Raw genomic sequence first — 225822 nt, 5'->3', positions numbered from 1 at the left:
CTGGAGGCGATGAAGATGGAGCAGCCGCTGAACGCCCACAAGGCGGGCACCGTCGTCGGCCTCAAGGCCGAGGTCGGCGCGAGCGTCAGCAGCGGCGCCGCGCTCTGCGAGATCAAGGACTGAGCCAGTCCCCTGCCCTCGGACCGGTCCGTACGCCCTTCGGGGGTGTGCGGACCGGTTCCGTCTTCCGCGGGCCTTCCACGGGTCGCGGGGCCGAGGGTGATGCGGGCTCAGCGCCCGCCGCGCGGCAGGCCCATCTCGGCCAGCCGGGTCGGCATCCCGCCCGGGCCGGCCGGCCCGCCGTGCGCGCCGGGGCGGCGCTGGCCGGGCAGCGGGGCGCCGCCGGGGGGCGGGCCGCCGCGCCGGGCCATCGGGCCGGGCTGGGTCTGGTGGACCGGGCCGCTGCCGGTGCCGTGCACCGGGGCGTCCCCGCCCGGGCCGCCCAGCGGGGCGAGGTCGACCTGCACCCCGCAGTCGGCGAGCGCGTCCAGCTCGCGGGCGGTCCCGTCGTCCGCGGTGGCCTGCTCGTCGGTGACCAGGCGGGTGATGGTCTCGGTGGCGACGGTCTGGAACATGCCGGCCGCGCCGAGCTTGGTGTGGTCGGCGAGGACGATCACCTCGGCGGCCGCCAGCACCATGGCCCGGTCCACGCTCGCGGACAGCATGTTCGCGGTCGACAGGCCGCGCTCGGCCGTCAGCCCGCTGCCGGAGATGAAGGCCTTGTTGACCCGCAGCCCCTGGAGCGACTGCTCCGCGCCGCTGCCCACCAACGCGTAGTTGGAGCCGCGCAGGGTGCCGCCGGTCATCACCACCTCGACCCGGTTGGCGTGTGCCAGCGCCTGGGCGACCAGCAACGAGTTGGTGACCACGGTCAGCCCCGGCACCCGGGCCAGCCGGCGGGCCAGTTCCTGGGTGGTGGTCCCGGCTCCCACCACCACCGAGTCCCCCTCCTCCACCAGGGCGGCGGCGGCGTCCGCGATGGCGCTCTTCTCCGCCGCGGACAGGTGGGTCTTCTGCGGGTAACCGGGTTCGCGGCTGAAGCCGCCGGGGAGCACCGCGCCGCCGTGCCGGCGGTCGAGGAGCCCTTCTGCCTCCAGGGCCCGCACGTCGCGGCGCACGGTCACTTCGGAGGTCTGGACGACGCGGGCCAACTCCCGGAGCGAGACGGCTCCGTTGGCGCGCACCATTTCGAGGATCAACTGGCGACGTTCTGCAGCAAACACAGAACTGACGGTAACCTGCGTGACCGTCTGCTTTCAGGCGTTTCCAGCTAGTAGCGGGAATTGCTCACGCCCGAGCGGCGCGTGACCGTAGAATACGCGCCGCCGATGACCCGGAACTGCGCCCCGCCGTCCGGGTGACGGCCATGCCCGCGCGAAGGGCGGCCGCCGACCGGCAGCCGCCCTCAACTGCGCGCCGAAGGCTCAGGATTCGCCGTCGGTCCGCTTGCGGATGTGCAGCTGCCGGGCGACCTCGGCGGTCGAGCCGGAGACGGACGGGTAGACGGTGAAGGCGCTGGCCACCTGTTCGACCGTCAGATTGGCGTCCACCGCCAGGGAGATCGGGTGGATCAGCTCGCTGGCCCGGGGGGCGACGACCACGCCGCCGACCACGATGCCGGTGCCGGGGCGGCAGAACAGCTTCACGAAGCCGTCCCGGATGCCCTGCATCTTCGCCCGGGGGTTGCCGCGCAGCGGGAGCTTGACCGCAACGGCGTCCATCTTGCCGCACTCCACGTCGGCCGCGGTGTAGCCGACGGTGGCGATCTCCGGGTCGGTGAAGACGTTGGAGGCCACGGTCTTGAGGTTCAGCGGCTGCACCGCGTCACCGAGCGCGTGGTACATCGCGATCCGGCCCTGCATGGCCGCCACCGAGGCGAGCATGAAGACGCCGGTGCAGTCGCCCGCCGCGTACACGCCGGGGGCGCTGGTGCGGGAGACCCGGTCGACCTGGATCTGGCCCCAGTCGTTGAGCTTGACCCCGGCCTCCTCCAGGCCCATGTCCGCGGTGTTGGGGATCGAGCCGACCGCCATCAGGCAGTGGGTGCCCTCGATGACCTTGCCGTCGGCCAGCATGACCTCGACCCGGTCGCCGATCCGCTTGACGCTCTCGGCCCGCGAACGGCCCATCACGTTCATGCCGCGGCGGCGGAAGACGTCCTCCAGCACCTCGGCGGCGTCCGGGTCCTCGCCCGGCAGCACCCGGTCCCGGCTGGACACCAGGGTCACCTTGGAGCCGAGCGCCTGGTACGCGCCGGCGAACTCGGCGCCGGTCACGCCGGAACCGACCACGATCAGCTCGCGGGGCAGCTCCTCCAGGTCGTACACCTGGGTCCAGGTCAGGATCCGCTCGCCGTCCGGCTGGGCGTCCGGCAGCTCGCGGGGGTGGGCGCCGGTGGCGATCAGCACGGCGTCGGCGCGCAGCGACTGCACGGTGCCGTCGGGGGCGTCCACCAGCACCTCGCGGGAGCCGTCCACGGCCTGCCCGCCGGCGCCGAGGCGGCCGCGACCGCGCAGCACGGTGACACCGGCCCGGGTGACGGACTGGGTGATGTCGTGGGACTGCGCGATGGCCAGGCGCTTCACACGGCGGTTGACCTTGCCCAGGTCCACGCCGATCACGTTGGCGGTCTGCTCGGCCGGGGCGCCCCCGGCGGAGCCGGAGGGCGTCACCGTGTCGGCGACCAGGATGCCGAGTTCCTCGTACGAGCTGTCGAAGGTGGTCATCACCTCCGCGGTCGCGATCAGCGTCTTCGACGGCACGCAGTCCGTGAGCACCGCCGATCCACCCAGACCGTCGGTGTCGACGACGGTCACCTCCGCGCCGAGCTGTGCGGCGACCAGGGCCGCCTCGTAGCCGCCGGGTCCGCCACCGATGATCACGATCCGAGTCACGTTCCCCATTGTCCCGCACGCCGGTGGCGCCGCCACGCCGGGGTCCTGGCTTCCGTAGCTTCGTCCAGTCGCCCCGGCCCGCCCGCCACGCGGGCTACGCTGGCCCCCATGCCCCTTTACGCCGCGTATGCCACCAACCTCGATGCCCGGCAGATGACCCGCCGCGCCCCGCACTCCCCGCTGCGCGGCACGGGATGGCTGGACGGCTGGCGGCTCACCTTCGGCGGCGAGCAGCTCGGCTGGGAAGGCTCGCTGGCCACCGTGGTCGAGGACGAGAAGGACCGGGTCTTCGTCTCGCTGTACGACGTCGCGCCGATGGACGAGGAGGGCCTGGACCGCTGGGAGGGCGTCCAGCTCGGCATCTACCGCAAGATCAAGCTGCGCGCCCAGACCCTGGACGGGGACATCCAGGTCTGGACGTACGTGCTCAACGACTACGAGGGCGGCCTGCCCGCGGCCCGCTACCTCGGCCTGATCGCCGACGCGGCGGAGAGCGCCGGAGCTCCGCACGACTACGTGCTGGACCTGCGCCGCCGCCCCTGCTGAGCGCTCAGGGGCGCGGCCCCCAGCCGCGCGCGGTGTCCGCCAGCACCCCGGCCACCACCGCGCGCCGGGCCGGCTCGGTGCGCAGCCCGTTGCCCAGCTCGACGTGCAGCCACGGCACCCCGACGCCGGCCGCGAACCGGCCCTCGACGTTGGTGGTGCCGCCCAGCTGCCCGCACTTCTCCCGCCAGGCCCGGCAGACCGCGTACCCGGCCCGGGTCAGCCCGCCGGCGGTGAGTTCGGCGGCCGTCCCCGGCTGCCCGGCGCCGGGCGAGACCACCGCGTCCTGCCCGGGCAGGCTGCCCTCGTCGAAGCCGTGCACCTGGATGCCGGGCACCCCGCGCCCGGCGAGCGCCTCGACCACGGCGGCGAACACGGTGTCGGTGCGGTGCGCGACGTCCGAGGAGCCGTCCGCCCCGGCCCGGCGGTGCGCCCCGGCGAGCACCAGCACCCCGCCCGGCGCGGCCCGGAACACCTCCACCCCGAGCGCCTCGGTACGGGCGTCCGACACCGGGTGGGGCACCTGCACGGACCAGGCCGAGCGGACGGAGAGGTCCAGGTAGACCCGGCCCCAGCCGCGGTCCGACTCCGCCGTGGCGTCGGCCAGCTCGGCCACCCGGCGGCCGGTGACGGCCTCGGTGAACTCGGTGCGCCGGTAGCCGACCCGGGCCAGCGCCCGGTCCGCCTGCTCGGTCTGCCCGTCGAGCAGGCCCAGGACGCCGTCGGCCAGCGCCCGGCGCTGCGCGGCGTCCGGCGCGGTGTACGGACCGCCGGGCGCGAAGTCCTCGGTGAACCCGTCCACCCGGGCCGCCAGGTCCACCGGGGCCGGGCCGGTGGGTGTCGTCCCGGACGCCTGGGACGTCCGGGACGGCTCGGCGGCCCGCGGCCGCTCGGCCCGGCCGCGCGCGGCCAGGGTCAGCGCCCCCGCGAGCGCCGCCAGCACCAGCAGCACCGCCACGGGCAGCAGCAGCGAGCGTCGCGAACCCCGAATCTCCATGGCGGACGAACCTACCCTGCCGACCGCGACGACCATGATCCACAGCCGCACCGGACGGATCTCCACCAAAGAGACACCCATCGGTGACCAGTTCGTGACAACTTTTCCGAAACCTCTTCGTACGCTGAGGCAGCTTGACCAGCTCTTGATCGCTGCTTGACCGAGAAGGCCGGCCACGGACCTCCCGGAACGGGCGGTGCCGGGCCCCGGAGGAGAACGAGGCCCCTGTGAGCGGCACGGCACCCAATCCGCCGCGGCAGCACCGCTCCCGCCGCCGGGCCGACATGCCGCTGCTCGGAGGCATCCGTCCCCCCATCGCGCTGCTGCTGGTGCTGCTGCTCGCCGTCGCCGCGATCACCGCCCTGGCCGTCGGCGGGCTGCGCGTCGACGACACCCCGCAGGCCGTCCGGGAGTCCCACCAGTACGCCGCCGAGGACACCGCCGCCTCGCTGCGGGCCGGACTGCACGAGAGCGCCACCGACCTGCGTCGGGCCGCCGCCCGGTACGACGGCGCCCCCGCCGACCCCGCCGAGGTGCTGAGCGCGCTCGGCCAGGCGTACCACAAGTGGCGCGGCACGGTGGTGGTCCGCCCCGACACCGGCCGGCTGCTCGCCGCCCGCGGCGAGACCGTCCCGCTGGCCGGGCTGGACCTCACCAAGGTCACCGACACCGCCCCCGCGCCCCTCCTGGTGCCCTCCGCCACCGGCACCCGGCTGCTCACCTTCGCGCTGGTCGCCACCAAGGCCGACGGCCGCGCGCTGCTGGTCGCCTCCGACAACCTGCGGCTGCCCGGCATCGCCACCCGCAAGGAGCAGACCATCCAGGTCCTGGACGCCACCGGCGCCGTCCTGGACACCACCGGCGCCGCGCTGAACGCGGAGGCCGACCGCAAGGTGGTCGCCGCCGCCCGCGAGCGCGCCGCCCAGCAGCACCCCGTCCCCGGCGAGACGGCCTCCGGCAGCCTGACCGGCGGCGCGGACGACAAGGGCACCCGACGGGTCGCCGGCTGGGCCGCCGTCGCCAACCCAGACGGGCACGACCTGGCCGCTCCGCTCGGCCTCACCGTGGTCTCCACCAGCACCGTCGACGGCAAGCCCGGCAGCCTGCGCCACCCCATGCTCGGCCTCGCCGCCGCCGGCGCCCTGCTCGTCCTCGCCCTGCTGCTCGCCTGGTACCTCAGCCGCAGCCTCCAGCGCCCGCTGCTGCGGCTGTTCCTGGAGTCCCGCCGGCTCGCCCGCGGCGAGCGGCTGGAGCAGCCCGTCCGGGGCCCGAAGCGCGGCGAGGCGGCCCGGATCGCCCGCGCGCTGGAGGAACTGCGGCTCCAGCTGCGCGACCCGGCCCGCCGCCCGGCGCCCGCCCCGGCGGCCAAGCGCCGCCCCGGCACCGCGCTGCCGCTCGCGCTCTGCGCCGTCCTGGTGCTCGCCTGGTCCGGCCCGCTGCTGTTCCTCGGCGGCAACGACCCCGGCGTACGGGTGCCCACCCAGGTGGTGGCCGGCCAGCGCGACCGCACCGACACCGCCGCCGACCGGATCCGCCAGGCGCTCAACGAGGGCTACGCGGACCTGCGTTCGCTCGCCCCCTCGCTCACCGACGCCTCCGTCGGCAAGGCCGAGAACCTGCTGCGCGCCACCCTCACCGAGCACGACCGCTACCGCGCGCTCTACGTCCTCGGCGCGAACGGCGAGGTGCTCGCCCGGGCCGGCGAGACCCCGCACCGCACCGGCCCGGAGGCGCTGGGCGCGAGCGGCGTGCTGCTGCTCAACACCTCCGGCAAGGAGCCCCGGATCGCCGCCCGGGTCGCCCTGACCGCCGCCCCGGCCGACGCCGAGGCGGACCCCGGCAAGGAGGGCGCACCCGAGCCCAAGGGTCCGGTGGTGGTCGGCGAGTTCAAGACCGACTTCCTCGGCTCGCTGCTGGTACGCCCGGGCCTCGGCCGGGTCTGGCTGGTCGACGACCGGCAGCGGGTGCTGGCCGCCAACGAGGGCTACAGCTCCTTCGGCGACCTGCCGGACGGCCGGGCCCGCACGGTCCTGGCCACCGCCAAGAAGTCCGCCGCGGCCGACGTGGTGCGCGACGGCGGCGATCCGGCGGTGCTCGCCGCCGCTCCGCTCGGCGGCAACGGCAGCGTGGCCAAGCTCGGCTGGTCCGTGGTCACCGCCCACCCGGTGGCCTGGCTGCACCTGGACCAGAACCGGGCCGACCGGCGGGTGGTGCTGGCTGGCATGCTCGGCCTGACCGCCGCCGCGCTCTGCCTCGGCTGGCTGTTCATCGCCGTCGGCCTGCCGCTGCGCCGGCTCGCCGCGAGCGCCGAGGCGCTGGCCGCCGGGGACCGCCGCACCGTGCTCTACCCCGTCCACCACGACGAGGTCGGCGCCGTCGCCCGCAGCCTGGAGCTGATCCGCCAGGAGCTGGTGCGCGCCGAACAGGCCGAACGCGCCGTCCGCCGGCCGTCCGCACCCGCCACCCCGGCCACCGCCGAAACCGCCCGCTGAGCCCCCGCCCGAAGGACCTCCCGTGCTCTTCCTCTACGTCGTGCTGCTGGTGTGCTGCACCGTGCTGCTGGTGGCCGGCATCGTCGAACAGCGCCGGCACTTCACCGCCCTGGACCAGATCCCGACCCGGGTGCTGGTCAACGGCATCCGCGGCAAGAGCTCGATCACCCGGCTGTGCGCCGGCGCGCTGCGCGGCGGCGGACTGGTGACGGTCGCCAAGACCACCGGCACCGCGGCCCGGTTCATCCACCCGGACGCCACCGAGGAGCCGGTCTACCGCAAGTTCGGCATCGCCAACGTGGTGGAGCAGATCGGCATCGTCCGCCGCGCCGCCACGTACCGGCCGGACGCCCTGGTGATCGAGTGCATGGCCGTCATGCCGGCGCTCCAGGAGGTCAACCAGACCAAGCTGATCCGGTCCACGATCGGCGTGCTGTGCAACGTCCGCGAGGACCACCTCGCCGAGATGGGCCCCACCCTGGACGACGTGGCCCGCTCGCTGTCCCGCTCGATGCCGGTCGGCGGGGTGTGCGTGACCGCCGAGCAGGAGCGCGCGCACATCCTGCGCGAGGAGGCGGCCAAGCGGGACTGCCGGCTGATCGTGGTGGACCCGGAGTCGGTCACCGACGAGGAGCTGCGCGGGTTCAGCTGGTTCACCTTCAAGGAGAACGTGGCGATCGCCCTCGCCGTCGCCGAACTCCTCGGCGTGGAGCGGCAGACCGCGCTCCAGGGCATGTGGGCGGCCCCGCCGGACCCGGGCGTGCTCTCCGTCGAGCGCTACCGGACGGCGGACGGCAAGCGGCTGCGCTTCGCCAACGTCTTCGCCGCCAACGACCCCGAGTCCACGCTGATGAACGTCCGCCAGCTGGAGGGCCTCGGCGCGATCCACCGGCCGCTCAGCGTGGTGATCAACTGCCGCCCCGACCGGGTGGAGCGCAACGGCCAGATGGGCCAGATCGTCCCGGACCTCGACCCGGAGACGGTCTTCCTGATCGGCCACCCCACCAAGAGCGCCCGCGACGGCATCCCGGCCGGCTGGTCGGGCCGGGTGGTCGACCTCGGCGGGGACAAGCGGGACCCGGAGCGGCTCACCGCCGACCTGCTGGCCGAGCTCGGGCCGGACTCCTCGCTGGTGGCGGTCGGCAACATCCACGGCCAGGGCGAGCTGTTCCTGGAGGAGCTGGCCCGGCTGGAGCCCGACGAGGACGGCGCGGCGCCGGAGTTCGCGTACCACGAGCCCGAACCGCTCTATCCGGAGCCGGACTACCACGACCCCGCGTACGTGGAACCGGCGTACGTCGAACCCTCCTACGTGCAGCCCCCCTACGTACAGCCCGCCTACGTCGAACCGGCGTACGTCCCACCGGCCTACGGGCGGACCGCGTACCCGGACCAGGCCCACTACGGCGAACCGGCCCACGGCCACCAGCCGGCCCACACCGACCCCGGCCACCACGTCCAGCCCGGCTACGCCCAGCCCGGTTACACCGACCCCGGTCACGCCCAGGCCGGTTACACCGACCCCGGCTACGCCCAACCGTCCCCCGCCGAGCCCGTCTACCGCCCCGAACCAATCCCCGACTCCTGGTACGACCCCCACCACCGCCCCACCCACTACGGAGACCAGCAGTGATCCCCACCGAGCTCACCCCCGAGATCGCCGCCATCGGCATCGCGCTCGGCCTGGTCTTCTCGCTGGTCTGCTACCTGACCACCAACCTCTCCCCCGGCGGCATGATCACCCCCGGCTGGCTGGCCCTCACCCTGGTCGAGGACCTCCAGCGGGTGGCCATCGTGATCGGCGTGACGGTGCTGACCTACCTCGCCACCCGGGTCGTCCAGAAGCTGGTGATCCTGTACGGCAAGCGGCTGTTCGCCGCCGTGGTGCTGATCGGCGTGCTGCTCCAGGCGACCGTGATGCTGGTCCTCCAGCACCAGCTGCCCACCCTCTACGCCAACCAGACGCTCGGCTTCATCGTCCCCGGTCTGATCGCCTACCAGCTGGTCCGCCAGCCCAAGGCGGCCACCCTGATGGCCACCAGCACGGTGACGCTCGCCAACTACGTCGTGCTGACCGCCGGGGTGCTGCTGGGCGCCCTGCCCGGCACCTGATCCCGGGAGCCCCCCATGCCCGTCACCCGCAAGTCCCTGCTCAGCGGCGGTCTCGCCGTGACCCTGCTGGCCGCCGGCGGCTACCTCACCGTCCAGCTGCGCGACCGCGACCGGCAGCCCCCGGCCGGCAGCAGCGCGCCGCTGATCGCCGCCCCCACGCCCGCCGGCACCAGCGCGCCCGGCGACTACCGCTACGAGCGGCTGACCGGGCCGGACCGCACGGTGGTCCGGGACGGCCACGGCGGCGTGGTCGCCACGCTGACGGACAACGCCCGCACCGCCGTGCTGACCGGCCCCGGCCGCACCTTCGCCGAGCCGGAGACCACCACCGCCACCGTGGTGACCGACGCCTGGGTGCGGCTGATGCCCCAGCCCTGGAAGCCGGGCGCCGAGCAGGAGGCCTGGTTCCGCACCTGGTTCCAGCAGTCGCTCGGCTCCACCGCCGAGGACGTCCTCGCGGTGGCGACCCAGTACACCAACGGCGCGCCCGCCGAGAAGGACGCCAAGGGCGTGCGCTTCAAGGGCGACGCCTCCTTCGGCCCGCTCAACCCGAACGGCTCGCTCGGCAACGACCTGCGGCTGGAGCAGACCGACTTCTTCGACTACCTCGGCATCCCGTACACGTTCGCGGACAAGGTGACCAAGCAGCCCGACAAGACCCGCTACGGCGCCTTCGACTGCTCGGGCTTCGTCCGGATGGTGTACGGCTACCGCTCCGGCTACCCGATGCTCTCCAAGGACGTCGCCGGCCCCGGCCTGCCGCGCACCGCCAACGGCTTCGCCCGGGTCGGCCCCGGCGTCCCGGTGATCCCGCTGACCACCGCGCCCGGCTCGGACACCACCCTGCGCCCGGCCTCGCTCGACCCGCTGCAACCCGGTGACCTGGTGTTCTTCGAGATCGACGCGCGCACCGGCGCCCGGCTCGACCACGTCGGCATCTACCTGGGCCTGGACACCGACGGCCACCCCCGGTACATCTCCAGCCGGGAGGAGGCGGACGGCCCGACGTTCGGCGACAAGGGCGGCACCTCCCGGCTCGACGACAACGGCATGTACGCGAAGGGGCTGCGCAACGCCAAGCGGCTCTGAGTCCCGCGGACGGCGTCCGGCGCCGGGCGCCGTCCGTACCGGCACCGACGGCTCGTCCGGGCCGGACGGCCCGGACGGCCCCGGAACGGCCCGCGAACGCCGCCGAGCTGTGTTTTCGGGTCAACCGGGTAACGATCCGGCACGCCCCGCCAGATTTTCTACGCGCGTAGCCGAATCCCGTCTATCCTCGGACCCGTGAACGCTTCTCCTCAGTCGGTCGTCTCCGCCGACCCCTACGCCGCCGCCCAGGCCGCCGCCGAGCGCCTGCGCGAGCTGACCGGTGCCGAGCGGCACGACGTCGCCCTGGTGATGGGCTCCGGCTGGGTGCCGGCCGCCGACGCCCTGGGCGAGACCGTGGCCGAGTTCCCGGTCACCGACCTCCCGGGCTTCCCCGCCCCCGCCGTCGCCGGCCACGCCGGCAAGATCCGCTCGGTGAAGATCGGCGACAAGCGCGCCCTGATCTTCCTCGGCCGCAACCACTACTACGAGGGCCACGGCGTCGCCACCGTCGTCCACGGCGTGCGCACCGCCGCCGCGGCCGGCTGCGGGATCATCGTGCTGACCAACGGCTGCGGCGGCCTGCGCCAGGGCTGGACGCCCGGCCAGCCGGTGCTGATCAGCGACCACATCAACCTGACCGGGGACTCCCCCATCGTCGGCGCCAACTTCGTCGACCTCACCGACCTCTACTCCAAGCGCCTGCGCGCGCTGTGCCACGAGGTCGACCCGACCCTGGACGAGGCCGTCTACGTCCAGTTCCGCGGCCCGCACTACGAGACCCCGGCCGAGGTCAACATGGCCCGGGTGATCGGCGGCGAGCTGGTCGGCATGTCCACCACCCTGGAGGCCATCGCCGCCCGCGAGGCCGGCAGCGAGGTGCTCGGCATCTCCCTGGTCACCAACCTGGCCGCCGGCATGACCGGCGAGCCGCTCAACCACGAAGAGGTCCTGGAGGCCGGCAAGGCCTCCGCCGAACGCATGGGCGAGCTGCTGGCGAAGGTCCTTGAGCGGATCTGACACCCGCCGGGCGCAGAATCGATGAGTGACGGGGCCCACGGGCGGCGTGATCCGCTGATCACGCCATCCCGTGGGCCCCTCCGCATGCGCACACCCCCTCTCCCCTCCCCCGCTCTTCCTTCCCCACCCGTCCTTCCTCCCTTGCGCGGACCCTCCGGCCGACACACCGACGCACTTCCCGATGGAGCTGGCATGACGCAGGCACTGAACCCCGACCTCCTCACCCGGGCCCGGACCTGGCTGGCCGAGGACCCCGACCCGCAGACCCGCGAGGAGCTCACCGCGCTGCTGGTCCGGGCCGAGGCCCCGGAGGTCGGGACCGACGGCAAGCTCGCCTGGGCGGAGCTCGCCGAGCGCTTCTCCGGCCGCCTCCAGTTCGGCACCGCCGGCCTGCGCGGCGAACTCGGCGCCGGCCCGATGCGGATGAACCGCGCCGTGGTGATCCGGGCCGCGGCCGGCCTGGTCGCGTACGTGAAGCAGCAGCAGCTGGGCGACCTGGTCGTGATCGGCTACGACGCCCGCCACAAGTCGTACGACTTCGCCCGCGACACCGCCGCCGTGGTGGTCGGCGCCGGACTGCGCGCCGCCCTGCTGCCGCGCCCGCTGCCGACCCCGGTGCTCGCCTTCGCCGTCCGCCACCTGGGCGCGGCCGCCGGTGTCACCGTCACCGCCAGCCACAACCCGCCCCAGGACAACGGCTACAAGGTCTACCTGGGCGACGGCTCGCAGATCGTCCCGCCGGCCGACGCCGGGATCGCCGCCGAGATCGACGCGATCGGCTCGCTGGACGAGGTCCCGCGCGCCGAGGAGGGCTGGGAGGTGCTCGGCGAGGAGGTCGTCGAGGCGTACCTGGCCCGGGCCGTCTCCATCGTGGACGAGCACGGCCCGCGCGACCTGGAGGTGGTCTACACCCCGATGCACGGCGTCGGCCGCGACACCCTGGTCGCCGCCTTCCGCCGGGCCGGCTTCCCCGCCCCCACCGTGGTCGCCGAGCAGGCCGAGCCCGACCCGGACTTCCCGACCGTGGCCTTCCCCAACCCGGAGGAGCCGGGGGCGATGGACCTCGCCTTCCGCACCGCCGCCTCGGTCGGCCCGGACATCGTGATCGCCAACGACCCGGACGCCGACCGCTGCGCGGTGGCCGTCCCGGTCAACGGCAACGCGGCGGGCGGCGGCAACGGCACCTCCGGCTGGCGGATGCTGCGCGGCGACGAGGTCGGGGCGCTGCTCGGCTCCGCCCTGGTCGCGAAGAAGGCCGAGGGCACCTTCGCCACCACCATCGTCTCCGCCACCCTGCTCGGCCGGATCGCCGAGGCCGCGGGCCTGGGCTACGCCGAGACGCTGACCGGCTTCAAGTGGATCTCCCGCGCCGAGGGCCTGCGCTACGGCTACGAGGAGGCGCTCGGCTACTGCGTCGACCCGCAGGGCGTCCGGGACAAGGACGGCATCACCGCCGCCCTGCTCGTCGCCGAGCTCGCCGCCACCCTCAAGAAGTCCGGCCGCACCCTGTCCGACCTGCTGGACGACCTGGCGCTGGAGCACGGCCTGCACGCCACCGACCAGCTCTCCGTCCGGGTCCAGGACCTCTCGCTGATCGCCGACGCCATGCGCCGCCTGCGCGAGCAGCCGCCGACCGTGCTGGCCGGCCTCCAGGTCACCCGCGCCGACGACCTGTCGGCCGGCTCCGCCGAGCTGCCGCCCACCGACGGGCTGCGCTACTACCTGGCCGGCGAGGCCGTCCGCTCCGCGCGCATCGTGGTCCGCCCCTCCGGCACCGAGCCCAAGCTCAAGTGCTACCTGGAGGTGGTCCTCCCGGTCACCTCCGCCGCCGACCTGGCCGCCACCCGCGAGGCCGCCGCCGGGCTCCTGGCCGCCGTCAAGCGGGACCTCGCCGAGGCCGCCGGCATCACCGCCTGACGCCCGCGCGTGCGAGAGGGCCCCGCCAGTGCACCGGCGGGGCCCTCTCGCAGGCGGTTCAGACCGCGATGGCGGTGATCAGCGCGACCAGGCCGAGCAGCGTGGGGGCGATCGCCCACCAGCACCAGCGGACCACGAGCGGTCCGCCGGCCTCGGGGCGCGCGGCGTTGCGCTCGGCCATCTCCTGGAGGACGGCGGTGACCTGGTCGGACCAGGCGCGGGTGGGGTCGGGCGAGCCCTGGACGACCGGGTTGGTCCGCTTGGCCAGGCCCAGGCCCAGGCCCGTCCGGGAGGCGTGCTCGGCGGCGCTGGGCCGCTGCGCCCGGGTGGCCCGCTTGCGCTGGCGCAGCGACACCGGCACCGCCCAGACCTGGTACTTCTTCCCGCCCGCGAGCAGTTCGACCGAGTACCCCGCGCGCAGCCCGTCCACCGAGGCCCACGGCGCGACGACGGTCCGCCACGGGTTGCGCACCACCAGCCGGTCGCGCCCGGCCATCACGGCCGGCCGCAGCGTGTACGCGATCACCGGGAAGGCGAACACCGGCACCGCCGCGAGCGCGACGTACGGGGTCTTCCCCGTGCCGTTCACCGCCGCGTCGCCGATCAGCCAGGCCGCGACGACCAGCAGCAGCACTCCGGAGATCACACCGGGGACAGAGCGGTACACGCGGTCCGCGTACTCGGGCTCCCCGTCGGGGGCGGCCGGGCCCTGGTGGGGCTTGCCGTCGGATTCGGTCATGGCCCCGATTCTGCCCCATGCCCCGAGCGCTCCACAGGCTCGGACGATCACGGTTCGACGGCTATGCGGCCCCGACGGACGTACGGCCCTAACGGATGTGCACGGCCTTGACCCGGAAGCCCCCGGCGAGCCGCTCCACCACCGACCACGCGCGGTCCGTGGTCAGGACGGGCAGGTCAAGGCGTTCGGCGACGGCGATGCACAGCGAATCGGCGGTGGACAGGGTCCCGGGCCTGGCGGACCGGGTGTGCCGCAGATCGTCCTCCGTCCACCGTGACCGGGTGGCGTACGAGAGGTGGCGCAACTCGGCGGCCCGGACGGCGTCAGCCTGGGTGACGTCCTCGACGATCACCAGGCCGGCGCCGACGAGGTCGTCCGCGATGCGGCTCGGCGGGCTGGGGTGTCCGTACGCCTGGGCACGGCGGAGGACCTCGGTGAGGCAGACGGTGGGGAGCCGGGCACCGTCGAGGACCTCCTCGACCTGCGCGGCTCCGGGCTCGTCGGCCATCCAGGCGAGGACCGCCCCCGCGTCGAGCAGGTGGCTCATGCGGCGCCGCGCCCTTCGTCCTCGTCCGCCTCGGCCCGGTCGTCGGCCGAGATATCGACTCCGGCGGGGAGGCGGAACTTCAACCGGCGCTTGATGTCGTCGGTCGTCTCGATGATCACTCCCCCGTCCTCGAGCACCCGCAGGTGGACTCGCGCGCCTTCCCCCATGTGCGCGGCACGCTGGATGGCGACGGGCAGGATGATGCGCCCCCGGTGCCCGACCGTGGTCGTGGCCTCCACCGGGCGGTCGTTTGTGACACTCATGGCTCCAAGGTACCCGCTCGCCGATGTGTGGACCACAGCGTTCACTGCGCACCTTTCGCAGAACCGATCACCGTGACCGCATCGCGCTGCCCCCTCCACCCCGAGGTCTCGGTCCGGCCACGAATGGCGGGCGCCCTGGCGGCTCACTACGCGCGTAGATATGCTGCCCTGGTGACTATGTCCACTGTTGCAGCCAATGCCCTCGGCGTTGCGGGCAGCGGCCTTCAGGACGTTGCGGCGTCCGAGGCCTCGCTCCGCCGTTTCCTGCACGGCCTGCCCGGCGTCGACCAGGTCGGCCTGGAGGCGCGTGCCGCCACGCTCGGTACCCGCTCGATCAAGACGACGGCGAAGGCGTACGCCATCGACCTGGCGATCTCGATGATCGACCTGACCACGCTGGAGGGCGCGGACACGGTCGGCAAGGTGCGCGCGCTGTGCGCCAAGGGCAGGACCCCCGACCCGACCGACCCGACCACCCCCCGCGTCGCCGCCATCTGCGTCTACCCGGACATGGTCGCCACCGCGAAGGCCGCCCTGGAGGGCACCGGCATCCAGGTCGCCTCGGTGGCCACCGCCTTCCCGGCCGGCCGCGCCGCCCTCCCGGTCAAGCTCGCCGACACCGCCGACGCGGTGGCCGCGGGCGCCGACGAGATCGACATGGTGATCGACCGCGGCGCCTTCCTCTCCGGCCGCTACCTCGACGTCTTCCACGAGATCACCGCGGTCAAGGAGGCGTGCAAGCGCCCCGACGGCAGCTCCGCCCACCTCAAGGTGATCTTCGAGACCGGCGAGCTCCAGACCTACGACAACGTCCGCCGGGTCTCCTGGCTGGCGATGCTGGCCGGCGCCGACTTCATCAAGACCTCCACCGGCAAGGTCGCCGTCAACGCGACCCCGCCGGTCACCCTGCTGATGCTGGAGGCGGTCCGCGACTTCCGCGCGGCCACCGGCGTCCAGGTCGGCGTCAAGCCCGCCGGCGGCATCCGCACCACCAAGGACGCGCTCAAGTACCTGGTGATGGTCAACGAGACCCTCGGCGACGACTGGCTGACCCCGCACTGGTTCCGCTTCGGCGCCTCCAGCCTGCTCAACGACCTGCTGATGCAGCGCCAGAAGCTGGCCACCGGCCGCTACTCCGGCCCCGACTACGTGACGGTGGACTGATCACCATGGCCAAGAAGAAGAACACCGAGGAGCCCGCGGCCAAGCCCGCCGGCGGCCTCTTCGCCTACGCCCCGGCCCCGGAGTCCCCGGCCGCCGCGGGCGACATCGCCACCTCCTACGGCCACTTCATCGGCGGCGAGTTCGTCGACTCCTCCGGCAGCGAGGCCCTGAAGACGGTCAACCCGGCCACCGAGCAGGTGCTCGCCGAGTTCGCCCGGGGCACCGAGGAGGACGTGGACCGCGCGGTCGCGGCCGCCCGCGCGGCCTTCGCCGACTGGTCGGCGCTGCCCGGCAGCGAGCGCGCCAAGTACCTGTTCCGGATCGCCCGGATCGTCCAGGAGCGCAGCCGCGAGCTGGCCGTGCTGGAGTCGATCGACAACGGCAAGCCGATCCGCGAGACCCGTGACGTCGACCTGCCGCTGGTCGCCGCGCACTTCTTCTACTACGCGGGCTGGGCCGACAAGCTGGACTACGCCGGCTTCGGCCCGAACCCGAAGCCGCTGGGCGTGGCCGGCCAGGTCATCCCGTGGAACTTCCCGCTGCTGATGCTGGCGTGGAAGATCGCGCCCGCGCTGGCGACCGGCAACACGGTCGTCCTCAAGCCGGCCGAGACCACCCCGCTGACGGCGCTGCGCTTCGCCGAGATCTGCCGCCAGGCCGGTCTGCCGAAGGGCGTCGTCAACATCGTCACCGGCGACGGCCGCACCGGCGCCGCGCTGACCGGCCACCCGGACGTCAACAAGGTGGCCTTCACCGGCTCCACCCCGGTCGGCCGCGCCATCGCCCGGCAGGTGGCCGGCACCCGCAAGAAGCTCTCGCTGGAGCTGGGCGGCAAGGCCGCGAACATCGTCTTCGACGACGCGCCGATCGACCAGGCGGTCGAGGGCATCGTCAACGGCATCTTCTTCAACCAGGGCCACGTCTGCTGCGCGGGCTCGCGCCTGCTGGTCCAGGAGTCCGTCCAGGACGAGGTGCTGGACGCGCTGAAGCGCCGGATGGCCACCCTGCGGGTCGGCGACCCGCTGGACAAGAACACCGACATCGGCGCCATCAACTCGGCCGAGCAGCTCGCCCGGATCACCGCGCTGACCGAGGCCGGCGAGGCCGAGGGCGCCGAGCGCTGGTCGCCGGCCTGCGAGCTCCCGGGCACCGGCTTCTGGTTCAAGCCGACCCTGTTCACCGGCGTGAGCCAGGCCCACCGGATCGCCCAGGAGGAGATCTTCGGCCCGGTCCTGTCGGTGCTGACCTTCCGCACCCCCGCCGAGGCGGTCGAGAAGGCCAACAACACCCCGTACGGCCTCTCCGCCGGCATCTGGACGGAGAAGGGCTCGCGCATCCTCTGGATGGCGAACCGGCTCAGGGCCGGCGTGGTCTGGGCCAACACCTTCAACAAGTTCGACCCGACCTCGCCGTTCGGCGGCTACAAGGAGTCGGGCTACGGCCGCGAGGGTGGCCGCCACGGTCTGGAGGCCTACCTCGATGTCTGACACGACCTTCGCGCGTCTTGACGTCCTCAAGACCTACAAGCTGTACGTCGGCGGGAAGTTCCCGCGCTCCGAGAGCGGGCGGGTGTACGAGGTGACCGACTCGAAGGGCCAGTGGCTCGCCAACGCCCCGCTGGGCACCCGCAAGGACGCCCGCGACGCCGTCGTGGCCGCCCGCAAGGCCGTCAAGGGCTGGGCCGGCACCACCGCGTACAACCGCGGCCAGGTGCTGTACCGGGTCGCCGAGATGCTCCAGGGCCGGCGCGAGCAGTTCGCCGCCGAGGTGTCCGCCTCCGAGGGCATCGGCCCGAAGAAGGCCGCCGCGCTGGTGGACGCCGCGATCGACCGCTGGGTCTGGTACGCGGGCTGGACCGACAAGGTCGCCCAGATCGCGGGCGGCGCCAACCCGGTCGCCGGGCCGTTCTTCAACCTCTCCACCCCGGAGCCGACCGGCGTGGTCGGGATCGTCGCCCCGCAGGCCGGGTACGGGCACTCGCTGCTCGGCCTGGTCTCGGTGATCGCCCCGGCGATCGCCACCGGCAACACGGTCGTGGTCGCGGCCGCCGCGGACGCCCCGCTGCCCGCGCTGTCGCTGGGCGAGGTGCTGGCCACCTCGGACGTCCCGGGCGGCGTGGTCAACATCGTCTCGGGCCGGACCGCGGACATCGCCCCCACCCTGGCCTCGCACCAGGACGTCAACGCGCTGGACCTCACCGGCGCCATCGCCGCCGACGGCCCCGGCGCGGCGCAGGCGCTGGAGGCCGCCGCCGCGGATACCCTGAAGCGGGTGGTCCGTCCGGTGCTGGACCCGTTCGCCCAGGACTGGACCAATGCGCCCGGTACGGACCGGCTACTCTCGTTCCTGGAGACCAAGACGGTCTGGCACCCGATGGGCATCTGACCTCCGCCGCTCCGCGTAACAACCCCACAGACTGGCCGTCCCCAGTGCCCTCACCCCCCCAGGGCCCGGACGGTCACAGGACGGACCCGCGCCTCTCCCCCCTGGCGCGGGTCCGTCGGCTTCGCGGCGGCTCCCGTCGCCGCCCGGGCCGGGCCGCCGCCCCGGAAGTCCGCGCCGACCCGTTTCGGCAACCGGCCGGGATGCGTCAGACTGGTGTCCCGTGAGTGACTCCCCCATGAACCCCGCACCGACCGGGCATGCCCGGGTGATCCTGCTCTCCGGGCCCTCCGGGTCGGGGAAGTCCTCGCTCGCCGAGCGCAGCGGCCTGCCGGTGCTCCAGCTCGACGACTTCTACAAGGACGGGGACGACCCGAGCCTGCCGCGGCTGCCGGACGGCTCCGTCGACTGGGACTCCCCGCTGGCCTGGCACCGGGACCAGGCCGTCGCCGCCATCCGCGCCCTGCACGAGCACGGCCGCGCCGACGTCCCGGTGTACTCGATCCCGGACAACGGGCGGACCGGCACCCGCGGTCTGGAGCTGGGCGGGGCGGGCGCGTTCATAGCGGAGGGCATCTTCGCCGCCGAGATCACCGCCGAGTGCGCCGACCAGGGCCTGCTCGGCGACGCCCTGTGCCTGCGCAACGGCGCGCTCACCACGGCCTGGCGCCGGCTGCGCCGGGACGTCCGGGAGGGCCGCAAGTCGCTGCCGGTGCTGCTGCGCCGGGGCGCGCGGCTGATGCGCGCCGAGCGGTCCATCGTCGGGCGGCAGGTCGCGCTCGGCTCGTACGCGTGCGCCGGCCCGGAGGCCGAGCAGCGGATCCGGGCGGCCGCCCGGGCCGGGCACTTCACCACCGTCTGAAGCTCCCCGGAACCGTCCGAGGCCGCGAGCGGGACACGACGGCGGGCCCGGTGCGTCTCCCCCGCACCGGGCCCGCCGCCTTCCCGAACGATCCGCGGCTCCCCCACGGGCACGCTCCCCCGAGCCGTTGCCCCCGGACCGTGACCGTCCGATCCCCGTCCCCCGACGGGAGTCCTCGTTACGCGACCAGCTCGCCGAACGCCCGGACGGTGTCGCCCGACTTGTTCAGGTGCTCGTCCTCGCGCAGCCGGCGCAGGGCGCGCCAGATGCTGCTCTTGACCGTGCCGACGCTGATCCCCAGCACGTCGGCGATCTCCGGGTCGGTCTTGCCCTCGTAGTACCGCAGCACCAGCATGGTGCGCTGGTTCTCCGGCAGCTTCGCCAGCGCCTGCCAGAGCACGGTGCGCAGCTCGGTGCCGCCCATCGCGTCGGTGTCGCCGGCCGTCTCCGGCAGCTCCTCGGTCGGGTACTCGTTGACCTTGCGGCGCCGCCAGGCGGAGATGTGCAGGTTGGTCATGGTGCGGCGCAGGTACCCGCCGACCGCGGCCTTGTCGGTGATCCGGCCCCAGGCCCGGTAGGTGCTGAAGAGCGCGCTCTGCAGCAGGTCCTCGGCCTCGTAGCGGTCACCGGTCAGGTGGTAGGCCGTGGCGTACAGGGAGGCGCGGCGCTCCCGGACGTACGCGGTGAACTCCGTGATGTGGTCCTCCGCGACGGCCGGGTGCTCCCCCCGCGCGCCCCCCTGCCCGGCCTCGGTGGTGCGGGCCGGCGCGGGGTTCAGCCGCAGCAGCGTCGCACCGGCGGCCTCGCGACCGGTCGGCTCCCCCGAACCGACCGTCCGCAGACCGTTCCCCCCGGTCCCCCGGTTGCCCGGGGCGTCCTTGCCCTCGACGCGGACGGGGAGGACTCCCCGCAGCGTGAGGGTGCCGGCGGAGTCGGCCGGACTCCCCAGCCGGCCGATCCCGTACAGCTCCCCCGTCCTGCCGCCGCCGCTCACCCGACGGGCGACAGGGTTTCCACCGGTGCTGTGCGCGCACCCCCGCACGGTCACGGCACCGGAGTTCTCGTCGGTCCTGACCTCGTACCGGGTCCGGTGGGACGTGGCTGACGAACGCGCGGTGCGGACAACCGGGTTGGTCCGGGTCTGAAGCGTGGCGTTCATCGTGCGCCCCCTGGGTCGGTACGAGCGGTTCCGGTGGCCGCCGTTCAGCCGGCCTCTCGGCCCGCTGTCCTGCGGCGACACGGAAAATCCTGCCCGCCGGTTGTGATGGCGCTGTCCGCCGACTGTCACAGGGGTGTCACAGGAGTCGCCCGCCGATCTCGATCCGCTCCCCCGTGAACCGGACGCCGGTGACATCCGTTCCGGTTCCCCGGCGGGCGGCGAAACGGTCCGGGGGGTGATTCGGGGCTGCGGGTGGGCCAAAATGGGGCCGTGCCTTTCCTCCTACTGATCGAGGACGACGACGCCATCCGGACCGGCCTCGAACTCGCCCTCACCCGCCAGGGCCACCGCGTGGCCACCGCCGCGTCCGGCGAGGACGGCCTGAGGCTCTTCAAGGAGCAGCGGCCCGACCTGATCGTGCTGGACGTGATGCTGCCCGGAATCGACGGCTTCGAGGTGTGCCGCCGGATCCGCCGCACCGACCAGCTGCCGATCATCCTGCTGACCGCGCGCTCGGACGACATCGACGTGGTGGTGGGCCTGGAGTCCGGCGCGGACGACTACGTGGTGAAGCCGGTGCAGCCGCGGGTGCTGGACGCCCGGATCCGGGCCGTGCTGCGGCGCGGCGAGCGGGAGAGCTCGGACTCCTCGGCGTACGGCAGCGTGGTGATCGACCGGGCGGCGATGACCGTCACCAAGGACGGGCAGGACCTCCAGCTCACCCCGACCGAACTGCGGCTGCTGCTGGAGCTCAGCCGTCGGCCCGGCCAGGCGCTCTCCCGCCAGCAACTGCTGCGGCTGGTCTGGGAGCACGACTACCTCGGTGACTCCCGTCTGGTGGACGCGTGCGTGCAGCGGCTGCGGGCCAAGGTCGAGGACGTCCCGTCCGCACCGACGCTGATCCGCACCGTCCGCGGGGTGGGCTACCGGCTGGACCCGCCGGCCTGACCTCCCCGGCGCCCGCCGCCGGCCCTGCCCAGACCTCTGAACTCCCGTACCACGACAGGCTCTTGTGACTGACCATCAGACGACTGCCCGGCGGTTCTCGACGGGCCGGTGGCGTCGGCTGCGCTCCCTGCGGGTGCGGCTGATCGCGGTGTTCGCGGCGGTCGCGCTGCTCGCCGCCGTCTCGGCCTCCGGCATCGCGTACTGGCTGAACCGCGACGCGGTGCTCAAGCGCGCCCAGGACACCGCGCTGAACGACTTCCGGGTCTCGCTCACCCGCAACGTCTCCGAGCTGCCGCTGAACGCGACCTGCGCGGAGCTGGCCACGCTGGCGTCCACCGTGGCCAGCTCCGGTCTGACGTACGACGTGGTGGTGGTCGACCCGGCGCGCCCGGAGTGCTCGGCCTCCTCCGACCCCGCGCACTTCACGCTGGCCGACGTCCCGGCCGCGCTCCAGTCCACCGTCGCCAAGCCGCGCGAGATCACCGAGAACAACCCGTACCCGTACCACCTGTACTGGCAGCGGCAGAACCTGGAGGGCCGGCCGTTCGTGATCGGCGGCACCAAGGTGGTGCCGAACGGCCCGACGGCGTACATGTTCAAGTCGCTGGAGAACGAGCGGGCCGACCTCAACACGCTGGGCTGGTCGCTGGCCATCGCCACGCTGCTCGCGCTGATCGGCTCGGCGCTGCTCGCCCAGGCCGCCTCGGCGACCGTGCTGCGGCCGGTCAAGCGGCTCGGGGAGGCCGCCCGGCGGCTCGGCGAGGGGCGGCTGGACACCCGGCTGGAGGTCGAGGGCTCGGTGGACGAACTCGCGGACCTGGCAAGGACGTTCAACCGGGCCGCGGCGTCGCTGCACGAGCAGGTCGAGGAGCTGAGCGCACGCGAGGCGCAGAGCCGGCGGTTCGTCGCCGACATGTCGCACGAGCTGCGCACCCCGCTGACCGCGATGACGGCCGTGACCGACATCCTGGAGGACGAGGCGGAGTCGCTGGACCCGATGATCGAGCCGGCCGTCCGGCTCGTGGTCAGCGAGACCCGGCGGCTGTCCGACCTGGTGGAGAACCTGATGGAGGTGACCCGCTTCGACGCCGGCACCGCCAAGCTGGTCGCCGACGAGGTGGACGTCGCCGACCTGATCATGTCCTGCATCGACGGACGGGCCTGGTACGACGCGGTCGAGCTGGACGCCCCGCGCGGCATCCTGGCCGTGGTCGACCCGCGCCGGCTCGACGTGGTCTTCGCCAACCTGATCGGCAACGCCCTGAAGCACGGCGGCTCGCCGGTGCGGGTCAAGGTCCGGCGGGACGGGGACTCGGTCGTGGTCGAGGTCTCGGACAGCGGCCCGGGCATCCCGGAGGACGTGCTGCCGCACGTCTTCGACCGCTTCTACAAGGCGGACCGGGGCCGGGCGCGCTCGGAGGGCAGCGGCCTCGGGCTGTCCATCGCGATGGCCAACGCACAGATACACGGGGGGACGATCACGGCGGCCAACGGGGAGGTCGGCGCGGTGTTCACCCTGACCCTGCCGCTGGCCCCGCCGCCCCCACCGTCCGCGGGCGGGGCCGAGGGCGGCCCCGTCGGCGCCGACGACAAGGACGCCACGACGTGACCGCCCCCCTCAGCACCGCCCCCGCCGTCACCCGCACCGCCCTGCGCCGGGGCGCAGGCGTGCTGCTGCTGCTCGCCCTGGCCTCCGGCTGCGGCATCCGGCCGACCGCCGTACCGGTCGACGCCGGGGCGCCCGCCAGCCGGACGGCCTGCCCGACCACCCCGCACATACCGGCGGCCCTGGTCACCCCGCCGGGCCCCGCCCCGACCATGACCCCGGCCCGCGGCGCCAAGGCGGCCGCGAGCCCGAGCCCGTCGCCCACCCCGGTGGCGCCGGGCAGCCCGCCGCCCGACAACGTGTTCGGCGCGGTGCCGACGTCCTCGCCCTGCAAGTAGCCGCGCGTGAGGGGCGCCGGGGGCGCGTTCGGAATGTTCACGCCCGGTGTGGAACCGACGCGCCACCGGCCCACGTCCTTCCCCCCGTGCAGCGAGATGGCACCAGGACACGCGGTCAGCGTTCCGGCGCGGGGACGAAGAGCAGCCCGGCGGCGGCCGTCCACCGTCCCCTCCGGTTGGCCGGGCTGGCGGGCCTCACCGGCCACCTGGCCCTGGTGCTCTGGCTGGTGCTGAGACCGGTGCCGGTGGCCTGGGTGTACGACGCCAACCTGACGCCCCTCGCCTCGCTCCGCTCCTCCACCGACTGGCAGGTGCTCGGCGAACTCCTGCTGCTGGCCCCGCTCGGGGTCCTGCTGCCACTGGCCGGCGGCCGGCTCCGGGCCCCCTGGCTGCCGTCCTTCCTGCGCACCACCGGCGCCTCCGCGCTGCTGGCGACCGCGCTGGAGTTCCTCTCCTCCTGGGCGCCCGGCCACGTCCTCAACGTGGACCACATCCTGCTCGCGGTGGCCGGTGTGGCCATCGCCCACCTCGCGCTCGTCCCCGGCCTGCGGCACCTGCTGCGCGACCGGCGGCCGCGGGCGGCCACGGCACGCGTGGCGATGCTCGCCGTACCGCCGGTCGCGGCCGTCACCTCCGCCGCGGCCGTCACCTCGGTCGCGGTCGGCGCGGCCGCCGCCCGGCGCGCCTACGCGGAGCCGACGCCGCCGGTCGGCTGAGCCCGGCACCTACGCGCCGCCGGCGCCGTCCGCCCCAGGGGCCCGGCCCGGGACCACCCGGCCGCCGACCTCGACCAGGCCGCCCGGGCGCGGGCCGGCCAGCAGCTGCGAGCCCCGGCCCTGGGTGATGGTCAGCGCCCGGCCGAGGCTCGCCGCCAGCAGCAGGGCGGCCGCGCCCGTCGCCTCGTCCTCGTCGATCCCGTCGCCCCGCCCGGGGAAGGCCCGGGCCCGTACGGTGCCGGCCGCCTCGTCCTGCCAGGCCCAGGCGTAGATCCACTCCCCCGGCGGCGGCACCTCCAGCGCCTCCACCTCGGCCGCCGAGCCGTACTGCCGCAGGGTGCGGCCCGGGGCCCACTCCGGCCGGGCCTCGATCCTGGTCAGCCCGCCCTCGCGCCGCACCGGCACCTCACCGGCCGCCGTGACCAGCCCGTCCACGCCGAGCAGCCAGGCGGCGCCCACGCACGGGTGGCCGGCGAAGGGCAGGCGCACCGAGGGGGTGTAGATGTCGATCTCCCCTCGCTCCGGGTCGTCGACGAAGACCGTCTCGCTGAAGCCGAGTTCGTGTGCGATCCGCTGCCGGTCCGCGCGTTCCGGCACGGCGCCGCCGTCGCGCACCACCCCGAGCTCGTTCCCGTGTCTCCCGTCGGGCCCGCAAAAGACCCGCAGCACCTCAAAAGCCGTCATTTCCCACCTCTTCGATCGCCGCTCCGGGAGAGCGCCATGACACCGTGACACAAAGTCGGCGGCGAATGTCGGCCGCCTCCAGTACTCTGCGCTGTCGTCCCCGAACGGTGTCCACCGTTTTTGCTTCCCCTCCCCAGGAAACCCCCTTGAATCTCGATTTCAGCGCCGAGCCGCTCTTCTCCTGGTACGTCGTGCTGCTGGCGATCAGCGGCGTCATCATGGTGGTCTTCGGCGCCGCCATCGGCGGGCTGAAGGTCGGCCTGCGCATCCTCAACGTCGTCATCGGCCTCGGCTTCCTGGGCTACGCCTACTACCTGGCGTTCGTCTTCGAGGGCGGCACCTACACCATCTTCTTCAAGGTGTTCATCGTGCCCGTCCTGGCGATCGTCGCCTCGGTGAAGGCACTGACCGAGCGCGGCAACGCCAAGAAGCAGCAGGCCGCCCAGGCGGCCGCCGCGTTCGACCCGAACGCTCCGCGGGGGGCTTTCGCCCCGGGTGCGCCGTTCAACCCGAACGCCCCGCAGGCTCCGCAGGCCCCGTTCAACCCGCAGGCTCCGTTCAACCCGAACGCCCCGCAGGGCCCGCAGCCGGGCGCCCCCGTTCCGCCGGTCGCGCCGCAGGCCGCGCCGCCCGCCCCGCCGCAGGGCGCCTCGCCGTACCAGCCGGGCGTCCCGGCGCAGCCGGTCGCGGACAACCCGTACGCCCAGCCGCAGCCGCCGCGGAACCCGGCCGGCTGACCGGCGGCTCCGGGGGCGGGCGCCGGGCCTCAGGGTCACCCTGACCCGGACCCCGACGTCCGGCTCCGACTCCCCGGTGACCCTTCGGGGTGGGGAATCACCTGCCGGGCTGAGGACCGGGAGCCGGCGGTGACGGAGTATGGAAGCAGCCCGCCGGACCGGCCGGACCGGGCCGCCACCGTACGGAGAAAACCATGAGCGCGCGCCTCGCCCGTCCCCGCCACAACCGCGTCATCGCCGGCGTCTGCGCCGGGATCGCCGAACGCTTCGGCCTGACCCCGTGGACCGTCCGGCTGATCTTCCTGCTCTCCTGCCTGCTGCCCGGCCCCCAGTTCCTGCTCTACCTGGCCCTCTGGGTCCTGCTCCCGCAGGAACCGTGAGCCCGGCGGCCCGGTACACGACGACGGGCCGCCCGCCCCGGGATCCTCCGGGGTGGGCGGCCCGTCGCCGTTGCGACCTCCGGCTCAGCCGGTCAGGCCGGGGAGGGCCGGGAGGGTGCTGGTCAGCCCGCCGATCGGGGTCTTGTCCAGGCCCGGGATGGTCGGGATGGCGGCGCGCTGCTGGGTGACGCCGGCCAGCGGAGTGTCGCCGGCCGGGACGGCCTGGCCGACGCTCGGGGCGAGGGTGCCCAGCGTCTCGGTCACCTTGCCGGTGGCGGGCAGCTTGGCGGCGGTGTCGGTGACCGCGCCGGTCACCGCCGGGTTCGTCAACGCGCCGGTGGGCAGCCCGAGGCCGCCGGCCGCCTGGCCGTCGGCCGCGGAGGCGGTGCCGGCGCCGACCGCCGCGATGGCGATGCCGAGCGCCGCGGTGCCGGCGGCCTTGAGAGCCTGCTTCATGGTTGGTCCCCTTTGGGTCCTCGTCGGTGGCCGACTTTCACGCACGGGACCGGCGGACGGGCGACCGCCGCCGCGACGTGTCGGCATGACTGGCACACCGTAGTGAGCCGGTCGCGCGGGGACCAAAGGGCGTTCACTCACCCGAGTGAGTAGTCAGATGAACGATAACTCCCTTGCAGGACGAGGACGTTCATCCGACCCCCGGTCCGGACGCCGCTCAGCTTCCGCCGGTACCCACGCTGAACAGCCACTCCGCCTTCAGCTCGGCGTAGCCCGGCTTGATCACGTCGTTGATCATCGCCAGCCGCTCGTCGAAGGGCAGGAACGCCGACTTCATCGCGTTCACCGTGAACCACTCCAGGTCCCCCAGGGTGTAGCCGAAGGCGTCCACCACGTGCCCGAACTCCCGGCTCATGCTGGTGCCGCTCATCAGCCGGTTGTCGGTGTTCACGGTGACCCGGAACTTCAGCCGGCTGAGCAGCCCGATCGGGTGCTCGGCGTACGAAGCGGCGGCGCCGGTCTGGATGTTGGAGGTCGGGCACATCTCCAGCGGGATGCGCTTGTCGCGCACGTACGCGGCCAGCCGGCCGAGCCGGACCGCGCCGTCCTCGCCCACCGTGATGTCGTCGACGATCCGCACGCCGTGGCCGAGCCGGTCGGCGCCGCAGCACTGCAGGGCCTCCCAGATCGACGGCAGGCCGAAGGCCTCGCCCGCGTGGATGGTGAAGTGGTTGTTCTCGCCCTTGAGGTAGTCGAAGGCGGCCTGGTGGCGGGTGGGCGGGAAGCCGGCCTCGGCACCGGCGATGTCGAAGCCGACCACGCCGTGGTCCCGGTGGCGGTTGGCCAGTTCGGCGATCTCGGTGGACCGGGCGGCGTGCCGCATCGCGGTCAGCAGGGTGCCGACGCGGATCCGGTGGCCGGCCTCGCGGGCGTTGGCCTCGCCGAGGCGGAAGCCCTCCTGGACGGCCTCGACGACCTCGTCCAGGCTCAGCCCGGCTTCCAGGTGCTGCTCGGGGGCGTAGCGCACCTCGGCGTACACGACGCCGTCGGCGGCCAGGTCCTCGGCGCAGTCCGCGGCGACCTTGACCAGCGCCTCACGGGTCTGCATCACGGCGCAGGTGTGCGCGAAGGTCTCCAGGTAGCGGACCAGCGAGCCGGAGTCGGCGGCCTCGCGGAACCACTCGCCGAGCTCCTTCGGGTCGGTGGTGGGCAGGCCCTGGTAGCCGCAGGCGGCGGCCAGCTCGACCACGGTCTCCGGGCGCAGCCCGCCGTCCAGGTGGTCGTGCAGGAGGACCTTCGGCGCGCGGCGGATCTGGTCGGCGGTGGGGATGCGCGGGCCGGTGCCCGCGGTGGTGACGGGGATCTGCTGTTCCATTGCGGAAATATAGCCCCTACGCGCGTAGACCGACCACCGCGAAGGCCACCGGATGGTCCAAACTCCACGCGGAATTCCACCACCCGGTCCATACGATCCACCAAGGCGTCAGCCCGCCGCCGCCACGGCGTCAGTCGTGCTGCACCAGCCGGCCCCGCCGGGAGAGCACGAAGTCCCGGAACGCCGCCGCCGGCGGGGTCAGCGGGCGCCCCGCCACCCACGCCAGCCCGATCGCCCGCCGGGTGCGCGGCGCCGTCACCTCCAGCTCCACCACCCCCGGCCGCGGCACCAGGGCCGGCGGCAGCAGCGCCACCCCCAGCCCGGCCGCCACCAGGCCGCGCAGCGTCTCCGCCTCCTCCCCCTCGAACGCCAGCCGGGGCACGAACCCGGCCTCGGCACAGAAGCCGTCCGTGATCACGCGCAGCCCGTACCCCTGCTCCAGCCCGACGAACGGCTCCTCGGCCACCTCCGCCAGCCTGATCCGCCGCCGACCGGCCAGCCGGTGGTCCGCCGGGACGACCAGGTGCAGCCGCTGCTCGTCCAGCGGGCGGGCGGCGAACGCCGGGTCGTCCGGCAGCGGCGCCACCAGGCACAGGTCCAACTCCCCGGCCCGCAACCGCTCCAGCATCGCCGCGCCGTAGTCCTGCACCAGCTGGAACCGCACCCGAGGCCGCTCCGCGCGGAAGCCGCGCAGCAGCGCCGGCACCGCGTCCGGGCCCATCGTGTGCAGGAAGCCGAAGGACACCAGGCCCACCTCCGGGTCCGCCTCCGCCCGGGCCGCCGCCGCACCGCGCTCGACCTCGGCCAGCGCCCGCTCCACCGAGGCCAGCAGCAGCCTGCCCGCCCTGGTCAGCCGGACCGCCCGGCCCTGACGGGCCAGCAGGTCCACCCCCAGTTCCTCCTCCAGCCGCGCCACCGCGCGCGACAGCGTCGGCTGCGGAACCCCGAGCAGCGCGGCCGCCTGGGTCACGTGCTCCAGCCGGGCCACCGCCGCGAACTGGGCCAGCCGGGGCGCCAGCAGCACGGCCGGCTCCTCCGGGCCCAACTCGGCCGCCCGGTACCGCTGCTCGCCACCGTCCACCGACTCCGGACCGGACACCGCCCACCGCCTCCACTCATACGCCAGTGCATCGATCATCCCCGGTTCATGCATTGGACGCATCAACGGGGGCGGGCCTACCGTCGACGTCATGCAGCCCTCCGATACCAGGGCATCCGCGACCACCCCGGATGCCGCCCCCTTCACCGCCCCCGCGGACGACCGCCTCCGCCCCGGCCACCGCGCCTTCCGCCGCGCCAACCTCGCCCTCTTCGCCGCCGGGGTCGCGACCTTCGTCCTGCTCTACTCCACCCAGGGCCTGCTGCCGATCCTCTCGGCCGACCTCGACCTCACCCCCGGCCAGGCCAGCTGGACGGCCTCCGCCGCCACCCTCGGCCTCGCCCTCGGGCTGCTCCCGGCCAGCGCGCTGTCCGACCGGTACGGCCGCACCGCGGTGATGACGGCCTCCACCCTCGCCGCCTCCGTACTCGCCCTCGCCCTGCCCTTCGCACCGGACCTCACCACCCTCGTCGCGCTGCGGGTCCTCCAGGGCGCCGCCCTCGCCGGGCTGCCGGCCACCGCCATGGCCTACCTCGCCGAGGAGGTCCACCCCGGCGCGCTGCCCTCCGCGATGGGCCTGTACGTGGCCGGCAACAGCATCGGCGGCATGGGCGGCCGGCTGCTCTCCGGCTGGACCGCCGCCGGGCTCGGCTGGCGCTGGGGCCTCGCCGCCTCCGCCGTCCTCGCGCTGCTCGCCACCCTCGTCTTCCGGCTGCTGATCCCCGCCGCCCGGCACTTCACCCCGGCCCCGGTGGACCCCCGCGCGCTCGCCCGCACCGTCGGACGGCACCTGCGCAACCCGCTGCTGGTGCGGCTGTACGCGCTCGGCATGCTGTTCATGGCCGTGTTCGGCGCGGTCTACAACACCGTCGGCTACCGGCTGATCGCCGCGCCGTTCCACCTGCCGGAGTCGATCGCCGCCTCGATCTTCGTGGTCTACCTGGTCGGCACCGGCACCTCCGCCGCCGCGGGCCGCCTCTCCGGCCGCCTCGGCCGGCGCGGTGCCCTCTACGTCTCCATCGGCGTGACGGCGGCCGGCCTGCTGCTCTCCCTCGCCGAGTCCCTGGCCTGCGCCCTGCTCGGTCTGGTCCTGATCACCGCCGGCTTCTTCGCCGGCCACGCCACCGCCTCCTCCTCGGTCGGCCGCACCGCCACCGAGGGCCGCGCCCAGGCCTCCGCCCTCTACCTGATCGCCTACTACCTCGGCAACAGCCTCGGCGGCACCCTCGGCGCGGACGCCTACCACGCCACCGGCTGGCCCGGCGCCGCCACCGTCGGCCTCAGCGCCATGGCCCTCGCCGCCGCCGTCACCCTCTACGCCACCCGCCGGGCCGCTGCCGCCCGGCGAACGGTCGCCAACGCCTGACCGCTCGAAATCGCGGATCAGCTGCCGAAGGTGCCGGGAACAGGAAAGACCGAGATCGCCGACGGCCGGATCGTCATGACGACGTCGCCGGTGAAGCGCCACGAACTCGCCGTGCTGCGCCTCTCCCGGCAGCTCGACGCCCGGTTGCCGACCACCCACCCGGGCCACATCGCCTACCACGGCGCGGATCTCCAGGACGCGGGGCTCGGCCGGTTGCGCCACCCGGACCTGTTGGTGTTCCCCGAGGCGACGCCGGAGGGCGAGCAGCGGGCGGTCCTCCCGCACGAGGTACCAGCGGTCTGCTCACGTACGCCCGAGCGCGCGAGCCCGCACCCGGTGGGCCGGGTGCGGGCTCCTGGGGCACTGCCACGCATGGCGTCATCGCATGACTACCCGATGCGGTCGAGGATGATCGGGTTCGGGGTGAACGCCGTGCCGGCCGGGGCGACCTCGATGGCGCCGGTCAGGGCCTCGACGGCGTAGTCGAAGCGCTCCGGGGTGTCGGTGTGGAGGGTCAGCAGGGGCTGGCCGGCCGTCACGGTGTCGCCGGGCTTGGCGTGCATCTCGACGCCGGCGCCGGCCTGGACCGGGTCCTCCTTGCGGGCGCGGCCGGCGCCCAGGCGCCAGGCGCAGACGCCGATCGCGTAGGCGTCCAGCGCGGTGAGCACGCCGGAGGCGGGGGCCGGGATGACGTGCTGTTCGCGGGCGACCGGGAGCGGGGCGTCCACGTCGCCGCCCTGGGCGGCGATCATGCGGCGCCAGTGGTCCATCGCGGAGCCGTCGCGCAGCGCGTCCGCCGGGTCCTTGCCGTGCACGCCGGCCGCGGTGAGCATCTCGCGGGCGAGCGCGAGGGTCAGCTCGACGACGTCGGCCGGGCCGCCGCCCGCCAGCACCTCCAGGGACTCGCGGACCTCCAGGGCGTTGCCCGCGGTGAGGCCGAGCGGGGTCGACATGTCGGTGAGCAGGGCGACGGTGTTGACCCCGGCGGTGGTGCCCAGGCCGACCATGGTGCGGGCCAGTTCGCGGGCGTCGTCCAGGTTCTTCATGAAGGCCCCGGAGCCGACCTTGACGTCCAGGACGAGTGCGCCGGTGCCCTCGGCGATCTTCTTGGACATGATCGAGGAGGCGATCAGCGGGATGGCCTCGACGGTGCCGGTGACGTCGCGCAGCGCGTACAGCTTCTTGTCGGCCGGCGCGAGGCCGTCGCCCGCCGCGCAGATCACCGCGCCGACGGAGCGCAGCACGTCCAGCATCTCCTCGTTGGAGAGCAGGGCGCGCCAGCCGGGGATGGACTCCAGCTTGTCGAGGGTGCCGCCGGTGTGGCCGAGGCCGCGGCCGGACAGCTGCGGGACGGCGGCGCCGCAGGCGGCGACCAGCGGGGCGAGCGGCAGGGTGATCTTGTCGCCGACGCCGCCGGTGGAGTGCTTGTCGCTGGTGGGCAGCGGCAGCGAGGAGAAGTCCATCCGGACGCCGGAGCGGATCATGGCGTCCGTCCAGCGGCTGATCTCGCGCGGCTTCATCCCGTTCAGCAGGATCGCCATCGCCAGCGCGGACATCTGCTCGTCGGCGACCTCGCCACGGGTGTAGGCGTCGATGACCCAGTCGATCTGAGCGTCGCTCAGCTCTCCGCGATCGCGCTTGGTCCTGATGACGGAGATGACGTCCATGCGTGCTCCAAGAGGGGTTTCAAAAGCGAAGAGTGTCGCGAGACGACCGGGTTCCGGCCCACTCGCGACACTCTACGCGCGTAACAGAATCGGCGGCTAGAGACGATCCGGCCCGAACGCGTCCGGCAGGACCTCGCTCATCGGCTTGATGCCCGAGGGCAGTTCGATCAGCAGGCCGGGTCCTCCGTGCTCGTACAGCAGCTGGCGGCAGCGCCCGCACGGCATCAGCAGTTCGCCGGCGCCGTCCACGCAGGTGAAGGCGACCAGCCGGCCGCCGCCGGAGGAGTGCAGCGCGGACACCAGCCCGCACTCGGCGCACAGCCCGAGCCCGTACGAGGCGTTCTCCACGTTGCACCCGGTGACCACCCGGCCGTCGTCCACCAGCGCCGCCGCGCCGACCGGGAAGTGGCTGTACGGCGCGTACGCGCGGCCCATGGCCTCGCGCGCCGCCGAACGCAGCAGCTCCCAGTCGGTCGCGGACGGCGCCCGGGGCCCGGGGGCGGTCACTTGCCCTGGCCCTTGCGGTAGACCTGGCCGTCCGCCTTCGGCATCCGCAGCCGCTGCGAGGCCAGCGAGAGCACCACCAGGGTGATCAGATACGGCGTGGCGACGATCAGCGGACGCTGCACCTCGTCGGTCAGCGCGTACCAGGCGATCAGGCCGCCGGCCACCACGAAGGAGACCACGGTCGCGGTGTACTTGCGGCGGTACAGCTGCCAGAGCGCCAGCAGGACCATCGCGACGCCCACGGTCAGGATCAGCACGTGCACCGACCCCGGGTCGCGCAGCTGGAGGCTGTCGGTGAAGCCGAACAGGCCGGCGCCCATGGCGAGGCCACCGGGCATCCAGTTGCCGAAGATCATCGCGGCGAGGCCGATGAAGCCGCGGCCGAGGGTCTGGCCGTCCTTGTAGAAGTGCGCCGCGACCAGCGAGAGGTACGCCCCGCCGAGGCCGGCGAAGGCGCCGGAGGCGACGACCGCGAGGTACTTGTACTTGTAGACGTTGACGCCCAGCGACTCGGCGGCGGTCGGGTTCTCGCCGCAGGAGCGCAGCCGCAGGCCGAACACCGTGCGCCAGAGCGCGAAGTAGCTGACCACGATCAGCGCACCGGCCAGCAGCACGACCACCGAGATGTTGGTGACCAGGCCGCCGAGCACGCCCGCGACGTCCGAGACGAGGAACCAGTGGTGGTTCTCGATGCTCCTCAGCCCGGAGGACAGGCCCGGGACGGTGATGTACGGCAGCGGGTCCGCCGGCGGGGACTGGTTCTGGCCGGCACCGGCCGAGACGTAGTCCTTGTAGTAGATCCGGTTGACGTACGCGCAGATGCCGGGGATCAGCAGGTTGATGCCGACGCCGGAGACGATGTGGTCGACGCCGAAGGTGACGGTGACGACCGCGTGCAGCAGGCCGCCGAACGCCCCGCCCAGCATGCCGGCCAGCAGGCCGACCCACGGGTTGACCAGGTAGCCCGCCCAGGCGCCGCAGAAGGTGCCGGCGACCATCATGCCTTCGAGGCCGATGTTGACCACGCCGGCCCGCTCGGACCAGAGGCCGCCGAGACCGGCCATGCCGATCGGCACGGCCGCGCCGAGCGCGGCGGTGACCTGCCCGGAGGAGGTCAGCGAGTGGTTGCCGGTGGCCATGCCCACGGCGGAGAACAGCACCAGGGCGCCCGCGATCAGCAGCAGGACGGCCGGCCAGGACAACTTGCGCTTCTTCGCGGGTGCGCCCGACGCCTTCGGACGGGCAGCCGTTGCCGTACTCATGCGGACACCTCCTTCTTCTCACTGTTCGCGACGGCCTGGGCGGCGAGCTGGGCGCCGACCTTCTGCTGCTGGCGCCTCAGGCCGTAGCGGCGCACCAGCTCGTACGCGACGACGACGCAGATGACGATGGTGCCCTTCATGACGTCGACGATCTCGAAGGGGAAGCCGCCCTGGAGCGGCAGCACCGAGCCGGTGACGTCCAGGAAGGCGAACAGCAGCGCCGCGAAGGCCATGCCGATCGGGCTGTTGCGGCCGAGCAGGGCGATCGAGATGCCCAGGAAGCCCAGACCGGGCTGGAAGCTCTGGCCGAAGTAGTGCGAGTTCTGGAGCAGCTCGGGCAGGCCGATCAGACCGGCGATCGCGCCGGAGACCACCATCGAGATGACCACCATGCGCTTGACGTTCGCGCCGGAGGCGGTCGCGGCGGACTCCGAGCGGCCGGTGGCCCGCAGGTCGAAGCCGAACCGGGTGCGGGTCAGCACGAACTGGAAGACCACGCCGACCAGGGCGGCGACGAAGATGAAGCCCCAGAGCGTCCCGCCGGCCGTCTCCATCGAGAAGAAGTGGCTGGACTGCGAGATCGGCTCGGTCTGGATCGAGTTGGTGGTGCCGCTGGTCTTCGGCGCGAAGACGCCGGGGACGAGCAGCAGACCGATGATCGCGGTCGCGATCGAGTTCAGCATGATGGTCGAGATGACCTCGCTGACACCGCGGTAGACCTTCAGCAGACCGGCGACGCTCGCGTACAGACCACCGACCAGCATGGCGGTGAGCAGCAGCAGCGGGATCTGGACGAAGGCCGGCAGGTCCACCTTGGCGCCGACGAAGGCCGCGAACAGCGCCGCGACCTTGTACTGGCCCTCGACGCCGATGTTGAACAGGTTCATCCGGAACCCGAACGCGGCGGCCGCGGCGGCCAGGTAGTAGGTGGTGGACCGGTTGAGGATGCCCACCTGGCCGTCCGACTTGCCGGCGTACGTGAGCATCACGTTCCACGCGTCGAACGGGTTCTTGCCCGAGGTCGCCAGCAGGACGGAACAGATCACGATGGAGAGCAGGACCGCGAGCACCGGCGCCGCCAGTGCCAGCACGATCCGCTCGCCGCTGAACCGCCGGGCCGGGCCGGGCTTCGCGGCGGCGGGGTTGGGACTGGTCATGGGTTACTCCCCCGCCTGCGGGTCGTCGGCGGTGTCGGTGGGCTGGTGCCCGGCCTCGGCCTCGGTGCCCTCGGCCGCGATGGCCCGCGCGTCGGCGACGGCCTCCGCCTCGGATTCGAGGTGGCCGCTGGCGGCGCCGGTCATCGCGGTGCCGAGGTCCTCGGCGGTGACGGTGGCCGGGTCGGCGTCCGCGACCAGTCGGCCGCGGTAGATCACCCGGATGGTGTCGGACAGGCCGATCAGCTCGTCCAGGTCCGCGGAGATCAGCAGGACGGCCAGGCCGGCCCGCTGGGCGACCCGGATGTGCTCCCAGATCTGCGCCTGGGCGCCGACGTCCACACCGCGGGTGGGGTGGGCCGCGATCAGCAGCTTGGGCTGGTGGCTCATCTCGCGGCCGATGATCAGCTTCTGCTGGTTGCCGCCGGAGAGCGAGGCCGCGGTGACCTCGATGCCGGGGGTGCGGACGTCGTACTCCTCGACGATCCGCCAGGTGTCCGTACGGGCGGCGGCCGGGTCGAGCAGCAGACCCTTGGAGTTGGGCTCCTCGGTGACGTGGCCGAGGATGCGGTTCTCCCAGAGCGGGGCCTCCAGCAGCAGGCCGTGCCGGTGCCGGTCCTCGGGGATGTAGCCGATGCCGGCCTCGCGGCGGGCCCGGGTCTGGGCGCCGGAGAGGTCCTCGCCGTCCAGGGTGACGGTGCCGGCGTTCAGCGGCAGCATGCCCATGATGGCCTCGACCAGCTCGGCCTGGCCGTTGCCCTCGACACCGGCGATGCCGAGGATCTCGCCCTTGTGGATGCGCAGCGAGATGTCGTCCAGGACGACGCGCTCGATGCCCTCGGCGTCGGTCTTGGCGATCCGCAGGCCCTCGACGTCGAGCATCACGGTGTCGGTGACGGTCGACTCGCGGCTCTCCGGGGAGGGCAGCTCGGCGCCGACCATCAGCTCGGCGAGCTGGCGGGCGGTGACGGCCTTCGGATCGGCGTCACCGACCGTGGTGCCGCGCCGGATGACGCTGATCGCGTCGGCCACCGCGAGCACCTCGTGCAGCTTGTGCGAGATGAAGATGACGGTGACGCCCTCGGACTTGAGGTCGCGCAGGTTGTCGAACAGCGCGTCGACCTCCTGCGGGACCAGCACGGCCGTGGGCTCGTCGAGGATCAGGATCTTGGCGCCGCGGTACAGCACCTTGAGGATCTCGACGCGCTGGCGGTCGGCGACGCCGAGGTCCTCGACCAGGGCGTCCGGGCGCACGCCCAGGCCGTACTGGTCGGAGATCTCCTTGATCTTCGCCTTCGCCTTGGCGCCGATGCCGTGGAGCTTCTCGCCGCCGAGGACGACGTTCTCCCACACGGTGAGGTTGTCGGCGAGCATGAAGTGCTGGTGCACCATGCCGACGCCGCGGGAGATGGCGTCGCCGGGGGTGTTGAACTCGCACGTCTCGCCGTTGATCGCGATGGTGCCCTCGTCCGGCTTCTGCATGCCGTAGAGGATCTTCATCAGCGTCGACTTGCCGGCGCCGTTCTCCCCCATGAGGGCGTGCACGGTGCCGGTGCGGACGGTGAGGTTGATGTCGTGGTTGGCCACGACACCGGGGAAGCGCTTGGTGATGCCGCGCAGTTCGACGGCCGGCGTCGCCGTCCCCGCGCTGGGGGTGCCGTCCTCGTGGAGGGGGACGGGGTCGGATGCGGTGATGGCGATCTCCTGGTGGTCTGGAGGCGCGTCATTGCGCTGGGAGGGCCAAGGGGGGTGGACGTGGGGACGGAACGGGGCCCGGGGGTACGCGTCAGCGCACCCTGCCGGGCCCCTCCCGTGAACTGTGTGAATGCGTCGCGCTGCCGGGCAGGCGGCAGGCGCTGTGGCGTCCGGGACGCGCGGTCCTTACTTGGCCGGCGCGGTCGGAATGGTGGTGGCGCCGGACTTGATCGCCTCGGCGGCGGCCTTCAGCTTGTCCTGGATGTCGTCCAGCTTGCCGCCGGTGGTGGCGAGCGAGACGCCGTCGGCCTTCAGGTCGAACATCTTGATGCCGGTCGGGTTCTGGCCCTTCTTGACCGAGTCGACGTACGAGAACACCGCGGTGTCGACGTTCTTGACCATCGAGGTCAGGATGCTGTTCTTGTACTTCGCCAGGGCCGGCTGGTTGGCCTGGTCGGAGTCGACGCCGATGGCCAGGGCGCCCTGCTTGTTGGCGACGGCCTCGATGGCGCCGTTGCCGGAGGAGCCGGCGGCGGCGTAGATGACGTCCGCGCCCTTGTCGAGCTGGCCCTGGGTGGCCTCCTTGCCCTTGTCGGGCGAGGCGAAGCCGGTGAAGTCCGGCGGGGTCGTCAGGTAGGTGGTCTCGACCGTGATGTTCGGGTCGACGGACTTCACACCCGCCGTGTAACCGGCCTCGAACTTCTTGATCAGCTCGGACTGCACACCGCCGATGAAGCCGACGTGCTTGGTCTTCGACTTGTTCGCGGCGGCGACACCGGCCAGGTACGAACCCTCCTGCTCGGCGAAGAGCAGCGAGGTGACGTTGGCCGGCTGGTCCTTGTCGTTCGAGTCGATGATCGCGAACTTGACGTTCGGGTTCTCCTTGGCGACCTTGTTGACGGCCGGCTGGTAGACGAAGCCGACCGCGACGATCGTCTTGTAGCCCGCGTCGATCAGGTTCTTGAGGCGGGTCTCCTTGTCGGCCTCGGCCTCGCCCTGCTTGGCCTCGGCCTCGGTCACGGTGACGCCCAGCTCGGACTTGGCCTTGTCCAGACCACGGGCCGCGGAGTCGTTGAACGACTGGTCGCCACGGCCACCGATGTCGTACGCCATGCCGACCTTGAGCGAGCCGTCGCCCGAGCCGGAAGAGGAGGAGGTGTCGGTGCTCTTTGCGCCGCAAGCGGCGAGCGAGGCCATGCCCAGGGAACCTGAGAGCACAACCGCGGCGAGCTTCATTGAACGGCGCAAGGGGGTATCTCCTTCTACACGCAACCGTTTGGCGTGGTCGGACGCCACCGTAACGCGCGTAGAACACGGTTGTGTTACGGGCTGGTAGCGCCTCCGGGTTGTTACCAAACCGTGGTCTGACGTTCTTCCTGAGGCGCTAACCCGTGCGCGGACGGTGATCCGAGGTCGGTTTCGCCCAGTTTACGGACGCCTTCCGGCGCCTCGGATCCCCACGACGCCAACGGTGCTGACGATCCCGTCACACGGCGGAAGAACCGCTCCCGGGGGCGCCCGTCAGCTGCCGTCCGCCTCCAGCGCCAGCGCCGAGAACAGCTCCACGCCGATGCCGATCGCCCGCTCGTCCACGTCGAACCGGCCGTGGTGCAGGTCCCTGACGGTGGGGTCGCCGGGGGCGCGGACGCCCAGCCGGGCCAGCGCGCCCGGGGCGTACTCCAGGTACCAGGAGAAGTCCTCGCCGCCCAGGCTCTGTTCGGTGCTCTCCACCACCACGGCGCCGTCGCCGGCGAAGCGGGCGCGCATCACCTCGTCCAGCCGCGCGACCGAGACCGCCTCGTTGACCACCGGCGGCACCCCGCGGTGGTAGTCCAGCGTCCACTTGGCCCGGTAGGTCTCGGCCAGCTTGGCGATCAGCTCGTGCATCAGGTCCGGCGCCTCGCGCCAGCCGTCCAGCTCCAGGCAGCGGACGGTGCCCTCCAGTTCGGCGTGCTGGGGGATGACGTTGGGCGCCGTGCCGGAGGCGATCCGCCCCCAGACCAGGCTGACGCCCCAGCGCGGGTCCATCCGGCGGGCCAGCATGCCCGGGAGGTCGGCGGCCGCCTTGGCGACCGCGGTGACCAGGTCGGTGGTCAGGTGCGGCCGGGCGGTGTGCCCGCCGGGGCCGTCCAGGTGGAGCACCAGGCGGTCGCAGGCCGAGGTGATCGCCCCGACCCGCAGGGCGATCCGGCCGACCTCCACCTTCGGGTCGCAGTGCACCGCGAAGATCCGCCCGACGCCCTCCATCCCGCCGGCCTTGATCACGTCCAGCGCGCCGCCGGGCATGACCTCCTCGGCGGGCTGGAACACCAGCCGGACGGGGCGGCGCAGCTCGCCGGTCCGGACGGCCTCGGCCAGCACCAGGCCGGTGCCGAGCACCACGGAGGTGTGCACGTCGTGCCCGCAGGCGTGGGCCCGGCCGGGGACGGAGGAGCGGTACGGCACGTCGGTCTTGGCGTCGTCGATCGGCAGCGCGTCGATGTCGGCGCGGAAGGCCAGGAACTCCGTGCCCGGGGTGGTCCCGGGCGGGACGACGTCGACGAGCATTCCGGTGCCGCCGGGCAGCACGCGGGGTTCGAGGCCGGCCGCCACCAGCCGGTCGCGCAGCAGCCCGGTGGTGCGGAACTCCTGGCGGCCAAGCTCCGGGTGCCGGTGCAGATCACGACGGAAGGCGACCAGCTCGGGCTCCAGCGCGCGGACCCGCTCACGGAGATCGGCGGCAGGGCGTGCGACGGCGAGAGTGGCGCCCGACTGAGCGGGCTCAGGACGGTTCATCTCGCCAATCGTAGGCCTGTTGGGGGGATTTGGCCCGACTTCCGGAAAATTAGTCTCCGGATGGGCGCATACCGGCCGGACAGGTGGGTATGACATCTCGTTTCAGCCGCCTTCCCCAGGTTGCCTGACCTGTGCAACGATCCCCCACGCCGGCGGTCACGGCCGACACTTCCGCGACGGCACCGTCAAGTTGACGTCCGTTCAGCGGGACGTCAGAACCGCTCCACCGGGGCGTACGTCCCCCACACCTCGCGCAGCGCGTCGCAGACCTCGCCGACGGTGGCCCGGGCGGCCAGCGCCTCCTTCATCGGGTACAGCACGACCTCCGTCCCCTCGGCGGCGCGGCGCAGCGCGTCCAGCGCCTGGCCGACGGCGCCGGCGGAGCGCTCGGCCCGCAGCCGGGCCAGCCGCCGCACCTGCCGCTCCTCGACCGCCGGGTCCACCCGCAGCGGCCGGTACGGCTCCTCCGTGTCCGACCGGAAGCGGTTGACGCCGACCACGGTCCGCTCGCCGGAGTCGGTCTCCCGCTGGACCCGGTAGGCGGTGCGCTCGATCTCGTCCTTCTGGTAGCCCTGTTCGATCGCGGCCACCGCGCCGCCCCGCTCCTCGATCCGGTCCATCAGGGCCCGCGCGGCGGCCTCCACCCCGTCGGTGAGCGACTCCACGGCGTAGGAGCCGGCGAACGGGTCGACGGTGGCGGTCACGTCGGTCTCGTGGGCGAGCACCTGCTGGGTGCGCAGGGCGAGCCGGGCGGCCTTCTCGGTGGGCAGCGCGATCGCCTCGTCGAAGGCGTTGGTGTGCAGCGACTGGGTGCCGCCGAGCACCGCGGCGAGCGCCTGCACGGTGACCCGGGCCAGGTTGACCTCGGGCTGCTGGGCGGTGAGCTGCACTCCCGCGGTCTGGGTGTGGAAGCGCAGCATCTGCGAGCGCGGGTCCCGGGCGCCGAACGCGTCCCGCATGACTGTGGCCCAAATCCTGCGTGCGGCACGGAACTTGGCCACTTCCTCCAGCAGGGTCGTGCGGGCCGCGAAGAAGAACGAGAGGCGGGGCGCGAACTCGTCCACGGCCATTCCGGCGGCGAGCGCGGTGCGGACGTAGGCGATGCCGTTGGCCAGGGTGAAGGCGACCTCCTGCGCGGGATCGGCTCCGGCCTCGGCCATGTGGTAGCCGGAGATCGAGATGGTGTTCCAGCGCGGGATCTCGGCCCGGCAGTACCGGAAAACGTCGGCGGCCAGCCGCAGCGAGGGACGCGGCGGGAAGATGTAGGTGCCGCGGGCGATGTACTCCTTCAGCACGTCGTTCTGGACCGTGCCGGTGAGCGCGGCCGGCGCCACCCCCTGGGCCTCGCCGACGAGTTGGTAGAGGAGCAGGAGCGGGGCAGCGGGCGCGTTGATGGTCATCGAGGTGGACACCCCGCCGAGCGGGATGCCGTCGAACAGCACCGCCATGTCCTCGACGCTGTCCACCGCCACGCCCACCCTGCCGACCTCGCCCGCCGCGAGCGGCGCGTCCGAGTCGTAGCCCATCTGGGTGGGCAGGTCGAAGGCGACCGAGAGGCCGGTGCCGCCGCCGGCGATCAGCTGCCGGTAGCGGGCGTTGGACTCGGCGGCGGTGCCGAAGCCCGCGTACTGGCGCATCGTCCAGGGCCGGCCGGTGTACATCGTCGGGTACACGCCCCGGGTGTAGGGGTACTCCCCCGGCCGCCCCAGCCGGGCGGCGGCGTCCCAGCCGGCCAGGGACTCGGGTCCGTACAGCGGCTCGATCTCGAAGCCCGACTCGGCGCGGCGCGGCTCGGCGGCCATGGGGGTCCCTCCGGAACTGGGGGTCGGTCCTCCTGCTCCAGGGTCCGACCGGCCCGCCGGGGCGGCGACGCGGTTGAGATGATCGGGTGAACGACCGACGAGCCCAGGGAGTGGCAATGACCGAGCAGAAGGTGGCCGTGGTCACCGGTGCCAGCAGCGGAATCGGCGCGGCGACCGCCCGCCGGCTGGCCGCCGAGGGCTTCGAGGTGGTGCTGACCGCCCGCCGCACCGGGCGCGTGGAGGCGCTGGCCGAGGAGATCGGCGCCGGGGGCGGCTCGGCGCGGGCCGTCACCCTGGACGTCACCGACCGGGCCGCCGTGGACGCCTTCGCGGCCGAGGTCGGCCGGGTGGACGTCCTGGTGAACAACGCCGGCGGCGCGATCGGCGCCGAGACCGTCGAGCACGGCGACCCGGCCGACTGGCGGGCCATGTACGAGGTGAACGTGCTCGGCGTGCTGCACATGACCCAGGCCCTGCTGCCGGCCCTGCGGGCCACCGGCGACGGCACGGTGCTGGTGCTCTCCTCGACCGCCGCGCTGGCCGCGTACGAGGGCGGCGGCGGGTACGTCGCCGCCAAGCACGCCGCCCACACCATCGCGGCCACGCTGCGGCTGGAACTGTGCGGGGAGCCGATCCGGGTGATCGAGATCGCGCCCGGCATGGTGAAGTCCGAGGGCTTCGCGGTCACCCGCTTCCGCGGCGACGAGGAGAAGGCCGCCGCGGTCTACGCGGGCGTGGCCGAACCGCTCACCTCGGAGGACGTCGCGGACACCGTGGCGTGGGCGGTCACCCGGCCCCCGCACGTGAACATCGACCTGCTGGTGGTCCGCCCCCGGGCCCAGGCCGCCAACCACAAGGTCCACCGCGTCTGAGCCGCGCCGACGGCGGGGAGGGCGCGGGTGGCACCGGGGAGGGCGCGGGTGGCGGCGGGTTGGGCGCCGATGGCGGCGGGCTGGGTGCCGGTGGCGGGGAGTCGCTGGTGACGGGGAGGGTGCTGACACCCAGGCGTCAACGTCACAACTTGATAGCTCGTCCGGATGAATTCGGCGCGCGCCCTCCCCAACTGATGAGCGCTCAACTACCTTTGAGGCGCTGACGGACCGGCCCCGAGCGCCCCTCCGCGGCCCCATACTCCAGCTACGCCATCCACCCCACTTCACCGGCACCTTCCCGCCCTCACGAGGAGGACCCGCTGGCCAGCGACATCCCGTCACAGCGGCTCGACGCCAGAACAGAGCCGACCCTCCTCGGGTTGCACCGCTTCAACGAAGCCGACGCCGGCGCCGCCGAGGAGGCCCTGCTGGCCTGCTGCGGCAGCCACCGCTGGGCCCTGCGACTCACCGCGCACCGGCCCTACCCCGACATCGAGTCCCTGCTGGCCGCCGCCAGCGAGGCCTCCTACGACCTCCGCCCGGCCGACCTCGCCGAGGCGCTGGCCGACGAGAGCTGGATGCCGCAGCCGCTGCTCGGCATGCGGGCTCCCGGCAGCCAGGCCGCGCACACCGCGCTGCGGGCGGCCCACGCCGCCTACGAGGCCCGGTTCGGCCACGTCTTCGTGGTCTGCCTGGAACGGGTCGCCCCGGAGGAGATGCTCGACACCGTGCTCTCCTCCATCCGCACCCGGCTCGCCAACGACCCGGACGAGGAGCGGCTGATCGCGGCCGACGAGCTCCGCCGGATCGCCCTCACCCGCCTGGAGCACCTGGTCGCCACCCATTCGGAGGCCGCGGCGCACTGAACCCCGGCCGTACTCGCGGGCGCACCCCCTTCCCCGGGTGGGCGCGCGCGGGTACGGCCGCGCCGGGTTCACCCGCGAGGGGGGCCAAGCCTCCACCCAACGTGACGAATCGGTCACTCATGGCGGTGATCCCGGGTTTGGTTCCCGCTCGACTAGGCCAGAAGTGCCTGATTGATCACACCTGGGGCCCCCGGAGGCGCCGCACGACGAGGCGTCGATAGGATGCTGGCGGCCGGTGGACCGTACCCGGCCGGGCTGACCGACACCGAAGCCGGCCGAGCCCCCAATCGCTTCCGGAGGGTTTTTCCGTGCCGGCTGGAACGCTGTACCGCGGCCGGGAAGGCATGTGGAGCTGGGTGGCTCATCGAGTCACCGGCGTCCTCATCTTCTTCTTCCTGTTCGCCCACGTCCTGGACACCGCCCTCGTGCGAGTGTCGCCGGAGTCCTACGACACCGTCATCCAGACGTACAAGACTCCCCTCGTGAACCTGATGGAGTACGGCCTGGTGGCCGCCATCCTGTTCCACGCCCTGAACGGCCTGCGGGTCGTGGCGGTGGACTTCTGGGCCAAGGGCCCGAAGTACCAGAAGCAGATGCTCTGGACCGTCGTCGGAGTCTGGGTCGTCCTGATGGCCGGTTCCTTCTACGGGATCCTCCAGCACACGCTGATCTCCTGGTTCGGGAAGTGAGCCGAGACATGTCCACGGAAATCTCCGACGCCATCGTCGTCCCTTCCAAGCAGGCGCACACCGGCAAGGGACTGGGCACCGGCAACCCGGCCGACGCGTTCGTCATCGAGCCTCCGCGCCAGCGGACCAAGAAGACCCCGCGCCGCACCCGCACCAACTTCGAGATGCTGGCCTGGCTCTTCATGCGCCTGTCCGGTGTCGTCCTGGTCGTGCTGATCCTCGGCCACCTGCTGATCATGCTGGTGCTCGACGGCGGCGTCTCCAAGATCGGCTTCGCCTTCGTGGCCGGCCGCTGGGCCTCGCCGTTCTGGCAGGGCTGGGACCTCCTGATGCTCTGGCTCGCCATGCTGCACGGCGCCAACGGCATGCGTCAGGTCATCAACGACTACGCCGAGAAGGACTCGACCCGGCTCTGGCTCAAGGGGCTCATGGGTACCGCCACGGTCTTCACCGTGCTGCTGGGCACCCTGGTGATCTTCACCTTCGACCCCAACATCTGAGCCGCGAGCACCATCGACCATCGGCAGAGGCCAGAGGCGAGTTAACCCCCCATGCAGATTCACCAGTACGACACCGTCATCGTCGGCGCCGGCGGCGCCGGCATGCGCGCGGCCATCGAGTCGACGCAGCGCAGCCGCACCGCCGTCCTGACCAAGCTCTACCCGACCCGGTCCCACACCGGCGCGGCCCAGGGCGGCATGTGCGCCGCCCTGGCCAACGTCGAGGAGGACAACTGGGAGTGGCACACCTTCGACACGGTCAAGGGTGGTGACTACCTGGTCGACCAGGACGCCGCCGAGATCATGTGCAAGGAGGCCATCGACGCCGTCCTCGACCTGGAGAAGATGGGCCTTCCCTTCTCCCGCACCGAGCAGGGCCGGATCGACCAGCGCCGCTTCGGCGGTCACTCCCGCAACCACGGCGAGGCCCCGGTCCGCCGCTCGTGCTACGCGGCCGACCGCACCGGCCACATGATCCTCCAGACGCTGTTCCAGAACTGCGTCAAGCACGGCGTCGAGTTCTTCAACGAGTTCTACGTCCTCGACCTGCTGCTCAACGAGGGCAAGACGGCCGGCGTCGTCGCCTACGAGCTGGCCACCGGCGAGATCCACGTCTTCCAGGCCAAGTCGGTCGTGTTCGCCTCCGGCGGCACCGGCAAGTTCTTCAAGGTCTCCTCCAACGCCCACACCCTCACCGGTGACGGCCAGGCCCTGGTCTACCGCCGCGGCCTGCCGCTGGAGGACATGGAGTTCTTCCAGTTCCACCCGACGGGCATCTGGCGCATGGGCATCCTGCTCACCGAGGGCGCCCGCGGCGAGGGCGGCATCCTGCGCAACAAGGACGGCGAGCGCTTCATGGAGCGCTACGCCCCCGTCATGAAGGACCTCGCGTCCCGTGACGTCTGCTCCCGCGCGATCTACACCGAGATCCGCGAGGGCCGCGGCTGCGGTCCCGAGGGCGACCACGTCTACCTCGACCTGACCCACCTGCCGCCGGAGCAGCTGGACGCCAAGCTGCCGGACATCACCGAGTTCGCGCGCACCTACCTCGGCATCGAGCCCTACACGGACCCGATCCCGATCCAGCCCACCGCGCACTACGCCATGGGCGGCATCCCGACCAACGTCGAGGGTGAGGTCCTGCGCAACAACACGGACGTCGTCCCGGGCCTGTACGCGGCCGGCGAGGTCGCCTGCGTCTCCGTGCACGGCGCCAACCGCCTGGGCACCAACTCGCTGCTGGACATCAACGTGTTCGGCCGCCGCGCGGGCATCGCCGCCGCCGACTACGCCAACGCGAACGATTTCGTCGCGCTGCCGGAGAACCCGGAGGAGAAGGTCCAGGCGCTGGTCGACGGCCTGCGCGAGTCCACCGGCACCGAGTCCGTGGGGCAGATCCGCAAGGAGCTGCAGGAGACCATGGACACCAACGCGATGGTGTACCGCACCGGCGCCACCCTGAAGCAGGCGATCGAGGACATCGCCGCGCTGAAGGAGCGCTACAAGAACGTCTCCATCCAGGACAAGGGCTTCCGTTACAACACGGACCTCCTGGAGGCCGTCGAGCTGGGCAACCTGCTCGACCTGGCCGAGGTGCTGGCCGTCTCCGCGCTGGCGCGCGAGGAGTCCCGCGGCGGCCACTACCGCGAGGACTTCCCGACCCGTGACGACGTGAAGTTCATGCAGCACACCATGGCGTACCAGGAGGTCGCCGCCGACGGCAGCACCTCCATCCGCCTCGACTACAAGCCGGTCGTCACGACCCGCTACCAGCCGATGGAGCGTAAGTACTGATGAGCACTCCGACCCTGGAGAAGCACTCGGCCGCTCTTGACGCGGCCGAAGCCGGTGCCGTCCAGCCGATCACCGTCACCTTCCGGATCCGCCGGTTCAACCCGGAGGAGCACCCGGACCCGGTGTGGGTCGACTACCAGCTGACGATGGACCCGAAGGAGCGCGTCCTGGACGCGCTCAACAAGATCAAGTGGGAGCAGGACGGCACCCTCACCTACCGCCGCTCCTGCGCCCACGGCATCTGCGGCTCCGACGCCATGCGGATCAACGGCCGCAACCGGCTGGCGTGCAAGACCCTGATCAAGGACGTCAACCCGGAGAAGCCGATCACGATCGAGGCCATAAAGGGCCTGACGGTCCTCAAGGACCTGGTCGTGGACATGGACCCGTTCTTCCAGGCGTACAAGGACGTCATGCCGTTCCTCATCACCAAGGGGAACGAGCCGACCCGGGAGCGCCTCCAGTCCGCCGAGGACCGCGAGCGCTTCGACGACACCACCAAGTGCATCCTGTGCGCCGCGTGCACGTCGTCCTGCCCGGTGTTCTGGAACGACGGCCAGTACTTCGGCCCGGCCGCCATCGTCAACGCGCACCGCTTCATCTTCGACTCGCGCGACGAGGGTGCCGAGCAGCGCCTGGAGATCCTCAACGACCGTGAGGGCGTGTGGCGCTGCCGCACCACCTTCAACTGCTCCGAGGCCTGCCCGCGTGGCATCGAGGTCACCAAGGCGATCCAGGAAGTGAAGCGGGCGCTGGTCACCCGCCGCTTCTGACCCCCGCCCGGCGGCCCGCGGGCCCCGCCCGATCCCCGGATCGGGCGGGGCCCGCGGCGTTCACTAGCGCAGGGCGCCGAGGTCCCTGGGCTCGGACCAGCCGCTGAAGGCCACCAGGTGCCGGTCGGCCGTCACCGCCCACAGGTCGGGCACTCCGTCGCCGTCGGCGTCGCCCGCGCTGTCGAGCGTCGGGTAGGCGTCGGCGGTGAAGCCGGTGGCCACCACGTTCGCCGAGGGGTCGGCGAGGGCGGAGAAGTCCAGCAGCCCGTTGTCCTTCCTGGTCACCGGGTAGGCGTGCAGGTCGCCGGTGGCCCGCTCGCGCGCCCACACGGCGAGGTTGCCCGAGGCGTCCGCGCCCGGGGCGATCAGGTCGTAGCCGCTCCAGTCCCCGGTGGTGGCGACGGGCTCCGCGAAGCCGTAGCCGCGGAACGCGTCGTAGTAGGCGTAGAGCTTGCCGTGCTCGACCGCGAGGAGCGTCGGCAGGGACGGACTCGCCGCGCCGTAGCGACCGCCCACCGCGACGAGTTGGTCAGCGGCGGACCATCCCGGGGCGTAGTCCTCGGGGCAGGTGCTCGACCCGTCGGCGGCACCGACGCAGCGGGACGGCTTCCCCCCGTGCAGGGGCAGCCGGTCGCCGAAGACGCCCTTGTCCCAGTTGGAGTAGATGTACAGGCCCTCGGTGTCGCCCTTGGGACGCACCACCAAGTCGTCGCCGGGCCCGTGGATGTCGGCCCAGCCCCGGTGCAGCACCTGGTAGTCCTGCCAGCCGGTGTGGGCGGGGGCGAGCGCGGCCGGAACGACGGAGGTCGGGGTGGTGTCCCGGGCGGCGGCGCTGATGATCTGCAGGTTGCCCTGCGCGTCCGGGAGCAGGATGTCCGGGACGCCGTCGCCGTCGACGTCGCCGGGGACGGCCGGCTTGGGGCGCGGGTCCGAGGGCGCGAAGAAGCTGTAGACGTAGGGCTGGCCGACGTTGCCCGCTTCGTCCATGGTCTGGACGGTCAGGAGGTTGGTGCCCCAGTCCTGGGGCTTGAGGGTGAGCTGGGCGGTGCCGTCGGAGCCCGCCTTGACGGTGCCCGCGGAGGCGCAATCCCAGCCGACACCGATCCAGCCGTTCAGCACGTACCGGAAGCAGGCCACGCCGGAGGCCCGGCCGCCGGCCGGGGCGGCGTCGAGCCCCTTGACGGTGAAGACGCCGCTCTCCCGGGCGTACTTGCCGGGGGTGGCACCCGAACCGTCCTCCGGGAAGTCGGTGGAGGAGATCGACAGCCCCGGGTGGGTCAGGTCCACCCGGAAGCGGCAGGTCGGAGTGGGCTTGCCGCTGCCCGGATCGTAGGCGGGCCAGGTCTGCCAGGAGTAGGAGTGACCGTCCGCCAGGCCGGAGGTGGCCAGCTTGGCAGCACCTCCTGTGACGTCGACCGTGGTGTCGACGATCTTGTCGTGGTCCGGGGTCGAGTCGTCCCAGACCTTGAAGCGCACCTGCGGCGAGGTCGCCGAGACGGTCAGCGTCGGGTTCGCGACCGGCAGCCAGCCGGGAGCGGTGGCGTCGCCGCAGGCGTCGGTGTGCAGACCGGTGGAGGCGAAGCCCGGCGAGGGCACCGCCTTCGGGTCGCTGACCGCGTTCCCCGGCACGGCGGCGGCACCGGGCGCCGCGAGCAGGCCCGCAGCGAGTGCCGCCGCGGTGGCCCCGCCGATTCGGCGGACGTGTCGAAATGTCATGAAGGTTCCCCACCCCTTGTGTCCCATGGACCGGTTCCATGTGGAAGCGGTGAGGATCCTGCCAGCGTGGGCTGACAGCGGCAACGGCAATATCAGTCGGTGGCCGGGGAGCGGCGGGTGGCGCGCAGGCCGCGGACGCCGATGGTGCCGACGGCGATGCCGAGGAGGAAGGAGGTGACGGCGAGGAGGAGGTGGATCCAGAAGAAGGCGGTGGGCTGGGAGTGGTCGCCGTCGGTGAAGGCCTGGCCGCCGGAGTCCTTCCACAGGTTCTTGACGAAGGTCGTTGAAGGGAAGCCACCCAGGAGGATCGGAGGGTTCCCCCGCCGGTCGGCCGGACAGGCGCGGGTCACATACTGGAGGGAACGCCTCCCCGCATGAAGGACATCCCCGTGAAGCTCACCCGTCCCGTCTCCTGGTTCCTCGCAGCGTTCGGCGTGTGGTCTTGGGTGATCTGGTCAACCTTCGCTAAGAACCTCTGGAAGGACTCCGGCGGGCAGGCGTTCGTGAACGGCGACCACTCCCAGCCGACCGCCTTCTTCTGGGTCCACCTCCTCCTCGCCATCACGTCCTTCCTCCTCGGCACGGCCGTCGGCGTCATCGGCCTCCGGGGCATTCTCGCGGCCCGCCGCGCCACCAAGTAGAGGCCCGGCCGCTCCGTGGGGGACGCGGGACGGCCGGGCCGGTCGGTGGTTAGGGCAGGACGTTGACGGGGTCGTCCAGCCAGGGGCGGTGTTCGCCGGAGACGGTCACGGTCATGCCGAGCCGGGTAAGGCCGGGCTTGTCGTTGCGCACCCACCAGTCGTGCGCCGCCGTAACCTCGTCCCACAGGTTGCGCGGGCCGGACTGCGACACCGCGTGTTGCCCGTCCCAGTCGGCGAATCGGCAGTGGGCGTAGGACACGCCGTCCCAGATTTCAGCCCGACCCGTGCCGAACCGGTCGTAGCCAGCCCACACGTTCTGACGGAACAGGTCCGGGATTCGCAGACCGATCGCGAAGGCCGCGTGGGTCTGCTCGGCCACGTCGGCGGGGTCGATGCCGGACGCGCTGCGCCGGATGTCCTCGATGTCGAAGTCGCCACTGTCGGGGTGCTGGTCGCGCACCCACATGAACGACACGTCCTCGACGAACGGGCCGCTCGCCGACTGCCCGTCCTCGGCCACCGTGAGGCGCAGCAGCGCGCCGTTGCAGAACGGCGTGCCGTAGGGCACCAGGATGACCCCGCCGGGGGCTGTCTGCTCGATGATCGACGACGGCAGCCGCTGGACGGCCGCCGTGAAGTGCACCCGGTCGAACGGAGCGCCCTTGGGGTGGCCCAGCGTGCCGTCACCCGCGATGACCGTAGGCCGCAGGTCGGCGGCGTACAGGCGGTAGCGGGCCTGGCTGGCAAGGTCCGGGTCCACTTCGATGCTGGTCACGTTCTCGGCGCCGATCTGGCGGGAGAGAAGGCCCGCCGTCCAGCCGGTTCCGGTGCCCACCTCCAGGACCCGCATACCCTCGGCCACGTCCAGGTGCCGGAGCATCTGGGCGACCACGGTGGGCATGGAGCTGGACGACGACGGGGTTTCGGTCTTGTCGTAGACCTGTGTCACGAGAGCAAGGTCCGAGGTGACCAACTCGGCCCAGTTATCGGGCTGTTCGGTGCGGTCGATCCACTTGCCCTCGGACAGGATCCGGTCCGGGGTGAACAGGTCGCGCGGGGTGGTGCGGAACGTCTTTTCCCAGTCGGCCGACAACGCCCCGGACTCCCGGAGCGCGTCGGTCAGCTTGTCCCACGTCATGGCTTCCCTTACGGCTTGGACGGCTTGGGCAGGTTGGTGGGCGGGGCGTCGCGCTGGCCGTCGTGCGGCGCGGTGTCCGGCCTGCCCGAGTGGCCGCCCCCGCTGCCGCCACCGGCCTTGCCGGGGCCGTCGTTGCCCGATCCTCCACCGTGCTTTCCCATGTGCGTTCCCTCCTGTGGGTGAGTTCTAGCAACAGCCCCAATGGGGCGGCCCCGTCCGTGAGTTGGGGCGGAGCCACCCCATTGGGAGTTTCAGCCGGCGGCCGGGGCGCCGGTGGTCACCGGGTACACCGGCCCGGGGCCCGGCGGGGCAGGCGGCGGGGGCGGCGGCGGGATGGGGGGCGGAGTGCTCATACTGGTGCCTCCTCACGCGTGAGCGTTCCGGGCACCAGTCGGTGCCCGGGGCGTTCGGTGTTGCGGAACCCGCTCCGGTCGGCTGCCTGCCAGGGATGATGGCCGGGGCGGGAGTCTGTGGGGCGCATCAGCGCCACGGGTGGTTGGCCTCGCGCAGCCTGGCCAGCAAGTCCGCCCGCCGCTCCCGTTCCTCCGGCGTCAGCGGAGCCTCGCTGAACTCCTCCGGGCTCAGGACCGGCCGAGGCTCGATGGGCCGCTCAGGGGGCCACGGGCGGGCTCCAATCCACTCGAACGGGTCTACGGGCTCAGCGTCCCCGGCGGGGCCCTGTGCGGCCGTCTGCGGGTCGTCCTGGCGGTCACTCACCCGGTGCTGCCCCCGGGTTCGTGCACTCGTCGTTGTCGGCGTGCTGCTGCCGCCACCGGACCAGGTGCCGTGCGATGGTGGGGTTCGTGTCGGCCGAGTACTGCGCTTCGATCCCGTCGAAGTAGGCGCACCCGAGACAGAGGTTCTCCGACCCGCTGACAGCCGGGGCGGGAGCCGTGGGGAGCGTCATGCCGCCCCCTTGTCGGGGCACACGTCCGCGCCGCAGGTACAGAGCGGCCAGTCCTGCGGGATGCCCCGCCCCATGGCCTTGGCGGCATACGCCGGGTCGTAGTCGGCCAGCGCATCCACGGCGGGAGCGCGCTTGCGCTGCTCCGCCCGGTACTCGGCGCGGGTCTTCGTCTTGGGACTGTTGGTGCTCACCGCCATTGGGGGCCGCTCCCTCGGACTACTCAGAACCGATGAGCAACACGCTAGGGACCTAGGCGAGTTGGACTCCACAAAGTTGCATGAGATTGCACAGGTTCACCCCAGCGCCTCAATCGCCGACGTGATCAGCGCCCTTGCCTTGGCCCCGTGGACCGCCAGCTCTGCCAGCCTCTCGAACGCTCGTCCGTACTCTGCAACCTCACTGGGAGTCTTGACATTGACTCCCGCCGTGAGCAGTTCCACGGCCACGTGCTGATCATCGAACATATAGAACGCTTCCAGCGGCCAGATTCGGCGCGGCGCCGTAAAGGGGATAATCCCGAGACTGACCCGAGGAAGCGCCATCACTGCGAGGAGATACCCCAGCTGGGCCGCCATAGCCTCGGAATCGCCAATTCGATAGCGCAGGACGGTTTCTTCCATCAACAGCGCGAATCGGTGATTTCCCTCGCGGATCACATGAGCCCTAGCCATGCGAGCCTCTACGGCCTCGGCCACATCATCCGGCGTGCCTTGAAATTCAGTGATGGACGCCATGAGGGCAGTGGCGTATCCCGGCGTTTGAAGCATTCCCGGTACGACATTGGAAGCGTACACGCGAAATTGGCGCGTGCGCTCCCAAAGTGGAACGACCTCCTCTTGTGCTCGGCGCATGCCATTGCGCTGCAATTTTCTCCACTGAACGTACATAGAGTCCGCAGTGCGATTTGCCGCAATAAGGTCATCCGCCTGCCCAGCAGCTCCGCACGCTTCACACCACGAACGTATGTCAGCATCGGAGGGCGGGGTCTTTCCGTTCATAATCCGAGAGGACTTCGACGGGTGCCACCCACAGCGGATAGCTAGCTCACGTCCTGTCAGCCCTGCATCTAGGAGCAGTTCCCGCAGTCGGGCCGCCACGGCTTCGCGGGCTTCTTGAGCACTAGATGATGGAGATGAAGGCATGAGCTAGCTATCCGATATGTTCGATGGGTCAGACTTTGTACTCGTCGTGCGGGATTCCCGAACCCCATACCGTCGCGAAAGCAGATGCGCACAGCTGGGCAACGTCCGGGACAGTGCTCAATTCCTGCCCCGCCCAATCACCGTTTCCACTGAAGTGGTTGAACAGGACGATTTTCTCGTCAAAGAGCCAGAAGTCGTTTCCGGGCAGCGCAATCCCGGATGCCAGCCGACGGGGAAGCCATCGGACCTCCTCGCCCGCCGCAATGTTCACGACCGTGCCGGCGTGCTCCCACCGAATGTAATCGGTAACCGGCTCCGAAACAATGCGAGCACGGCGAACAGTGACGCCCCGGGCTACCGTCTCGGAAATGACAGATACCCATGGTGTCCAGTACGGCGAAGCGGGATCAGAATCCCGCTGTCCGGAGGTCATCCAGCGCTCGAAATCCTCGGATTCGTCCCCGACGCCGTATGCATCACGCATTTCCAGATGAACTGCTGAGCGCTTGGCGTCTTTCAGAAGCTCAAAGAAGTCCGGCTCGCTCTGCGGCATCGCACGCCTCCCTCAGAATAGGAATCATTCGCGTGGGGAACCTGATCACGTCTTCGTTCTCAGGGATTTCGGTGGCGTGCCCGGGTGCCGTGTTCTGTTCACACTGCTCCTTCAAGGCTGGAGACGCCTTCCAGCCCAGGAACACGAGTTCCTTTTTCTCTGCGTCCACCCAGACAGTAGGTGATCCCTGCTGCTGTGTTTCGGGGTCGATCCCGATGAACTGTAGTGCCATCGTGCCCTCCGTGCCTCGCTGGTTGCATGGATGTGCACGACCATCACTCAAAGTGGCGATGTCGTCAAGGTGCCATGCAAGTTGATCAAGCGTCATCTACGTGCCGGGGCACCAAACGACGAAAGGCCCCGTCCGACCCAAGGGAGGGTCAGACGGGGCAAGGGGTCGGCTCAGCGCTCCCGGTAGGGCTTCCGATGCCACAGGCCCCGGGCGTCCAGCCAGAGTCCGACCGTGGCCGGTGGCAGGCATCGGCGAGCGTTGTGCGGGCCGGCGCGGTGCGCGTCACCGGCGCGGGTGCTCGCGAAGGTCTCGTGACAGGCCGGACAGTGCTCGGCGCGCTGGCCGGACCACTCCCGGCCGCATGGCGGGTGGACGATCTTCAAGGGTGCCTCTCATGGGATTGCGAAACTGAAATTTGAGGGCTTCAAATCGCATGGCTGGCCCATCTGCCCGGCCCCCGCCCGAAAATCCGTCCACGGTCCGCTGTGGCAGCGATTTAAGGGTGTTCTAGGAGTTGGTCTCCCCCGCGTGCACGTGCACGCCTGCACTCGCATGTGCACCCGCGCGTTGCGCCCACCGTTTCCGGGCAGCGGAATGCAGCCTTGCGCAGCATTCCCAAGGAATTGGCAAGTCGCCCGAAACTCCCAGACCCGTACGGAGGCCGATTCCTGCTAAGGCGCTGCGGTACCCAAACCCCGGGGAGGGGGTCATACCCCAGGGGTCCATCGCGTTAGCGACGTGCCAATTCGAAATGCGCGGGCTCAAGGCAACGTGAGTCTCGGCAGCTCCGGCGCAGTTCTTCATTCGCCGCAACCGGCCGATTAAGGGCCCGATAGATCACGCGATGGGCAAGCTCCTTCTTGGTGCTTCCATGCGCGCTGTATCGCACCACAGCCCGGCCGCCCCGGTCGAGCCGTTCCGAAATGAGGCAGCCGGTTTCGGTGTTGCGGATCACGCGACTCAGCGCTTTAAGCGCAATGTCTCGATCGGTCAGAACGTAGCTCATCGAGTCCACGGCTCCATATCGGCAGAGGTCGAGCCGGCCGCCGGGTCCCATGCGATTGCAGCATCGGCATTTGGGTTCATACGGCCTGGAAGTCCGCCGTAATAGTTCCCGCTGTATTCCAGCCGATCAGTCACAATCCGGTCCAGGGCGTCACGGTCCGCGCGCCAGTTGATGCCCCCGCGCGGTGCCATGTACCGCCACTGCTGCTCGTTCGCGTTCCACTGGTTGCCGAGGTCCGCATCAAGGTCCTCCACCGTGTCCGCCAGCGTTGCCAACTCATCCATCAGGCAAGCCAGTTGGGTTGCGGCGGTGACAGCGGCAGCGCGCTTCTCCTCAGCCAGGCCGGTCACGGCAAGTCGCCACTCAGCACGCACGGAGAGGGCCGCAGCGCGGACGGCGGAAGCGGCATCAGCAGTCAGCTCGTATGCAGCCATCTGCACCCGCTGAGCGTCCGCAAGGCGCGTCTCCAGCGGGCCCCGGTTGGTCGGCTTAGGCAGCGGCTTTCCCTGCGCAAGAGCCACCTTGACGGCGAGCTGATCTCGGCCCTCTACCTTGGCAAGGTCGGCCTCAGCGAAGGACACAGCGTCGTCAGATTCCGCACGCTTGCGCAGCATTTCGTCAAGGTGGTTGAGAGCTTCTTTCACGCTCTCCGGCGTACACGTGTAGGTGTAGCGCGGAACCTCTCGGGATGCCTGGTCGTAAAGCCAGGAAAGGTGCTTAGCGCGGGCATCGGAAGTCGTGTCAGTCATACGTCATATTCCTTGTCGGTAGAGAGTTCAGCAGGCTTACGGTTCAACCTGCGCGGGAGAATTTGTGAGACTCGGCTCAATGGCTGTTATCTAGCCAGCCATTCGGCGCTGAAGGATTCGAGCAGCGAGCTTCACTGGGTCGATTTCTCCGCTATCAGGATTTGGCTCGGATGCACCTGCACCCTTTACCAGCGAGCTAGGCTGAGTTCGGAGACTGGATCGAAAGTGCACCGCGAGATTCTGAGCGTCAGCCGTAATCTCCTCGGTCGTCGATCCGCTCAGCCGATACCGCAGCGACTCAGGAATAGAGAACTTCGCGCCAATCTGCTGGCGCAGCGCGGAAAGGTCAGCGGCCGGCTGCGGGTGCGCATTTCCATGCGTCGGCCTGTCGGTGATCTTCTCGGCCTCCAGCTCGGCGCGGGCGGCGTTGATGTGCTTCGTAATTTCGGACCGTCGGTCCATGGGTCAGCTCCTAGTCGAATTTGGGCAAAAGAAAAGGCCCCGCATCACGGGCGCTGCACGTCTAATGGCCACCGACGAGACCAGTAGGGAAGCAGCGCCCACGACACGGGGCCGACCAGCAGAGACCTAAGTCTCTCCCGGAGTTCGTTGTTCAGTTGATCAGTTATTGGGGCGGTCGGTACGCTCCCGGGCCGGTGGTTCGCTTGGCTGACTCAGCGCCTATCCGGCCTGTTGGTGAGGGAAACCCTCGTAGGGATCTACGGCGGCTCGTTAACGGGATCTGCGCAGAGCAGCCAGCGCGCCATCCGATCCACCTTGATTGACTCGGAGTGGCTAACGGCTGCCGACGACTCTGGCAGCGCGCGCGGCCCTGTAGATGGCCGGACCCATGTAGTTCCGTGTGGCCAGCGCCAAGGGGCGGCCCTGTGACCTGCACCCATGTAGGAATGTAGGAATGTCGAGCCTCCCGGTTTACCCCGTAAGAGGGGATCAGAAGCTCTTAGGGTGGATGTGGAGACCCCTACATTTCTACATTTCTACATTCGTGCAGGTCAGCCGCTCGCTGTGTGATCTTGGCGGGATCTAAACTACATTCGGCCGCTTCGCGTCGCTGGCACAAAGGTGGCCCGGATCACAGAGATTATCTCTGCCATCCGGGCCGACCCCTGCGACTCGTTAGATAACCACGAAGGGCCTACCGCGACCCATAACGTGTGCCAGTTCCTCAGGCGTAGGTGTCGGACGCCAGTCCAACTCCACCCGATCAGCGACGGGGATTACGGAGCGGTCAGCACGCCGCCCAGGGCCCACAGCCACGCCCGAGAGGAATAGATTCAGGAACTGGCGACGCTTGATGACATCCCATCCTGCCCACGGGGACTCCGGTCCCAGCGGGTCAGCCTCAGCAGCAAACCACTCCGCCGGGATCTGCACTGCATTCGCCGACTTCTCACTCAGCTCCCGAAGGCGCTCAAGGCACTTCTCCTCATATTCCAGGTATTGGAGCATAGTTCCCTGGAATGCCGCAGCCCCACGTTCCCCCTTGTAGACGCCTGCCTTCCGGTCCGCATAAAGCTCCTTGATGGATTGCTGGACGTGGTCAAGGTGCGCCTGCGTTTCGGCCCGTTCGTCCTCGACTCCGGCAAGGTCCTGCTGCTCTGCAAACCGTAGGGCAGCTGCCACGAGCCATGCCTGGTCTTCCGGATTGGAGAGATCGGCATTGCTGATCTTGGCCCACACCCGGCGGGCGACGAAGTCGTCAAGATGAGTGATCTGCACCGAAAGGCCGCCATGTCCAATGGGGTTCGCGCACATGTAGTAGCGCCCGCTCTTTCCCATCGAGCCCTCACACTTCGCGCAGCGGGAAAACTTCCACCCCGAAAGCAGCTCTGGCACACTGCTCTCGTATTGCCGCTCAGCAAGGCCGCGCTGACCGATTTTCTCCTGAAGCTCTAGCCACGTCTGCCCGGGGATGATGCCCTTATGTGGCGTCAGAGGAGCCCCTGACCCATCCCGGGCAATGACATTGGCCAGTGTGCCCTTGGGGCCCTTTGAGAGACGTGCAGAGGCGAATCCTCCGATGCAGGGATGCGTGAGGATGTGACGAACGGTTTGCGCCCGCCAAATGATCCCAGTCCGCTGCCTGCCGGGGAATCCGCGTTCCAGGACGGCCTTCTGGCGCGCTTCGGTGTTTCGTTGCGCCGTAGTGCCTGGGGCAGGTACGCCTTCCTTGTTCATGGTCGCCGCAATGCGGTTGTAGGCATATCCCTTGAACGCCAGGCCAACCAGTTTGCGGACCACCTCAGCGTACGTCATGCCCGCCTCCTCCCAATGATCCTCATTGGGCTCAAGCGTGGTGACGGTGAGCTTTCCGATCACCTCGCGGCGGGCCTTCATCCCGAAAGGCGGGGCGGAGGAGTGGCGTCCACCGACGGCTTGAATTTCGTCCTTTGCTCCGGCGGTGCGGGCCGCCTTGATATCGGAGTCCTGCTTGGCCAGCGCAGCGATGAGCGCAAAGATTGCCTCTCCAACAGGATTGCTCGTGTCTAGGAACGGCTCCTGAACACTGACAAGTCGCACGCCGTACTCGCGCAGCTTCTTGTCAATCGTCATGGCCTCATAGGCGCCCTGCCGGGTAAGGCGCGAGAGCTCATTGACAACAATGACATCCAATTCCCCGCGCTCGACGGAGAGCATCATTTCTTCGAAGTCCGGCCGGACAACCTTCGGGTCCCACCCCGACTTGCCCACGTCCTTGTACTCCCGGACCACCTGCCACTTGCTGGTGGCGCGTGCGGCGACCAGCGCGTGACCGGCGCTCAGCTGCGCCTCGGGCGACGCCTCGGAGGCGTCCGGCCGCTTGCTGGACTGTCGGGCGTACAGCCCGACCCGGACGACGTCTAGTTGGTCCGAGGGGATGCCCGGAGCGAGGAAGGTTGCCATGTTCTGAGCTTGCCGCACCGTCTGACCTGCGCTTTCCGCTTTGCCGAAGCTTTGCTAGGTACCTTCTCATCAAAGGTCGTCCAGATGATCATCGACCAGACCCCGAAGGCGGTCAGGAACCAGGAGGTGCGGCGGCTGAGCTTCATGGGGGTCCTCGGCATGTGAAGGCGGTGTGCCTCCCCAGTATGCGCGGGCCGCCGATCGGCGTAGGGCGGGCCCCTCCTGCGGAGGACCGGTCCGAAGGGGCGGGCGCCGGGGCCCGGGAATGGGTACGGTCTCCTGGTGCCCACATCCCGTCACACGTTCGCGCGCCTGTGCGCCGCGGCCACCGCGGCCTTACCGGTCCTGCTCGCCGCTCCGGCGGGCGCGGCTCCGCACCAGCCGCCGCCGTCGGCCGCGGTCGGCGGCGAGCGGCTGGGGCTCCCCGGGGTCCAGGTCGCCCCGATGGCGGGCGCCCCGCCGCTGCCCTCCGACCTCACCGGCCAGTCCTGGATGGTGTCCGACCTGGCGTCCGGCGAGGTCCTGGCGGCCAGCAACCCGCATCTCAGACTGCCTCCGGCGAGCACCCTGAAGATCCTCTTCGCGGACACCGTGCTGCCGAAGTTCGACCGCGACGCGGTGCACCGGGTGGCCGACGAGGAGATCCAGGGGATCGGCCCCGGCAGCAGTCTGGTCGGCATCAAGGAGAACCTGGACTACCGGGTCGAGGACCTGTGGCGGGGGGTGTTCCTGAGCTCCGGCAACGACGCGGTGCACGTCCTGGCCCACATGAACGGCGGCGTCGCGCAGACCGTCGCCGAGATGCAGGCGCGCGCCGACGCGCTCCAGGCGAGGGACACCAGGGTGATCTCCCCGGACGGCTACGACATGGACGGCCAGGTCTCCTCGGCCTACGACCTGTCGCTGTTCGCCCGGGCCGGCCTGCGCAACGCGGACTTCCGGACGTACTGCGCCACCCGGGAGGCGATGTTCCCGGGCGCCGTCGACAAGGACGGCCGGCGCAGCAGCTTCGGGATCGCCAACACCGACCGGCTGCTGGGCAAGTACCCGGGCCTGATCGGCGTGAAGAACGGCACCACCACCAACGCCGGCTCGACCTTCGTCGGCGCCGCCGAGCGGGGCGGCCGCACCCTGCTGGTCACCGTGATGCACCCGGCGAGCTACCAGAAGGTGTACGACGAGACGGCCGCGCTGCTGGACTGGGGCTTCGCGGCGGCCGGCAAGGTGCAGCCGGTCGGCAGGCTGGTCGACGAGGTCCGCCCCGAGGGCGCCGAGCCGACCGGCCAGGGCGGCGGCGCGGCCGGCTCGCCCGCACCGCCGCCGTCCCCGTCGCCCGCACCGGTCGCCGCGGGGGCCGGGGCGGGCGGGGACGACTGGCTCGGCCTCGGCGGCTGGTCGGCCGTGGTGCTGGCCGGCGGCGCGGTCGGCTACGGCGCGCTGGTGCTGTGGCGGCGGCGCTCCGCCGACTGATCCGCCGGGCGGCGAGAAGGGTCCGGCCTCAGTCGCGGGGCCGGGCCCTCCCCTTCTCCCCCGGCCGGGCGGCCACGGCCGCCGTCTGCGCCGCCTCCGCCTCGTCGGCCGCCGCCAGCAGCGCCCGCCCGTGCGCCCTGGTCCGCTCCAGGGCCCCCGCCCGGTCCGCCGTCGCCGTCCAGGCCACGCAGTACATCAGCAGCCGGGAGACGAAGTTGATCCACAGCAGCAGCGCCACCGGGGTGGCGAACGCCCCGTAGAGGCTCCGTCCGGCGACCGAGCCCAGGTAGGAGGCGAGCAGGAGCTTCAGCAGCTCGAAGCCGACCGCACCGATCAGCGCGCCCTGCACGAGGTCCCGGCGGCGCTGGTCGGTGATGCCGGGGAAGGGCGCCAGCAGGTAGGCGAACAGCAGCGTGTCGCACGCTATGGCGATCAGCACGCCGACCGCGGTCAGCAGGTAGCCGCTGCCCAGGCCGATCGCCTCGGCGACCCGGCCGGCCAGCGTCGTCCCGACGGCGGAGGCGGCCAGCGAGAACAGCGACACCAGGCCGAGGCCGGCCAGCACCGCCACGTCCCACGCCTTGCGCAGCACCGGGTTGCCCTCGTCGTGGGGCAGCTGCCACAGGTCCCGGATCGAGGTGCGCATGGTGTCCACCCAGCCGAGGCCGGAGACCAGCAGCAGCGCCCCGGAGACCACCCCGACGGTGCCCGCGCTGGCCACCAGGGAGGGCAGGTTGAGCGCGTCCGAGAGCCCAGGCAGCTGGTCGGCGATGTGCTCCTGGAGGTCGTGCACCCGGCTGTCGCTCAGCGCCGCGGCGGCGATCGCCAGGCCCACCGTGAGCAGCGGGAAGAGGGCCAGGAAGCCGAAGAAGGTGACGGCGCCGGCCAGCCGGTTGCCCCGGGCCTCGGCGAAGTACTCGTACACCTGGTACGGGCGGCTGCGCAGCACCCGGGCCACGAGCGGGCCGACGACCGGAAGGCGGGTCAGGAAGTCCACCTGACCGGTTATACCGGCCCATCCGCCGAACGGGTGTCAGGTGGGTGTCACCGTTTGACGAGTCGGCGGGCCTTGGCGACGGCGCGGACGGCCTGGTACGCGCCGTAGCGGCCGTGGCTGAGCAGTTCGGTGCGCACGCCGTCCACCCCGGCCGGCGGGCGGTAGCCGGCCGGGCGCAGCCGGGCGCAGTGCGCGGCGGCCCGGCGGAAGTACTCGCGGCGGTCGCCGGGCGGGACCCGGCCGGGCTTGGAGACCACGGTGTTGAGGTGGTGCAGCATCCGGCCGTAGACGACCGGCCGCCAGTGGTCCAGGTCGGGGCGGCCGTCGAGGAAGGCGAAGACCAGGTCGTACTGGGCGAACACGTCGAAGTGCTTGCGGCTGGCGGTGGCCAGGATGTTGCCGCCCTCCTGGCGCTGGCGGTAGTGCACGCCGACCCGGTCGAGCAGGGTGATCCGGGCGGCGGCGAGCAGCGCCGGGTACGTCCAGGGGGTGTCCTCGTAGTAGCCGGCCGGGAAGACCAGCCGCTGCTCGGTGACGAAGCCGCGGCGGTAGGCCTTGTTCCAGACGACCTGGAGCAGGTCGAGCAGGTCGGGGCGGGCGGCGAGGTCGAAGACGTCCGGGGAGGCGGCGCCGAAGACGTGCGCGGAGGCGGCGCGGGTGATCCGGCCGTCGGCGTAGGTGCGGGCGTAGTCGTAGACCAGGACGTCCGGGTCGCCGGTGGCGGCGAGCCGCTCGTCGACGGCCTTCAGCAGGCCGGGGGTGAGCGTGTCGTCGCTGTCGAGGAAGACCACGTAGTCGCCGGAGGCGACCTCCAGGCCGGCGTTGCGGGCCCGGCCGAGGCCGACGTTCTCCGGCAGGTGCAGCACCCGGATCCGGGAGTCGGCCGCGGCGGCCTCGTCCAGCATGGCGCCGCAGCGGTCCGGGGAGCGGTCGTCCACGGCGATCAGTTCGAAGTCCGGGCCGTCCTGGTCGAGCACCGATTCGAGGCATTCGACCAGGTAGTCCTGGACTTGGTACACGGGGACGATCACGCTGAAACGGGGCACCGGCCCAGCGTAGTGGCCCCGGGGAGGAAGCGGCCCCGGAGGTTAGGATCGGGGGCGCACGTACGCACCGATCCCAGTGCGGTCAGGCCCCTCCGGACTGGCACGCTCCTCCCGAGAAAGGCCTGCGTAGCCGATGGCTCCCCGCCTCTCCATCGTCGTCCCGATCTACAACGTCGAGCGCTACCTCGTGGAATGCCTCGACTCGATCGCCGCCCAGACCTTCACGGACTTCGAGTGCGTCATGGTCGACGACGGTTCGAAGGACGGCAGCGCGGCGCTCGCCGAGGCGTACGCGGCCAAGGACTCCCGGTTCCGGCTGGTCCGCCAGGTGAACAAGGGCCTGGGGGCGGCCCGCAACACCGGCATCCGGCACATCGACCCGGACTCCGAGTTCCTGTGCTTCGTGGACAGCGACGACTCGATGCCGCCAAGCGCGTACGAGCTGATGATCAACACGCTGGACGAGACCGGCTCGGACTTCTGCACCGGCAACGTGCTGCGCTTCCGCGCCGTGGGCTACTACCAGTCCGGCGGCCACGTGAAGCCGTTCAAGGAGACCAGGCTCAAGACCCACATCACCGAGATCCCGGCGCTGGTCACCGACCGCACCGCGTGGAACAAGGTGTACCGCCGCTCGTTCTTCGACGCGGCCGGCCTGCTCTACCCCGAGGGCATCCTGTACGAGGACGCGCCGGTCAGCGTGCCGCACCACTACCTGGCCAAGAGCGTGGACGTGCTCTCCGAGCCGATCTACCACTGGCGCGAGCGCGAGGTCGGCGAGATGTCGATCACCCAGATGCGCACCAACCCCAAGGGCCTGATCGACCGGGTCGCCTCGGTCGAGCTGGTCCGCGCCTGGCTGCTGAAGCAGACCGAGCCGCGCTTCGCCGAGTACCTGCGCTCCTACGACGAGAACACCCTCGTCGAGGAGATCCCGATGTTCTTCGGGTCCGTCGTGGACGGCGACAAGGAGTACCGGGACGCCTACCTCCAGCACGTCAGCCGGCTGCTCCGGGCGATCGGCTCCGACAAGGTCGCCAAGCTGCGCGCGCCGCTGCGGCTGAAGTACCACCTGACCCTCTCCGACCGCATCGACGAGCTGGTCGAGCAGATCACCTACGAGCGGGAGAGCGGCGGCGGCGTCCAGGCCCGCGGCCTGCTGCGGCCGTACGCCGACTACCCGTTCCTGCGCGGCGGGCGCCGGAGCGTGCCGTCCGGGGTGCTCAAGCTGGACAACTCGCTGGTCATCCGCAGCCGGCTGTACCAGGCCTCCTGGGAGGGCGGCAGGCTCCGGCTGACCGGGCACGCGTACCCGGAGCAGCTGGGCGCGGCCGGCAAGCACGACATGGTCCGCACCCTGGTGCTGCGCGAGACCAAGGGCCGCCGGGTCATCGCGGTGCCGATGAAGACGACGTACAGCCCCGAGGCCACCGCGAGCTGCCGGCACGACCTGTACAGCTGCGACTGGTCCGGCTTCTCCGTCGCCGTCGACCCGAGGAAGCTCCGCCACCGCGGCCAGTGGAAGGACGGCAACTGGCGCGTCCTGGTGGCCGGCGCGGGCAAGGGCGGGGTGTACAAGGGCCGGATCTCGGCCGGCTGGAGCGACTCCGCGCAGTTCCTCCCCTCGCACTGGGTCGAGCCGGACGTGCGGATCGTGCCGTGGACCCGGGACAACTTCGTCTACCTGCGGGTGGAGACGGTCAGGGCCCGGGTGACCGGCCTGGCCGCGCAGGGCGACCGGGTGGAGGTCTCGGGCGCGGCCCGCTCCGGCCCGAGCTTCGCCGGCGCGCGGCTGCGGCTGACCCACCTGGAGTCGGACCGCGAGCTGTCCTTCCCGCTGGAGCTGGGCGCGCCGGTCGGCTCGCTCCAGCCGTTCACCGCGTCCTTCCCGGTCGCCGAGCTGACCGCCGTCCGCGAGGCCTGGGCCGAGCTGGACCCGGCGGCGGCCGAGCGCAGCCGCGACCGCTGGGACGGCGCGCTGCTGCTCGCCGACGGCAGCACCGTCCCGCTGGCCTGGGACGACCGCAACGCGCCGGAGCGGCTGCACCTGGCGCTGAACCCCGAGGCCCCGGTCACCGAGCGCCGGGCGCTCTACTCCAAGCCCTCCCCCGGTGGGTACCTCCAGTTCACCGACCAGGTGCTCCAGCCGCTGGTGGACGAGGTCGCCGCGCGCGGCGCCGACGGCTTCCTGCTGAGCGGCTCGTTCCCGCTGCCCGGCGCGCACCGCTGGGAGCTGGCGGTCCGTCACGAGTGGCTGGAGGAGGAGCACGTCTACCCGGTGGAGATCGCGGACGGCCGGTTCCGCGCCGCGCTGCCGGCCGTGCCGACGGCCTCCTTCGCCGGCCGGGTGCCGCTCGCCAGGGGCACCTGGACCGTCGTCTTCCGGCCGGTCGGCGTGCCGGTGGACGACCTGCCGGACTCCTGCGCGCTGGTCACCCCGGACTGCTTCGGGACGCTGCCGGTCGAGGTGGAGTCCCGCGGCAAGCGGATCGCGCTGGAGCGCCGCAACCACGACGGCCTGTCGCTGGAGTCGCACCCGGTGCTGGCGCCCGAGGAGCGGGCGGGCTTCCGCCAGCGCCAGCTGCGGACGGTGGACTACCCGGCCGCCCGCCGCGAGCCGCTGCGCGACACGGTGCTGTACCACGTCGGCATCCGCAGCGCGTACGCCGACTCGCCCCGGGCGGTCCACGAGGAGCTGGTCCGCCGCGGCCTGCCGCTGGAGCACCTGTGGGGCAGCGACGACATGCAGGCCGAGGTGCCGAAGACCGCCGCCGCCGTCCGGCTCCTGAGCCCGGAGTGGATCGAGGCGCTGGCCACCGCCAAGTACATCGTGACCAGCACCCACCTGCCCGAGTTCTTCGTCCGCCGCCCCGGCCAGGTGGTCGTCCAGACCTGGCACGGCACCCCGCTGAAGCAGATCGGCTTCGACTTCGAGAAGGTCTGGTTCACGGACACCGGCTACCTCAAGGGCCTGGCCCGGGAGGTCCCGAACTGGAGCCTGCTGGTGGCCGGCAACCGCTGGTCGGCCCCGGTGCTGCGGCGCGCCTTCGACTTCAAGGGCGAGATCCTGGAGAGCGGTTCGCCCCGGAACGACCTGCTGTTCGCGGCCGACCGGGAGAAGACCGCCGAGCAGGTCCGGGAGCGGCTCGGCCTGCCCGAGGGCAAGAAGGTCGTGCTCTACGCGCCGACCTGGCGCGAGGACCGGCGCCGGCCGCAGGACGGCTACCAGATCGACCTGCGGGTCGACCTGGCGGCGGCCAAGGCCGCGCTCGGCGACGACCAGGTGCTGCTGGTGCGCCGGCACGAGCTGATGTGCGGCCAGATCCCGGGCGCCGGCAACGGCTACGTCTGGGACGTCGGCAGCTACCCCGACATGGCGGAGCTGCTGCTGATCGCCGACGTCCTGGTGACCGACTACTCGGCGAGCGTGTTCGACTTCGCGTCGACCGGCAAGCCGATGCTGTTCTTCACCTACGACCTGGAGCACTACCGGGACAACCTGCGCGGCTTCAGCCTGAACTTCGAGGCCGAGGCGCCCGGGCCGCTGCTGGCCACCTCCGAGGAGCTCGTCGCCGCGCTGGGCCGGGTGGACGAGGTCGCGGCCGAGTACGCGGACAAGGCCGCCGCGTTCCGCGAGGCGTACTGCGACCTGGACGACGGCAAGGCCGCCGCCCGGGTGGTCGACGCGATGCTCCGCGTCGAGGGCTGAGGCCCGTCGCGGCTCCGGGCGCCCGAGCGGCCCGGGAGGCGCCCGACACCACCGGTGCCGGGCGCCTCCGCGCGTTGCGGGACCATCCGGAACCGCCGGGAACCGCGCGGAGCCGTCCGGGCCGGGGCGGCCGGATGCCCGAACCCGGCTTGGGCGGCTCGGCGGGTCGGCGCGGCGAGGGGGTGGCGGGCCGGGGCTCAGCCGAAGGAGTAGGTCCGCCAGGGCCGCCAGACCTCGTCCGCGTCGAAGCGGGAGAGCCCGAAACCCGGCACCCGGAAGGCCGCCCGGAAGTCGCGCGCCTGCTCGTACGCCTGGTCCAGCACGTCGTCCGGCAGGCCGTGGGCCACCGTCACGTGCGGGTGGTACGGGAAGGCCAGCTCACGGGCCAGCGGGCCGGAGCGGACGTCCGCCTCCAGCAGCCGGCACTCCTGCGCGCCCTCCTCGACCCGGACGTACACCACCGGGGAGACCGGGCGGAAGGTCCCGCTGCCGCGCAGCAGCATCCGGAACGGCCGGTGCGCGGCCGCCACCGCCGCCAGGTGCTCCTCGATCTTCGGCAGCTCCTCGGCGGGCACCTCGGTCGGCGGCAGCAGGGTGACGTGCGTGGGTATCGACCGGGCCAGCGGATCGCCGTGCCCGGCCCGGGCGTCCTGGACCGCCTTGCCGTACGGGTCCGGGACGCTCACGGACACGCCGATGGTGACGACCTCGGGGAGGTCGCCACCACCGGGCAGGCGGGTGAGGGGAGTCACCGCTTGGCGGCCGTGAGGAAGCCGATCCGGTCGTACACCGTCTCCAGCGTCCGGGACGCCACCTCGCGGGCCTTCTCGGCGCCGTCGGCCAGCACCCGGTCCAGCTCGGCCGGGTCGTCCAGGAACATCCGGGTGCGCGCCTGGAAGGGGGTGACCCAGTCGGTGAACAGCTCGGCCAGCTCGGTCTTCAGGGCGCCGTACATCTTGCCCTCGAAGTGCTCGACCAGCTGGTCGATCGTCTGGCCGCTGAGCGCGGAGTGGATGCGCAGCAGGTTGGAGACGCCGGCCTTCTCCTGCTCGTCGTAGGAGACGACGGTGCCGGTGTCGGTGACGGCGCTCTTGAACTTCTTGGCGCTCGCCTTCGGATCGTCCATCAGGCTCACCAGGCCCTTGGGCGAGGACGCGGACTTGCTCATCTTCACGCCCGGGTCCTGAAGGTCCATGATCTTCGCCGTCTCCTTGAGGATGTACGGCTTCGGGACGGTGAAGGTCGACCCGTAACGGGTGTTGAAGCGCTCCGCGAGGTCGCGGGTGAGCTCCAGGTGCTGGCGCTGGTCCTCGCCGACCGGGACGGCGTCCGCCTGGTAGAGCAGGACGTCCGCGACCATCAGGACCGGGTAGGTGAACAGGCCGACGGTGGTGCTCTCGGCCCCGTAGCGGCTCGACTTGTCCTTGAACTGGGTCATCCGGGCGGCCTCGCCGAAGCCGGTGAGGCAGTTCATCACCCAGCCGAGCTGGGCGTGCTCGGCGATGTGCGACTGGACGAAGAGGGTGCAGCGCTCCGGGTCCAGGCCGGCGCCGAGCAGCTGGGCGGCGGAGACCCGGGTGTTCTCGCGCAGTTCCTTCGGGTCCTGGGCGACGGTGATGGCGTGCAGGTCGACCACCATGTAGAAGGCGTCGTTGTCCTTCTGGAGGTCGACCCACTGGCGCACCGCACCCAGGTAGTTGCCGAGGTGGAACGAACCGGAGGTGGGCTGGATGCCGGAGAGCACCCGGGGACGGTCCTTGACCGGACCAGTGACCGCTGCGTTGACCATGCGGGCCATTCTTCCAGTTCCCCCGCTCGGTCAGGAAACCTCGGCCCCCGGTGGTTCGGCCAGTGTGACGGCACTCACCCCGACCCGGGCGATCCGCCGGCCCTCGACCTTGGCCACCGTCAGCAGCACCGCGCCGCCCTCGACCGGGACGCGCACCTGGTCGCCGTCCCGGGGCAGTCGGCCGAGCGCGGCGACCAGGCAGCCGGCCACCGTCTCGTACGGGCCCTCGGGCAGGGTGACGCCGGTCTCCTCGGTGAAGTCGCCGAGGTTGAGCAGGCCGTCCAGCTCCATGCCGCCGCCGGCCAGCCGGCGGGTGGGGGCGGTCTCCGGGCGGTCGTACTCGTCCCGGATCTCGCCGATCACCTCCTCGACCAGGTCCTCCAGGGTGACGATCCCGGCGGTGCCGCCGTACTCGTCCACCACGATGGCCAGGTGGTGGCCCTCCCGGCGCATCTCGCCCATCGCCTCCAGCACCAGCTTGGTGCCGGGCAGCAGCTTGACCGGGCGGGACAGGTCGCGGACCTTGGCGGCCTGTTCGCCGCGGGCGCCGTACAGGTCGCGGACGTGGACGAAGCCGACCACCGCGTCGGCGCTGCCCTCGACCACCGGGTAGCGCGAGTGCGGCGAGGTGTCGGCCTGCCGGCGGACGGCGGCCAGTGGGCGCTCGGCGTCCAGGAAGGTCACCTCGGTGCGCGGGACCATCACCTCGCGCAGCTGGCGCTCGCCGGCGGAGAACACGTCGGCGATCAACGCCCTTTCGTCGCTTCCCAGTTCGGTGTTGGCGGCGACCAGGCCGCGCAGTTCCTCGGAGCTCATCGAGCCGCGGCCGGCGGCCGGATCCCCACCGAGCAGTCTGACCATCAGATTGGTGGAGTGGCCCAGCAGCCAGATCACCGGACGCAGCACCACCGACATCACGTCCACCACCGGGGCCGCGACGACCGCGATGGACTCGGCGCGCTGAAGGCCGATCCGCTTGGGGGTCAGCTCGCCCAGCACCAGCGAGGCGTAGCTGATCACCAGGGTGAGGCCGACCAGCGCCACCGCGTCGGCCACGCCCTCGGAGAACCCGGCCCGGACGAACAGCGGGGCGACCTTGCCGGCCAGGGTGTCCGCGCCGAAGGCGGCGGACAGGAAGCCCATGCAGGTCACCCCGACCTGGACGGCGGCCAGGAAGCGGTTCGGGTCGGCGGCCAGGTGCGCCGCCCGGGCCGCGCGCCGGGTGCCGTGCGCCTCCAGCGTCCGGATCTGGCCCTCGCGCAGCGAGATCAGCGAGATCTCGGCGACGTTGAACAACCCGCCCAGCAGGATGAAGACGAGGACGAGTGCGGCGTCCCCGAGTGTTTCGTTCACAGCGGGCCAGTGTAGGGCGGCCGGTCCGGGCCGGGGCCGGACACGACGGCGGGCCGCCGCTTCCGGGAGGGAAGCGGCGGGCCGCCGGTCGAGCCGTGCGGGGCGGGCTCAGATGAGGCCCAGCTCCTGGACCGCGGCGCGCTCCTCGGCCAGCTCCTTGACCGAGGCGTCGATGCGGGCGCGCGAGAAGTCGGAGATCTCCAGGCCCTGGACGATCTCGAACTCGCCGTCCTTGGTGGTGACCGGGAAGGAGGAGATCAGGCCCTCCGGAACGCCGTAGGAGCCGTCGGAGACGACGCCCATCGAGGTCCAGTCGCCCTCGGCGGTGCCGTTGACCCAGGTGTACACGTGGTCGATGGCGGCGTTGGCGGCCGAGGCGGCCGAGGAGGCGCCGCGAGCGTCGATGATGGCGGCGCCGCGCTTGGCGACGGTCGGGATGAAGTCGTTCTCCAGCCAGCCCAGGTCGCTGCCGACGGCCTCGAAGGCCGGCTTGCCGGCGATCTCGGCCTGGAAGATGTCCGGGTACTGGGTCGCGGAGTGGTTGCCCCAGATGGTGACGCGCTTGATGTCCGAGACCAGGGCGCCCGTCTTGGCGGACAGCTGGCCGAGGGCGCGGTTGTGGTCCAGGCGGGTCATCGCGGTGAAGCGCTCGGCCGGGACGTCCGGGGCGTTGCGCTGGGCGATCAGGGCGTTGGTGTTGGCCGGGTTGCCGACGACCAGGACCTTGATGTCGTCCGCGGCGTGGTCGTTGATGGCCTTGCCCTGCGGGCCGAAGATGCCGCCGTTGGCCTGGAGCAGGTCACCGCGCTCCATGCCCGCGGTGCGCGGACGGGCGCCGACCAGCAGCGCGACGTTGGCGCCGTCGAAGGCCTCGGCCGGCTTGTCGGTGATGGTGATGTCGCGCAGCAGCGGGAAGGCGCAGTCGACGAGCTCCATGGCGGTGCCCTCGGCGGCCTTGAGGCCCTGCGGGATCTCCAGGAGGCGCAGGTTCACCGGCACGTCGGCACCGAGCAGGTGGCCCGAGGCGATGCGGAAGAGCAGCGCGTAGCCGATCTGGCCGGCCGCTCCGGTGATGGTGACGTTGACGGGGGTGCGAGTCATTTCTACCTTCTCCAGCAAATCGCCAGGTGCCCCAGGCACACCGGCGCACTGGAGCCGAGGACGGTCTCTCGACATCGAGAGACCGGCGTCAGGTTATCGCAAAGGGAAGCCTACGCCGCGGGTGCGGGCCTGGCTGATGCGTCACAGAAACGGTGCGGCCCCCGCCGAGGGTTCCTCGGGCGGGGGCCGGGGCGGGCCTGCGGATCAGTGCTTGGGCCGGCCCATCAGCTGGCCGATGTTGTCCAGCAGCGGGATCTGCACCCACGGGTTCGGCTGTGCCACCAGGGTCAGCAGCACGATCGAGGCCCCCAGGAAGGTCAGCACGACGACGTCGGTGAAGCGGCTGCGCACCGCCAGCATCCCGACCTCGGGCAGCACCAGCCGCAGCACCGCGCCGAGCAGCACCCCGCAGCCGAGGATCAGCAGCCCGTACTTGAAGCCGTCCTTGAAGTCGGCGAACCAGGTGACCGCCAGGCCGGCGCCGACCACCAGCAGGACCAGCGTGATCGGCCACTGCCGCACGGGCAGCGCGTGGTCGCGTCCGAGGGCCGCGGCCGAGCCCTCCGGCGGCAGGGTGCCGGTGGTCCTGACCGGCCTGCGGCTGGGCCCTGCCGGTCGCGGTTCAGTCATGCTCGCCGTCCCTGGGGTGTCAGATGCCGGCGCGGCGCTCGGCCGCCTCGACGATGTTGTTCAGCAGCATCGCGCGGGTCATCGGGCCCACGCCGCCGGGGTTCGGGGAGATCCAGCCCGCCACCTCGGCCACGCCCGGGTGCACGTCGCCGACGATCTTGCCCTCGCTGCGGCTGACGCCCACGTCCAGCACCGCCGCGCCCGGCTTGACGTCCTCCGGCTTGACCAGGTGCGGCACGCCGGCGGCGGCCACGATGATGTCGGCCTTGCGCAGGTGGGCGCCGAGGTCACGGGTGCCGGTGTGGCACAGGGTGACGGTGGCGTTCTCGCTGCGGCGGGTCAGCAGCAGGCCGATCGAGCGGCCGACGGTGATGCCGCGGCCGACCACGACCACCTCGGCGCCGTTGATCTCGACGCCGTGGCGGCGCAGCAGCTCGACGATGCCGAGCGGGGTGCACGGCAGCGGGCCGTCGATGCCCAGGGCGAGCCGGCCGAGCGAGGTCGGGTGCAGGCCGTCGGCGTCCTTGTCCGGGTCCATCAGCTCCAGGACCGGGTTCTGGTCCAGGCCCTTGGGCAGCGGCAGCTGGACGATGTAGCCGGTGCAGGACGGGTCGGCGTTGAGCTCGCGGACGACGTTCTCGACGTCCTCCTGGGTGGCGGTGGCGGGCAGCTCGCGCTGGATCGAGGCGATGCCCACCTCGGCGCAGTCCTTGTGCTTGCCGTTCACGTACCAGCGGCTGCCCGGGTCGTCGCCGACCAGGACGGTGCCGAGGCCGGGCGTGACGCCCTTCGCCTTGAGGGCCGCCACACGGGCGGCGAGTTCGGACTTGATCGCGGCGGCGGTGGCCTTGCCATCGAGAATCTGGGCAGTCATGACCCCATTCTCCCGGATCGCCGGGGGTCGCCGTACCGAGGGCTCGTGCTGCCGGTACGGCGGGCACCCGGGAGTGATCGGCACGGCGGGCCGCACGGCCCGGAGTACGGCGTCCGGGTGAACGAACGGCTGCGGAGGTCCGCGCCACGTTGCGGTTGCGCCACAGTCTCGGCCCGCCGGGCGAACCGGCTGGACAGGGCGCCGCCATCCGGATGACGATATTCGGGCATTCCCGCCGTGGACCGGCCCGGTGACGGGCCGACGGACCCGCGGCGGGGCGTATCCGGGGGAAAGAGCCAGTGAGCCGACCACATCAGCGCGAGCAGTCCGACCGCGGGGGCACCGTCCCGCCCGCGCCGTACCCGTCGGCCGTCTCACGCCCCTGACGCTCACCACTCGGCCGAACCGCGGCGCCCGTCACCGCCGCCGGGCTGTCACCCCTCCCCGCTACCGTCACGTTCCGGTGGGGCCGTCGGCGTCCCGTCCCCGCGTCCCCGCAACTGCCCGGAGGCATCCATGAGTTACCCGCCCGACCCGAACAACCCGTACGGCCAGCCGCCGGCCGCGCCGGGCTACGGGTACCCGCAGCAGGCCCCGCCGCAGCAGGTCCCGTACGGGTATCCGCAGCAGGCCCCGGCCTACGGGCAGCCCCCCGTGGGCTACGGCTACCCGCCGGTGGCCGCGCCGCAGTCCATGCCGGGCCTGATGACGACCGCCCGGGTCCTGCTGTTCATCGTCGGCGGCACCCAGGTGCTGGCGGCGCTGTTCTGCCTGATCGGGGCCGCGGCCACCAAGGGCGCCATCTCCCAGAGCACGACGGACGACGAGGGCCTGCTCGCGATCGGCAACGCCGCCGCCGGCGTCGCGGTCGTCATCGGCGTCGTGTTCGCGCTGGCCGCCGCGCTGTCCATCACCCTCGGGGTGAAGTTCGGCAAGGGCGGCAACGGCGTCCGGGTCACCACCATCGTCTACGGCTCGATCGGCGGCCTGTTCGGCCTGCTCGGCCTGCTCGGCTCGTTCGCCGCGTCGGAGGGCCGGGCGGTGAACCTCATCGTCTCCCTGCTGTGGGTGGCGATCAGCGTCATCTGGATCGCCGGCGTGTGCACCCGGGACGCCGTCAACTGGTTCAACCGGCCGAAGTACTGACCGGTCGGCGCACCGACGCCGCGGCGGCCCGGTTCCCTCCTCGGAGGGCGCCGGGCCGCTGTGTCACGGCGTCACGCCGTCCATGGCGTCACACCACGCGTCGTATCAGTGGAAGAAGTGCCGCGCACCGGTGAAGTACATCGTCACGCCGGCCTCGGCGGCCGCCGCGATGACCTCCTCGTCGCGGATCGAGCCGCCCGGCTGGACGATCGCCCGGACGCCGGCCGCGATCAGGATCGCCGGGCCGTCCGCGAACGGGAAGAAGGCGTCCGAGGCCGCGTAGGCGCCCTTGGCGCGCTCGCCGGCCCGCTCGACCGCGAGCTTGCAGGAGTCCACCCGGTTGACCTGGCCCATGCCGACGCCGACCGAGGCGCCGTCCTTGGCCAGCAGGATCGCGTTGGACTTGACGGCCCGGCAGGCCCGCCAGGCGAAGGCCAGCTCGGCCAGCTCGTCGGCGGCCAGCGCCTCACCGGTGGCGAGGGTCCAGTTCGCCGGGTCGTCGCCCTCGGCGTGCACCCGGTCGGCGTCCTGGAGCAGCACGCCGCCGGAGATCGGGCGCACCTCCTGGCGGTTGGCCGGGGCCTCGGGGGCGAGCAGCACCCGCAGGTTCTTCTTCTTGGTGAGCACCTCCAGGGCGCCCTCCTCGTAGCCGGGGGCCACGACGACCTCGGTGAAGATCGGGGCGATCTGCTCGGCCAGCGCGACGGTGACCGGGCGGTTGACGGCGATCACGCCGCCGTACGCGGAGACCGGGTCGCACTCGTGCGCCTTGCGGTGCGCCTCGGCGACGTCGGCGCCGGTCGCGATGCCGCACGGGTTGGCGTGCTTGATGATCGCGACGGCCGGCTCGGCGTGGTCGTAGGCGGCGCGGCGGGCGGCGTCGGTGTCGACGTAGTTGTTGTACGACATCTCCTTGCCGTGCAGCTGCCGCGCGCCGGCCAGGCCGCCGGTGCCGTCGCTGTACAGCGCGGCGCCCTGGTGCGGGTTCTCGCCGTAGCGCAGCACGTTCTGCCGCTCCCAGGTCGAGCCCAGGAACTCCGGGAAGTGCTCGTCGCTGGGCGCGTAGCCGGCCTCGAACCAGGAGGCGACGGCCACGTCGTAGGCGGCGGTGTGGGCGAACGCGGCACCGGCCAGGCGCTTGCGGGTGGCCAGGTCGAAGCCGCCCTCCCGGACGGCCTCCAGCACGTCGCCGTAGCGGGCCGGGTCGACCACCACGGCCACCGAGGGGTGGTTCTTGGCGGCGGCGCGGACCATGCTCGGGCCGCCGATGTCGATCTGCTCGACGCACTCGTCCGGGGTGGCGCCGGAGGCGACGGTGGCCTTGAACGGGTAGAGGTTCACCACGACCAGGTCGAAGGGCTCGACGCCCAGCTCGGCCAGCTGCGCGCGGTGGGACTCCAGCCGCAGGTCGGCCAGCACGCCGGCGTGCACGCGGGGGTGCAGCGTCTTCACGCGCCCGTCCAGGCACTCCGGGAAGCCGGTCAGCTCGGAGACCTCGGTCACCGGCACGCCGGCGGCGGCGATCCGGCCGGCGGTGGAGCCGGTGGAGACGATGGCGACCCCGGCGGCGTGCAGGCCCCGGGCCAGCTCCTCCAGACCGGTCTTGTCGTACACGCTGATCAGCGCGCGACGGATCGGACGAACGTTCTCCGAAACGGGAGTGGTGGTGGAGCTGGCACTCATGCTCCCACCTCGCTGCACTCGGCGGGCGCTGCGCGCCAGGCACCTTCCTCGATGACTCGTTCGCTGCGCTCACTCATGTGCCGGAATCCATACCTTTCGGTCCTCGATGCGGTGACCCTCGCGGGCCAGCCGGCCCACGACGTCGACGAGCAGCTTGCGCTCGACAGTCTTGATGCGCTCGTGCAGCGCTTCGCCGCCATCGGCGTGGTCGGCGTCGACGACCTCGACGACGCCCTGCGCGATGATCGGCCCGGTGTCCACACCGGAGTCGACCAGGTGGACGGTGCAGCCGGTGACCTTCACCCCGTACGCGAGCGCGTCGGTGACGCCGTGGGCGCCGGGGAAGGCGGGCAGCAGCGCGGGGTGGGTGTTGACGATCCGCCCGGCGAAGGCGGTGACGAACTCGGGGCCGAGGATCTTCATGAAACCGGCCGAGACCACCAGGTCCGGCTGGTACCCGGCGACGGAGGCGGTCAGCGCGCGGTCCCAGGCGGCCCGGTCCGGGTGGTCCTTCACCCGGTGGACGAAGGTCGGCAGACCCGCCCTCTCGGCCCGCTCCAGACCCACGATCCCGTCCCGGTCCGCGCCGACCGCCAGGATCTCGGCGCCGTACGCCGGATCGCCGGTGGCGTCGATCAGCGCCTGGAGGTTGGTGCCGGAGCCGGAGACCAGCACCACCAGGCGGGCCGGTCCGGGCGTACGGGGCGGGAAGTGCTGGGCGGGGGCGGCGGCCACTGCGCGTCTCTCCGTAGGTCGGGCGCCGTCCGCTGGTACGTCCACCGGCGGTGGGGCCACTACGAACGGCAGGTCGAGCGAGGGGGAACACCGGGGAAACCCGCCGCGACGCGGGCCCCGGGGAACCTCTGTGGGCTGCTGACCGTCACCACGATAACGGCTGGTCGGACGGCCTCCGAACCCTCCCGGCGGCGCTACGCGCGTAGTTGAGACGGGGATCTCCTCCGGCCCTCCGCACCGGAGTCGGCCCCCGGCCGTACCGGCACCGCCCGGCCCCCCGGCCGGGGCCTCCGGTGGACCGGCGGACGACTGCGCGATCCCGGCAGAGGACTGCGGGATCAGCGGAGGACTGCGGGATCATGGGGGCGCGGGAGGCCGCTCCGACGCGAGGACCTCCGACCGAGCCCGACCGAGCCCCGACCGAGAAGGAATGGCCGAACCCATGAGCAGCGGCGACGACACCGGCGAGCGCAACCCCTTCGCGCCGCCGCCGGCGGATGCCCCCGACCAGCCGTGGCAGCCGCGCGGCCCCTGGGGCGGCGAGGGCCGGGACGGCGCCGGGCAGGGCGGCCCCGGACAGGACGGTGCCGGGCAGGGCGGCGGGCGTCCGCAGGGGCCGTCGCCGTGGGGTCCCGGGGGCGACGGCCGCCCCGGCCGGCGGCCGGCGGCGCCGCAGCCGCCCCGGCTCGACCCCGCGAACCCGGCCCACCGCAAGGCCCGCAACGCCGCACTGGCCGGACCGCTCGCGCTGGTCTGCCTGTTCACCGGGCTCCACTGGCTCGCGCTGCTGATCGGGGCGCTCGGCATCGTCTGGGGCGTCGGCGCGCTGCGGACCCGCCAGTCCGCCGCCCCGGCCGCCGCCTCGGCCGCCACGGTGGCGGGGCCGGGCGGCCCGTACCCGGGCGCCCCGGCGCCGAACCCGCTCACCCCGGCCGCGCTCGCCGGCATCCTGACCGGTGCGATGACCGTCGTGTTCGCCACCTCGGTGATCGGCCTCGGGTACCACTACCGCGACTACGTCACCTGCGTCCAGGACTCGCTGACCTCGGTCGGCGCCCAGAACTGCGACCGGTACGCGCCGCAGTGGTACGTGGACTTCACCGGGAACGCCGAGTAGTCGTCCCCCGGGGGGCCGGTCGGGCCTCCTCCGGGTCGTCCGGCTCGGGGGATCGAGTCAGGCGTTCGGGGCCGGGTCGTCGGAGTCCAGGTCATCGGAGTCCAAGTCGTCGGAGTCCGCTTCCCCGGCGTCCCGGACACCCGCTCCGGAGAGCCGCAGCACGAGGGCGTACGTACCGGCGCGCAGCTCCAGCGCGCCCCGGCGGGCCAGGCGCGCGAGCCGGGCGTACGCGCCCACGCCGTCCGCCGGGCCCAGCGCGCGGTGCCGCACCAGCAGGGAGCCCGGGACGGCGACCAGCGCGACCCAGCCCGCCGCCGCCAGGCCCGTCCACCAGGGCACCGGCCCCACCCAGGCCAGCCGCTCCCCCGCCAGCGCCCCGCCGGAGAGCCAGCCCAGCAGCGCCGCCCCGGCCCCGACCGCCAGGGCCGCCACCAGGGCGGCCACCGCCGTCGCCGCGAGCGGCCAGGGCCCGGGCCGCTCCTCACCGCCCGCCGCCGGTCGGCGCAGCCCCGCCGCCGCACGGCCCAGCAGCACCGCCGGAACCACCCCGGCCAGCAGCGGCAGAGCCGACACCGCGAGCCGCCAGCCGCCCGGCCCGTCCGCCGGGAGCAGGGCGAACAGCGGGAACTCCGGCACCGGGCCCAGCACCGTGCCGACCGGTGACACCGTCGTCCCGAAGCCCACCGTGAAGCCCGGGCCCAGCGCGTACGCCGTGCCCCACAGCACCGCGTTCGGCAGCAGCGCCACCGCGAGCAGCAGCAGCCCCGGCAGGGCGGCGGGCCCGCTCCCCAGCAGGGCCGACCCGCGCCCGCCGCCGGCCACCGCCGCCGACACCGCCGAACAGGCCGTCAGCAGCCCGCCGGCCGCGACCAGCCCGGCCCCGGCCGCCAGGGCGGCGGCCCTGACCGCCGGAGCACCGTCGACCGGGCGGTACGGCGGCGGCAGGCGGTTCAGCGGGGAGCCGCCCGGCGCGTCGGGGACGGTCACCGAACGGGCCCCGGCCGCCGTCGCCAGGCCCGCCACCAGCGCCACCACCAGGACGTCCGGCAGCACCCGGCTGCGGAACGGCCCGTCGCCCGCGCAGTGCAGCGCCACCCCGACGGCCACCGCGCAGTACCCCGCCCACACCGCCAGGGGACCGCCCCAGCGCGAGCGCAGGCCCGGCCGCTCCGCCACCCCGGCGCCCGCCCGGTAGAGCCGCACCACGGCCAGCACCCCGAGCAGCAGCGGAGTGACCGTCAGCGGGGCGCCCGACGCGCCGCGCAGCACCGGCGCGCCGTGCCCGAGCAGCCACAGGATGCCCGCCACCCGGGTGACAGCGGGCGCGCCGTCGTCCGCGTACGGCGTCATCACCCAGAGCCCGAGCACCGGTGCTCCGACCACCGCCAGGCCGACCAGCGCCGTCCGCGCTCCCGCCAACAGGTCGGCCAACGCGGGGCGTCCGCCCAATTGGCCGGGCGATTCCAGGATCGGACGGCCCATCAGCTGCGTCATGGGCCACATGGTGCCAAGGCGACTCGCCATGCTCCGTGAAGCGCCAAACCGCCGCCGTGTCCCAGATTATTGGCTTATGCGCATTTTCAGACCCTGCCCCCAAGCCGCCGGTGTCCCGGCCCGGAGCGTCTGATGACCACGCCGCCCACCGCCGACTCCCCCACTCCGGAGCGCCACCGCGGACCCGCCCGCGCCGGAACCGACGCGGACCGCCTGCTGCGGAAACTGACTCCCCGTGAGGCCCGGACCCTGGCCCACCTCGCGGCCGGCCACTCCCTCCCGGAAACCGCCGCCGCCCTCGGGATCACCCCCACCACCGCCCGCGGCTACCTCCAGCGAGCCCTGCGCAAGCTCGGCACCCGCACCGAGGCGGAGGCCCTCGCCCTCCTGGCCGGCGCACTGCCGAGCCTCGCGGGCACCGGACCGGCGGACCAGGACGGCGGTACGTCCCGGAAGCGGCGCCGCACCCGCACGCGGACCGGAAAGCCCGTCCCGGCGGTCGCGGACGAGCTGGTGAAGCCGACCTGGCTGGCGCAGGCAGACCCCGGGGCTCCGTCGGCCCCGGACGAGCCCGCGCGGCCGAGCCAGTCGGCGCCGGGCAGGGACGGCGGCGCGGTCCTCGCGGCTCCGCCCGGGAAGCCGCACCAGGACGCCGCCGGGAGGAACGCCGGGCCCGAGGCCGGAGCGGAGAGCCAGGCGGAGCGCACCGCCGCACCACGAAGGGTGGCAGGCGACGGAGAGCACCGGCCGACCGCAGCGGGCGGTGGGCCGGTGTCTCCCGCAGGGCCGCCGGGCGGCCCGACCACGGCGACTGCGGACGGAGGCGGACGGGCAGCCCACGGGGAGAACGGCAGCACCCCCGGTCCCGGCGGTGGGCCGGTGGCTACCGCAGGCACCGCCGCGCACCATGGCGCCGCCCCGCGCCGGGCCCGGGCCGCACAGGGCGCCGAGCGCGGACGACCGCTGGCCCCCGAGCCCGCGGGCCGCGCATCGGCCGGCCCCGCCCCCACGCGGAAGGCCCGGGTGGCGCGGAACGCCACCGCTTCGCCTGCGGCGCACGCCCAGGAGCCGGCCGACCGTGACGAGCCCCCACCCACCGACCCCGCGCGGAAGGCGCCAGCCGGGCCGGACACCACGGCCTCACTCACGGCCCACGCCCGGAAAGCGGCCGGCCCCGGCCGCACCACACCCCCGTCCGCCGACACCGCTCCCCTACGGAACGCGCAGGCCGAGCCGGACACCACCGCCTCACCCTCGCCCCGGGCGCGTCCGCGGGAAGCGACCGGGCCCGACGACACCCGGCCGGCCCGGACGGAAGGCACGGCCACCACCCCCGTACGGAACGCCCAGGCCGAGCCGGACACCACCACAGCACCCCCGGCGGGCACGCGGGAACCAGCCCCACCCACCGACGCCCGGCCGGCCCGGGCCGAGCCGGACGCCACCGCCTCCCCCGACGAGCCCGCACCCCCGCCACCGCCCGGCGGGCCCGGGTGGGCGGCCCTGGCCGCCGCCGCGCCCTCGGGGGCGGACGACGACCTCGACGCCGAGCCCCCGACGGTGACCTTCGAGGAGCTCTACGAGGCGGCGCACACCCGGCTGGTGCAGCAGGTGTTCCTGCTGACCGCCTGCCGCCACCGCGCGGTGCACTGCGTACGGCGGGCGTTCGGTGAGGCGTGGCGGAGCTGGGAGGCGGTGGCCGCCACCGGGAACCCCGAGGGCTGGGTCCGGGTGCGCGCCTGCGAGCTGGCGCTGTCCCCGTGGCACCGGGGCGGCCCCCGGCGGGCGGACTCCTGGACGCTGCCGCACCGGCGGATCACGGTGCGCCCGGCCGACGAGTCCCAGGCCGTGCTCCCGGACCACGACCGCCTGACCGACCGGGACCGGGCGCTGCTCAAGGCCCTCAAGCGGCTGTCCCGGCCGCAGCGCCGGGCGCTGGTGCTGCACGACGGGCTGGGGATGCCGGCCGACGCGGTCGCGGTGGAGGTGGAGGCCACCCTGACGGCGGCCGAGGGGCGGGTGTGGACCGCCCGGGCGGCACTGGCGCACTGGGTGCCGGAGCTGGTCGGCCCGGACCCGGCGGCGCCGGGCTTCGCGGACGGGCTGAGCGAGCTGCTGTACCGGGCGGCGGTCCGCGGGTGCCCTGAGCCGCACCGGACCCCGGTGGCGGTGCTGCGGGCCCGGCACGGGCTGTGGACGGCGAGCCGGACGGGCGCGGCGGCACTGCTGACGGTGGCGGTGGCCGGGGCGGCCCTGGCGACCCTGGCGGGGCTTCGCCCGGCGGAGCTCTTCCGCCCGCCGGCCCCGCCGACGCCCACGCCGTGCCTGCCCGCGGCGACGCCCGCGCCGCCGCCCGCCGCACCGTCCGCCGCCGCACCGCTCCCCGCCGGGATGGACGCGGCGGAGGCGGCGGAGACGGCGGAACCGGTCCCGCCGATGCTGCCCAGCGGGCCGCCGAGCGGTGTCACCAGCATCTGGTGCAGCCCGGCGCCGGGCCTGGAGGCCGTCCTGGTGGAGCCGCACCCGCAGGCGGCCTCGCGCTGGGGGCTGATGCCCACGGCCCCGGGCGCCGCCGCGCCGCCGCCGGCCCCGGCGGCCTGCCCGCGCTGGATGATCCGGCCCTGCGGCACGGACCCGAAGGCGGGCTGACGCGGCGAGCGCCCCGGAAACAGCGGCGCCCGGAAACAGCCGAGCGCGCCTCCGGAAACGGCGAGCGCCCCCGCCCGGAAGGGGCGGGGGCGCTCGTCAGGCGCGGTACGGGATCAGGCCTGGGCGGCGATGATCTCGCGGGCCAGGCGGGCGGTCTCGGACGGCGTCTTGCCGACCTTGACACCGGCGGCCTCAAGGGCCTCCTTCTTCGCCTGGGCGGTGCCCGAGGAACCGGAGACGATGGCGCCGGCGTGGCCCATGGTCTTGCCCTCGGGGGCGGTGAAGCCCGCGACGTAGCCGACGACCGGCTTGGTCACGTGCTCGGCGATGAACGCCGCGGCACGCTCCTCGGCGTCGCCGCCGATCTCACCGATCATGACGATGAGCTCGGTCTCCGGGTCCTCCTGGAAGGCCTTGAGAGCGTCGATGTGGGTGGTGCCGATGACCGGGTCGCCACCGATGCCGACGGCCGAGGTGAAGCCGATGTCCCGCAGCTCGTACATGAGCTGGTAGGTCAGGGTGCCGGACTTCGAGACCAGGCCGATCTTGCCGGAGCTGGTGATGTCGGCCGGGATGATGCCGGCGTTCGACTGTCCGGGGCTGATCAGGCCGGGGCAGTTCGGGCCGATGATGCGGGTCTTGTTGCCCTTGGCACCGGCGTGCGCCCAGAAGGCGGCGGTGTCGTGCACCGGGACGCCCTCGGTGATGACGACGGCCAGGCCGATCTCGGCGTCGATGGCCTCGACGACGGCGGCCTTGGTGAACGCCGGCGGGACGAAGACGACGGTGACGTCGGCACCGGTCTTCTCCATCGCCTCGGCGACCGACCCGAAGACCGGGATCTCGGTGCCGTCGACGTCGACCGTGGTGCCGGCCTTGCGCGGGTTGACACCGCCGACGATCCGGGTGCCGGAGGCGAGCATGCGGCGGGTGTGCTTCATGCCCTCGGAGCCGGTCATGCCCTGGACGATGACCTTGCTGTCCTTGGTAAGGAAGATAGCCATGGTGTTTAAGTCCCCTTCCTTACTTGTTGGCCAGCTCGGCGGCGCGGTCAGCGGCGCCGTCCATGGTGTCCACGCGCTGCACCAGCGGGTGGTTGGCGTCGTCGAGGATCTTGCGACCCAGCTCCGCGTTGTTGCCGTCCAGACGGACGACCAGCGGCTTGGTGACGTTCTCGCCCTTGCTCTTCAGGAGCTCCAGGGCCTGCACGATGCCGTTGGCGACCGCGTCGCACGCGGTGATGCCGCCGAAGACGTTGACGAAGACCGACTTGACGTCGGGGTCGCCCAGGATGATCTCCAGGCCGTTCGCCATGACCTCGGCGGACGCGCCGCCACCGATGTCGAGGAAGTTGGCGGGCTTGACGCCGCCGTGCTTCTCACCGGCGTAGGCGACCACGTCGAGGGTGCTCATGACGAGGCCCGCGCCGTTGCCGATGATGCCGACCTGGCCGTCGAGCTTGACGTAGTTCAGGCCCTTGGCCTTGGCGGCGGCCTCCAGCGGGTTGGCCGCGGCCTTGTCCTCCAGGGCCTCGTGCTCGGGCTGGCGGAACTCGGCGTTGTCGTCCAGGGAGACCTTGCCGTCGAGCGCGATGATCTTGCCGTCACCGGACTTGATCAGCGGGTTGACCTCGACGAGGAGGGCGTCCTCCTTGATGAAGACGGTCCACAGCTTCTGGAGGACGTCGGCGACCTGGTCGGCGACCTCGGCCGGGAACTTCGCCGCGGCGACGATCTCGGCGGCCTTCTCCGGGGTGCAGCCCTCGTTGGCGTCGACCGGGATCTTGGCGAGCGCGTCGGGGTTCTGCTCGGCGACGACCTCGATCTCCACGCCGCCCTCGACGCTGGCCATGGCCAGGAAGGTGCGGTTGGTGCGGTCCAGCAGGAACGAGACGTAGTACTCGTCCTTGATGTCCGCGGTCTGGGCCAGCATCACCTTGTGAACGGTGTGGCCCTTGATGTCCATGCCGAGGATCTGCTCGGCCTTGGCGACGGCGTCCGCCGGGTCGGCGGCGAGCTTGACCCCGCCGGCCTTGCCTCGGCCGCCCACCTTCACCTGAGCCTTGACGACGGCGCGGCCGCCGAAGCGCTCCGCGATGGCGGCAGCGTCTGCGGCGGTCTCGATGACATCGCCGTCAAGCACGGGCACGCCGTGCTTGGCGAAGAGGTCCCTCGCCTGGTACTCGAACAGGTCCACGTGTTTGTCCTTGTTCGTGGTCGCGGATTGTGTCTCTACGAGCGTGCCACGGCAGGATCTTCGCTGCGGGTCGTCGAAGCGGTGCGGGTACGCAGAGGTACGGCCTTGCGGCCCACACAGCCACGGGCGCACACGTCAATCAACACGCGCGTCACGTCCGTCTGGCAGGTTATCCCCGTGGGACGGGCCTGTTCCGCCTCGGGGCCTGCCCGTCTTGGGTGAGAACCATCACAGCCAGCCTAGAGCGGCGTGCCGCACGCCCCGTCCTCGGTGACGCGGATTAGCGCGTCCGGGTGAACCGTCACGCCCCCCGGTCGGGGAGCGGGATCGGGCGCTTCTCGATGGCCGCCGCCATGATCTCCGGGAAGGCGTCCGGGGTGCAGGCGAAGGCCGGTGCGCCGAGCGAGGCCAGGGCCGCGGCGTGGGCGTGGTCGTACGCCGGCGCCCCTTCGTCGGAGAGCGCGAGCAGGGCGACGAACTGGACGCCCGCCGCCTTCATCGCGGCGACCCGCTTGAGCATGCCGTCCCGGATGCCGCCCTCGTACAGGTCGCTGATCAGGACGACGATCGTCTCGGAGGGGCGGGTGATCCTGGACTGGCAGTAGGCGAGCGCGCGGTCGATGTCGGTGCCGCCGCCGAGCCGGGTGGCGAACAGCACGTCGACCGGGTCGGTGAGCTGCTCGGTGAGGTCGACCACCGAGGTGTCGAAGACGACCAGCCGGGTGTCCAGGGTGCGCATCGAGGAGAGCACCGCGCCGAAGACCGCGGCGTGGACGACCGAGGGCGCCATCGAGCCGGACTGGTCGACGCAGAGGATGAGGTCCTTCCGCACGGCGCGCCGGGCGCGGGCGTAGCCGACCAGCCGCTCGGGGACGACGGTGCCGTGCTGGGGCAGGTGGTTCTTCAGGTTGGCCCGGATGGTGCGGTCCCAGTCGATGTCGCGGTGGCGGGGGCGGTCGACCTTGGCGCTGCGGTCGAGGGCGCCGCCGAGGGTGGCGCGGGTGCGGTCGGCGAGCCGGCGCTCCAGGTCGGCGACCACCTTGCCGACCACCGCCCGGGCGGTCTCCCGGGTGGTCTCGGGCAGGGCGTGCTTGAGCGAGAGCAGGGTGGCGGCCAGGTGCACGTCCGGTTCGACGGCCTCCAGCATCTCCGGCTCCAGCAGCAGCCGTTCCAGGCCCAGCCGGGTGATCGCGTCCTGCTGCATCAGCTGGACGACGGTGGACGGGAAGTACTCGCGGATGTCGCCCAGCCAGCGGGCCACCTGCGGGGCCGAGGCGCCCAGCCCGGCGCTGCGCCGGCCGCCACGACCGGCCCGGGAGCCCTCGTCGGGGGTGCCGCGGTAGAGCGCGGCGAGGGCTCCGTCCATCGCGGCGTCACGGCCGCGCAGGGTGCGGCCCGTCCGGTCGGCCTCGCCGCCGAGCACCAGCCGCCAGCGGCGCAGCCGTTCGTCGGTCGTGGGCGCTGCCATCTCGTCGTCCTCCTTCAGCGGGTCCTGCGGTGGGCGCAGGGGGGGCGGGGTTCAGGGGTGGGGGTGCAGGGGTGGGGTCGGGTACGCCGGGTGAGGTGCGGCGGGTGTCAGGTGTTACGGCCGGTGGCCTGCCGGGGGATCGTCGGACGGACGCCGAGCAACAGGGCCAGCACGGGGAGGGCGGCGTCGGCGCGGGCCCGGTCCAGGTCGCCCGCCGAGGCCCGGGACGCCGGGGGCTCCCCGAGCGGGCCGGCCGCGACCCGGCCGCCGATGGCGGTGCGCACGCCCGCCTCCAGCCCGGCGAAGGTGCGGCGCAGCAGCGGCAGGACGTCGGTGAAGGCCTCGTCGCTCACGCTGGTCAGCCACTCGTCCAGCAGCGCCGGCAACCGGGGGTCGTGCAGCAGCAGGGCGCCGCCGCCGGCCAGGAAGCCCTCGACCCAACCAGCCGCGTCCACAGGGGAGTTGGCGACGGAGAGGACCAGCCGAAGCCGTCGGCCGGCCTCCTCGGGGCCGAGCCGGCCGTCGTCCAGCAGCAGCCGGACCGCCCGGCCGCGCAGCAGTCCGGGGGCGCCGGTGGCCGGTCCGCCGGCCGGCTCGCGGCGGGCCAGCGAGCGCAGGGCGGCGGCCCAGCGGTCGGCCAGGCCGTCGGAGACGTCGGGGCGGTCGGGGCAGTCGGAAACGTCGGGGCGGTCGGGGCAGTCGGGGCGGTCGGGGCCGTCGGTGCCCGGGCCGGAAGCGGCCTCGGGTCCGGCGGTCGCCGCGGCGCCGGCCAGCAGGCCGATCGCGCCGTGCACCTCGTCGAGGCGGCCGCGCATCGCCGCCGCGCCCTGGGCGTCCAGGCCGACGCAGGCGGGCGGCAGCCCCACGCAGATCCGCTCCGCCAGGCCGCAGGCCGCCTCCGCGAGCGCGCCGTGATCGGTGCCGCGCACGTCGCCGTAGCGCAGTGCGCGGACCAGCGCGGGCAGCGCTCCCGCGAGGTGGGCGACGTCGGTGTCCAGGGCCGCGCAGTCGGCGAGCGCCCGCATCACGGCGGGCAGCGCGCCGGACAGCCCGGCCAGCAGGCAGGTCTCCACCAGGCCGGTCAGCTCGGCGAGTTCCCCGGCGGCGCGGGCGGTGGCGACGGCCTTGCCGACCGCCGCCGCCTCGACCGTGGTGCCCCACTGGGCGGCCTCGGCGATCCGGACCGCGAACTCGGGCTGCCAGCACAGCCGCCAGCTCTCCCGGAAGGTCCCGGTCGAGTTCACCGAGGAGCGCGCGGGCACGCCCCAGTCCACGCCCAGCAGGCGCAGCCGGTGCAGCAGCCGGGAGCGGGCCGCGTCGTTCTCCTTGCGCAGGTCGAGGTCGAGGTCCTTCGGCGCGGCCTCGGGCTTGAGCCGCAGCGAGCGCTGCAACCCGGTCAGGTCGCGTCGCAGCGGCACCGCCGGAGCGGCGTCCGGGACCTCGCCGAGCCGGTCGCCGACCACCAGGCGGTCCCGGACCAGCTCCAGGGCGATGTCCGAGCCCTCGCAGAGCACCGCGCGGGCGGCGTCCAGGGTCTCGGTCAGCCCGGCGAGCGGGCGGCCGCGCAGCGCGGCCAGCGCCTCGGCGAGCCGAACCGCCTCGATCACGTGCGCCGAGGAGACCGGGTGGTCCTCGGCGCGCAGCAGCTCGGCGGCCCGGGTGAGCCAGCGCGGCACCGGGTCTCCGTCGGTGGTGAACAGGTGGTGGTACCAGCCGGGCGACCGCACGCCCGCGCCGTAGCCGGTGGCCCGGGAGAGCCTGCGGTGCGTCCACGGCACCCAGGTGACGTCCGTGCGCACCTTCTTCGGCAGCTCGGCGAGCAGCGCCCGGTCGTGGGCGACGGTGGGCATCCGCTCCAGCGCGGGGACGTGGAAGGCCCCGCAGACCACGGCGATCCGGCTGTACCCGGCGCGGCGGGCGGCCCGGATCTGCCGGCGCATGTACGCCTCGCGCAGCCGGTCCCGGCGGGACTCGCCGAGGCCCTCGGCGCGCAGGGCGCCCATCGCCTCGGCGACGGCGGCGAACGGGGCCAGCGGGTCGGCGCCGGGGGCGCGGTGCTCGACCACGTCCTCCCACCAGCGCTCCGGGTCGTCGTGCCCGGCCGCCTCGGCGAGCAGCGCCAACGGGTCGGCGACGGCGTCGTCCGTCTCGTCCGGCCCGTCCTCCGCGGATTCGGCGGCCTCGGCGGCCTCGGCGGCCTCGGCGCCTTCGAGCGCGAAGCCGTACCCGGCGGGCAGGTCGATGAAGCGCACCGGCACGTCGTGCTCCACCGCGTGCCGGATCGCCACCCACTCCGGGGAGAACTCGGCGTACGGCCAGAACGCGGCCTTCGACGGGTCCTCCACCGCGTGGGCGAGCAGGGCAACCGGCGGGACGAGGTCCTTCCCTGCGGCCAGGTGGACGAGGCCGTCGGCCTCCGGCGGGCCCTCGACCAGCACCGCGTCCGGCCGCCACCGGGCCAGCGCGGCGGCCACCGACCGGGCCGAGCCGGGGCCGTGGTGGCGGATGCCCAGCAGGGCGACCTCGGCGGCCGTCATACCGCCACCTCGCGGGCGGCCCGGTAGAAGTCCTTCCAGCCGTCGCGCTCGCGCACCACCCCTTCGACGTACTCGCGCCAGACCGCCCGGTCCGCCACCGGGTCGCGGACGACCGCGCCGAGGATGCCGGCCGTCACGTCCCCGGCGCGCAGCACGCCGTCCCCGAAGTGGGTGGCCAGGGCGAGTCCGTTGGTCACCACCGAGATCGCCTCGGCGGTGGAGAGGGTGCCGCTCGGGGTCTTGACCTTCGTCCGGCCGTCCACCGTGATCCCGGCCCGCAGCTCGCGGAAGACGGTGACCACCCGCCTGATCTCCTCGGCGCCGCCGGGCAGTTCGGGCAGTCGCAGGGAGCGGCCGAGCTGGTTGACCCGGCGGGTGACGATGTCGACCTCCTCGTCCAGCGAGCCCGGCAGCGGCAGCACCACGGTGTTGAAGCGGCGGCGCAGCGCGCTGGACAGCTCGTTGACGCCGCGGTCGCGGTCGTTGGCGGTGGCGATCACGTTGAAGCCGCGCACCGCCTGCGTCTCGGTGCCCAACTCCGGTACGGGGAGCGTCTTCTCGGACAGGATGGTGATCAGACTGTCCTGGACGTCGGCCGGGATGCGGGTGAGCTCCTCGACCCGGGCGATCGCGCCGTCGGCCATCGCCCGCATCAGCGGGGAGGGCACCAGGGCGTCCCGGCTGGGGCCGTCGGTGAGCAGCCGGGCGTAGTTCCAGCCGTACCGGACGGCCTCCTCGGGGGTGCCGGCGGTGCCCTGCACCAGCCTCGTGGAGTCGCCGCTGATCGCCGCGGCCAGGTGCTCGGACACCCAGGTCTTCGCGGTGCCGGGCACGCCGAGCAGCAGCAGCGCGCGGTCCGTCGCCAGGGTCGTCACGGCGACCTCGACGATCCGGCGCGGGCCGACGTACTTGGGGGTGATCCGGGTGCCGTCCGGCAGCTCGCCGCCGAGCAGGTAGGTGGCCACGGCCCACGGCGAGAGCCTCCAGCGCTCCGGGCGCGGGCGGTCGTCCTGCGCGGCCAGCGCGGCCAGTTCACCGGCGAAGGCGTCCTCGGCGTGCTGCCGCAGAACGTCGGTCATCTCGGGCTCCTTCGGGTCGGCCGCCGGGCGCGCGGGTGCCCGGCGGCAGGGTGATCGGGGAAGGGAGCCAGGTCGGCGTCCCGGCCTGTGGGGACCACCCTGCACCGGGGCACTGACAACACCGGACGGACGGTAAGCCGCTGTCAGTGGCACCGCCTACGGTCGGTCGCATGGAGGAACGCTGGAGCACCGAACACGTCCTGTCCCTGGCACCTGACGCCGCGTCGCGCAAGGCCGCGGGCAGGCTCTCCACGTCCGCGCCGTGGTCCGGCACCGGCACCGACGGCGTCGCGGTCTGGGGCGAGTGCGAGGGCAGCGGCAGCACCACGTACCGCACCGCGGTCGAACTCGCCACGCCCGCCTACCGGTGCAGCTGCCCCAGCCGGAAGTTCCCGTGCAAGCACGCGCTCGGGCTCCTCCTGCTGTGGAGCGGCTCCGCCGAGGCCGTCCCGGTCGGCGAGCCCGCCGGCTGGGCGGCGGACTGGCTCGACGCCCGCGAGGAGCACGCCGACAAGCGCGCCGAGGAACGCGCCCAGAAGCGCGACGGGAAGCGCGCGAAGGCCCCGGCCGACCCGGAGGCCACCCGCCGCCGGGCCGAGAAGCGCGGCGCCCGGGTCGCGGCCGGCGCGGCCGAGCTGCGGCTGCGCCTCGCCGACCGGGTCCGGCACGGGCTGGCCGACCAGTCCACCGCCGGCCCCTGGGAGGAGGTCGCCGCCCGGATGGTCGACGCCCAGGCCCCCGGACTCGCCAGCCGGGTGCGGGAGTTGGACACCCTGCCGCAGGAGCGGCTGCTGGAGGAGTACGCGATGCTGCACCTGCTCGCCACCGCCACCACCCGGGTCGACGAGCTGCCGCCCGAGCTCGCCGCCACCGTCCGCGCCCGGGTCGGCTACACCCTGGACACCGCCGAGCTGCTGGCCGGGCCGACGGTGCGGGACCGCTGGCTGGTGCTCGGATCCCGCGACACCTCCGACGAGCGGCTCACCACCCGCCGGGTCTGGCTGCGCGGCGCCAAGACCGGTCGCCCGGCCCTGCTGCTCTCCTTCGGCCGCCCCGGGCACTCCCCCGACCTCGCCCTTCCCACCGGCCGGGTGCTGGAGGCCGAGTTGGCCTTCCACCCCGGCGCCCGCCCGCTGCGGGCCGCGCCCGGCACCCGGTACGGCGCCCCCGAGACCGGCCCGGCCGGGCCGCCCGCCGGGCTCACCGTCGCCGAGGCGGTGGCCGACTACGGCGGCGCCGTGGCGGACGACCCGTGGCTGGACAGCTGGCCCGTGGTGCTCACCGACGTCGTCCCGGTCCGCGCCCCGGACGGCTGGCACCTGACGGACGGTCACCACACCGTGCCGGTCCGCTCCTCGGCCGTCCCGGAGCCGGCCCTGTGGCAGCTCGCCGCGGTCTCCACCGGCCGCCCGCTGACCGTCTTCGGCGAGTACGGGCACCAGGGCTTCGCCCCCGTCACCGCCTGGGCCGGGGGCCGTCCCCCGGTCGGCCTCACCCACCCGTAGGCCCCGCCCCCCTGTAGGCCCCGCCCGGCCGATCCGCCCGCACCGCAGGAGCGCCCTCGGCACGCCGCCTGACCGCACCGGCGAAGCGGCCGGGTGCGCCCCACGCCGCGGGCCGATCCACCGAGGCCCGCCGGACGGGCCGCCGGGCGCGCGCCTCGCCGATCCCCACCGGGCCCGCCGGAACCCACCAGACACGCCCAGGAGCACCGAGAATGACGATCGCCCAGGACCCGTGGGAGACCCTGCACACCAGTGCCCTGCTCGGCACCGACCGCCGCCCGCTCCCGGCCACCGCCCTGCCGCTCGCCGACGCCGTGGACCAGGGCGATCCGGCCACCGCTCTGCTGGAGCTGGCCGCGCTGGCCACCGTCCGCCGCCGGGCCGGCGCGCTGCCCGTCCCGGCCACCGAACCGCCCGGCCCGCCCGCCGCCGAGGACACCCGCCCGAAGCTGCCCGAGCCGGCCGCCCGCCGACTGGCCGTACTGCTCTCCGGGCGCCCGGGCGGCAGCGGCGGCACCCTGGCCAACCTGGCCGAGCTGCTGCCGCAGTGGCTCGCCGCCGCCCGGGCCCGGGGCGTGCGCCCGCCCGCCGCGCTGGTCCCCGGCCTGCTCGACGCCGCCCGTGCCCGCAGCGAACTGCGCCCCGACGCCGTGGCGCTGGCCGGCCCACTGGGCCGCTGGCTGGCCGAGCGGAACCCCGACTGGCGGTTCGTGCTGCGCACCACCACCCCGGACGCACCGGATCGGCCCACCGACGACCGGCTCTGGCACGAGGGCCTGTTCGCCGAGCGGGTCACCCACCTGACCCAGCTGCGCCGCCGCGATCCGGCGGCCGGCCTGGAGCTGCTGCGCGGCACCTGGTCCACCGAGCGCGCCGAGGACCGCCTGCTCTTCCTGGACGCCCTCCAGGACGGCCTCTCCCCCGCCGACGAACCGTTCCTGGAGGCCGCCCTCGGCGACCGCAGCAAGAACGTCCGGGCCACCGCCGCCGAACTGCTCTCCACCCTGCCCGGCTCCGCGCTGGCCCACCGGATGGCCGAGCGGGCGCGAGCCGCCGTCCGCCTCGCCGACACCGGCACCCACCTGCTGGTCACCCCGCCCGCCGAGTGCGACGCCCGGATGCAGCGCGACGGGATCGCCCCCAAGTCCCCCACCGGGCGCGGCGAACGGGCCTGGTGGTTCGGCGAGGTGGTGGCCGCCGCGCCGCTGTCGGTCTGGTCGCGGAGCACCGGGCTGACGCCCGAGCGGCTGCTCGCCCTGCGGGTCGGCGACAGCATCGACGAGACCAGCAGCAGCTGGGCCGACGACCTGCGGGAGGCCTGGGCGCGGGCCGCCGTCCGCCAGCAGGACGCCGACTGGGCCCGGGCGCTGCTCGGCCCGGCCCCGGTCCCCCCGGGGCGCGGCGGACGGGCGCGCCCGCCGCGCGCGACCGGCGCTCCGGCCAAGCTGCTGGCCGTCCTGCCGCCCGGGGAGCGGGCCGCCTGGACGGCCGCCTTCATCGAGGTGCACGGGCTGGGCGAGGCCTTCCAGCTGCTCGGCGCCTGCGCCACCCCGTGGACGCCGCCGCTGTCCACCGCCGTGGTGGCCGCGCTGGCCCGGGCGGCCGGCTCCGGGGCGTACCCGTGGAGCCACAGCGGGGTGCTCGGGATGACGGAGCGCGCGCTCGCCCCGGAGTCGGCGGACGCGGTGGCGGAGCTGGCGGCCGGGGCCGCGCCGGACTCCGCCTGGTCCGAGACCTTCGCCCGGCTGGCCGGCACCCTGCGCTTCCGGGCGGCGATGCTCGCGGAGCTGGCGGGCTGACGCGCCGGCCGGCCGGGTACGGCGGAGCGGGCCGGTCCGACGTACGGACCGGCCCGCTCGGCGTGCCGTGGATCAGCCTGCTGGTGCCGTCGACCGGCCTCGGCGTGCCGTGAACCAGCCTGCCGGTGCCGTGGACCAGCCTCGGCGTGCCGTGGATCAGCCGGCCCGCAGGTGCGACTCGACCCAGGCGACCACGTCCCGGGTGGGCGTGCCCGGGGTGAAGATGTCCGCGACGCCCATCGCCTTGAGCTCGGCGATGTCCTCGTCCGGGATGATCCCCCCGCAGAAGACCTTGATGTCCGCCGCGTCGCGCTCCTTCAGCAGCTCCAGCACCCGGGCGCACAGCGTCATGTGGGCACCGGAGAGGATCGACAGCCCGATGCCGTCCGCGTCCTCCTGGATCGCGGTGTCGACGACCTGTTCGGGCGTCTGGTGCAGGCCGGTGTAGATGACCTCCATACCGGCGTCGCGCAGGGCGCGCGCGATGACCTTGGCACCACGGTCGTGACCGTCGAGCCCAGGCTTGGCGACCACCACACGGATCGGCCCCGACACACTCATCACTGCCTCCTGCTGGACCTCGTCGTCCACCATCCGACCGGACCCGGTGGGCCGCCGGCGCGGTTAACGGTCAATAACCAACCTGAGGGGAGGTTAGCGCCACCGGGCGCGGTTGACCGTGCCGCCTCCCAAGAGGAGGGCAAAGTCACAGCTCCGCCCCTTGCTACCAGCGGGTACGCTCCTCCTCTCCGCAACCTCCGCACAGACCGCCCGGCCGCCCCCTTGACATCCGGAGGTTTTTCCGGGGCGTCGGGCTTGGGGTTACAGTCACGGCTGTTTGCCCTCGCCCGACGACGTCCGAGGCCCACCGAGGAGGCAGCCCCCGATGGCTCCCGAAGCAGCCGCCCGTCCGACCCGCGCGGAGCTGCGCCTCGCCGCCCGCGAGCAGTCCCGCGCCCAGCGCCGCGGCGCCGCCAGGGCGGCCACCCGGACGGCGCTGCTGCGGGTCGCGCTGCCGTCGGTGGCCGCGCTCGGGGTGGCCGCGGCGGCCGCGATCACGGTGCAGGGGGACGCCGACCAGCAGCGCGCCCAGGCCGCCGGGCGGACGACGGGGCCGCAGGCCGCGGCGGACGACGCCCCGGACGGCGCGGCCGCGCGGGCCGCCGCCCAGGCGGTCGCGGCCGGCGGCCAGGCCCAGGCCTCGCGCGGCGACGCCCGCCGGCCGCTGACCGCCACCCAGCCCACCGAGGCCCCCGCCGAGGCCCCCGCCGCGCAACCCACCGCCGAGCAGGCGCCGGAGCCGGTCAAGCCCAAGGTGGTCATGCCGGTCGCCCAGCACGGCCTGGGCGAGCTGTTCGGCGCGGCCGGCACCCACTGGGCCAACCGGCACACCGGCATCGACTTCCCGGTGGACGGCGGCTCCGAGGTCTACGCGGTGACCGACGGCACCATCCGCACCCAGTGGAACCCGTTCTACGGCTACATGACGATCCTCAAGTCGGCCGACGGCACCGAGGCCTGGTACTGCCACCTGCGGGCCTACAAGGTCCGCAAGGGCCCGGTGAAGCAGGGCGACCTGATCGCCTTCGTCGGCAGCAGCGGCAACAGCACCGGCCCGCACCTGCACTTCGAGATCCGGCCGCCGGGGGGCGGCGGGCCGGTCGACCCGCTGCCCTGGTTCCTCGCCAACGGGCTCGACCCGCGTTAGAGCTTCTCCACCGGCGCGTAGCGCAGCAGCAGCTGCTTGCGCCCCTCCGTGCCGAAGTCGACGGTGGCCTGAGCCCGGTCGCCGGCGCCCGTCACGCCCACCACCGTGCCCAGCCCGAAGGTGTCGTGGGTGACCCGGTCGCCGACCGCGAGCGAGACGACCTCGCGCTCCACGACCTTGCCGGCGCGCCGCGCCGACTGGCCCCAGCCCGCCTTCGGCGACGCCGCCGCCGACGAGGAACGCGAACTCCCGCCCCCGGACGAGGACTTGCCCCAGGACGAGCCCGAGGAGTAGCCGCGCTGGGCCGGCGCCTGCGCCGCCCCGGTGCGCTTCCACTCCACCAGCGCCTCCGGGATCTCCTCCAGGAACCGCGAGGCCGGGTTGTAGGCCGGCTGCCCCCAGGCGCTGCGCAGCACCGAGCGGGTCAGGTAGAGCCGCTCGCGGGCCCGGGTGAGCCCGACGTACGCGAGCCGGCGCTCCTCCTCCAGCTCCTTGACCTGGTTGAGCGCCCGCATGTGCGGGAAGATCCCGTCCTCCATGCCGGTCAGGAAGACCACCGGGAACTCCAGGCCCTTGGCGGTGTGCAGGGTCATCATCGTGATGACGCCCTGCCCGTCCTCCTCGTCGTCCGGGATCTGGTCGGAGTCGGCGACCAGGGCGACCCGCTCCAGGAAGTCGGCCAGCGAGCCGACCGGCGGCGTGCCCTCCTCCCCGGCGTCCGGCCGCTCGCCCGGGTCCTGCTCGTACTCCAGGGCGACGGAGGCCAGCTCCTGGAGGTTCTCCACCCGGGTCTCGTCCTGCGGGTCGGTGGAGGCCTGGAGCTCGGCCAGGTAGCCGGTCTCCTCCAGGACGGCCTCCAGCACCGCCGCCGGGCCCGCGCCCGACTCGACGACCTGGCGCAGCCCGGCCATCAGGGTGTTGAACTTCTTGACGGCGTTGGCCGAGCGCGCGGCCATCCCGTACGCCTCGTCGACCCGCACCAGCGCCTGGGCGAAGGAGATCCGCTCCCGCGCGGCCAGCGCGTCGATCATCGCCTCGGCGCGCTCGCCGATGCCGCGCTTGGGCACGTTGAGGATCCGGCGCAGCGGCACGGTGTCCTCCGGGTTGGAGAGCACCCGCAGGTACGCCAGGACGTCCCGGACCTCCTTGCGCTCGTAGAAGCGCACCCCGCCGACCACCTTGTACGGCAGGCCGACCCGGATGAACACCTCCTCGAAGACGCGGGACTGGGCGTTGGTCCGGTAGAAGATCGCGACGTCGCCGGGCTTGGCCTCGCCCTTGTCGGTGAGCCGGTCGATCTCGTCGGCGATGAACTGGGCCTCGCCGTGCTCGTCGTCGGCGACGTAGCCGACGACCTTCTCGCCGTGCTCGCCCGCCGTCCAGAGCTTCTTCTCGCGGCGGTTGGCGTTGCGCTCGATGACGGCGTTGGCGGCGCTCAGGATGGTCTGGGTGGAGCGGTAGTTCTGCTCCAGCAGGATGGTGGTCGCGTTCGGGTAGTCCTCCTCGAACTGGAGGATGTTGCGGATCGTCGCGCCGCGGAAGGCGTAGATCGACTGGTCCGCGTCACCGACCACGCACAGCTCGGCCGGCGGCACCTCGGCGAGCCGCCCGGCCGCCGGGTTCACCAGCTCGCCGTCCACGGTGCGCTTGGGGGCGTCGGCCACCGAGCCGCCGGTCAGCTCGCGCACCAGCGTGTACTGGGCGTGGTTGGTGTCCTGGTACTCGTCGACCAGGATGTGCCGGAACCGGCGCCGGTAGTGCTCGGCGACGTCGGGGAAGGCCTGGAGCAGGTTCACCGTCGTCATGATGATGTCGTCGAAGTCCAGCGCGTTGGCCTCGCGCAGCCGCCGCTGGTACAGCGCGTACGCCTCGGCGAGCTTCTTCTCCATCGGGTTGGCGGCCTGGTCGGCGAAGGTCTCCTCGTCGATCAGCTCGTTCTTGAGGTTGCTGACCTTCGCCGTGAAGGACTTCGGCGGGAACTGCTTCGGGTCCAGGTCGAGGTCGCGGCAGACCAGCGACATCAGCCGCTGGGAGTCGGCCGAGTCGTAGATCGAGAAGCTGGAGGTGAAGCCCAGCTGCTTGGACTCGCGGCGCAGGATGCGCACGCAGGCGCTGTGGAAGGTGGAGACCCACATCGCCCGGGCGCGCGGGCCGACCAGCGCCTCGACGCGCTCGCGCATCTCCCCGGCGGCCTTGTTGGTGAAGGTGATCGCCAGGATCTCGCCCGGCTGCACCCCGCGGGCGCCCAGCAGGTAGGCGATCCGGTGGGTCAGCACCCGGGTCTTGCCCGAGCCGGCGCCGGCCACGATCAGCAGCGGGGAGCCCGCGTGCAGCACCGCCTCGCGCTGCGGGTCGTTCATCCCCTCCAGCAGCTGGGCCGGGTCCACCACCGTGCGCGCGGCGCCGTTGCGGTACCAGGCGTCCCGCTCCGCCTCGGCGGCGCCCCCCGGCTCGTCGAAGGCCGTGGTCCGGAACAGGCCGTCCGGGATCGCCTCCTCGTACGCGTCGTACGGGGCGTCGTCCTCGTACGGCGGGGGCTCCTCGTCGAGGGGCGCGGCGGGCTGCTTCGACCCGGCGGCGGGTGCCTCGAAACCGGGGAGCGGAAGGTCGTCAAAGAGGCTACTCATGGCACATCGAGTCTATGGCCACCCACCGACAAGCCCGCCCGCCCCGAGGAATCCGGGACGGGCGGGCCCGGCGGCGGCGGTCAGACCAGGCGGCGGGCGGTGGCCCAGCGGGTCAGCTCGTGGCGGTTGCTCAGCTGGAGCTTGCGGAGCACGGCGGAGACGTGGCTCTCGACCGTCTTCACCGAGATGAACAGCTGCTTGGCGATCTCCTTGTAGGCGTAGCCGCGGGCGATCAGCCGCAGCACCTCGCGCTCGCGCTGGGTGAGCCGGTCCAGGTCCTCGTCCACCGGCGGGGTGTCGGTGGCCGCGAAGGCGTCCAGCACGAAGCCGGCCAGCCGGGGCGAGAACACCGCGTCGCCGTCGGCGATCCGGAAGACCGCGTTGACCAGGTCGGTGCCGGTGATGGTCTTGGTGACGTAGCCGCGCGCGCCGCCGCGGATGACGCCGATGACGTCCTCGGCGGCGTCCGACACCGACAGCGCCAGGAACTTCACCCCTCCCTGCTCGCCCATCAGCCCGGCCGAGCGGCGCAGCACCTCGACGCCGCCGCCGCCCGGCAGGTGGACGTCGAGCAGCACCACGTCCGGCCTGGTCTCGGCGACCACGCGGACCGCCGAGTCCACGTCGTCCGCCTCGCCGACCACGTCGATGCCGGTCACCTCGGTACGGCCGATCTCGGCCCTGACCCCCGTCCGGAACATCCGGTGGTCGTCCACCAGCACGACCCGGGCCGTGCGTTCCGGAACTGCCTCAGTCATTCGTTCTCTCCATCTCCAGCTCGACCTCGGTACCGCCGCCCGCCGCCGGCCGCACCCGAGCGGTGCCGCCGTTGCGCTTCATCCGGCCGATGATCGACTCCCGTACGCCCATCCGGTCCTCGGGCACCGTGTCGGGGTCGAAACCGGGTCCGTGGTCGCGGACGAACACCGACACCGTCCTCCCCTCGACCTCGGCGTAGACCTGGACCGGTCCCCCGCCACCGTACTTGGCCGCGTTGACGGTCGCCTCCCTCGCGGCCTGCATCTGGGCCGCGATCCGCTCGTCCATCGGGCAGTCGCCGACGATCACCAGCTCGACCGGGACGCCGTGCCGGTCCTCGACCTCGGCGACGGCCGCCCGCAGGGACTCCGCCATGGTGTCCGGCGCGGCCTCGGCGGCGGCCTCCGGGCGGTACAGCCACAGCCGCAGCTCGCGCTCCTGGGAGCGGGCCAGCCGCAGCACCTCCTTGGGGTCCTCGGCCCGGCGCTGGATCAGGGTCAGGGTGTGCAGCACGGAGTCGTGGATGTGCGCGGCGATCTCGGCCCGCTCCTGGGCGCGGATGCGGGCGGTCCGCTCGGCGCCGAGGTCCTGCCAGAGCCGCAGGCCGTACGGGCCGAGCAGCACCAGCACGCCGGCCAGCACCGCGAGCGAGGCCTCGACCACCGAGCCGAGCGTGGAGCCGCTGCCCTGCATGGCGAGCAGCGCGATGGTGCCGGCCACCACGAGCAGCACGCCGGCGCCGACCCGGGTGTAGGCGCCGCGCCGCTTCTCGCCCTCCTCGATGCCGAACCAGCGCTGCCAGCGCGAGTCGTCGGCCTGCCGCCAGACCAGCGCCACGCCGACGCCGATCGCCAGCAGCGGCCAGGTGTAGGGCTTGGCGGTCTGGAGGCCGAGCACGTTCAGCAGGGCGATCAGGCCGATCACCGTCATCACCAGCGCGGAGAGCTGGCCGAGGCCGCCCTGCCCGCCCTTGCCGACCGGCGCCGCCTCCTCCTCGCCCGCCACGGGGGCGGTCACCGGCTCGCCCTGGAGGGTGTGCTGGAGCAGCCGGCGCATCCGGCCGACCCAGCCGGCCGCCTGGGCGCCGCCCTTGCTCAGCGGGCCGCCCTGCAACCCGGGCGAGGCCGGGACGAACGCGCCGTTGAGGTACACCCACTGGGCGCCGCCGCGCTGCGCGGGCTCGCCGATGCCGATCGGCACCACGAACCAGAACGCGGCGTACAGCAGCGCGCCGATCCCCTGGGCGAAGAACAGCAGCACGAAGGCGAGCCGCACCCACCGCACCGGCAGCCCGAGGTGCACCGCCAGGCCGTGCGCGACGCCGCCGAGCATCCGCCCCTGTGGGCTGCGGTAGAGCCGCCGGTAGGGCGGCCTCCCGTCGTCGGGCGCGCTCGGGTCGGCGCCGGCCGACGGCGCGGGGTCGGGGGCGGTGGATCGGGGATCGGTACCGGGGGCTGCCACGCCCCCGATGGTTCCACGCGCGCCCCCGCGGGCGCATCAGGGTGTGTCCCCATCCCGCATCAGGGACAAGTCAGGGTACGGACCGGGGTGGACCCGGTTGGGCCGGACCCGCCCCTGCCGGAAGGATGGTGCCCATGACCGATGACCCCCGCATCGAGGAGGCCGGGCCCGCCGCCCCGCCGGAACCGGACCGCCCCCCGCTGACCCGGGCCGAGCACCGCCGCGTGGTGGCCGGCGTCTGCGGCGGCCTCGGCCGGCACCTGGACATCGACCCGGTGGTCTTCCGGGTCGTCACGGTGGTGCTCTGCCTCTCGGGCGGGCTCGGGCTGTTCCTGTACGGCCTGGCCTGGCTGATCGTGCCGACCGACGGCGAGGCCAAGGGCCGCGGCGGGCGCACCGAACTCCAGCGGGTGCTCACCGGCCGGGTGGACGGCCAGTCGGTCGGCGCGGTGCTGCTGACCGTGATCGGCACCGGGGTGTTCTTCTCCTCGATGGGCGACGGCGACCAGATGTTCCCGCTGCTGCTGCTCGGCGGCCTGGTCTTCCTGGCGGTGCGCTACGACCCGGACCGCCGCCGGGGGCGCGAGCGCCGCCGGGGCGGCGGCCCGTACGACCGGCACTTCCCCGAGTCCGGGGGCACCGCGGCCACCGGCGCCGGGGCGTACCGCTGGCCGCGCCCGGAGCAGGACGAGCCGGCCCGGGCCGAGCACCCCGCCGGCCCGGCCGCCGGAGCCGGCGGCTACCTCTGGGACCCGCGCCACCCCGAGCGCAACCCGTACGGCGGCGCGCCGGCCGCCCCGACCCCGCCGTACGGCACGCCGACCCCGCCGTACGGCACCCCGGTGCCCCCCGTCGGCGGCCCGGCCCAGCCCTGGTGGCAGCGCACCGACCTGCCCGAGGGGGACCCGCTGCGCAAGGAGCGCGGCCGGCGCCACCCCGAGCCCGCCGCCGTACGGCGCCCCCGGGAGCGCTCGGCGCTCGGCTTCTTCGGCTTCCTGCTGGCGGTCGGCGCGGGCGCCGCGGTCTGGGGCGCCTCCTCCGGCGGCGACCACAACCCCGCCCTGCGGGGCACGGCGATCCTGGCCGCCGCCCTGCTGGTGGTGGGCCTGACGATGCTGGTCGGCGCGAAGTTCGGCCGGGCCCGCCGGCTGGCGGTGACCGGTCTGCTGCTCACCCTGGCGCTGGCCTTCGTCGGCCACTCGCCGAACTCGGTGAGCAACGCCGTCGGCGACCGCAACTGGACCGTCGCCTCGGCGGCCGACCTGCGCGACCGGTACAACCTGGGCGCCGGGGACGTCAGGCTGGACCTCTCCGCGATCGACCCGGCCGGGGCCACCCTCTCCACCAAGGTCGACCTCGGCGCGGGCGACATGACCGTCGCCGTGCCGGACGACGTCACGGTGAACCTGGTGACCAGGGTCGGCCTCGGCAACGTCGCCGTCCCCGGTGAGCAGGGCGACTCCACCGGGCGGCACAACTACCTGATCGGCCCTGCCAACGGGCAGCCGGCCAAGGGCACCCTCAATCTCGAACTCGGAATCGGGCTCGGCAACATCAAGGTGGTCCAGCAGTGAGGAAGCACCGGCTCGACCTGTTCTCGCTGATCGCGGGCGCGCTGTTCACCGTGATCGCCGTGCTCTACCTGATCGCGGCGGTCAACCACCAGTCGGTGAACGGACGGATCGTCGTCCCGGTCGCCTTCATCGTGCTCGGCGTCGGCGGCCTGGCCGGCGCGGTCGCGGCGGTGGCCCGGCGCGGCCGGCCCGACCGGGAGGAGTGACGGCGCTCCCCGGGCCTCAGCCCTGCTGCGGGCCCAGGGTCAGCTGGTCCCCGTCCTTGGTGACGGCGTACTTGGGCAGCGGCTTGACCGCGGGTCCGTTGACCACCGCGCCGGTCGCGGCGTCGAACCGGGAGCCGTGGCAGGGGCAGTACAGCTGGCCGTTCTTCGGCGCGTCCACGGCGCAGCCGGAGTGGGTGCAGACCGAGGAGAAGGCGCAGTACTGGCCGGCCTTGGGCTGCACGATGTAGACGGCGTCCCCGGTGGCCGGGTCCTTGACCTGCGCAGAGCCGCCGACCGGCACGCTCGCGGCGGCCACCGTGGGGGCCGCCGGCGCCGGGGCGGCGGAGACCGGGGCCGCCGACTCCCTGGGGGCGGCCGGCTCGTCCCGGCCGAAGGTCCGGGTCAGCGAGCCGGTGAGCAGCCCGGCCCCGCCGATCGCGACCGCCGCGATCCCGCCGTCCACCAGGGCCCGACGCTTGACGTGGTCCTCGCCCAGCCCGCGGGCGCGGTCCCGTCCGGCCCGGCGGGCCAGGTAGCCGTCCAGCGACAGGTACGGGGTGCCGGCCAGCACCAGCGGGGTCCAGGCCATCAGGTACGCCAGGTCGTTGCCGAGGTAGTACGGCGAGACGCTCCAGCTCACGGTCAGCCAGAGGCTGAGGTTGAGCAGCGCGCCGCCGAGCGCGGCGACCCGGCCCCAGAGGCCGGCCAGGGTGCCGAGGCCCACCGCCAGCTCCCCGAAGGCGATGACGAGCGCGAAGAGGGTGGGGTGGTCGAGGGCGGGGCCGAGCAGGAAGGCGATCGGACTGCCGCCCGCCTTGGCGGCCTGGGTCTGCGAGACGAAGGAGGCCGGGTCGCCCGCCCCGGCCAGGAAGTGCGCGTCGGAGAGCTTGTCGAGGGCGGCGTAGACGAAGGTGACACCGAGGAAGAGCCGCAGCGGCAGCAGCGCGTACTTCGACGCGAGCGCCCGTCGCTGTGCCGCCCGCGCGGCCCGACCGGCCGCTCCCCCGGCCGGCACCGGGTTGCTGGCCTCCGACATCCCTCACACCTTCCCTCGCCGCCTGCCACTCCCTGACAGGTCCGGTCCGCATTCTGCCCGTTCCCGCCCGCTTTCGGTGGGAGGTCCCGCCTGACGGGCGCCACCCACACGACGAACGGCCGCGCCGTCGCTCCCGTACTACGGGAACGACGGCGCGGCCGTCCAGGCTTCGGCCTCAGCGCTAAATCACGCCACGGCGGCCGGCGGGAGCGGTCACTCCCACTCGATGGTGCCCGGCGGCTTGCTGGTGACGTCGACGACGACGCGGTTCACGTCGCGGACCTCGTTGGTGATCCGGGTGGAGATCCTCGCCAGCACGTCGTACGGCAGGCGCGACCAGTCGGCGGTCATGGCGTCCTCGGACGAGACCGGGCGCAGCACGATCGGGTGGCCGTACGTGCGGCCGTCGCCCTGCACGCCCACGCTGCGGACGTCGGCGAGCAGCACGACCGGGCACTGCCAGATCTCGCGGTCCAGACCGGCCGCGGTCAGCTCCTCGCGGGCGATCGCGTCGGCGTCGCGGAGCAGGTCCAGGCGCTCCTTGGTGACCTCGCCGACGATCCGGATGCCCAGGCCCGGGCCCGGGAACGGCTGGCGCTGGACGATCTCGTCCGGCAGGCCGAGTTCCTGGCCGACCATCCGGACCTCGTCCTTGAACAGCTTGCGCAGCGGCTCGACCAGCTGGAACTGGAGGTCCTCGGGCAGGCCGCCGACGTTGTGGTGGGACTTGATGTTGGCGGTGCCCTCGCCGCCGCCGGACTCCACCACGTCCGGGTACAGGGTGCCCTGGACCAGGAAGTCGACCGACTCGCCGTGCTCGCCGGCCTCGGCGACGATCTCGGCCTGGGCCTGCTCGAACACGCGGATGAACTCGCGGCCGATGATCTTGCGCTTCTGCTCGGGGTCGGAGACGCCCTTCAGCGCGTTCAGGAAGCGCTCGGAGGCGTCGACGACCTTCAGCTGGACGCCGGTGGCGGCCACGAAGTCCTTCTCGACCTGCTCGGTCTCGCCCTTGCGCATCAGGCCGTGGTCGACGTAGACGCAGGTCAGCCGGTCGCCGATGGCCTTGTTGACCAGCGCGGCCGCCACCGCGGAGTCCACGCCGCCGGACAGGCCGCAGATCGCGCGCTTGTCGCCGACCTGCTCGCGGATCAGGGCGATCTGCTCCTCGACCACGCTGCCGGTGGTCCAGGTCGGCGCGATGCCGGCACCGCGGTAGAGGAAGTGCTCCAGGATCTGCTGGCCGTGGTCGGAGTGCAGCACCTCGGGGTGGTACTGGACGCCGTACAGCCGGGCCTCGTCGTTCTCGAAGGCCGCGACCGGGACCAGGTCGGTGGAGGCGGTGACGGTGAAGCCCTCCGGGGCGGCGGAGCAGGCGTCCCCGTGCGACATCCACACCGAGTGCTGCGCCGGGACGCCCTCGAACAGGGTCGAGCCGGTGCGCGAGACGGTCAGCGGGGTGCGGCCGTACTCGCGGGCGCCGTTGTTGTCGACGGTGCCGCCGAGGCTCTTGGCCATCAGCTGGAAGCCGTAGCACATGCCGAAGACCGGGACACCGGCCTCGAAGACCGCGCGGTCGATCTGCGGCGCGCCCTCTTCGTAGACCGACGACGGGCCGCCGGAGAGGATGATCGCCTTCGGGTTCTTGGCGAGCATCTCGGCGACCGGCATGCTGCTCGGCACGATCTCGCTGTAGACCCGCGCCTCACGCACCCGACGGGCGATGAGCTGGGCGTACTGGGCGCCGAAGTCGACCACCAGTACGGGGTCGTGGTCCGGCGCGGACTGGACGGGAATTGCAGAGGACACGGACGGCCTTCCGGCAGCGGTAACGAGGTGTCGCGCGTGGCCGCCTCCCTGGCGGGGGCTGCGGCGGCGGCGGACGGTGTGGGGTGTCTGAACACCGATTCTACCGGGCTGTCCGGTTTCACTCGTCTGCACGTCCAACGGACCGTGACCGCCCGGGGCGGCGGTTCGTTGCTTCTGACGAACGTACGGCCTCGCCGCGTCCGCCAGACACGCCGAACCGTCCCCGCGGGGGCACCGCCGTACGGCAGCAGGACCACGCGTGGAGCTCCACCCCAGTCCACCGGCGCACGTGGTGCCGCCGCCCGGCCCGCCGGGCGCCCGGCTCCGTGGGACCGTGCGCGGGTGCCGCGGCCGGCCAGCAGGGGACAGCGACCCCGGCCGCGACTGGGCCGAGTGGTGGGACGGCCGGGGCCCGGGGACGCCCGGGGCCGGCCGTCGCACCCCCGGTCCGATCCGGTGCGCGCCCCGGCGCACTCCCTCGTCCCACCCGCGCCGCTACGCGTGTCCCCGTGCGCCGCAACCATCCGGGCCACTACGCACCGTGATCATCGATGGCGGCCCCGACGGCAAATGCTCTGGGCCGAACTGCGCCGAACCGGTTGCAGAGCGAGCCCTTCGTCCAGCACGATGCTCGTTGTAAGCGGTACTCCCGGCGCCTCGCGGCCCACCGAGGAGTCCCGCGACGATGTCTCCGCAACCGTGCCGCAGGGAGACGGCAACGGTTTCAGTTCACGCTCCGTGAGCGTGGGACCGGCGCAGACCGACGCGCCGCCCCACCCCGCGCGGGCGTGCGCGCCCCGCGCGGCCGGCCACCCACGCCGGAGCGGCGCGGCGCACGGCGCACCCAAGCCAACCGACACGACGGCGCTCCTCCCCCGGCGCCGTCACCCCAGCACCGGCGCGGCCCTGACGCCGGTGCTGGCCGACAAAGGGCCCCGTTCCCCCGCGGGGCCCTTTGCCCTGTCCGGGCCGTTCCCGGTCGGGTCGCTCGTGCCCGGCGACGTGCCCCGGGACGTGCCCGGCGACGTGCCCCGGCGCGTGCTCAGGGGTGCTCGCGCCAGACGCTCGGGTCGACCGGGTCCTGTGCCGGGGGCGGCGGCACCGCGCCCGGCGCCGGCGCCCCGCCCGCCGGAGCGGTCGGCGCCCGGTGCGAGTCGAGCACCTCGCCCACCCCGCTCGCGGCGTCGTACGGCGCCTCCCGCCCCGGACCGCCCTGCGCGGGCACTCCCGGCGCGGGCGTCGCGTACGGCACCTGCGGCGGCACCTCCGGGTACGCCCCGGCGCTCCCGGCCCCGGCCCCCCGGGCCGCCGCGAACGGCGACTCGGCGTACGGCACGGCGGTGTGCGGCGCGCCCACGCCCCGGCCGCGGACGGCCGACAGCAGCGGCGGCACCAGCAGCGCGCCGACCAGTGCCCAGACCACGTTGGCCAGCAGCACGCTGACGAACACCAGCCCGGCCGAGGTCTCCTGGGACATGTCCACGCGGTCCGGAGTGAGCCAGCCCCTCATCGACATCGTCCTGGTCATCCGGGCACCGGCCACGGCCATCAGCGCGGTGAGGGCCACCGCGTACACGACCGCCAGCCGGAGCCGGTCGGCCGTGTCCAGCCGGCGCCGGTACGCCGACCAGCCGAGCAGGCCGGCCGCGGCGAGCGCCAGCAGGCCGCTCCAGCGCCAGTCGGCGGTCAGGTCCTGGAGGTCGAAGAACGAGACCTCCATGTCGTGGTCGCGGTCGCCCCAGCTCGCGTCCCGGCCGGACGCTCCCAGGTGCACCCGCCAGGTCGCCCCCGAGCCGAACCCGAGCAGGAGCAGGCCCAGGTTGGGCAGGAAGGCGAGCGAGAGCACCGTCTCCACGCCGTCCTCGCTGTTCGCCGCGATCAGCACGAAGGCCGCCACCGCGGCCAGGCCGACCGACAGCGCCAGCGCCCTGCCCGCGGTCAGCGCGGCCACCGCCCAGCCGCGCACCGCCCGGCTGCGCCAGGCCGCCCAGCGCAGGGCGTCGGTGCCGTAGACGGCGAAGGCCAGCGCGGCGGCCAGCAGGGCGGTCCACCCGACCGCCTCCAGCCCGCCCGAATCCGCCCCGAAGCTCATGCCGGTGCTCCGGAGCGGGTAGCCGTCGTCGTTGCCGAACCGGGGCGCCGGCTGCCAGCTCGCCCCCGCGGCCAGTCCGAGCAGCAGCGCCACCCCGGCCAGCACCACGGCGGTGCGCAGCGCCTCGCCACCGGCCTGGGCCCGGGTCAGCTGGGCGCCGGCCGCCTGGCGCCGGCGGGCCCCGGCGCGCAGGCCGAGCCAGAGCGCCAGCGACCAGAGCACGGTGACGGTCATCGGCAGCACCCGGAACGCGAGCTCCAGGTCGTCCAGGGCGTCGCGGCCGGACGCCGGGTGCCCGGACAGCTCGAACGGCGCGCCGAACGCGTTCAGCGTCATCGCCAGCGCCGCACCGAAGCGGTCACCGAAGCCGGGCGAGGCGATGAACGTGTCGTAGTCGTAGTCGCCCGGGGCGGCCGTGACCAGCGCCGCCAGCAGCAGCACGGCGGTCGGGGCGATCGCGGCCCGGAGCGCCGGGCGCCAGTCCGATCCGGTCAGCCGGCGCGGCACCGGCGCGGGCCCGGCCTGCGGGACGTACGGACTCCCCTCGCCCCAGCCGCCCGCGACGGGCGGCCCGGCGGAGGGCTGGTGGCCCGGGCCGGGCGGCGGCGGGTATCCGGGCGGACCGGGCGGCGGGGGCGGCGGCCCGGGCGGCAGGACGGCCGCCGGCGGGGGCGGCGGAGACGACGGGGGCGGGGGCGGCGGCGGGGTCGACGGCCGGCCGCACGAACCGCAGGCCGCCGCCCCCTCCTCCGAAGTCGCCCCGCACGACGTGCAGTCGGCCATGCCCGCGTTCCCCCCGCTCGACGAGTCCCTGGCGCCCAGGGAGCCCGTTTATCCCATCGGATCCGAAAGGATGTCAACCGGGAACCGGTGCGGCCGGATCGGCCGGTCGACCGGGTTCAGCCGCGCTTCTTCGGAACCTCCGGGACCGGCAGCAGCGGCAGCCGGAGCGCCCCGAACGCGCCCTCCGGCACGGCCGGCCGCACCGGCGCCACCGCCGCGACCCGCCGGTACGCCTCGCCCTGCGCCGGGCGCCGGTCCGCCTCGCCCTTGTTCGGCCACATCGACATGGCGCGCTCGGCCTGCGCGGTGATGGTGAGCGAGGGGTTGACGCCCAGGTTGGCGGAGACGGCCGAGCCGTCCACCACGCTGATCCCGGGGTACCCGTACAGCCGGTGGTACGGGTCCACCACGCCGGTCTCGGGGGTGTCGCCGATCGGGCAGCCGCCGAGGAAGTGGGCCGTCATCGGGATGTCGAAGATCTCGCCGACGGTGCTGCCCGCGAAGCCGTTGATCTCGTCGGCCAGCGCCTGGGCGCCCTTCTCCGCGGCCGGGATCCAGGTCGGGTTGGGGGCGCCGTGGCCCTGGGTGGAGGTGAGCCGGGCCTTGCCCAGCGGGCCCTTCTTCAGCGAGACGGTGATCGAGTTGTCCAGCGACTGCATCACCAGGCCGATGATCGTCTTCTCGGACCAGCGGTGCTGGTTCATCGATCGGACGAAGTTCACCGGGTGGAGCGCCGAGTTGCCCAGGTAGCGCAGCCAGCGCGGGCCCTTTCCGCCGCCCTTGACCTGGGCGATGGACAGCGCGCCCATCGCGTTGGAGCCCTTGCCGTAGCGGACCGGCTCGATGTGGGTGTTGGCGTCCGGGTGGATCGAGGAGGTGATCGCCACGCCCTTGGTGAAGTCCGCCCGGGTGCCGTAGCGCCGGTCGGTGGTCTGCGCGCCCACCAGCGCCTCGGAGTTGGTGCGGGTCAGCTCGCCCAGCCGCGCCGAGATCCGGGGCAGGTGGCCGGCGTCCCGCATCCGGTGCAGCAGCGACTGGGTGCCGTAGGTGCCGGCCGCGACGACCACCCGGGCGGCGGTGATGGTGCGCGCGCCCGCCTTCACCCGGTCGGTCCTCGACCGCGAGTCGGTGCGGCGCACGTCCACCGCGAAGCCCTGGCCGTGCTCCCGGATCCGGGCCACCGTGGTGAGCGGGTGGATCCGCGCGCCGCCCCGCTCCGCCAGGTACAGGTAGTTCTCGGTGAGCGTGTTCTTGGCGCCGTGCCGGCAGCCGGTCATGCACTCGCCGCACTCCACGCAGGCCCGGCGGGCCGGGCCGGCGCCGCCGAAGTACGGGTCGGCGACCTCGCGGCCGGGCGCCGCCTTGGCCGTGCCCTCGGCGTCCTCACCGTCGCCGAAGAAGACCCCGACCGGCGCCATGTGGAAGGTGTCGGCGACGCCCAACCGCTCGGCAGCCGCCTTGAGGTGGACGTCGGAGGGGGTGACGGTCGGGTTGAGCCGGACCCCGAGCATCCGCTGCGCCTGGTCGTAGAACGGCGCCAACTCCTGCTGCCAGTCGGTGATGTGGCGCCACTGGCGGTCCTCGAAGAAGGCCTTCGGCGGCACGTACAGGGTGTTGGCGTAGTTGAGCGAGCCGCCGCCCACCCCGGCGCCGGCCAGGATCAGCACGTTGGCCAGCAGGTGGATGCGCTGGATGCCGTACAGCCCGAGCCGGGGCGCCCACAGGTAGTTCGCCAGGTCCCAGGAGTTCCGGGGCAGTTCGTCCCGGTCGAAGCGCCGCCCGGCCTCCAGGACGGCGACCCGGTAGCCCTTCTCGGTCAGCCGCAGGGCCGCGACCGAGCCGCCGAATCCGGACCCGACCACCACCACGTCGTAGTCGAACTCCGCCGCGCCGTCGGACTCCACCATCTGCCACCGCTCCTTCGCCGGGTGAACCTGCCTGTGGGTACCGCGAGTGGGGCCCCGCCGGAGTGCGGGGCCCTGGGTGCCGCCGGGGGCCGGCCCGGGGCAAGGGCCGGGGGCCGGGGCCTACTTGAAGCGCAGCGCCTTGAGCGCCCGCAGCCCGCCGGTCATCAGGGCGGCGAACTGCTTGTCGTCCAGGCCGAACGAGGGCGCGACCGGCATCAGCCGCTGGGTCGCGATGGTCTGCGCCTCGGTGAAGCGCAGGATGCCCTCGGCGCCGTGCCGGCGGCCCAGCCCGGAGTCGCCCATGCCGCCCATCGGCGCGCCGACCGAACCGTAGGCGGCGGCGTACGCCTCGTTGACGTTGACCGTGCCGGTGCGCAGCCGGGCCGCGACCGTCCGGCCGCGCCGCGTGTCCCTGGTCCAGACGCTGGAGTTCAGGCCGTACGGCGTGGAGTTGGCGGCGGCCACCGCCTCCTCCTCGGTGTCGAAGCGGTAGACGGAGACGACCGGGCCGAAGGTCTCCTCGGCGCAGACCGCCATGTCCGGGGTGACACCGTCGAGGATGGTCGGCTCGTAGAACAGCGGGCCGAGGTCCGGCCGGGCGCGCCCGCCCGCCACCACGGTGGCACCCGCCTTGACCGCCTCCTCCACGTGCCGGCTGGTGGTCTCCAGCTGGCGGGCGGAGACCAGCGAGCCCATGTCGGCGCCGTACGCGAGGCCGCCGCCGAGGCGCAGCGCCCGGGTGCGGGCGGCGAAGCGCTCCAGGAACTCGTCGGCCACCGAACAGTGCACCAGCAGCCGCTCGATCGAGATGCACAGCTGTCCGGCGGAGGAGAAGCAGGCCCGGACGGCGCCCTCGGCGGCGGCGTCGAGGTCGGCGTCGGCGAGCACCAGCATGGCGTTCTTGCCGCCGAGTTCGAGCGAGGCGCCGACCAGCCGGGCGGCGGCCCGCTGGGCGACGTCGCGGCCGGTGCGGGTGGAGCCGGTGAACGAGACGTAGTCGGCGTGCTCCACCACGGCGGGGCCGATCACCGGGCCGTCGCCGATCACGACCTGCCACAGGTCGGCCGGCAGCCCGGCCTCGATCAGCAGGTCGCGGGCCCACAGCGCGGTCAGCGCGGTCTGGGTGTCGGGCTTGTTGACCACCGCGTTGCCGGCCGCGAAGGCGGGCAGGGCGTCGCCGACGGACAGCTCCAGCGGGTAGTTCCACGGCGAGATGTGGCCGATCACGCCCTTGGGGCGGCGAGCCTCGACGGCGTGGGTGAGCACCGGCAGCGCGCCGCCGCGCCGCCTGTCCCTGAGGTAGCCGTGCGCGGCCCGCCCGTAGTGCCGGGCGGCCATGGCGACGGCGGCCACCTCCTCGAAGGCGTGCAGCCGGGCCTTGCCGGTCTCCGCCTGGATGACGTCCAGCACCTCGTCCTGCCGCTTGAGCAGCAGGTCGTGGAAGCGCAGCAGGACGGCGGCGCGACGGCGCACCGGCAGCGCGGCCCAGGCCGTCTGGGCGCGGCGGGCCAGCTGGAAGGCGACCTCGACGTCGGCCGGGGTGGACCGCGGGAGGCCGGCCAGCCGTTCACCGGTCAGCGGGGCGACGGTCTCCACCAGGTCGGGCTCGCCGGTGGCGGTGACACCGGAGGTCAGCTTGGCGACCAGGGACGGCGGGACGGCCGTCGCGACGGTCCGCCCGCCGCCGGGGGCGGCCGGGTTGCCGGCGCCGGGGTGTTCGGTGGCCACTGCGTCTGCTGTGAGGTCCGACATACGGCGCAGCCTAGGCCTTCGGCGGCCGGTCCGGTACCCGTCGGTAACAAGAATCTGCCGCAGTCGGGCCAAAGCGGACTCCCGCCCGCGCCCGGGCGCCCGTCAGCGGGTCGGCGCGAAGTTGTTGAGCACCGCGTAGAAGCGCTGCTCGGCCTCGTTCCACTCGTTGCCCTTCTCCGGGCTGGACGAGTAGATCGCGTAGCTGGTGCCGTCCTGGCCGATGAACTCGGTCTCGATCGCGCGCCGGCGACCGCCCTCCTTGGCCAGGTAGCTGAACTCCCAGACCGCCGCCTCCTGGCCCTTCACCGCCGTGCCGGCCATCCGGTGCTGCTTGTAGTCCTTGAGCGACTTGGAGACGGTGACCTCCATCTGCCGCATGTGCTCCAGGGGCTTGACCGACTGGCCGACGGTGACGGCGAACTGGAGGTAGTGCTGCTTGTTGTCGGGCGTGTAGAAGATCTGGTTGTCCCCGGAGCTGATCCGCTGCCAGGGCGGGGTGCCGGTCGGCAGCGGGAAGCGGAAGCCGGCCGGGTCGTCGACCCAGCGGTAGCCGCTGGGCGGCGGCACCGCGGGGGCGGTGTCACCGGTGGGCTCGCCGGTGGGCGCCGGCCCGGTGGTCTCGGCGGACCCGGTCGGCACCGGGTCGTCGACGGCACCGCCGCCGCCGTTGTCGACCACGCTCCGGGTGGCGAGGAAGGTGCCCGCGGCGGCCAGCAGGCCGACGGCCGCCGCGATACCGACGATCTTCAGCAGGTTGCGGCGCTTGGCCGGTCCGCGCGCGGGCGCGACGGGGTGCGCCACCGGCGCGACCGGCCCGGTGGGCGCCTGGGCGGCCGCCTGAGCGCCCCCGGCGGCGTCCTGGCCGGCGGCGGCGTGCACGGCGGGGGCGGCCTGCACGGGAGCGGCCTGCACGGGGGTGGCCGCGGAGGCCTGCGGTTCGGTCGGCTCCTCGGACCCCTCGACGGGCTCCGCGGGAGCCTCGCTGCGGTCCACCACCGGCACCGACTGGGTGGGCATCCGCACCGGCGCGACCGTCTTGAGGCCCATCGTGTGCCCGGCCCGCACCTCGGCCAGCATCCGGGCCGCCTCGTCCGCGGTCGGCCGCTCGGCCGGGTCCTTGGCCATCAGCGCGGCCAGCACCGGCCCCAGCGGCCCGGCCCGGCGCGGCTCCGGCAGCGGCTCGTCCACCACCGCGGCGAGCGTGGTGATCGGCGAGTCCCGGCGGAACGGCGACTGGCCCTCGACCGCCGCGTAGAGCGTCGCCCCGAGGCCCCACAGGTCGGAGGCCGGCCCGGGCCGCTCGCCCTGGGCGCGCTCCGGCGCCAGGTAGTCCGGCGAGCCGACGAGGTCGCCCGGCCGGGTCAGCTCGGTCGAGCCCTCGTACTTGGCGATCCCGAAGTCCAGCAGCACCACCCGCCCGGTGCCGCGCTCCAGCAGCACGTTGGCGGGCTTCACGTCCCGGTGCAGCACGCCCAGCTGGTGGCCCCGGTGCAGCGCGGCCAGCACCTGGCTGCCGACCTCGGCGGCGGCGCGCGGCTGGAGGGTGCCGTCCTGGCTGATCACGTCGGCCAGCGAGCGGCCGTCGACCAGCTCCATCACGATCCACGGCCGGCCGTCCTGCTCCAGCACGTCGTGCACGGTGATCACACCGGGGTGCTTGATCCGCGCGGCCGCGCTGGCCTCGCGCTTCATCCGGGTGTGCAGGATCTGGAGGTCCTCCTCGGGCAGGTGGTTGACGGTCAGCTCCTTGACCGCGACCTCGCGGTCGAGCATCCGGTCCCAGGCCCGCCAGACCGTGCCCATGCCGCCCCGGCCGAGCCGCTCGCCGAGCTCGTACCGCCCGGCCAGCAACCGCTCCGCCTCGGCCGCCTCCGGCCGGTCCTGCACACCCATCTGCGCCCGCTCCCCCACACATTCCGCCTGCCGTCACCGTGACGGAGGGCCTGGTGCAGACCACTGTTCGAACAAATCCCACGCACACATTAGGCGCACCTTGCCGCCCCCGGTAATCTCGCCCACCCCCTGGACCCGAAGACCGGAACCCGTACGGGCCGTCAGCCCGCGAACAGCACCACGGCGGCAATTCCCGACACGAGCAGCACAAACACTCCACCCACCAACAGCGGGCCCAGCAGGGCGGGGGGTATCCGCGGCGGTTTCGCCGCCCTCCCCGCCCCGAAGTCCCCGCCGTCCCCGCCCTTTCGGGCGCTCCTTCCGGCACGGGAACGCAGCGCCCGCCCGCCGCGCCCGCGCGCCCGCCCCGGTGCCTCGGGCCCCTCGGCGCTCCGGGCGTACTCCAGCCGCTCCTCGTCGACCGGCTCCGGCGCCCCCGCCAGCAGCTCCGCCAGCTCCCCGCGCACCGCCTCCGCCGTCGGCCGGCGCACCGGGTCGGGTTGCAGCAGCCGCTCCACCAGCGGCGCGAGCGGCCCGCACACCACCGCGGGCTCGCGCCGCCCGTCCCGTACGGCCGTCACCAGCTCCGGCACGTCCCGCTCCGGGTACGGCGAACGGCCGGTGACCAGCCGCTGCGCCAGCGCCCCGAGCGCCCAGCAGTCGCCCGCCGGGCCGCCGTCCAGCGGCCAGCGCTCCGCCACCGGGCCGACCAGGGTGGCCCGCACCTCGTACCGGCGCCGCCCGGCCGGCCCGCCAAGGTCCTCGGCCAGCGCCTCCTGCGCCACCCCGGCGAGCAGCCCGCCGAGCATCGCCGCGCCGTCCTCGCAGACCAGCACCGTCTCCGCGGTCACGTTGCCGTGGGTGAGCCCGGCCGCGTGCAGCGCCCGCAGCGCACCGGCCACGTCCGCCGCCAACTCGGCCGCCCGGTACGGCGGCAGCGGCCCCTCGGCGAGCAGCTCGGCCACCGTCCGCCCGGCCGGCCGCTCCTCCACCGTCCACAGCAGCTCGTCCTCGACGAACGCGCCGACCCCGCGCAGCAGCCGCGGGTGGGCGGCCGGCGCCGCCGAACCGACCGCCGCCACCCGGCGCACCAACCGGTCCGCCTGCGCCGCCGCGGCCTCCTCCGGATCCTGGCCCGTCGTCAGCAGCGCCGGCAGTTCCAGGGCGCTCAGCAGCACCGATTCACCGGTCCGCTCGTCCACCGCGTGGGCGCGCAGCGGTTCGGGACGGCCCGTCAGCCGGTACCGCCCCGCCAGCAACTGCCCCGGGCCGCCTCGCATGCCAGTTCCTCTCGCTCGCCGAGCAGCCTACTGAGCGGCTCCCGTAGGCTCGATCCCATGGACTGGACCGATCTGATCGACACCGCTCTCGACGCGGCTGGAAACCACGGCAAAGCCAACCAGGCCGAGGCCGTCCGCACCGTCCAGGCGACCGTGCTCGACGGCGAGAAGCCGGTCGCCTCCACCGCGGGCCGTCACCCCGACCACTTCCGCAAGGGAGTGCTCGTGCTGACCACCCACCGGCTGCTCTTCCTGAAGGACGGGAAGCCGCCGGTGCCGGTTCCGCTCGCCGCCGTCACCGACGTCACCGTGACCCGCACCAAGCTCAACGGCGAAGTGCTGCTGGTGGTGGCGCTGACCGGCTCGCACCGCTTCGAGGAGGTGGTCAAGGCCGAGTTCTTCGCCGAGCAGCTGCGGGCCGCCGCCCGGGCCGCCCGCAACGCCGGGAAGCCCGAACCCGCCGCCGCCCCGGCCCAGGCCGCCGGCGGGCCCGACGCGGGCGAGCAACTGATCGGCCAGCTGGAGCGGTTGGCCGCCCTGCGCGCCTCCGGCGCGCTCACCGAGGACGAGTTCACCCGTGCCAAGCAGCGCCTGATCGGCTGAACCCGTCGTCCCCGCACGTCAGGGCGCGGGCTGGAAGGTGTCGAAGACGACCTCCCGGACCGGGGCGTGCGCGGCCCACTCGGCGTCCGGGACTATCCAGTAGATCGAGTACCCGTACTTGGCCGGGGTCCCGGTGACGAAGCCCCGGTTGAGCGAGTGGATCCGGGGCGTGCCGCTGGTCCACTCCCAGTCCGCCGCGTTGCTCCACTGCCGGTAGGTGATCGCCGCCAGGTTCACCCGCTGGTAGTTGGAGACCTGGGCGCGCAGTCCGGGCTCGGCCTCCTGCCAGTCCGCGACCGCGCTCGGCCTGGGCGAGGTGGTCCACTCGATCCGCAGCTGGCTGCCGTCGGCGGGGTTCTTGAAGATCCGCTTGGTGGCCTCCGAGCCGGTCGGCTGAAGACCGTCCGGCAGCACCGCCGAGAAGCCGCTCGGGTCCTTGTACTCGTGGTAGCCGGCCGGCACCGCCCCCGTCTGCGCGGGCGGCGCCGGCGCCGGGGCGGCGGGCTCGGTGGCGGTCTGCGCGGGGGCGTCCGGTACGGCGGGGGCCTGCTCGCCCGTCGGCGCCGGTCCGGCCGGCGTGGATTCGGCCTGCGTCGGCTCCGGCGCGGGAGCGCTCGCCGGGGCCTGCGGGCTCCCGTCGGGCGCCGGGTCCGTGGTGGCCACCGCCGGCGTGCCGGCGCCCGCGCTCCGGGTGGCCCCGGCGTGCGAGCCGCCGTCCCCGCTGCCGACCGCCTGGATCACCGCGACCACGCCCGCGATCAGCAGCAGCACCACGATCACGGTGGCGATGGCCAGCCGCCGCCGGCCGGTGCGCGGGTCGGCCCCGGCCGCCTGGGTGGCGCCCATCGTCCACTCGCTGGTCACCGGCCGGATCGGCTCCGCCGCCGGCTCGGCCGGGGGCTCCCCCGGGGGTTCCCCGTCCTGCGCCCGGCTGCCCACCCGGACCGTCCCCAGCAGCCCGCCCACGGGCCGCTTGCGGCCGTCCTCGGGCCGCTTCGACGGCTCCGGAGCCTCCGGCGGCCCGGGCCGCGCCGGCGAGGGCTCCGCGGCCGGCTCCGCGGCTCCGGCCGCCTTCGCCACCGGCTTCACCGGCACCGCGTGCTCGGTGGTCGACTCGGCCCGCGCGGTCGCCTCCGCGACCACCCGCTTGAGCATCGACCGGGTCTGCGAGGCGTCCAGCCGCTCCGCCGGGTCCTTGGCCAGCAACCCCTCGATCACCGGCAGCAGCGGCCCGGCGTTCACCGGGGTGACCAGGTCCTCGGTCATCACCGCGGTCAGCGTGGCCAGGGCCGAGCCCCGGTCGTACGGCGGCCGCCCCTCGACCATCGCGTACAGCGTGCCGCCCAGCGACCACAGGTCGGCCGGCGGCCCGGGCTTCTGCCCGCGGGCCCGCTCCGGCGAGATGTACGAGGGGGCGCCGACCAGCATCCCGGTGGAGGTGACCGAGGCGTCGCCCTCCACGCTGGCGATGCCGAAGTCGGTGAGCACCACCCGGCCGTCCTCGCCGATCAGCACGTTGGACGGCTTGACGTCCCGGTGCAGGATGCCCAGCGCGTGCGCCGCGCTGAGCACGCCCAGCACGTCCAGCGCGATCTCCGCCGCCCGGGCGGGCTCCAGCGGACCGTCCTCGCGCACCACGTCGGCCAGCGAGCGGGACTCGACCAGCTCCATCACGATCCACGGCCGGTCGTCCTCGTCGACCACGTCGAAGACCGTCACCGCCGAGTTGTGCCGGATCCGCGCGGTCGCCTTGGCCTCGCGCAGCGTCCGGGTGATCAGCCGGTGCTTCTCCTCCTCGTCGACGCTGGCGTTCATCCGCAGTTCCTTGACCGCGACGGTCCGGCCCAGCATCTCGTCCTCGGCGCGCCAGACCGTGCCCATGCCGCCGCGCCCGAGCACGCCGTTCAGGCGGTAGCGGCCGGCCAGGAGGCGGCCGGTGGAACCCTGCGCCTGGGTCATTCGGAACGTTCCCCCATGTGCTGCCGGCGGTCGTGATGACGGCGCGTCGGCCCGATCTGGGTCCGTACGCCCAAGCCTCCATCATCCCCTGTCCGGAGGGCCGTCGACCACCCGACCCCCGCACCAAGCCGGGACGAACCGGAACGGTTGCGGCGCTCCGTGCCCCATCTGTGATCGAAAACTCGCCAAGATCTGTCCCGGCCACTGCTACCGTTCGGCAGCTCATCGTCTTTCCGGGGGGGATACGACGCCCATGACCGCACCCGCACCGGGCGCTGACGGCCCGTCGGCCCGGCCGCGCACCGCCCAGCACTACTCGGTCGCGCCGGTCCCGGCCACCCCCGAGGGCTACGTCGCCCCCGGCATGCCCGGCGCCCCGATGGCCGGCTACGAACCCGCCGAGCCCGCGCCCCGGGCCGCCCCCCGCCGCCGCACCGCCCTGGCCGTGGCCCTGGCCCTGCTCGCCATGCTGCTCGGCGGCCTGGCGTACGGCAGCGCCCCGCTGCGGGCCGCCGACAGCCTCGGCTGGCTGGCCATCGCCCCGGCCGGCATGGTCGCCCTCCCGCTCGGCCGGCTCGGCGGCCAGGGCCGCTCGCTGCCGCCGCTGGGCGCCCTCCTCGCGGCCGGCGCCCTCTTCCTCGGCCAGCTGCTGGAACACCTGCGCCGGGTGCACGCCGACGGCCCCGGCCCCCACGGCCTCCTGCACGACGCCTTCACCGCCTGGCGCGCCGACCTGCGCGCCCTCGACGCCGCCTTCTACGCCATCGCCCTGATCGGCGGATTCCTCCTCACCCGCCGCGCCGCCGACCGGAGTTGACCACGGCCCCAGCCCCGGCCCTGGCCGAGCGCCCCGGCCCGAGCCCCCACGAGCGGCCCTCCCCGGAAACGGCCGGAGGCCCCCACCGTCCGGCAGGGGCCTCCGTCGTCACGATGCTCAGCGGTGGTCGAGCGCCGGGTTGACGGTGACCTCGACCCGCTGGAACTCCTTGAGCTCCGTGTAGCCGGTGGTGGCCATCGCCCGCCGCAGCGCGCCGAACAGGTTCATGGTGCCGTCCGGGGTGTGCGACGGACCGGTCAGGATCTCCTCGGTGGTGCCGACCGTGCCGAGGTCCACCCGCTTGCCGCGCGGCAGCTCCTCGTGGACGGCCTCCATGCCCCAGTGGAAGCCCTTGCCCGGGGCGTCCGTCGCCCGGGCCAGCGCCGCCCCGATCATCACCGCGTCGGCGCCGCAGGCGACCGCCTTCGGGATGTCGCCGCTGTAGCCGACGCCACCGTCCGCGATCACGTGCACGTAGCGGCCGCCGGACTCGTCCATGTAGTCGCGGCGGGCCGCCGCCACGTCCGCCACCGCGGTCGCCATCGGCACCTGGATGCCCAGGACGTTGCGGGTGGTGTGGGCGGCGCCGCCGCCGAAGCCGACCAGCACGCCGGCCGCGCCGGTCCGCATCAGGTGCAGGGCCGCGGTGTACGTGGCACAGCCGCCGACGATCACCGGGACGTCCAGCTCGTAGATGAACTGCTTGAGGTTGAGCGGCTCGGCGGCGCTGGAGACGTGCTCGGCCGAGACGGTGGTGCCGCGGATGACGAAGACGTCGACGCCGGCGTCCACCACAGCCTTGGAGAACTCGGCGGTGCGCTGCGGCGAGAGCGCGGCGGCGGTGACCACGCCGGAGTCGCGGACCTCCTGGATCCGCTGCTTGATCAGCTCGGCGCGGATCGGGGCGGCGTAGATCTCCTGGAGCCGGCGGGTCGCGGTGGACGCGTCGGTGATCGCGGCGATCTCGTCCAGCAGCGGCTGCGGGTCCTCGTAGCGGGTCCACAGGCCTTCGAGGTTCAGCACGCCCAGACCACCGAGGCGGCCGATCGCGATGGCCTGCTGAGGCGAGACGACGCTGTCCATCGGGGCGGCCAGGAACGGCAGCTCGAAGCGGTAGGCGTCGATCTGCCAGGCGATCGAGACCTCCTTCGGGTCACGCGTACGACGGCTGGGGACGACGGCGATGTCGTCGAAGGCGTACGCCCGGCGGCCGCGCTTGCCTCGCCCGATCTCGATCTCAGTCACTTCGAGCCCTTCTGCTTTGTTGCTCATGCCCGCCGGGTCACCCCGGCCGCACCCCAGTATCCCGTACCCGTGCGGGTCCCGCCCCGACGGCCCACGGCCCGGACACGCGCGAAGGGCCCGCCGTCGCGGGCCCTTCGGCGTTCAGCGGGTCATCGGGCCGAGTAGTTCGGCGCCTCGACGGTCATCTGGATGTCGTGCGGGTGGCTCTCCTTGAGGCCCGCCGAGGTGATCCGGACGAAGCGGCCCTTGCTCTCCATCTCGGCGACGGTGGCGGCGCCGACGTAGCCCATCGTCTGGCGCAGACCGCCCACCAGCTGGTGCAGCACGGCCGACAACGGGCCGCGGTAGGGCACCTGGCCCTCGATGCCCTCGGGGACGAGCTTGTCGTCCGAGGCCACCTCGGCCTGGAAGTAGCGGTCCTTGGAGTACGAGCGGCCCTGGCCGCGGGACTGCATGGCGCCCAGCGAGCCCATGCCGCGGTAGGACTTGAACTGCTTGCCGTTGATGAACATCAGCTCGCCCGGGGACTCCTCGCAGCCGGCCAGCAGCGAGCCCAGCATCACGGTGTCGGCACCGGCGGCCAGCGCCTTGCCGATGTCGCCCGAGTACTGGAGGCCGCCGTCGCCGATGACCGGCACGCCGGCCGCCTGGCAGGCCAGGGCGGCCTCGTAGATGGCGGTGATCTGCGGGACGCCGATGCCGGCGACCACGCGGGTGGTGCAGATCGAGCCGGGGCCGACCCCGACCTTGACGCCGTCCACGCCGGCGTCGATCAGCGCCTGGGCGCCGTCCCGGGTGGCCACGTTGCCGCCGACCACGTCGACCTTGACGGCCGACTTGATCTTCGCGATCCAGGCCAGCGCGTTGTGGCTGTGGCCGTGCGAGGTGTCCACCACCAGGAAGTCCGCACCGGCCTCGACCAGGGCCTGGGCCCGGTCGAACGCCTCGGCGCTGGCACCGACGGCGGCGCCGACCAGCAGCCGACCCTCGGCGTCCTTGGCGGCGTTCGGGTACTGCTCGGCCTTGACGAAGTCCTTGACGGTGATCAGGCCCTTGATCCGGCCCTCGTCGTCGACCAGCGGCAGCTTCTCGATCTTGTGGCGGCGCAGCAGCGCCATCGCGTCCACACCGGAGATGCCGACCTTGCCGGTGATCAGCGGCATCGGGGTCATGATCTCGCGGACCTGGCGGCTGCGGTCCGACTCGAAGGCCATGTCACGGTTGGTGACGATGCCGAGCAGCTTGCCCGTCTCGTCGGCGATCGGCACGCCGGAGATGCGGAACTTGGCGCACAGCGCGTCCGCCTCCGCCAGGGTGGTCTCCGGGCCGACCGTGATCGGGTCGGTGACCATGCCGGACTCGGAGCGCTTCACCAGGTCGACCTGGTTGGCCTGGTCCTCGACCGACAGGTTGCGGTGCAGCACGCCCACGCCGCCCTGGCGGGCCATCGCGATGGCCATCCGCGACTCGGTCACCTTGTCCATCGCCGCGGAGAGCAGCGGGATGTTGACACGGACGTTCCGGGAGACCCGGGAGGAGGTGTCCACCTGGTTCGGCAGCACCTCGGAGGCCCCGGGCAGCAGCAGGACGTCGTCGTACGTGAGCCCGAGCATCGCGAACTTCTCGGGTACGCCTGCGGCGTTGTAAGACATTTGGGGGGTACCTTCCGTGGCCGGCCTAATCCGCTCACGCCCTGAGCCCTGAGGGTGGGGGCGCATTCATCGCTCACTCGCGCAGACCGCCGAAGCCGGGTGCGATGGGAGGATCCTCCAAGGGGACCCCGCGCGCACCCGCCAAACTTTGGCAACCCGCCCAGGCGCCGATACCCCATGGTACTGGCACCGCGAATGTGTCCTCGTGTGCCCTTGACAACACCCCCTCCCCGTGGGCCATTCCCCACGACGGGCGGGGAGGGCACGGATCAGGAGGACTCCTCCGCGAGGGCCCGCAGGCGGCTGAGCGCCCGGTGCTGGGCGACCCGGACGGCACCGGGCGACATCCCCAGCACCTCGCCCGTCTCCTCCGCCGACAGCCCGGCGGCCACCCGCAGCAGCACCAGCTCGCGCTGACGGGCCGGCAGGTTGGAGAGCAGCTCCTTCGCCCAGGCCGCGTCGCTGCTCAGCAGCGCCCGCTCCTCCGGGCCGAGCGCGTCGTCCGGCACCTCCGGCAGGTCGTCCTGCGGCACGACGGTCGAACCGGGCCCGCGCATCGCGGCCCGCTGGAGATCGGCGATCTTGTGCGCCGCGATCCCGTACACGAAGGCCTCGAAGGGGCGCCCCTGGTCCTTGTACCGGGGCAGCGCGCAGAGCACCGCGACGCAGACCTCCTGCGCGACGTCGTCCACGTGGTGCCGGGCCCCGCCGGGCAACCGGGCCAGCTTGGCGCGGCAGTAGCGCAGCGCCAGCGGGTGGACGTACGCGAGCAGCGCGTCGATCGCCGGGCCCTCGCCGCGCACCGCGGCCGCGACCAGCTCGCCCACCAGCGGCGAGCCTCCCGTGCCGAGCGCCTGCGGTCCGCCCGGCCCGGCCGGGGAGCCACCGGGATCGGCGTACGACGGATCGTCGCCCGGACCGGAGGGCTCGGCCTCCACCGGGTCCGCCTGGCCGGCCGCACCGGCGACGTCGTCGCGCATCGGTCCATGGTGCCTGGTCGCGGGGGAAAACGCGGCACCGCGTCCGGAGTTGTGCACCGGAACGTTATGCGCTGCGGCACCGTACGGCGTCCCGCGCACCACCGGCCCCTCCTGCACCGTGCCGCCTCCCGCCCCGCCGCCGTCGGTCCCGTCCGTCGCGCCGTCCGCCGAGTGTCCTGCGGCTGCGTGGTTCGCCGCAGTGCCTGTCCGCTGGTCCCCGAGGTGCTCCACTCCTCCATGGTGCAACCTCGGGACCGTAACGTCACACGCCCGTGCGGCGCCCGCTCCGGGAACGCCCGACGGCGCGCCGCAGCCGGCGGCGCCGGCGATGGTCAGCGGACCAGGCCCCAGCGGAAGCCCAGCGCCACCGCGTGCGCCCGGTCGGAGGCCCCGAGCTTCTTGAACAGCCGTCGGGCGTGGGTCTTGACGGTGTCCTCGGAGAGGAACAGCTCGCGCCCGATCTCGGCGTTGCTGCGACCGTGGCTCATGCCCTCCAGCACCTGGATCTCACGCGCCGTCAGCGTCGGAGCCGCACCCATGTCGGGGCTGCGCAGCCGGCGCGGGGCGAGCCGCCAGGTCGGGTCGGCGAGGGCCTGGGTGACGGTGGCCCGCAGCTCGGCGCGCGAGGCGTCCTTGTGCAGGTATCCGCGGGCGCCCGCGGCCACCGCCAGCGCGACACCGTCGAGGTCCTCGGCGACGGTGAGCATGATGATCCGCGCGCCCGGGTCGGCGGACAGCAGCCGCCGGACCGTCTCGACCCCGCCGAGGCCGGGCATCCGGACGTCCATCAGAACGAGATCGGAGCGGTCGGCCACCCAGCGGCGGAGGACCTCCTCCCCGTTCGTCGCGGTGGTGACCCGGTCCACACCGGGTACGGTCGCGACCGCGCGGCGAAGCGCCTCGCGGGCGAGCGGGGAATCGTCGCAAACGAGAACGGAAGTCATGACCGTCGTCCTCCGCAGCTGATCCGCGTCACGTTGAGCCTCCTGGCTGGTACGAACCTCTCCGACACGGCCGATCGGCGACAGACTCCGTCCTGATCGCCCCAACTTGCCCGCGATCGTTCCCGACGTCCGGCGCCCGCTAACCGCCTCCGCACTTCCAACGACCGTCACTCGAATGAGTTACGGCCTTCGGGGCCATCTCCACCACTGTACGTGGCCAACCCATTACCGATCAGCCGCATCGCGGTGCACACGCCGCACTTTTGCGCAGCTCGCGCGCGGTCGGCGTACGACCCGCACACCGATCCGGCGCCGCGCGCGCCCCTCGGCCACCCGATTGCCACACCCGCGCCCGCCCGGAGCCCGCGCCCACTATGCCCTTTTTTATCGCTTTCGTATGGTCATTGACTGTTGTGCCAGTGTGTGGGTGACTTGTCCATGGAGTTGCCTTAAGTCATATTTCCAGGTGTCCACACCAGTGCATCGAAGCCCCGCCGCTCCGCTCGGCAGCAGTTCCCGCCGAACGCCCGGCCCACGGCCGACAGCCTCTGAAGGGAATGAGCCATGGCAGATTTCTCCCGCCTCCCCGGCCCCAACGCGGACCTCTGGGACTGGCAGCTCTCCGCGGCCTGCCGGGGTGTGGACAGCTCGCTCTTCTTCCACCCCGAGGGCGAGCGCGGGGCCGCGCGCAGTTCGCGCGAGGCCAGCGCCAAGGAGGTGTGCATGCGCTGCCCGGTGATCGCCGAGTGCGCGGCGCACGCGCTGGCGGTCAGGGAGCCGTACGGCGTCTGGGGCGGGATGACCGAGGACGAGCGCGAGGAGATGCTGGGGCGCTCGCGGCACCGGCTGGTCGAGGTCCCGCTGACCCCGCCGGCGGTCGCCCGGCACTAGCCCCCGCCTTCATGAGCGCGGTGAAGAAACGTTCCTTCGCTGTGATTCAGCCTGATAGCAGTCCACTCGGCCCGCCCCCGCTCACCGTCAGTACCGGGCCACCGCGGCCCCGTCACCCACCGTCAGCGATCCCCGGCCGAGCCCGCCAGCCGCTCCAGCATCAGCGCGACGGCCGGCACCTCCGCCAGGTCCGGGAGGGTCAGCGCGACCACCTGGCGCACCGCGGGCGCCCCGGAGGCCGTCCGCACCGGCACCGTCGACACGCCGTCAGGGCGCACCGACTCCAGCGCGAGCCGCGGCAGCACCGCCACCCCGAGCCCGGCCGCCACCAGGCCGACCACCGCCGGGTAGTCGTCCGTCGCGAAGTCGATCCGCGGCTCGAAGCCCGCCCCGGCGCAGAGCTCCACCAGGTGCCCCCGGCACTGCGGGCAGCCCGCGATCCACTGCTCCTGCGCCAGCTCGGCCAGCTCCACCGCCCCGCCCTTCCCGGCCAGCGGGTGGGCGGCGGGCAGCAGGCCCACCATCGGGTCGTCCAGCAGCGGGGTGACCACCAGGTCGGACCAGTCGGTCCCGGCGGTCAGCTGCTGCGCCTCCAGGTTGGCCTCGGCCCGGGCCTCGCGCGGAGTGCCGTGGCCGGGTGCCGGGAGCGCGACCGCCCCGTCGGACTGCGGGTAGCGGAAGGCCAGCGCGATCTCGCACTCGCCGCCGCGCAGCATCGCCAGCGACTCCGGCGGCTCCGCCTCGACCAGCGACACGCGCACCCCCGGATGGCTGTCCCGCAGGCGGGCGACCGCGGGCGGCACCAGGGTGGAACTCGCGGTCGGGAAGGACACCAGCCGCACCCGCCCGGCCCGCAGCCCGGCGATCGCCGCCACCTCCTCCTCGGCGGCGGAGAGCCCGGCCAGGATTCCGGTGGCATGCTTGAGCAGGACCCGCCCGGCCTCGCTGAGCTGCATCCCGCGGCCCGAGCGGACCACCAGCGGCGTGTCCACGGACTTCTCCAGGGCCTTCATCTGCTGGCTGATGGCGGGCTGCGTACACCCCAGCTCACGGGCGGCGGCGGAGAAGGAGCCGGTGCGGGCGACGGCACGCAGAACGCGCAGGTGGCGGGCCTCGATCATGCCTCAGTTATAAGGCAATCTTTGGATTCTGCAAAATTCTCCTGATAGTTGAAGGCTCAAGATCACCAACGCCGGAGGCCCGGCCCGCCTCCCCGAGGGAGCGGACCGGGCCTCCGGTCAGGCGTCGGAGCCTCAGTGCGAGTGGCCGTGACCGCCGTGCGAGTGACCGGCCTCGGCCTCCTCCTCCTTCTTCTCCACCACGAGGGTCTCGGTGGTGAGGAGCAGGGAGGCGATCGAGGCGGCGTTCTCCAGGGCGGAGCGGGTGACCTTGACCGGGTCGATGACGCCGGCCTTCACCAGGTCGCCGTACTCGCCGGTGGCGGCGTTGTAGCCCTGGCCGACCTCCAGCTCGGAGACCTTGGAGGTGATGACGTAGCCCTCCAGGCCGGCGTTCTGGGCGATCCAGCGCAGCGGCTCGTGCAGCGCCTTGCGGACCACGGCGACACCGGTGGCCTCGTCGCCCGACAGGCCCAGGCCGTCGTTCAGCACCTTGGCGGCGTGGACCAGGGAGGCGCCACCACCGGCGACGATGCCCTCCTCGACCGCGGCGCGGGTCGCCGAGATGGCGTCCTCCAGGCGGTGCTTGCGCTCCTTGAGCTCCACCTCGGTGGCGGCGCCGACCTTGATGACGCAGACGCCGCCGGCCAGCTTGGCCAGGCGCTCCTGGAGCTTCTCGCGGTCCCAGTCGGAGTCGGTCGCGGCGATCTCGCCCTTGATCTGGGCGACGCGGCCGGCCACGGCCTCGGCGTCACCGGCGCCGTCGACGACGGTGGTCGCGTCCTTGGTGATGGTCACGCGGCGGGCGGTGCCCAGCACGTCCAGGCCGACCTGGTCGAGCTTGAGGCCGACCTCCTCGGAGATGACCTGGCCACCGGTCAGGACGGCCAGGTCGCCGAGGATCGCCTTGCGGCGGTCGCCGAAGCCCGGGGCCTTGACGGCGACGGCGTTGAAGGTGCCGCGGATCTTGTTCACGACCAGGGTCGACAGCGCCTCGCCGTCGACGTCCTCGGCGATGATCAGCAGCGGCTTCGAGGAACCGCCCTGGAGGATCTTCTCCAGCAGCGGCAGCAGCTCCTGGATGGAGGAGATCTTGCCCTGGTTGATCAGGATGTACGGGTCCTCCAGGACCGCCTCCTGCCGCTCCGCGTCGGTGACGAAGTACGGCGACAGGTAGCCCTTGTCGAACTGCATGCCCTCGGTGAAGTCCAGCTCCACGCCGAAGGTGTTCGACTCCTCGACGGTGATGACGCCGTCCTTGCCGACCTTGTCGATCGCCTCGGCGATCAGCTCGCCGACCTGGGTGTCCTGCGCGGAGAGGGACGCGACGGCGGCGACGTCGTCCTTGCCCTCGATCTCGCGGGCGGCGGAGAGCAGGTGCTCGGAGACGGCGGCGACGGCCTTGTCGATGCCCTTCTTCAGGGCGGCCGGGCCGGCACCGGCGGCGACGTTGCGCAGACCCTCGTTGACCAGGGCCTGGGCCAGCACGGTGGCGGTGGTGGTGCCGTCACCGGCGACGTCGTTGGTCTTGGTGGCGACCTCCTTGACGAGCTGCGCGCCAAGGTTCTCGTACGGGTCGTCCAGCTCGACCTCGCGGGCGATGGTGACACCGTCGTTGGTGATGGTCGGAGCGCCGAACTTCTTGTCGATGACGACGTTGCGGCCCTTGGGGCCGATGGTCACCTTGACGGTGTCGGCCAGCTTGTTGACACCGCGCTCCAGCGAGCGGCGGGCGTCCTCGTCGAACTGCAGGATCTTCGCCATGTTCCCTATTCCCTCGGGGCTGCGACCGGGCCACCGGCCGCCGGACTACGTGAACCAACAACCACGCCCCGGGCCCCTGTCACATGGGACACGGATCCGGGGCGGGTCGGAACGTCTTACTTCTCGATGATCGCGAGGACGTCGCGGGCCGAGAGCACCAGGTACTCCTCGCCCTGGTACTTCACCTCGGTGCCGCCGTACTTCGAGTACAGGACGATGTCACCGACGGCGACGTCGAGCGGCAGACGCTGGCCGTCCTCGAAGCGGCCCGGGCCGACGGCCAGGACGACGCCCTCCTGGGGCTTCTCCTTGGCGGTGTCCGGGATAACCAGGCCGGAGGCCGTGGTGGTCTCGGCGTCGAGCGGCTGGACCACGATGCGGTCCTCGAGCGGCTTGATGGCAACCTTGCTGCTGGTGGTCACGTCCGAGCTCCCCTTCGGAGATTACGGGGTTTTCTAACGGGTAGGGGCGATCCTGCGGGTCTGCCGTCGCGGGGGTCAGACACACGTCGTCGCGTTAGCACTCTCCAGGTGGTGAGTGCCAAGGACGACCATAGGGCCGTGTTAGCACTCAGTCAACCAGAGTGCCAACGGCGCGTCCTGGGGGCCCCGGACGAGGGATGAGTAGCCGTACTCATGTGCGACGGCTCCGGCACCGAACAGACTCCTGCCATGACTCCGATCCCGGCCCGCGTCGGCCCCTCCCGGCTCAAGGACGCCTCGCTCGCCCTGCCGACCCTGCTCCTGCTGGGCGCGGCGCTCCCCGTCGCCGCCTTCTACCTCGTCTGCCTCATCGGCATCGCGGCCGGCTTCGACGGCGGCGACGACGGGGACGGCAGCGCCTGGGCCACCCTGGGCGTCGCGTTCATGGCCGCCCCGGTGATCGCCCTCGCGGCGAGCGTCGTGACGGCCGTCCGCAGCGTCCGGTCCGGCTACCGGCTCCTCCCGGCCGCCGCCGCGATCGCTCCGTTCCTCCTGCCCGCACTGCTCTCGTCCGGCGCCTTCCGGTGAACGGCCGGACGGTGCGCTCGCGAGCCCGCCGACCGGCGAGAATGACCCCGTGGACACCGAGAACCTCCAGCCCCTGCTGACGCCCGAGGGCCAGGCCCTGCTCGCCGAGTTGCGCGAGTTCACCCCCGAGGAGGAGCTGGCGCTGGCGACCAGGCTGCGGCGGGAGCACCCCGCGGAGCTGGTGTCGGCGGCGTTCGGGCAGGCGCGGCTGCGGCAGCGCGCGCGGGCGAAGTTCGGGGCCGACGCCGACCTGATGTACTTCACGCCCAACGGCGTCGAGCAGTCCACCCGGCGCGGCGTGGCCGAGTGGCGGGCGCGGCGCTTCGCCGCCCTGGGCGTACGGCGGCTGGCGGACCTCTGCTGCGGCATCGGCGGGGACGCGCTGGCGCTGGCCCGGGCGGGCATCGAGGTGCTGGCCGTCGACAGGGACCCGGCGGCCTGTGCCGCCACCGCGGCGAACGCCGCCGCGCTGGGCCTGGCCGAGCTGGTCGAGGTGCGCTGCGCGGACGTCGCCGAGGTGGACGTCACCGGCTACGACGCGGTGTTCACCGACCCGGCCCGGCGCACCTCGCGCGGCCGGGTGTTCGACCCCGAGGCGTACGCCCCGCCGCTCTCCTGGGCGATCGAGGCCGGCCGGCGGACCCCGGTCGGCGCGCTGAAGGTCGCCCCGGGCATCCCCCACGAGGCCGTCCCCGAGGACGCCGAGGCCGAGTGGGTCTCCGACCACGGCGACGTCAAGGAGGCGGTGCTCTGGTTCGGCACCCGGGCCGCGAGCCCGCACCGCGCCACCCTGCTGCCGCAGGGCGCCAGCCTGACCGGCGGCGACCTGCCCGACCCGCCGGCCGGCCCGGTCGGGCGCTACCTGTACGAGCCGGACGGCGCGGTGATCCGGGCCCACCTGGTGGCCGAGGTGGCCGAGCAGGTGGGCGGGCGGCTGATCGACCCGAAGATCGCCTACCTGACCGCAGACGAGCTGGTCGCCACCCCGTACGCGCACGCCTTCGAGCTCACCGACGTGCTGCCGTTCAACATCAAGAAGCTGAAGGCGCTGCTGCGCGAGCGGGCGGTCGGCACGGTGGTGATCAAGAAGCGCGGGATGGCGATCACCCCGGAGGAGCTGCGCCGCCAGCTCAAGCCGTCCGGGCCGAACACCGTCACGGTGATCCTCAGCCGCACCGACCGCGGCCCGCTGATGATGCTGGGGCAGCCGGTCTGAGTCAGGAGGCGGGCGCCTGGATGTAGTCCTCCAGGCGGGCCACCGAGAAGCCCTGCTCCTGGATCCGGGCCAGCAGGTCGCCGAACATCTGGGTCATCGTGGCGCCCTTGAGCTCCTGGGGGCCGCGGAAGTGCGCCAGGATGATGTCGCCGGGCTTCAGCTTCTTGTCCGCCGCCTGGTACTGCATGTCGTGGATCTGCATCGACTCGCGCCACAGCACGATCGCGCGCGGACCGCACTGCTGCACCGAGGTGTTGAGCGTCGAGGTGTTGGCGCCGTCGCCGAACGGCGGGCGGAACAGCAGCGGGGCGGTGCCGTACTGCTGGGTGAGCGCGGACTGGGCGTCGCAGATCTCGGACTTCTGCTTCTCGGCCGGGATCTTGCTCATCACCGGGTGGTCCACGGTGTGGTTCTGGACGTGGTTGCCCAGTGCCTGGAGCGGCTTGAAGTAGGCGTAGTCGTTCTTGACTATGTCCCGGGTCAGGAACATCGAGATCGGCACCTTGAGGTCGGTCAGCATCTCGACGAACTTGGGGTCCTTCTCGGCCCCGTCGTCGATGGTGATGAAGACGACCTTGTCGCTCGTCTTCACGTCGCTGAACACCGGTACGGGGCCGGTCCGTTCGAGCTTGACGGGCTTGTCGGCGGGCGGCGCCGGGGCGGGGGCGAGCGGGGTGAGGTTCCACTTGGCCCAGGCCGCCGCGTCCGCGCCCGCCGGCGCCGCGGTGGTCGGGGCGGCGGTGGCCGGCGCCGCGGTGGTGGGCCGGGGCGCGGCCGGGGCGGTGCCGGTGCCCTGGGCGGCCGGGGCGCTGCCGCCGCCGCTGCCGCATCCGGTGGCGAAGGCCAGCAGCGCCAGCGCCCCCGCCGCGTACGTCCTGGTCCTGCTCCGCCCGTCCCTGATCACCGCAGTGCGCTCCCGCTTCCCGTCCGGCCTTCTCTCAGCTATGCACGGTAACGGCCGGGGGCGCGGTTCCCCGGTCCGGGCTACTCGGCGTGCTCGCGGACGAAGGACCAGCGGTGCACCGGACGGCCGAGCAGTTCGGCCGGCGGGTCGGCGACGGGCACCGGCTCGCCGCTCCACCAGGTGATCAGCAGCACCCGCTCGCCGGGGGCGGAGAGCAGTTCGAGGCGCTCCAGCCCGGCCGAGCCGCGGAGCGCCGGCAGCGCCGACTCCCGCACCCAGGCGGCGAGTTCGGCTCCCCGCCCGGCCGCCGCCCGGGCCTCCCACATCGCGGCGACGGTCATGCCGCGCCGCCGCCGAGGGCGTGGTAGGCCTGGCCGTGGAAGTCCCCGTGCCCCGTGTCCGCGGTGGGCACGTGGACGTCGGTCACCGGCAGCGAGGAGTCCGCCGACAGGTCGAGGGCGGACGGCGTGCGGTCGCGCCACACCATCTCGGCGCCGAGCGCCGCGACCATCGCGCCGTTGTCGGTGCACAGGCCCGGCCGGGGCACCCGCAGCCGGATGCCGGCCCGGTCGCAGCGCTGCTGGGCCATCTCGCGCAGCCGCGAGTTGGCCGCCACGCCGCCGCCGATCATCAGGTGGTCGACGCCGCTGTCCTTGCACGCCTTGACGGCCTTGCGGGTGAGCACGTCGGTGACCGCCTCCTGGAAGGACGCCGCCACGTCGGCGATCGGCACCTCCTCCCCGGTCCGGCGCTTGGCCTCCACCCAGCGGGCGACGGCGGTCTTCAGGCCGGAGAAGGAGAAGTCGTACTCGGGGTCGTTCCTGCCGGTGAGGCCGCGCGGGAAGGCGATCGCCTTCGGGTCGCCCTCGCGGGCCGTCCGGTCGACGATCGGGCCGCCGGGGAAGCCCAGGCCGAGCACCCGGGCGACCTTGTCGAAGGCCTCGCCGGCGGCGTCGTCGATGGTCGCGCCGAGCGGGCGGACGTCACTGGTGATGTCCTCGCTGAGCAGCAGCGAGGAGTGCCCGCCGGAGACCAGCAGGGCCATCGTCGGCGAGGGCAGCCGGCCGTGCTCCAGCTGGTCGACGCAGATGTGCGAGGCGAGGTGGTTGACCCCGTACAGCGGCTTGTCCAGCGCCCAGGCGTACGCCTTCGCGGCGCTGACGCCGACCAGCAGCGCGCCGGCCAGGCCGGGTCCGGCCGTGACGGCGATGCCGTCCAGGTCGCTCGCCTTGACGCCGGCCGTGTCCAGGGCGCGCTGGATGGTCGGGACCATCGCCTCCAGGTGCGCGCGGCTGGCGATCTCCGGGACGACGCCGCCGAAGCGGGCGTGGTCGTTGACGCTGGAGGCGACGGCGTCGGCCAGCAGGGTCGTGCCGCGCACGATGCCGACGCCGGTCTCGTCGCAGGAGGTCTCGATGCCGAGGACGAGCGGTTCGTCAGCCATGGCGGGTGTCCTCAATGTCCTTCGGGTCAGTGCTGTCAGTGCTCGGGTGGTCGAGGCGCATCACCAGCGCGTCGACGTTGGCGGGCTGGTAGTAGCCGCGCCGGATGCCCACCGGTTCGAAGCCGTGGCGCTCGTACAGCCGCTGGGCGCGCGGGTTGTCCACCCGCACCTCCAGCAGCAGTTCGGCGCACTCGCGCCGGGCGGCCTCCCGGATCAGGTCGGTGAGCAGCGCCGCGCCGAGGCCGGCGCCCTGGTGGCGCTCGTCGACGGCGATGGTCTGGACGTCGCCCTCGCCTGCGACGGCCATCAGCCCGGCGTAGCCGACGACCGTGCCGTCCGCTGCGGTGGCGACGGTGTAGTGGCGGGTGCCGCCGGGGTGGGCCTCGGCCAGTTCGGACCAGAACATCCCGGCGGACCAGGCGTCCTCGGGGAAGAGCCGCAGCTCCAGCTCCAGCACCGGTGCGATGTCCCACCAGCGCATCGGACGCAGGGTGGTGCCGTGGTTCACGCCGGGAGCACCGCCTTGTAGCCGGCCGGGACCTGGGCGTCCGGGCGGCGCAGGTACAGCGGGTGGTTCGGCAGCAGCTCGCGCCCGGCGGCCAGCTCGGCGGCGGCGAAGCCGGCCAGGGCGCCGGCCGAGACGTGCTCGGGGCCGTGGGCGCCGGGGAAGGCGTCGGGGTAGAGCAGCGCGCCGGCGCCCACGGAGCTCTCCCGCGCGGTCAGCTCGGCCGGGCGGTCCACGCCCGGCCCCTCCGTGCGGCGGCCCTCGGCGTCGTACGAGGCCCAGTAGACCTCCTTGCGGCGCGCGTCGGTGGCGACCGTGAACGGCCGGCCGGCCAGGCCCTCGGCGCGGGCCTGGAAGGCGATCGCGTCCAGGGTGCAGACGCCGTGCACCGGCAGCCCGAGGGCGTGGCCGAGCGCGGCGGCGGTCACCAGGCCGACCCGCAGGCCGGTGTACGGGCCGGGGCCGACGCCGACCGCGACGCCGGTCAGCTGGTGCTTGTCCACCCCGGCGGTCCGCAGGACCCGGTCGATCGCGGGCAGCAGCAGTTCGCCGTGGCGCCTGGCGTCGACCTGGTGGGTCTCGGCGAGGACGGCCGTGCCGTCGTGGACGGCGGCGGTGACGGCGGGGGTAGCGGTGTCGAACGCGAGCAGCAGCACGGGTCAAGGTTAGACCGACGTTGGGCCGACCGGCCGATCGGCAGGGTGTACCACCCGGGAACACAGTTCCGAGGCGTGCGACCCGCAGGGATGAACCTGGCACGATGGGGCCGTACGCAAAGGGACGGACGGCGGCGGGAGCGGCAACGTGGCGAAGATGGGTCCTGGAGTGGTGGTCACGGGGTTGACCCTGGGGGCCCTGGCGATGGTCAGCCTGCTGGCCTTCCAGGCCAACGGCGCCCAGGACCGGGCGGGCGCCCTGCGGCCCACCGCCACCACCACGGTGACCGGCACGGCCACCGCCGCGGCGCCGAGCGCCTCGGCCACCCCGACCGTCCCGCCGCTGCCGGCCACCTCGGGCACCGGCACCCGGGTGGTCTACTCGGTCGGCAGCCACTACGTCTGGCTGGTCGACCCGAAGAAGAACCCGCAGGTCGCGGCCGCCTTCCCGGTCACTCCGGGCTCGGTCGAGCCGGCCCCGGGCAGCTACGCGGTGTACAGCCGCACCCAGACCACCACCGGCACGGACGGCAAGCAGATCGAGCACGTGGTCCGCTTCGCGCAGCAGAACGGCGTGGTGTTCGGCTTCAGCGCGGCGGTGGACGGCGCGACGCCGACCGCCGACCCGAGCGCCAAGACCGGCGGCATCCGCAGCGGGCGCGCCGAGGGGCAGCTGCTCTGGGACTTCGCGCCGAAGGAGACCAAGGTGGTCGTGGTCGCCTGATCCCGGACGGCCCGGAACGGTCCGGGCCCGGGCACAGCGGGGCCGGGAGGGGCGGGGAGCCCGGACGCAGCGGGAAGCCCGCCGGGGGCGGGAAGACGGACCGGCCCGTCACGCGGCCCGGGGCGTCCCGGCCTCGGGCCGTTCGTCCTGCCGGGGCTCCGGTTCGGGCGGGGTGGAGACCGCCTCGGCGGCCGCGCAGGCGGCCAGCAGCGCCCGCATCGGCTCTCCCGGGGCGGGGCGGGCGGACTCTCCGGACTCGGCGGCACGGACCGCGCGCTGCGGGGCGGGGGTGGGGCTCGACATGGCGCCTCCCTAGTTAGGCAGACCTAACCGCAGCACCCATCCCACCACGCCCGGCACCCCGCCCGCAACACCTTGCCGACAAGCTGTCGGCAAGGTGTCGGCACGGTGTCGCGCCGTCACGGGGACGGCGACCGCCCGGCCGGGCCGGAAGGGAGCGCCTATCCGAGGTCCGCCAGTGCCACGTCCGCCCAACGCGGGCCGATGCCGGTCAGCACCACCCGGCGCGGGTCCTGGTCGTCCCCGTCCGCGGTGTCGCCGATGGCCCGCTCGATCCGGACCTCCAGCCGGTCCTCGGACAGCCGCTCGACCTTGCCCTCCCCCCACTCGACCACGACCACCGACTCGGGCAGCGAGACGTCCAGGTCGAGGTCCTCCATCTCGTCCAGGTCCCCGCCCAGCCGGTACGCGTCCACGTGCACCAGGGCCGGGCCGCCGACCAGGGACGGGTGCACCCGGGCGATCACGAAGGTCGGCGAGGTCACCGCCCCGCGGACCTGCAGCCCCTCCCCCAGGCCCCGGGTCAGCGTGGTCTTCCCCGCCCCCAGCTCACCGGAGAGCAGCACCAGGTCCCCCGGCCGCAGCAACGCGGCCAGCTCCCGGCCGAGTCGGCCCATCCGCTCCGGGGTGGGGACGGTGAGAGTGGCGTGCGAGCCCATGCGCGTGTCTTGCCCTTCGATCCGTACCGGCGCACCGACCACCGGCCGCCACCCGCTACCGTGCCACATCGGCGCGCCCGGGCGCGGACGGGCCTCACGCCGGGTCGACGACGGTCTCCGCCGCCCGCTCCCGGGCCAGGTCGAGGACGGACCCGGGCAGCGGCGCCGCGCCGGCGAAGTCGGCCGCCCGGCGCAGCAGCCGGGCCAGCTCGTGGTCGACCAGCCCCGGGCACTCCAGCAGCACCAGGTGCCCGGCGCCCTCGACCAGCACCAGCTCGGCGCCCGGCAGCCGCTCGGCCATCGCCTCGCTGTGCGCCGAGGGCGTCAGCAGGTCCTTCGTCCCGGCCATCACCAGGGCGGGCAGGCCGCGCAGGGCGACCAGCGCCTCGTACTTCTCGTGCGCCCCGAACACCGGGTAGAACTCGGCGACCACGTCGATCGGGGTGCCGTCCAGCAGCTGCTCGGCGAAGCGCACCACGCCGGGCTCGACGTCCCGGCCGCCGAAGGAGAAGCGCCGGTAGAGGACGGCGGCCACCTCCGAGCCCATCCGCCTGGTCGCCTCGACCAGCTCGACCTGGCGGCCGAGCAGCTTCACCACCCCGGGCGCGACCCTCCTGAACAGCTTGGCGCCGACCTTCGGCAGACCGAAGCTGACCTCGTTCCAGTCCCCGGCGAGGGTGCCGATCAGCGCCACTCCGGCGACCCTCTCGCGGAACAGCTCCGGGTGCTGGTCGGCCAGCGCCATCACCGTCATGCCGCCCATCGAGTGGCCCACCAGCACCAGCGGGCCGGTCGGGGCGACGGCGTCGATCACCGCCTTGAGGTCGCCGCCCAGCTGGTCGATGCCGGCCGGCTCGCCCGCCAGGTACGAGCGGGAGCGTTCGGAGCGGCCGTGGCTGCGCTGGTCCCAGAAGACCAGCCGCAGGCCCTCGCGCAGCGTGGCCCGCTGGAAGTGCCAGCTGTCCTGGTTGAGGCAGTAGCCGTGGCAGAACACCACGGTCAGCGGTTCCGGGCCGGTGCCGTCGCCGTCCGGCTCGTCCCAGCCGGTGCCGTCCAGCTCCACGTACAGCTCGGTGCCGTCCGGTGCGGCCACCGTCCTCGGGCGTCCGCGCAGCGAGCCGTACGGGGCGTTCGCGTCCAGTTCGGCCCGGGCCCGGCGGCGCGTCGCCCGGCCGACGGTCAGCCGCTCCACCGCCACTCCCGCGGCCGCACCGGCCGCCAGCACCCCGACCGAGATGCCGATCAGGCCGGCCCGGCTGACCCCGGTCGCGGCACCGGCGGCCTTGGCCACCGCCGAGACCGGATCGCGCCCGGACGGTGCGTCGGTCATGCCGACGGACCCTCGGTACGGCTGCCGCCCAGGTGGCGGCGGGGCACCCGGGCGCCGATCCGGGTGATGATCTCGTACGAGATGGTGCCGCAGGCGCGGGCCCAGTCCTCGGCGGTGGGCTCGCCGCGCTCGCCGGTGCCGAACAGCAGCACCTCGTCGCCGATCGCCGGGGTGTCGCCGCCGAGGTCCACCACGAACTGGTCCATCGCGACCCGGCCGGCCACCGTGCGCCACTTGCCGTCGATCTGCACCGGGCCGGTGCCGCTGGCGTGCCGCGGGATGCCGTCGCCGTAGCCGACCGGGACCAGGCCCAGGGTGGTCGGGCCCGGCGTCGTGTAGTGGTGGCCGTAGCTGACCCCGTGCCCGCCGGGGACGTGCTTGACCAGGGCCAGCCGCGCGGTCAGCGACATCACCGGGCGCAGCCCGAAGTCGGCCGGCGAACCCACCTCGGGCACCGGCGACAGCCCGTACGCGGCCAGGCCGGTGCGCACCAGGTCGAAGTGCGACTCGGGCAGCAGCAGCGTGGCCGGCGAGTTCGCCAGGTGGCGGACCTCGGGGCGCAGCCCGGCCGCCTCGGCCACGGCCAGCGCGGTGCGGTAGGAGTCCAGCTGGGCCCGGATCGACGGGTGGCCGGGCTCGTCCGCCGCGGCGAAGTGCGACCAGACGCCGACGACCGTCAGCAGCCCCTCGGCCTCGGCGCGCCGGGCGGCGGCCACCAGCAGCGGCCAGTCGTGCGGCTGGCAGCCGTTGCGGCCGAGGCCGGTGTCGGCCTTCAGGTGCACCCGGGCCGGGATGCCGGTCTCGCGGACGGCCGGCAGCAGCTCGTCCAGCGCCCACTGGCCGCTGACCGAGATGTCCAGGTCCGCGCGCAGCGCCTCGCGCCAGGGCCCGCCCGGCGTCCACAGCCAGCACAGGATGCGGGCGTGCTCCGGGCGGATGCCCGCGGCCCGCAGCGCCAGCGCCTCGTCCGGCGTCGCGCAGCCGAGCCAGCCGACGCCGTTGGCGACCGCCTCCCGGGCGCACTCGACCGCGCCGTGGCCGTAGGCGTCCGCCTTGACCGCGAGCATCACCGCCGCTCTGCCGACGCGGTCGCGCACCGCCGCGAGGTTGCCTCGCAGGGCGGCGAGATCGATGGTCGCCTCGGCCCGTACGCCGTCGGTGAGGGTGGCTGTGCCGGTCGTGTTCGCAGTTGTCATCAGGGTCAGTCTCCCAGACGTCCCGGAGTCCTCGCCGAACGGCCCATCGGCGCGGCGGTCCGGTGGACCGCGCCGACGTGCGGCGGACCGCCGTTCCGCCCCGTTCAGGACGCGCGAACCGGACGCCCCGGTTCCGCCGGCCCCGGCGGGGCGGGACGTCCGCCCTACTCCGCCCGGACCGCCCGCCACACCGCCGGCAGCGCCCCGGCCACCGCGAGCGCCGTCACCGGCGCACCCGGCGCGCCCGCCGCCTCGCGTCCGGCCAGGCCGTGCAGGTAGGCGGCCACCGAGGCGGCGTCCAGCGGCGCCAGGCCCGCCGCCAGGAGGGAGCCGGCCAGCCCGGCCAGCACGTCGCCGCTGCCGGCGGTGGCCAGCCAGGAGGTGCCGGTGGGGTTCACCCGGACGGCGCCGCCCGGATCGGCGACCACCGTGGTGGAGCCCTTGAGCAGCACCGTCGCCCGGTAGCCGGCCGCCAGCCGGCGGGCGGTGGCCAACCGGGCCGCGGCCAGGTCGTCGGCGGCCGGAGGCGTGCCACCCCCGGCGCCCGCCAGCAGCCGGGCGGCCTCGCCGGTGTGCGGGGTGAGCAGGGTGGGCGCGGTGCGGCCGGCCAGCGCGTCCGGGCCGAGCCGGCCCAGCTCGGTCAGCCCGTCCGCGTCCACCAGCACCGGGACGTCGCTCGCCAGCGCCTCGGCCAGCGCCTGCCGCGCCCCCTCGCCGCCGCCCGGCCCGACCACCCAGGCCTGCACCCGCCCGGCCCCGGCCGGGCCGCCCTCGGTGACCAGCGCCTCCGGGAAGCGCCGCACCACCTCCTCGGCCGCCGTCCCCACGTACCGGACGGCGCCCGCGCCGCCGTGCAGCGCCCCGGCCACCGCGAGCAGCGCCGCGCCCGGGTACGTCGCCGAGCCGGCCGCCACCCCGACCACGCCGCGCCGGTACTTGTCGCTCTCCACGGCCGGCACCGGCAGCAGCGCCGCCACGTCCGCGTGCTGGAGCGCCGTCACCTCCGCCGCGGGCGGCTCCAGTCCGATGTCGACCAGCTGCACGGCCCCGGCGTAGGAGGCCCCCGGGTCGACCAGCAGCCCCGGCTTGTACGTGCCGAAGGTGACCGTGACGTCCGCCCGCAGCGCCGCGCCCGGGACCTCGCCGGTGTCGGCGTCCACCCCGCTCGGCAGGTCCACCGCCACCACGATCCCCGGCCGTCCGGCCCGCGCGTACGGCTCGGCCTCCGGGCGCAGCCCGCCCCGGCCGCCGATGCCGACGACGCCGTCCAGCGCCAGGTCCGCGCGCGAGAAGTCGGCCAGGCCGACTTCCTGCTCCACCGTCACCCGCCCGCCGGCGGCCCGCAGCGCGGCCAGCCCGCCCGGGTGCGCCTTGCGCGGCGTCAGCAGCACGGCCGTCACCCGCGCCCCGCGCCGGGCCAGCGCGGCCCCGGCGTACAGGGCGTCACCCCCGTTGTCCCCGCTGCCCGCCAGCACCACCACCCGGCTGCCGTACACCCGCCCCCGACGCCCGGTCAGCAGCCGCGTGCAGGTGGCCGCCAGCCCGGCGGCCGCCCGCTGCATCAGCGCGCCCTCCGGCAGCCGCGCCATCAGCGCGGCCTCGGCGGCCCGGACGGTTTCCACAGGGTGTGCATGACGCATGGGGAGAGCTCCTTCAGCGGTCGGCTACCGCCGACGCTAGCCCGCGTCGCCGCCCCACGGCAGCCCGGCCCGCGGCACGCGGTCCCCTTCGGCAGGTCCGTCGACCTGCCCGCGCCGTTCTCCTCCACGCTCGACACGGCGCCCCTGCGGTAGGGCACAGCCACCGCGGGGGCGCCACGACGAGACCTACTCGACGGTGACCGACTTCGCCAGGTTGCGCGGCTGGTCGACCTCGTGGCCCTTGGCCGTGGCCAGCTCGCAGGCGAAGACCTGGAGCGGGACGGTGGAGACCAGCGGCTGGAGCAGGACCGGGGTCGCCGGGATGCGGATCAGGTGGTCCGCGTACGGGACGACGGCCTCGTCGCCCTCCTCGGCGATCACGATCGTGCGGGCGCCGCGGGCCCGGATCTCCTGGATGTTGGAGACGATCTTGTCGTGCAGGATCGACCGCCCGCGCGGCGAGGGCACGACCACCACGACCGGCAGCCCCTCCTCGATCAGCGCGATCGGGCCGTGCTTGAGCTCGCCCGCCGCGAAGCCCTCGGCGTGCATGTACGCCAGCTCCTTGAGCTTGAGCGCGCCCTCCAGGGCCACCGGGAAGCCGACGTGGCGGCCCAGGAACAGCACCGAGCGGGCGTCCGCCAGAGAGCGGGCCAGCTCGCGCACCGGCTCCATGGTCTCCAGGACCTGCTCGACCTGCTTCGGCGCGTCGCCGAGCTCCTTGATGACGGCGAAGATCTCGTCGCCCCACTTGGTGCCGCGCACCTGGCCCAGGTACAGGGCGACCAGGTAGCACGCGACCAGCTGGGTCAGGAACGCCTTGGTCGAGGCGACCGCGACCTCCGGACCGGCGTGGGTGTACAGCACCGCGTCCGACTCGCGCGGGATCGTGGAGCCGTTGGTGTTGCAGATCGCCAGCACCTTGGCGCCCTGCTCGCGGGCGTGCCGCAGCGCCATCAGGGTGTCCATGGTCTCGCCGGACTGCGAGATGGCGATGACCAGCGTGCCCGGGCCCATGATCGGGTCGCGGTAGCGGAACTCGGAGGCGACCTCGACCTCGCAGGGGATGCGGGTCCAGTGCTCGATCGCGTACTTGGCGATCATGCCCGCGTGGAAGGCCGTGCCGCAGGCGACGATGACGACCTTGTCCACCGAGCGCAGGTCGGCGTCGGACATCCGCAGCTCGTCCAGGGTCAGCCGGCCGTCGGTGCCGATCCGGCCCAGCAGGGTGTCGGCGACGGCCTTCGGCTGCTCGGCGATCTCCTTGAGCATGAAGTAGTCGTAGCCGCCCTTCTCGGCGGCGGAGGCGTCCCAGTCGACGTGGTACTCGCGCACGTCGGCCGGGGTGCCGTCGAAGTTGGTGACGGTCACGCCCTCCCGGCGCAGCTCGACCACCTGGTCCTGGCCCAGCTCGATCGCCTCGCGGGTGTGCGCGATGAAGGCGGCGACGTCCGAGGCCAGGAAGTTCTCGCCCTCGCCGCGCCCGACCACCAGCGGCGAGTTGCGACGGGCCCCGACGACCACGTCCGGCGCGTCCGCGTGCACGGCCACCAGGGTGAAGGCGCCCTCCAGCTGACGGCAGACCACCCGCATGGCCTCGGCGAGGTCGCCCGCGTAGGCCTCGCCCAGCAGGTGGGCGACGACCTCGGTGTCGGTCTCGGACCGGAGGGTGTGGCCGCGCTCGGCGATCTCGGCGCGCAGCTGGGCGAAGTTCTCGATGATGCCGTTGTGCACCACGGCGACCCGCTGCTGGTCGTCCAGGTGGGGGTGGGCGTTGGCGTCCGTCGGGCCGCCGTGGGTGGCCCAGCGGGTGTGGCCGATGCCGGTGGTGCCGCCGGGCAGAGGGGTCTCGGCGAGCGACTTCTCCAGGTTGGCGAGCTTGCCCGCCCGCTTGTCGGTGGCCAGGCTCCACCGCCCGTCGGAGTCCTGCACCTGCACCGCGACGCCGGCCGAGTCGTAGCCCCGGTACTCCAGCCGCTGCAAGCCTGCGATTACTACGTCGAGGGCGGACTGAGCGCCCACGTATCCAACAATTCCGCACATGCGTGCCAGCATAAGGGCGGTTCTGTGCCCGTTTTCCCGCCGCGCGGGAACGCTGCGTGACCGACACCACAACCACCGTGAACGCCGCGACGGCTCACAATGGAGCATGTGCTGACCGAACTCTGTCCGCGGGGCGCCGCCACGCCCGGCCCGTCGCCGTCCCCCTACGTGGACCTCAGCCGGGCCGAGTGGAGCGCGCTGCGCGAACGTACGCCGCTGCCGCTGACCGCCGAGGAGGTGGAGCAGCTGCGCGGTCTCGGCACCGCCCTCGACCTGGACGAGGTCCGCGACGTCTACCTCCCGCTGTCGCGGCTGCTGAACCTGTACATCCACGCCACGCACGAGCTGCGCGGCACCCTGGGCACCTTCCTGGACACCCCGGACACCGAGCGCACCCGCACCCCGTTCATCATCGGCGTGGCGGGCTCGGTCGCGGTCGGGAAGTCCACCACCGCCCGGCTGCTCCAGGCGCTGCTCGCCCGCTGGCCCGAGCACCCCCGGGTCGAACTGGTCACCACGGACGGCTTCCTGCTCCCCAACGCCGAGTTGCGCCGCCGCGGGCTGATGGCCCGCAAGGGCTTCCCCGAGTCGTACGACCGCCGGGCGCTGATGCGCTTCGTCGCGGACGTGAAGGCCGGCAAGGAACGCGTCAGCGCGCCGGTCTACTCGCACCTGGTGTACGACATCGTGCCGGACCGGCGGCTGACGGTGGAACGCCCGGACATCCTGATCGTCGAGGGCCTGAACGTGCTCCAGCCGGCCCTGCCCGGCACCGACGGCCGCACCCGCCTCGCGGTGGCCGACTACTTCGACTTCTCCATCTACGTCGACGCCCGGACCGACGACATCGAGCACTGGTACCTGGACCGCTTCCGCAAGCTGCGGCAGACCGCCTTCCAGGACCCGAACTCCTACTTCCGCCGCTTCACCGAAGTACCGGAGGAGGAGGCGATGGAGTACGGCCGGCAGGTCTGGCGCACCATCAACAAGCCCAACCTGCTGGAGAACGTGCTGCCGACCCGCGGCCGGGCCACCCTGATCCTCCAGAAGGGCGCGGACCACAAGGTCCGCCGGGCGCTGCTGCGCAAGCTCTGACCGCACGCACCCAGCCGCACGCCAGAGGGCCCCCGCCGCGCCGGCGGGGGCCCTCCTGCGCGTCCGGGCTCAGCCCAGGTGGGTGCGCACGGCCTCGGCCAGCCGCTGCGCGACCGTCTCGGCCTGCGCCGGGTCGGCGGCCTCGACCATCACCCGGACCAGCGGCTCGGTGCCCGAGGGGCGCAGCAGCACCCGGCCGGTGGAGCCCAGCTCGGCCTCGGCCGCGGCGACGGCGGCGGCCAGCTCGGTGCTGGTCCGCACCCGGGACTTGTCGACGCCCTTGACGTTGATCAGCACCTGCGGCAGCCGGGTCATCACGGTGGCCAGGTCGGCCAGCGGCTGCTTGGTGGCGGCCAGCCGGGCGCCCAGCATCAGGCCGGTCAGGGTCCCGTCACCGGTGGTCGCGTGGTCCAGCAGGATGACGTGGCCGGACTGCTCGCCGCCCAGCGCGAAGCCCTGCTCCTTCATCGCCTCCAGCACGTAGCGGTCGCCGACGGCGGTCTCCACCAGCTCGATGCCCTCGCGCTCCATCGCCAGCTTGAAGCCGAGGTTGGACATCACGGTGGCCACCGCGGTGTTGCGGCGCAGGGTGCCGGCCTCCTTCATGGCGACCGCGAGGATGGCGATGATCTGGTCGCCGTCGACCTCGTTGCCCTCGGCGTCGGCGGCCAGGCAGCGGTCGGCGTCGCCGTCCAGGGCGATGCCGAGGTCGGCCCGGTGCTCCTTCATCGCGGCCCGCAGCCGGTCCAGGTGGGTGGAGCCGACGCCGTCGTTGATGTTGAGGCCGGTGGGCTCGGCCCCCAGGGTGTGGACCACCTCGGCGCCGGCCCGGGCGAAGGCCTCGGGGGCGACGTAGGCGGCGGCGCCGTGGGCGCCGTCGATGACGACCCTGATGCCGTCCAGGCGGTTGGGCAGCACGCCGATCAGGTGGGCGACGTACTTGTCGAAGCCCTCGGTGTACTCGCGCACCCGGCCGACGGCCGCGCCGGTCGGACGGTTCCAGTCCTCGTCGCCGACGGTGTGCTTGCGGTAGTGGGCCTCGATCTCGTCCTCGATCCGGTCGTCCAGCTTGTGGCCGCCGCGGGCGAGGAACTTGATGCCGTTGTCCGGCATGGCGTTGTGGCTGGCGGACAGCATCACGCCGAAGTCGGCGCCGAGCGCGCCGGTGAGGTAGGCCACCGCCGGGGTGGGCAGCACGCCGACGCGCAGGACGTCGACACCGGCACTCGCCAGACCGGCGATGACGGCGGCCTCCAGGAACTCGCCCGAGGCGCGCGGGTCCCGGCCCACCACCGCGACCGGCCGGTGGCCGTCGAAGGCGCCGGCCTCACCGAGCACATGGGCCGCCGCGACCGACAGGCCGAGCGCCAGCTCCGCCGTCAGGCCCTCGTTGGCCACCCCGCGCACGCCGTCCGTACCGAAGAGTCGTCCCACTGTTCCGTCCTCCATCACCACTGCTCGGAACCCAACCGATGATCCCGGCCGCCGCACAGTAGCCGGGGAACACGTCGCCCCGGAGTACGCGAGGTACTCCGGGGCGACGGTTTTTCGCGCAACCAGGGGGTGCGCCGCCAGGGCGGACCGCACCCCCGGGGGAGGCGATTAGCGCTTGCTGTACTGCGGCGCCTTGCGGGCCTTCTTCAGACCGGCCTTCTTGCGCTCGACGGCGCGGGCGTCACGGGTCAGGAAGCCGGCCTTCTTGAGGGCGCCGCGGTTGTTGTCCACGTCGGCCTCGTTCAGGGCACGGGCGACGCCGAGGCGCAGCGCGTAGGCCTGACCGGAGACGCCGCCACCGCTGATGCGGGCGACGACGTCGTAACGACCATCCAGCTCCAGGAGCTTGAAGGGCTCGTTGACGGTCTGCTGGTGCACCTTGTTGGGGAAGTAGTCCTCAAGGGTGCGGCCGTTGATCTTCCACTGGCCGGTGCCGGGGACGATGCGCACGCGGGCGATCGCCTCCTTGCGGCGGCCAAGGCCGGCGCCCGGGACGGCCTCGCCGAAGCGGCCGGCCAGGGACTCGGAGGTGTAGCTCTCCTCGGAGGTGTACTCGCCCTCGACGGCCTCGTCGAAGTCGACCTCAAGGGTTTCAGTGGTCTCGGCCACGGTGTTCCTCAGCTCTTTTCAGTGTTGGGGGGCTTGGTGGCCGAATTACTGCGCGACCTGGGTGATCTCGAACGGCACCGGCTGCTGGGCAGCGTGCGGGTGCTGGTCGCCCGAGTAGACCTTCAGCTTCGAGAGCATCTGGCGGCCCAGGCTGTTCTTGGGGATCATGCCCTTGATGGCCTTCTCGACGGCCTTCTCCGGGTTCTTGTCCAGGAGGTCGTCGTAGCGCACCGAGCGCAGACCGCCCGGGAAGCCCGAGTGGCGGTAGGCCAGCTTCTGGGTCTTCTTGTTGCCGGACAGGTGCACCTTGTCGGCGTTGATGATGATGACGAAGTCACCAGTGTCAACGTGCGGCGCGTAGATCGCCTTGTGCTTGCCCCGGAGGAGGTTGGCGGCCTGGGAGGCCAGGCGGCCGAGCACGACGTCGGTCGCGTCGATGACGTGCCACTGACGCTGGACGTCGCCGGGCTTGGGGCTGTACGTACGCACGGTCGTAGCCTTCGCTTTTCAGTGAGTGAGTCCTGACAGGAGCACCCGGACGGCAGAGCAGCCTGGCCAACCTTGGACGCAATTCAAGGGGGACCGCTGGTCGACGACCTGATGTCTCCGGCGTACCGACCTCTCACGTGAGATAGAGCGAGCCAATACGCACATCAAGCGTCCAGGTTACCGGCACGGCCCGGAGGGGTCAAAAATCGCCGGGAACCCCCCGGGCCGTCACTCAGCGTTCGCGCTCCACCCGGGTCACGTCCCAGACCGGCTCCGGCGCCTCGAACACCCGGCCGTCCGCGCCGAACACCAGGAAGCGGTCGAAGGTCTTGGCGAACCAGCGGTCGTGGGTGACGCACAGCACGGTGCCGTCGAAGGCCTCCAGACCCGCCTGGAGGGCCTCGGCGCTCTCCAGGTCCAGGTTGTCGGTCGGCTCGTCGAGCAGCAGCGCCGTCACCCCGGACAGTTCGAGCTTGAGGATCATCAGCCGGGCCTGCTGTCCGCCGGACAGCGACTCGAACTTCTGCTCCTCCTGGCGGTCCAGCTCGTACCGGCGCAGCGCGCCCATCGCGGCGCCGCGGCTGAGCGCGTGCTCCTCCTCGATGATCGACCGCACGGTGCGGCCGAACAGCTCCGGGTGGGCGTGGGTCTGCCGGAAGTGGCCGGGCACGACCCGGGCGCCGAGCTTCCACTCCCCGCTGTGCTCGACCGTCTCGTCGCCGGCCAGCAGCCGCAGCAGGTGAGACTTGCCGGCGCCGTTGGCGCCCAGCACCGCGACCCGCTCGCCGTAGAAGACCTCCAGGTCGAAGGGCTGCATCAGGCCGGTGAGCTCCAGCCGCTCCATGGTGAAGGCGCGCACCCCGGTGCGCCCGCCCTTGAGCCGCATGGTGATGGTCTGCTCGCGCGGCGGCGTCTCCGGCGGCCCGGCGTCCTCGAACTTCTTCAGCCTGGTCTGGGCCGCGGCGTACCGGGAGGCCATCTCGTGGCTGACGGCGGCGGCCTGGCGCAGGGTGACGACCAGCTTCTTGAGCTTGGCGTGCTCCTCGTCCCAGCGGCGGCGCAGCTCCTCGAAGCGCTCGAAGCGGGCCTTGCGGGCCTCGTGGAAGGTGTCGAAGCCGCCGCCGTGCACCCAGACGCTGCTGCCGGTGGCGCCGGTCTCGACGGCGATGATCTTGTCGGCGGTCTTCGAGAGCAGCTCGCGGTCGTGCGAGATGAACAGGACGGTCTTCGAGGTGGCCTTGATCGCCTCCTCCAGCCAGCGCTTGGCCGGGACGTCCAGGTAGTTGTCGGGCTCGTCGAGCAGCAGCACCTCGTCGGGGCCGCGCAGCAGCGCCTCCAGGACCAGCCGCTTCTGCTCGCCGCCCGAGAGGGTGTTCAGGCCGCGCCACTGGGCCTTGTCGAAGGGCACCCCGAGGGCCGCCATGGTGCAGACGTCCCAGTCGGTCTCGTAGTCGTAGCCGCCGACGTCGGCCCAGTCGGAGAGCGCCTGGGCGTAGGCCATCTGGGTCTTCTCGTCGTCCTGGGCGATCATCGCCAGCTCGGCGGCGTCCACCGCCCGGGCCGCCTTGGCGATCCGCTCCGGGGCGACCGAGACCAGCAGGTCGCGCACCGAGGCGTCGGCGGGCAGCGCGCCCGGGGTGGCCTGCTGGTCCTCGCGCCCGGTGGTGCCGACGAACTGACGCATCACACCGAGCCCGCCGCTGATCGTCACCGAGCCGCCGTGCGGCTGGAGGTCCCCGGCGATCATCCTCAGCAGGGTCGTCTTGCCGGCGCCGTTGGCGCCGACCAGGGCGACCGCGGCGCCCTCGCCGACCCGGAATGACGCGTCGTCGAACAGCACCCGCCCATCGGGAAGGTAGTACTCCAGGTGCGAAATCTCGACGTGTCCCATGAGAGGGATTGTCCCAAGCCGACGCGCCGGACCAAAACGGATTACGAGGCGGCCGGCTGCCCCGGCAAGGTGCGCATCCGGCGGGCCGCCCGGTTGCGCTCGGCCAGCTGGTCGTCCGGCGGGTAGCCGACCTCCTCCAGCGTGAGCCCGTACGGCCGGATGACGTTGACGGCGGAGTTGCGCACCCCGCCGGCCAGCACCTCGCCGGGGAACTCCACCGGCCGGTGCCCGTCGCCGACCAGCAGCATCGCGCCGACCAGGGCCCGGACCATGTTGTGGCAGAAGGCGTCGGCCCGCACGGTGGCGACCGCGAGCGAGCCCTCCTGCGCGGCGTAGGCGTCCACCGGGACGCGGTCCCAGCGCAGCTCCAGCAGGGTGCGGATGGTGGTGGCGCCCTCGCGCTTCTTGCAGTACGCGGCGAAGTCGTGCTCGCCGAGCAGCAGCCGCGCCGCCGCGTTCATCCGCTCCAGGTCCAGCGGGCGGTCGTGCCAGAGCACGTGGCCGCGCAGCAGCGGGTCCACCCCGCCCGGGTGGTCGGCGACCCGGTACGCGTACCGGCGCCAGATCGCCGAGAAGCGGGCGTCGAACCCGGCCGGCGCCTCGCCGACCCGGTAGATCCGGACGTCCCCGGGCAGCCGGCCGGCCAGCCGGCGCAGCAGCTTCTCCCGGTGGACCTCCCACAGCTCGGCCGGCAGGTCGACGTGGGCGACCTGGCCGCGGGCGTGCACCCCGGCGTCGGTGCGGCCGGCCACGGTCAGCGGGAACAGCTCGGAGCTGCGGGTGACGACCTGCAGCGCGGTCTCGATCTCCTCCTGGACCGTCCGGCGGCCGCCCTTCTGGCGGGCCCAGCCGGAGAACCCGGCGCCCTGGTAGGCGAGGTCGAGCCGGACCCGGACGTACCCGTCGGCCGGGCCGTCCTTCACCGGCGGCTGCTCGGCGCAATCGTTGACCACTGCTCTTCGCTCCCTGGAGATGAGGAACGGGCCCGCTCCCCCACGGATGGGAGAGCGGGCCCGCGGCACACCCTGGGCCTCAGGCCCTGAAGGTGTCAGGCCTGCTCGGCGGCCTCGGCCTCGGTGGCCTCGACCTTGGCGTCGGCCTCCTTGACGGCACGCTTGGTGGCGGCCTCGGCCTCGCCGACGGCGGTCTGCGCGACGGTCAGCGCCTCGACCAGCTCGATCACGGCCATCGGGGCGTTGTCGCCACGACGGGGACCGATCTTGGTGATGCGGGTGTAGCCACCCGGGCGGTTCTCGTAGCGCGGCGCGATCTCGGTGAAGAGGGTGTGCAGCACGGCGACGTCGGTGATCGTCTTGCGGACCAGGCGACGGTTGTGGATGTCGCCCTTCTTCGCCTTGGTGATCAGCTTCTCCGCCAGCGGGCGCAGGCGGCGGGCCTTGGCCTCGGTGGTGGTGATGCGGCCGTACTGGAACAGCTCACGGGCCAGACCGGCGAGCAGCAGCGGCTCGTGGTGCGGGCCACCGCCCAGACGGGCACCCTTGGTGGGACGCGGCATGGAATTACTCCTCGAATCTCCGACTGCGGCCGTACCAGGTACCGCAGCGGGCGTACGGGCACTGTGCCCGTACGGCTTTCACGACGACGGGGGCGGCTCCGTGGAACCGCCCCCGCGGCCAATTCTCTTAGTACTGCTCGGTCTCGGCGAAGTGCGAGTCGTCGAGGTCGTCGGCGCCGAAGGCGTCGGCGGCAGCGGTCGGGTCGAACCCGGGCGGGCTGTCCTTGAGGGCCAGGCCCATGCCGGCCAGCTTCGCCTTGACCTCGTCGATCGACTTCGCACCGAAGTTGCGGATGTCGAGCAGGTCGGCCTCGGAGCGGGCGACGAGCTCACCCACGGTGTGGATGCCCTCGCGCTTGAGGCAGTTGTAGGAGCGGACCGTGAGCTCCAGCTCCTCGATCGGCAGCGCCAGGTCGGCGGCCAGGGCGGCGTCCGTCGGGGACGGGCCCATGTCGATGCCCTCGGCGTCGATGTTCAGCTCGCGGGCGAGGCCGAACAGCTCCACCAGGGTCTTGCCGGCCGAGGCCATGGCGTCGCGCGGACGCATGGCGGGCTTGGTCTCGACGTCGACGATCAGCTTGTCGAAGTCGGTCCGCTGCTCGACACGGGTGGCCTCGACCTTGTAGGTGACCTTCAGCACGGGGCTGTAGATCGAGTCGACCGGGATGCGGCCGATCTCCTGGCCGGAGGCCTTGTTCTGGACGGCGGAGACGTAGCCGCGACCGCGCTCGACGGTCAGCTCCATCTCCAGCTTGCCCTTGCCGTTCAGGGTGGCGAGGACCAGCTCGGGGTTGTGCACCTCGACACCCGCCGGCGGGGCGATGTCGGCGGCGGTGACGACACCCGGGCCCTGCTTGCGCAGGTACATCACGACCGGCTCGTCGTGCTCCGAGGAGACGACCAGCTGCTTGATGTTGAGGATGAGGTCGGTCACGTCCTCCTTGACGCCCGGCACGGTGGTGAACTCGTGCAGGACGCCGTCGATGCGGATGCTGGTGACAGCGGCACCCGGGATCGACGACAGGAGCGTGCGGCGCAGGGAGTTGCCGAGGGTGTAGCCGAAGCCCGGCTCCAGCGGCTCGATCACGAACCGGGAGCGGAACTCGTCGACGACCTCTTCGGTCAGCGAAGGACGCTGAGCGATAAGCATGGGGTTTCGATCCTCCAGTCTTCGGCGCCCACTATTTGACGCCGAACGGATGGCCACGAGGCGGTGGCCTCATGCCAAGCGTACGGGCTCCCGAAAGGAACGGGAGCCCGTACGAGGTTTACAGCAGAACCCGCGTGCCCGAAGGCACCGCGTCAGACGCGGCGGCGCTTCGGCGGACGGCAGCCGTTGTGCGGGGTGGGGGTGACGTCCTGGATCGAGCCGACCTCGAGGCCGGTGGCCTGGAGCGAACGGATCGCGGTCTCGCGGCCGGAGCCCGGACCCTTCACGAAGACGTCGACCTTGCGCATGCCGTGCTCCTGCGCGCGGCGGGCAGCGGCCTCGGCGGCCATCTGCGCGGCGAACGGGGTGGACTTGCGCGAGCCCTTGAAGCCGACGTGGCCGGCGGAGGCCCAGGAGATCACGTTGCCCGAGGGGTCGGTGATCGAGACGATCGTGTTGTTGAACGTGCTCTTGATGTGCGCGTGGCCGTGAGCGACGTTCTTCTTTTCCTTGCGGCGGATCTTCTTCGCGCCGGCAGCCTGACGACCCTTGGGGGGCATAAGTCTGTTCTCCTACTGAGGTGGTCGGTCCGCTGACCCGCGGGCCGGAGGGATGTCCGGTTACGGGACGGACTACTTCTTGCCCGGCTTCTTCTTGCCGGCGATCGCGCGACGCGGGCCCTTGCGGGTACGCGCGTTGGTGTGGGTGCGCTGGCCGCGGACCGGCAGGCCACGGCGGTGACGCAGACCCTCGTAGCAGCCGATCTCGACCTTGCGGCGGATGTCGGCGGCCACCTCACGGCGGAGGTCACCCTCGACCGTGTAGTTGGCGTCGATGTACTGGCTCAGCTTGACGAGGTCTTCCTCGGAGATGTCACGGACGCGGACGTCCGGGTTGACACCGGTCTCGGCCAGAGTCTGCTGGGCGCGGGTACGGCCGATGCCGTACACGTAGGTGAGGGCGATCTCGATCCGCTTCTCACGGGGGAGATCAACGCCGGCGAGGCGTGCCATTCAAGGCTCCTGTGGTTCTTCAGAGGTCTTGCGTGCCACCTACTCCTTCGCCTCTCGACGATGGAGCCCCGGCCTCTGACCGGGGGCGGCAGTCCGTCCGGGAATGGACGGATCGGGTGGCCCGCTTATGACGTTTTCGCGTCGCGCGAAGTACTACGAGAAATGCTGGAGAGCGATCAGCCCTGGCGCTGCTTGTGGCGCAGGTTGTCGCAGATCACCATGACCCGGCCGTGACGGCGGATCACCTTGCACTTGTCGCAGATCTTCTTGACGCTCGGCTTGACCTTCATGTTTCAGGTTCTCCGGGTCTAGATCTGACGTTCTTACTTGTAGCGGTAGACGATCCGGCCGCGCGTGAGGTCGTAGGGGCTGAGCTCCACGACGACCCGGTCGTCCGGCAGGATGCGGATGTAGTGCATGCGCATCTTGCCACTGATGTGCGCGAGGACCTTGTGACCGTTCTGCAGCTCGACCTTGAACATCGCGTTCGGAAGAGACTCGATCACGGTGCCCTCGATCTCAATGGCGCCTTGCTTCTTAGCCATGAACTGCGAGATCCACCTTCCGGGACCGGCTACCGTATGCGGAACGCTCGTGCGAACCTGGGTTCACCCCAGCCCCGAGGGGAAGAGGGCGTGCTGAAGCACGCTACGAGTGAGCCGACGGTCCATCCTACGCCAGCGCGTGCCGCGGTCCAAAACCGGGGCCCCGGAAAGCGGCAGCCGTCACACCGGTGGCCTCAGGCCCCGGCGGAGGCCGTCTGCGGGTCGACGTGCGCGGTGCAGGCCGAGCAGCGGCGGGCGGCCAGCGGGATCTCGGTCAGGCACTCGGGGCAGGGGCGCTTCGGGGTCTTCGGCTTCTGCGGCAGGTAGCGCGCGGTCGCCTTGGTGATCGGCAGCACCACGCAGAAGTACAGCACCGCGGCGGTCATCAGGAAGGCGATCAGCACGTTGAGGAACTGGCCGTAGGGGAACGTGACCCCGGCGACCGTCGCCTTGTACGAGCTGAAGTCGCCGGCCGCGCCGACCACGACGCCCACCAGCGGGGTCAGGAAGGCGGACACGAAGCCGGTCACCACCGCGGTGAACGCGGCGCCGATGACCACACCGACCGCCATGTCGACGACGTTGCCGCGCATCATGAAGTCGCGGAATCCCTTGAGCACGTGCTGTCTCCTGCTCGCTCGTGAGCCACTGCTGACCCTGCCAGCGGATAAAAATAGGACAAAAGCCCTGAAGGTCCAAACCTCCAGGGCCCTGATCCCTTGTCAGCAGCGCCCTCCGGGCGCCTCGGCGACTACGCGAGGGGGTCCGGAGCCGCGGTGATGCCGAGCTTGGCCAGTTCCGCCCGGCCGCCGTCGAAGGCGGTCAGCACCAGCGGGCCCTGCTCGGTGACGGCCACCGAGTGCTCCCAGTGCGAGGCCCAGGCGCCGTCGTTGGTGACCACCGTCCAGTCGTCCTCCAGCACGGTGGTGTGCGGGGTGCCGAGCGAGACCATCGGCTCGATCGCCAGCACGGTGCCGGGCACGAGCTTCGGGCCCTTGCCGCGGCCGCGCTCGACGTAGTTCAGCACGTGCGGCTCCATGTGCATCGCGGTGCCGATGCCGTGGCCGCCGTAGCCCTCGGTGATGCCCCACTTGCCCTTCGGCGGCAGTGGCTGGCGGCGGATGTAGCCCTCGATCGCCCGGGAGACGTCCACCAGGCGGTTGTTCTTCTTCATCTGGGCGATGCCGGCCCACATCGAGCCCTCGGTGACCCGGCTCAGCATCTCGACCTCCGGGCGGACCTCGCCGACCGGCACCGTGATCGCCGAGTCGCCGTGCCAGCCGTCCAGGATGGCGCCGCAGTCGATCGAGATGACGTCGCCCTCCTGGAGCACCCGGTCGCCGGGGATGCCGTGCACCACCTCGTTGTTCACCGACGCGCAGATCACGCCCGGGAACCAGAGCCCGCCGTGGTGGGCGCGGAAGTTCGAGGTGGCGCCGTGGTCGGTGATGACCTTGTCCGCGATGTCGTTGAGCTCCTGGGTGGTCACCCCCGGGGCGACCGCCTCGCGGCAGGCCTTGAGGGCCTCGGCGACGACCAGCCCGGCCGCTCGCATCTTCGCGATCTGCTCGGGGGTCTTGATCTCCACCATCTGGTCACGCCTTCCAAGTCCGGATTTACCACTGCCTACCACCGTACGACGCCGAAACGGCCGGGCCACCCGCACTGGGCGGGCGACCCGGCCGTACCGTTCCGTACGTTCGCCGAGAGACTCAGCTGTTCTGCTTCAGCGCCTCGATCGCGCGGGCGGTGACCTCGTCCACCTTGCCGAGGGCCGGGATGGTCACCAGGAGGCCCTGCTCCTTGTAGTAGCCGATGATCGGCTCCGTCTTGGAGTGGTACTCCTCCAGCCGGATCCGCACGGCTTCCTCGGTGTCGTCCGAGCGCTGGTACAGCTCGCCGCCGCACTCGTCGCAGACGCCCTCGACCTTCGGCGGGTTGTAGGCGACGTGGAAGACGTGGCTGCCGTCCTTGCGGCACAGGCGACGGCCCGCGATCCGCTTGACGACCTCGTCCTCGGGGACCTCCAGGTCCAGCACGCCGTCCAGCACGATGCCCTGCTCGCCGAGGAACGCGTCCAGCGCCTCGGCCTGGCCGAGGTTGCGCGGGAAGCCGTCCAGCAGGAAGCCCTGGGCGGCGTCGGGCTGAAGCATCCGGTCCTTGGCCATCCCGATGGTCACCTCGTCCGGGACCAGGCGGCCGCTGTCGATGTACGACTTCGCCTCGAGCCCCAGCGGGGTGCCCTGGCTGATGTTCGCACGGAACAGGTCGCCGGTGGAGATGTGGGGGATGGACAGGGTCTTGGCCAGGACGTGCGCCTGAGTACCCTTCCCGGCCCCGGGAGGACCAACGAGGACGATACGCATCAGCGGAGGAACCCTTCGTAATTGCGCTGCTGGAGCTGGCTCTCGATCTGCTTCACAGTTTCGAGTCCGACGCCGACGACGATGAGCACGCTGGTGCCGCCGAACGGGAAGTTGGTCTGCTGTCCGAAGGCGACCAGGGCGATCATCGGGATCAACGCGATCAGGCCCAGGTAGAGCGAACCCGGCCACGTGATTCGGGTCAGCACGTAGTTCAGGTACTCGGCCGTCGGTCGGCCGGCCCGGATGCCCGGGATGAACCCACCATACTTCTTCATGTTGTCGGCAACTTCTTCGGGGTTGAAGGAGATGGCGACGTAGAAGAAGGCGAAGAAGACGATCAGCAGGAAGTACGTGGCCATGTAGATCGGGTGGTCACCCTTGACGAAGTTCGTCCGGATCCACGTGGCCCAGCCCGCCTGGCTGTTGGTCAGCTGGACCACCAGGGCCGGGATGTACAGCAGCGACGAGGCGAAGATGACCGGGATGACACCGGCCTGGTTCACCTTGAGCGGGATGTAGGTCGAGGTGCCGCCGAAGGCCCGGCGGCCGATCATCCGCTTCGCGTACTGCACCGGGATCCGGCGCTGTGCCTGCTCCACGAAGATCACCAGCATCACGACGATGACGCCGACCGCGATCACGGAGAGGAACTCGACCCAGCCGCCACCGATGGTGCCGGTGGTCTTGATGTTCCACATGCTGGAGGGGAACTGCGCGGCGATCGAGGTGAAGATCAGCAGCGACATGCCGTTGCCGATGCCGCGGTCGGTGATCAGCTCGCCCAGCCACATGATGACCGTGGTGCCGGCGGTCATGGTGAGCACCATGACGGCGATCCGGAACACGCCGGTGTCCGGGACGATCTGGTTGGCCAGCGGGCAGCCGGAGAACAGCGCGCCGCTGGAGGCCGTCGCCACGATGCCGGTGCCCTGGAGCACCGCGAGCGCGATGGTCAGGTACCGGGTGTACTGGGTGATCTTCGCCTGGCCGGCCTGTCCCTCCTTCTTCAGCATCTCCAGTCGCGGGATCACGACGGTGAGGAGCTGGAGGATGATGCTCGCCGTGATGTACGGCATGATGCCGAGGGCGAAGATCGTCAGCTGGAGGAGCGCGCCCCCGCTGAACAGGTTGACGAGTCCGAAGAGGCCGCTGTTCTTGGTGTCCTTCACACACTCGTTCACGGCCGTGAAGCTCACGCCGGGAATCGGAATGTGCGAGCCCAGCCGGAACAGCACCATGATGCCCAGCGTGAACAGCAGCTTCTTGCGCAGGTCGGGCGTCTGGAACGCCCGCGCGAACGCACTGAGCACGGTGCCTCCTGCGCCTCCCGCGCGTCGTCGGCGGGAGGGTCGGTCCTGAATGGGGAGTTTGCGGTTCGGGCCCCCGTACAGACGGCACAGGCGAGCCTACGCGCAGCCTACAAGGGAACTCCACGGACTCTAACAGTGCGCGGCCACTCGGAAGAAGCGCGTACCGCCCCTCCCCCACTCACGGGGTACGGGATGCCCGGTTTTGCCACACAAAAGAACGAGCACCGGCCCGGGCGCGCTCCCCGGAAGGGGAAGGGGCCGGGGAACGGAACGGGCCCCGCACCTCCCGGAGGAGGTGCGGGGCCCGTAAGCCGGAGTCAGCGGGCTCAGACGAGCTCGGTGACCGTACCGCCGGCGGCCTTGATCTTCTCGGCGGCCGAACCGGAGACGGCGTCGACCGTCACCTGGAGGGCGACCGAGACCTCGCCGGTGCCGAGCACCTTGACGAGGGAGTTCTTGCGAACCGCGCCCTTGGCGACCAGGTCCTCGACCGTGACCTCGCCACCCTGCGGGTAGAGCTCGGCCAGCTTGTCCAGGTTCACGACCTGGAACGTGATCTTGAACGGGTTCTTGAAGCCCTTCAGCTTCGGCAGACGCATGTGGAGCGGCATCTGGCCACCCTCGAAGCGCTGCGGAACCTGGTAGCGGGCCTTGGTGCCCTTGGTACCACGACCAGCGGTCTTACCCTTGGAGCCCTCACCACGACCCACACGGATCTTGTCGGTCTTGGCACCCGGGGCGGGCCGCAGGTTGTGGATCTTGATCGGGTTGTCGCCCATGATCAGTCCACCTCCTCAACCGTCACCAGGTGACGGACCGTGTGGGCCATCCCGCGGATCTCGGGACGGTCCTCCTTCACCACGACGTCGTGCATGCGCTTGAGACCGAGCGAACGCAGGGTGTCACGGTGGTTCTGCTTGCTGCCGATGTACGACTTGGTCTGCGTGATCTTCAGGCGAGCCATCAGGCGCTCACCCCAGCAGCACGCGCCCGCAGCAGAGCGGCGGGGGCCACGTCCTCCAGCGGCAGGCCACGACGGGCGGCGATCTCCTCGGGGCGGACGAGGCCCTTCAGAGCCACCACGGTGGCGTGCACGATGTTGATCGCGTTGTCCGAGCCGAGCGACTTCGACAGGATGTCGTGGATGCCGGCGCACTCCAGGACGGCACGCACCGGACCACCGGCGATAACACCGGTACCGGGGGCGGCGGGCTTCAGCAGCACGACGCCGGCGGCCTTCTCACCCTGGATCGGGTGGGGGATGGTGCCCTGGATACGGGGGACCTTGAAGAAGTTCTTCTTGGCCTCCTCAACACCCTTGGCGATGGCGGCCGGAACCTCCTTCGCCTTGCCGTAACCGACACCCACGGTGCCCTCGCCATCGCCCACCACGACGAGCGCGGTGAAGCTGAAGCGACGGCCACCCTTGACAACCTTGGCGACACGGTTGATCGCGACGACGCGCTCGACGTAAGCGGTCTTCTCGACAGCCGGGGCGTTGCCCTGACCGTCACGCTTACGGTCGCGCCGCTCGCCACCCGTGCCGCGACCGGCGCCGCCTTCGCGGCGCTGGGGTCCAGCCATTGGAATTACCTCTCTCGTTTACGTCCGTCGACAGAGTCGACGAGCGGCTTAGAAGTCGAGCCCGGCCTCGCGAGCCGCGTCCGCCAGGGCGGCGATGCGGCCGGCGTACCGGTTGCCCGCGCGGTCGAAGACGACCGACTCGATGCCGGCGGCCTTGGCGCGCTCGGCGACCAGGCTCCCGACCTTCTTGGCCAGCTCGGTCTTGTCGCCCTCGGAGCCCTTGATGGACACGTCGAGGGTGGACGCCGACGCCAGGGTGTGACCCTTGGCGTCGTCGATGACCTGGGCGACCATGTGACGGTTCGAGCGCGTCACGACGAGACGCGGACGCACCTCGGTGCCGACGACGCGCTTGCGAACGCGGATCGCGCGGCGCTTGCGAGCGGCGCTCTTGTAGGCGTTGCCCTTGCCGATCTTGACAGAGACGCTCATCGCTTACTTACCACTCTTTCCGACCTTGCGGCGGATGACCTCGCCCGCGTACTTGACGCCCTTGGCCTTGTACGGGTCGGGCTTGCGCAGCTTGCGGATGTTCGCGGCGACCTCGCCGACCTTCTGCTTGTCGATGCCGTCCACGTGGAACTTGGTGGGCGACTCGACGACGAAGGAGATGCCCTCGGGCGCGGTGACCAGGATCGGGTGGCTGTAACCGAGCGAGAACTCCATGTCGGAGCCCTTCGCGTTCACACGGTAACCAACACCGCTGATCTCCAGCGACTTGCGGTAGCCCGCGGTCACGCCGGTGATCATGTTCGCCACCAGCGTGCGGGTCAGGCCGTGCAGGGCCTTCGAGCGACGCTCGTCGTTGGGGCGGGTGACGAGCACGGTGCCGTCCTCGCCCTTGCCGATCTCGATCGGCTCGGCGACGACGTGGGTGAGGGTGCCCTTCGGGCCCTTCACCGAGACCGCCTGGCCATCGATGGTGACGTCCACGCCAGCGGGGACCTGGATGGGCAGCCGTCCAATGCGCGACATTGCTGTACCTCCGTTTCCCGAATTACCAGACGTAGGCGAGAACTTCTCCGCCTACGCCCTTCTTGGCGGCCTGCTTGTCGGTCAGGAGGCCGGACGACGTGGAGATGATCGCCACGCCCAGGCCGCCGAGAACCTTCGGCAGGTTGGTGGACTTTGCGTAAACGCGCAGACCCGGCTTGCTGATGCGCTTGATGCCGGCGATGGAGCGCTCACGGTTGGGGCCGAACTTGAGCTCGATGGTCAGCTTCTTGCCGACCTCGCCCTCAGCGGGCTCCTCAACCTTGTAGGAGGAGATGTAACCCTCCTGCTGCAGGATCTCGGCGACGTGCGCCTTGATCTTGCTCGACGGCATCGCGACAGAGTCGTGGTACGCCGAGTTCGCGTTACGCAGACGCGTGAGCATGTCTGCGATGGGGTCGGTCATGGTCATGATGGCCTCAGGCCTCTCTCGCCGTGGTTTCTCCGCGCCAGGTCCCCCTGCCGGACTCGTCCGAGTTCGTCAGGGGCACAAGCGCAGGGGACCTACGACGTAGTAAGACTGGGTGCGAGCCCTCCCAGAAGAGGGCCACGGACGTCCATGGGGAAGCCGCGGCAGGGGGCCCGACCCCACCACCTTACGGGAACCGTGCGGCAGGCCCAAAACGGGCCGGTGTGGGGTCGGGCACCTCTGCGTCGCTGTGTGCCTAAAGCGCCCGGATTACCAGGAGCTCTTGGTCACGCCCGGCAGCTCGCCGCGGTGCGCCATCTCACGGAGGCAGACACGGCACAGGCCGAACTTGCGGTACACCGAGTGCGGACGGCCGCAGCGCTGGCACCGGGTGTAGGCCCGGACGCCGAACTTCGGCTTGCGCTCGGACTTCGCGATGAGGGACTTCTTCGCCATTGGCTCACGCCTCCTTGAACGGGAAGCCCAGAGCGCGCAGCAGCGCCCGGCCCTCGTCGTCGGTCTGAGCGGTGGTCACGACGGTGATGTCCATACCGCGCTGACGGTCGACCTTGTCCTGGTCGATCTCGTGGAACATAACCTGCTCGGTCAGACCGAAGGTGTAGTTGCCACGGCCGTCGAACTGCTTCGGGGAGAGACCACGGAAGTCACGGATGCGCGGCAGGGCCAGCGACACCAGACGGTCCAGGAACTCCCACATGCGGTCACCGCGGAGGGTGACGTGGGTGCCGATCGGCTGGCCCTCGCGCAGCTTGAACTGCGCGATGGACTTGCGAGCCTTGGTCACGGCCGGCTTCTGACCGGTGATCGCGGTCAGGTCGCGGATCGCGCCCTCGATCAGCTTGCTGTCACGGGCAGCCTCGCCGACGCCCATGTTGACCACGACCTTGACCAGGCCGGGGATCAGCATGACGTTCTCGTACTTGAACTGCTCGTTCAGCTGGCCCTTGATCTCGGAGTTGTAGCGCTCCTTGAGGCGGGGGGCCACCTTCTCAACAGACGTCTCAGACATCAGATGTCCTCACCGGTTCGCTTGGCAACGCGGATCTTGTTGCCCTGGTCGTCGAAGCGGTAGCCGACGCGGGTGACGACCTTCTTGCCGTCCTTCTCCACGACCAGCTGGACGTTGGAGACGTGCACCGGGGCCTCGACGGTCACGATGCCACCCTGGGTACCCGGACCCGGCTTGGTGTGCTTCTTGACCCGGTTGACACCCTCGACGAGGACCTTGTTCTCAGCCGGCAGGGCCTGGATGACCTTGCCCTGCTTGCCCTTGTCCTTGCCGGTGATGACCTGGACCAGGTCACCCTTCTTGATCTTCATGCTGTTCGCCATGGGTCAGAGCACCTCCGGCGCCAGCGAGATGATCTTCATGAACTTCTTGTCGCGCAGCTCGCGGCCCACCGGGCCGAAGATGCGGGTACCGCGGGGGTCACCCTCGGTGTTCTTGAGGACGACGGCGGCGTTCTCGTCGAACCGGATGTAGGAACCGTCCGGACGACGGCGCTCCTTCACGGTACGGACGACGACGGCCTTGACCACGTCACCCTTCTTCACCGAGCCACCGGGGATCGCGTCCTTGACGGTCGCGACGATGACGTCCCCGATTCCGGCGTAGCGGCGACCGGAGCCACCGAGAACACGGATGCAAAGGATCTCCTTGGCACCAGTGTTGTCGGCAACACGCAGTCGCGACTCCTGCTGGATCACAGCTTTCTCCTGATCGTCAACGAGAGTCGACGGGCCGGCCGCTGCTCACATCGGCGCCCCTCGGGGACCCGCTGCACATACGGCCGTACCACATCGGCTTCGTTACTTGGCCTTCTCGAGGATCTCGACGACGCGCCAGCGCTTCGTCGCGGACAGCGGGCGGGTCTCCGCGAGGAGGACCCGGTCGCCCACGCCGCACGCGTTCTGCTCGTCGTGCGCCTTCAGCTTGTTCGTACGGCGGATGACCTTGCCGTACAGAGCGTGCTTGACGCGGTCCTCGACGGCGACGACGACGGTCTTGTCCATCTTGTCGCTGACGACGAGACCCTCACGGGTCTTGCGGAAACCGCGCGTCTCGTTGGTGTTCTCAGTCATCAGGCGTTCTCCACCGTCTCGATGCCCAGCTCGCGCTCGCGCATCAGGGTGTAGATCCGCGCGATGTCCTTACGGACCAGCTTGAGCCGTCCGTGGTTGTCGAGCTGCCCGGTCGCCGCCTGGAAGCGGAGGTTGAACAGCTCCTCCTTGGCCTCGCGGAGCTTGGCAACGAGGGCCTCGTTGTCCAGCTGACGAAGCTCAGCAGCCTTGGTAGCGGCCGACATCAGCTTTCACCGTCCTCGCGCCGGACGATCCGGCACTTCATCGGAAGCTTGTGCGCGGCACGCGTGAGCGCCTCGCGGGCAATCTTCTCGTTCGGGTACGACAGCTCGAACATGACCCGACCCGGGTGCACGTTCGCGATCCACCACTCCGGCGAACCCTTACCGGAACCCATGCGGGTCTCGGCCGGCTTCTTGGTGAGCGGGCGGTCCGGGTAGATGTTGATCCAGACCTTGCCGCCACGGCGGATGTGACGGGTGATCGCGATACGAGCCGACTCGATCTGACGGTTCGTCACGTAGGCCGGGGTCACGGCCTGGATGCCGAACTGGCCGAACGCCAGCTCGGTGCCACCCTTGGAGGCGCCGCGGCGCTTCGGGTGGTGCTGCTTGCGGTGCTTGACCCGACGGGGGATCAGCATTGGGGTCAGGCCTCCGTTCCGGTGTTCTCAGCAGCCGGAGCCTCGACGGCCGGGGCCGCGGGGGCCTCGGCAGCGGCGGGACGACGGCCACGGCCACCGCGCTCGCCACCACGGCGGTCGCCACCGCGGGCGGGACGACCACCCTCGGGACGGGCCGGGCGGTTGCCCGAGCGGGCAGCGGCGTTCTCAGCGCGGACCTCGGCGATGTTCTTGACGTCGCCCTTGTAGATCCAGACCTTCACGCCGATGCGGCCGAAGGTGGTCTTGGCCTCGAAGAAGCCGTAGTCGACGTTCGCACGCAGGGTGTGCAGCGGCACGCGACCCTCGCGGTAGAACTCCGAACGGCTCATCTCGGCGCCGCCGAGACGACCGGAGCACTGGACCTTGATGCCCTTGGCGCCGGACTTCATGGTGCCCTGCATCGACTTGCGCATGGCACGACGGAAGGAGACACGGGAGGACAGCTGCTCCGCGACGCCCTGAGCCACGAGCTGGGCGTCCAGCTCGGGGTTCTTGACCTCGAGGATGTTCAGCTGGACCTGCTTGCCGGTCAGCTTCTCCAGGTTGCCCCGGATCTTGTCGGCCTCCGCGCCGCGGCGGCCGATCACGATGCCCGGACGGGCGGTGTGGATGTCCACGCGGACGCGGTCACGGGTGCGCTCGATCTCGACCTTGGAGATGCCGGCGCGCTCCATGCCCTTCGTCATGAGACGACGGATGGCGACGTCTTCCTTGACGTAGTCCTTGTACAGCTTGTCGGCGTACCAGCGGGACTTGAAGTCCGTGCTGATGCCGAGGCGGAACCCGTGCGGGTTAACCTTCTGGCCCATTACCGGGTCCCTTCCTTGCTGCTGACGACCACGGTGATGTGGCTGGTCCGCTTGCGGATCCGGTAGGCGCGGCCCTGGGCACGCGGACGGAACCGCTTCAGGGTCGGGCCCTCGTCAACGTACGCCTCGGAGATGTAGAGGTCGTCCACGTTGGAGTGGTTGTAGTTGTGCGCGGCGTTGGCGATGGCGCTGTCGAGCACCTTGCCGACCGGCACGGTGGCGGCCTGCGGAGCGAAACGCAGGACGGCCTGGGCCTCCGTGGCATTCATGCCACGGATGAGGTCCACCACGCGGCGGGCCTTCATGGGCGTCACGCGGATGTACCGCGCCTGAGCCCTGGCTTCCATGGTTGTCCCCTTAATGGAGTAAGTCGTTGAGTCTTCTTGGCGCGCAAGCTCAGCCCGTGGCCCGGAGGCCACAACGGGCTAGTTAGCGGCGCTTCGACTTCCGGTCTTCCTTCACGTGGCCACGGAAGGTGCGGGTCGGAGCGAACTCGCCGAGCTTGTGGCCGACCATCGACTCGGTGACGAACACCGGGACGTGCTTACGGCCATCGTGAACCGCGATCGTGTGACCGAGCATGCTCGGGGAGATCACGGAACGACGGGACCAGGTCTTGATGACGTTCTGAGTACCCGCCTCGTTCTGAGCGTCCACCTTCTTGATGAGGTGGCCGTCGATGAAGGGGCCCTTCTTGAGACTGCGCGGCATCTGACCTGCTCCTAGCGCTTCTTGTTGGTCTTGCGGCGGCGCACGATGAGCTTGTCCGACGCCTTGTTCGGGCGACGGGTACGGCCCTCGGGCTTACCCCACGGCGAGACCGGGTGGCGACCACCGGAGGTCTTACCCTCACCACCACCGTGCGGGTGGTCGATCGGGTTCATGGCCACACCACGCACGGTCGGGCGGACGCCCTTCCAGCGCATACGGCCGGCCTTGCCCCAGTTGATGTTCGACTGCTCGGCGTTGCCGACCTCGCCGACGGTGGCGCGGCAGCGCGCGTCGACCAGGCGGATCTCACCGGAGGGCATGCGCAGGTGCGCCATCTTGCCCTCACGCGCCAGCAGCTGGATGCCGGAGCCGGCCGAGCGGGCCAGCTTGGCACCGCCGCCGGGACGCAGCTCCACCGCGTGGATGGTGGTACCGACCGGGATGTTGCGAAGCGGCAGGTTGTTGCCCGGCTTGATGTCGGCGCCGGCGCCGTTCTCGATCCGGTCACCCTGCGCGATGCCGCGCGGCGCGATGATGTAGCGCTTCTCGCCGTCCGCGTAGTGCAGGAGCGCGATGCGCGCGGTGCGGTTCGGGTCGTACTCGATGTGCGCGACCTTGGCCGGCACGCCGTCCTTGTCGTGACGACGGAAGTCGATCACGCGGTAGGCGCGCTTGTGACCGCCACCCTGGTGGCGAGCGGTGACACGACCGGCGTTGTTACGGCCGCCCTTGCTGTGCAGGGGGCGAACCAGCGACTTCTCCGGAGTGGACCGCGTGATTTCTACGAAGTCGGCCACGCTGGAGCCACGACGGCCCGGCGTAGTCGGCTTGTACTTGCGGATGCCCATTTGGCTCTCTCGTCCTCGTCCTAATCGACGATCACGATCTCCTGGTTCAGGAGACCGGACCACCGAAGATGTCGATGCGGTTGCCCTCGGCCAGCGTCACGATGGCGCGCTTGGTGTCCTTGCGCTTGCCAAAGCCCGTCTTGGAGCGCTTGCGCTTGCCCTGACGGTTGATCGTGTTGACAGCCTCGACCTTGACCGAGAAGACCGCCTCGACGGCCTGCTTGATCTGGGTCTTGTTGGCGCCCGGCGACACGATGAACGTGTACTTGTTCTCGTCGAGAAGGCTGTAGCTCTTCTCGGAGATGACCGGCTTCACCAGGACGTCACGGGGGTCCGTGAACGTCTTGCTCGTAACGTCGCTCATCAGGCGGCGCTCCCTTCGAGCTCGCCCTCAGCGGCAACGGCCTTGGCGGACGCGGCCGGACCGGCCACGAAGCGCTCGAAGGCGGCCTGGGTGAAGACCACATCGTCGGAGACGAGCACGTCGTAGGTGTTCAGCTGACCGGCGTCCAGGATGTGCACGTTCGGCAGGTTGCGAGCGGACTTCAGGCCCAGCTCGTCCGTGCGCTCGACGACCAGGAGGACGTTCTTGCGCTCGGTGATCTTGCCGAACAGGCTCTTGGCGGCCTTGGTCGACGGCGCCTCGGTCGCGGTCACGCCGGTGACGACGTGAATGCGGTTGTGGCGGGCCCGGTCGGTGAGCGCACCGCGCAGAGCGGCGGCGATCATCTTCTTCGGGGTCCGCTGCGAGTAGTCGCGCGGCACGGGACCGTGCACGACGCCACCGCCGGCGAACTGCGGCGCACGGGTCGAGCCCTGACGGGCGCGGCCGGTGCCCTTCTGGCGGTACGGCTTCTTGCCGCCACCGCGGACCTCGCCACGAGTCTTGGTCTTGTGGGTGCCCTGACGGGCCGCAGCGAGCTGCGCCACGACGACCTGGTGCATCAGCGGAACGCTGACCTTCGCGTCGAAGATCTCGGCCGGCAGCTCGATGCTGCCGGTCTTGTCGCCAGCCGGCGACAGGATGTCAATGGTGCTCATATCCTTCACAGCCCCTTCGCCGCGGTGCGGACGAGGACGAGGCCGCCGTTCGGGCCCGGGACGGCGCCCTTGATGAGCAGCAGACCCTTCTCCGCGTCGACCGCGTGCACGGTCAGGTTCTGGGTGGTCACACGCTCGTGGCCCATCCGACCGGCCATGCGCAGGCCCTTGAACACACGGCCCGGGGTGGCGCAGCCACCGATGGAACCGGGCGAGCGGTGCTTGCGCTGGGTGCCGTGACCGGCGCCGAGGCCCTTGAAGTTGTGACGCTTCATGACACCGGCGAAGCCCTTGCCCTTGGAGGTGCCGGTCACGTCGACCTTGACACCCGCCTCGAACAGCTCAGCGGTGATCTCCTGGCCGAGGGTGTACTCGGACGCGTCCGAGGTACGGATCTCGACCAGGTGGCGGCGCGGGGTGACACCGGCCTTGGCGAAGTGGCCCGCGAGGGGCTTGTTCACCTTGCGGGGGTCGATCTCGCCGAAGCCGAGCTGGACGGCGCTGTAGCCGGCCGGGCTGTCGGCGGTGTGGACCTGGGTCACGACATTCGGCCCGGCCTTGACGACGGTCACCGGGACGACCCGGTTGTTCTCGTCCCAGACCTGGGTCATGCCGAGCTTCTCGCCCAGGATGCCCTTAATCTGCTTAGCCATCTTCGGTGCGCCTCTCAGAGCTTGATCTCGATGTCGACACCGGCCGGCAGGTCGAGACGCATGAGCGAGTCAACCGTCTTCGGCGTGGGGTCGAGGATGTCGATCAGACGCTTGTGAGTACGCATCTCGAAGTGCTCGCGCGAGTCCTTGTACTTGTGCGGCGAGCGGATGACGCAGTACACGTTCTTCTCAGTGGGCAGCGGCACCGGGCCCGCGACCTGCGCACCAGTACGGATCACCGTCTCGACGATCTTCTTCGCCGAGGAGTCGATGACCTCGTGGTCGTAGGCCTTGAGCCGGATGCGGATCTTCTGTCCCGCCATGGCTACTCAGTAGTCCTTTGTCCTTAGTCACTGCACGACCCCCCTTCCGACCCCCGCGCTCGGGCGTGTCGCACTCGCGCTTGCAAAAAACCGGCGAAGTACTTCGTCGGTTTCAAACTTTCGGGGTGAGGGGGCAGCCGGGTCGAGGCCCCGCACACGCTTCCCGGAAGATTCCCGTACTTTCGCCCCGCAGCTGCCGTGGCGTAGAACTCACGCTTGACGGCCATCACGGGAACGACGAGTACATGGGACTCGCTTCCGGTCCTCCCGGCGGGAGGCGCGCAGCATCGGCACTCAACCGAGCAACTTGGACATACTGCCACACGGAGCAGTCCGGATGCCAATCGGGGCCGGTGAGACGCTCCTCACCGGCCCCGATCGGGTGGTTCCGCCGCTCAGCCCTTGCGCCAGAGCACCCAGCCGCGTTCCAGGTTGTACGTCGCGACGGACCAGCCCGGCTTCGGGTGCGGCCAGCTGGCCTCCGGCGGGGCGTCCTTGTCGGCCGTCGCCAGGAACGCGGTGGCCCGCTCCGGCAGGGGGTCGCCGGCCTTCACGTTCTCGGTCCAGACCCGGCCCCAGTAGACCTCGTAGGTCAGGGACATCCGGGCGTCCCAGTTGAGCTCCTCGTCCATGACCAGGTTGTCGCCCCTGCGCAGCCCGGCCTCCTTGTACAGGCCGACCGCCTCGTACTTGCGGGCCTTGCCGTGCGGCTCGGAGACGTTGTCGGTGATGGTGACCGTCGCGTAGACGGCGAACAGCGTCACGCAGCCCACCACGGCCGCGACCACCCGGCGCCCGCCGGCCAGCCGCAGCAGCAGGCAGGCGGCCAGCACCGCCAGCGCGCCGAAGGTCGTCCGGGCCATGTGCAGGCCCTCCCAGACCGAGGCCAGGAACATCGCGTCCGGCACCGTCCAGGAGCTGACCCAGAGCTTGAGCTGGGAGCCCGCGAACGCGCCGACCGAGACCTGGATGATCCCGATCACCACCGCGCCGATCCCGGCCAGCCCCAGCAGCGCGCGGCTGCCCGCCCGGAACAGCGCGGCCAGGCCGACCACCAGGAACAGCGGCACCAGCACCGCGCAGTAGCGGGCGTACACCCAGTTGTCGACGCGCGCGTTGTCCGCCAGGCCGGCCGCGGCGGCCAGCGCGGTGCCGAACAGCATGGCGACCATGGTGAAGGCCACCACCCGCTCGGCCACCGAGTACCGGCGCCGGAACACGACCGCCACGCACAGCACGAAGGCGATCGCCCCGAAGCCGTACGTCGAGGTCATGAAGTACCAGAGCTGCCCGAACGTGCGGGCGATGATCGTGCCGCGGTACTGGGGGTCCCCCAGGTGCTCGAAGACCTGGTTGCCGACGCTGCTCGGCGGCACGTCCTTGAACTGGTTCTCGACGAAGCGGGCCAGCAGCCGGGCCCCCAGGACGGACACCCCGAGCCCGCCGATCCCGGAGAGCGAGGAGAGCCGCGGCGCCCAGCCGAAGGCCAGCACCACGACCAGCACCAGCGCGGTCAGCGCCACCACCACGCCGCCGCGGTCGTGGGTGGCCATCGAGTAGCCGGCCACCAGGCCCATCGCCACCGCGTACAGCGCGCGCCGGCGCGGCGAGCCGGGCGACAGCCAGCCGTGCATCGCGAGCAGCCAGACCAGCAGGAGCACCGGGAGCACGGTGTCCGACATGACGAACTGGGAGTAGAAGACCACCGGCGGCACCAGCGCCACGGCGGTGCCCACCAGGTACGCGTGCCGCCGGGACAGGCCCAGCCGGCGCGCCGCCACCACGACCAGCGGGAACACCAGCGCGTTGAGCACCGCGTTGATGCCCATGATCAGGTGGTACGCGGTCGCCGGGTTGTCGGCGATCCGCAGCGCCGGCGAGATCAGCAGCGGGTACCCGCCCGGGATCACCACCCCGACCGGCATCTCGGTCGTCGGCCGGCCCGCCAGCACCCGCGCTATCACCAGGTACGAGTCCTCGTCGGCGTGCACCGACGGGAAGTAGTTGTGGATCGACAGCGCCAGGCGGAACACCACCTGCCCGCCGTAGCCGAGGAGCAGGGCCACCGGCCAGAACCAGCGGTGGGCGGTCAGCGCCCGCAACCGGGCCCGCACGGCCCTGGGCAGGACGTCGGACGCGCTCCCGCCGCCGTCCTCACCCCGGCCCTGTCCCTCGGGCGTACGGGCAGAGTCGATCAGCGGCTGCACCGGGACACTTCCCTACTTGTGTGAGTTGACGAGGCCGTCGTGTACGACAACGACCGGCCCCCAGACGGCAGTTCACCTTCGGGTGGCTGTGCCTCGGAGCCGGTCGCGGAGATCGGGCCCGCCGCCCTAATGCCGCTGCCCGCCGGTCAGCGCGTGGCGGACCAGCACCTTGGCCCCGTCCGTCTGGCCGCGCTTCAGCGCACCCGGCAGCATGGTCAGCGCGTGCAGGCGGGAGGCGCTGCGGAACCGGGCCGCGCGGGCGGCCTTATGCCAGCCGCGGGCGCTCATCCGCTCGGCCACCGCGTTGAAGTACCTCTCCGCCTCGGTGAACCGGGTGCCGGAGAAGGCCTGGACCGAGGACTCGCTGACGGCGTGCCGCCGGTACTGGAAGACGACGGTGGTGTTGTCCACCATCATCTGCTCGCCGCGCTCCAGCAGGTCGACGACCAGGGCCAGGTCCTGGATCACCGAGTACTCGTCCCGGAAGTTGACCGCGCGCAGCGCCTCGCCCCGCCAGCAGATCGACGGGAAGTAGAGCCAGTTGCCGCGCAGCACGCTGGCGGCCAGTTCCTCGCCGCCCATCAGCCGCCGGCCCCTGACCGCCGGCGCGTAGAGCTTCTCCTTGACGTTGTCCGCCAGACCGGAGCGGACCACGCCGTCGCCGTCGATGACCTCGACGCCCGGCTGCACCATGCCCAGGTCCGGGTTGACCTTGAGGATCTCCCGGACGGTCTTCAGGTAGTGCGGGTGCAGCAGGTCGTCACAGCCCATGATGACCACGTGGTCGGCCGTGGACAGCTCCACGCACTTCTGGAAGTTCTTGGTGATGCCGAGGTTCTGCTCGTTGCGCAGGTAGGTCACCCGGTCGTCGCCGAGGGAGGCGAACCAGCCCGGTACGTCCGGCTCCTTGCCGTCGTCGATGACGGTGAGCCGGAAGTCCGGGTCCGTCTGGGCGAGGATGCTCCGCACCGCGGCCTGCATCAGCGCCACGTCGCCGTAGTACGGCAGCATGAACTCGAAGGTCGCCATGCGCTCAGGCCTTGCTGCGGTCGACCGGCGCGGAGATCGGCAGGTCCAGATCGAAGCGCTCCTCGTTCAGCCGGGCGCCCTCGTTGATCGCGACGGTGCGCGCCAGGTCGGTGAGCTTCTTCTCCAGCGAGCGGAAGCGCAGGAAGGTGTTCAGCGTCAGGAAGCCCATCGCCAGCACCATCACGTACAGCACCAGGTCGGTGCCGCGGCCGACGCCGAGCTGGTGGGCCAGCCAGGTCACGTCGGTGGGACGCAGCACCGCGTAGATGTTCACGATCACGAAGACGGAGAACGCGATCCGCTTCCAGGCGCGGGTGTTGGCACGGTCCCAACGCCGGATGAACATGAAGGCGAGAGAGACCGAGCCGAGAATGAGAACCAGCTGGATCCAGAAGAATTTCATCGGCGGCTACGCTCCCGCAGCGAGATGTCGAAGATGATGTTGACGCCGTTGATCAGGGACTGACCCTTGGCGCGTGAGTAGTCGGTGTACAGGATGTCCACCGGAAGCTCGGCCACCCGCAGGTCCGAGCCGGCGAGGAAGCTGACGATCTCCGACGCGTGCGCCATGCCGTTCATGGTGATCCGCAGCCGGCCGGCGGCCTCGCGGTTCAGCACGCGCAGGCCGTTGTGGGCGTCGGTGAGCTTGAGCTTGCGCGCGGTCGGGCTGACGGTCGCCGCGGTGCGCAGGACGACCCGCTTGATCCACGGCACCTGGCCGTTCTGCTCGATGAAGCGCGAGCCGAGGACCACGTCCACCTCGCCCTCCCGCAGCAGGGCGACCATCTTCTCGACGTCCGCGGTCTGGTGCTGACCGTCCGCGTCGAAGGTGGCGAAGTACTGGGACCCGGGCTGGGCCAGGGCGTAGGCGAGGCCGGTCTGCAGGGCCGCGCCCTGGCCGAGGTTGACCGGGTGGCGCACCAGGTGCGCGCCGGTCTCCATGATGTGCTTGGCCGAGTCGTCGCCGCTGCCGTCATCGACCACCACGATGTTCGGGAACGTCTTTCGCGCCCCCTCCACAACGTCGGCGATCACCTGGCCCTCGTTGTAGGCCGGGATCACCAGCCAAACATCGTCGTACTGGGACACGGAGGCTCCATGAATGGGGTCTGGCCCGCGCTGCTGCGCGGCGATCTGAAGATGAGGGGCGGACAACGGTCATTCACCGGCCGTACGGCTGCTCAACACCGCGGTGTTCGGGTCCCCCGACTGCTGGGCCGAACCGGCGGAAGTCGTCGCCGAACGGGCGAAACTCTGCCTCAGAACCGCCAGCATACCGAGGACCGTGGCCACCGAACCGGCCGTGTACGCAACGATCACGCGGGTGGCCACCTCTCCCGGCAGGAAGGTCACCCCCGCGAGGACCGCGGTTCCGGCCGCCCAGCAGAGCAGCTGGAGGTTGTGCCGCTTGAATACCATCAGCGCCTGGCCCAGCACCATCGCGAACATGTACGCGACGGTGCCGGCGGACATCCAGAAGAAGTCCAGGCAGCCGAGCACCGGCTTGGCGCCGAAGAGCACCTGGATCAGCCACGGGCCGAGGGCGACCGCCGGGATCCCGCCGAGCAGGCCGAGCGCGCCCACCACGACGCCGATCTTCCTGAGCATCCCGGTGAAGGCGGCCCGGTCCCCCACCGCGATCGCGGCGGAGAGGCCGTTCAGCAGCGAGGCCTGGAGCGAGCCGAAGACGAACAGCGGCACCCGGGCCAGCACCAGCGCGTTGAGCAGCGCGGCGATCAGCGCGGAGTCGGAGGGCGCGAGCAGCTTGGTGCTCATCACCGCGGCGTTCACCACGACCTGCGAGAGCAGCGTGGAGCAGATCAACAGGCCCAGCCCGGAGCAGAGTTCGGACCAGCCGACCTGCTCGCCGGGCTTGGCCGCGCGCAGCAGCGGCGGCAGCGTGACGATCGTGGCGAGGATCGGCGCGATCGCGAGGATCAGGCTGAACGCGAGCGCCGAGTGCACCCCGGCCACGCCGAAGGCGAAGGCCAGGCCGATCCGCAGGCCGCCGTCCAGGCCGAGCTGGGCGCCGTACGCGCCGAAGCGGCCGAGGCCGGCCAGCACGCCGCGGGTGACGTAGCAGACGGCCATGCCGGTGAAGGCGCCGCCGAGTGCCAGCACCAGCGAGCGGTCACCGTGGAACATCCCCCGGGCGATCGGGCCGGAGGCGGCGGCGAGCGCGAGCAGGGTCGCCGCGAGGATCCCGCCGGTGAGGACGGTCGCCCGGCGCAGCACCGGCGCGGCGCCGTGGCCGAGAGCCGCCCGTGCCGAGACGATCCGGGTGAGCTCCTGCTCGATCGGGAAGAAGACGCCGATGCCGACGGACATCACGACCGTCCACAGCAGCGAGACCTTCGCCATGTCGTCGACCGACAGGCTGTGGCCCGCCACCCCGAGGTGGATGTAGTTGGCGGCCCCCAATACGACGGTGCCGCCGCCCACCGCCAGGGTTCCCGGCGGCAGCGCGGCAGCCACCTTCGTCAGCGCGTTCTTCACTGAGCTCTGTCGCTCTCCGTGGTCCGGGCCGTGGCGGCCAGTTCGGCGAAGACGGGCCGGGTCAGGGCCTCGGCCAGCATGGGCCGCCACTCGGGCAGCGGCGCCAGTCCGGCGGCGGCCCAGCGGTCGTGGGCCAGCACGCTGAAGGCCGGCCGGGCGGCCGGGCGGACGAAGGCCTCCGAGGTGGTCGGGCGGATCCGCTCCGGGTCCAGCCCGCTCAGCGCGTAGGTCTCGCGGGCCAGTCCGCACCAGGTGGTCCGGCCGCTCGCGGTGCCGTGGTACACCCCGGCGGGGGCCCGTCCGGCGAGCGCGGCCCGGCCGAGCTCCACCAGGCGGCCGGCCAGCGCGTGGGACCAGGTCGGCTGGCCGTGCTGGTCGTCCACCACGTCCAGGGTGTCCCGCTGGGCGGCGAGCTTGAGCATGGTGGCCACGAAGTTCGGGCCGTGCTCGCCGTACAGCCAGGCGGTGCGCACGACGTAGCCGTGCTCGGGGAGCAGTTCGGCGACCGCCCGCTCCCCCACCAGCTTGCTGCGGCCGTACGCGTTCACCGGCGCGGTCGGGGCGTCCTCCGGGCAGGGCTCGGTGGCGTCGCCCGGCAGGACGTAGTCCGTGGAGACGTGCAGCAGCCGCGCGCCGGTCCCGGCGCAGGCCTCGGCCAGGAGGCGCACGCCGGTGCCGTTGACGGCGGTGGCGGCGTCCTCCTCGGTCTCCGCACCGTCGACGTTCGTCCACGCGGCGCAGTTGACCACGATGTCGTGGCCGTCGACCGCGGCCCGCACGGCCGCGGCGTCGGTGATGTCGAGGTCCGCCCGGCGCAGCGCGGTGATCTCGGCGGACGGGTCGGCGCCCAGCACCGACAGCAGGTCCTGTCCGAGCATCCCGGCCGCGCCGGTGACCAGCCAGCGCACCCGGCCGGCGGAGTTCTCGGTCACTTGGCCAGGGCCGCCTTCTGCTTCAGCGGCTCCCACCAGGCGCGGTTCTCGCGGTACCAGGCGATGGTCGCGGCGAGGCCGTCCTCGAAGCGGACCTGCGGCTCGTAGCCGAGCTCCTCGCGGATCTTGCTGATGTCGATCGAGTAGCGCAGGTCGTGGCCCTTGCGGTCCTCGACGTGCTCGACCATGTCCCAGCCGGCGCCGGCGGCCTCCAGGAGCAGGCCGGTCAGCTCCTTGTTGGTCGCCTCGGTGCCGCCGCCGATGTTGTAGACCTCGCCCGCGCGGCCGCCGCGCATCACCAGCTCGATGCCCCGGCAGTGGTCCGAGACGTGCAGCCAGTCGCGGACGTTGCCACCGTCGCCGTACAGCGGCACCTTCTTGCCGTCGATCAGGTTGGTGGTGAACAGCGGGATGACCTTCTCCGGGAACTGGTAGTGCCCGTAGTTGTTGGAGCAGCGGGTCACCACGACGTCCATGCCGTGGGTGCGGTGGTACGCCAGCGCCAGCAGGTCGGAGGAGGCCTTGGAGGCCGAGTACGGGGAGTTCGGCTGCAGCGGCCAGGTCTCCGTCCAGGAGCCCTCGCTGATCGAGCCGTACACCTCGTCGGTGGAGATGTGCACGAAGCGGCCGACGCCGTGCTTGCGGGCCGCGTCGAGCAGCACCTGGGTGCCCACGACGTTGGTCAGCACGAACGGGCCCGCGCCGGCGATCGAGCGGTCCACGTGGGACTCGGCGGCGAAGTGCACCACCACGTCGTGGCCCGGCATGACCTGGTCCACGGCGTCCACGTCGCAGATGTCGCCCTGGACGAAGGTGTAGCCCGGGTGGTCGGCCACCGGGGCCAGGTTCTCCAGGACACCCGAGTAGGTGAGCTTGTCGAAGACGGTGATCCGAGCGTTCTCGTCGGCCCCGAGGAGCTGACGGACGAACTCGGAACCGATGAACCCGGCGCCGCCGGTCACGAGGATGCGCATAATGCGCGTAGTCTACCGCCGCCCGAAGGCCCTCCCGCCCCCGGCCCCTACCGCGTTCGCGATCTCGAATAGGGTGCTTCCATGCGTGGAATCCTCCTGGCCGGCGGCACCGGCTCGCGGCTGTGGCCGCTGACCCGTGCGGTGTCGAAGCAGCTCCTCCCGGTCTTCGACAAGCCGATGATCTACTACCCTCTCTCGACCCTCGTGATGGCCGGGATAAGCGAGATCCTGATCATCACGACCCCGAACGACCGGGACCAGTTCGAACGGCTGCTGGGCGACGGGTCCCAGCTCGGCCTGAAGCTCCAGTACGCCGTCCAGGAGAAGCCCGAGGGCATCGCCCAGGCCTTCGTCCTCGGCGCGGACTTCATCGGTGACGAGCCGGTGGCGCTGATCCTCGGCGACAACATCTTCCACGGCAGCGGCCTCGGCACCCGGCTCACCGAGCACTCCGACATCAAGGGCGGCCGGGTCTTCGCCTACCCGGTGGCCGACCCGACCGCGTACGGCGTGGTCGAGTTCGACGAGACCGGCCAGGTCATCTCCATCGAGGAGAAGCCGGCCGAGCCCAAGTCCCGCTACGCCGTCCCCGGCCTGTACTTCTACGACAACCGGGTCGTCGAGATCGCCCGCAACCTGAAGCCGAGCGCCCGCGGCGAGCTGGAGATCACCGCCGTCAACGACGCGTACCTGCGCACCGGCGACCTGCACGTGACGATCCTCGACCGCGGCACCGCCTGGCTGGACACCGGCACGTTCGTGTCGATGGTCCAGGCCTCGGAGTTCGTCCGGGTCATCGAGGAGCGCCAGGGCTTCAAGATCGGCTGCATCGAGGAGGCCGTCTGGCGGGCCGGGCTGATCGACGACGCGCGGCTGCGCGAGCTCGCCGAGCCGCTGCTGAAGAGCGGGTACGGCCAGTACCTGCTGGGTCTGCTCGAAGAGGCGGCTGCCAAGTGAAGTTCCGTGAGCTCTCCATCGAGGGCGCCTTCGAGATCACCCCGCAGGTGCACGGCGACGCCCGCGGCCACTTCACGGAGTGGTACCGCTTCGACCGCCTCGCCGAGGTCGTCGGCCACCCGCTGGACCTGGCCCAGGCCAACCTGTCGCTGTCGGCCAAGGACGTCGTGCGCGGCATCCACTTCGCCGACGTCCCGCCGGGCCAGGCCAAGTACGTCACCTGCACCCGCGGCGCGGTGCTGGACGTCATCGTCGACCTGCGGGTCGGCTCGCCGAACTTCGGGACGTGGGAGTTCGTCCGGCTGGACGACACCGAGCGCCAGGCCGTCTACATCCCCGAGGGCCTCGGCCACGGCTTCTGCGCCCTCACCGACGACGCCACGCTGACCTACCTCTGCTCGGCGACGTACAACCCGACCGGCGAGCACGGGGTGCACCCGCTGGACCCGGAGCTCGGCATCGAGTGGCCGACCGACACCCCGCAGCTGTCGGCCCGCGACGCGGTGGCGCCGACCCTGTCGGAGGCCCTCGCCGGCGGCCTGCTGCCGGACTACCAGGCCTGCAAGGCCTACACGGACTCGCTGAAGCGCCCGTAGCGCGGACCGGACCGACGGAGGGGGCGCGTGCCACGTGGCACGCGCCCCCTCCGTCGTCGTTCCGTCGGGACCAGTGGGGGCGGTTCGGCGCCGGCGGCTCAGTGCTTGCGGAAGACCCACAGCTTGAGCAGCACGAACCGGGCCACCGTGGCGAGGCCGTTGGCCACCACCAGCCCGGTCACCTCGACCACCCGGGAGGCGTGCGGCACCGCCACGTCCAGCAGGGCCAGGGCGCCGCTGCTCAGGCCCAGCCCGATCAGGAACGCGACCGCGCCCTGGAGCTGGTGGCGCACGGCGCCCTCGGAGCCGGTGATGCCGAAGGTGAACCTGCGGTTGGCCGCGGTGTTGGCCACCGCGCTGACCGCCAGCGCGACCAGGTTGGCCGCCTGCGGCGGGGTGACCAGCCGCATCAGGACGAACAGCACCAGGTAGAAGAGGGTGCTCAGCACCCCGATGACCAGGAAGGACGGCAGCTGCCGGCGGACCGGCCCGGGGGCCCCGGCCGACTCGTCGCGCTCGTCCCGGTCCGCAGAGAGGATCTCGTTCACGCGCCCGTACCGTACCGGTCCGGCTCCTCGGCCGAGTCGTAGCCGACGAAGTACGCGGGCCGCGCCTGGACGGCCGAGTAGATCCGGCCGACGTACTCGCCGAGCAGGCCGACGCAGACCAGCTGCACGGCGCCGATGAAGAGCATCCCTATGAACAGCGAGGACCAGCCGGGCACGGTGGCGCCGAGCGCGTAGGCGGCCGTGGTGTAGAGCGCCAGCACGATGCAGATCAGGAAGCTGAACAGCCCGAGCCAGGTGGCCAGCCGCAGCGGGGCGGCGGAGAAGTTGGTGACGCTGTCCAGCGCGAGCCGGACCATCTTGGACAGCGGGTAGTGGGTGCTGCCCGCGACCCGCTCCTCGCGCACGTAGACCACCTCGCCGCTGGGGAAGCCGAGCCACGGCACCAGCAGCCGGTAGACCGGCTGGTGCTCGGGCATCGCCTTGAGCGCCTCCACCGCGGCCCGGCTGAGCAGCCGGAAGTCGCCGGCCTGGTTGGGCATCCGCTTGCCGACCAGCTTGCGCATCAGCCAGTAGTACGCGCCGGCGGTGTGCCGCTTGAAGAAGGTGTCGGTGCCGCGGTCGCCGCGCACCCCGTAGACGATGTCCAGGCCCTGCTCGCGGGCGAGCGCCAGCATCTCGGGGATCTTCTCCGGCGGGTCCTGGAGGTCTGCGTCGATGGAGACGACGTAGTCCCCGAAGGCGCGGTGGATGCCGGCGGTCAGGGCGGCCTGGTGCCCGGAGTTGCGGGCGAAGCGGACGATCCGGAACTCCGGCCAGTCCTGGCGGATCTTGCGCATCAGCACCGGGGTCACGTCGGTGCTGCCGTCGTCGACGCCGACCACCTCGTAGGCCACGTCGAGGCCGTCGAGGATCGGCCGCAGCCGCTCGACGGTCAGCGGGAGCGCCTCCTGCTCGTTGTAGATCGGCATCACGACCGACAACAGCGGTGCCGTTGACATGCGTTGGTCCCACTTTCCGCGACGGCGGGGCTGGCTGGTGGCCCGACCATAACAGTCGGCCATGAGTGCCCCGTGAAAGGAGTCCGAGTCCGGTGAACGCCCCCCGACACGCCGAAGGGCCCCGCGCACCAGCGGTGTGCGGGGCCCTTCGGACTCAGCCTGTACGGAGCAGGCAGGTCAGATCGTCAATTACTTGAGGATCTTGGTGACCTGGCCGGCGCCGACGGTGCGGCCACCCTCACGGATGGCGAACTTCAGGCCCTCCTCCATGGCGATCGGCTGGATCAGCTGAACCGTCATGGCGGTGTTGTCGCCCGGCATGACCATCTCGGTGCCCTCGGGGAGGGTCACGACGCCAGTCACGTCCGTGGTACGGAAGTAGAACTGCGGGCGGTAGTTGTTGAAGAACGGGGTGTGGCGGCCACCCTCGTCCTTCGACAGGATGTAGGCCTGGGCCTCGAACTCGGTGTGCGGGGTGACCGAACCCGGCTTGATGATGACCTGGCCGCGCTCGACGTCCTCGCGCTTGATGCCGCGGAGCAGCAGACCGACGTTCTCACCGGCCTGGCCCTCGTCGAGCAGCTTGCGGAACATCTCGATACCGGTGACCGTGGTGGTGGTCTTCTCGTTCTTGATGCCGATGATGTCGACGGTCTCGTTGACCTTCAGGATGCCGCGCTCGATGCGACCGGTGACGACGGTGCCACGACCGGTGATCGTGAAGACGTCCTCGATCGGCATCAGGAACGGCTGGTCCACGGCGCGGGCCGGGGTGGGGATGTTCTCGTCGACGGCCTTCATCAGGCCGAGGAGCTTCTGGCCCCACTCGGCGTCGCCCTCGAGGGCCTTCAGCGCGGAGACGCGGACGACCGGCAGGTCGTCGCCCGGGAACTCGTACTCGGAGAGCAGCTCACGGACCTCGAGCTCGACGAGCTCCAGGATCTCCTCGTCGTCCACCATGTCGGCCTTGTTCAGGGCGACGACGATGTACGGAACGCCGACCTGGCGGGCCAGGAGGACGTGCTCCTTGGTCTGCGGCATCGGGCCGTCGGTGGCGGCGACCACCAGGATGGCGCCGTCCATCTGGGCGGCACCGGTGATCATGTTCTTGATGTAGTCAGCGTGACCCGGGCAGTCGACGTGCGCGTAGTGCCGGTCCTCGGTCTGGTACTCGACGTGCGCGATCGAGATGGTGATACCGCGCTGACGCTCCTCCGGGGCCTTGTCGATCTGGTCGAACGGCGTGAAGGGGTTCAGGTCCGGGTACGCGTCGTGCAGCACCTTGGTGATGGCCGCGGTCAGCGTGGTCTTGCCGTGGTCGATGTGACCGATGGTGCCGATGTTGACGTGGGGCTTCGTCCGCTCGAACTTCGCCTTCGCCACTGAGTCCTCCTGAGGACAGTTCCTGTACGCCGTGCTGACGTCAGTTGGTCTTGATCGGGCTGGGTCCGTGGTGCCGGAAGCACCTCGCACCGTCCCGCGGGGTAGGGGGCCGGAGGCCCCGGGAGAATCCGTCCGGATTCTCCCGGGTCGCCTCCTAATAGCCTAAGGGGTCGCAATCATCCCGAATATCGGGACGTCACTCGCCCTTGGACTTGGCGATGATCTCCTCAGCCACGGCCTTGGGGACCTCGGCGTACGAGTCGAACTGCATCGAGTAGCTGGCGCGACCAGAGGTCTTGCTGCGCAGGTCACCGACGTAGCCGAACATCTCGGAGAGGGGCACCAGCGCCGTGACGACGCGGGCACCGTGACGCTCGTCCATGGACCGGATCTGGCCACGGCGAGAGTTGATGTCACCGATCACATCGCCCATGTAGTCCTCGGGCGTGGTGACCTCGACGGCCATCATCGGCTCGAGGAGGACCGGCTTGGCCTTCCTCGCGCCTTCCTTGAAGGCCATCGAACCGGCGATCTTGAACGCGAGCTCGGAGGAGTCGACGTCGTGCGACTGGCCGTCCAGCAGCTTCACGCGGACGCCCTGGAGCGGGTAGCCGGCGAGGACACCGAACTCCATGGCCTCCTGGCAACCGGCGTCGACCGACGGGATGTACTCGCGCGGGACGCGGCCACCGGTGACCAGGTTGACGAACTCGTAGCCCTCGGCCTGCTCGAGCGGCTCGATCGCGATCTGCACCTTGGCGAACTGACCGGAACCACCGGTCTGCTTCTTGTGGGTGTAGTCGATGCGCTCGACGGCCTGACGGATCGTCTCGCGGTACGCGACCTGCGGCTTGCCGACGTTGGCCTCGACCTTGAACTCACGGCGCATGCGGTCGACCAGCACCTCGAGGTGCAGCTCGCCCATGCCCGCGATGATGGTCTGGCCGGTCTCCTCGTCCGTGTTGACCTGGAAGGACGGGTCCTCCTCGGCGAGACGCTGGATGGCGACACCCAGCTTCTCCTGGTCACCCTTGGACTTGGGCTCGATGGCGACGCGGATGACCGGGGCCGGGAAGTCCATGGACTCCAGGATGACCGGGTTCTTCTCGTCGGCCAGCGTCTCACCGGTGGTGGTCTGCTTCAGGCCCATGACGGCGACGATGTCGCCGGCGCCCACCGACTCGATCTCCTCACGCTTGTTCGCGTGCATGCGGTAGATCTTGCCGATGCGCTCCTTCTTGCCCTTCACGGCGTTCAGCACCGAGGTGCCGGACTCCAGGCGGCCCGAGTAGACCCGGACGAAGGTGAGCTTGCCCAGGTGCGGGTCGGACATGATCTTGAACGCGAGGGCGGCGAGGGGCTCGTCGTCCGAGGCCTTGCGCGAGATCTTGACCTCGTCGTCGCCCGGCTTGGTGCCCTCGATGGACTCGATGTCCAGCGGGGACGGCAGGTACTTGACGACGGCGTCGAGCAGGGGCTGAACGCCCTTGTTCTTGAAGGCGGTACCGCAGAAGATCGGGGTGAAGTCCGAGTTCAGGGTGCCCTTGCGGATCGCGGCCTGCAGCAGCTCGACCGGGATGTCCTCGCCCTCCAGGGCGAGCTCCATGATCTCGTCGCTGACGTTGGACACGGTGTCCAGCAGCGCCTCGCGGTACTCGTTCGCCTGGTCCACCAGGTCGGCCGGGATGTCGACGACGTCGTACATCTCGCCCTTGGCGGCCTCGGCGGACCAGACCAGGGCCTTCATGCGGACCAGGTCGACGACGCCCTGGAAGTCCGACTCGGCACCGATCGGCAGCTGCATCACCAGCGGGGTGGCGCCGAGGCGCTCCACGATGGTGTCGACGCAGAAGAAGAAGTTCGCGCCCGTGCGGTCCAGCTTGTTGATGAAGCAGATGCGCGGGACGCCGTAGCGGTCAGCCTGCCGCCACACGGTCTCGGACTGGGGCTCGACACCGGCGACACCGTCGAACACCGTCACGGCACCGTCGAGGACGCGCAGCGAACGCTCCACCTCGACGGTGAAGTCGACGTGACCCGGGGTGTCGATGATGTTGATGGTGTTGTCGACGCCGTCGACCGTCCAGTGACAGGTCGTCGCGGCCGACGTGATCGTGATGCCGCGCTCCTGCTCCTGCTCCATCCAGTCCATGGTGGCAGCGCCATCGTGGACCTCACCGATCTTGTACGAGACACCGGTGTAGAACAGGATCCGCTCGGTGGTGGTGGTCTTGCCCGCGTCGATGTGCGCCATGATCCCGATGTTGCGGACCCTGGCGAGGTCAAGGGAGGTTGCAGCCATGGTGGCTCGTTCTCTCTCTGTCTAGTGACGGGGTACGGACTACCAGCGGTAGTGCGCGAAGGCCTTGTTGGACTCGGCCATCTTGTGGGTGTCCTCGCGACGCTTCACGGAAGCGCCCAGGCCGTTGCTGGCGTCGAGGATCTCGTTCATCAGGCGCTCGGTCATGGTCTTCTCGCGACGGGCGCGGGAGTAACCGACCATCCAGCGCAGCGCCAGGGTGCTGGCGCGGCCCGGACGGACCTCGACCGGAACCTGGTAGGTCGCGCCACCGACACGGCGGGACTTGACCTCGAGGGCCGGCTTGACGTTCTCCAGCGCGCGCTTCAGCGTCACGACCGGGTCCGAGCCGGTCTTCTCACGGACGCCTTCGAGGGCGCCGTAGACGATCCGCTCGGCGGTGGAGCGCTTGCCGTGCAGCAGGATCTTGTTGACCAGCTGGGTGACGACCGGGGAGCCGTAAACCGGGTCGATGATGACCGGGCGCTTCGGGGCGGGGCCCTTACGAGGCATTCTTACTTCTCCTTCTTGGCGCCGTAGCGGCTGCGGGCCTGCTTGCGGTTCTTGACACCCTGGGTGTCGAGCGAACCGCGGATGATCTTGTAGCGGACACCAGGAAGGTCCTTCACACGACCACCGCGCACCAGCACGATGGAGTGCTCCTGCAGGTTGTGGCCCTCGCCCGGGATGTAAGCGGTGACCTCGATCCCGCTGGTGAGGCGCACACGGGCGACCTTGCGGAGAGCCGAGTTCGGCTTCTTCGGGGTGGTCGTGTACACACGCGTGCAGACCCCACGGCGCTGCGGGGAGCCCTTCAGCGCGGGAGTCTTGTTCTTCTCGACCTTGTCCTGCCGGCCCTTTCGGACCAGCTGCTGGATCGTAGGCACCGTTTCTCCGTTTTCTGTGTGCCAAGGCTTGGTGGAACTAACCTGCGGTGTCTCCCTCGCACACGACCCCGTGATCGACCCACGCGGTCGGGTGTGTTGGGCTTTTTCCGGCACGGAATCCCATGGCTGATGTACAGCGACGGCGCTCTACGCGCGGCGCGCTGGGAAGCGCTCCGGCTCGGCGCGGCGACCGGTGTGCATGCACGCACAAGGACCCGGGGACACCCCAGGCACAAGGTCAGAGCGTACCTAGCGCATGGGGCGCGGTCAAAACAAATGCAACGCCGCAGGTCGCGGGGCTCGCACCGGAAGCGGAACGGGAGGCGGGCCGGCGGTCGGCCCGCCGCGGGGCCCCCTACCACAACCGGGCACCCTCCGCACCGGGAACCCTACGCCTCCGCGCGGGCCCCGGCGAGCGGGGCGGGCCCCTCCACGACGCCGCTCCCGGCCGTCCCGGGGGACGCCGGCAGCGGGCGCTCCCGGTTGTCCGGCAGTGCCACCAACACCCCCAACGCAAGCGTGCCCACGGCGTACACCAGCAGCCACAGCGCCCAGCTGCCGGGCGGGGACCAGTGGGCCGGTGCGATCAGCAGCGGGCCCTCGGTGCCGACCGTGTTGCGGCGCATCGCCCAGAGGAAACCGGCGGTGTCGACCAGGGACAGCGCGAAGCCGGCCATGACCAGCAGCCGGCGCCAGGCGAAGCCGCCCCGGGGCAGCCGCTCGTGGCAGATCGCGGCGCACATGATCGGCAGGCCGACGGCGAACGGCAGCAGGTAGCGGCCCTGCCAGATCATGCCGAGCTGGCGCGCCTGCATCGCCTGTGCCGCTATCGGTATCACCACGATGCCGACCATCACGCCGACGATCGCCAGGGTGTCCCGGAACCGGGCGTAGCACAGCGCGATCATCACCAGCGCCAGCACCACACCGCACCAGACCAGCAGCGTCGCGGCCGGCGGCTGGGCGTCCAGCCAGCCGAAGTAGCCGATCATCTGCTTCATGTACGTCAGGCCGTTGTCGAAGGTCTTCCGGGCCGCGGCCAGCGGGGTGAGGTCGCTCGGGGTGTCGATGATCGAGTTGTCCGGGTGGGTCGACGACCAGAGCATCGCCAGGCCGCCCGCCATCAGGCACAGGCCGCCCCAGCCCCAGGTCACCCGCTGGCGGACCACCTCGCGCAGGGCGCCCTTCCTGCTCAGCAGCAGCGCGAAGAACATGGCCCCGGCGAACCAGATCAGGCCGAGCGGGCGGATGCTGATCAGCACCAGCGCGCCCACGCCGAGCCGGGCGAGGCGGCGGTTCAGCAGTTGCGGGTCGGGGCTCATCAGCATCGGCAGGCCGGCGCTCCAGACCAGGATGCCCGCCGCGATCTCCGGGCCGCTCGGGTTGACCACGCCGAACATGAACAGCGCCATCGGGGTGGTCGCGGCGACCACGCCGAGCAGGGCGAAGGAACGCCGCCGCCACTCCGCCGCCGAGACCACCGCGCTCGCCACCAGGGCGGAGCAGATCAGCGCCGACATCAGGCGCATCAGGTAGAAGGCCGTCTCGCCGTGCACCAGCAGGCTGGGCCAGCCGACCGCGAAGTAGTACGCCGGGTGGTAACGGCCCGCCGCGGTGGTCACCTCGACCGTGCCGGGCCGGTCCCGCAGCTGCGGTGCGCAGGCGGCCGAGTTCTCGGAGCGGAAGACGTAGCAGGCGTTGACGTCCTTGAGGTCCTGGTAGATCCGCGGGAGATCGACGCCGGTCTCGGCGAACATGCCCTCGATGCCGCCCACCACGTGCGGGGCCATCACCTCCTGGCCGTTGACCTGACCGCGGGCGACGGCCGCGGCCCGGATGAGGTGCGCGTGCTCGTCCGGCGAACCGCCGGTCGGAGTGGACAACGACCAGGACGCGCTCAGCGTGAACAGGATCGCGAACGCGGCCAGCCACAGCCGCCTCGGCGAGGAGGCGAGCCGGTCGGCGAGGCTCTTGACGGCGTTGATCATCATCTGCAGTGGGGCCTTCGGGTCAGTGCGCGCTCGCGGCGGGCGCCGGTTCGTGCTCCGGGCTGAGCCATACCATGTTCAGCCACGACTGGTCGCCGTCCTTGGAGCACTGTCCACCGGGCGCGAACTTCGGGCAGTGGCCGTCGAGCTTCTGCACGGTGTGCGACACCCACGGCAGGATGCGGTAGTCGTTCTCGTGCGCCGGCATGTAGCGGTCCGACATCGAGGACGAAACCGTACCGAAAAGGAAGAGTAGAGCGAACAACGTGCCGATCACCGCGGCGGGTCGGCCGGGCAGTCCGAAGCCGGCGGCCCCCGCGTCCGCACCCGTCTCCGGCGTCCCGTCGGCCGCCGCCGCCCGTCGGCGCCCGGCCAGCCGGAGCGACACCAGGTGGGCGACCAGGGCGCACAACAGCATGCCGCAGTACAGCATTTGGTTGTTCGTCCGGGTGTAGAGCTGGACCGTCTGGGTCTCGTACATGTGCGAGGCGATGTACATCCGCATCACCCACGCGCTCGCGAACATGCAGCAGATGGTGACGATCATGGGCTTGCGGATGCCCAGCCAGAGGGCGGCGCCCAGTGCGACGAAGATCACCACGGCGAACAGGCCCATGCCTCCGAACTCGCCCGGGATCGGCCACTCCCCCACCTTGCCCGGCATGTCCGTGCGCCACATCAGGAAGTAGGCCGGGTCGGTGAAGTTGTCGAAGCGGAACGCGGAGTCCTTGGTGTCCTGACCATCCGTCAGCATGGTGACCAGGTAGCTGCCGCAGACCAGCAGGTAGGCGGCCCCGGTGGCGCCGAGGTAGGCCAGGCCCTTGAGCCGGCCGGTCCTCCAGGGGAAGTACGCGAGCACGGCGACCAGCACGCCCAGGCCGCTCCACAGGAACCAGCCGGAGTAGGTGAGGAACAGCAGGCCCAGCAGCGCGCCGAAGCCGGCCGCCTTGAGCAGCAGCGTCCGCCAGGCGTCCGTCCCGCTCCGGCGCAGGTGCACCACCAGGGCCACCAGGACGGGCACCAGAACCACCAGCACGGTCTGGCTGTACGGCTTGTACGCGTCGATCAGGGCGAAGGCCGGCAGCACGCCGAACGCCAGCGCGCGGACCGGGCTGAGCAGCATCCGCCAGGAGAGGTAGACCAGCGGGCCGAACGCGGCGGCGCCGAGGATCTGGAGGTCCTTGAAGGCGTACGCGGTGTTGCCGCCGCGGAACCACTCGGCGTAGTACCCGAGGGTGTAGAGCGGCGCCGGCGGGTAGACCGGCGAGCCCGAGGGCCGGCCGTTCGCCACGGCGTGGGCCCACTCGACGATGCGTCCGCTGTCGCCGTTGAGGCCGAACATCGGCCAGGGCGTGCCGAGCAGCGCGATGACCGCGCCGGCCGCCACGAAGCCGCTGGCGAGGCCGGCCAGCGCGGCGGCGGAGAAGCGGGACACCAGGTCGAAGTGCCGGCCCGAGCGGAAGCGCATCGCGAGCACGACCGCGCCGAGCAGCAGGAGGCCGATCACCGCGAACCGCAGCTGCACCGCGGCCAGACCGCTCACCTGGGCGATCCGGTCCAGCGGGTTCAGCTTGAAGCCGTGGGCCAGCAGCGGGAGCACCAGCGCGGCCAGGAAGGAGACCACCGCCTCCCCCGCGAGCAGCAGCGGGGCCGAGGTCCGGAGCCGGGCCCCGGAACGGCCCGCCGCCCCCCGGATCAGCGAGCGCGCACCGCCGGGCGGGGTTCTGTGGGCTTCCTGGGCACTGACTGTCACGGATGCGGTCCTCAGCTCGTGGTCGCCCGGCCGACTCTCCTCGTCGGGCGGTGACGGAACGTCCTGCCTCAGGGCGTATGGCGGCAGCCCCGGGCATCATAGGTCCTTCACGTTCCGAAGGCCCCATCGGCAAAGGGGACCGGGGCAACGCCGGCGCGGGCGGCGGGGCGCCTCCTAGGCGAAGGCGAGGAGGATCAGCAGCATCCAGAACGCGCACCCCATGTAACCGAGGACCAGGCCGAGGACGGCCGCCCAGTCGCCGTCCATGTCGCGGCGGCGGATCTCCGAGCGGGCGATGTGGCCGGTGACCACGGCGGGGGCGGAGAACCCGATCACTCCGCACACCAGGGAGACGACGGCGAGCGCGCTGGTCTGGCGGGGCCGGAACGGCGGCGGCGGGGCGGCCATGAAGGTGGCCGGCACGGGCGGCGCCGCGACGGGCGGCGGCGCCATCGGCCCGGCGGGCAGGTCGGCGACCAGCGCGGCCAGCTGGCCGTAGGTCTGCGCCGTGGCCGCCGCCTCGTGGCGCTGCTCGTACTCCTGGACGGAGAGCCGCCCCTCGGCGAACGCCGCCTTGAGCACGTCGACCGTCCGGTCCCGGTCCGCGTGGCCCGCCCGCATCGCGGCCTGGTGCGTCGCCGCGGGCGTCGGCTGATGACCGTACGGATTGCCGCGCCCTGACCCACCCCATGGTTGTACGGACATCCGCCACCTCCCGGTAGCGCGGCACCCCCGCGCACGTCACTGGTTCCTCATAGTGCAGGACGAACGGCGGAACCGAGTAGTTGCCGAACCGGCCCGGCGGCCGGGGACGCTGGGACCCGGGGCGGCGCGCCTCACCCGTACGGCCGACGGACTCAGGGGATGCTCAACTGGGGCGACAGTCCGTTCGAGCAGTGCCAGGCTGGGCCCCCGCAGGGACTTCGACCAGCATTCGACCACCAGAAGAAGAGAAGGCCGCCATGCAGGCGTCAGCGCCGCCGTCCGCCGACATCCCCGGGCCGGGCACCCCGTCCGCCGTCAGCATCCGAGGACTCTGGAAGCACTTCGGGGCCCAGGCCGCCGTGGCCGGGCTGAGCCTGGAGCTGCCGGCCGGGGCGTTCATCGGCCTGGTCGGACCGAACGGCGCCGGCAAGACCACCACGCTGTCGATGGTCACCGGGCTGCTCCGGCCCGACCAGGGCACCGTCCTGGTGCACGGCGCCGACGTCTGGGCGGACCCGGTCTCGGTCAAGGCCCGGATCGGCATCCTGCCCGAGGGACTGCGGATGTTCGAGCGGCTCAGCGGGCGCGAGCTGCTCCAGTACACCGGGCGGCTGCGCGGACTGCCCGGCGCCGAGGTGGACCGGCGGGCCGAGGAGCTGCTGGCCGTCCTGGACCTCGGCCGGGACGCCGACAAGCTGGTCGCCGACTACTCCACCGGCATGCGCAAGAAGATCGGTCTGGCCGCCGCGCTGCTGCACAACCCCGCCGTGCTGTTCCTGGACGAGCCCTTCGAGGGCGTCGACCCGGTCTCCGCCCAGACCATCCGCGGCGTGCTCAAGCGGTACGCGGCGGCCGGTTCCACCGTGGTCTTCTCCAGCCACGTGATGGAGCTGGTCGAACAGCTCTGCGACTGGGTCGCGGTGGTGAACGCCGGCCGGGTGATAGCCCAGGGGCCGCTGGACTCCGTCCGGGGCGGGCGCAGCCTGCACGAGGCCTTCCTGGAGCTGATCGGCGTGCGCGAGGACGACGGGCAGTCGCTCGGCTGGCTCGGCGGCGGGCAGGCCGGGGGCGCCCGGTGAGCGAGCGGAGCGGGGTGCCCGAGGGCCGGACGGTGGTCCGCGCCCTGGTGGCGCTCAAACTGCGGCTGCTGCGCAACGGGTTGCGGCGCAGCCCCGGCCGGACCGCCGTCTACGTGATCGGCGGCCTGTTCGGCCTGGCCCTCGCGGGCGGCGTGGCCGTCGCCCTGGCCGCGCTGAACGGGCGCTACGCGGGCTCCGGGGACGCCGGGGTGATGCTGCTCGGCGTGCTGACCCTGGGCTGGGCCGCGCTGCCGCTGTTCCTGTTCTCCAGCGACGAGAGCGCCGACCCGACCCGGCTGACCATGCTGCCGCTGCGGCCCGGCCCGCTGCTGCGCGGCTCGCTGCTGGCCGCGCTGATCGGGCCGGGCCCGCTGATCAGCCTGGTGCTGGTGACCGGCGCGGTGCTGGCCGGCGCGGCCGGCGGGGCCTCGGCGGTGTTCGCGGTGCTCGCCGTGCCGCTCGCGGTGCTCTGCCTGGTCACCCTCTCCCGGGCGGTCGCGGCGGGCAACGCCCGGATGCTCTCCAGCCGGCGCGGCAAGGACTTCGCGATCTTCGGCGGGCTGGCCTTCGCCCTGCTGGTCCAGGCCGCCAACGTCGGCTCGCAGAGCATCCTCGGCCGCCGGGGCGGGCCGATCGACCTCAGCCCGCTGAAGCCGATCGCCTCGGTGCTGCGCTGGGTCCCGCCGATCAGCGCGGCGGACGCGCCGCGCACCGCCGGCGAGGGCCGGTACGGCCTGGCGGTGCTCCAGCTCGCCGCGGCCGCCGGGCTGCTGGCGCTGTTGCTGCGCTGGTGGCGGCGGAGCCTCCAGGAGCTGATGGTCACCGCCGACTCCTCCACCCTGGAGGTGGCCCGCGGGGTGCGCGGCTCGCGCGGCTGGGGCTTCCTGCCCGAGGGCCGGACCGGCGCCGTCATGCAGCGCCACCTGCGGTACGCCTGGCGCGAGCCGCGGGCGAAGGCGGCGCTGTTCACCAGCATCGGGATGACGCTGGTGATCTGCGTGCTGTCGATGGTCCAGGGCTGGGCGACGGTCTACCTGCTGGCGATGACCGGAGTGTTCCTCGGGCTCCAGATGCTCAACCTGTTCGGCATGGACGGCTCGGCGTTCTGGATGGTCGCCGCCACCCTGTGCACCCCCGCCGACGCCCGGGCCGAGCTGCGCGGCCGGGCGTACGCGGTGCTGTCGTACGCCGTCCCGGTGACGGTGGTGCTCGGGCTGGTGCTGGCGGCCGTCACCGGCCGGTGGAAGGAGCTGCCGGCCGCGCTCGGCCTGGCGATGACGCTGCTCGGCTGCGGGATCGCGCTCGGCTCGGTGTTCAGCGTGCTGGCGCCGTACACCATGCCGGCCGACAGCAACCCGATGCGCAACGCCGCCCCGGGTCAGGGCGGGCTGATCCTGCTCAACCAGTTCGGCTCGATGATCGGCGTCTCGGTGCTGTGCCTGCCGGTCGGCGGCTACCTCGGCTGGGCGCTGGTCTCGGGCGCGCCGACCTGGCCGGTGCTGCTGGTGGGGCCGCTGTACGGCGCCCTGGTCGCGGCGCTGGGGGTGCGGGTCGCGGCGGGCCGGCTGCTGGAGCGCACGCCGGAGATCCTGGCCAAGGCCATCGAGCGCTGAGCCCGTTCCCCGGCGGGTTCGCGCCGCGGCTCCGGCATCATGGGCAGGAGGCCGGACCGTCGAGGAGAGCAGGGACACACCGTGGGCAAGGGCGCGCAGCAGGGCGGCAGCGCCGGGCCGCTGCTGGAGCAGGCGGTGCGGTCGGTGCTGACGGCCCCGGAGGACGCACTGGACCTCGCCCTGGACACCGGGGCCTCGCTGCTGGCCGCCTCGGCGGGGCAGTGGCCGGCGGTCAGCCGGGCGGTGCTGGCCCACGCGGACACCGCGGTCGGCCGCTGCTGGTCGGCCGGCTGGCGGCCGGCCGACCTGGTCCGGGTGGTGCGGCGCGAGCTGAAGCCCGTCCACCTGGCCCTGGCCGTGGACCTGATCGCCGCCGAGGGCCGGCGGCACCCCGCGGCCGCGCTGGACCGGCGCTGGCACGAGCAGCTGCGCGAGCTGGAGAGCGAGGTGTGGTGGTCCGGCGACGAGGAGTACCTGGGGGCCTTCGCCCACCGGCACCGGCTGGACCGCTTCGCGCTCGCCACCGCCCTCCTGGAGCTGCTGCGCACCTGGGGCCGGCTGCCCCCGATCGCGCCGGTGGGGCCCGCCCCCGGGCAGGCCGGGCGGGCGCGGCACTCGGCGCCGGTGGGCGGCGAGCCCCGGATGCTGGCGCGCATCCGGGCGCTGCTGGCCAAGGCCGAGTCCACCGAGTACCCGGAGGAGGCCGAGGCGCTGACCGCCAAGGCCCAGCAGCTGATGGCCCAGCACAGCATCGACGAGGCGTTGCTGGCCGCGACGGGCGCCGACCGGGACACCCCGGCGGCGCTGCGGATCGGCGTGGACAACCCGTACGAGGGCCCCAAGACGATGCTGCTGGACGCGGTCGCGGCGGCCAACCGGTGCCGGGTGGTGTGGGCGAAGGAGTTCGGCTTCTGCACCGTGGTGGGCTTCGACGGCGATCTGGACGGCGTCGAGCTGCTCTACACCTCGCTGCTGGTGCAGGCCACCCACGCGCTCAACAAGGCGGGCTCCCGCAAGGACTCGCGCAGCAAGGCGTTCCGGCAGTCCTTCCTGGTCGCCTACGCGGCGCGGATCCGCGAGCGGCTGACCGCCGCCACCGAGCGGGCGACCAGGGCCGCCGCGGCCGGACGCCACCTGCGCGAGGACGGCACCGAGGAGCAGCTGCTGCCCGACGAGCGGCTGCTGCCCGCGCTGGCCGCCCGCTCGGAGGCGGTCGACGAGGAGATCGACCGGCTGTTCCCGAAGCTGGTCTCGCAGCGGGTGCGGGTCAGCGACGGCGTGGGCTGGGCGGCCGGGCGCGCCGCCGCCGACCGGGCCGCGCTGCACGGGCGCGCCGGAGCGATCCGCCGCTAGCGCCCGCCCGCCCGTCCCGGCGGAACCCACCGGGGCCGCCCGGCCGCCACGGAGACCTGATAGAACGTTGTCCGCCACGAACCAAGGGGGATTCGACGTGACGGAACCGGCGGCGGAGTCGGGGTACCGGGACCGGGTGCGCGGGGCGCTCCTCGGCGGCGCGATCGGCGACGCGCTGGGCTGGCCGGTGGAGTTCCAGCAGCTCCGGCAGATCCAGGACCGCTGGGGGCCGCAGGGCGTGACCGCCCTGCCGGCCGGGCCCGGTCCGGTCGAGGTCACCGACGACACCCAGATGACGCTGTTCACCGCCGAGGGTCTGATCCGCGGCTTCGTCCGCGGCTGGACGGGCGGCGGCGGCTCGGTGCCGGAGGCCGTCCACGGCGCCTACCGGCGCTGGCTGCGCACCCAGTACCAGTCCGCGCCGGACACCGAGCCGCAGCCCCGCCCGTACGACGGCTGGCTGCTGAGCCGGCCGTTCCTGTACGCGCGCCGGGCACCGGGCAACGCCTGCCTGAGCGGGGTGTCCGAGCACCCGGTGTTCGAGTCGCCGTCCGTGATCGGACAGCCGGGGCCGATCAACCCGGGCTCCAAGGGCTGCGGCACGGTGATGCGCTCGGCGCCGTTCGGGCTGGCCCGGCTGGGCGTCGAGCAGTCCTTCGGGCTGGCGGTGCAGTGCGCCCAGCTCACCCACGGCCACCCCACCGGCTACCTCGCGGCGGGGGCCTTCGCGGCGCTGGTCGAGCGGCTCGCCGACGGCACCGAGCCCTGGGCGGCGGTCGGCGAGACGGTGGAGCAGATCCGCGAGCTGCCGAGTTCCAAGGAGACCGTCCAGGCGCTGGCCCGGGCGGTGCGGCTGGCCCAGGAGGCCGAGCCGACGGCGGACACGGTGGAGCGGGTCGGGCTCGGCTGGATCGCCGAGGAGTGCCTGGCCATCGCGGTGTACTCGCTGCTGGCGGCCACCCTGGACCCCGACCCGGTGCGCACCGCGCTGCTGCTGTCGGTGAACCACTCCGGGGACAGCGACTCGACCGGCGCGGTCTGCGGCAACCTGGTCGGGGCCGCGTACGGCGCCGCGGCGCTGCCCGCCGAGTGGGCCGGGGCGGTCGAGGGCCGGGCCGAGTTGCGGCAGGTCGCGGACGACCTGCTGGTGCTGTTCGGCAGCCGCGACCCGCTCCACCCGGCGCTCGGCGGGCGCTACCCGGCCTGGTAGGAGCCGCCCGGCCCGGCGGAGGGCTACGTCGCCCGCGGGTCGGTGACCTGACCGAGGAACAGCGGCGCGCCGCCCTGGGTGTCCCGGATCAGGAACAGGAACGGGCGGTCGACGTGCAGTTCGACCGGCCGGTCCGCGTTGGGCGCCGCCGCCACGGCGATCCCGGCGCCGCTGCCGGCCGCCGCGACGGTGCCCTCCTCGGCGACCTCGATGGTGGCCTTCTGCACCACCGTGTTGACGGCGAGCGGGTCCTTGGCGATGCCGCCGAGGTCGGCGTGGTCGAAGACCGACCGCACGCCGAGCGAGCGCAGCGCGGGGGTGAGCTCCTCGGAGGTGTCGACGTGGAAGCGCGGCAGCCGGAGGTCGACCGGACGTTCGGCGAGGGCGCCGAGGATCCGGTCGAGCTGGGGCTGGTCCAGGCCCTTGGCGAAGGCGGTGAAGCCGCCCTGCGCCGGGACGATCAGGTCCATCGCCAACCTGCCCCCCGCGTAAGGGAGTTCGACGGCCTGCCAGGGCTCGCCGACGATCCCGCCGGAGCCGTCGGCGTACTTGAAGCTCCCGGTCTGGCCCATCGTGGGGACGGCCGGGGTAGAGCCGTCCGGCTTGTGGAACGGCCGGTCGGCGGTCTGCCCGGGCTTGAAGGCGGAGGCCCAGTCGGCCTTGAGGTAGAGCGCGTCGGTGAGCACCAGCCGGGTGTCCGAGGTGATCGCGGCCGGGGCGAACAGGTCCTTGATCCGGCCGCCGGTGGCCTTCTCCACGGCCGCGTTGACGGTCTTGCGGGCCCCGTCCGGGTCCTTGGCGAAGTCGGACTGGTGCACGCCGGTGTCGAAGGCGGCGGCGAGGGTGGCCAGGTAGTCCGGCGAGACGGCCAGGCCCTGCTGGGTCCACACGTCGTCGCTGCGGCGCAGGGTGACCTTGTCGGTCCGGGGGACGGGCCGGTTCAGCGCGCCGGTGGCCAGGGCGTACTGCTGGGGGTCGAGGTCGGTGTGCAGGGCCTTGGCCAGTTCCTCCGCGGTGGCGCCGCGGGCGCCGGGCAGCAGCATGGCGAGCAGGGTGGCCAGGCCGGACGGGGAGACCACCAGGTTGCGGTCGGCCGCGTCCGGCCGGGCGGTCAGGGCGTGCAGCAGGTCCAGGCCGAAGGCGTCGGTGGCGGCCGCGGTGGCGGCCACCCGGGCCGGGTCGACGGCGGGCCGGCTCGCGGGCGGGTCCGCCCGGAGTTCCACGGGCGCGGCGGGTCCGGTGCTGCCGCAGCCGGCCGTCAGCGGCGCGGCCAGCACGGCCGCGAGGACCAGCACGGCCGGGCGGCGGAAGCTCCGACGGGTTGCGGTGCTGCGGTTCGTCATGGCCCTTCGACGCACCGCCCCGCCACCCGGTTCCGCCCGGCCCCGGCACGCCCCGGATCAGTCCCAGAGCGCGCCGAACTCCAGCTCCCCCCTCTTCTCCGCTACACCTCGACCAGCAGTTCCCCGAGCCCTCGGATCACGTAGCCCGGGTTCCACTCGGGCTCGCGGACCAGCCGCAGGCCCGGGGCCCGGCGCAGCAGGGTGCCGTAGGACTCGGTGAGCTCCAGTCTGGCGAGCGGGGCGCCGAGACAGAAGTGGATTCCGGCGCCGAAGGTGATGTGCGGGTTGTCGGTGCGGCCGAGGTCGAGCCGGTCGGGGTCGGCGAAGCGCTCGGGGTCGCGGTTGGCGGAGCCGAACAGCAGGGCGACCTCGGCGCCGCGCGGGACGGTGACGCCGCCGACCTCGATGTCCTCCAGCACCCAGCGCTCGAACATCTGCAGCGGGGTGTCCCAGCGCATCAGCTCCTCGACGGCCGTGGGCAGCAGTTCGTCCACCGAGCCGCGCAGCCGGGCGAGTTCGTCGGGGTGGCGGAACAGCGCCCACCAGCCGTTGCCGGTGGTGTTGACGGTCGCCTCGTGGCCGGCGTTGAGCAGCAGCACGCAGGTGGAGACCATCTCCTGCTCGCTGAGCGCGTCGGAGCCCTCCTGGGCCTGGATCAGCGCGCTGATCAGGTCCGTGCCGGGGTTCGCCCGGCGCTCGCGGATCAGGGCGCGCAGGTAGTCGGAGAACTCGATGCTGGCGGTGACGGCCCGGCGGGCGACCTCCTCGCTCGGGTTGAGCTCGTACATCCCGGTGATGTCGGCGGACCACGGCCGCAGCAGGTGCCGGTCGCTCTCCGGCACCCCGAGCATCTCGGCGATCACGGCGACCGGCAGCGGCTCGGCGACGGTGGCGATCAGGTCGCCGCCGCCGGCCGCGAGCAGGTCGTCGACCAGTTCCCCGGCCAGCCGCCGCACGGTGGGGCGAAGGCCCTCGACCATCCGCGGGGTGAAGGCCTTGGAGACGAGGCGGCGGATCCGGGTGTGGTCGGGCGCCTCCAGGTCGAGCAGCCCGTGGTCGTTCAGCGTGTGGAAGGGCTCGTGCGCCGGGTCCGGCTCGGGGCGGCCGAACTCCTCGTGGCTGAAGCGGTGGGTGTAGGTGCGGCCGAGCCGCCGGTCGCGCAGCAGGGCGCTGACGTCCTCGTGGCGGGAGACGAGCCACTGGTTCGTCGGCTCGAAGTACGTCACCGGCGCGTGCTCGCGCAGTTCGGCGTACGCGTCGTACGGGTGGGCCACGAACTCCGCCGACCAGGGGTCGAACTTCGCCGTCGTCGTCATCGGTCGATCACTCCAGGCCGGGAGGGGTAAGCCGGAAAGATCATCGTACGCACGCGGTGCGTCCAGGACCTTGACCCTTCCGGCCGGTCCTCAGCCCCGTTCCAGGACGAGTCGGCGTACCAGCTCCGGCAGCGCCCGGGAGATCGGCTCCCGGATCACCTCGCTCGCGGCCTCGTCGTACGGCGTCGGCTCGCCGTTCACGATGATCAGCTTCGCCCCGGTGCGCACCGCGTTGAACGGCAGCGCCGCCACCGGGAACACCTGGAGGCTGGTGCCGACGGCGATGAACACGTCGCAGGCCCGGGCGATCGAGTCGGCCCGCCCCAGCACCTCCGGGTCGAGGTTCTCGCCGAACATCACGACGCGCGGCTTGAGGATGCCCCCGCAGGCCCGGCAGTCCGGGTCCGGCTCCCCCGCCTCGACCCGCGCCAGCGCCTGCGCCATCGGCCCGACCGCCCGGCAGCGCAGGCACTGCGTCTCCCGTGCGGTGCCGTGCAGTTCGAGCACCTTGCGGGCGCTCAGCCCGGCCTTCTGGTGCAGTCCGTCGATGTTCTGGGTGAGCACCCGCAACGGCAGCCCGGAGCGCTCCAGGTCGACCAGCGCCCGGTGCCCGGCGTTCGGCTCGGCGGCCAGGGCGCCCGCCTCCAGCCGCATCCGCCAGGCCCGGCGGCGCACCTGCGGATCGTCCCGGTACGGCCCGAGGGTGACCAGTTCCTCGGCCGACGGGTCCTTGCGCCACAGGCCCTGCGGGCCTCGGTAGTCGGGGATGCCGGAGTCCGTCGAGATGCCCGCGCCGGTGAGCACGGCGATCAGGGGCCGCTTCGGGTTCATACCCGGGACGGTACGGCCGGAGGGCCGGGCCCGGCCACCGAAAATCCGGGAACGCCGGGCCGGACCCGGGAACGCCGAAGGGCCCGGAGGCTTGATGCCTCCGGACCCTTCGTCCTGAGTAGCGGGGACAGGATTTGAACCTGCGACCTCTGGGTTATGAGCCCAGCGAGCTACCGAGCTGCTCCACCCCGCGTCGGTGAACACGACCTTACGCGACTTCGGCCGGATTGCCTAACCGGTTTCCCGGCGGCGCCTTCCGGCACCCCTTCCCGGCACCCCCTCCCGGCACCCGCGAACGCCGCAGGGCGGCCACCCCGTGAGGGGTGACCGCCCTGCGATCGGTGACCTCGGACTCAGCCGGTGTACGGGCCGTAGTCGTAGTCGTCCAGCGGGACCGCCTGGCCGGAGCCGGCGCCGAAGGGCGACAGGTCGTAGTCGTCGTAGCCGACGGCCGAGTACATCGCGGCCTTGGCCTCCTCGGTCGGCTCGACCCGGATGTTGCGGTAGCGGGGCAGACCCGTACCGGCCGGGATGAGCTTACCGAGGATGACGTTCTCCTTGAGGCCCAGCAGCGGGTCCGACTTGGCGTGGATCGCCGCGTCGGTGAGGACCCGGGTCGTCTCCTGGAAGGAGGCGGCCGACAGCCAGGACTCGGTGGCCAGCGAGGCCTTGGTGATGCCCATCAGCTGCGGACGGCCGGAGGCGGGGTGACCGCCCTCAGCGACGACGCGGCGGTTCTCCTGCTCGAAGCGACCGCGCTCGACCAGCTCGCCGGGCAGCAGCTCGGCGTCGCCCGACTCGATGATCGTCACGCGGCGGAGCATCTGCCGGATGATGATCTCGATGTGCTTGTCGTGGATCGACACGCCCTGCGAGTTGTAGACCTTCTGGACCTCGGCGACCAGGTGGACCTGGACGGCACGCTGGCCCATGATGCGCAGGACGTCGTGCGGGTTGGTGGCACCCATGGTCAGCTTCTGGCCGACCTCGACCGCCTCGCCCTCGCTGACGAGCAGCTTCACGCGCTTCGAGACCGGGTAGGCGATCTCGTCGCTGCCGTCGTCCGGCGTGATGACCAGCTTGCGGGTCTTCTCGGTGTCCTCGATCCGGACCCGGCCGGCGGCCTCCGAGATCGGAGCCACACCCTTCGGGGTACGGGCCTCGAAGAGCTCGACGACACGCGGCAGACCCTGGGTGATGTCGTCACCGGCCACACCACCGGTGTGGAAGGTGCGCATGGTCAGCTGGGTGCCGGGCTCACCGATGGACTGGGCGGCGATGATGCCGACCGCCTCACCGATGTCGACCAGCTTGCCGGTGGCCAGCGAGCGCCCGTAGCACATGGCGCAGGTGCCGACGGCCGACTCACAGGTCAGGATCGAGCGGGTCTTGACCTCGCTGATGCCGTGGCGGATCAGCTCGTCGATCAGGACGTCACCGAGGTCGGTGTTCGCGGTGGCCAGCAGCTTGCCGTCCACCGTGATGTCCTCGGCGAGCATCCGGGCGTAGACGCTGGTCTCGACGTCGTCGGCCTTGCGCAGCACGCCGTCCGCGCCCACGGAGCCGATCGCCAGCTTCAGGCCGCGCTCGGTGCCGCAGTCCTCCTCGCGGATGATGACGTCCTGGGAGACGTCGACCAGACGACGGGTGAGGTAACCGGAGTCGGCGGTACGGAGGGCGGTGTCGGCCAGACCCTTACGGGCACCGTGGGTGGAGATGAAGTACTCCAGCACGGACAGGCCCTCACGGAACGAGGCCTTGATCGGACGCGCGATGGTCTCGTTCTTCGCGTTCGACACCAGACCACGCATACCGGCGATCTGGCGCATCTGCATCATGTTTCCACGAGCACCCGAGTCGACCATCATGAAGATGGGGTTCGTCTTCGGGAAGTTCGCGGCCATGGCGTCCGCGACCTCGTTGGTCGCCTGGGTCCAGATGCCGACGAGCTCCTGCTTGCGCTCGTTGTCGGTGATCAGACCGCGCTCGTACTGCTTCTGGACCTTCTCGGCCTTGGCCTCGTAGCCCTCCAGGATGGCGGGCTTGCTCGGCGGGACGATGACGTCCGAGATGGAGACGGTGACGCCCGAGCGGGTCGACCAGTGGAAGCCGGCCGCCTTCAGGTTGTCCAGGGTCGCCGCGACGACGACCTTGGGGTAGCGCTCCGCCAGGTCGTTGACGATCGCGGAGAGCTGCTTCTTGCCCACCTCGTAGTCGACGAACGGGTAGTCCTCGGGCAGCAGCTCGTTGAAGAGCGCGCGGCCCAGGGTGGTGTTCAGGCGGAACGGCTCGCCGTCGTACCAGGTCGGCTGGCCCTCCTCGTCCACCGGAGCGGTCCAGCCGCGCGGCGGGACGGTGCCAGCCGGCAGGCGCAGCTCGATCGGGGCCTGGACGTCCAGGTCGCGGGCGTCGAAGGCCATGATCGCCTCGGCGGTCGACGAGAAGGTGCGGCCGGCGCCCTTCACGTTCTCGCGGTCCGAGGTCAGGAAGAACAGACCGAGCACCATGTCCTGGGTCGGCATGGTGACGGGGCGACCGTCGGCCGGCTTCAGGATGTTGTTCGAGGACAGCATCAGGATGCGGGCCTCGGCCTGCGCCTCCGCGGAGAGCGGCAGGTGGACGGCCATCTGGTCACCGTCGAAGTCCGCGTTGAACGCGGTGCAGACGAGCGGGTGGATCTGGATGGCCTTGCCCTCGACCAGCTGCGGCTCGAAGGCCTGGATGCCGAGGCGGTGCAAGGTGGGCGCACGGTTCAGCAGGACCGGGTGCTCGGCGATGACCTCTTCGAGCACGTCCCACACGACCGGACGGGCACGCTCGACCATGCGCTTGGCCGACTTGATGTTCTGCGCGTGGTTCAGGTCGACCAGGCGCTTCATCACGAACGGCTTGAAGAGCTCCAGCGCCATGGCCTTCGGCAGACCGCACTGGTGCAGCTTGAGCTGCGGGCCGACGACGATGACCGAACGGGCCGAGTAGTCGACTCGCTTGCCGAGCAGGTTCTGACGGAAACGACCCTGCTTGCCCTTCAGCATGTCGCTGAGGGACTTCAGCGGGCGGTTGCCCGGACCGGTGACCGGACGGCCGCGGCGGCCGTTGTCGAACAGCGCGTCGACGGCCTCCTGGAGCATGCGCTTCTCGTTGTTCACGATGATCTCGGGAGCACCGAGGTCGAGAAGCCGCTTCAGGCGGTTGTTGCGGTTGATGACGCGGCGGTACAGGTCGTTCAGGTCGGAGGTCGCGAAGCGGCCACCGTCCAGCTGCACCATCGGACGCAGGTCCGGCGGGATGACCGGGACGCAGTCCAGCACCATGCCGTTGGGCTTGTTGGTGGTCTGGAGGAACGCGGAGACGACCTTGAGGCGCTTCAGCGCGCGGGTCTTCTTCTGGCCCTTGCCGGTGCGGATGATCTCGCGCAGGCGCTCGGACTCCTCCGCCAGGTCGAAGGTCTCCAGGCGGTCCTTGAGGGCCGCCGCGCCCATCGAGCCGGAGAAGTAGGTGCCGAAGCGGTCGCGCAGCTCGCGGTAGAGCAGCTCGTCGCCCTCCAGGTCCTGGACCTTGAGGTTCTTGAAGCGGGCCCACACCTCGTCGAGGCGGTCGAGCTCGCGCTGCGCGCGGTCGCGCAGCTGCTTCATCTCGCGCTCGGCGCCCTCGCGCACCTTGCGGCGCACGTCGGCCTTGGCGCCCTCGGCCTCCAGCTCGGCCAGGTCGGTCTCGGCCTTCTTGGCGCGGGCTTCGAGGTCGGAGTCGCGGCGGTTCTCGATCTGCTGGCGCTCGACCGAGACGTGCGCCTCCAGGGACGGCAGGTCGCGCTGGCGGCGCTCGTCGTCGACCCAGGTGATCATGTAGGCGGCGAAGTAGATGACCTTCTCGAGGTCCTTCGGCGCCAGGTCCAGCAGGTAGCCCAGGCGGGACGGGACACCCTTGAAGTACCAGATGTGGGTGACCGGGGCGGCCAGCTCGATGTGGCCCATCCGCTCGCGGCGCACCTTGGCGCGGGTCACCTCGACGCCGCAGCGCTCGCAGATGATGCCCTTGAAGCGGACGCGCTTGTACTTACCGCAGTAGCACTCCCAGTCCCGGGTGGGACCGAAGATCTTCTCGCAGAAGAGCCCGTCCTTTTCCGGCTTCAGGGTGCGGTAGTTGATGGTCTCCGGCTTCTTGACCTCGCCGTGGGACCACTGGCGGATGTCGTCGGCGGTGGCCAGGCCGATGCGGAGCTCGTCGAAGAAGTTGACGTCAAGCACTGGTCGTCAAGCCCTCTTTCGTAAGTCGAGAGTCGTTCATGTGGTCTGAGGGGGGCCTGGGGGCGGGCCGGCCGCCGCTGCGGCCGGCCCAACCTCCGTCAGACCTCTTCGACGCTGCTCGGCTCGCGCCGGGACAGGTCGATGCCGAGCTCCTCGGCGGCGCGGAACACGTCCTCGTCGGAGTCCCGCATCTCGATGGACTGGCCGTCCGAGGACAGCACCTCCACGTTGAGGCAGAGCGACTGCATTTCCTTGATGAGGACCTTGAAGGACTCGGGAATGCCGGGCTCGGGGATGTTCTCGCCCTTGACGATGGCCTCGTAGACCTTGACCCGGCCGAGGACGTCGTCGGACTTGATGGTGAGCAGTTCCTGGAGCGCGTAGGCCGCGCCGTACGCCTCCAGGGCCCACACCTCCATCTCACCGAAGCGCTGACCACCGAACTGCGCCTTACCACCGAGCGGCTGCTGGGTGATCATCGAGTACGGACCGGTCGACCGGGCGTGCAGCTTGTCGTCGACCAGGTGGTGCAGCTTGAGGATGTACATGTAGCCGACCGAGATCGGCATCGGGAACGGCTCGCCGGAGCGGCCGTCGAACAGCCGGGCCTTGCCGGTGGAGTTCACCAGGCGCTCACCGTCACGGGTGAGGGTGGTGTTGTCCAGCAGACCGGTGATCTCGTCCTCGCGGGCGCCGTCGAAGACCGGGGTCGCGAGGTTGGTGCCGCCCTCGACCTTGTCCGCGCCGATCGCCTGGAGGCGCTGGGCCCACTCGTCGGCGAGGCCGGAGACGTCCCAGCCCTGCTGGGCGAGCCAGCCGAGGTGGATCTCCAGGACCTGTCCCGGGTTCATTCGGGACGGGACACCCAGCGGGTTGAGGATGATGTCGACCGGGGTGCCGTCCTCCAGGAAGGGCATGTCCTCGACCGGGAGGATCTTGGAGATGACACCCTTGTTGCCGTGGCGGCCGGCGAGCTTGTCACCGTTGGTGATCTTGCGCTTCTGGGCCACGTAGACGCGGACCAGCTGGTTGACGCCCGGGGGAAGCTCGTCGCCCTCCTCGCGGTCGAACACGCGCACGCCGATGACCTTGCCGGACTCACCGTGCGGGACCTTCAGCGAGGTGTCGCGGACCTCACGGGCCTTCTCACCGAAGATCGCGCGGAGCAGGCGCTCCTCCGGGGTCAGCTCGGTCTCACCCTTCGGGGTGACCTTGCCGACCAGGATGTCGCCGGTGACGACGTCGGCGCCGATGCGGATGATGCCGCGCTCGTCGAGGTCGGCCAGGACCTCCTCGGAGACGTTCGGGATGTCCCGGGTGATCTCCTCGGGGCCGAGCTTGGTGTCACGGGCGTCGACCTCGTGCTCCTCGATGTGGATCGAGGAGAGGACGTCGTCCTGCACGAGGCGCTGCGACAGGATGATCGCGTCCTCGTAGTTGTGACCCTCCCACGACATGAACGCGACGAGCAGGTTCTTGCCGAGGGCCATCTCGCCCTCGTCCGTGCACGGGCCGTCGGCCAGCACCTGGCCGGCCTCGACCCGGGCGCCCTCGTCCACGAGCACCTTCTGGTTGAAGGAGGTGCCCTGGTTGGAGCGGGTGAACTTGGCGGCGCGGTACGTGGTGTACGTGCCGTCGTCGTTGGCCACGGTGACGTAGTCGGCTGAGACCTCCTGGACCACACCGGCCTTCTCGGCGGTGATCACGTCGGCGGCGTCGACGGCGCAGCGGTACTCCATGCCGGTGCCGACCAGCGGGGCCTCGCTCTTCAGCAGCGGCACCGCCTGACGCATCATGTTCGAGCCCATGAGCGCGCGGTTGGCGTCGTCGTGCTCGAGGAACGGGATCATGGCGGTCGCGACCGACACCATCTGGCGCGGCGAGACGTCCATGTAGTCGATCTCGGAGCCCGGGATGTAGTCGATCTCGCCGCCACGGCGGCGGACCAGGACGCGCGGCTCGGCGAAGTGCAGGTCCGCGGTCAGCGGCGCGTTCGCCTGGGCGATGACGAAGCGGTCCTCCTCGTCGGCGGTCAGGTAGTCGACCTTCTCGGTGACCACGCCGTCGACGACCTTGCGGTACGGCGTCTCGATGAAGCCGAACGCGTTGACCCGGCCGTACGAGGCCAGCGAGCCGATCAGACCGATGTTCGGGCCTTCGGGGGTCTCGATGGGGCACATGCGGCCGTAGTGCGACGGGTGCACGTCTCGGACCTCGAAGCCGGCCCGCTCACGGGACAGACCACCGGGGCCGAGGGCGGACAGACGGCGCTTGTGGGTCAGGCCCGACAGCGGGTTCGTCTGGTCCATGAACTGCGACAGCTGGCTGGTGCCGAAGAACTCCTTGATGGAGGCGACGACCGGCCGGATGTTGATCAGGGTCTGCGGCGTGATGGCCTCGACGTCCTGGGTGGTCATGCGCTCGCGCACGACGCGCTCCATGCGGGCGAGACCCGTACGGACCTGGTTCTGGATGAGCTCGCCGACGTTGCGCAGGCGGCGGTTGCCGAAGTGGTCGATGTCGTCGACCTCGACCACGATGTCGCGGCCCTCGCCGTCACGCCACTCGGTCTCGCCGGCGTGCAGCTTCACCAGGTACTTGATAGCGCCGATGATGTCGGGCTCGGTGAGCACGCCGGAGTCCAGCGACTCGGCGTTGCCCAGCTTGCGGTTGACCTTGTAGCGGCCGACCTTGGCCAGGTCGTAGCGCTTCGGGTTGAAGTACAGGTTCTCCAGCAGCGTCTGCGCGGCCTCGCGCGTCGGCGGCTCGCCCGGACGCAGCTTGCGGTAGATGTCCAGGAGCGCGTCGTCCTGGCCCTGGGTGTGGTCCTTCTCCAGGGTGTTGCGCATCGACTCGTACTCGCCGAACTCCTCGAGAATCATCTCGTTGGTCCAGCCGAGGGCCTTGAGCAGCACGGTGACGGACTGCTTGCGCTTGCGGTCGATGCGGACGCCGACCATGTCGCGCTTGTCGATCTCCATCTCCAGCCAGGCACCACGCGAGGGGATGACCTTGCAGGAGTAGATCTCCTTGTCGGAGACCTTGTCCAGGGTGGAGTCGAAGTACACACCCGGGGAGCGGACCAGCTGCGACACGACGACACGCTCGGTGCCGTTGATCACGAACGTGCCCTTGTGGGTCATGAGCGGGAAGTCGCCCATGAAGACCGTCTGAGACTTGATCTCACCGGTCTCGTTGTTGGTGAACTCGGCCGTGACGAAGAGCGGAGCCGCGAACGTGAAGTCGCGGTCCTTGCACTCGTCAATGGAGTTCTTCGGCGGCTCGAAACGGTGGTCGCGGAAGGTCAGCGACATCGACCCACTGAAGTCCTCGATCGGGGAGATCTCCTCGAAGATCTCCTCCAGACCGGACTTGGTGGGGACGTCCAGACCAGACTCCAGCGCCTGCTCGACCCGGGACTTCCAGGCCGCGTTGCCGAGCAGCCAGTCAAAGCTCTCGGTCTGCAGGGCCAGGAGGTTCGGGACCTCAAGGGGCTCCTTGATCTTCGCGAAGGAGACGCGGAGCGGGGCGGTGGATGCGGCGGAATTGTTCGAGGCGTTGCGCGGCGCGGCCAAGAGGGGGGTCCTTCCGAGGGCTCGGAGCTCACTACGCGCGTACCAGCCGGGCCTGCTTGGGCTTGGTGCCGCCTCCCTCGCCACTGGACTCTGCCGGGGTCGGAACCCCAGGTCAGAGCCGCTTTGCGGAGGCGGTGCCAGACCCCTTCAGGGCAACGCAAACTCCGGGCGACGAGTCACGGAGCAGCTAACAGGCAGCGCAAAGGGACAGTGTAGCCAAAGGCCACACTGCTGTCCAGCTCTGATTCGGAGACCGAATCGGAGACTCCTCCCGGTAGCCGGCGGACGCGGACGCCCGCCGGGTACTGCTCTAACTCACGATGGAGTCATTTCCCGCCGGTGCCGCTGGTTATGCATCCAGCGGCGAACCAACCGGGCGGACTCGCGCCTTGAGAATCGCGCGCCGCGCCGGGTTCGTCAAGGGCCCGCAGGCGGCGCGGGCCTCGACCGGTCTATCGATCCGGACCCCCTCGGCGTTACAGAAACCGTGGTGGGGCCGCCCTCGACGACCGTGATCACCATACCCCCCGGCACCGACGGTGCCGAGTGCTCTCCCGGCCACACCGGCGGGCCCCACCGGCCGGTCGGGGGAACCCGGCGGGGCACGGCCCCGGTGGCGCCCGGCGGCGGCCCGGAAACGCGAAAAAGCCGGGCCGATCACCCACAGGGGTGATCGGCCCGGCTCCGGGCCCCCTCAGAGGGGGCGCGAGATCACTTGACGGTGACCTTGGCGCCGGCACCCTCGAGGGCGGCCTTGGCCTTCTCGGCAACGTCCTTGGCAACCTTCTCCAGGACCTTGGCACCAGCGGTGTCAACGAGGTCCTTGGCCTCCTTCAGGCCGAGGGAGGTCAGGGTGCGCACCTCCTTGATGACCTGGATCTTCTTGTCGCCGGCGGCCTCGAGGATGACGTCGAACTCGTCCTGCTCCTCAGCGGCCTCGGCCGGGGCGCCCGGGGCGGCAACGCCGGCAACGGCGACCGGGGCGGCGGCGGTGACGTCGAACTTCTCCTCGAAGGCCTTCACGAAGGCAGCGAGCTCGATGAGGGTGAGCTCCTCGAACTGCGCGAGCAGCTCGTCCTGGGACAGCTTCGCCATGATGGCGTCCTTCCACTAAATCGGCAGGTGGTGCCGGATGTACGGGTGGGGCGGGCGTACGGGCCCGCGGCGAGGCGTGAGCCTGCCGAATTACTCGGCGGCAGCGTCCTCGGCGGCGGGAGCCGGCGTACCGGCACCGCCCTGCTCGACCTTGTCGCGCAGCGCGTCCACGGTGCGGACGAGCTTCGACGGCAGGGCCTGGAAGAGCGCGGCAGCCTGGGACTGCTTGGCCTTCAGGGCACCCGCCAGCTTGGCGAGCAGCACCTCGCGGGACTCGAGGTCCGCGAGCTTCTTGATCTCGTCGGCGGACAGCGCCTTGCCGTCAAGGACACCGCCCTTGATGACGAGAGCGGGGTTCTCCTTGGCGAAGTCACGCAGAGCCTTCGCCGACTCCACCGGGTCACCGGTGACGAAGGCGACAGCCGTCGGACCACTGAACAGGTCGTCGAGCTCCGTGATCCCGACCTCATTGGCCGCGATCTTGGTCAGCGTGTTCTTCACCACGGCGTACTCGGCGTTGTCGCCGAGCGAGCGACGCAGGGTCTTGACCTGCTTCACCGAGAGACCGCGGTACTCGGTCAGCAGCGCCGCGGAGGAGCCACGGAACTTGTCCGTGATCTCGGCGACGGCAGCAGCCTTGTCGGGCCTGGCCATAGGCTTACGCCTCCTTCCGTGATGTCGAAGTCGGGCCGACCGCGAAAGTCGACCTAGGTCGCCGCGGACCGACCGGACGGAAGGAAGCCCTTGCGGAAATGCAACGAGCCCCGGTGCGCAGGGGCACGGGGCTCGGAACGACCTCGACGGGCGGCCGCGCGGACGCGGAACCCGGAAGTCGAAGCTCCAGACACACCTGCGCGGGCTGCCTGCGACGAAGCGCAGATCCTTCGGCCACCGGATCCCTGACGGGCTCGCGGCGGCAACCAGCGGTCTTTGGCTTCGGCCAGAGTAGCCGGGGCCGTCCGCAAGGTGCAAATCGCCCTCGGACGGAGCATCCCCCGGTCCCGGTCGAGTCGGCGGGCCGGCGGCTCAGCGGGCCAGTGGGGAGACCGTCCGGACGCCGGTGTCCACGGTGTCCGTCTCGGCCGGCGCCTGGGCCGAGAGCAGCGCCCCGGCGAAGTCGGTGTAGAGCACCTCGTCGTCCGCCCGGCCGCTGTCCCCGCTGCCGGTGCGCTGGAGCCTGACCAGCTGGTCCTTGTCGTTGAGCCAGAGGTCCAGGGTGAGCGAGAGCGAGCCGCCGGGCGCGAGCGCGGCCCGCAGGCCGTCCCGGCGGGACTGGGTCAGCTGGGTCTGGGCGGCCGCGTACCTCTCGGCGGTGGTGGAGACCCGGTAGTGCTCGACGGTCGAGTCCTCGTACTTCTCCTCGCCGACGAAGACCGGGTCCGTCCCCTCGGCGGTGGCCGCGGTCAGCGCCTCGACCGGGTTCAGCAGGTCGATCAGCCCCGCGTACGGGACCTCCTTGTGGCCGTCCGGGCCCGCGGGGACGGTGAAGCGCTCCCAGTGCTTCCCGCCCTGCCGGGCCGCGGTGGCGGCGTCCCCGCCCTGGTAGGCCACCGTGTCCACGACGATCAGCTGTTCGGCCTCGGCCTGGGTGGAGCGCTTGATCTGGAGCGCGGTCTTGGGCTGCCAGAACAGCGGGCCCGACCCGGCGTCGGCGCCGAGCCGGTAGCCGACCTTGGCCCGGCGGGCGGTCTGCATGGCCAGCCGGGCGGAGAGCAGCACCCCGTGCGGCGAGCGGTCGGTCGGCTTGGCCTGGGCGCTCGGGGAGGCCGCGGAGGGCGAGGTGCCGGCCGGGGCCGGGCTGCCGGTCGGCGTGGCGGGTGCTCCCCCGCCGCCGCAGCCGCTCAGCCCGCCCGCCAGCAGGACGACGACGGCCGCCGCCGCCAACCGCTGCCGTCCCGCCATCGTCCGTTTCCCCTCTCGCCCGGCCCCGTCCGACGGCGGCCTCGTCCGGCCACCTTGCCACCCGTTCCCGGTCGGCCCGGTGGCGGCCCCCTCGTCCGGGGCCGCCGAGCGGGCGGGACCACCGGGTCGGCCCAGCCGGCCCGGGTCAGCTGCCGGCGGCGGCCTTCTGGAGGTCGGCGAGGTCCATGGCGTCCTTCGGGGCGGTGGTGTTCACCGGGGTGCCGTAGTCCGAGTAGCTGACCGTGACGTCCAGCGTCCCGGACTTGGTCTCGGCCTGCTCGCTCCGCTTGACCACGAGCTGGTCGGCGTCGACCCAGACGTCGATCCGGTCGCTGGTGATGCCGGCGGTTTCCAGGTTCTGCTTCAGCCGGTCGGCCTGCGCCTGGGTCATGCCCTGGCTGGTGGCCTTGGCCACGTCATCGGCGCTGAGCACGCCGGTGTAGTGGGTGGTGGCCTTGCCGTTCACCGTCTCGGGGCCGACCTCGGCGACCTTGCCGCTGGCGATCAGCGTCCGGACGCCCTGGACCGGGTCCGCGCTCTGGAGCTGGTCGGTGGCGCCGCCGGTCGCCTTGGCCATGTCGGCCTTGCCGTAGCGCACCCACTCCGGGCCGCCGTCTTGCACCGCCTTTCCGCCCAGGTGCATGTACATCGCGTCCTTGGTGTACAGGTAGCGCACGCTCGGGCCGCCGGTCACCGGCTCCAGGACCTTGGCCATCGGGGAGTCCGACAGGTCCATCGTGAGGTCGGCCTCCAGGCCGTCGGCCCAGGACACCGCGCCCTTGCCCTTCATGGTGACCTGGCCGATCTTGATCAGCTCGTCGACCTTCGCGCTCTTGGCGGCACTGGTCTTCCGGGTGACCTGCTCCAGGTAGACCGCCGGGCTGACCTTCTCCGGCTTGGCGCCGCCGGCCGGGGCGGCGGCCGAGGCCTCGGTGGCCGAGGTCGGCGCGGCCGGGGCGGCCTTCTTGTCGTCGCCGGTGTTGCAGGCGGTCGCGGTCAGCGCCAGGGCGGCGAGGACGACGGCGACGGCGGTCTTGCGGGTTCCAGCCATGATTCCCCCCTTGAGAATCCCCGGGCGGGCGGTGCGCCCCTGCCCCCGGGAGATCCGAACCCCCATGGAAGAACTGACGATCAGCTCTTCTCATGTTCTTCTCATGCGGACTCTAACGGATCCGCGAATCCCCCACCCACCGGATGTCCCCGCCGGGTCACCCGCCCGTGGAGGGCGTCGCGTCCGCCGTCCCGGGAGCCGAGACGTCCGTCGTGGTCACCGTGGTTCCGGCGCTCCCCCTGACCGTCTCGCGCAGCCGGAGCAGCTGCGTGCCGGGCCCGACCCAGACGTCGTACCCGATCGCCGTCACCCCGTGCTGCCGGTACCAGTCCAGCGTGGCCGCTCGCTGCTGCGGACTCAACTCCCCGTCCTTGCCGAACAGTTCGTCCACCGGCGCGGAACCCCGGTAGTGGGCCGCGGTCACCCCGGCCAGCTGCTCGCCGCCGAGCGAGCCGAGCTTGACGCCCTGCGCGATCCCGTACGCCCGGCCGCCCGGGCTGCTGATCAGCGCGGTCATCCAGCCGCCGGCGAAGCCGCCCGGGCCGGCGCCCGCCGCGGGGTCGGCCGACTCGGCGGTGCCGCGCTCCGCGTGCTTGGTCGCCCCGCCCTGGTACGCGAGGTCGAGCGCGCCGTCCTTCAGGGTCAGCCGGCCGCTGCCCAGTTCGTCGGTCACGCTCAGCGCGGCCTCGTCCGCGGCGCCCCAGACCAGCGTGCCGCTCGCGGTGCGCCGGCCGCCCGGGCCCTCCCGGACCACGTCGATCCGGGCGCTGCCGGCGTCGTCCAGCGCCTGCGCGGCCGCGAGCACCACCTGCCGGGGCGGCACCGGCGCGGACCCCCCGGGGGTGGCGGTGGTCGGGGCCGCCAGCAGGCTGCACCCGCTGGTGGTGGCGAGCAGCAGCGCGGCTGCCGCGAGAACGGTGGGGCGAGGGGCGGGCGGCACGGCACACTCCGGCGGTCACGGCTTCTCCACGTGGTCTGACCGGCAGAGCGTACGACGCCTCGGCCGACCGTTCCCATCCGTCGGCGTCCCGGGCCGGTGACCGCCGTCGTGCGGGCCCGCCGCGCGCGGGAACGACGGCGGGCCCGCACCCCCGGTGAAGGGGGTACGGGCCCGTCGTACGGACTGCTCTAGAGCACGGGGGCTCAGACCGCGGCCGGGTCCTCCTCGACGAGGAGGTTGCGGGTGCGGTTCGGGTCCACCTGGATGCCGGGGCCCATGGTGGTCGAGAACGCGGTCTTCTTGATGTAGCGGCCCTTGGCGGCGGACGGCTTGGCGCGGAGCACCTCGTCCAGCGCGGCGGCGTAGTTCTCGACCAGCTGCTCGTCGGTGAAGGAGGCCTTACCGATGATGAAGTGCAGGTTCGAGTGCTTGTCGACGCGGAACTCGATCTTGCCGCCCTTGATGTCGTTGACAGCCTTGGCGACGTCCGGGGTCACGGTGCCGGTCTTCGGGTTCGGCATCAGACCGCGGGGGCCGAGCACGCGGCCGAGGCGGCCGACCTTGCCCATGAGGTCCGGGGTGGCGACGACGGCGTCGAAGTCCAGCTTGCCCTTCGCGACCTCGTCGATCAGCTCGTCGGCACCGACGATGTCGGCGCCCGCAGCACGCGCGGCCTCGGCACGCTCGCCGGTCGCGAAGACCAGGACCCGAGCGGTCTTACCGGTGCCGTGCGGGAGGATCACGGTGCTGCGGACCATCTGGTCGGCCTTGCGCGGGTCGACGCCCAGACGCATGGCGACCTCAACGGTGCCGTCGAACTTGGTGGTGCTGGTCGCCTTGGCGAGGCGGACGGCCTCGAGGGGGGCGTAAAGGCGCTCGCGGTCGACCTGGGCGTCCGCGGCCTTCAGGGCCTTGCTGCGCTTCATGGCTGCTCCTGAATGGTGAATGGAGTTGTGGTGTCGACGGGCCCGCGCAGGCCCTACCACGGGGGACGAGAAGGGGTTCAGCCCTCGACGGTGATGCCCATCGACCGGGCGGTGCCGGCGATGATCTTCTCCGCAGCGTCCAGGTCGTTGGCGTTCAGGTCGGGCATCTTGGTGGTGGCGATCTCGCGGACCTGGGCGCTGGTGAGCTTGGCGACCTTGGTCTTGTGCGGCTCGCTGGAGCCCTTCTCGACACCGGCGGCCTTCAGGATGAGGCGCGCGGCCGGCGGCGTCTTCGTGATGAAGGTGAAGGAACGGTCCTCGTAGACCGTGATCTCCACCGGCACGATCATGCCGCGCTGCGACTCGGTCGCGGCGTTGTAGGCCTTGCAGAACTCCATGATGTTGACGCCGTGCTGGCCCAGCGCGGGGCCGACCGGCGGCGCGGGGTTGGCCGCACCGGCGTTGATCTGGAGCTTGATAAGCCCCGTGACCTTCTTCTTCTTGGGAGGCATGTCTCTCCGGGTCCTTCCGAGAGGTGATTGCTGGTGCGTGCGGAACCGGGGCGACACCCGGCCGCCAGCACACACATCGGACCAGGCTAACGCGTCCGCGCCGCTGGACCAAAACGGATTCGGGGCGGGGCACCCGGCCCCACCCCGAATCCAAAGACCGTATGACTAGTTCTTCTGGATCTGGTCGAAGGAGAGCTCGACCGGGGTCTCCCGGCCGAAGATCTCGACCAGGCCCTTGACCTTCTTCGAGTCCGGGTTGATCTCGTTGATGGTCGCCTGGAGGGTCGCGAACGGACCGTCGGTGACGGTGACCGAGTCGCCGACCTCGAAGTCCAGCACCTGGATCTCGCTCGGCTTGACCGGCGAGGGCTTGCCGGCCTCCTTGGCCGCCTGGCGCTCGACGTCCGGGGCGAGCATCTTGACGACCTCGTCCAGGGTCAGCGGGTACGGGTCGTAGGCGTTGCCGACGAAGCCGGTGACACCCGGGGTGTTGCGCACGACGCCCCAGGACTCCGGGGTGAGGTCCATGCGCACCAGGACGTAGCCGGGGAGCTTGTTCTGGCGGATGGTCTTGCGGTCGCCGTTCTTGATCTGGACGACCTCCTCCTGCGGCACCTCGGCCTGGAAGATGTACTCCTCGACGTTCAGCGAGACGGCGCGCTGCTCCAGGTTCTGCTTCACCCGGTTCTCGTAGCCGGCGTAGGTGTGGATCACGTACCACTCGCCCGGCATGAAGCGCAGGTCCTCGCGGAACTTGGCGACCGGGTCGACCTCGACGGCCTCGACCTCGGTCTCCTCGGCGGCCTCGGCCTCGCCCTCCACGTGCAGCGCGGCCTCCTCGGCGGGCTCGCCGGCCTCGGCCTCGTCGTACGCCTCGACCTCGTCCTCGTCGCTGTCCGCGGCGTCCACGATCTGCTCGGCGGACTCGGCGTCGTCAGCCAGCTCGGCCGCGTCCAGCTCGGCGGCGACATCCGCCTCGCGGACGGTCTCGTCGGCGTCGTACAGGGGGGACTCAGACACGGTGGCTGCTTCTTTCCTGGAGATGGTGAAGGTGGCGCGCTCCGCGACCGGCCCGGCGTGCGGCCGCTCGCGCGGGCGCCAGGTGAGGTCTCGGAGACTTCAACAGTACCGAGTCCACGGTAGCCGCGCGTACGTCCGGCGCCGACAGCTCGACCCGGACCGAAGAATCGGCCCGGGTCGGGAGTCTGGTGCGGAGGTGGGCGGTCGGATCAGCCGAAGACCCAGAGGCTCAGCTTGGAGAAGCCGTAGTCCAGGCCCGCCACGAAGGCCATCACGACCACGACGAACGTGACCACGACGGCGGTGTAGTTGGTGAGTTCGCTGCGGGAGGGCCAGACGACCTTGCGCAGCTCCGCGATGATCTGGCGGTAGAACAGCCCGATCCGCGCGAACAGGCCCTTCTTGGCCCGCTTGCCCGACTTCTTGCCCCCGCGCTTGCCCGACGCCTCGGCCGAGGTGGCCTCCGCGGCGCTGTCGGCACCCTCGGGGTTGCCGCTCTCAGGCGTTGCGGTGGAGCCCGTGGTCTCCGTCACTCGTCCTCACCTGAATCCGGGTCCTGCCGGACTTCGTCGCGCACCCGGTGGCGCACGACCAGCCGGCTAGCGGTGCTGATCGGTGCCATCTCCGCATCAAGCCCGCTCACTCCTGTGGAGCGAACGGGCTGGAAACGGATCTAGCAGCAGGGCAAGAGGGACTCGAACCCCCAACCGCCGGTTTTGGAGACCGGTGCTCTACCAATTGAGCTATTGCCCTACGGCGCCTCGCGGCTCCGGTGGCGACCAACCTACCGCATCTCTCTCCGCTGTCCGTACAGGCGGTGAAAGCTCCGGTCTTTCTCGGCGGGCCGTCGAGCAGTGAGTGTACGTGGTCGAGGGGTGTTTGGTCGAACCTCTTCTTCCGGACCGGCCGGTCAGCCGCCGGATGTCCGGCGCGGCGGGGCCTCCGCCGGGGAATCGCCGGGGCCGCGATGCGGACGGAAACGTACGGATGCCGATACCCCGATGCCCGGTCCGTCCGGGTTCTGCGACCATGCAGGCATGAGCGCTTCCACCCCTCAGCCCGACCAGTCCATCCGCCCCGCCGACCGCCGGGTCTCCGCCCGCGTCGGCGCGATCGCCGAGTCCGCGACCCTCGCCGTGGACGCCAAGGCCAAGGCCCTCAAGGCCGCCGGCCGCCCGGTCATCGGCTTCGGCGCCGGCGAGCCCGACTTCCCGACGCCGGACTACATCGTCGAGGCGGCCGTCGAGGCCTGCCGCGACCCGAAGAACCACCGCTACACCCCGGCGGGTGGCCTGCCCGAGCTGAAGGCCGCGATCGCCGCCAAGACGCTGCGCGACTCCGGGTACGAGGTGGACGCCTCCCAGGTGCTGGTCACCAACGGCGGCAAGCAGGCGATCTACGAGGCCTTCGCGGCGATCCTGGACCCGGGCGACGAGGTCATCATCCCGGCCCCGTACTGGACCACCTACCCGGAGTCGGTCCAGCTGGCCGGCGGTGTCCCGGTGGAGGTCGTCTCCGACGAGACCACCGGCTACAAGGTCTCGGTCGAGCAGCTGGAGGCCGCCCGCACCGAGAACACCAAGGTGGTGCTGTTCGTCTCGCCGTCCAACCCGACCGGCGCGGTGTACACCGAGGCCGAGGCCGAGGCGATCGGCCGCTGGGCGCTGGAGCACGGCCTGTGGGTGCTCACCGACGAGATCTACGAGCACCTGGTGTACGGCGACGCGAGCTTCACCTCGCTGCCGGCCCTGCTGCCCGAGCTGGCCGACAAGTGCATCGTGGTCAACGGCGTGGCCAAGACCTACGCGATGACCGGCTGGCGGGTGGGCTGGGTGATCGGCCCCAAGGACGTCATCAAGGCCGCGACCAACCTCCAGTCGCACGCCACCTCGAACGTCTCCAACGTCGCCCAGCGCGCCGCCCTGGCCGCCGTGGCCGGCGACCTGGACGCGGTGGCCGAGATGCGCGAGGCCTTCGACCGCCGCCGCCGCACCATCGTGCGGATGCTCAACGAGATCGAGGGCGTGGTCTGCCCCGAGCCCGAGGGCGCCTTCTACGCCTACCCGTCGGTCAAGGGCCTGCTGGGCAAGGAGATCCGCGGCCGGCGCCCCCAGACCTCCGGCGAGCTGGCCGCCCTGATCCTGGACGAGGCCGAGGTCGCGGTCGTCCCGGGCGAGGCCTTCGGCACCCCCGGCTACCTGCGCCTGTCCTACGCGCTCGGCGACGCCGACCTGGTCGAGGGCGTCAGCCGGGTGCAGAAGCTGCTCGGCGAGGCCCGCGACTGACCAAGGCATCAACCTGACGTCCGGGATTCACCCGACACGCCGCCTCCTTTCACCCCTTCAGGGGATCGGAAGGAGGCGGTTCCCGTTCGGGGGCCGCATACGGCAGTATTCGCGAATGGAACGCCTGTTGAATCCGCGAGACGTCAGGGGCCTCCCCAAGGCCCACCTGCACCTGCACTTCACCGGCTCGATGCGGCCCGCCACCCTCCTGGAGCTGGCCGACAAGCACGGCGTCCGGCTGCCGGAGGCGCTCAGCTCCGGCGAGCCGCCCCGGCTGCGGGCCACCGACGAGCGGGGCTGGTTCCGCTTCCAGCGGCTGTACGACACCGCCCGCTCGGTGCTGCGGGACGAGGAGGACATCCGCCGGCTGGTCCTGGAGACCGCCGAGGACGAGCGCCGGGACGGCTCCCGCTGGCTGGAGATCCAGGTCGACCCGACCTCGTACGCGCCCCGGCTGGGCGGGCTGATCCCCGCGCTGGAGCTGATCCTGGACGCGGTGGAGCACGCCGCCGAGGCCACCGGGGTGGGCATCCGGGTGCTGGTCGCGGCCAACCGGATGAAGTCCCCGATGGACGCCCGGACGCTGGCCCGGCTGGCCGTCCGCTACGCCGACCACGGGGTGGTCGGCTTCGGCCTCTCCAACGACGAGCGCCGGGGCCTGGCCCGGGACTTCGACCGGGCCTTCGCGATCGCCCGCAAGGGCGGGCTGCTGGCGGCCCCGCACGGCGGCGAGCTGGCCGGGCCGGAGTCCGTCCGGGACTGCCTGGACGACCTGGGCGCCGCCCGGATCGGCCACGGCGTGCGGGCCGCCGAGGACCCGCGCCTGATGGAGCGGCTGGCGGACCGGCAGGTCACCTGCGAGGTCTGCCCGTCCTCGAACGTCTCGCTCGGCGTCTACGAGCGCCCCGAGGAGGTGCCGCTGCGCCGGCTCTTCGACGCCGGGGTGCCGCTCGCCCTGGGCGCGGACGACCCGCTGCTGTTCGGCAGCCGGCTGGCCGCCCAGTACGAGCTGGTCCGGGACGTGCTGGGCTTCTCCGACGCCGAACTCGCCGAGCTGGCCCGCCAGTCGGTGCGCGGCTCGGTCGCGCCGGAGGCGGTCCGCAAGGAGCTGCTGGCGGACATCGACGGCTGGCTGGCGGGCGCCCGGTCCAGCGCGGACGCCACCGCCGCCGTACCCGCCTGAGGCCCGTCCGGCGCCGGAGGCCGCCCGGTCGTCAGAGCTTGACGCCCACCATCACCGGCTCGTTCACCAGCTCCACCCCGAAGGCCTCGCGGACCCCGTCCCGGATCTCCCGGGCCAGCGCCAGCAGGTCCTCGGCGGTGGCCGAACCGCGGTTGGTCAGCGCCAGGGTGTGCTTGGTGGAGAGCGTCGCCGGGCCGCTGCCGTAGCCCTTGCCGAAGCCCGCCTTGTCGATCAGCCAGGCCGCCGAGGTCTTGGTGCAGCCCTCCGGGGCCGGGTAGGCGGGGGCGTTCTCGGTGCCCGGACGGGTGCGGAAGGACTCGTACTGCGCGGCCGTGAGCACCGGGTTGGTGAAGAAGGAGCCGGCCGACCAGGTGTCGTGGTCCGCCGGGTCCAGCACCATGCCCTTGCCGGAGCGCAGCTCCAGCACCGCGCCGTACGCCTCGGCCAGCGGCACCCGCTCGCCCTGCTCGACGCCGAAGTGCCGGGCCACCTCGGCGTACTTGACCGGGGTGGAGAGGCCCGCGTGGTCCGCCAGGGCGAACCGCACCCGCAGCACCACGTAGCGGTCCGGCTCGGCCTTGAAGCGGCTGTGCCGGTAGGAGAAGGCGCACTCGGCGCCGGACAGCGTGACCACCGCGCCGGCGGTGCGGTCGTAGGCGACCACCTCGGTGATCGACTGCGCGACCTCCTGGCCGTACGCGCCCACGTTCTGCACCGGGGTGGCGCCCGCCGAGCCGGGGATGCCGGCCAGGAACTCGATGCCCGCCAGGCCGTGCTCCAGCACGGTGCGGCGGACCACCTCGGACCAGGTCTCGCCGGCCGCGACCTCCAGGGCGGTGCCGTCCAGGGCGAGGCCGGCGGTGGCGATCCGCAGCACGGTGCCGGGGAAGCCGGCGTCGCCGATCACCAGGTTGGAGCCGCCACCGAGGACCAGCAGCGGCTCACCGGCCGCGTCGGCCTCGCGAACGGCCGCGATCACCTCGTCGTCGGTGTGCGCGGTCACCAGGCGGCGGGCCGGGCCGCCGAGCCGGAGCGTGGTCAGCGGGGCGAGGGGGGCGTCGTTTTCTACCAGCACGCCCACCAGCGTACGGGTGGCGGGGACGCCCGCCGGCACCCCCGCCACCCGCCGCCCGTGCGCCGCTCAGATCCGGGCGGGCTCGGCCGGGCCCCCGGCCCGCTCCCCCGCCTCGGCCGGGCCCCCGGCCCGCTCCTCCGCCGCCGCGGCCCGCGCCCGGCCGCGCGGCGGGACGAACACCGCGGCGAGCGCGCCGAGCGCGACGGCCGCCGCGCCCACGTACAGCGCGGGCACCAGTCCGTCCGTGAAGGCCCGCGCCGACTGGTAGCCGCCCCGGGCCGAGAAGACCGCCGCCAGCACGGCGACCCCGAGCGCCCCGCCGACCTCGCGCAGCGCGTTGTTGGCGCCGGAGGCGATGCCCTGCTCCTGCGGCCGGACGCTGGCCATCACCAGCTGGGCGGTCGGGCCGAAGTACAACGACATGCCGATCCCGCAGATCACGATGGCCGGGAGCTGGGCGACGTAGTCCAGGCCGGTGCTCCCGTCCACGACCAGACCGAACAGCGCCAGTCCGACGGCCTGGAGCGCCAGCCCGGTGACCACGATCGGCCGGCCGCCGATCCGGTCGGACAGGATGCCCGCGAGGGGCGAGACCAGCAGCGGCATCGCCGTCCAGGGCAGCATCCGGACGCCCGCCTCCTGCGGGCTGAAGCCGCCCACGCCCTGGAGGTACTGGCTGATCAGGAAGATCGAGCCGAACATCCCGAGGTACATCAGCAGGCTGGCGGCGTTGACGGCCGAGAAGGCCCGGACGCGGAACAGCCGCATCGGCAGCAGCGGGTGGGCGGCCACGCTCTGCTCGTACCGGACGAAGGCGGCCAGCAGCAGGACACCGGCGACCAGCGAGCCGAGGACCAGCGGGCTGGTCCAGCCGTCCGGGTTGCCGCGGATCAGGCCGAGCACGACCCCGAACATCCCCAGGCTGACCAGCACCGTCCCGGGCACGTCCAGGGTCCGGCCGGCGGCGCCCCGGCTCTCTTCGAGCCGCAGGAAGGCCAGCGGCAGCAGCAGGAGGCCGACCGGGACGTTCACCCAGAAGATCCACTGCCAGGAGAAGTGCTCGGTCAGCGAGCCGCCGATCAGCGGTCCGGCGGCGACGGCGAGGCCGCTGACGCCCGACCAGATGCCGAAGGCCAGCCCCCGCTTCGCCTGGGGCACGGCGGCGGTGAGCAGGGTCAGGGTGAGCGGCATCATCACCGCGGCGCCCACGCCCTGGACGGCCCGGGCGGCGATCAGCTCGCCGATCTCCGGGGAGAGGGCCGCCGCGGCGGAGCCGGCGGTGAATATCGCCAGGCCGACCAGGAAGATCCGCCGGCGCCCGAAGCGGTCGCCGAGGGCGGCGCCGAACATCAGCAGCACGGCGAAGCTCAGGGTGTACGCGCTGACCGTCCACTCCAGGTCGGACAGCCCGCCGCCGAGCTCCTCGCGGATCGACGGCAGTGCGGTGGTGACCACCAGGTTGTCCAGGGCGGCCATGAAGCCGGCCGCGCTGACGATCACCAGTGTCCAGATCGCGGCTCTGCCCATCGCCGCCGGTTTCTCCGTCATGGTCTCCCCCAGGTTCTCTAGGTAGTTATTGCTCAATAACTTCTGTGGGCCGAAAGAAGGCCGCGCGGACACCACCGTGCGACCGGCCTACGCGGGCGGCCCGCACCCGTCGAAGCCGCCCCAGATCCGGTGGTCCTGCGGATAGCCCAGCGCCACCAGGGTGTTGATCAGCATCCCGTACGCGAAGAACCGGGTGGTGCCCTCCGGGTCGCCGCCGATCCGGATGCTGACCCGGTCGAACAGGCTCTCCCACAGCCGCCGGGCGGTCTCCCCGATCTCCTCCTCGCCGGCCATCCGGGCCGAGAACACCGAGACGTACAGCTGCATCTGCATCATCAGCTGGTCACGGTCCTCGACCAGCCCCATGTAGGCGTCGGACATCGCCTCGGCCGCCGCCGTGCCGGACAGCCCGGCGGAGGCCTCGTCGAAGACCCGCCAGGTCTCCTCGACGCAGCGCTCGGCAGCGGCGGCGAAGATCGCCTGCTTGCCGGGGAACAGCCGGAACAGGTACGGCTGCGAGACGCCCACCCGCCGGGCGATCGCCTCGGTCGAGGTGCCGTGGTAGCCACCCCGGGCGAACTCGATCATGGCGGCCCGGACGACGCTCTCGCGCCGCTCCTCCGCGCTCATCCGGATGCTCGACTTCGCCACGGCTCCAAGTTAGTGGCTGATCACTATCCACACAAGCCCCGCGGCCGCGGCCGGGTTCCCGTGCGCTACGGGACCCGGGCCGCGGCCGCGGGGCTCGCGAAAGGGGCTCAGCCGAGCCGGACGACGGCCCGGGACATCCCGAGCACCTTCTGCCCGCCCGTGGTGGCCAGCAGGTCGACCTGCACCCGGCGGTCCTCCAGCTTCTTGGCGACCTTGGCCGAGACCTCGACCACCGCGCCGACCCCGTCGTTCGGCACCGGCACCGGGCGGGTGAACCGCACGCCGTACTCGACCACCGCGGCCGGGTCGCCGACCCAGTCGGTGACCACCCGGATCGCCTCGGCCATGGTGAACATGCCGTGCGCGATGACGTCCGGCAGGCCGACCTCCAGGGCGAACTTCTCGTTCCAGTGGATCGGGTTGAAGTCGCCCGAGGCGCCCGCGTACCGCACGAGCGTGTCGCGGGTCACCGGGAAGGACTGCGCCGGCAGTTCGGTGCCGACCTCGACCTCGTCGTAGCTGATCGCCATCGCGCTCACTCCCCCGCCTCGTCGGCGGCCCGGGCCACCAGGGTCATGACCGACGTCACCACGTGCTCGCCGGTCGCGTCCGTCACCTCGCCACGCACGGTGAGCACGTCGTTGCCCGCCAGCGACTTGATGTTGTCGATGGTCACCTCGACCGACAGCCGGTCGCCGGCCCGCACCGGGCGGGTGTAGGCGAACTTCTGGTCGCCGTGCACCACCCGGCTGAAGTCCAGGCCCAGCTCCGGGTCCTCGACCACCTGGGCGGCGGCCCGGTAGGTGATCACGAACGGGAAGGTCGGCGGGGCGATCACGTCGGGGTGGCCCAGCGCCTTCGCCGCCTCCTGGTCGGTGTACGCCGGGTTGGCGTCACCGATCGCGGTCGCGAACTCGCGGATCTTCTCCCGGCCGACCTCGTACGGCTCGGTGGGCGGGTAGCTACGCCCGATGAAGGAGGGGTCGAGCGCCATGGCGGCTCCTCGGAAACGCGGGTGGATACGAAAAAACTCCGGGCCGCACCCCCTGGTGAGGGATGCGGCCCGGAGTCAGAGACCTGAATTCACACAGGCCCGTCGCCCTGCGAGAGGGTCAGCGGGTCTCGCGGTGCGCGGTGTGCGAGTTGCAGCGGGGGCAGTGCTTCTTCATCTCAAGACGGTCCGGGTCGTTACGCCGGTTCTTCTTGGTGATGTAGTTCCGCTCCTTGCACTCCACGCAGGCCAGCGTGATCTTCGGGCGGACGTCGGTGGCAGCCACGGGAGTGCCTTCCTTGGACAACGAATAAGAACACAACAAGAGTAGCCGACCGGGAGTGCGATCTCCCGACCGACTACGCGGGGTAGCGGTGACCGGACTTGAACCGGTGACACAGCGATTATGAGCCGCTTGCTCTACCAACTGAGCTACACCGCCACAGTGATCCGCAGCACAGCCGGAGCTGACTGCTTCTCACCCGAGCCCCCATGCGGAATCGAACCGCAGACCTTCTCCTTACCATGGAGACGCTCTACCGACTGAGCTATAGGGGCGAACGAGGAAGAGATTACACGTTTCGCGCCCGGAGGTGAAATCCGTATCCCGCGGCGAAGACCGCAGGTGGGCGCGGTGCACGGGCGAGCGATCCAAGGCCCGGCGTTCGATCGGCCTGCGAGCCGGGCGGCCCGGCCCGGTACGACTATTGCCCGCCTCCCGGCGACCCGCCCCCCGGGCCCATAGGCTCGTCGCTCATTGATCGGGAGGACTGGCCGGCTGGACGGGCCAGCCGTACGGGGCCGACCGCGCGGGCCGGCCCGAGAAGGAGCCGGCGATGGACAGCGCAGCCGCGGACGGGCCGCACTCCGGGCCCGGCCCGGCGGCCAACCCCCTCGGGCACGGCCCCGTCCTGCTGCTCACCGACGCCCGGCTCGCCGACGGACGCGTGGTGGACGTCCGGATCAGCGGCGACCGGATCCAGGCGGTCGGCACCGCCGGCGGCCTAGGCCCGCTACCAGCCCTGCCCGGCACCCCCACCGTCACCACCGGCGCCCGGATCGACCTGCGGGGCTACCTGCTGCTCCCGGCCCCCGCCGAGGCGCACGCCCACTACGACGCCGCCTTCTCCGCCGCCCTGCCCGCCCCGCCACCGGACAGCCCGGCCGACCTCACCCGCCGGATCACCGAGGCCGCGCTCACCTCGCTCGGCTACGGCGCCACCGCCCAGCGCACCCACGTCCGGATCGGCGACGTGCACGGCCTGGACCGGCTGGAGGCGGTGCTCACCGCCCGGCAGGCGCTGCGCGGGCTGGCCGAGCTCCAGGCGGTGGCGATGCCCCGGCTGCTCACCGGACGGGCCGGCGCGGACGGGCGGGCCCAGCTGCGCGAGGCGCTCAAGCTCGGCGCCACGGCGGCCGGCGGCTGCCCGGAGCTGGACCCGGACCCGGCCGGGTACGTGCAGCTGCTGCTGGAGGCCGCCCGGGAGGCGGACTGCTCGGTGGACCTGCACACCGACGCCGGGGACGCGCCCCGGCTGGCCCGGCTGGTCGGGGCGCTGGCGCCGCTGCGGCCGCGGGTGACGCTCGGCCCGTGCGGGGCGCTGGCCCGGGGCGCGGCGACGGTGCTGGCGACCGCCGGGGTGCGGGTGGTCTGCCTGCCGCAGAACGGCTGCTGCACCGGGCTGGAGGGCCGGGCGGCGGGACTGCGGCCGGGCCTGGTACGGGAGTTGGCCGCCGCCCGGGTGCCGCTGGTGGCGGGCAGCGGGGCGCTGCGCGATCCGTCCAACCCGGTCGGCCGGGCCGATCCGCTGGAGTCGGCCTATCTGCTGGCCGCCGGCGGGGAGTTGGACCCGGAGGCGGCGTACGACGCGGTGGCGAACCAGGCCCGGGCGGCGCTCGGGCTGCCGCCGGTCCGGGTGGACGCCGGGTTCCCGGCGGAGCTGCTGGCGGTGCGCGGGGACAGCCTGGCCGGGGCGCTCGCGGGCGGGCACAGCCGGCTGGTGGTGCACAGCGGGCGGGTGGTCAGCCGGACCAGCGCGGTGCGGGAGTTCGCGGACACGGTGGCCCTGGCGCTGCCCCGGCAGTGCGGTGGCGGGGAGGGGTGAGCCGGGGCCCGGCGCGTTCCGCGAACGGCTGGGGGCGCGCGACGGATGTCACGCGCCCCTCCCCCACCTACCGGCCGTCCGGGGACGGCGGCCGGAGCGGCCCCGGGCTTCCCCCACACGGAGCGGGGCCCGCTCCTTCGACCCCGACGCTACGCCCACGGAGCACCGCCACCGAGCGGCCTTGACGCCCTCCTGTCGCCCACCGTCCCCGTCTTGACGGCGCGTTGACGGCTCGTCGGCGGGGCGCGTCCCTGGCCCGCACGCCGTGGCGCGCTCCGGTCAGGGGACGTACCGGTAGCCGATCCCCGGCTCGGTGACCAGGTGCCGAGGCCGGGCCGGGTCGCGCTCCAGCTTGCGGCGCAGCCCGGCGAAGTAGACCCGCAGGTAGTTGCCGCGCCCCTCCTGGGCCGGGCCCCACACCTCGCGCAGGATCTGCCGGCCGGGGACCAGCCGGCCCGGGTTGGCGAGCAGCAGGGCGAGGATGCGCCACTCGGTCGGGGTGAGCCGGACCGGGCCGGACGGGCCGTTCACCACGGTGGCCACGAGGTCCACGGTGTGGTCGCCGATCACCGGCAGGCTCGGTGGCGCGCCGCCCGGCGGTCGGCGCAGCACGGCGCGCAGCCGGGCCAGCAGCTCGTCCATCAGGAACGGCTTGGTGAGGTAGTCGTCGGCGCCCGCGTCCAGGGCGCCCACCTTGTCGGCGGCGTCGGTGCGGCCGGAGAGCACGATGACCGGCATCGTGGCGCGGGTGCGCAGGCCGCGCAGCACGTCCATCCCGTCGAGGTCGGGCAGGCCGAGGTCGAGCAGGACGGCGTCCGGGGCGTGGTGCGCGGCGCGGTCGAGCGCCTCGCCGCCGCTGGCGGCGGTGCGGACGGCGTACTGCCGGGCGGTGAGGTTGATCCGCAGGGTGCGCAGCAGGGCCGGCTCGTCGTCGACGACCAGGATCTCGCTCATGAGTCGGCCTCGTCGGGTCCGGCGGCGGGCAGGGTCAGCAGCATGGTGGTGCCGCCGCCCGGGGTGTCCTCGACCTCCAGGCTGCCGCCCATCGCCTCGGCGAGGCCGCGGGAGAGGGCGAGGCCGAGGCCGACCCCGGTGGTGTTGTCGGTGTCGCCGAGGCGCTGGAAGGGCAGGAAGACCCGGTCCCTATCCTCCGGGGCGATGCCGGGACCGCGGTCGATCACCCGGATCTCGACCTGGTGGGCGTGGTGGCTGGCGGTGACCAGGACGGGCGTGCCGGGGGCGTTGTGGCGCAGCGCGTTGGTGATCACGTTGGCGAGGACCCGCTCCAGCAGGGGTGGGTCGGCGAGCACCGGTGGGGTGCCCTCCTCGATGTCGACGGTCAGGTCGAGCGGCCGGACCGGGGTGTGCGGGCCGGGGAGGCTGTCGAGCGCCCTGGGCAGGATCTCGTCCAGGTGGGTCTCGGCGAGGTGCAGGGTGAGCGCGCCGGCCTGGAGGCGGCTCATGTCGAGCAGGTTGTCGACCAGCCGGGTGAGCTTGACCAGGGACTCGTCGGCGGTGGCGAGGAGTTCGGCCTGGTCCTCGGCCGAGAACTCGACGTCGGGGCTGCGCAGCGAGCCGACCGAGGCGCGGGCGGCGGCCAGCGGGGTGCGCAGGTCGTGGCTGACGGCGGCGAGCAGCGCGGTGCGCATCCGGTCGGCGGCCCTGATCGGTTCGACCTCGGCGGCGGCCACGGCCAGCCGGTCGCGTTCCAGCGCGGCGGCGAGGTGGGCGGCGAAGGCGGTCAGCACCCGCTGGTCTGCGGCGGGCAGCCGGCGGCCGGTGAGCACCAGGACGGCGCCCTCGCCGACCGGGACCTCGGTGGTCTCGTACGGGCCGTCCGCCCCGCCGGGCTGGTCGCCCTCGTGCTCGTGCCCGTCCTCGCGTCCGTCGTCGCTCCGGCCCTCGCGCCCGCCCTCGCGCCCGCCCTTGTGCCCGCCCTCGCTGTGGGCGAGCACCTCGCCGTCGGCCCGGGAGAGCAGGGTGACGGCCCGCATGCCGAAGGCCGTCCGGGACTTCTCCAGCAGGGCGGGCAGCGCGTCGGCACCGCGCAGCACGCTGCCGGCCAGGGTGGAGAGGGTCTCGGCCTCGGCGGTGGCGCGGGCGGCCCGGCTGGTGAGCCGGCCGGCGTGGTCGACCACGGTGGAGACGGTGAGCGCGATGGCGGCGAAGACCACCAGGGCGACGATGTTGTTGGTCTCGCCGATGGTCAGGCTGTGGATCGGCGGGATGAAGTAGTAGTTGAGCAGCACCGAGGCGACGAACGAGGCCAGCAGGGCCGACACGGCGCCGCCGAGCAGGGCGACGATGACCACGCCGAGCTGGAAGATCAGCGCGTCGGTGGTCAGGTTGATGCTGTGGTGGGCCTGGGAGAGCAGGGCGGTGAGCAGCCAGGGCAGCACCAGTCCGGCCAGGTAGCCGGCGACGGTGCGGCGCCGGGAGTGGCGGCGGCCGAGCGAGGGCAGCCGCCCGCGGCCGGTGAACTCGTGGGTGACCATGTGGACGTCGATGTCCTCGGAGGCGTCCACGGTGGTCTGTCCGGTGCCGGGGCCGGTGAGGAAGCGGTTGATCCGGCCGCGGCGGCTGGTGCCGAGCACCAGCTGGGTGGCGTGGTGGGCGCGGGCGAAGGCGAGCAGCGCGGTGGGGACGTCGTCGCCGACGACCACGTGGTAGGTGCCGCCGAGGGTCTCCACCAGCTGCCGCTGCTGGGCGAGCGCGCCGGAGGAGGCGCCGGCCAGGCCGTCGCTGCGGGAGACGTGGACGGCCAGCAGTTCGCCGCCGGCCGTGCGCAGAGAGGGGCGACGCGGAGCGTCCCGGCCGAGGGTGGCGGGGGGAGACGAGCGGGAGATCCGGGCGGCGCGGCGGATCAGGGTCTCGCCCTCGGGGCCGCCGGTGAGGGCGACCACGACGCGCTCGCGGGTCTCCCAGACCCGGTCGATGTTGTGGCTGGTCCGGTAGTCGCGCAGGCCCTCGTCCACCCGCCCGGCCACCCAGAGCAGGGCGAGTTCGCGCAGGGCGGTGAGGTTGCCGATCCGGAAGTAGTTGGAGAGCGCGGCGTCCACCTTCTCCGCCCGGTAGATGTTGCCGTGGGCCATCCGGCGGCGCAGCGCCTGGGGGGCCATGTCGACGAGTTCGATCTGGTCGGCCCGGCGGACCACCTCGTCCGGGACGGTCTCGCGCTGGGGGATGCCGGTGATCTTCCGGACGACGTCGTTCAGCGACTCCAGGTGCTGGATGTTGACGGTGGTGACGACGTCGATCCCGGCGGCGAGCAGTTCCTCGACGTCCTGCCAGCGCTTGGCGTGCCGGCCGCCGGGGATGTTGGTGTGCGCCAGCTCGTCGACCAGCAGGACGGCCGGGCGGCGGGCGAGCGCTCCGTCGAGGTCCATCTCCTCGAACTCGGCGCCGCGGTAGGCGCGTCGGACCCTCGGCAGGACCTCCAGGCCCGCCAGCATGGCCTCGGTGTGGTGGCGGCCGTGGCATTCGACGTACCCGACCACGACGTCGGCCCCGCGCTCCTGTCTGCGCCGGGCCTCGTCGAGCATCCGATAGGTCTTGCCGACCCCCGGCGCTGAGCCGAGGTACACCCTCAGCCGGCCGCCGCGGAGGCCGGTGCCGGTGGTGAGGTCGCGGGCCATGGGCACTGCTCTTTCCATCGGGAGGTGGTGCACGTCTGCGGACGCGGGCCGGGGGGGGGGGGGGGGGGGGGGGGGGGGGGAGGAGGAGGGGGGGGGGGGGGGGGGGGGGGGGGGGGGGGGGGGGGGGGGGGGGTGGGGGGGGGCTTTACCCCCCCCCCCCCCCCCCCCCCCCCCCCCCCCCCCCCCCCCCCCCCCCCCCTCCCTTCCCCCCCCCCCCCCCCCCCCCCCCCGGCCCGGTCACCCGCTGATCTGATGTAGCGTCACTTCTGCTCGCTGAGAGCCTTGTTGAGCAGCAGGACGTTGACGCCCTCGCCGCCGAGGAAGCCGGCCGAGCGGCCCTCGGTGTGCTCGTCGACGAGGTGCTTCACCGTCTCCACCGGCAGGCCGCGGTTCTTCGCGACCCGGTCGACCTGCTCCTCGGCGTACGCGACGGAGATGTGCGGGTCGAGGCCGGAGCCGGAGGCGGTCAGCGCGTCGGCGGGGACGGTAGCCGGGTCGACGCCGTCGAAGGCGGCGACGGCGGCGCGCCGGTCCTCGACGGCCTTCAGCAGGTCATCGCTGTTCGGACCGAGGTTGCTGGCACCGGAGTTGTCACCGGCGTAGCCGTTGGCGGAGGGCCGGGGCTGGAACCACTTCGGATCCGGCCGGGGCTCCTCCTTCGGGTCGTCCGGGTCGGCCTTCGGGAGGTCGAAGCTCTGGCCGATGAGGCTGGAGCCGACCTGCCGGCCGTCGGACGTCACGATCGAGCCATTGGCCTTGTCGCCGAACGCGGCCTGGCTGATCCCGGTGATCAGCAGCGGGTATGCGATTCCGAGGATCACCGTGAGCACCAGCAGCGCGCGCAGCGCGGTGAGGTGGGTGCGCAGGATCGTCGGCAGGGGCTTGGACATGGTTTTCTCTCCTTCCCCGTGTCAGCCGAGGCCGGGGATGAACTGGATGATCAGGTCGATCAGCTTGATGCCGACGAACGGCACCACCAGGCCGCCGAACCCGTAGACGCCGATGTTGCGGCGCAGCAGCGAGCTGGCGTCGGACGGGCGGTAGCGCACGCCGCGCAGGGCGAGCGGGATCAGGCCGATGATGACCAGGGCGTTGAAGACGATCGCCGAGGTGATCGCGGACTGGGGGCTGTGCAGGCCCATGATGTTGAGGTGGCTCAGGCCGGGGTAGACCCCGGCGAACATCGCGGGGATGATCGCGAAGTACTTGGCCACGTCGTTGGCGATCGAGAAGGTGGTCAGCGCGCCGCGGGTGATCAGCAGCTGCTTGCCGATCTCCACGATCTCGATCAGCTTGGTGGGGTTGGAGTCCAGGTCGACCATGTTGCCGGCCTCCTTGGCGGCCATGGTCCCGGTGTTCATCGCGACGCCGACGTCGGCCTGGGCGAGCGCGGGGGCGTCGTTGGTGCCGTCGCCGGTCATCGCGACCAGCTTGCCGCCCTCCTGCTCCTTCTTGATCAGGGCCATCTTGTCCTCGGGGGTGGCCTCGGCGAGGAAGTCGTCCACGCCGGCCTCCTGCGCGATCGCCTTGGCGGTCAGCGGGTTGTCGCCCGTGATCATGATGGTCTTGATGCCCATCCGGCGGAGCTCGTCGAAGCGCTCCCGCATGCCCTCCTTGACGACGTCCTTGAGGTGGATGACCCCGAGGACGCGGGCGGGCTCGCGGCCGGTCCTCGCGGCCACCACCAGCGGGGTGCCGCCGGCCGCGGAGATCCGGTCGACCAGGGCGGCGACCTCGTCGCCGACCGAGCCGCCGTTGTCCTTCACCCAGGCGGAGACGGAGCCGGCCGCCCCCTTGCGGACCTGGTGGAGTCCCTCCGCCTCGTCCAGGTCGACGCCCGACATCCGGGTCTGGGCCGTGAACGGGACCCAGGTGGCGTGCGTCAACTCGCCCTGGGCGCGGGCCCGCAGGCCGTACTCGGTCTTGGCGAGGACCACGATCGAGCGGCCCTCCGGGGTCTCGTCCGCGAGGGAGGAGAGCTGGGCGGCGTCGGCCAGTTCCCCGGTGCCCACCCCCGGGGCGGGCAGGAACTCGGCGGCCTGGCGGTTGCCCAGGGTGATGGTGCCGGTCTTGTCGAGCAGCAGGGTGTTGACGTCTCCGGCGGCCTCGACGGCGCGGCCGGACATCGCCAGCACGTTGCGCTGCACCAGGCGGTCCATGCCGGCGATGCCGATCGCGGAGAGCAGCGCGCCGATGGTGGTCGGGATGAGCGCCACGATCAGGGCGACCAGGACGATCATCGACTGCGGGGCGCCCGCGTAGGTGGCCATCGGCTGGAGCGTGACGACCGCGACCAGGAAGACGATGGTCAGCGAGGCGAGCAGGATGTTGAGCGCGATCTCGTTCGGCGTCTTCTGCCGGGCGGCGCCCTCGACCAGGGCGATCATCCGGTCGATGAAGGTCTTGCCGGGCTCGGAGGAGATCTTCACGACGATCCGGTCGGACAGCACCTTGGTGCCGCCGGTGACGGCGCTGCGGTCGCCGCCGGACTCCCGGATGACGGGCGCGGACTCACCGGTGATCGCCGACTCGTCGACGGACGCGACGCCCTCGACGACGTCGCCGTCGCCGGGGATGGTCTGGCCGGCCTCGACCACCACGTGGTCGCCGAGCCGCAGTGCGGTGCCGGGCACCTCCTCCTCGGCCCGGGTGTCCGGCCAGTTCGTGAGCCGGCGGGCCATGGTGTCGGTCTTGGTCTTGCGCAGGGTGTCGGCCTGGGCCTTGCCGCGGCCCTCGGCGACGGCCTCGGCCAGGTTGGCGAAGACCGTGGTGAGCCAGAGCCAGACGGTGATGGCCCAGGCGAACACGGAGGGGTCGGCGATCGCGGAGACGGTGGTGACCACCGAGCCGATCTCGACCACGAACATCACCGGGTTCCTGACCATCACCCGGGGGTCGAGCTTCCTCACCGCGTCCGGCAGGGACGCGACGATCAGCTTGGGGTCGAGGAGGCCGCTCGCCACTCTGTGGGGTGCGGCGGGCTCGGTCCTGTCGGCCGGTGCGGGGTTGAGCGTAGGGGTGGACATCAGGAGGAGAGACCTTCCGCGATCGGCCCGAGAGCCAGGGCCGGGAAGTAGGTGAGGCCGACGACGATCAGGACGACGCCCGACAGGAGTCCCACGAACAGCGGCTTGTGGGTGGGCAGGGTGCCCGGGGTGGCCGGGACGGGCTGCTGCCGGGCGAGCGAGCCGGCCAGCGCCAGCACGAAGACGATCGGCAGGAGCCGGCCGAGGATCATCGCCAGGCCGAGCGCGGTGTCGTACCAGTCGGTGTTGACGGTGATGCCGCCGAAGGCCGAGCCGTTGTTGTTGGAGGCCGAGGTGAAGGCGTACAGCACCTCGGTGAAGCCGTGGGCGCCCGAGTTGAGCATCCCGGCCCGCTCGCCCGGCAGGGCCATCGCCAGGCCCGTGCCGACCAGCACGATCGTCGGCGTGGTGAGGATGTACAGCGAGGCGAACTTCATCTCCCGGCCGCCGAGCTTCTTGCCCAGGTACTCGGGGGTGCGGCCGACCATCAGGCCGGCGACGAACACCGCGACGACCGCCAGCACGAGCATTCCGTACAGGCCGGAGCCCACACCGCCGGGCGCGATCTCGCCCAGCATCATGTCGAAGAGCGTCAGCCCGCCGCCGAACGGCGTGTACGAGTCGTGGAAGGAGTTCACCGCACCGGTCGAGGTCAGCGTGGTCGTGGCGGCGAACAGCGAGCTGGCGGCGATGCCGAAGCGCTGCTCCTTGCCCTCCATCGCGGCGCCCGCCGCCTGCAGGGCGCTGCCCTGGTGCTGCGACTCCGCGAAGGTGAGCAGGGCGGTCGAGGCGATCCAGAACAGGCCCATCACGGCGACGATCGCGTAGCCCTGGCGGTTGTCCCCCACCATCCGGCCGAAGGTCCGCGGCAGCGCGAACGGGATCAGCAGGATCAGGAAGATCTCGACCAGGTTGGTGAAACCGGTCGGGTTCTCGAACGGGTGCGCCGAGTTGGCGTTGAAGAAGCCGCCGCCGTTGGTGCCGAGCAGCTTGATGACCTCCTGGGAGGCCACCGGGCCGCCCGGGATCCTCTGGACCTGACCGCTGAGGGTGGTCAGGTCGGTGAAGCCGTGGAAGTTCTGGATCACGCCGTTGGCGGCCAGAACCAGGGCGAAGACGATCGAGATCGGCAGCAGCAGCCGCAGGTTGATCCGGGTGAGGTCCACCCAGAAGTTGCCGACCCGGTCGGTCCGGTTGCGGGTGAAGCCCCGGATCAGCGCGGCGACGACGGCGATGCCGACGGCCGCGGAGACGAAGTTCTGCACCGCCAGGCCCGCCATCTGCGCCAGGTGGCCCATCGCGGACTCACCCGCGTAGGACTGCCAGTTGGTGTTGGCGACGAACGAGATCGCGGTGTTCCAGGCCTGGTGGCCCTCCATCTGCGGAACGCCCAGGTTCAGCAGCAGGTGGCCCTGGAGGCGGATCAGGCCGTACAGGAAGAGGACGGAGACGGCCGAGAAGGCCAGCACCGAGCGGAGGTAGGCCGGCCAGCGCTGGTCGGCGTCGCCGTCGACGCCGATCAGCTTGTAGATGCCGCGTTCGACTCTGAGGTGCTTGGAGGTGGTGAGCAGCCCGGCGATGTAGTCGCCGAGGGGGCGGTAGCACAGGGCCAGCGCGCCGACGAGGGCGAGCGCCTGCGACCAGCCCGCGAGAGTGGATCCCATGTCAGAACTTCTCCGGGAAGATCAGCGCCACGACGAGATAGCCGACGAGCGCGACGGCCACGACCAGACCAGCGATGTTCTCGGCGCTCATGCCGCCACCTCGCTGCGCTCGCCGGGCACCTGGCGCGACACGCGCCCTTCGCCGGTGGGTTCGCTGCGCTCGCTCACAGCTTCTCCACCCCCCGCGCGATCAGGGCGATGACGGCGAACACGGCGACCGTGACACCGACGTAGATGAGGTCGGACATGGGCTCCACCAGAGTGGTTCGGGAGATGCCGCGGCCTGGGCCGGAGGGGCTCCGCGCGGCGCCGGCGGACGACCGGCAGATGCAGCAAAGCAGCCGTCAGGGGCGCGTTACGGGTCCCTGACGTCCTCCATACGGGCGATAGCGCGACGTTGACGCGACGTTGACGGGCGCTTCACCGGACCGAGATCCGGGGCTAGGGGCCGGGACCAGGGGCTCGGGGCTCGGGGCTCGGGAACAGGGACCGGGGGGCTTCCGCTCGCCGCTCCGCCCACGTCCCCTTCGGTCAGGTCTCCCCGGCCGGGCGGGTTCCTCGTCCGGGTCCCTGGGCCGGGCCTCCCCTGGTCACATGCGCATCCGTGATCACATGCGCATCCGTGATCACATCCGCATGTGTGGTCACATCCGCATCCGGAGCCGGCAGACCACCGCGTCGGTGTGCCGCCGCAGGGCGCGGTCGATCACCGCACCGCGCCGGTTCTGGAGCGGGCGCTGCCACCAGCGGACCGGTTCCACCTCGGGGATCAGCACGGTCAGCCGGTCGTAGGCGCGCTCCGCCCCCAGCTCGTTGACGAAGTCGGCGATCGGCCGCCCCAGCCGGCGGTGCCCGTCCGGGATCTCCACCAGCGGCACGCCCGGCCGCCACAGCTCCCAGTCCCGGCGCAGCGCCTCGGCGGCGGCCGGCTCGTGCACCACGGTCACCGCGAGGACCTCGTCGCCGAGCGAGAGCGCCGCCGACAGGCCGTCCCTGGTCAGCCGGGTGATCGCGGTCACCGGGACGACCACCAGGCTGCGCCGGCGGGTCACCGGGCCGGGCACCCGGCCCAGCTCCAGCCGCTCGCCGATCCGCGCGTAGCCGCGGTGGACCGCCTCGAACAGCAGCACCAGCAGCGGCAGGGCCACCACGATGCCCCAGGCGCCCTCGGTGAACTTGGTGCCGGTGACGACCAGCGTCGCGACCCCGGTGAGCAGCGCGCCGAAGCCGTTCAGCGCGGCCTTCCACCGCCAGCCGGACGGGCGGTGCCGGAACCAGTGCCGCACCATGCCGACCTGGCAGACGGTGAACCCGACGAACACGCCGATCGAGAACAGCGGCACCAGGCTGTTGACGTCCCCGCCGGAGCCGGCCAGCAGCGCCGCCGACACCGCGGCCAGGAACAGCACGCCGTACCGGTACACCTGCCGGTCGGCGCGCAGCGCGAACAGGTGCGGGAGGTGGTTGTCCCGGGCGAGCAGGTCGAGCAGCACCGGCAGCCCGCCGAAGGAGGTGTTGGCGGCCAGGCCGAGCAGCACCACGGTGGCGGACTGGACGACGTAGAAGCCGAAGCCGTGGCCGAGCGAGGCGTCGGCGAGCTGGGCGAGCACGGTGACGCCCTCGACCGGCTGGAGGTGGAAGCGGGCGATCAGCACGGCGAGCCCGGTCAGCATCACGCCGAGCAGCGCGCCGAGCGCGACCTCGGTGCGCTGGGCGCGCCTGACCCGGGGGGTGCGGAAGGAGGGGACGGCGTTGGCCACCGCCTCCACCCCGGTCAGCGCGGAGCAGCCGGCCGCGAAGGCCTTGAGCAGCAGCAGCGCGCCGACGGTGGTGGCGTTCTCGGCGAGCGTCGAGGCGTGGCCGGCGGCGACCGCGGTGCCGGCCGGGGCGTCCCGGAACAGCCCGGTCACGATGATCGCCAGGATGGAGAGGACGAAGACGGCGGTCGGTGCCATGAACCAGCGCGCCGACTCGGCGATCCCGCGCAGGTTCACCGCGGTCACCAGTGCCAGCACGCCCAGGCAGAGCCACACCCGGTCGTCGTACAGGCCCGGCACGGCCGAGGTGAGCGCGGCGACTCCGGCGGTGACCGAGACCGCGACGTTCAGGACGTAGTCGACGACCAGCGAGGCGGCCGCGGTCAGCGCGGTCCGGCGGCCCAGGTGCGCCTTGGCCACCGCGTAGGAGCCGCCGCCGTCCGGGAACGCCGCGATCACCTGCCGGTAGGAGGCGACCAGCACCGCCAGCAGGACGGCGATCGCCGCGGTCACCGGCAGCGTGAAGCCCAGCCCGTACGCCCCGGCGGCGGCCAGCACCAGCACCACCGACTCCGGCCCGTACGCCACCGAGGCCATGGCGTCCAGCGAGAGCGCGGCCAGTCCGCCAAGCGCGCTGAGCCGGTGCCGCTCGTCACCCGGCCCGGGGTCCGGAGGCTCGGGTTCGGCCGTGACGGCCGGGGTGGTAACGGCGCTGGGCATCGGACGGGACCTCCGCAGTCGGTGGGTTGGTCCCGATCCTGCGGTCCGCGCCCCCGGCGCCCGGCCGGCCCCTACGCGTTCCTGACGCCTCCGCGAGCGCCCTTGACACGCCCCTGACGCCGCCTGATGGCTGCGGCTGCCTCGCTACGACCGTGGCTGTTGGTGGGGGTGGGGCGAGCCGTTGTCCCGGCGGTCGCCGGCTGGGAAGACGATCAGCTCTGTCGAAGGACTCCCACCCCCGGCCCCCACTCTGCTGCCCACACCCCGTAATTGCAAGCCATGTGCAACAAGCGCCCCCGGAGCCCACCCCCACCGCCCCACCCCGCCCGACGCCCCGCAGACACAACAGAACAGCCCCCGATCCGCGTTTCCGCAGATCGGGGGCTGTTCTCCATCCTGTGGCTGGTGCAGGGTTCGAACCTGCGTAGCTTTCGCGACAGATTTACAGGCCGCTGGCCAGGAGCGCTCTGACCTGCGAGATCTTGATCACAGACCGGATCTGGTCCGCCCCTGGTCCGGATCATGATCGACCCCGCACCGCTACCTGGACAGCGAGCTACCGGGACTGCCCACCCACAGCGGCGACGGTCAAATTGGATGCACCCCGGCTCGCCGAGGTCTACGCTACTCCCCATAGTGCGGAATCAAGCCTGGGCAACCTTGGGGCAATGGTGGCAAGTTCGAGCGAGTGGAAGCCTTTTTTTGCGCGCCGCAGCGAGGCTGGCCAGCACGAATTCGTGAGACTTCACGACGGCGTCCCGACATGGCTACAAGAGTCGCTCTGGAAATGGCTTTCCGGTCGACTTCAGAGACGCTACACAGAGCAAGGCTCTCTCAGGACCGCAGGCCGCGTATACAACTCACCGGACCCTGAAAAGATTCGCCGAATCGAGCGGATGATGCGAATCAATGTGAGCTGGCCCGGATCAGGATCAAACCACACCGACAGGGAGCGGGGCCTTGAACTACTCCGAGGCACCCTCTATGGCAACAGCGAGGCTTTCCTTTCGGCAGTTGATCTTGAGCTTTCCGAGTTGAATCCTGGCGACGCGGCGTGCGCTAGACTTGAATCCCTTTTGGAAGAATCCGCGAGCGCATGGCGAGTCGGGACCGCCTCAGGGAAGCCCGGCCTCGTGGAACGCCTAGACCCGACAGTGCAGCTTGCCGCAGAGCAAACCGCCGCACTTGACCCCCGAGCCGGCACCCTCCTCGCAGACGCCTGGAAGCATGCATTCTCAATGTCGCGCGACCCTTCCGCCGCTTACAGGTATGCCGTCCGAGCCGTCGAATCTGCAGCATCCCCGGTCATTTCGCCGAATGACTCAATTCCAACGCTCGGAAAAATGATCTCGGCATTCAAGTCAAAGCCGGAAAAGTGGATCTTCTCATTCAAGGTTGACTCGACAGTAGAGCCGAGGCTCGTCCTCCTGGGGATGCTGCAAATGCTCTGGACAAATGAGTACTCTCGCCACGTCGACCCAGATATCAACGCCCCATTGAACGTTACCCAACAGGAAGCGGAAAGTGCTGTTGTTCTGTCGGTAACGCTAGTCAACTGGTTCATCTCTGGGGCCGTAAGGGCCGCTTAAAAGGAATCCCGGGCAGGCATCCGCAGCTGCTTTCCCGGGATTCTTTCGCCCCCATCACGCCAACGAGTTGGCGACGTCCTGCATGGATTCCACAACGAAGATTGCGCCGGCTGCGGCCAACTTGCTGTCTTTCCCTGGCTTGTTTGCGTAGCCGATCGTTG

The 225822-nt window shown here is 72.2% G+C and carries 213 protein-coding genes, 4 tRNA genes and 1 pseudogene (2 of these 218 running past the window's edge); 54 read left to right on the top strand and 164 right to left on the bottom strand.

All coding sequences use genetic code 11. From position 1 onward, the window contains the following. A protein-coding gene (locus ACZ55U_RS01380; protein ID WP_465521153.1) for an acetyl/propionyl/methylcrotonyl-CoA carboxylase subunit alpha crosses the window boundary here: on the top strand, positions 1-123 show its 3' end. It extends 1650 nt beyond the left edge of the window; 123 of the gene's 1773 nt are visible here — the last part of the coding sequence; its start codon lies beyond the left edge, outside the window; its stop codon occupies positions 121-123. Between the two features lie 107 nt (positions 124-230). Here ACZ55U_RS01380 and ACZ55U_RS01375 read toward each other — a convergent pair whose 3' ends face one another. Together ACZ55U_RS01375 and ACZ55U_RS01370 are read right to left on the bottom strand one after the other, a co-directional pair. Beyond that, a complete protein-coding gene (locus ACZ55U_RS01375; RefSeq protein ID WP_380700319.1) occupies positions 231-1187 on the bottom strand; it encodes a DeoR/GlpR family DNA-binding transcription regulator in 957 nt (318 codons plus the stop codon). Between the two features lie 237 nt (positions 1188-1424). Continuing rightward, positions 1425-2903, bottom strand: coding sequence for an NAD(P)H-quinone dehydrogenase (locus tag ACZ55U_RS01370; RefSeq protein WP_465521151.1), 1479 nt, complete (start codon positions 2901-2903; stop codon positions 1425-1427). 99 nt (positions 2904-3002) lie between these two features. Here ACZ55U_RS01370 and ACZ55U_RS01365 point away from each other — a divergent pair, with 99 nt between their 5' ends. Then, a complete protein-coding gene (locus ACZ55U_RS01365; protein ID WP_316523808.1) occupies positions 3003-3440 on the top strand; it encodes a gamma-glutamylcyclotransferase family protein in 438 nt (145 codons plus the stop codon). Between the two features lie 4 nt (positions 3441-3444). On the opposite strand, the gene ACZ55U_RS01360 is transcribed toward ACZ55U_RS01365, so the two are convergent. Beyond that, positions 3445-4515: a hypothetical protein gene (locus ACZ55U_RS01360; protein ID WP_465521149.1), complete on the bottom strand. Its 1071-nt coding sequence runs from the start codon at positions 4513-4515 to the stop codon at positions 3445-3447. Positions 4516-4661: 146 nt separating this feature from the next. Here ACZ55U_RS01360 and ACZ55U_RS01355 point away from each other — a divergent pair, with 146 nt between their 5' ends. The 6 genes from ACZ55U_RS01355 to ACZ55U_RS01330 all read left to right on the top strand — a co-directional run bounded on the left by ACZ55U_RS01355 (position 4662) and on the right by ACZ55U_RS01330 (position 13061). Next, a complete protein-coding gene (locus ACZ55U_RS01355; RefSeq protein ID WP_465521147.1) occupies positions 4662-6926 on the top strand; it encodes a HAMP domain-containing protein in 2265 nt (754 codons plus the stop codon). A gap of 22 nt (positions 6927-6948) precedes the next feature. Next, positions 6949-8559, top strand: coding sequence for a poly-gamma-glutamate synthase PgsB (gene pgsB, locus ACZ55U_RS01350; RefSeq protein WP_465521145.1), 1611 nt, complete (start codon positions 6949-6951; stop codon positions 8557-8559). After that, positions 8556-9038, top strand: a complete 483-nt coding sequence (locus ACZ55U_RS01345) for a poly-gamma-glutamate biosynthesis protein PgsC/CapC (RefSeq protein WP_380730924.1) — start codon at positions 8556-8558, stop codon at positions 9036-9038. Before pgsB ends, ACZ55U_RS01345 begins: the two co-directional genes overlap by 4 nt. A gap of 15 nt (positions 9039-9053) precedes the next feature. Further along, positions 9054-10127: a C40 family peptidase gene (locus tag ACZ55U_RS01340; RefSeq protein ID WP_465521143.1), complete on the top strand. Its 1074-nt coding sequence runs from the start codon at positions 9054-9056 to the stop codon at positions 10125-10127. A gap of 195 nt (positions 10128-10322) precedes the next feature. Next, a complete protein-coding gene (locus ACZ55U_RS01335) occupies positions 10323-11144 on the top strand; it encodes a purine-nucleoside phosphorylase (RefSeq protein WP_465521141.1) in 822 nt (273 codons plus the stop codon). Positions 11145-11336: 192 nt separating this feature from the next. Then, positions 11337-13061, top strand: coding sequence for a phospho-sugar mutase (locus tag ACZ55U_RS01330; protein ID WP_465521139.1), 1725 nt, complete (start codon positions 11337-11339; stop codon positions 13059-13061). 58 nt (positions 13062-13119) lie between these two features. Here the strand turns inward: ACZ55U_RS01330 and ACZ55U_RS01325 are convergent, their stop codons facing one another. From ACZ55U_RS01325 to ACZ55U_RS01315, 3 genes are all read right to left on the bottom strand, one after another. Next, positions 13120-13800 carry a PH domain-containing protein gene (locus ACZ55U_RS01325; RefSeq protein WP_465521137.1) on the bottom strand — a complete coding sequence of 227 codons (681 nt, stop codon included), beginning with the start codon at positions 13798-13800 and terminating at the stop codon, positions 13120-13122. A gap of 88 nt (positions 13801-13888) precedes the next feature. Next, positions 13889-14347: a PIN domain-containing protein gene (locus ACZ55U_RS01320; protein ID WP_465521135.1), complete on the bottom strand. Its 459-nt coding sequence runs from the start codon at positions 14345-14347 to the stop codon at positions 13889-13891. Further along, complete coding sequence (locus ACZ55U_RS01315; RefSeq protein ID WP_465521133.1) at positions 14344-14586, bottom strand: AbrB/MazE/SpoVT family DNA-binding domain-containing protein; 243 nt, start codon at positions 14584-14586, stop codon at positions 14344-14346. The genes ACZ55U_RS01320 and ACZ55U_RS01315 overlap by 4 nt, the downstream gene beginning before the upstream one ends. A 201-nt stretch (positions 14587-14787) precedes the next feature. On the opposite strand from ACZ55U_RS01315, the gene deoC reads away from it, so the two are divergent. The 4 genes from deoC (at position 14788) to ACZ55U_RS01295 (ending at position 19018) form a co-directional block, all read left to right on the top strand. After that, positions 14788-15774, top strand: a complete 987-nt coding sequence (deoC, locus tag ACZ55U_RS01310; RefSeq protein ID WP_465521131.1) for a deoxyribose-phosphate aldolase — start codon at positions 14788-14790, stop codon at positions 15772-15774. A gap of 5 nt (positions 15775-15779) precedes the next feature. Next, positions 15780-17261 carry an aldehyde dehydrogenase family protein gene (locus tag ACZ55U_RS01305; protein WP_465521129.1) on the top strand — a complete coding sequence of 494 codons (1482 nt, stop codon included), beginning with the start codon at positions 15780-15782 and terminating at the stop codon, positions 17259-17261. After that, the gene (locus ACZ55U_RS01300) at positions 17254-18159 is read left to right on the top strand and encodes an aldehyde dehydrogenase family protein (protein ID WP_465521127.1); all 906 of its coding nucleotides are present in this window, start codon (positions 17254-17256) and stop codon (positions 18157-18159) included. Before ACZ55U_RS01305 ends, ACZ55U_RS01300 begins: the two co-directional genes overlap by 8 nt. A gap of 220 nt (positions 18160-18379) precedes the next feature. Next, entirely contained in the window at positions 18380-19018 is a 639-nt protein-coding gene (locus tag ACZ55U_RS01295; RefSeq protein WP_465521125.1) for an ATP-binding protein, read from the top strand. A 178-nt stretch (positions 19019-19196) separates the two neighbouring features. Here ACZ55U_RS01295 and ACZ55U_RS01290 read toward each other — a convergent pair whose 3' ends face one another. After that, entirely contained in the window at positions 19197-19859 is a 663-nt protein-coding gene (locus tag ACZ55U_RS01290; RefSeq protein ID WP_465521263.1) for a SigE family RNA polymerase sigma factor, read from the bottom strand. Positions 19860-20447: 588 nt separating this feature from the next. Between ACZ55U_RS01290 and ACZ55U_RS01285 the strand changes: the two genes are divergently transcribed. From ACZ55U_RS01285 to ACZ55U_RS01270, 4 genes are all read left to right on the top strand, one after another. Beyond that, a complete protein-coding gene (locus tag ACZ55U_RS01285) occupies positions 20448-21125 on the top strand; it encodes a response regulator transcription factor (RefSeq protein WP_030257458.1) in 678 nt (225 codons plus the stop codon). 64 nt (positions 21126-21189) lie between these two features. Then, the gene (locus ACZ55U_RS01280; RefSeq protein WP_465521123.1) at positions 21190-22734 is read left to right on the top strand and encodes a sensor histidine kinase; all 1545 of its coding nucleotides are present in this window, start codon (positions 21190-21192) and stop codon (positions 22732-22734) included. Then, positions 22731-23069: a hypothetical protein gene (locus ACZ55U_RS01275; protein WP_465521121.1), complete on the top strand. Its 339-nt coding sequence runs from the start codon at positions 22731-22733 to the stop codon at positions 23067-23069. Before ACZ55U_RS01280 ends, ACZ55U_RS01275 begins: the two co-directional genes overlap by 4 nt. 176 nt (positions 23070-23245) lie before the next feature. Next, a complete protein-coding gene (locus ACZ55U_RS01270; protein ID WP_465521119.1) occupies positions 23246-23785 on the top strand; it encodes a VanZ family protein in 540 nt (179 codons plus the stop codon). 9 nt (positions 23786-23794) lie between these two features. Here the strand turns inward: ACZ55U_RS01270 and ACZ55U_RS01265 are convergent, their stop codons facing one another. Beyond that, positions 23795-24469, bottom strand: a complete 675-nt coding sequence (locus ACZ55U_RS01265; protein ID WP_465521117.1) for a PhzF family phenazine biosynthesis protein — start codon at positions 24467-24469, stop codon at positions 23795-23797. 146 nt (positions 24470-24615) lie between these two features. Between ACZ55U_RS01265 and ACZ55U_RS01260 the strand changes: the two genes are divergently transcribed. Together ACZ55U_RS01260 and ACZ55U_RS01255 are read left to right on the top strand one after the other, a co-directional pair. Next, positions 24616-25206: a hypothetical protein gene (locus tag ACZ55U_RS01260; RefSeq protein WP_465521115.1), complete on the top strand. Its 591-nt coding sequence runs from the start codon at positions 24616-24618 to the stop codon at positions 25204-25206. A 194-nt stretch (positions 25207-25400) separates the two neighbouring features. Then, complete coding sequence (locus ACZ55U_RS01255) at positions 25401-25586, top strand: PspC domain-containing protein (RefSeq protein ID WP_350735952.1); 186 nt, start codon at positions 25401-25403, stop codon at positions 25584-25586. Positions 25587-25670: 84 nt separating this feature from the next. Here the strand turns inward: ACZ55U_RS01255 and ACZ55U_RS01250 are convergent, their stop codons facing one another. The 3 genes from ACZ55U_RS01250 to ACZ55U_RS01240 form a co-directional block, all read right to left on the bottom strand. Then, the gene (locus tag ACZ55U_RS01250; protein ID WP_465521113.1) at positions 25671-26042 is read right to left on the bottom strand and encodes an ATP-binding protein; all 372 of its coding nucleotides are present in this window, start codon (positions 26040-26042) and stop codon (positions 25671-25673) included. Between the two features lie 217 nt (positions 26043-26259). Continuing rightward, positions 26260-27417: an adenosine deaminase gene (locus ACZ55U_RS01245; protein WP_465521111.1), complete on the bottom strand. Its 1158-nt coding sequence runs from the start codon at positions 27415-27417 to the stop codon at positions 26260-26262. Between the two features lie 130 nt (positions 27418-27547). After that, complete coding sequence (locus tag ACZ55U_RS01240) at positions 27548-28498, bottom strand: LysR family transcriptional regulator (protein ID WP_465521261.1); 951 nt, start codon at positions 28496-28498, stop codon at positions 27548-27550. A gap of 109 nt (positions 28499-28607) precedes the next feature. Between ACZ55U_RS01240 and ACZ55U_RS01235 the strand changes: the two genes are divergently transcribed. Further along, positions 28608-29882 (top strand): MFS transporter, encoded by a 1275-nt coding sequence (locus ACZ55U_RS01235; protein ID WP_465521109.1) that lies wholly within the window; start codon positions 28608-28610, stop codon positions 29880-29882. 30 nt (positions 29883-29912) lie between these two features. Beyond that, positions 29913-30365, top strand: a complete 453-nt coding sequence (locus ACZ55U_RS01230; RefSeq protein ID WP_465521275.1) for a hypothetical protein — start codon at positions 29913-29915, stop codon at positions 30363-30365. Here the strand turns inward: ACZ55U_RS01230 and ACZ55U_RS01225 are convergent. From ACZ55U_RS01225 to ACZ55U_RS01190, 8 genes are all read right to left on the bottom strand, one after another. Continuing rightward, positions 30272-31549 (bottom strand): thymidine phosphorylase, encoded by a 1278-nt coding sequence (locus ACZ55U_RS01225; RefSeq protein WP_465521107.1) that lies wholly within the window; start codon positions 31547-31549, stop codon positions 30272-30274. The two genes, ACZ55U_RS01230 and ACZ55U_RS01225, sit on opposite strands and share 94 nt — an antisense overlap. 96 nt (positions 31550-31645) lie before the next feature. Next, positions 31646-32056, bottom strand: a complete 411-nt coding sequence (locus tag ACZ55U_RS01220; protein WP_465521105.1) for a cytidine deaminase — start codon at positions 32054-32056, stop codon at positions 31646-31648. Next, on the bottom strand, positions 32053-33318 hold the full coding sequence (locus ACZ55U_RS01215; protein WP_465521103.1) for an ABC transporter permease: 1266 nt from the start codon (positions 33316-33318) through the stop codon (positions 32053-32055). The genes ACZ55U_RS01220 and ACZ55U_RS01215 overlap by 4 nt, the downstream gene beginning before the upstream one ends. Further along, positions 33315-34475 carry an ABC transporter permease gene (locus ACZ55U_RS01210; RefSeq protein ID WP_465521101.1) on the bottom strand — a complete coding sequence of 387 codons (1161 nt, stop codon included), beginning with the start codon at positions 34473-34475 and terminating at the stop codon, positions 33315-33317. Before ACZ55U_RS01210 ends, ACZ55U_RS01215 begins: the two co-directional genes overlap by 4 nt. Positions 34476-34478: 3 nt before the next feature. Continuing rightward, positions 34479-36005: an ABC transporter ATP-binding protein gene (locus ACZ55U_RS01205; RefSeq protein WP_465521259.1), complete on the bottom strand. Its 1527-nt coding sequence runs from the start codon at positions 36003-36005 to the stop codon at positions 34479-34481. A gap of 348 nt (positions 36006-36353) precedes the next feature. After that, positions 36354-37415, bottom strand: a complete 1062-nt coding sequence (locus ACZ55U_RS01200) for a BMP family lipoprotein (RefSeq protein ID WP_465521099.1) — start codon at positions 37413-37415, stop codon at positions 36354-36356. A 273-nt stretch (positions 37416-37688) separates the two neighbouring features. Next, positions 37689-38942: an amidohydrolase gene (locus ACZ55U_RS01195; RefSeq protein ID WP_465521097.1), complete on the bottom strand. Its 1254-nt coding sequence runs from the start codon at positions 38940-38942 to the stop codon at positions 37689-37691. Between the two features lie 212 nt (positions 38943-39154). Continuing rightward, positions 39155-40744, bottom strand: a complete 1590-nt coding sequence (locus tag ACZ55U_RS01190) for an acyl-CoA mutase large subunit family protein (protein ID WP_465521095.1) — start codon at positions 40742-40744, stop codon at positions 39155-39157. 116 nt (positions 40745-40860) lie between these two features. Here ACZ55U_RS01190 and ACZ55U_RS01185 point away from each other — a divergent pair, with 116 nt between their 5' ends. The 6 genes from ACZ55U_RS01185 (at position 40861) to ACZ55U_RS01160 (ending at position 46238) form a co-directional block, all read left to right on the top strand. Beyond that, on the top strand, positions 40861-41616 hold the full coding sequence (locus tag ACZ55U_RS01185) for an SDR family oxidoreductase (RefSeq protein ID WP_465521093.1): 756 nt from the start codon (positions 40861-40863) through the stop codon (positions 41614-41616). Positions 41617-41996: 380 nt separating this feature from the next. Beyond that, positions 41997-42482 (top strand): 2-oxo-4-hydroxy-4-carboxy-5-ureidoimidazoline decarboxylase, encoded by a 486-nt coding sequence (locus ACZ55U_RS01180; protein ID WP_380731498.1) that lies wholly within the window; start codon positions 41997-41999, stop codon positions 42480-42482. 308 nt (positions 42483-42790) lie between these two features. Further along, the gene (gene sdhC, locus ACZ55U_RS01175; RefSeq protein WP_316523755.1) at positions 42791-43171 is read left to right on the top strand and encodes a succinate dehydrogenase, cytochrome b556 subunit; all 381 of its coding nucleotides are present in this window, start codon (positions 42791-42793) and stop codon (positions 43169-43171) included. Between the two features lie 8 nt (positions 43172-43179). After that, the gene (gene sdhD, locus ACZ55U_RS01170) at positions 43180-43671 is read left to right on the top strand and encodes a succinate dehydrogenase, hydrophobic membrane anchor protein (protein WP_360352340.1); all 492 of its coding nucleotides are present in this window, start codon (positions 43180-43182) and stop codon (positions 43669-43671) included. 51 nt (positions 43672-43722) lie between these two features. Next, positions 43723-45465: a succinate dehydrogenase flavoprotein subunit gene (sdhA, locus tag ACZ55U_RS01165; protein ID WP_465521091.1), complete on the top strand. Its 1743-nt coding sequence runs from the start codon at positions 43723-43725 to the stop codon at positions 45463-45465. Continuing rightward, on the top strand, positions 45465-46238 hold the full coding sequence (locus ACZ55U_RS01160; protein WP_465521089.1) for a succinate dehydrogenase iron-sulfur subunit: 774 nt from the start codon (positions 45465-45467) through the stop codon (positions 46236-46238). The genes sdhA and ACZ55U_RS01160 overlap by 1 nt, the downstream gene beginning before the upstream one ends. A 63-nt stretch (positions 46239-46301) precedes the next feature. Here ACZ55U_RS01160 and ACZ55U_RS01155 read toward each other — a convergent pair whose 3' ends face one another. Both ACZ55U_RS01155 and ACZ55U_RS01150 read right to left on the bottom strand, forming a co-directional pair. Next, complete coding sequence (locus ACZ55U_RS01155) at positions 46302-47954, bottom strand: hypothetical protein (RefSeq protein WP_465521087.1); 1653 nt, start codon at positions 47952-47954, stop codon at positions 46302-46304. Positions 47955-48046: 92 nt separating this feature from the next. Beyond that, complete coding sequence (locus ACZ55U_RS01150; protein ID WP_465521257.1) at positions 48047-48262, bottom strand: SCO4848 family membrane protein; 216 nt, start codon at positions 48260-48262, stop codon at positions 48047-48049. An 81-nt stretch (positions 48263-48343) separates the two neighbouring features. Here ACZ55U_RS01150 and ACZ55U_RS01145 point away from each other — a divergent pair, with 81 nt between their 5' ends. Beyond that, positions 48344-48595: an SCO4848 family membrane protein gene (locus ACZ55U_RS01145; RefSeq protein WP_465521255.1), complete on the top strand. Its 252-nt coding sequence runs from the start codon at positions 48344-48346 to the stop codon at positions 48593-48595. Between the two features lie 49 nt (positions 48596-48644). Here the strand turns inward: ACZ55U_RS01145 and ACZ55U_RS01140 are convergent, their stop codons facing one another. From ACZ55U_RS01140 to ACZ55U_RS01080, 13 genes and pseudogenes are all read right to left on the bottom strand, one after another. Beyond that, positions 48645-49733, bottom strand: a complete 1089-nt coding sequence (locus ACZ55U_RS01140; protein ID WP_465521085.1) for a protein-L-isoaspartate O-methyltransferase family protein — start codon at positions 49731-49733, stop codon at positions 48645-48647. An 8-nt stretch (positions 49734-49741) separates the two neighbouring features. Further along, the gene (locus tag ACZ55U_RS01135) at positions 49742-49894 is read right to left on the bottom strand and encodes a hypothetical protein (RefSeq protein WP_465521083.1); all 153 of its coding nucleotides are present in this window, start codon (positions 49892-49894) and stop codon (positions 49742-49744) included. Positions 49895-50442: 548 nt separating this feature from the next. Continuing rightward, positions 50443-50640, bottom strand: a complete 198-nt coding sequence (locus ACZ55U_RS01130) for a hypothetical protein (protein ID WP_465521081.1) — start codon at positions 50638-50640, stop codon at positions 50443-50445. Then, positions 50637-50831 carry a hypothetical protein gene (locus ACZ55U_RS01125; RefSeq protein WP_465521079.1) on the bottom strand — a complete coding sequence of 65 codons (195 nt, stop codon included), beginning with the start codon at positions 50829-50831 and terminating at the stop codon, positions 50637-50639. Before ACZ55U_RS01125 ends, ACZ55U_RS01130 begins: the two co-directional genes overlap by 4 nt. A gap of 102 nt (positions 50832-50933) precedes the next feature. Further along, positions 50934-51782: a helix-turn-helix domain-containing protein gene (locus ACZ55U_RS01120; protein WP_465521077.1), complete on the bottom strand. Its 849-nt coding sequence runs from the start codon at positions 51780-51782 to the stop codon at positions 50934-50936. Positions 51783-51810: 28 nt separating this feature from the next. Further along, on the bottom strand, positions 51811-52335 hold the full coding sequence (locus tag ACZ55U_RS01115) for a DUF6879 family protein (protein WP_465521075.1): 525 nt from the start codon (positions 52333-52335) through the stop codon (positions 51811-51813). Then, entirely contained in the window at positions 52307-52567 is a 261-nt protein-coding gene (locus tag ACZ55U_RS01110) for a hypothetical protein (protein WP_465521073.1), read from the bottom strand. Before ACZ55U_RS01110 ends, ACZ55U_RS01115 begins: the two co-directional genes overlap by 29 nt. Positions 52568-52737: 170 nt before the next feature. Next, positions 52738-52950 (bottom strand): FDXHR family putative zinc-binding protein, encoded by a 213-nt coding sequence (locus tag ACZ55U_RS01105; protein ID WP_465521071.1) that lies wholly within the window; start codon positions 52948-52950, stop codon positions 52738-52740. 347 nt (positions 52951-53297) lie between these two features. Then, positions 53298-53573: a hypothetical protein gene (locus ACZ55U_RS01100; RefSeq protein WP_465521069.1), complete on the bottom strand. Its 276-nt coding sequence runs from the start codon at positions 53571-53573 to the stop codon at positions 53298-53300. Then, the gene (locus tag ACZ55U_RS01095) at positions 53570-54322 is read right to left on the bottom strand and encodes a hypothetical protein (RefSeq protein WP_465521067.1); all 753 of its coding nucleotides are present in this window, start codon (positions 54320-54322) and stop codon (positions 53570-53572) included. The genes ACZ55U_RS01100 and ACZ55U_RS01095 overlap by 4 nt, the downstream gene beginning before the upstream one ends. Positions 54323-54412: 90 nt before the next feature. Beyond that, positions 54413-54784 carry a hypothetical protein gene (locus ACZ55U_RS01090; protein ID WP_465521065.1) on the bottom strand — a complete coding sequence of 124 codons (372 nt, stop codon included), beginning with the start codon at positions 54782-54784 and terminating at the stop codon, positions 54413-54415. Between the two features lie 675 nt (positions 54785-55459). Then, the gene (locus tag ACZ55U_RS01085) at positions 55460-57226 is read right to left on the bottom strand and encodes a recombinase family protein (RefSeq protein WP_465521063.1); all 1767 of its coding nucleotides are present in this window, start codon (positions 57224-57226) and stop codon (positions 55460-55462) included. Positions 57227-57297: 71 nt separating this feature from the next. Continuing rightward, a pseudogene (locus tag ACZ55U_RS01080) lies at positions 57298-57372 on the bottom strand (SCO4848 family membrane protein); the annotation flags it as partial. Positions 57373-57508: 136 nt separating this feature from the next. On the opposite strand from ACZ55U_RS01080, the gene ACZ55U_RS01075 reads away from it, so the two are divergent. Beyond that, positions 57509-58696 carry a D-alanyl-D-alanine carboxypeptidase family protein gene (locus tag ACZ55U_RS01075; protein ID WP_465521061.1) on the top strand — a complete coding sequence of 396 codons (1188 nt, stop codon included), beginning with the start codon at positions 57509-57511 and terminating at the stop codon, positions 58694-58696. 28 nt (positions 58697-58724) lie between these two features. On the opposite strand, the gene ACZ55U_RS01070 is transcribed toward ACZ55U_RS01075, so the two are convergent. Both ACZ55U_RS01070 and ACZ55U_RS01065 read right to left on the bottom strand, forming a co-directional pair. After that, positions 58725-59693: a YihY/virulence factor BrkB family protein gene (locus ACZ55U_RS01070; protein ID WP_465521059.1), complete on the bottom strand. Its 969-nt coding sequence runs from the start codon at positions 59691-59693 to the stop codon at positions 58725-58727. A 47-nt stretch (positions 59694-59740) separates the two neighbouring features. Next, on the bottom strand, positions 59741-60739 hold the full coding sequence (locus ACZ55U_RS01065) for a glycosyltransferase family 2 protein (RefSeq protein ID WP_465521057.1): 999 nt from the start codon (positions 60737-60739) through the stop codon (positions 59741-59743). Between the two features lie 133 nt (positions 60740-60872). Between ACZ55U_RS01065 and ACZ55U_RS01060 the strand changes: the two genes are divergently transcribed. After that, a complete protein-coding gene (locus ACZ55U_RS01060) occupies positions 60873-64448 on the top strand; it encodes a bifunctional glycosyltransferase/CDP-glycerol:glycerophosphate glycerophosphotransferase (protein ID WP_465521055.1) in 3576 nt (1191 codons plus the stop codon). A 197-nt stretch (positions 64449-64645) separates the two neighbouring features. On the opposite strand, the gene ACZ55U_RS01055 is transcribed toward ACZ55U_RS01060, so the two are convergent. From ACZ55U_RS01055 to ACZ55U_RS01030, 6 genes are all read right to left on the bottom strand, one after another. After that, positions 64646-65200 carry a 2'-5' RNA ligase family protein gene (locus tag ACZ55U_RS01055; RefSeq protein WP_465521053.1) on the bottom strand — a complete coding sequence of 185 codons (555 nt, stop codon included), beginning with the start codon at positions 65198-65200 and terminating at the stop codon, positions 64646-64648. Then, positions 65197-66237, bottom strand: coding sequence for a tryptophan--tRNA ligase (gene trpS / locus ACZ55U_RS01050; protein ID WP_465521051.1), 1041 nt, complete (start codon positions 66235-66237; stop codon positions 65197-65199). Before trpS ends, ACZ55U_RS01055 begins: the two co-directional genes overlap by 4 nt. Before the next feature lie 30 nt (positions 66238-66267). Beyond that, a complete protein-coding gene (locus ACZ55U_RS01045) occupies positions 66268-67590 on the bottom strand; it encodes a hemolysin family protein (RefSeq protein ID WP_465521049.1) in 1323 nt (440 codons plus the stop codon). A gap of 108 nt (positions 67591-67698) precedes the next feature. Beyond that, a complete protein-coding gene (locus tag ACZ55U_RS01040; protein WP_465521047.1) occupies positions 67699-68691 on the bottom strand; it encodes a malate dehydrogenase in 993 nt (330 codons plus the stop codon). 204 nt (positions 68692-68895) lie between these two features. Next, positions 68896-69321: a DUF3017 domain-containing protein gene (locus tag ACZ55U_RS01035; RefSeq protein ID WP_465521045.1), complete on the bottom strand. Its 426-nt coding sequence runs from the start codon at positions 69319-69321 to the stop codon at positions 68896-68898. Positions 69322-69340: 19 nt separating this feature from the next. After that, the gene (locus ACZ55U_RS01030; RefSeq protein ID WP_465521043.1) at positions 69341-70195 is read right to left on the bottom strand and encodes a bifunctional methylenetetrahydrofolate dehydrogenase/methenyltetrahydrofolate cyclohydrolase; all 855 of its coding nucleotides are present in this window, start codon (positions 70193-70195) and stop codon (positions 69341-69343) included. Positions 70196-70711: 516 nt separating this feature from the next. Here ACZ55U_RS01030 and ACZ55U_RS01025 point away from each other — a divergent pair. After that, the gene (locus ACZ55U_RS01025; protein WP_465521041.1) at positions 70712-71341 is read left to right on the top strand and encodes a hypothetical protein; all 630 of its coding nucleotides are present in this window, start codon (positions 70712-70714) and stop codon (positions 71339-71341) included. 105 nt (positions 71342-71446) lie between these two features. Here the strand turns inward: ACZ55U_RS01025 and purH are convergent, their stop codons facing one another. Continuing rightward, positions 71447-73024 carry a bifunctional phosphoribosylaminoimidazolecarboxamide formyltransferase/IMP cyclohydrolase gene (purH, locus tag ACZ55U_RS01020; protein ID WP_465521039.1) on the bottom strand — a complete coding sequence of 526 codons (1578 nt, stop codon included), beginning with the start codon at positions 73022-73024 and terminating at the stop codon, positions 71447-71449. Positions 73025-73093: 69 nt separating this feature from the next. Then, complete coding sequence (purN, locus tag ACZ55U_RS01015) at positions 73094-73759, bottom strand: phosphoribosylglycinamide formyltransferase (protein ID WP_465521037.1); 666 nt, start codon at positions 73757-73759, stop codon at positions 73094-73096. Between the two features lie 442 nt (positions 73760-74201). Between purN and ACZ55U_RS01010 the strand changes: the two genes are divergently transcribed. Then, positions 74202-74876, top strand: coding sequence for a hypothetical protein (locus ACZ55U_RS01010; protein WP_465521035.1), 675 nt, complete (start codon positions 74202-74204; stop codon positions 74874-74876). Positions 74877-74933: 57 nt separating this feature from the next. Here the strand turns inward: ACZ55U_RS01010 and ACZ55U_RS01005 are convergent, their stop codons facing one another. Then, complete coding sequence (locus tag ACZ55U_RS01005) at positions 74934-76370, bottom strand: cell division protein PerM (protein WP_465521033.1); 1437 nt, start codon at positions 76368-76370, stop codon at positions 74934-74936. A 132-nt stretch (positions 76371-76502) separates the two neighbouring features. On the opposite strand from ACZ55U_RS01005, the gene ACZ55U_RS01000 reads away from it, so the two are divergent. Continuing rightward, positions 76503-79019: a sigma factor-like helix-turn-helix DNA-binding protein gene (locus ACZ55U_RS01000; RefSeq protein WP_465521031.1), complete on the top strand. Its 2517-nt coding sequence runs from the start codon at positions 76503-76505 to the stop codon at positions 79017-79019. A gap of 113 nt (positions 79020-79132) precedes the next feature. Here the strand turns inward: ACZ55U_RS01000 and sucD are convergent, their stop codons facing one another. The 5 genes from sucD to ACZ55U_RS00975 all read right to left on the bottom strand — a co-directional run bounded on the left by sucD (position 79133) and on the right by ACZ55U_RS00975 (position 86299). After that, positions 79133-80023 carry a succinate--CoA ligase subunit alpha gene (gene sucD, locus ACZ55U_RS00995; protein ID WP_449788213.1) on the bottom strand — a complete coding sequence of 297 codons (891 nt, stop codon included), beginning with the start codon at positions 80021-80023 and terminating at the stop codon, positions 79133-79135. A gap of 19 nt (positions 80024-80042) precedes the next feature. Beyond that, the gene (gene sucC / locus ACZ55U_RS00990; protein ID WP_465521029.1) at positions 80043-81215 is read right to left on the bottom strand and encodes an ADP-forming succinate--CoA ligase subunit beta; all 1173 of its coding nucleotides are present in this window, start codon (positions 81213-81215) and stop codon (positions 80043-80045) included. 301 nt (positions 81216-81516) lie between these two features. Continuing rightward, positions 81517-82683 carry a VWA domain-containing protein gene (locus tag ACZ55U_RS00985; protein WP_465521027.1) on the bottom strand — a complete coding sequence of 389 codons (1167 nt, stop codon included), beginning with the start codon at positions 82681-82683 and terminating at the stop codon, positions 81517-81519. A 107-nt stretch (positions 82684-82790) separates the two neighbouring features. Beyond that, positions 82791-85220 (bottom strand): DUF5682 family protein, encoded by a 2430-nt coding sequence (locus ACZ55U_RS00980; protein ID WP_465521025.1) that lies wholly within the window; start codon positions 85218-85220, stop codon positions 82791-82793. Then, entirely contained in the window at positions 85217-86299 is a 1083-nt protein-coding gene (locus ACZ55U_RS00975) for an ATP-binding protein (protein WP_465521023.1), read from the bottom strand. The genes ACZ55U_RS00980 and ACZ55U_RS00975 overlap by 4 nt, the downstream gene beginning before the upstream one ends. A gap of 170 nt (positions 86300-86469) precedes the next feature. On the opposite strand from ACZ55U_RS00975, the gene ACZ55U_RS00970 reads away from it, so the two are divergent. Then, positions 86470-87804 carry an SWIM zinc finger family protein gene (locus tag ACZ55U_RS00970; protein WP_465521021.1) on the top strand — a complete coding sequence of 445 codons (1335 nt, stop codon included), beginning with the start codon at positions 86470-86472 and terminating at the stop codon, positions 87802-87804. Positions 87805-88016: 212 nt separating this feature from the next. After that, positions 88017-89603 (top strand): DUF5691 domain-containing protein, encoded by a 1587-nt coding sequence (locus tag ACZ55U_RS00965; protein ID WP_465521019.1) that lies wholly within the window; start codon positions 88017-88019, stop codon positions 89601-89603. 156 nt (positions 89604-89759) lie between these two features. Here ACZ55U_RS00965 and ACZ55U_RS00960 read toward each other — a convergent pair whose 3' ends face one another. Beyond that, complete coding sequence (locus ACZ55U_RS00960) at positions 89760-90164, bottom strand: cobalamin B12-binding domain-containing protein (RefSeq protein ID WP_465521017.1); 405 nt, start codon at positions 90162-90164, stop codon at positions 89760-89762. 325 nt (positions 90165-90489) lie between these two features. On the opposite strand from ACZ55U_RS00960, the gene ACZ55U_RS00955 reads away from it, so the two are divergent. Next, positions 90490-91311: a M23 family metallopeptidase gene (locus ACZ55U_RS00955; RefSeq protein WP_465521015.1), complete on the top strand. Its 822-nt coding sequence runs from the start codon at positions 90490-90492 to the stop codon at positions 91309-91311. On the opposite strand, the gene pcrA is transcribed toward ACZ55U_RS00955, so the two are convergent. The 3 genes from pcrA to ACZ55U_RS00940 all read right to left on the bottom strand — a co-directional run bounded on the left by pcrA (position 91308) and on the right by ACZ55U_RS00940 (position 96158). Continuing rightward, positions 91308-93938 (bottom strand): DNA helicase PcrA, encoded by a 2631-nt coding sequence (gene pcrA, locus ACZ55U_RS00950; RefSeq protein WP_465521013.1) that lies wholly within the window; start codon positions 93936-93938, stop codon positions 91308-91310. The two genes, ACZ55U_RS00955 and pcrA, sit on opposite strands and share 4 nt — an antisense overlap. 80 nt (positions 93939-94018) lie before the next feature. Further along, on the bottom strand, positions 94019-94696 hold the full coding sequence (locus ACZ55U_RS00945; protein WP_465521011.1) for a LuxR C-terminal-related transcriptional regulator: 678 nt from the start codon (positions 94694-94696) through the stop codon (positions 94019-94021). Next, on the bottom strand, positions 94689-96158 hold the full coding sequence (locus ACZ55U_RS00940) for a PspC domain-containing protein (protein ID WP_465521009.1): 1470 nt from the start codon (positions 96156-96158) through the stop codon (positions 94689-94691). Before ACZ55U_RS00940 ends, ACZ55U_RS00945 begins: the two co-directional genes overlap by 8 nt. A gap of 134 nt (positions 96159-96292) precedes the next feature. On the opposite strand from ACZ55U_RS00940, the gene ACZ55U_RS00935 reads away from it, so the two are divergent. Then, a complete protein-coding gene (locus ACZ55U_RS00935; protein WP_465521007.1) occupies positions 96293-97732 on the top strand; it encodes a PspC domain-containing protein in 1440 nt (479 codons plus the stop codon). Next, positions 97729-97938 carry a hypothetical protein gene (locus ACZ55U_RS00930; protein ID WP_465521005.1) on the top strand — a complete coding sequence of 70 codons (210 nt, stop codon included), beginning with the start codon at positions 97729-97731 and terminating at the stop codon, positions 97936-97938. Before ACZ55U_RS00935 ends, ACZ55U_RS00930 begins: the two co-directional genes overlap by 4 nt. Before the next feature lie 16 nt (positions 97939-97954). Here ACZ55U_RS00930 and ACZ55U_RS00925 read toward each other — a convergent pair whose 3' ends face one another. The 7 genes from ACZ55U_RS00925 to ACZ55U_RS00895 all read right to left on the bottom strand — a co-directional run bounded on the left by ACZ55U_RS00925 (position 97955) and on the right by ACZ55U_RS00895 (position 110490). Further along, the gene (locus ACZ55U_RS00925; RefSeq protein ID WP_465521003.1) at positions 97955-98974 is read right to left on the bottom strand and encodes a Rieske 2Fe-2S domain-containing protein; all 1020 of its coding nucleotides are present in this window, start codon (positions 98972-98974) and stop codon (positions 97955-97957) included. A 213-nt stretch (positions 98975-99187) separates the two neighbouring features. Continuing rightward, a complete protein-coding gene (gene guaA / locus ACZ55U_RS00920; protein ID WP_465521001.1) occupies positions 99188-100783 on the bottom strand; it encodes a glutamine-hydrolyzing GMP synthase in 1596 nt (531 codons plus the stop codon). A gap of 1042 nt (positions 100784-101825) precedes the next feature. After that, a complete protein-coding gene (locus tag ACZ55U_RS00915; protein ID WP_465520999.1) occupies positions 101826-103382 on the bottom strand; it encodes a hypothetical protein in 1557 nt (518 codons plus the stop codon). Positions 103383-103774: 392 nt separating this feature from the next. Next, positions 103775-105565, bottom strand: a complete 1791-nt coding sequence (locus ACZ55U_RS00910; RefSeq protein ID WP_465520997.1) for an FAD-dependent oxidoreductase — start codon at positions 105563-105565, stop codon at positions 103775-103777. Between the two features lie 120 nt (positions 105566-105685). Continuing rightward, positions 105686-107317, bottom strand: coding sequence for a succinic semialdehyde dehydrogenase (locus tag ACZ55U_RS00905; RefSeq protein WP_465520995.1), 1632 nt, complete (start codon positions 107315-107317; stop codon positions 105686-105688). 102 nt (positions 107318-107419) lie between these two features. Next, positions 107420-109210, bottom strand: coding sequence for a serine/threonine-protein kinase (locus ACZ55U_RS00900; protein ID WP_465520993.1), 1791 nt, complete (start codon positions 109208-109210; stop codon positions 107420-107422). 161 nt (positions 109211-109371) lie between these two features. Continuing rightward, positions 109372-110490 (bottom strand): protein kinase domain-containing protein, encoded by a 1119-nt coding sequence (locus tag ACZ55U_RS00895; protein ID WP_465520991.1) that lies wholly within the window; start codon positions 110488-110490, stop codon positions 109372-109374. A 57-nt stretch (positions 110491-110547) separates the two neighbouring features. Here ACZ55U_RS00895 and ACZ55U_RS00890 point away from each other — a divergent pair, with 57 nt between their 5' ends. Beyond that, positions 110548-111093, top strand: a complete 546-nt coding sequence (locus ACZ55U_RS00890) for an SHOCT domain-containing protein (protein WP_465520989.1) — start codon at positions 110548-110550, stop codon at positions 111091-111093. A gap of 18 nt (positions 111094-111111) precedes the next feature. Here ACZ55U_RS00890 and ACZ55U_RS00885 read toward each other — a convergent pair whose 3' ends face one another. Further along, positions 111112-113052 carry a serine/threonine-protein kinase gene (locus tag ACZ55U_RS00885; protein WP_465520987.1) on the bottom strand — a complete coding sequence of 647 codons (1941 nt, stop codon included), beginning with the start codon at positions 113050-113052 and terminating at the stop codon, positions 111112-111114. Between the two features lie 253 nt (positions 113053-113305). On the opposite strand from ACZ55U_RS00885, the gene ACZ55U_RS00880 reads away from it, so the two are divergent. After that, positions 113306-113869: a hypothetical protein gene (locus tag ACZ55U_RS00880; RefSeq protein ID WP_465520985.1), complete on the top strand. Its 564-nt coding sequence runs from the start codon at positions 113306-113308 to the stop codon at positions 113867-113869. 117 nt (positions 113870-113986) lie between these two features. Here the strand turns inward: ACZ55U_RS00880 and ACZ55U_RS00875 are convergent, their stop codons facing one another. The 4 genes from ACZ55U_RS00875 to ACZ55U_RS00860 all read right to left on the bottom strand — a co-directional run bounded on the left by ACZ55U_RS00875 (position 113987) and on the right by ACZ55U_RS00860 (position 118690). After that, the gene (locus ACZ55U_RS00875) at positions 113987-115114 is read right to left on the bottom strand and encodes a GuaB3 family IMP dehydrogenase-related protein (protein ID WP_465520983.1); all 1128 of its coding nucleotides are present in this window, start codon (positions 115112-115114) and stop codon (positions 113987-113989) included. 149 nt (positions 115115-115263) lie between these two features. Further along, on the bottom strand, positions 115264-116766 hold the full coding sequence (gene guaB, locus ACZ55U_RS00870) for an IMP dehydrogenase (protein WP_465520981.1): 1503 nt from the start codon (positions 116764-116766) through the stop codon (positions 115264-115266). Between the two features lie 269 nt (positions 116767-117035). Further along, a complete protein-coding gene (locus ACZ55U_RS00865; RefSeq protein ID WP_465520979.1) occupies positions 117036-117746 on the bottom strand; it encodes a sigma-70 family RNA polymerase sigma factor in 711 nt (236 codons plus the stop codon). Between the two features lie 332 nt (positions 117747-118078). Next, positions 118079-118690 carry a response regulator transcription factor gene (locus tag ACZ55U_RS00860; protein WP_014136228.1) on the bottom strand — a complete coding sequence of 204 codons (612 nt, stop codon included), beginning with the start codon at positions 118688-118690 and terminating at the stop codon, positions 118079-118081. A gap of 564 nt (positions 118691-119254) precedes the next feature. Between ACZ55U_RS00860 and ACZ55U_RS00855 the strand changes: the two genes are divergently transcribed. Beyond that, positions 119255-119581: a WhiB family transcriptional regulator gene (locus tag ACZ55U_RS00855; protein ID WP_380341270.1), complete on the top strand. Its 327-nt coding sequence runs from the start codon at positions 119255-119257 to the stop codon at positions 119579-119581. A 122-nt stretch (positions 119582-119703) separates the two neighbouring features. Here the strand turns inward: ACZ55U_RS00855 and ACZ55U_RS00850 are convergent, their stop codons facing one another. The 3 genes from ACZ55U_RS00850 to groES form a co-directional block, all read right to left on the bottom strand. Further along, positions 119704-120702, bottom strand: a complete 999-nt coding sequence (locus ACZ55U_RS00850) for a LysR family transcriptional regulator (RefSeq protein WP_465520977.1) — start codon at positions 120700-120702, stop codon at positions 119704-119706. A gap of 132 nt (positions 120703-120834) precedes the next feature. Continuing rightward, positions 120835-122463, bottom strand: coding sequence for a chaperonin GroEL (groL, locus tag ACZ55U_RS00845; protein WP_465520975.1), 1629 nt, complete (start codon positions 122461-122463; stop codon positions 120835-120837). A gap of 116 nt (positions 122464-122579) precedes the next feature. Continuing rightward, entirely contained in the window at positions 122580-122885 is a 306-nt protein-coding gene (gene groES / locus ACZ55U_RS00840; RefSeq protein WP_014136232.1) for a co-chaperone GroES, read from the bottom strand. Positions 122886-123134: 249 nt separating this feature from the next. Here groES and ACZ55U_RS00835 point away from each other — a divergent pair, with 249 nt between their 5' ends. Together ACZ55U_RS00835 and ACZ55U_RS00830 are read left to right on the top strand one after the other, a co-directional pair. Further along, on the top strand, positions 123135-123473 hold the full coding sequence (locus tag ACZ55U_RS00835) for a hypothetical protein (protein ID WP_465520973.1): 339 nt from the start codon (positions 123135-123137) through the stop codon (positions 123471-123473). A 49-nt stretch (positions 123474-123522) separates the two neighbouring features. After that, on the top strand, positions 123523-124689 hold the full coding sequence (locus tag ACZ55U_RS00830; RefSeq protein ID WP_465520971.1) for a THUMP-like domain-containing protein: 1167 nt from the start codon (positions 123523-123525) through the stop codon (positions 124687-124689). Between the two features lies 1 nt (position 124690). Here the strand turns inward: ACZ55U_RS00830 and ACZ55U_RS00825 are convergent, their stop codons facing one another. The 5 genes from ACZ55U_RS00825 to tsaB form a co-directional block, all read right to left on the bottom strand. Continuing rightward, positions 124691-125593 (bottom strand): polysaccharide deacetylase family protein, encoded by a 903-nt coding sequence (locus ACZ55U_RS00825; RefSeq protein WP_465520969.1) that lies wholly within the window; start codon positions 125591-125593, stop codon positions 124691-124693. An 80-nt stretch (positions 125594-125673) separates the two neighbouring features. Further along, positions 125674-125934, bottom strand: coding sequence for a hypothetical protein (locus tag ACZ55U_RS00820; protein WP_465520967.1), 261 nt, complete (start codon positions 125932-125934; stop codon positions 125674-125676). Next, entirely contained in the window at positions 125931-127037 is a 1107-nt protein-coding gene (gene tsaD, locus ACZ55U_RS00815) for a tRNA (adenosine(37)-N6)-threonylcarbamoyltransferase complex transferase subunit TsaD (RefSeq protein WP_465520965.1), read from the bottom strand. The genes ACZ55U_RS00820 and tsaD overlap by 4 nt, the downstream gene beginning before the upstream one ends. Beyond that, positions 127030-127518 (bottom strand): ribosomal protein S18-alanine N-acetyltransferase, encoded by a 489-nt coding sequence (rimI, locus tag ACZ55U_RS00810; protein WP_465521253.1) that lies wholly within the window; start codon positions 127516-127518, stop codon positions 127030-127032. The genes tsaD and rimI overlap by 8 nt, the downstream gene beginning before the upstream one ends. 23 nt (positions 127519-127541) lie before the next feature. After that, positions 127542-128198 carry a tRNA (adenosine(37)-N6)-threonylcarbamoyltransferase complex dimerization subunit type 1 TsaB gene (gene tsaB, locus ACZ55U_RS00805; RefSeq protein ID WP_465520963.1) on the bottom strand — a complete coding sequence of 219 codons (657 nt, stop codon included), beginning with the start codon at positions 128196-128198 and terminating at the stop codon, positions 127542-127544. A 157-nt stretch (positions 128199-128355) separates the two neighbouring features. On the opposite strand from tsaB, the gene ACZ55U_RS00800 reads away from it, so the two are divergent. Beyond that, positions 128356-128922: a hypothetical protein gene (locus ACZ55U_RS00800; protein ID WP_465521251.1), complete on the top strand. Its 567-nt coding sequence runs from the start codon at positions 128356-128358 to the stop codon at positions 128920-128922. Positions 128923-129030: 108 nt separating this feature from the next. Here the strand turns inward: ACZ55U_RS00800 and ACZ55U_RS00795 are convergent, their stop codons facing one another. The 6 genes from ACZ55U_RS00795 to glmS form a co-directional block, all read right to left on the bottom strand. Beyond that, positions 129031-129225 carry a hypothetical protein gene (locus ACZ55U_RS00795; protein WP_465520961.1) on the bottom strand — a complete coding sequence of 65 codons (195 nt, stop codon included), beginning with the start codon at positions 129223-129225 and terminating at the stop codon, positions 129031-129033. Positions 129226-129383: 158 nt separating this feature from the next. Further along, positions 129384-129881, bottom strand: a complete 498-nt coding sequence (gene tsaE / locus ACZ55U_RS00790; RefSeq protein WP_465520959.1) for a tRNA (adenosine(37)-N6)-threonylcarbamoyltransferase complex ATPase subunit type 1 TsaE — start codon at positions 129879-129881, stop codon at positions 129384-129386. Between the two features lie 94 nt (positions 129882-129975). Continuing rightward, positions 129976-131211, bottom strand: a complete 1236-nt coding sequence (locus tag ACZ55U_RS00785; protein ID WP_465520957.1) for an alpha/beta fold hydrolase — start codon at positions 131209-131211, stop codon at positions 129976-129978. Then, positions 131208-132407, bottom strand: coding sequence for an alanine racemase (gene alr, locus ACZ55U_RS00780; RefSeq protein WP_465520955.1), 1200 nt, complete (start codon positions 132405-132407; stop codon positions 131208-131210). The genes ACZ55U_RS00785 and alr overlap by 4 nt, the downstream gene beginning before the upstream one ends. 164 nt (positions 132408-132571) lie before the next feature. Further along, the gene (locus ACZ55U_RS00775; protein ID WP_465520953.1) at positions 132572-134047 is read right to left on the bottom strand and encodes an NAD(P)H-hydrate dehydratase; all 1476 of its coding nucleotides are present in this window, start codon (positions 134045-134047) and stop codon (positions 132572-132574) included. A 186-nt stretch (positions 134048-134233) separates the two neighbouring features. Next, complete coding sequence (gene glmS, locus ACZ55U_RS00770) at positions 134234-136090, bottom strand: glutamine--fructose-6-phosphate transaminase (isomerizing) (protein WP_465520951.1); 1857 nt, start codon at positions 136088-136090, stop codon at positions 134234-134236. Between the two features lie 99 nt (positions 136091-136189). Here glmS and coaA point away from each other — a divergent pair, with 99 nt between their 5' ends. After that, positions 136190-137185 (top strand): type I pantothenate kinase, encoded by a 996-nt coding sequence (coaA, locus tag ACZ55U_RS00765; protein WP_465520949.1) that lies wholly within the window; start codon positions 136190-136192, stop codon positions 137183-137185. Positions 137186-137254: 69 nt separating this feature from the next. Here the strand turns inward: coaA and glmM are convergent, their stop codons facing one another. The 43 genes from glmM to rfbB all read right to left on the bottom strand — a co-directional run bounded on the left by glmM (position 137255) and on the right by rfbB (position 167344). Beyond that, positions 137255-138619: a phosphoglucosamine mutase gene (gene glmM, locus ACZ55U_RS00760; protein ID WP_465520947.1), complete on the bottom strand. Its 1365-nt coding sequence runs from the start codon at positions 138617-138619 to the stop codon at positions 137255-137257. Positions 138620-138787: 168 nt separating this feature from the next. Then, a complete protein-coding gene (gene rpsI, locus ACZ55U_RS00755; RefSeq protein ID WP_465520945.1) occupies positions 138788-139288 on the bottom strand; it encodes a 30S ribosomal protein S9 in 501 nt (166 codons plus the stop codon). 45 nt (positions 139289-139333) lie between these two features. Continuing rightward, positions 139334-139777: a 50S ribosomal protein L13 gene (rplM, locus tag ACZ55U_RS00750; protein ID WP_035848207.1), complete on the bottom strand. Its 444-nt coding sequence runs from the start codon at positions 139775-139777 to the stop codon at positions 139334-139336. A gap of 232 nt (positions 139778-140009) precedes the next feature. After that, positions 140010-141668: an ABC-F family ATP-binding cassette domain-containing protein gene (locus ACZ55U_RS00745; protein WP_465520943.1), complete on the bottom strand. Its 1659-nt coding sequence runs from the start codon at positions 141666-141668 to the stop codon at positions 140010-140012. Between the two features lie 41 nt (positions 141669-141709). Continuing rightward, positions 141710-142621, bottom strand: a complete 912-nt coding sequence (truA, locus tag ACZ55U_RS00740) for a tRNA pseudouridine(38-40) synthase TruA (RefSeq protein WP_465520941.1) — start codon at positions 142619-142621, stop codon at positions 141710-141712. Positions 142622-142716: 95 nt separating this feature from the next. Continuing rightward, the gene (gene rplQ / locus ACZ55U_RS00735) at positions 142717-143184 is read right to left on the bottom strand and encodes a 50S ribosomal protein L17 (protein ID WP_465520939.1); all 468 of its coding nucleotides are present in this window, start codon (positions 143182-143184) and stop codon (positions 142717-142719) included. Positions 143185-143311: 127 nt separating this feature from the next. Then, on the bottom strand, positions 143312-144334 hold the full coding sequence (locus ACZ55U_RS00730; protein ID WP_049649049.1) for a DNA-directed RNA polymerase subunit alpha: 1023 nt from the start codon (positions 144332-144334) through the stop codon (positions 143312-143314). A 152-nt stretch (positions 144335-144486) separates the two neighbouring features. Next, entirely contained in the window at positions 144487-144894 is a 408-nt protein-coding gene (gene rpsK, locus ACZ55U_RS00725; protein ID WP_014136257.1) for a 30S ribosomal protein S11, read from the bottom strand. A 72-nt stretch (positions 144895-144966) separates the two neighbouring features. Continuing rightward, positions 144967-145347, bottom strand: coding sequence for a 30S ribosomal protein S13 (gene rpsM, locus ACZ55U_RS00720; protein WP_097237495.1), 381 nt, complete (start codon positions 145345-145347; stop codon positions 144967-144969). A 176-nt stretch (positions 145348-145523) separates the two neighbouring features. After that, positions 145524-145637 carry a 50S ribosomal protein L36 gene (rpmJ, locus tag ACZ55U_RS00715; protein WP_003956441.1) on the bottom strand — a complete coding sequence of 38 codons (114 nt, stop codon included), beginning with the start codon at positions 145635-145637 and terminating at the stop codon, positions 145524-145526. Positions 145638-145670: 33 nt separating this feature from the next. Continuing rightward, complete coding sequence (gene infA / locus ACZ55U_RS00710) at positions 145671-145892, bottom strand: translation initiation factor IF-1 (protein ID WP_003956442.1); 222 nt, start codon at positions 145890-145892, stop codon at positions 145671-145673. A gap of 194 nt (positions 145893-146086) precedes the next feature. Next, on the bottom strand, positions 146087-146512 hold the full coding sequence (mscL, locus tag ACZ55U_RS00705; RefSeq protein WP_465520937.1) for a large conductance mechanosensitive channel protein MscL: 426 nt from the start codon (positions 146510-146512) through the stop codon (positions 146087-146089). A 131-nt stretch (positions 146513-146643) separates the two neighbouring features. Beyond that, complete coding sequence (map, locus tag ACZ55U_RS00700; protein WP_465520935.1) at positions 146644-147483, bottom strand: type I methionyl aminopeptidase; 840 nt, start codon at positions 147481-147483, stop codon at positions 146644-146646. 121 nt (positions 147484-147604) lie between these two features. Next, positions 147605-148258: an adenylate kinase gene (locus ACZ55U_RS00695; RefSeq protein ID WP_465520933.1), complete on the bottom strand. Its 654-nt coding sequence runs from the start codon at positions 148256-148258 to the stop codon at positions 147605-147607. Then, the gene (gene secY, locus ACZ55U_RS00690; RefSeq protein ID WP_316523511.1) at positions 148258-149568 is read right to left on the bottom strand and encodes a preprotein translocase subunit SecY; all 1311 of its coding nucleotides are present in this window, start codon (positions 149566-149568) and stop codon (positions 148258-148260) included. Before secY ends, ACZ55U_RS00695 begins: the two co-directional genes overlap by 1 nt. A gap of 326 nt (positions 149569-149894) precedes the next feature. Then, complete coding sequence (gene rplO / locus ACZ55U_RS00685; RefSeq protein WP_030280790.1) at positions 149895-150347, bottom strand: 50S ribosomal protein L15; 453 nt, start codon at positions 150345-150347, stop codon at positions 149895-149897. A 2-nt stretch (positions 150348-150349) separates the two neighbouring features. Next, the gene (gene rpmD, locus ACZ55U_RS00680) at positions 150350-150532 is read right to left on the bottom strand and encodes a 50S ribosomal protein L30 (RefSeq protein ID WP_030055835.1); all 183 of its coding nucleotides are present in this window, start codon (positions 150530-150532) and stop codon (positions 150350-150352) included. Then, a complete protein-coding gene (gene rpsE, locus ACZ55U_RS00675) occupies positions 150532-151152 on the bottom strand; it encodes a 30S ribosomal protein S5 (RefSeq protein WP_316523510.1) in 621 nt (206 codons plus the stop codon). The genes rpmD and rpsE overlap by 1 nt, the downstream gene beginning before the upstream one ends. Before the next feature lie 48 nt (positions 151153-151200). Beyond that, on the bottom strand, positions 151201-151584 hold the full coding sequence (gene rplR, locus ACZ55U_RS00670; protein WP_465520931.1) for a 50S ribosomal protein L18: 384 nt from the start codon (positions 151582-151584) through the stop codon (positions 151201-151203). A 3-nt stretch (positions 151585-151587) separates the two neighbouring features. Next, entirely contained in the window at positions 151588-152127 is a 540-nt protein-coding gene (rplF, locus tag ACZ55U_RS00665) for a 50S ribosomal protein L6 (protein ID WP_465520929.1), read from the bottom strand. A 22-nt stretch (positions 152128-152149) separates the two neighbouring features. Then, positions 152150-152557: a 30S ribosomal protein S8 gene (gene rpsH / locus ACZ55U_RS00660; RefSeq protein ID WP_207810340.1), complete on the bottom strand. Its 408-nt coding sequence runs from the start codon at positions 152555-152557 to the stop codon at positions 152150-152152. A gap of 267 nt (positions 152558-152824) precedes the next feature. Beyond that, positions 152825-153010, bottom strand: coding sequence for a type Z 30S ribosomal protein S14 (locus ACZ55U_RS00655; protein WP_030055830.1), 186 nt, complete (start codon positions 153008-153010; stop codon positions 152825-152827). 4 nt (positions 153011-153014) lie between these two features. Further along, positions 153015-153584 (bottom strand): 50S ribosomal protein L5, encoded by a 570-nt coding sequence (rplE, locus tag ACZ55U_RS00650; RefSeq protein ID WP_355253407.1) that lies wholly within the window; start codon positions 153582-153584, stop codon positions 153015-153017. Further along, positions 153584-153895, bottom strand: a complete 312-nt coding sequence (gene rplX / locus ACZ55U_RS00645) for a 50S ribosomal protein L24 (protein WP_270151185.1) — start codon at positions 153893-153895, stop codon at positions 153584-153586. The genes rplE and rplX overlap by 1 nt, the downstream gene beginning before the upstream one ends. A gap of 15 nt (positions 153896-153910) precedes the next feature. Beyond that, entirely contained in the window at positions 153911-154282 is a 372-nt protein-coding gene (gene rplN, locus ACZ55U_RS00640; protein ID WP_196949334.1) for a 50S ribosomal protein L14, read from the bottom strand. Positions 154283-154384: 102 nt separating this feature from the next. Continuing rightward, the gene (rpsQ, locus tag ACZ55U_RS00635; RefSeq protein WP_030280777.1) at positions 154385-154657 is read right to left on the bottom strand and encodes a 30S ribosomal protein S17; all 273 of its coding nucleotides are present in this window, start codon (positions 154655-154657) and stop codon (positions 154385-154387) included. Next, positions 154657-154881, bottom strand: a complete 225-nt coding sequence (gene rpmC / locus ACZ55U_RS00630) for a 50S ribosomal protein L29 (RefSeq protein ID WP_031063040.1) — start codon at positions 154879-154881, stop codon at positions 154657-154659. The genes rpsQ and rpmC overlap by 1 nt, the downstream gene beginning before the upstream one ends. After that, entirely contained in the window at positions 154881-155300 is a 420-nt protein-coding gene (gene rplP, locus ACZ55U_RS00625; RefSeq protein WP_014136280.1) for a 50S ribosomal protein L16, read from the bottom strand. Before rplP ends, rpmC begins: the two co-directional genes overlap by 1 nt. A 5-nt stretch (positions 155301-155305) precedes the next feature. Continuing rightward, positions 155306-156130 carry a 30S ribosomal protein S3 gene (gene rpsC, locus ACZ55U_RS00620; protein WP_465520927.1) on the bottom strand — a complete coding sequence of 275 codons (825 nt, stop codon included), beginning with the start codon at positions 156128-156130 and terminating at the stop codon, positions 155306-155308. Next, positions 156130-156477: a 50S ribosomal protein L22 gene (gene rplV / locus ACZ55U_RS00615; RefSeq protein ID WP_030280773.1), complete on the bottom strand. Its 348-nt coding sequence runs from the start codon at positions 156475-156477 to the stop codon at positions 156130-156132. Before rplV ends, rpsC begins: the two co-directional genes overlap by 1 nt. Before the next feature lie 82 nt (positions 156478-156559). Beyond that, positions 156560-156841, bottom strand: coding sequence for a 30S ribosomal protein S19 (gene rpsS, locus ACZ55U_RS00610; RefSeq protein ID WP_030280772.1), 282 nt, complete (start codon positions 156839-156841; stop codon positions 156560-156562). Between the two features lie 11 nt (positions 156842-156852). After that, complete coding sequence (gene rplB / locus ACZ55U_RS00605; RefSeq protein ID WP_030232466.1) at positions 156853-157689, bottom strand: 50S ribosomal protein L2; 837 nt, start codon at positions 157687-157689, stop codon at positions 156853-156855. A 46-nt stretch (positions 157690-157735) separates the two neighbouring features. Continuing rightward, positions 157736-158053, bottom strand: coding sequence for a 50S ribosomal protein L23 (gene rplW / locus ACZ55U_RS00600; RefSeq protein ID WP_030280768.1), 318 nt, complete (start codon positions 158051-158053; stop codon positions 157736-157738). Further along, positions 158053-158730, bottom strand: coding sequence for a 50S ribosomal protein L4 (rplD, locus tag ACZ55U_RS00595; protein ID WP_465520925.1), 678 nt, complete (start codon positions 158728-158730; stop codon positions 158053-158055). The genes rplW and rplD overlap by 1 nt, the downstream gene beginning before the upstream one ends. 5 nt (positions 158731-158735) lie before the next feature. Further along, positions 158736-159383 (bottom strand): 50S ribosomal protein L3, encoded by a 648-nt coding sequence (gene rplC, locus ACZ55U_RS00590; RefSeq protein ID WP_207810335.1) that lies wholly within the window; start codon positions 159381-159383, stop codon positions 158736-158738. A 14-nt stretch (positions 159384-159397) separates the two neighbouring features. Then, positions 159398-159706, bottom strand: coding sequence for a 30S ribosomal protein S10 (gene rpsJ, locus ACZ55U_RS00585; protein WP_012785157.1), 309 nt, complete (start codon positions 159704-159706; stop codon positions 159398-159400). Between the two features lie 395 nt (positions 159707-160101). After that, positions 160102-161913: a hypothetical protein gene (locus ACZ55U_RS00580; RefSeq protein ID WP_465520923.1), complete on the bottom strand. Its 1812-nt coding sequence runs from the start codon at positions 161911-161913 to the stop codon at positions 160102-160104. 126 nt (positions 161914-162039) lie between these two features. Further along, positions 162040-162942, bottom strand: a complete 903-nt coding sequence (locus ACZ55U_RS00575; RefSeq protein ID WP_465520921.1) for a glycosyltransferase family 2 protein — start codon at positions 162940-162942, stop codon at positions 162040-162042. 4 nt (positions 162943-162946) lie between these two features. Further along, a complete protein-coding gene (locus tag ACZ55U_RS00570; RefSeq protein ID WP_465520919.1) occupies positions 162947-163345 on the bottom strand; it encodes a DUF2304 family protein in 399 nt (132 codons plus the stop codon). Further along, positions 163342-164031, bottom strand: a complete 690-nt coding sequence (locus ACZ55U_RS00565) for a glycosyltransferase family 2 protein (protein WP_465520917.1) — start codon at positions 164029-164031, stop codon at positions 163342-163344. The genes ACZ55U_RS00570 and ACZ55U_RS00565 overlap by 4 nt, the downstream gene beginning before the upstream one ends. Positions 164032-164100: 69 nt before the next feature. Continuing rightward, positions 164101-165438: a lipopolysaccharide biosynthesis protein gene (locus tag ACZ55U_RS00560; protein ID WP_465520915.1), complete on the bottom strand. Its 1338-nt coding sequence runs from the start codon at positions 165436-165438 to the stop codon at positions 164101-164103. Further along, complete coding sequence (rfbD, locus tag ACZ55U_RS00555; protein ID WP_465520913.1) at positions 165435-166370, bottom strand: dTDP-4-dehydrorhamnose reductase; 936 nt, start codon at positions 166368-166370, stop codon at positions 165435-165437. The genes ACZ55U_RS00560 and rfbD overlap by 4 nt, the downstream gene beginning before the upstream one ends. Further along, a complete protein-coding gene (gene rfbB, locus ACZ55U_RS00550; RefSeq protein WP_465520911.1) occupies positions 166367-167344 on the bottom strand; it encodes a dTDP-glucose 4,6-dehydratase in 978 nt (325 codons plus the stop codon). Before rfbB ends, rfbD begins: the two co-directional genes overlap by 4 nt. An 81-nt stretch (positions 167345-167425) precedes the next feature. Between rfbB and rfbA the strand changes: the two genes are divergently transcribed. After that, the gene (rfbA, locus tag ACZ55U_RS00545; RefSeq protein WP_465520909.1) at positions 167426-168301 is read left to right on the top strand and encodes a glucose-1-phosphate thymidylyltransferase RfbA; all 876 of its coding nucleotides are present in this window, start codon (positions 167426-167428) and stop codon (positions 168299-168301) included. Further along, positions 168298-168897 (top strand): dTDP-4-dehydrorhamnose 3,5-epimerase, encoded by a 600-nt coding sequence (gene rfbC, locus ACZ55U_RS00540; protein WP_465520907.1) that lies wholly within the window; start codon positions 168298-168300, stop codon positions 168895-168897. The genes rfbA and rfbC overlap by 4 nt, the downstream gene beginning before the upstream one ends. Before the next feature lie 98 nt (positions 168898-168995). On the opposite strand, the gene ACZ55U_RS00535 is transcribed toward rfbC, so the two are convergent. The 9 genes from ACZ55U_RS00535 to ACZ55U_RS00495 form a co-directional block, all read right to left on the bottom strand. Next, on the bottom strand, positions 168996-169445 hold the full coding sequence (locus ACZ55U_RS00535) for a GtrA family protein (RefSeq protein ID WP_465520905.1): 450 nt from the start codon (positions 169443-169445) through the stop codon (positions 168996-168998). After that, positions 169442-170404 carry a glycosyltransferase family 2 protein gene (locus tag ACZ55U_RS00530; RefSeq protein WP_465520903.1) on the bottom strand — a complete coding sequence of 321 codons (963 nt, stop codon included), beginning with the start codon at positions 170402-170404 and terminating at the stop codon, positions 169442-169444. Before ACZ55U_RS00530 ends, ACZ55U_RS00535 begins: the two co-directional genes overlap by 4 nt. A 189-nt stretch (positions 170405-170593) precedes the next feature. Further along, positions 170594-171787, bottom strand: a complete 1194-nt coding sequence (tuf, locus tag ACZ55U_RS00525; protein ID WP_207809004.1) for an elongation factor Tu — start codon at positions 171785-171787, stop codon at positions 170594-170596. Between the two features lie 196 nt (positions 171788-171983). Then, a complete protein-coding gene (fusA, locus tag ACZ55U_RS00520) occupies positions 171984-174089 on the bottom strand; it encodes an elongation factor G (protein ID WP_465520901.1) in 2106 nt (701 codons plus the stop codon). 39 nt (positions 174090-174128) lie between these two features. Then, the gene (gene rpsG / locus ACZ55U_RS00515) at positions 174129-174599 is read right to left on the bottom strand and encodes a 30S ribosomal protein S7 (protein WP_030055803.1); all 471 of its coding nucleotides are present in this window, start codon (positions 174597-174599) and stop codon (positions 174129-174131) included. A gap of 2 nt (positions 174600-174601) precedes the next feature. After that, complete coding sequence (gene rpsL, locus ACZ55U_RS00510) at positions 174602-174973, bottom strand: 30S ribosomal protein S12 (protein WP_014144289.1); 372 nt, start codon at positions 174971-174973, stop codon at positions 174602-174604. A 389-nt stretch (positions 174974-175362) separates the two neighbouring features. Further along, entirely contained in the window at positions 175363-176964 is a 1602-nt protein-coding gene (locus ACZ55U_RS00505; protein WP_465520899.1) for a DUF2142 domain-containing protein, read from the bottom strand. 19 nt (positions 176965-176983) lie between these two features. Next, positions 176984-178714, bottom strand: coding sequence for a hypothetical protein (locus ACZ55U_RS00500; RefSeq protein WP_465520897.1), 1731 nt, complete (start codon positions 178712-178714; stop codon positions 176984-176986). A gap of 174 nt (positions 178715-178888) precedes the next feature. Beyond that, a complete protein-coding gene (locus ACZ55U_RS00495) occupies positions 178889-179335 on the bottom strand; it encodes a DUF1707 and DUF4190 domain-containing protein (protein WP_465520895.1) in 447 nt (148 codons plus the stop codon). A gap of 341 nt (positions 179336-179676) precedes the next feature. Here ACZ55U_RS00495 and ACZ55U_RS00490 point away from each other — a divergent pair, with 341 nt between their 5' ends. The 4 genes from ACZ55U_RS00490 (at position 179677) to ACZ55U_RS00475 (ending at position 184674) form a co-directional block, all read left to right on the top strand. Beyond that, positions 179677-180498 carry an ABC transporter ATP-binding protein gene (locus ACZ55U_RS00490; RefSeq protein ID WP_465520893.1) on the top strand — a complete coding sequence of 274 codons (822 nt, stop codon included), beginning with the start codon at positions 179677-179679 and terminating at the stop codon, positions 180496-180498. Beyond that, positions 180495-182111, top strand: a complete 1617-nt coding sequence (locus ACZ55U_RS00485; RefSeq protein WP_465520891.1) for a transporter — start codon at positions 180495-180497, stop codon at positions 182109-182111. Before ACZ55U_RS00490 ends, ACZ55U_RS00485 begins: the two co-directional genes overlap by 4 nt. An 81-nt stretch (positions 182112-182192) precedes the next feature. Beyond that, positions 182193-183464 (top strand): DUF2786 domain-containing protein, encoded by a 1272-nt coding sequence (locus ACZ55U_RS00480; protein WP_465520889.1) that lies wholly within the window; start codon positions 182193-182195, stop codon positions 183462-183464. Positions 183465-183561: 97 nt separating this feature from the next. Further along, positions 183562-184674: an ADP-ribosylglycohydrolase family protein gene (locus ACZ55U_RS00475; RefSeq protein WP_465520887.1), complete on the top strand. Its 1113-nt coding sequence runs from the start codon at positions 183562-183564 to the stop codon at positions 184672-184674. 23 nt (positions 184675-184697) lie between these two features. On the opposite strand, the gene ACZ55U_RS00470 is transcribed toward ACZ55U_RS00475, so the two are convergent. The 16 genes from ACZ55U_RS00470 to ACZ55U_RS00395 form a co-directional block, all read right to left on the bottom strand. Beyond that, the gene (locus ACZ55U_RS00470; RefSeq protein ID WP_465520885.1) at positions 184698-186017 is read right to left on the bottom strand and encodes a serpin family protein; all 1320 of its coding nucleotides are present in this window, start codon (positions 186015-186017) and stop codon (positions 184698-184700) included. Between the two features lie 101 nt (positions 186018-186118). Further along, a complete protein-coding gene (locus ACZ55U_RS00465) occupies positions 186119-187333 on the bottom strand; it encodes a cytochrome P450 (RefSeq protein ID WP_465520883.1) in 1215 nt (404 codons plus the stop codon). A gap of 90 nt (positions 187334-187423) precedes the next feature. Continuing rightward, complete coding sequence (locus ACZ55U_RS00460) at positions 187424-188164, bottom strand: SIR2 family NAD-dependent protein deacylase (protein WP_465520881.1); 741 nt, start codon at positions 188162-188164, stop codon at positions 187424-187426. 119 nt (positions 188165-188283) lie between these two features. Continuing rightward, a tRNA-Met gene (locus tag ACZ55U_RS00455) sits at positions 188284-188357 on the bottom strand. A gap of 160 nt (positions 188358-188517) precedes the next feature. Continuing rightward, positions 188518-192411 carry a DNA-directed RNA polymerase subunit beta' gene (locus ACZ55U_RS00450; RefSeq protein WP_465520879.1) on the bottom strand — a complete coding sequence of 1298 codons (3894 nt, stop codon included), beginning with the start codon at positions 192409-192411 and terminating at the stop codon, positions 188518-188520. A gap of 98 nt (positions 192412-192509) precedes the next feature. After that, a complete protein-coding gene (gene rpoB, locus ACZ55U_RS00445) occupies positions 192510-195986 on the bottom strand; it encodes a DNA-directed RNA polymerase subunit beta (RefSeq protein WP_465520877.1) in 3477 nt (1158 codons plus the stop codon). A gap of 711 nt (positions 195987-196697) precedes the next feature. After that, entirely contained in the window at positions 196698-197081 is a 384-nt protein-coding gene (rplL, locus tag ACZ55U_RS00440) for a 50S ribosomal protein L7/L12 (RefSeq protein ID WP_465520875.1), read from the bottom strand. Positions 197082-197171: 90 nt separating this feature from the next. Next, positions 197172-197735: a 50S ribosomal protein L10 gene (gene rplJ / locus ACZ55U_RS00435; protein ID WP_465520873.1), complete on the bottom strand. Its 564-nt coding sequence runs from the start codon at positions 197733-197735 to the stop codon at positions 197172-197174. Between the two features lie 372 nt (positions 197736-198107). Next, the gene (locus ACZ55U_RS00430) at positions 198108-198983 is read right to left on the bottom strand and encodes an SCO4651 family lipoprotein (RefSeq protein WP_465520871.1); all 876 of its coding nucleotides are present in this window, start codon (positions 198981-198983) and stop codon (positions 198108-198110) included. 145 nt (positions 198984-199128) lie between these two features. Then, a complete protein-coding gene (locus tag ACZ55U_RS00425) occupies positions 199129-200034 on the bottom strand; it encodes an SCO4651 family lipoprotein (protein ID WP_465520869.1) in 906 nt (301 codons plus the stop codon). Between the two features lie 157 nt (positions 200035-200191). Further along, on the bottom strand, positions 200192-200974 hold the full coding sequence (locus tag ACZ55U_RS00420; protein ID WP_465520867.1) for a hypothetical protein: 783 nt from the start codon (positions 200972-200974) through the stop codon (positions 200192-200194). Positions 200975-201177: 203 nt separating this feature from the next. Beyond that, a complete protein-coding gene (gene rplA / locus ACZ55U_RS00415; RefSeq protein WP_207809814.1) occupies positions 201178-201900 on the bottom strand; it encodes a 50S ribosomal protein L1 in 723 nt (240 codons plus the stop codon). Positions 201901-201977: 77 nt separating this feature from the next. Continuing rightward, positions 201978-202412, bottom strand: coding sequence for a 50S ribosomal protein L11 (gene rplK / locus ACZ55U_RS00410; RefSeq protein ID WP_153461023.1), 435 nt, complete (start codon positions 202410-202412; stop codon positions 201978-201980). A gap of 165 nt (positions 202413-202577) precedes the next feature. Continuing rightward, positions 202578-203432, bottom strand: coding sequence for a transcription termination/antitermination protein NusG (nusG, locus tag ACZ55U_RS00405; RefSeq protein ID WP_465520865.1), 855 nt, complete (start codon positions 203430-203432; stop codon positions 202578-202580). A gap of 209 nt (positions 203433-203641) precedes the next feature. Then, on the bottom strand, positions 203642-203965 hold the full coding sequence (gene secE, locus ACZ55U_RS00400) for a preprotein translocase subunit SecE (protein ID WP_465520863.1): 324 nt from the start codon (positions 203963-203965) through the stop codon (positions 203642-203644). 147 nt (positions 203966-204112) lie between these two features. Further along, positions 204113-204185, bottom strand: a tRNA-Trp gene (locus tag ACZ55U_RS00395). Between the two features lie 284 nt (positions 204186-204469). Here ACZ55U_RS00395 and ACZ55U_RS00390 point away from each other — a divergent pair. Then, positions 204470-205717, top strand: a complete 1248-nt coding sequence (locus ACZ55U_RS00390) for a pyridoxal phosphate-dependent aminotransferase (RefSeq protein WP_465520861.1) — start codon at positions 204470-204472, stop codon at positions 205715-205717. Positions 205718-205832: 115 nt separating this feature from the next. After that, on the top strand, positions 205833-206900 hold the full coding sequence (locus tag ACZ55U_RS00385; protein ID WP_465520859.1) for an adenosine deaminase: 1068 nt from the start codon (positions 205833-205835) through the stop codon (positions 206898-206900). 31 nt (positions 206901-206931) lie between these two features. Here ACZ55U_RS00385 and ACZ55U_RS00380 read toward each other — a convergent pair whose 3' ends face one another. The 8 genes from ACZ55U_RS00380 to ACZ55U_RS00345 all read right to left on the bottom strand — a co-directional run bounded on the left by ACZ55U_RS00380 (position 206932) and on the right by ACZ55U_RS00345 (position 211723). Further along, on the bottom strand, positions 206932-207975 hold the full coding sequence (locus ACZ55U_RS00380) for a UDP-N-acetylmuramate dehydrogenase (RefSeq protein ID WP_465520857.1): 1044 nt from the start codon (positions 207973-207975) through the stop codon (positions 206932-206934). 66 nt (positions 207976-208041) lie between these two features. Then, a complete protein-coding gene (locus tag ACZ55U_RS00375; RefSeq protein ID WP_465520855.1) occupies positions 208042-209523 on the bottom strand; it encodes an MFS transporter in 1482 nt (493 codons plus the stop codon). An 87-nt stretch (positions 209524-209610) separates the two neighbouring features. Continuing rightward, positions 209611-210153 (bottom strand): TetR/AcrR family transcriptional regulator, encoded by a 543-nt coding sequence (locus tag ACZ55U_RS00370; protein WP_465521249.1) that lies wholly within the window; start codon positions 210151-210153, stop codon positions 209611-209613. A gap of 128 nt (positions 210154-210281) precedes the next feature. Beyond that, positions 210282-210704, bottom strand: a complete 423-nt coding sequence (locus ACZ55U_RS00365; protein ID WP_465520853.1) for a MaoC family dehydratase — start codon at positions 210702-210704, stop codon at positions 210282-210284. A 5-nt stretch (positions 210705-210709) separates the two neighbouring features. Continuing rightward, complete coding sequence (locus tag ACZ55U_RS00360) at positions 210710-211168, bottom strand: FAS1-like dehydratase domain-containing protein (RefSeq protein ID WP_465520851.1); 459 nt, start codon at positions 211166-211168, stop codon at positions 210710-210712. A gap of 118 nt (positions 211169-211286) precedes the next feature. After that, positions 211287-211451: a 50S ribosomal protein L33 gene (gene rpmG / locus ACZ55U_RS00355; RefSeq protein WP_006604855.1), complete on the bottom strand. Its 165-nt coding sequence runs from the start codon at positions 211449-211451 to the stop codon at positions 211287-211289. An 83-nt stretch (positions 211452-211534) separates the two neighbouring features. Next, positions 211535-211607, bottom strand: a tRNA-Met gene (locus tag ACZ55U_RS00350). A gap of 43 nt (positions 211608-211650) precedes the next feature. Next, positions 211651-211723, bottom strand: a tRNA-Thr gene (locus ACZ55U_RS00345). Between the two features lie 278 nt (positions 211724-212001). On the opposite strand from ACZ55U_RS00345, the gene ACZ55U_RS00340 reads away from it, so the two are divergent. After that, positions 212002-213270, top strand: coding sequence for an amidohydrolase family protein (locus ACZ55U_RS00340; RefSeq protein ID WP_465520849.1), 1269 nt, complete (start codon positions 212002-212004; stop codon positions 213268-213270). A 279-nt stretch (positions 213271-213549) separates the two neighbouring features. Here ACZ55U_RS00340 and ACZ55U_RS00335 read toward each other — a convergent pair whose 3' ends face one another. The 7 genes from ACZ55U_RS00335 to ACZ55U_RS00305 form a co-directional block, all read right to left on the bottom strand. Beyond that, positions 213550-214224 (bottom strand): response regulator, encoded by a 675-nt coding sequence (locus ACZ55U_RS00335; RefSeq protein ID WP_465520847.1) that lies wholly within the window; start codon positions 214222-214224, stop codon positions 213550-213552. Continuing rightward, complete coding sequence (locus ACZ55U_RS00330; protein ID WP_465520845.1) at positions 214221-216905, bottom strand: ATP-binding protein; 2685 nt, start codon at positions 216903-216905, stop codon at positions 214221-214223. Before ACZ55U_RS00330 ends, ACZ55U_RS00335 begins: the two co-directional genes overlap by 4 nt. Positions 216906-217165: 260 nt before the next feature. Continuing rightward, positions 217166-217795, bottom strand: a complete 630-nt coding sequence (gene kdpC, locus ACZ55U_RS00325) for a potassium-transporting ATPase subunit KdpC (RefSeq protein WP_465520843.1) — start codon at positions 217793-217795, stop codon at positions 217166-217168. 21 nt (positions 217796-217816) lie between these two features. Beyond that, positions 217817-219931, bottom strand: coding sequence for a potassium-transporting ATPase subunit KdpB (kdpB, locus tag ACZ55U_RS00320; RefSeq protein WP_465520841.1), 2115 nt, complete (start codon positions 219929-219931; stop codon positions 217817-217819). Then, entirely contained in the window at positions 219931-221595 is a 1665-nt protein-coding gene (gene kdpA, locus ACZ55U_RS00315; RefSeq protein WP_465520839.1) for a potassium-transporting ATPase subunit KdpA, read from the bottom strand. The genes kdpB and kdpA overlap by 1 nt, the downstream gene beginning before the upstream one ends. A gap of 1 nt (position 221596) precedes the next feature. Further along, on the bottom strand, positions 221597-221686 hold the full coding sequence (gene kdpF, locus ACZ55U_RS00310) for a K(+)-transporting ATPase subunit F (RefSeq protein WP_045693083.1): 90 nt from the start codon (positions 221684-221686) through the stop codon (positions 221597-221599). A gap of 553 nt (positions 221687-222239) precedes the next feature. Next, entirely contained in the window at positions 222240-224072 is a 1833-nt protein-coding gene (locus ACZ55U_RS00305) for an APC family permease (RefSeq protein WP_465520837.1), read from the bottom strand. A 737-nt stretch (positions 224073-224809) separates the two neighbouring features. Here ACZ55U_RS00305 and ACZ55U_RS00300 point away from each other — a divergent pair. Continuing rightward, positions 224810-225661 (top strand): hypothetical protein, encoded by an 852-nt coding sequence (locus ACZ55U_RS00300; RefSeq protein WP_465520835.1) that lies wholly within the window; start codon positions 224810-224812, stop codon positions 225659-225661. 54 nt (positions 225662-225715) lie between these two features. Here ACZ55U_RS00300 and ACZ55U_RS00295 read toward each other — a convergent pair whose 3' ends face one another. Further along, a protein-coding gene (locus ACZ55U_RS00295; RefSeq protein ID WP_465520833.1) for an HAD family hydrolase crosses the window boundary here: on the bottom strand, positions 225716-225822 show its 3' end. It continues 580 nt past the right edge of the window; only the last 107 of its 687 coding nucleotides appear in the window; its start codon lies beyond the right edge, outside the window; it ends in the stop codon at positions 225716-225718.

The sequence above is a fragment of the Kitasatospora sp. NPDC034533 genome (assembly GCF_055575155.1).
This window is presented reverse-complemented; position numbering and strand designations above follow the sequence as displayed.

Excerpts from the sequence above, each read along its gene's own strand:
- ACZ55U_RS01005 (WP_465521033.1), bottom strand. The coding sequence starts at position 76,370 with ATGACGCAGCTGATGGGCCGTCCGATCCTGGAATCGCCCGGCCAATTG.
- ACZ55U_RS00800 (WP_465521251.1), top strand. The coding sequence starts at position 128,356 with ATGGGTCCTGGAGTGGTGGTCACGGGGTTGACCCTGGGGGCCCTGGCG.
- ACZ55U_RS01135 (WP_465521083.1), bottom strand. The coding sequence starts at position 49,894 with ATGGGAAAGCACGGTGGAGGATCGGGCAACGACGGCCCCGGCAAGGCC.
- ACZ55U_RS01035 (WP_465521045.1), bottom strand. The coding sequence starts at position 69,321 with ATGACTGAACCGCGACCGGCAGGGCCCAGCCGCAGGCCGGTCAGGACC.
- ACZ55U_RS00935 (WP_465521007.1), top strand. The coding sequence starts at position 96,293 with ATGACCGATGACCCCCGCATCGAGGAGGCCGGGCCCGCCGCCCCGCCG.
- ACZ55U_RS01120 (WP_465521077.1), bottom strand. The coding sequence starts at position 51,782 with ATGCCTTCATCTCCATCATCTAGTGCTCAAGAAGCCCGCGAAGCCGTG.
- ACZ55U_RS00505 (WP_465520899.1), bottom strand. The coding sequence starts at position 176,964 with ATGATGATCAACGCCGTCAAGAGCCTCGCCGACCGGCTCGCCTCCTCG.
- ACZ55U_RS00425 (WP_465520869.1), bottom strand. The coding sequence starts at position 200,034 with ATGGCTGGAACCCGCAAGACCGCCGTCGCCGTCGTCCTCGCCGCCCTG.
- alr (WP_465520955.1), bottom strand. The coding sequence starts at position 132,407 with ATGACAACTGCGAACACGACCGGCACAGCCACCCTCACCGACGGCGTA.
- rplD (WP_465520925.1), bottom strand. The coding sequence starts at position 158,730 with ATGAGCACCATTGACATCCTGTCGCCGGCTGGCGACAAGACCGGCAGC.
- ACZ55U_RS01210 (WP_465521101.1), bottom strand. The coding sequence starts at position 34,475 with ATGACCAGTCCCAACCCCGCCGCCGCGAAGCCCGGCCCGGCCCGGCGG.
- ACZ55U_RS01265 (WP_465521117.1), bottom strand. The coding sequence starts at position 24,469 with ATGACGGCTTTTGAGGTGCTGCGGGTCTTTTGCGGGCCCGACGGGAGA.
- rpsS (WP_030280772.1), bottom strand. The coding sequence starts at position 156,841 with ATGCCGCGCAGTCTCAAGAAGGGCCCCTTCATCGACGGCCACCTCATC.
- rplK (WP_153461023.1), bottom strand. The coding sequence starts at position 202,412 with ATGCCTCCCAAGAAGAAGAAGGTCACGGGGCTTATCAAGCTCCAGATC.
- ACZ55U_RS00860 (WP_014136228.1), bottom strand. The coding sequence starts at position 118,690 with ATGACTTCCGTTCTCGTTTGCGACGATTCCCCGCTCGCCCGCGAGGCG.
- ACZ55U_RS00775 (WP_465520953.1), bottom strand. The coding sequence starts at position 134,047 with ATGCGTCATGCACACCCTGTGGAAACCGTCCGGGCCGCCGAGGCCGCG.
- ACZ55U_RS00340 (WP_465520849.1), top strand. The coding sequence starts at position 212,002 with ATGGACAGCGCAGCCGCGGACGGGCCGCACTCCGGGCCCGGCCCGGCG.
- ACZ55U_RS00955 (WP_465521015.1), top strand. The coding sequence starts at position 90,490 with ATGGCTCCCGAAGCAGCCGCCCGTCCGACCCGCGCGGAGCTGCGCCTC.
- ACZ55U_RS01250 (WP_465521113.1), bottom strand. The coding sequence starts at position 26,042 with ATGAAGCAGGCTCTCAAGGCCGCCGGCACCGCGGCGCTCGGCATCGCC.
- ACZ55U_RS00695 (WP_465520933.1), bottom strand. The coding sequence starts at position 148,258 with ATGCGTATCGTCCTCGTTGGTCCTCCCGGGGCCGGGAAGGGTACTCAG.
- ACZ55U_RS00495 (WP_465520895.1), bottom strand. The coding sequence starts at position 179,335 with ATGCGGGCGGGCCACGCGGACCGGGACCGGACGGTCGACGTGCTCAAG.
- ACZ55U_RS00880 (WP_465520985.1), top strand. The coding sequence starts at position 113,306 with ATGACCGCACCCGCACCGGGCGCTGACGGCCCGTCGGCCCGGCCGCGC.
- rpsH (WP_207810340.1), bottom strand. The coding sequence starts at position 152,557 with ATGACCATGACCGACCCCATCGCAGACATGCTCACGCGTCTGCGTAAC.
- rpmD (WP_030055835.1), bottom strand. The coding sequence starts at position 150,532 with ATGGCTCGCCTGAAGATCACGCAGACCAAGTCGTACATCGGCAGCAAG.
- rplC (WP_207810335.1), bottom strand. The coding sequence starts at position 159,383 with ATGGCTAAGCAGATTAAGGGCATCCTGGGCGAGAAGCTCGGCATGACC.
- ACZ55U_RS01215 (WP_465521103.1), bottom strand. The coding sequence starts at position 33,318 with ATGAGTACGGCAACGGCTGCCCGTCCGAAGGCGTCGGGCGCACCCGCG.
- ACZ55U_RS00370 (WP_465521249.1), bottom strand. The coding sequence starts at position 210,153 with ATGAGCGCGGAGGAGCGGCGCGAGAGCGTCGTCCGGGCCGCCATGATC.
- ACZ55U_RS00745 (WP_465520943.1), bottom strand. The coding sequence starts at position 141,668 with ATGGGACACGTCGAGATTTCGCACCTGGAGTACTACCTTCCCGATGGG.
- ACZ55U_RS01155 (WP_465521087.1), bottom strand. The coding sequence starts at position 47,954 with ATGACATTTCGACACGTCCGCCGAATCGGCGGGGCCACCGCGGCGGCA.
- map (WP_465520935.1), bottom strand. The coding sequence starts at position 147,483 with ATGGTGGAGATCAAGACCCCCGAGCAGATCGCGAAGATGCGAGCGGCC.
- ACZ55U_RS00970 (WP_465521021.1), top strand. The coding sequence starts at position 86,470 with ATGGAGGAACGCTGGAGCACCGAACACGTCCTGTCCCTGGCACCTGAC.
- purH (WP_465521039.1), bottom strand. The coding sequence starts at position 73,024 with ATGAGTGCCAGCTCCACCACCACTCCCGTTTCGGAGAACGTTCGTCCG.
- ACZ55U_RS00975 (WP_465521023.1), bottom strand. The coding sequence starts at position 86,299 with ATGACCGACGTTCTGCGGCAGCACGCCGAGGACGCCTTCGCCGGTGAA.
- ACZ55U_RS00945 (WP_465521011.1), bottom strand. The coding sequence starts at position 94,696 with ATGACTGAGGCAGTTCCGGAACGCACGGCCCGGGTCGTGCTGGTGGAC.
- rplX (WP_270151185.1), bottom strand. The coding sequence starts at position 153,895 with ATGAAGATCAAGAAGGGTGACCTGGTCCAGGTCATCACCGGCAAGGAC.
- ACZ55U_RS00985 (WP_465521027.1), bottom strand. The coding sequence starts at position 82,683 with ATGGCAGCGCCCACGACCGACGAACGGCTGCGCCGCTGGCGGCTGGTG.
- rplP (WP_014136280.1), bottom strand. The coding sequence starts at position 155,300 with ATGCTGATCCCCCGTCGGGTCAAGCACCGCAAGCAGCACCACCCGAAG.
- ACZ55U_RS00465 (WP_465520883.1), bottom strand. The coding sequence starts at position 187,333 with ATGACGACGACGGCGAAGTTCGACCCCTGGTCGGCGGAGTTCGTGGCC.
- ACZ55U_RS00850 (WP_465520977.1), bottom strand. The coding sequence starts at position 120,702 with ATGATCGAGGCCCGCCACCTGCGCGTTCTGCGTGCCGTCGCCCGCACC.
- ACZ55U_RS01185 (WP_465521093.1), top strand. The coding sequence starts at position 40,861 with ATGACCGAGCAGAAGGTGGCCGTGGTCACCGGTGCCAGCAGCGGAATC.
- pcrA (WP_465521013.1), bottom strand. The coding sequence starts at position 93,938 with ATGAGTAGCCTCTTTGACGACCTTCCGCTCCCCGGTTTCGAGGCACCC.
- kdpC (WP_465520843.1), bottom strand. The coding sequence starts at position 217,795 with ATGTCCAAGCCCCTGCCGACGATCCTGCGCACCCACCTCACCGCGCTG.
- ACZ55U_RS01010 (WP_465521035.1), top strand. The coding sequence starts at position 74,202 with ATGAGCAGCGGCGACGACACCGGCGAGCGCAACCCCTTCGCGCCGCCG.
- ACZ55U_RS00960 (WP_465521017.1), bottom strand. The coding sequence starts at position 90,164 with ATGAGTGTGTCGGGGCCGATCCGTGTGGTGGTCGCCAAGCCTGGGCTC.
- rpmC (WP_031063040.1), bottom strand. The coding sequence starts at position 154,881 with ATGTCGGCCGCTACCAAGGCTGCTGAGCTTCGTCAGCTGGACAACGAG.
- rpsK (WP_014136257.1), bottom strand. The coding sequence starts at position 144,894 with ATGCCCCCCAAGGGTCGTCAGGCTGCCGGCGCGAAGAAGATCCGCCGC.
- ACZ55U_RS01095 (WP_465521067.1), bottom strand. The coding sequence starts at position 54,322 with ATGACTGACACGACTTCCGATGCCCGCGCTAAGCACCTTTCCTGGCTT.
- ACZ55U_RS00460 (WP_465520881.1), bottom strand. The coding sequence starts at position 188,164 with ATGAACCCGAAGCGGCCCCTGATCGCCGTGCTCACCGGCGCGGGCATC.
- ACZ55U_RS00490 (WP_465520893.1), top strand. The coding sequence starts at position 179,677 with ATGCAGGCGTCAGCGCCGCCGTCCGCCGACATCCCCGGGCCGGGCACC.
- coaA (WP_465520949.1), top strand. The coding sequence starts at position 136,190 with ATGGAGCATGTGCTGACCGAACTCTGTCCGCGGGGCGCCGCCACGCCC.
- ACZ55U_RS01085 (WP_465521063.1), bottom strand. The coding sequence starts at position 57,226 with ATGGCAACCTTCCTCGCTCCGGGCATCCCCTCGGACCAACTAGACGTC.
- ACZ55U_RS00330 (WP_465520845.1), bottom strand. The coding sequence starts at position 216,905 with ATGGCCCGCGACCTCACCACCGGCACCGGCCTCCGCGGCGGCCGGCTG.
- ACZ55U_RS01060 (WP_465521055.1), top strand. The coding sequence starts at position 60,873 with ATGGCTCCCCGCCTCTCCATCGTCGTCCCGATCTACAACGTCGAGCGC.
- ACZ55U_RS01365 (WP_316523808.1), top strand. The coding sequence starts at position 3,003 with ATGCCCCTTTACGCCGCGTATGCCACCAACCTCGATGCCCGGCAGATG.
- ACZ55U_RS01025 (WP_465521041.1), top strand. The coding sequence starts at position 70,712 with ATGAGTTACCCGCCCGACCCGAACAACCCGTACGGCCAGCCGCCGGCC.
- ACZ55U_RS00865 (WP_465520979.1), bottom strand. The coding sequence starts at position 117,746 with ATGCGCGACGACGTCGCCGGTGCGGCCGGCCAGGCGGACCCGGTGGAG.
- sdhD (WP_360352340.1), top strand. The coding sequence starts at position 43,180 with ATGTCCACGGAAATCTCCGACGCCATCGTCGTCCCTTCCAAGCAGGCG.
- tsaE (WP_465520959.1), bottom strand. The coding sequence starts at position 129,881 with ATGGGCTCGCACGCCACTCTCACCGTCCCCACCCCGGAGCGGATGGGC.
- deoC (WP_465521131.1), top strand. The coding sequence starts at position 14,788 with ATGTCCACTGTTGCAGCCAATGCCCTCGGCGTTGCGGGCAGCGGCCTT.
- ACZ55U_RS00375 (WP_465520855.1), bottom strand. The coding sequence starts at position 209,523 with ATGACGGAGAAACCGGCGGCGATGGGCAGAGCCGCGATCTGGACACTG.
- ACZ55U_RS00900 (WP_465520993.1), bottom strand. The coding sequence starts at position 109,210 with ATGGGTGTGCAGGACCGGCCGGAGGCGGCCGAGGCGGAGCGGTTGCTG.
- kdpB (WP_465520841.1), bottom strand. The coding sequence starts at position 219,931 with ATGTCCACCCCTACGCTCAACCCCGCACCGGCCGACAGGACCGAGCCC.
- trpS (WP_465521051.1), bottom strand. The coding sequence starts at position 66,237 with ATGGTCAACGCAGCGGTCACTGGTCCGGTCAAGGACCGTCCCCGGGTG.
- tsaD (WP_465520965.1), bottom strand. The coding sequence starts at position 127,037 with ATGGCTGACGAACCGCTCGTCCTCGGCATCGAGACCTCCTGCGACGAG.
- ACZ55U_RS00980 (WP_465521025.1), bottom strand. The coding sequence starts at position 85,220 with ATGACGGCCGCCGAGGTCGCCCTGCTGGGCATCCGCCACCACGGCCCC.
- ACZ55U_RS00570 (WP_465520919.1), bottom strand. The coding sequence starts at position 163,345 with ATGAAATTCTTCTGGATCCAGCTGGTTCTCATTCTCGGCTCGGTCTCT.
- kdpA (WP_465520839.1), bottom strand. The coding sequence starts at position 221,595 with ATGGGATCCACTCTCGCGGGCTGGTCGCAGGCGCTCGCCCTCGTCGGC.
- ACZ55U_RS00835 (WP_465520973.1), top strand. The coding sequence starts at position 123,135 with ATGACTCCGATCCCGGCCCGCGTCGGCCCCTCCCGGCTCAAGGACGCC.
- rimI (WP_465521253.1), bottom strand. The coding sequence starts at position 127,518 with ATGCGCTGGTGGGACATCGCACCGGTGCTGGAGCTGGAGCTGCGGCTC.
- rplV (WP_030280773.1), bottom strand. The coding sequence starts at position 156,477 with ATGGAAGCCAGGGCTCAGGCGCGGTACATCCGCGTGACGCCCATGAAG.
- rfbB (WP_465520911.1), bottom strand. The coding sequence starts at position 167,344 with ATGCGCATCCTCGTGACCGGCGGCGCCGGGTTCATCGGTTCCGAGTTC.
- ACZ55U_RS01190 (WP_465521095.1), bottom strand. The coding sequence starts at position 40,744 with ATGGCCGCCGAGCCGCGCCGCGCCGAGTCGGGCTTCGAGATCGAGCCG.
- ACZ55U_RS01255 (WP_350735952.1), top strand. The coding sequence starts at position 25,401 with ATGAGCGCGCGCCTCGCCCGTCCCCGCCACAACCGCGTCATCGCCGGC.
- ACZ55U_RS01370 (WP_465521151.1), bottom strand. The coding sequence starts at position 2,903 with ATGGGGAACGTGACTCGGATCGTGATCATCGGTGGCGGACCCGGCGGC.
- ACZ55U_RS00785 (WP_465520957.1), bottom strand. The coding sequence starts at position 131,211 with ATGACCGACGCACCGTCCGGGCGCGATCCGGTCTCGGCGGTGGCCAAG.
- ACZ55U_RS01140 (WP_465521085.1), bottom strand. The coding sequence starts at position 49,733 with ATGACGTGGGACAAGCTGACCGACGCGCTCCGGGAGTCCGGGGCGTTG.
- rplE (WP_355253407.1), bottom strand. The coding sequence starts at position 153,584 with ATGTCTGAGACGTCTGTTGAGAAGGTGGCCCCCCGCCTCAAGGAGCGC.
- rplO (WP_030280790.1), bottom strand. The coding sequence starts at position 150,347 with ATGGGCGACAACCCGATCAAGATCCACAACCTGCGGCCCGCCCCGGGT.
- ACZ55U_RS01130 (WP_465521081.1), bottom strand. The coding sequence starts at position 50,640 with ATGACGCTCCCCACGGCTCCCGCCCCGGCTGTCAGCGGGTCGGAGAAC.
- rplR (WP_465520931.1), bottom strand. The coding sequence starts at position 151,584 with ATGAGCGTCTCTGTCAAGATCGGCAAGGGCAACGCCTACAAGAGCGCC.
- ACZ55U_RS01235 (WP_465521109.1), top strand. The coding sequence starts at position 28,608 with ATGCAGCCCTCCGATACCAGGGCATCCGCGACCACCCCGGATGCCGCC.
- rpsJ (WP_012785157.1), bottom strand. The coding sequence starts at position 159,706 with ATGGCGGGACAGAAGATCCGCATCCGGCTCAAGGCCTACGACCACGAG.
- rplA (WP_207809814.1), bottom strand. The coding sequence starts at position 201,900 with ATGAAGCGCAGCAAGGCCCTGAAGGCCGCGGACGCCCAGGTCGACCGC.
- rfbA (WP_465520909.1), top strand. The coding sequence starts at position 167,426 with ATGCGTGGAATCCTCCTGGCCGGCGGCACCGGCTCGCGGCTGTGGCCG.
- groL (WP_465520975.1), bottom strand. The coding sequence starts at position 122,463 with ATGGCGAAGATCCTGCAGTTCGACGAGGACGCCCGCCGCTCGCTGGAG.
- ACZ55U_RS01110 (WP_465521073.1), bottom strand. The coding sequence starts at position 52,567 with ATGGCACTACAGTTCATCGGGATCGACCCCGAAACACAGCAGCAGGGA.
- ACZ55U_RS00855 (WP_380341270.1), top strand. The coding sequence starts at position 119,255 with ATGGCAGATTTCTCCCGCCTCCCCGGCCCCAACGCGGACCTCTGGGAC.
- ACZ55U_RS01320 (WP_465521135.1), bottom strand. The coding sequence starts at position 14,347 with ATGAGCCACCTGCTCGACGCGGGGGCGGTCCTCGCCTGGATGGCCGAC.
- ACZ55U_RS01305 (WP_465521129.1), top strand. The coding sequence starts at position 15,780 with ATGGCCAAGAAGAAGAACACCGAGGAGCCCGCGGCCAAGCCCGCCGGC.
- ACZ55U_RS01325 (WP_465521137.1), bottom strand. The coding sequence starts at position 13,800 with ATGACCGAATCCGACGGCAAGCCCCACCAGGGCCCGGCCGCCCCCGAC.
- rplW (WP_030280768.1), bottom strand. The coding sequence starts at position 158,053 with ATGAGCGACGTTACGAGCAAGACGTTCACGGACCCCCGTGACGTCCTG.
- rplL (WP_465520875.1), bottom strand. The coding sequence starts at position 197,081 with ATGGCGAAGCTGTCCCAGGACGAGCTGCTCGCGCAGTTCGAGGAGCTC.
- ACZ55U_RS01360 (WP_465521149.1), bottom strand. The coding sequence starts at position 4,515 with ATGGGTGTCTCTTTGGTGGAGATCCGTCCGGTGCGGCTGTGGATCATG.
- ACZ55U_RS00575 (WP_465520921.1), bottom strand. The coding sequence starts at position 162,942 with ATGGCGACCTTCGAGTTCATGCTGCCGTACTACGGCGACGTGGCGCTG.
- rplB (WP_030232466.1), bottom strand. The coding sequence starts at position 157,689 with ATGGGCATCCGCAAGTACAAGCCGACTACGCCGGGCCGTCGTGGCTCC.
- fusA (WP_465520901.1), bottom strand. The coding sequence starts at position 174,089 with ATGGCTGCAACCTCCCTTGACCTCGCCAGGGTCCGCAACATCGGGATC.
- ACZ55U_RS01340 (WP_465521143.1), top strand. The coding sequence starts at position 9,054 with ATGCCCGTCACCCGCAAGTCCCTGCTCAGCGGCGGTCTCGCCGTGACC.
- rpsG (WP_030055803.1), bottom strand. The coding sequence starts at position 174,599 with ATGCCTCGTAAGGGCCCCGCCCCGAAGCGCCCGGTCATCATCGACCCG.
- ACZ55U_RS01040 (WP_465521047.1), bottom strand. The coding sequence starts at position 68,691 with ATGACTCGCACCCCCGTCAACGTCACCATCACCGGAGCGGCCGGCCAG.
- rplF (WP_465520929.1), bottom strand. The coding sequence starts at position 152,127 with ATGTCGCGCATTGGACGGCTGCCCATCCAGGTCCCCGCTGGCGTGGAC.
- ACZ55U_RS01245 (WP_465521111.1), bottom strand. The coding sequence starts at position 27,417 with ATGGAACAGCAGATCCCCGTCACCACCGCGGGCACCGGCCCGCGCATC.
- ACZ55U_RS01300 (WP_465521127.1), top strand. The coding sequence starts at position 17,254 with ATGTCTGACACGACCTTCGCGCGTCTTGACGTCCTCAAGACCTACAAG.
- ACZ55U_RS00895 (WP_465520991.1), bottom strand. The coding sequence starts at position 110,490 with ATGCGAGGCGGCCCGGGGCAGTTGCTGGCGGGGCGGTACCGGCTGACG.
- ACZ55U_RS01100 (WP_465521069.1), bottom strand. The coding sequence starts at position 53,573 with ATGAGCTACGTTCTGACCGATCGAGACATTGCGCTTAAAGCGCTGAGT.
- ACZ55U_RS01205 (WP_465521259.1), bottom strand. The coding sequence starts at position 36,005 with ATGGGGGAGAACGGCGCCGGCAAGTCGACGCTGATGAAGATCCTCTAC.
- ACZ55U_RS00360 (WP_465520851.1), bottom strand. The coding sequence starts at position 211,168 with ATGGCGCTCGACCCCTCCTTCATCGGGCGTAGCTACCCGCCCACCGAG.
- ACZ55U_RS00795 (WP_465520961.1), bottom strand. The coding sequence starts at position 129,225 with ATGTCGAGCCCCACCCCCGCCCCGCAGCGCGCGGTCCGTGCCGCCGAG.
- ACZ55U_RS01115 (WP_465521075.1), bottom strand. The coding sequence starts at position 52,335 with ATGCCGCAGAGCGAGCCGGACTTCTTTGAGCTTCTGAAAGACGCCAAG.
- rpsC (WP_465520927.1), bottom strand. The coding sequence starts at position 156,130 with ATGGGCCAGAAGGTTAACCCGCACGGGTTCCGCCTCGGCATCAGCACG.
- glmS (WP_465520951.1), bottom strand. The coding sequence starts at position 136,090 with ATGTGCGGAATTGTTGGATACGTGGGCGCTCAGTCCGCCCTCGACGTA.
- ACZ55U_RS00305 (WP_465520837.1), bottom strand. The coding sequence starts at position 224,072 with ATGCCCAGCGCCGTTACCACCCCGGCCGTCACGGCCGAACCCGAGCCT.
- ACZ55U_RS00430 (WP_465520871.1), bottom strand. The coding sequence starts at position 198,983 with ATGGCGGGACGGCAGCGGTTGGCGGCGGCGGCCGTCGTCGTCCTGCTG.
- ACZ55U_RS01090 (WP_465521065.1), bottom strand. The coding sequence starts at position 54,784 with ATGGACCGACGGTCCGAAATTACGAAGCACATCAACGCCGCCCGCGCC.
- ACZ55U_RS00925 (WP_465521003.1), bottom strand. The coding sequence starts at position 98,974 with ATGTCGGAGGCCAGCAACCCGGTGCCGGCCGGGGGAGCGGCCGGTCGG.
- rplQ (WP_465520939.1), bottom strand. The coding sequence starts at position 143,184 with ATGCCGCGTCCCACCAAGGGTGCCCGTCTGGGCGGTGGCCCGCACCAC.
- ACZ55U_RS00655 (WP_030055830.1), bottom strand. The coding sequence starts at position 153,010 with ATGGCGAAGAAGTCCCTCATCGCGAAGTCCGAGCGCAAGCCGAAGTTC.
- rplJ (WP_465520873.1), bottom strand. The coding sequence starts at position 197,735 with ATGGCCAGGCCCGACAAGGCTGCTGCCGTCGCCGAGATCACGGACAAG.
- ACZ55U_RS00905 (WP_465520995.1), bottom strand. The coding sequence starts at position 107,317 with ATGTCGGACCTCACAGCAGACGCAGTGGCCACCGAACACCCCGGCGCC.
- ACZ55U_RS00335 (WP_465520847.1), bottom strand. The coding sequence starts at position 214,224 with ATGAGCGAGATCCTGGTCGTCGACGACGAGCCGGCCCTGCTGCGCACC.
- ACZ55U_RS01000 (WP_465521031.1), top strand. The coding sequence starts at position 76,503 with ATGACCACGCCGCCCACCGCCGACTCCCCCACTCCGGAGCGCCACCGC.
- ACZ55U_RS00885 (WP_465520987.1), bottom strand. The coding sequence starts at position 113,052 with ATGACCCAGGCGCAGGGTTCCACCGGCCGCCTCCTGGCCGGCCGCTAC.
- ACZ55U_RS00965 (WP_465521019.1), top strand. The coding sequence starts at position 88,017 with ATGACGATCGCCCAGGACCCGTGGGAGACCCTGCACACCAGTGCCCTG.
- ACZ55U_RS01160 (WP_465521089.1), top strand. The coding sequence starts at position 45,465 with ATGAGCACTCCGACCCTGGAGAAGCACTCGGCCGCTCTTGACGCGGCC.
- guaB (WP_465520981.1), bottom strand. The coding sequence starts at position 116,766 with ATGTCTTACAACGCCGCAGGCGTACCCGAGAAGTTCGCGATGCTCGGG.
- rpmJ (WP_003956441.1), bottom strand. The coding sequence starts at position 145,637 with ATGAAGGTCAAGCCGAGCGTCAAGAAGATCTGCGACAAGTGCAAGGTG.
- ACZ55U_RS01225 (WP_465521107.1), bottom strand. The coding sequence starts at position 31,549 with ATGGACGTCATCTCCGTCATCAGGACCAAGCGCGATCGCGGAGAGCTG.
- ACZ55U_RS00470 (WP_465520885.1), bottom strand. The coding sequence starts at position 186,017 with ATGACGAACCGCAGCACCGCAACCCGTCGGAGCTTCCGCCGCCCGGCC.
- sdhA (WP_465521091.1), top strand. The coding sequence starts at position 43,723 with ATGCAGATTCACCAGTACGACACCGTCATCGTCGGCGCCGGCGGCGCC.
- ACZ55U_RS01375 (WP_380700319.1), bottom strand. The coding sequence starts at position 1,187 with ATGGTGCGCGCCAACGGAGCCGTCTCGCTCCGGGAGTTGGCCCGCGTC.
- sucD (WP_449788213.1), bottom strand. The coding sequence starts at position 80,023 with ATGGCTATCTTCCTTACCAAGGACAGCAAGGTCATCGTCCAGGGCATG.
- ACZ55U_RS01195 (WP_465521097.1), bottom strand. The coding sequence starts at position 38,942 with ATGAACCGTCCTGAGCCCGCTCAGTCGGGCGCCACTCTCGCCGTCGCA.
- ACZ55U_RS00890 (WP_465520989.1), top strand. The coding sequence starts at position 110,548 with ATGGACTGGACCGATCTGATCGACACCGCTCTCGACGCGGCTGGAAAC.
- ACZ55U_RS00390 (WP_465520861.1), top strand. The coding sequence starts at position 204,470 with ATGAGCGCTTCCACCCCTCAGCCCGACCAGTCCATCCGCCCCGCCGAC.
- rpsE (WP_316523510.1), bottom strand. The coding sequence starts at position 151,152 with ATGGCTGGACCCCAGCGCCGCGAAGGCGGCGCCGGTCGCGGCACGGGT.
- ACZ55U_RS00820 (WP_465520967.1), bottom strand. The coding sequence starts at position 125,934 with ATGACCGTCGCCGCGATGTGGGAGGCCCGGGCGGCGGCCGGGCGGGGA.
- ACZ55U_RS01030 (WP_465521043.1), bottom strand. The coding sequence starts at position 70,195 with ATGACTGCCCAGATTCTCGATGGCAAGGCCACCGCCGCCGCGATCAAG.
- ACZ55U_RS00530 (WP_465520903.1), bottom strand. The coding sequence starts at position 170,404 with ATGTCAACGGCACCGCTGTTGTCGGTCGTGATGCCGATCTACAACGAG.
- infA (WP_003956442.1), bottom strand. The coding sequence starts at position 145,892 with ATGGCTAAGAAGCAAGGCGCCATTGAGATCGAGGGCACCGTGATCGAG.
- ACZ55U_RS01330 (WP_465521139.1), top strand. The coding sequence starts at position 11,337 with ATGACGCAGGCACTGAACCCCGACCTCCTCACCCGGGCCCGGACCTGG.
- ACZ55U_RS00910 (WP_465520997.1), bottom strand. The coding sequence starts at position 105,565 with ATGGTGGAGTCCGACGGCGCGGCGGAGTTCGACTACGACGTGGTGGTG.
- kdpF (WP_045693083.1), bottom strand. The coding sequence starts at position 221,686 with ATGAGCGCCGAGAACATCGCTGGTCTGGTCGTGGCCGTCGCGCTCGTC.
- ACZ55U_RS00365 (WP_465520853.1), bottom strand. The coding sequence starts at position 210,704 with ATGGCGATCAGCTACGACGAGGTCGAGGTCGGCACCGAACTGCCGGCG.
- ACZ55U_RS00385 (WP_465520859.1), top strand. The coding sequence starts at position 205,833 with ATGGAACGCCTGTTGAATCCGCGAGACGTCAGGGGCCTCCCCAAGGCC.
- rpsQ (WP_030280777.1), bottom strand. The coding sequence starts at position 154,657 with ATGACTGAGAACACCAACGAGACGCGCGGTTTCCGCAAGACCCGTGAG.
- rpsM (WP_097237495.1), bottom strand. The coding sequence starts at position 145,347 with ATGGCACGCCTCGCCGGCGTTGATCTCCCCCGTGAGAAGCGGATCGAG.
- ACZ55U_RS00730 (WP_049649049.1), bottom strand. The coding sequence starts at position 144,334 with ATGCTTATCGCTCAGCGTCCTTCGCTGACCGAAGAGGTCGTCGACGAG.